The sequence below is a fragment of the Paenibacillus sp. RS8 genome (genome assembly GCF_041956825.1).
Taxonomy (GTDB): domain Bacteria; phylum Bacillota; class Bacilli; order Paenibacillales; family Paenibacillaceae; genus Paenibacillus_AQ.
In genome coordinates this window covers 5,468,481-5,699,166 of the sequence record NZ_CP168131.1, presented here as the reverse complement: position 1 = coordinate 5,699,166, position 230,686 = coordinate 5,468,481, and the positions used below count along the sequence as shown (strand labels likewise).

At 42.2% G+C, this 230,686-nt stretch carries 201 protein-coding genes, 2 pseudogenes and 1 other annotated feature (2 of these 204 only partly in view); of the genes and pseudogenes, 154 read left to right on the top strand and 49 right to left on the bottom strand.

Annotated elements, in window-relative coordinates; translation table 11 throughout:
• The 3 genes from ACDZ28_RS26860 to ACDZ28_RS26850 all read right to left on the bottom strand — a co-directional run.
• Positions 1-47, bottom strand: the 5' end (the start) of a protein-coding gene (locus ACDZ28_RS26860; protein WP_375103269.1) for a glycosyltransferase family 2 protein. Its footprint begins 670 nt before the window's first position; 47 of the gene's 717 nt are visible here — the first part of the coding sequence; it begins with the start codon at positions 45-47; its stop codon lies off the left edge, out of view.
• Entirely contained in the window at positions 44-751 is a 708-nt protein-coding gene (locus ACDZ28_RS26855; protein ID WP_042128769.1) for a glycosyltransferase family 2 protein, read from the bottom strand. The genes ACDZ28_RS26860 and ACDZ28_RS26855 overlap by 4 nt, the downstream gene beginning before the upstream one ends.
• A gap of 260 nt (positions 752-1,011) precedes the next feature.
• Positions 1,012-1,860, bottom strand: coding sequence for a helix-turn-helix transcriptional regulator (locus ACDZ28_RS26850; protein ID WP_375105422.1), 849 nt, complete (start codon positions 1,858-1,860; stop codon positions 1,012-1,014).
• 207 nt (positions 1,861-2,067) lie between these two features.
• Here ACDZ28_RS26850 and ACDZ28_RS26845 point away from each other — a divergent pair, with 207 nt between their 5' ends.
• Complete coding sequence (locus ACDZ28_RS26845; protein ID WP_375103268.1) at positions 2,068-4,143, top strand: beta-galactosidase; 2,076 nt, start codon at positions 2,068-2,070, stop codon at positions 4,141-4,143.
• 44 nt (positions 4,144-4,187) lie between these two features.
• On the opposite strand, the gene ACDZ28_RS26840 is transcribed toward ACDZ28_RS26845, so the two are convergent.
• Both ACDZ28_RS26840 and ACDZ28_RS26835 read right to left on the bottom strand, forming a co-directional pair.
• The gene (locus tag ACDZ28_RS26840) at positions 4,188-4,733 is read right to left on the bottom strand and encodes a GNAT family N-acetyltransferase (RefSeq protein WP_375103267.1); all 546 of its coding nucleotides are present in this window, start codon (positions 4,731-4,733) and stop codon (positions 4,188-4,190) included.
• A complete protein-coding gene (locus ACDZ28_RS26835; RefSeq protein ID WP_375103266.1) occupies positions 4,730-5,380 on the bottom strand; it encodes an NUDIX domain-containing protein in 651 nt (216 codons plus the stop codon). The genes ACDZ28_RS26840 and ACDZ28_RS26835 overlap by 4 nt, the downstream gene beginning before the upstream one ends.
• A gap of 142 nt (positions 5,381-5,522) precedes the next feature.
• Here ACDZ28_RS26835 and ACDZ28_RS26830 point away from each other — a divergent pair, with 142 nt between their 5' ends.
• Together ACDZ28_RS26830 and ACDZ28_RS26825 are read left to right on the top strand one after the other, a co-directional pair.
• Entirely contained in the window at positions 5,523-6,050 is a 528-nt protein-coding gene (locus ACDZ28_RS26830; RefSeq protein ID WP_076119599.1) for a hypothetical protein, read from the top strand.
• Positions 6,050-6,484 (top strand): DUF5301 domain-containing protein, encoded by a 435-nt coding sequence (locus ACDZ28_RS26825; protein ID WP_042128757.1) that lies wholly within the window; start codon positions 6,050-6,052, stop codon positions 6,482-6,484. Before ACDZ28_RS26830 ends, ACDZ28_RS26825 begins: the two co-directional genes overlap by 1 nt.
• A gap of 45 nt (positions 6,485-6,529) precedes the next feature.
• Here ACDZ28_RS26825 and kduD read toward each other — a convergent pair whose 3' ends face one another.
• The 3 genes from kduD to kduI form a co-directional block, all read right to left on the bottom strand.
• Positions 6,530-7,288, bottom strand: coding sequence for a 2-dehydro-3-deoxy-D-gluconate 5-dehydrogenase KduD (kduD, locus tag ACDZ28_RS26820; protein WP_375103265.1), 759 nt, complete (start codon positions 7,286-7,288; stop codon positions 6,530-6,532).
• Between the two features lie 41 nt (positions 7,289-7,329).
• Positions 7,330-8,085, bottom strand: a complete 756-nt coding sequence (locus ACDZ28_RS26815) for a DeoR/GlpR family DNA-binding transcription regulator (RefSeq protein ID WP_042128753.1) — start codon at positions 8,083-8,085, stop codon at positions 7,330-7,332.
• A 132-nt stretch (positions 8,086-8,217) separates the two neighbouring features.
• Positions 8,218-9,051, bottom strand: coding sequence for a 5-dehydro-4-deoxy-D-glucuronate isomerase (gene kduI / locus ACDZ28_RS26810; RefSeq protein WP_341113607.1), 834 nt, complete (start codon positions 9,049-9,051; stop codon positions 8,218-8,220).
• Between the two features lie 236 nt (positions 9,052-9,287).
• On the opposite strand from kduI, the gene ACDZ28_RS26805 reads away from it, so the two are divergent.
• Together ACDZ28_RS26805 and aspA are read left to right on the top strand one after the other, a co-directional pair.
• Positions 9,288-10,964: a hypothetical protein gene (locus ACDZ28_RS26805; protein WP_375103264.1), complete on the top strand. Its 1,677-nt coding sequence runs from the start codon at positions 9,288-9,290 to the stop codon at positions 10,962-10,964.
• Positions 10,965-11,308: 344 nt separating this feature from the next.
• A complete protein-coding gene (gene aspA / locus ACDZ28_RS26800) occupies positions 11,309-12,733 on the top strand; it encodes an aspartate ammonia-lyase (RefSeq protein WP_375103263.1) in 1,425 nt (474 codons plus the stop codon).
• A 111-nt stretch (positions 12,734-12,844) separates the two neighbouring features.
• Here aspA and ACDZ28_RS26795 read toward each other — a convergent pair whose 3' ends face one another.
• Both ACDZ28_RS26795 and ACDZ28_RS26790 read right to left on the bottom strand, forming a co-directional pair.
• Complete coding sequence (locus ACDZ28_RS26795; RefSeq protein WP_375103262.1) at positions 12,845-13,384, bottom strand: MerR family transcriptional regulator; 540 nt, start codon at positions 13,382-13,384, stop codon at positions 12,845-12,847.
• A gap of 15 nt (positions 13,385-13,399) precedes the next feature.
• Positions 13,400-13,522 carry a hypothetical protein gene (locus ACDZ28_RS26790; protein ID WP_269321958.1) on the bottom strand — a complete coding sequence of 41 codons (123 nt, stop codon included), beginning with the start codon at positions 13,520-13,522 and terminating at the stop codon, positions 13,400-13,402.
• A gap of 74 nt (positions 13,523-13,596) precedes the next feature.
• Between ACDZ28_RS26790 and ACDZ28_RS26785 the strand changes: the two genes are divergently transcribed.
• From ACDZ28_RS26785 to ybaK, 5 genes are all read left to right on the top strand, one after another.
• The gene (locus ACDZ28_RS26785) at positions 13,597-14,217 is read left to right on the top strand and encodes a bifunctional transcriptional activator/DNA repair enzyme AdaA (protein ID WP_375103261.1); all 621 of its coding nucleotides are present in this window, start codon (positions 13,597-13,599) and stop codon (positions 14,215-14,217) included.
• Entirely contained in the window at positions 14,207-14,740 is a 534-nt protein-coding gene (locus ACDZ28_RS26780; protein WP_375103260.1) for a methylated-DNA--[protein]-cysteine S-methyltransferase, read from the top strand. The genes ACDZ28_RS26785 and ACDZ28_RS26780 overlap by 11 nt, the downstream gene beginning before the upstream one ends.
• Positions 14,737-15,555, top strand: coding sequence for a radical SAM protein (locus tag ACDZ28_RS26775; RefSeq protein WP_375103259.1), 819 nt, complete (start codon positions 14,737-14,739; stop codon positions 15,553-15,555). Before ACDZ28_RS26780 ends, ACDZ28_RS26775 begins: the two co-directional genes overlap by 4 nt.
• A 185-nt stretch (positions 15,556-15,740) precedes the next feature.
• Positions 15,741-15,992, top strand: a complete 252-nt coding sequence (locus ACDZ28_RS26770; protein ID WP_042128738.1) for a YolD-like family protein — start codon at positions 15,741-15,743, stop codon at positions 15,990-15,992.
• A 96-nt stretch (positions 15,993-16,088) separates the two neighbouring features.
• Positions 16,089-16,562 carry a Cys-tRNA(Pro) deacylase gene (gene ybaK / locus ACDZ28_RS26765; protein ID WP_375103258.1) on the top strand — a complete coding sequence of 158 codons (474 nt, stop codon included), beginning with the start codon at positions 16,089-16,091 and terminating at the stop codon, positions 16,560-16,562.
• On the opposite strand, the gene ACDZ28_RS26760 is transcribed toward ybaK, so the two are convergent.
• From ACDZ28_RS26760 to ACDZ28_RS26750, 3 genes are all read right to left on the bottom strand, one after another.
• A complete protein-coding gene (locus tag ACDZ28_RS26760) occupies positions 16,551-17,303 on the bottom strand; it encodes a YdcF family protein (protein WP_375103257.1) in 753 nt (250 codons plus the stop codon). The genes ybaK and ACDZ28_RS26760 overlap by 12 nt on opposite strands.
• 618 nt (positions 17,304-17,921) lie before the next feature.
• Positions 17,922-18,935 (bottom strand): DUF262 domain-containing protein, encoded by a 1,014-nt coding sequence (locus tag ACDZ28_RS26755; protein WP_375103256.1) that lies wholly within the window; start codon positions 18,933-18,935, stop codon positions 17,922-17,924.
• A gap of 4 nt (positions 18,936-18,939) precedes the next feature.
• On the bottom strand, positions 18,940-19,557 hold the full coding sequence (locus ACDZ28_RS26750; protein WP_375103255.1) for a hypothetical protein: 618 nt from the start codon (positions 19,555-19,557) through the stop codon (positions 18,940-18,942).
• Positions 19,558-19,847: 290 nt separating this feature from the next.
• Between ACDZ28_RS26750 and ACDZ28_RS26745 the strand changes: the two genes are divergently transcribed.
• From ACDZ28_RS26745 to ACDZ28_RS26730, 4 genes are all read left to right on the top strand, one after another.
• Positions 19,848-20,735 carry a hypothetical protein gene (locus ACDZ28_RS26745; protein WP_375103254.1) on the top strand — a complete coding sequence of 296 codons (888 nt, stop codon included), beginning with the start codon at positions 19,848-19,850 and terminating at the stop codon, positions 20,733-20,735.
• Positions 20,728-21,051, top strand: coding sequence for a hypothetical protein (locus ACDZ28_RS26740; protein ID WP_375103253.1), 324 nt, complete (start codon positions 20,728-20,730; stop codon positions 21,049-21,051). The genes ACDZ28_RS26745 and ACDZ28_RS26740 overlap by 8 nt, the downstream gene beginning before the upstream one ends.
• A gap of 232 nt (positions 21,052-21,283) precedes the next feature.
• The gene (locus ACDZ28_RS26735; protein WP_375103252.1) at positions 21,284-22,297 is read left to right on the top strand and encodes a reverse transcriptase family protein; all 1,014 of its coding nucleotides are present in this window, start codon (positions 21,284-21,286) and stop codon (positions 22,295-22,297) included.
• 423 nt (positions 22,298-22,720) lie between these two features.
• Positions 22,721-24,346, top strand: a complete 1,626-nt coding sequence (locus tag ACDZ28_RS26730; RefSeq protein ID WP_375103251.1) for a DNA cytosine methyltransferase — start codon at positions 22,721-22,723, stop codon at positions 24,344-24,346.
• A gap of 197 nt (positions 24,347-24,543) precedes the next feature.
• Here ACDZ28_RS26730 and ACDZ28_RS26725 read toward each other — a convergent pair whose 3' ends face one another.
• A complete protein-coding gene (locus ACDZ28_RS26725; RefSeq protein ID WP_076119303.1) occupies positions 24,544-25,764 on the bottom strand; it encodes an IS256 family transposase in 1,221 nt (406 codons plus the stop codon).
• Between the two features lie 135 nt (positions 25,765-25,899).
• Between ACDZ28_RS26725 and ACDZ28_RS26720 the strand changes: the two are divergent.
• Together ACDZ28_RS26720 and ACDZ28_RS26715 are read left to right on the top strand one after the other, a co-directional pair.
• A pseudogene (locus tag ACDZ28_RS26720) lies at positions 25,900-26,164 on the top strand (TetR/AcrR family transcriptional regulator); the annotation flags it as partial.
• A 112-nt stretch (positions 26,165-26,276) separates the two neighbouring features.
• Positions 26,277-26,633 carry an Ig-like domain-containing protein gene (locus tag ACDZ28_RS26715; protein WP_375105421.1) on the top strand — a complete coding sequence of 119 codons (357 nt, stop codon included), beginning with the start codon at positions 26,277-26,279 and terminating at the stop codon, positions 26,631-26,633.
• Positions 26,634-26,849: 216 nt separating this feature from the next.
• Here ACDZ28_RS26715 and ACDZ28_RS26710 read toward each other — a convergent pair whose 3' ends face one another.
• Positions 26,850-27,914: a GntR family transcriptional regulator gene (locus ACDZ28_RS26710; RefSeq protein WP_076125373.1), complete on the bottom strand. Its 1,065-nt coding sequence runs from the start codon at positions 27,912-27,914 to the stop codon at positions 26,850-26,852.
• Positions 27,915-28,177: 263 nt separating this feature from the next.
• On the opposite strand from ACDZ28_RS26710, the gene ACDZ28_RS26705 reads away from it, so the two are divergent.
• The 13 genes from ACDZ28_RS26705 to ACDZ28_RS26645 all read left to right on the top strand — a co-directional run bounded on the left by ACDZ28_RS26705 (position 28,178) and on the right by ACDZ28_RS26645 (position 47,744).
• Complete coding sequence (locus tag ACDZ28_RS26705) at positions 28,178-29,515, top strand: ABC transporter substrate-binding protein (protein WP_076120577.1); 1,338 nt, start codon at positions 28,178-28,180, stop codon at positions 29,513-29,515.
• 85 nt (positions 29,516-29,600) lie between these two features.
• Positions 29,601-30,497, top strand: a complete 897-nt coding sequence (locus ACDZ28_RS26700) for a carbohydrate ABC transporter permease (RefSeq protein ID WP_375103250.1) — start codon at positions 29,601-29,603, stop codon at positions 30,495-30,497.
• Between the two features lie 16 nt (positions 30,498-30,513).
• Complete coding sequence (locus ACDZ28_RS26695; protein WP_042193441.1) at positions 30,514-31,347, top strand: carbohydrate ABC transporter permease; 834 nt, start codon at positions 30,514-30,516, stop codon at positions 31,345-31,347.
• Between the two features lie 29 nt (positions 31,348-31,376).
• Entirely contained in the window at positions 31,377-32,366 is a 990-nt protein-coding gene (locus ACDZ28_RS26690) for a family 43 glycosylhydrolase (protein ID WP_375103249.1), read from the top strand.
• A gap of 411 nt (positions 32,367-32,777) precedes the next feature.
• Positions 32,778-34,343: a histidine kinase N-terminal 7TM domain-containing protein gene (locus ACDZ28_RS26685; RefSeq protein WP_341113589.1), complete on the top strand. Its 1,566-nt coding sequence runs from the start codon at positions 32,778-32,780 to the stop codon at positions 34,341-34,343.
• 369 nt (positions 34,344-34,712) lie between these two features.
• Positions 34,713-35,585, top strand: a complete 873-nt coding sequence (locus ACDZ28_RS26680; protein ID WP_375103248.1) for a GyrI-like domain-containing protein — start codon at positions 34,713-34,715, stop codon at positions 35,583-35,585.
• A 262-nt stretch (positions 35,586-35,847) separates the two neighbouring features.
• Positions 35,848-38,922, top strand: coding sequence for a BTAD domain-containing putative transcriptional regulator (locus ACDZ28_RS26675; RefSeq protein ID WP_375103247.1), 3,075 nt, complete (start codon positions 35,848-35,850; stop codon positions 38,920-38,922).
• Between the two features lie 171 nt (positions 38,923-39,093).
• Positions 39,094-44,355 carry an InlB B-repeat-containing protein gene (locus ACDZ28_RS26670; RefSeq protein ID WP_375103246.1) on the top strand — a complete coding sequence of 1,754 codons (5,262 nt, stop codon included), beginning with the start codon at positions 39,094-39,096 and terminating at the stop codon, positions 44,353-44,355.
• A gap of 286 nt (positions 44,356-44,641) precedes the next feature.
• Positions 44,642-44,971 carry an HIT domain-containing protein gene (locus tag ACDZ28_RS26665; protein ID WP_042128707.1) on the top strand — a complete coding sequence of 110 codons (330 nt, stop codon included), beginning with the start codon at positions 44,642-44,644 and terminating at the stop codon, positions 44,969-44,971.
• A gap of 154 nt (positions 44,972-45,125) precedes the next feature.
• Complete coding sequence (locus tag ACDZ28_RS26660) at positions 45,126-45,506, top strand: NIPSNAP family protein (RefSeq protein ID WP_375103245.1); 381 nt, start codon at positions 45,126-45,128, stop codon at positions 45,504-45,506.
• Positions 45,507-45,699: 193 nt separating this feature from the next.
• Positions 45,700-46,050 carry a hypothetical protein gene (locus tag ACDZ28_RS26655; protein WP_375103244.1) on the top strand — a complete coding sequence of 117 codons (351 nt, stop codon included), beginning with the start codon at positions 45,700-45,702 and terminating at the stop codon, positions 46,048-46,050.
• Between the two features lie 252 nt (positions 46,051-46,302).
• Positions 46,303-46,773: a peptide-methionine (S)-S-oxide reductase gene (locus tag ACDZ28_RS26650; protein WP_375103243.1), complete on the top strand. Its 471-nt coding sequence runs from the start codon at positions 46,303-46,305 to the stop codon at positions 46,771-46,773.
• Positions 46,774-47,324: 551 nt separating this feature from the next.
• Entirely contained in the window at positions 47,325-47,744 is a 420-nt protein-coding gene (locus tag ACDZ28_RS26645) for a hypothetical protein (protein WP_042128700.1), read from the top strand.
• A 928-nt stretch (positions 47,745-48,672) separates the two neighbouring features.
• Here ACDZ28_RS26645 and ACDZ28_RS26640 read toward each other — a convergent pair.
• Entirely contained in the window at positions 48,673-49,308 is a 636-nt protein-coding gene (locus ACDZ28_RS26640) for a DUF3238 domain-containing protein (RefSeq protein WP_375103242.1), read from the bottom strand.
• A gap of 287 nt (positions 49,309-49,595) precedes the next feature.
• On the opposite strand from ACDZ28_RS26640, the gene ACDZ28_RS26635 reads away from it, so the two are divergent.
• The 3 genes from ACDZ28_RS26635 to ACDZ28_RS26625 all read left to right on the top strand — a co-directional run bounded on the left by ACDZ28_RS26635 (position 49,596) and on the right by ACDZ28_RS26625 (position 51,451).
• Positions 49,596-50,132 (top strand): hypothetical protein, encoded by a 537-nt coding sequence (locus tag ACDZ28_RS26635; RefSeq protein WP_375103241.1) that lies wholly within the window; start codon positions 49,596-49,598, stop codon positions 50,130-50,132.
• Between the two features lie 238 nt (positions 50,133-50,370).
• A complete protein-coding gene (locus ACDZ28_RS26630; protein ID WP_375103240.1) occupies positions 50,371-50,826 on the top strand; it encodes a GNAT family N-acetyltransferase in 456 nt (151 codons plus the stop codon).
• 175 nt (positions 50,827-51,001) lie between these two features.
• Complete coding sequence (locus tag ACDZ28_RS26625) at positions 51,002-51,451, top strand: DUF1569 domain-containing protein (protein ID WP_042128691.1); 450 nt, start codon at positions 51,002-51,004, stop codon at positions 51,449-51,451.
• A gap of 281 nt (positions 51,452-51,732) precedes the next feature.
• Here ACDZ28_RS26625 and ACDZ28_RS26620 read toward each other — a convergent pair whose 3' ends face one another.
• Positions 51,733-52,749 carry a phosphotransferase family protein gene (locus tag ACDZ28_RS26620; RefSeq protein WP_375103239.1) on the bottom strand — a complete coding sequence of 339 codons (1,017 nt, stop codon included), beginning with the start codon at positions 52,747-52,749 and terminating at the stop codon, positions 51,733-51,735.
• On the bottom strand, positions 52,746-53,819 hold the full coding sequence (gene rsgA, locus ACDZ28_RS26615; RefSeq protein ID WP_375103238.1) for a ribosome small subunit-dependent GTPase A: 1,074 nt from the start codon (positions 53,817-53,819) through the stop codon (positions 52,746-52,748). Before rsgA ends, ACDZ28_RS26620 begins: the two co-directional genes overlap by 4 nt.
• Before the next feature lie 594 nt (positions 53,820-54,413).
• Here rsgA and ACDZ28_RS26610 point away from each other — a divergent pair.
• The 12 genes from ACDZ28_RS26610 (at position 54,414) to ACDZ28_RS26555 (ending at position 63,536) form a co-directional block, all read left to right on the top strand.
• Positions 54,414-55,406 carry a phosphotransferase enzyme family protein gene (locus ACDZ28_RS26610; protein ID WP_375103237.1) on the top strand — a complete coding sequence of 331 codons (993 nt, stop codon included), beginning with the start codon at positions 54,414-54,416 and terminating at the stop codon, positions 55,404-55,406.
• 780 nt (positions 55,407-56,186) lie between these two features.
• Positions 56,187-56,528, top strand: a complete 342-nt coding sequence (locus ACDZ28_RS26605; protein WP_375103236.1) for a RidA family protein — start codon at positions 56,187-56,189, stop codon at positions 56,526-56,528.
• A 171-nt stretch (positions 56,529-56,699) separates the two neighbouring features.
• Positions 56,700-57,494, top strand: coding sequence for a hypothetical protein (locus ACDZ28_RS26600; RefSeq protein WP_375103235.1), 795 nt, complete (start codon positions 56,700-56,702; stop codon positions 57,492-57,494).
• Positions 57,495-57,578: 84 nt separating this feature from the next.
• Positions 57,579-58,013 (top strand): DUF6678 family protein, encoded by a 435-nt coding sequence (locus ACDZ28_RS26595; RefSeq protein ID WP_375103234.1) that lies wholly within the window; start codon positions 57,579-57,581, stop codon positions 58,011-58,013.
• 214 nt (positions 58,014-58,227) lie between these two features.
• Positions 58,228-58,587 (top strand): hypothetical protein, encoded by a 360-nt coding sequence (locus ACDZ28_RS26590; protein WP_375103233.1) that lies wholly within the window; start codon positions 58,228-58,230, stop codon positions 58,585-58,587.
• Positions 58,588-58,943: 356 nt separating this feature from the next.
• Entirely contained in the window at positions 58,944-59,399 is a 456-nt protein-coding gene (locus ACDZ28_RS26585) for a VOC family protein (protein WP_042128676.1), read from the top strand.
• A 135-nt stretch (positions 59,400-59,534) separates the two neighbouring features.
• Positions 59,535-59,783 (top strand): hypothetical protein, encoded by a 249-nt coding sequence (locus ACDZ28_RS26580; RefSeq protein WP_375103232.1) that lies wholly within the window; start codon positions 59,535-59,537, stop codon positions 59,781-59,783.
• A 207-nt stretch (positions 59,784-59,990) separates the two neighbouring features.
• Positions 59,991-60,218: a hypothetical protein gene (locus ACDZ28_RS26575; protein ID WP_082651286.1), complete on the top strand. Its 228-nt coding sequence runs from the start codon at positions 59,991-59,993 to the stop codon at positions 60,216-60,218.
• Positions 60,219-60,441: 223 nt separating this feature from the next.
• Positions 60,442-61,356: a phosphotransferase gene (locus ACDZ28_RS26570; protein ID WP_375103231.1), complete on the top strand. Its 915-nt coding sequence runs from the start codon at positions 60,442-60,444 to the stop codon at positions 61,354-61,356.
• Positions 61,357-61,902: 546 nt separating this feature from the next.
• The gene (locus tag ACDZ28_RS26565) at positions 61,903-62,469 is read left to right on the top strand and encodes a GNAT family N-acetyltransferase (protein WP_375103230.1); all 567 of its coding nucleotides are present in this window, start codon (positions 61,903-61,905) and stop codon (positions 62,467-62,469) included.
• Between the two features lie 396 nt (positions 62,470-62,865).
• Positions 62,866-63,114 (top strand): hypothetical protein, encoded by a 249-nt coding sequence (locus tag ACDZ28_RS26560; protein WP_375103229.1) that lies wholly within the window; start codon positions 62,866-62,868, stop codon positions 63,112-63,114.
• Between the two features lie 167 nt (positions 63,115-63,281).
• On the top strand, positions 63,282-63,536 hold the full coding sequence (locus ACDZ28_RS26555) for a cold-shock protein (RefSeq protein WP_042128665.1): 255 nt from the start codon (positions 63,282-63,284) through the stop codon (positions 63,534-63,536).
• A 155-nt stretch (positions 63,537-63,691) separates the two neighbouring features.
• On the opposite strand, the gene ACDZ28_RS26550 is transcribed toward ACDZ28_RS26555, so the two are convergent.
• The gene (locus tag ACDZ28_RS26550) at positions 63,692-64,504 is read right to left on the bottom strand and encodes a class I SAM-dependent methyltransferase (RefSeq protein WP_375103228.1); all 813 of its coding nucleotides are present in this window, start codon (positions 64,502-64,504) and stop codon (positions 63,692-63,694) included.
• A 347-nt stretch (positions 64,505-64,851) separates the two neighbouring features.
• Between ACDZ28_RS26550 and ACDZ28_RS26545 the strand changes: the two genes are divergently transcribed.
• The 3 genes from ACDZ28_RS26545 (at position 64,852) to ACDZ28_RS26535 (ending at position 66,192) form a co-directional block, all read left to right on the top strand.
• Positions 64,852-65,199 (top strand): VOC family protein, encoded by a 348-nt coding sequence (locus tag ACDZ28_RS26545; protein WP_375103227.1) that lies wholly within the window; start codon positions 64,852-64,854, stop codon positions 65,197-65,199.
• Between the two features lie 245 nt (positions 65,200-65,444).
• Complete coding sequence (locus ACDZ28_RS26540) at positions 65,445-65,873, top strand: SRPBCC domain-containing protein (protein ID WP_375103226.1); 429 nt, start codon at positions 65,445-65,447, stop codon at positions 65,871-65,873.
• A gap of 118 nt (positions 65,874-65,991) precedes the next feature.
• On the top strand, positions 65,992-66,192 hold the full coding sequence (locus ACDZ28_RS26535; RefSeq protein ID WP_375103225.1) for an integrase: 201 nt from the start codon (positions 65,992-65,994) through the stop codon (positions 66,190-66,192).
• Between the two features lie 222 nt (positions 66,193-66,414).
• Here the strand turns inward: ACDZ28_RS26535 and map are convergent, their stop codons facing one another.
• Both map and ACDZ28_RS26525 read right to left on the bottom strand, forming a co-directional pair.
• On the bottom strand, positions 66,415-67,161 hold the full coding sequence (gene map, locus ACDZ28_RS26530) for a type I methionyl aminopeptidase (protein ID WP_042128661.1): 747 nt from the start codon (positions 67,159-67,161) through the stop codon (positions 66,415-66,417).
• A gap of 7 nt (positions 67,162-67,168) precedes the next feature.
• A complete protein-coding gene (locus ACDZ28_RS26525; RefSeq protein WP_375103224.1) occupies positions 67,169-67,930 on the bottom strand; it encodes a TetR/AcrR family transcriptional regulator in 762 nt (253 codons plus the stop codon).
• Between the two features lie 364 nt (positions 67,931-68,294).
• Between ACDZ28_RS26525 and ACDZ28_RS26520 the strand changes: the two genes are divergently transcribed.
• The 4 genes from ACDZ28_RS26520 (at position 68,295) to ACDZ28_RS26505 (ending at position 70,416) form a co-directional block, all read left to right on the top strand.
• Entirely contained in the window at positions 68,295-68,870 is a 576-nt protein-coding gene (locus ACDZ28_RS26520) for a dihydrofolate reductase family protein (RefSeq protein ID WP_375103223.1), read from the top strand.
• Entirely contained in the window at positions 68,867-69,082 is a 216-nt protein-coding gene (locus ACDZ28_RS26515) for a hypothetical protein (protein WP_375103222.1), read from the top strand. Before ACDZ28_RS26520 ends, ACDZ28_RS26515 begins: the two co-directional genes overlap by 4 nt.
• 146 nt (positions 69,083-69,228) lie before the next feature.
• Positions 69,229-69,390 carry a hypothetical protein gene (locus ACDZ28_RS26510; protein WP_375103221.1) on the top strand — a complete coding sequence of 54 codons (162 nt, stop codon included), beginning with the start codon at positions 69,229-69,231 and terminating at the stop codon, positions 69,388-69,390.
• Between the two features lie 264 nt (positions 69,391-69,654).
• Positions 69,655-70,416, top strand: coding sequence for a class I SAM-dependent DNA methyltransferase (locus ACDZ28_RS26505; RefSeq protein ID WP_375103220.1), 762 nt, complete (start codon positions 69,655-69,657; stop codon positions 70,414-70,416).
• Positions 70,417-70,763: 347 nt separating this feature from the next.
• Here the strand turns inward: ACDZ28_RS26505 and ACDZ28_RS26500 are convergent, their stop codons facing one another.
• A complete protein-coding gene (locus tag ACDZ28_RS26500) occupies positions 70,764-71,033 on the bottom strand; it encodes a hypothetical protein (RefSeq protein WP_375103219.1) in 270 nt (89 codons plus the stop codon).
• 198 nt (positions 71,034-71,231) lie between these two features.
• Between ACDZ28_RS26500 and ACDZ28_RS26495 the strand changes: the two genes are divergently transcribed.
• From ACDZ28_RS26495 to ACDZ28_RS26445, 11 genes are all read left to right on the top strand, one after another.
• Positions 71,232-71,819 (top strand): chloramphenicol phosphotransferase CPT family protein, encoded by a 588-nt coding sequence (locus ACDZ28_RS26495; protein WP_375103218.1) that lies wholly within the window; start codon positions 71,232-71,234, stop codon positions 71,817-71,819.
• 134 nt (positions 71,820-71,953) lie between these two features.
• On the top strand, positions 71,954-72,460 hold the full coding sequence (locus tag ACDZ28_RS26490; protein WP_375103217.1) for a GNAT family N-acetyltransferase: 507 nt from the start codon (positions 71,954-71,956) through the stop codon (positions 72,458-72,460).
• Positions 72,461-72,730: 270 nt separating this feature from the next.
• The gene (locus ACDZ28_RS26485; protein WP_375103216.1) at positions 72,731-73,498 is read left to right on the top strand and encodes a nucleotidyltransferase domain-containing protein; all 768 of its coding nucleotides are present in this window, start codon (positions 72,731-72,733) and stop codon (positions 73,496-73,498) included.
• Positions 73,499-73,805: 307 nt separating this feature from the next.
• Positions 73,806-74,300, top strand: a complete 495-nt coding sequence (locus tag ACDZ28_RS26480) for a GNAT family N-acetyltransferase (RefSeq protein ID WP_375103215.1) — start codon at positions 73,806-73,808, stop codon at positions 74,298-74,300.
• Between the two features lie 240 nt (positions 74,301-74,540).
• A complete protein-coding gene (locus tag ACDZ28_RS26475) occupies positions 74,541-75,686 on the top strand; it encodes a hypothetical protein (protein ID WP_375103214.1) in 1,146 nt (381 codons plus the stop codon).
• 196 nt (positions 75,687-75,882) lie between these two features.
• The gene (locus ACDZ28_RS26470; protein ID WP_375103213.1) at positions 75,883-76,515 is read left to right on the top strand and encodes a DUF4515 domain-containing protein; all 633 of its coding nucleotides are present in this window, start codon (positions 75,883-75,885) and stop codon (positions 76,513-76,515) included.
• A gap of 300 nt (positions 76,516-76,815) precedes the next feature.
• Positions 76,816-78,417, top strand: coding sequence for a response regulator (locus ACDZ28_RS26465; protein ID WP_375103212.1), 1,602 nt, complete (start codon positions 76,816-76,818; stop codon positions 78,415-78,417).
• Between the two features lie 32 nt (positions 78,418-78,449).
• Complete coding sequence (locus ACDZ28_RS26460; RefSeq protein WP_375103211.1) at positions 78,450-80,204, top strand: sensor histidine kinase; 1,755 nt, start codon at positions 78,450-78,452, stop codon at positions 80,202-80,204.
• A gap of 240 nt (positions 80,205-80,444) precedes the next feature.
• Positions 80,445-81,794 carry an ABC transporter substrate-binding protein gene (locus ACDZ28_RS26455; RefSeq protein ID WP_375103210.1) on the top strand — a complete coding sequence of 450 codons (1,350 nt, stop codon included), beginning with the start codon at positions 80,445-80,447 and terminating at the stop codon, positions 81,792-81,794.
• An 81-nt stretch (positions 81,795-81,875) separates the two neighbouring features.
• On the top strand, positions 81,876-82,814 hold the full coding sequence (locus tag ACDZ28_RS26450) for a carbohydrate ABC transporter permease (RefSeq protein WP_042128635.1): 939 nt from the start codon (positions 81,876-81,878) through the stop codon (positions 82,812-82,814).
• A 7-nt stretch (positions 82,815-82,821) separates the two neighbouring features.
• A complete protein-coding gene (locus ACDZ28_RS26445; protein WP_042132262.1) occupies positions 82,822-83,652 on the top strand; it encodes a carbohydrate ABC transporter permease in 831 nt (276 codons plus the stop codon).
• Positions 83,653-83,752: 100 nt separating this feature from the next.
• Here ACDZ28_RS26445 and ACDZ28_RS26440 read toward each other — a convergent pair whose 3' ends face one another.
• A complete protein-coding gene (locus ACDZ28_RS26440; RefSeq protein WP_375103209.1) occupies positions 83,753-84,667 on the bottom strand; it encodes a helix-turn-helix transcriptional regulator in 915 nt (304 codons plus the stop codon).
• Positions 84,668-84,840: 173 nt separating this feature from the next.
• Here ACDZ28_RS26440 and ACDZ28_RS26435 point away from each other — a divergent pair, with 173 nt between their 5' ends.
• The 14 genes from ACDZ28_RS26435 (at position 84,841) to ACDZ28_RS26370 (ending at position 101,057) form a co-directional block, all read left to right on the top strand.
• Positions 84,841-86,952, top strand: coding sequence for a glycoside hydrolase family 52 protein (locus tag ACDZ28_RS26435; protein ID WP_375103208.1), 2,112 nt, complete (start codon positions 84,841-84,843; stop codon positions 86,950-86,952).
• 162 nt (positions 86,953-87,114) lie between these two features.
• Complete coding sequence (locus ACDZ28_RS26430) at positions 87,115-88,896, top strand: methyl-accepting chemotaxis protein (protein ID WP_375103207.1); 1,782 nt, start codon at positions 87,115-87,117, stop codon at positions 88,894-88,896.
• A gap of 182 nt (positions 88,897-89,078) precedes the next feature.
• Positions 89,079-89,933, top strand: a complete 855-nt coding sequence (locus tag ACDZ28_RS26425) for an AraC family transcriptional regulator (protein WP_170880279.1) — start codon at positions 89,079-89,081, stop codon at positions 89,931-89,933.
• A gap of 138 nt (positions 89,934-90,071) precedes the next feature.
• The gene (locus ACDZ28_RS26420; RefSeq protein WP_375103206.1) at positions 90,072-90,959 is read left to right on the top strand and encodes a hypothetical protein; all 888 of its coding nucleotides are present in this window, start codon (positions 90,072-90,074) and stop codon (positions 90,957-90,959) included.
• A gap of 32 nt (positions 90,960-90,991) precedes the next feature.
• Positions 90,992-92,362, top strand: a complete 1,371-nt coding sequence (locus tag ACDZ28_RS26415; RefSeq protein WP_375103205.1) for an ABC transporter substrate-binding protein — start codon at positions 90,992-90,994, stop codon at positions 92,360-92,362.
• Positions 92,363-92,447: 85 nt separating this feature from the next.
• Entirely contained in the window at positions 92,448-93,356 is a 909-nt protein-coding gene (locus tag ACDZ28_RS26410; RefSeq protein WP_375103204.1) for a carbohydrate ABC transporter permease, read from the top strand.
• A gap of 12 nt (positions 93,357-93,368) precedes the next feature.
• Positions 93,369-94,277, top strand: a complete 909-nt coding sequence (locus tag ACDZ28_RS26405; protein WP_375103203.1) for a carbohydrate ABC transporter permease — start codon at positions 93,369-93,371, stop codon at positions 94,275-94,277.
• Between the two features lie 12 nt (positions 94,278-94,289).
• Positions 94,290-95,150, top strand: a complete 861-nt coding sequence (locus ACDZ28_RS26400; protein WP_375103202.1) for a metallophosphoesterase family protein — start codon at positions 94,290-94,292, stop codon at positions 95,148-95,150.
• Positions 95,147-96,349, top strand: coding sequence for a Gfo/Idh/MocA family protein (locus ACDZ28_RS26395; protein ID WP_042128625.1), 1,203 nt, complete (start codon positions 95,147-95,149; stop codon positions 96,347-96,349). Before ACDZ28_RS26400 ends, ACDZ28_RS26395 begins: the two co-directional genes overlap by 4 nt.
• A gap of 2 nt (positions 96,350-96,351) precedes the next feature.
• Positions 96,352-96,867: a GNAT family N-acetyltransferase gene (locus tag ACDZ28_RS26390; RefSeq protein WP_375105420.1), complete on the top strand. Its 516-nt coding sequence runs from the start codon at positions 96,352-96,354 to the stop codon at positions 96,865-96,867.
• A 162-nt stretch (positions 96,868-97,029) separates the two neighbouring features.
• Positions 97,030-98,058: an ROK family protein gene (locus ACDZ28_RS26385; protein ID WP_375103201.1), complete on the top strand. Its 1,029-nt coding sequence runs from the start codon at positions 97,030-97,032 to the stop codon at positions 98,056-98,058.
• Between the two features lie 19 nt (positions 98,059-98,077).
• Complete coding sequence (locus ACDZ28_RS26380; protein ID WP_375103200.1) at positions 98,078-99,280, top strand: sugar MFS transporter; 1,203 nt, start codon at positions 98,078-98,080, stop codon at positions 99,278-99,280.
• A 65-nt stretch (positions 99,281-99,345) separates the two neighbouring features.
• A complete protein-coding gene (locus tag ACDZ28_RS26375; protein ID WP_375103199.1) occupies positions 99,346-100,437 on the top strand; it encodes a glycosyltransferase in 1,092 nt (363 codons plus the stop codon).
• Positions 100,437-101,057: a glycerol-3-phosphate acyltransferase gene (locus tag ACDZ28_RS26370; protein ID WP_375103198.1), complete on the top strand. Its 621-nt coding sequence runs from the start codon at positions 100,437-100,439 to the stop codon at positions 101,055-101,057. The genes ACDZ28_RS26375 and ACDZ28_RS26370 overlap by 1 nt, the downstream gene beginning before the upstream one ends.
• A gap of 99 nt (positions 101,058-101,156) precedes the next feature.
• Here ACDZ28_RS26370 and ACDZ28_RS26365 read toward each other — a convergent pair whose 3' ends face one another.
• Positions 101,157-102,665, bottom strand: coding sequence for an MFS transporter (locus ACDZ28_RS26365; protein ID WP_375103197.1), 1,509 nt, complete (start codon positions 102,663-102,665; stop codon positions 101,157-101,159).
• A gap of 114 nt (positions 102,666-102,779) precedes the next feature.
• On the opposite strand from ACDZ28_RS26365, the gene ACDZ28_RS26360 reads away from it, so the two are divergent.
• From ACDZ28_RS26360 to ACDZ28_RS26340, 5 genes are all read left to right on the top strand, one after another.
• Positions 102,780-103,595: a MerR family transcriptional regulator gene (locus ACDZ28_RS26360; RefSeq protein ID WP_375103196.1), complete on the top strand. Its 816-nt coding sequence runs from the start codon at positions 102,780-102,782 to the stop codon at positions 103,593-103,595.
• Between the two features lie 135 nt (positions 103,596-103,730).
• The gene (locus ACDZ28_RS26355) at positions 103,731-104,153 is read left to right on the top strand and encodes an SRPBCC domain-containing protein (RefSeq protein WP_339286949.1); all 423 of its coding nucleotides are present in this window, start codon (positions 103,731-103,733) and stop codon (positions 104,151-104,153) included.
• 1 nt (position 104,154) lies between these two features.
• Positions 104,155-104,487 (top strand): helix-turn-helix transcriptional regulator, encoded by a 333-nt coding sequence (locus ACDZ28_RS26350; RefSeq protein ID WP_076118921.1) that lies wholly within the window; start codon positions 104,155-104,157, stop codon positions 104,485-104,487.
• A gap of 161 nt (positions 104,488-104,648) precedes the next feature.
• Positions 104,649-105,680 carry an ATP-binding cassette domain-containing protein gene (locus tag ACDZ28_RS26345; RefSeq protein WP_375103195.1) on the top strand — a complete coding sequence of 344 codons (1,032 nt, stop codon included), beginning with the start codon at positions 104,649-104,651 and terminating at the stop codon, positions 105,678-105,680.
• A complete protein-coding gene (locus ACDZ28_RS26340) occupies positions 105,677-106,492 on the top strand; it encodes an ABC transporter permease (RefSeq protein ID WP_375103194.1) in 816 nt (271 codons plus the stop codon). The genes ACDZ28_RS26345 and ACDZ28_RS26340 overlap by 4 nt, the downstream gene beginning before the upstream one ends.
• Before the next feature lie 64 nt (positions 106,493-106,556).
• Here ACDZ28_RS26340 and ACDZ28_RS26335 read toward each other — a convergent pair whose 3' ends face one another.
• Positions 106,557-107,207 carry a TetR/AcrR family transcriptional regulator gene (locus ACDZ28_RS26335; RefSeq protein ID WP_375103193.1) on the bottom strand — a complete coding sequence of 217 codons (651 nt, stop codon included), beginning with the start codon at positions 107,205-107,207 and terminating at the stop codon, positions 106,557-106,559.
• A 197-nt stretch (positions 107,208-107,404) separates the two neighbouring features.
• On the opposite strand from ACDZ28_RS26335, the gene ACDZ28_RS26330 reads away from it, so the two are divergent.
• The 15 genes from ACDZ28_RS26330 (at position 107,405) to ACDZ28_RS26260 (ending at position 123,037) form a co-directional block, all read left to right on the top strand.
• A complete protein-coding gene (locus ACDZ28_RS26330) occupies positions 107,405-108,190 on the top strand; it encodes an SDR family NAD(P)-dependent oxidoreductase (RefSeq protein WP_375103192.1) in 786 nt (261 codons plus the stop codon).
• Positions 108,191-108,338: 148 nt separating this feature from the next.
• Entirely contained in the window at positions 108,339-109,058 is a 720-nt protein-coding gene (locus ACDZ28_RS26325; RefSeq protein WP_339286945.1) for an SDR family NAD(P)-dependent oxidoreductase, read from the top strand.
• 252 nt (positions 109,059-109,310) lie between these two features.
• A complete protein-coding gene (locus tag ACDZ28_RS26320) occupies positions 109,311-109,637 on the top strand; it encodes a PadR family transcriptional regulator (RefSeq protein ID WP_375103191.1) in 327 nt (108 codons plus the stop codon).
• A gap of 6 nt (positions 109,638-109,643) precedes the next feature.
• A complete protein-coding gene (locus tag ACDZ28_RS26315; protein ID WP_375103190.1) occupies positions 109,644-110,615 on the top strand; it encodes a permease prefix domain 1-containing protein in 972 nt (323 codons plus the stop codon).
• 260 nt (positions 110,616-110,875) lie between these two features.
• Positions 110,876-111,634 carry a YveK family protein gene (locus tag ACDZ28_RS26310; protein ID WP_042128589.1) on the top strand — a complete coding sequence of 253 codons (759 nt, stop codon included), beginning with the start codon at positions 110,876-110,878 and terminating at the stop codon, positions 111,632-111,634.
• Positions 111,582-112,289: a CpsD/CapB family tyrosine-protein kinase gene (locus ACDZ28_RS26305; protein WP_042128587.1), complete on the top strand. Its 708-nt coding sequence runs from the start codon at positions 111,582-111,584 to the stop codon at positions 112,287-112,289. The genes ACDZ28_RS26310 and ACDZ28_RS26305 overlap by 53 nt, the downstream gene beginning before the upstream one ends.
• On the top strand, positions 112,262-113,530 hold the full coding sequence (locus tag ACDZ28_RS26300) for an oligosaccharide flippase family protein (RefSeq protein ID WP_076118908.1): 1,269 nt from the start codon (positions 112,262-112,264) through the stop codon (positions 113,528-113,530). The genes ACDZ28_RS26305 and ACDZ28_RS26300 overlap by 28 nt, the downstream gene beginning before the upstream one ends.
• A 35-nt stretch (positions 113,531-113,565) precedes the next feature.
• A complete protein-coding gene (locus ACDZ28_RS26295) occupies positions 113,566-114,828 on the top strand; it encodes an O-antigen ligase (RefSeq protein ID WP_042128583.1) in 1,263 nt (420 codons plus the stop codon).
• Entirely contained in the window at positions 114,761-116,074 is a 1,314-nt protein-coding gene (locus ACDZ28_RS26290) for a glycosyltransferase family 4 protein (RefSeq protein WP_331281375.1), read from the top strand. The genes ACDZ28_RS26295 and ACDZ28_RS26290 overlap by 68 nt, the downstream gene beginning before the upstream one ends.
• Positions 116,075-116,136: 62 nt before the next feature.
• Positions 116,137-118,047 (top strand): nucleoside-diphosphate sugar epimerase/dehydratase, encoded by a 1,911-nt coding sequence (locus tag ACDZ28_RS26285; protein ID WP_042128579.1) that lies wholly within the window; start codon positions 116,137-116,139, stop codon positions 118,045-118,047.
• A 3-nt stretch (positions 118,048-118,050) separates the two neighbouring features.
• The gene (locus tag ACDZ28_RS26280; protein ID WP_375103189.1) at positions 118,051-119,169 is read left to right on the top strand and encodes an LCP family protein; all 1,119 of its coding nucleotides are present in this window, start codon (positions 118,051-118,053) and stop codon (positions 119,167-119,169) included.
• A gap of 24 nt (positions 119,170-119,193) precedes the next feature.
• On the top strand, positions 119,194-119,820 hold the full coding sequence (locus ACDZ28_RS26275) for a sugar transferase (protein WP_139328503.1): 627 nt from the start codon (positions 119,194-119,196) through the stop codon (positions 119,818-119,820).
• Positions 119,817-120,626, top strand: coding sequence for an N-acetyltransferase (locus ACDZ28_RS26270; RefSeq protein ID WP_042128575.1), 810 nt, complete (start codon positions 119,817-119,819; stop codon positions 120,624-120,626). Before ACDZ28_RS26275 ends, ACDZ28_RS26270 begins: the two co-directional genes overlap by 4 nt.
• A gap of 78 nt (positions 120,627-120,704) precedes the next feature.
• Positions 120,705-121,811, top strand: coding sequence for a GNAT family N-acetyltransferase (locus ACDZ28_RS26265; RefSeq protein ID WP_375103188.1), 1,107 nt, complete (start codon positions 120,705-120,707; stop codon positions 121,809-121,811).
• Between the two features lie 59 nt (positions 121,812-121,870).
• Positions 121,871-123,037, top strand: coding sequence for an aminotransferase class I/II-fold pyridoxal phosphate-dependent enzyme (locus tag ACDZ28_RS26260; RefSeq protein WP_339286930.1), 1,167 nt, complete (start codon positions 121,871-121,873; stop codon positions 123,035-123,037).
• Between the two features lie 4 nt (positions 123,038-123,041).
• On the opposite strand, the gene ACDZ28_RS26255 is transcribed toward ACDZ28_RS26260, so the two are convergent.
• On the bottom strand, positions 123,042-124,688 hold the full coding sequence (locus ACDZ28_RS26255) for a glycosyl hydrolase family 28-related protein (protein WP_076118898.1): 1,647 nt from the start codon (positions 124,686-124,688) through the stop codon (positions 123,042-123,044).
• A gap of 190 nt (positions 124,689-124,878) precedes the next feature.
• Here ACDZ28_RS26255 and ACDZ28_RS26250 point away from each other — a divergent pair, with 190 nt between their 5' ends.
• The 6 genes from ACDZ28_RS26250 (at position 124,879) to ACDZ28_RS26225 (ending at position 131,872) form a co-directional block, all read left to right on the top strand.
• Positions 124,879-125,823, top strand: a complete 945-nt coding sequence (locus ACDZ28_RS26250) for an NAD-dependent epimerase/dehydratase family protein (RefSeq protein ID WP_076118896.1) — start codon at positions 124,879-124,881, stop codon at positions 125,821-125,823.
• Positions 125,824-125,850: 27 nt separating this feature from the next.
• Positions 125,851-126,969, top strand: a complete 1,119-nt coding sequence (locus ACDZ28_RS26245) for an acyltransferase family protein (protein ID WP_375103187.1) — start codon at positions 125,851-125,853, stop codon at positions 126,967-126,969.
• Positions 126,970-127,300: 331 nt separating this feature from the next.
• Complete coding sequence (locus ACDZ28_RS26240) at positions 127,301-128,356, top strand: LLM class flavin-dependent oxidoreductase (protein ID WP_339286922.1); 1,056 nt, start codon at positions 127,301-127,303, stop codon at positions 128,354-128,356.
• A gap of 84 nt (positions 128,357-128,440) precedes the next feature.
• Positions 128,441-129,124, top strand: a complete 684-nt coding sequence (locus ACDZ28_RS26235) for a Crp/Fnr family transcriptional regulator (protein ID WP_375103186.1) — start codon at positions 128,441-128,443, stop codon at positions 129,122-129,124.
• A 109-nt stretch (positions 129,125-129,233) separates the two neighbouring features.
• Positions 129,234-130,040, top strand: a complete 807-nt coding sequence (locus tag ACDZ28_RS26230) for a DNA alkylation repair protein (protein WP_375103185.1) — start codon at positions 129,234-129,236, stop codon at positions 130,038-130,040.
• Positions 130,041-130,321: 281 nt separating this feature from the next.
• Positions 130,322-131,872, top strand: a complete 1,551-nt coding sequence (locus ACDZ28_RS26225; protein ID WP_375103184.1) for an acetamidase/formamidase family protein — start codon at positions 130,322-130,324, stop codon at positions 131,870-131,872.
• 83 nt (positions 131,873-131,955) lie between these two features.
• Here ACDZ28_RS26225 and ACDZ28_RS26220 read toward each other — a convergent pair whose 3' ends face one another.
• On the bottom strand, positions 131,956-132,402 hold the full coding sequence (locus ACDZ28_RS26220; RefSeq protein WP_042128559.1) for an Lrp/AsnC family transcriptional regulator: 447 nt from the start codon (positions 132,400-132,402) through the stop codon (positions 131,956-131,958).
• A 152-nt stretch (positions 132,403-132,554) separates the two neighbouring features.
• Positions 132,555-132,784, top strand: a binding site (T-box leader).
• A gap of 100 nt (positions 132,785-132,884) precedes the next feature.
• Here ACDZ28_RS26220 and tyrS point away from each other — a divergent pair.
• The 3 genes from tyrS to ACDZ28_RS26205 all read left to right on the top strand — a co-directional run bounded on the left by tyrS (position 132,885) and on the right by ACDZ28_RS26205 (position 136,120).
• Positions 132,885-134,144, top strand: a complete 1,260-nt coding sequence (gene tyrS / locus ACDZ28_RS26215) for a tyrosine--tRNA ligase (protein ID WP_042128557.1) — start codon at positions 132,885-132,887, stop codon at positions 134,142-134,144.
• 230 nt (positions 134,145-134,374) lie between these two features.
• Complete coding sequence (locus tag ACDZ28_RS26210) at positions 134,375-134,662, top strand: hypothetical protein (RefSeq protein ID WP_042128555.1); 288 nt, start codon at positions 134,375-134,377, stop codon at positions 134,660-134,662.
• Positions 134,663-134,875: 213 nt separating this feature from the next.
• The gene (locus ACDZ28_RS26205) at positions 134,876-136,120 is read left to right on the top strand and encodes an anaerobic sulfatase maturase (RefSeq protein ID WP_375103183.1); all 1,245 of its coding nucleotides are present in this window, start codon (positions 134,876-134,878) and stop codon (positions 136,118-136,120) included.
• A 64-nt stretch (positions 136,121-136,184) separates the two neighbouring features.
• On the opposite strand, the gene ACDZ28_RS26200 is transcribed toward ACDZ28_RS26205, so the two are convergent.
• The gene (locus ACDZ28_RS26200; protein WP_375103182.1) at positions 136,185-137,384 is read right to left on the bottom strand and encodes an ROK family protein; all 1,200 of its coding nucleotides are present in this window, start codon (positions 137,382-137,384) and stop codon (positions 136,185-136,187) included.
• A gap of 186 nt (positions 137,385-137,570) precedes the next feature.
• On the opposite strand from ACDZ28_RS26200, the gene ACDZ28_RS26195 reads away from it, so the two are divergent.
• From ACDZ28_RS26195 to ACDZ28_RS26175, 5 genes are all read left to right on the top strand, one after another.
• Complete coding sequence (locus ACDZ28_RS26195) at positions 137,571-138,233, top strand: chromate transporter (RefSeq protein ID WP_375103181.1); 663 nt, start codon at positions 137,571-137,573, stop codon at positions 138,231-138,233.
• A gap of 11 nt (positions 138,234-138,244) precedes the next feature.
• The gene (locus ACDZ28_RS26190; protein WP_375103180.1) at positions 138,245-138,778 is read left to right on the top strand and encodes a chromate transporter; all 534 of its coding nucleotides are present in this window, start codon (positions 138,245-138,247) and stop codon (positions 138,776-138,778) included.
• Between the two features lie 36 nt (positions 138,779-138,814).
• Positions 138,815-139,792 carry a formylglycine-generating enzyme family protein gene (locus ACDZ28_RS26185; protein ID WP_375103179.1) on the top strand — a complete coding sequence of 326 codons (978 nt, stop codon included), beginning with the start codon at positions 138,815-138,817 and terminating at the stop codon, positions 139,790-139,792.
• Between the two features lie 39 nt (positions 139,793-139,831).
• Positions 139,832-140,665, top strand: a complete 834-nt coding sequence (locus tag ACDZ28_RS26180) for a helix-turn-helix domain-containing protein (protein ID WP_375103178.1) — start codon at positions 139,832-139,834, stop codon at positions 140,663-140,665.
• A gap of 107 nt (positions 140,666-140,772) precedes the next feature.
• A complete protein-coding gene (locus ACDZ28_RS26175) occupies positions 140,773-142,170 on the top strand; it encodes a sulfatase (RefSeq protein WP_375103177.1) in 1,398 nt (465 codons plus the stop codon).
• 72 nt (positions 142,171-142,242) lie between these two features.
• Here the strand turns inward: ACDZ28_RS26175 and ACDZ28_RS26170 are convergent, their stop codons facing one another.
• Both ACDZ28_RS26170 and ACDZ28_RS26165 read right to left on the bottom strand, forming a co-directional pair.
• Complete coding sequence (locus ACDZ28_RS26170; protein ID WP_042128544.1) at positions 142,243-144,021, bottom strand: sensor histidine kinase; 1,779 nt, start codon at positions 144,019-144,021, stop codon at positions 142,243-142,245.
• Positions 144,008-145,447, bottom strand: a complete 1,440-nt coding sequence (locus tag ACDZ28_RS26165; protein WP_375103176.1) for a response regulator — start codon at positions 145,445-145,447, stop codon at positions 144,008-144,010. Before ACDZ28_RS26165 ends, ACDZ28_RS26170 begins: the two co-directional genes overlap by 14 nt.
• A gap of 250 nt (positions 145,448-145,697) precedes the next feature.
• Between ACDZ28_RS26165 and ACDZ28_RS26160 the strand changes: the two genes are divergently transcribed.
• The 5 genes from ACDZ28_RS26160 (at position 145,698) to ACDZ28_RS26140 (ending at position 152,811) form a co-directional block, all read left to right on the top strand.
• Positions 145,698-146,666, top strand: a complete 969-nt coding sequence (locus ACDZ28_RS26160; protein WP_042128542.1) for a sugar ABC transporter permease — start codon at positions 145,698-145,700, stop codon at positions 146,664-146,666.
• Between the two features lie 24 nt (positions 146,667-146,690).
• A complete protein-coding gene (locus ACDZ28_RS26155; RefSeq protein WP_375103175.1) occupies positions 146,691-147,590 on the top strand; it encodes a carbohydrate ABC transporter permease in 900 nt (299 codons plus the stop codon).
• Between the two features lie 57 nt (positions 147,591-147,647).
• Positions 147,648-149,279, top strand: a complete 1,632-nt coding sequence (locus ACDZ28_RS26150) for an extracellular solute-binding protein (RefSeq protein ID WP_375103174.1) — start codon at positions 147,648-147,650, stop codon at positions 149,277-149,279.
• 121 nt (positions 149,280-149,400) lie between these two features.
• The gene (locus ACDZ28_RS26145) at positions 149,401-151,296 is read left to right on the top strand and encodes a family 20 glycosylhydrolase (RefSeq protein ID WP_375103173.1); all 1,896 of its coding nucleotides are present in this window, start codon (positions 149,401-149,403) and stop codon (positions 151,294-151,296) included.
• Positions 151,297-151,311: 15 nt separating this feature from the next.
• Positions 151,312-152,811, top strand: a complete 1,500-nt coding sequence (locus tag ACDZ28_RS26140) for an arylsulfatase (protein ID WP_375103172.1) — start codon at positions 151,312-151,314, stop codon at positions 152,809-152,811.
• A gap of 81 nt (positions 152,812-152,892) precedes the next feature.
• Here ACDZ28_RS26140 and ACDZ28_RS26135 read toward each other — a convergent pair whose 3' ends face one another.
• Positions 152,893-154,347: a sulfatase gene (locus ACDZ28_RS26135; RefSeq protein ID WP_375103171.1), complete on the bottom strand. Its 1,455-nt coding sequence runs from the start codon at positions 154,345-154,347 to the stop codon at positions 152,893-152,895.
• A 155-nt stretch (positions 154,348-154,502) separates the two neighbouring features.
• Between ACDZ28_RS26135 and ACDZ28_RS26130 the strand changes: the two genes are divergently transcribed.
• Both ACDZ28_RS26130 and ACDZ28_RS26125 read left to right on the top strand, forming a co-directional pair.
• A complete protein-coding gene (locus ACDZ28_RS26130; protein ID WP_375103170.1) occupies positions 154,503-156,248 on the top strand; it encodes a beta-galactosidase family protein in 1,746 nt (581 codons plus the stop codon).
• A 154-nt stretch (positions 156,249-156,402) separates the two neighbouring features.
• Complete coding sequence (locus tag ACDZ28_RS26125) at positions 156,403-156,801, top strand: hypothetical protein (RefSeq protein WP_375103169.1); 399 nt, start codon at positions 156,403-156,405, stop codon at positions 156,799-156,801.
• Between the two features lie 66 nt (positions 156,802-156,867).
• Here ACDZ28_RS26125 and ACDZ28_RS26120 read toward each other — a convergent pair whose 3' ends face one another.
• The 8 genes and pseudogenes from ACDZ28_RS26120 to ACDZ28_RS26085 all read right to left on the bottom strand — a co-directional run bounded on the left by ACDZ28_RS26120 (position 156,868) and on the right by ACDZ28_RS26085 (position 167,897).
• Positions 156,868-157,896, bottom strand: a complete 1,029-nt coding sequence (locus tag ACDZ28_RS26120) for a serine hydrolase domain-containing protein (protein WP_375103168.1) — start codon at positions 157,894-157,896, stop codon at positions 156,868-156,870.
• 36 nt (positions 157,897-157,932) lie between these two features.
• A complete protein-coding gene (locus tag ACDZ28_RS26115; protein ID WP_375103167.1) occupies positions 157,933-158,769 on the bottom strand; it encodes a GyrI-like domain-containing protein in 837 nt (278 codons plus the stop codon).
• A 254-nt stretch (positions 158,770-159,023) separates the two neighbouring features.
• The gene (locus ACDZ28_RS26110; RefSeq protein WP_375103166.1) at positions 159,024-161,363 is read right to left on the bottom strand and encodes an S-layer homology domain-containing protein; all 2,340 of its coding nucleotides are present in this window, start codon (positions 161,361-161,363) and stop codon (positions 159,024-159,026) included.
• Positions 161,329-164,919 carry a bacterial Ig-like domain-containing protein gene (locus ACDZ28_RS26105; RefSeq protein ID WP_375103165.1) on the bottom strand — a complete coding sequence of 1,197 codons (3,591 nt, stop codon included), beginning with the start codon at positions 164,917-164,919 and terminating at the stop codon, positions 161,329-161,331. The genes ACDZ28_RS26110 and ACDZ28_RS26105 overlap by 35 nt, the downstream gene beginning before the upstream one ends.
• A 282-nt stretch (positions 164,920-165,201) precedes the next feature.
• Positions 165,202-165,384: pseudogene (locus ACDZ28_RS26100) on the bottom strand (chitobiase/beta-hexosaminidase C-terminal domain-containing protein); the annotation flags it as partial.
• A gap of 65 nt (positions 165,385-165,449) precedes the next feature.
• Positions 165,450-166,460 carry an alpha/beta hydrolase family protein gene (locus ACDZ28_RS26095; protein ID WP_375103164.1) on the bottom strand — a complete coding sequence of 337 codons (1,011 nt, stop codon included), beginning with the start codon at positions 166,458-166,460 and terminating at the stop codon, positions 165,450-165,452.
• Entirely contained in the window at positions 166,444-167,124 is a 681-nt protein-coding gene (locus ACDZ28_RS26090; RefSeq protein WP_375103163.1) for a GNAT family N-acetyltransferase, read from the bottom strand. Before ACDZ28_RS26090 ends, ACDZ28_RS26095 begins: the two co-directional genes overlap by 17 nt.
• The gene (locus tag ACDZ28_RS26085; RefSeq protein ID WP_375103162.1) at positions 167,121-167,897 is read right to left on the bottom strand and encodes a MerR family transcriptional regulator; all 777 of its coding nucleotides are present in this window, start codon (positions 167,895-167,897) and stop codon (positions 167,121-167,123) included. The genes ACDZ28_RS26090 and ACDZ28_RS26085 overlap by 4 nt, the downstream gene beginning before the upstream one ends.
• A gap of 232 nt (positions 167,898-168,129) precedes the next feature.
• Between ACDZ28_RS26085 and ACDZ28_RS26080 the strand changes: the two genes are divergently transcribed.
• The 3 genes from ACDZ28_RS26080 (at position 168,130) to ACDZ28_RS26070 (ending at position 176,589) form a co-directional block, all read left to right on the top strand.
• Positions 168,130-171,243, top strand: coding sequence for an ATP-binding protein (locus ACDZ28_RS26080; RefSeq protein ID WP_375103161.1), 3,114 nt, complete (start codon positions 168,130-168,132; stop codon positions 171,241-171,243).
• 3 nt (positions 171,244-171,246) lie between these two features.
• Positions 171,247-172,338 (top strand): response regulator, encoded by a 1,092-nt coding sequence (locus ACDZ28_RS26075; RefSeq protein ID WP_375103160.1) that lies wholly within the window; start codon positions 171,247-171,249, stop codon positions 172,336-172,338.
• A 144-nt stretch (positions 172,339-172,482) separates the two neighbouring features.
• Positions 172,483-176,589, top strand: a complete 4,107-nt coding sequence (locus ACDZ28_RS26070; RefSeq protein WP_375103159.1) for an S-layer homology domain-containing protein — start codon at positions 172,483-172,485, stop codon at positions 176,587-176,589.
• Between the two features lie 113 nt (positions 176,590-176,702).
• On the opposite strand, the gene ACDZ28_RS26065 is transcribed toward ACDZ28_RS26070, so the two are convergent.
• Entirely contained in the window at positions 176,703-177,188 is a 486-nt protein-coding gene (locus ACDZ28_RS26065) for a DUF2975 domain-containing protein (protein WP_375103158.1), read from the bottom strand.
• Positions 177,189-177,411: 223 nt separating this feature from the next.
• Here ACDZ28_RS26065 and ACDZ28_RS26060 point away from each other — a divergent pair, with 223 nt between their 5' ends.
• Genes ACDZ28_RS26060 through ACDZ28_RS26050 form a run of 3 tightly spaced genes read left to right on the top strand, consistent with a single transcriptional unit; the run spans position 177,412 to position 178,703 of the window.
• Entirely contained in the window at positions 177,412-177,930 is a 519-nt protein-coding gene (locus ACDZ28_RS26060; RefSeq protein WP_375103157.1) for an ankyrin repeat domain-containing protein, read from the top strand.
• A gap of 1 nt (position 177,931) precedes the next feature.
• A complete protein-coding gene (locus ACDZ28_RS26055; protein ID WP_042128508.1) occupies positions 177,932-178,294 on the top strand; it encodes a DUF4180 domain-containing protein in 363 nt (120 codons plus the stop codon).
• A 31-nt stretch (positions 178,295-178,325) separates the two neighbouring features.
• Positions 178,326-178,703, top strand: coding sequence for an iron chaperone (locus ACDZ28_RS26050; protein WP_042128506.1), 378 nt, complete (start codon positions 178,326-178,328; stop codon positions 178,701-178,703).
• Positions 178,704-178,790: 87 nt separating this feature from the next.
• Here ACDZ28_RS26050 and ACDZ28_RS26045 read toward each other — a convergent pair whose 3' ends face one another.
• Entirely contained in the window at positions 178,791-179,732 is a 942-nt protein-coding gene (locus tag ACDZ28_RS26045) for an ArsR/SmtB family transcription factor (RefSeq protein ID WP_375103156.1), read from the bottom strand.
• Positions 179,733-179,877: 145 nt separating this feature from the next.
• Between ACDZ28_RS26045 and ACDZ28_RS26040 the strand changes: the two genes are divergently transcribed.
• Complete coding sequence (locus ACDZ28_RS26040) at positions 179,878-182,631, top strand: glycoside hydrolase family 2 protein (protein WP_375103155.1); 2,754 nt, start codon at positions 179,878-179,880, stop codon at positions 182,629-182,631.
• A 94-nt stretch (positions 182,632-182,725) separates the two neighbouring features.
• On the opposite strand, the gene ACDZ28_RS26035 is transcribed toward ACDZ28_RS26040, so the two are convergent.
• The 3 genes from ACDZ28_RS26035 to ACDZ28_RS26025 all read right to left on the bottom strand — a co-directional run bounded on the left by ACDZ28_RS26035 (position 182,726) and on the right by ACDZ28_RS26025 (position 186,824).
• Positions 182,726-184,420: a M3 family oligoendopeptidase gene (locus tag ACDZ28_RS26035; RefSeq protein WP_042128500.1), complete on the bottom strand. Its 1,695-nt coding sequence runs from the start codon at positions 184,418-184,420 to the stop codon at positions 182,726-182,728.
• 255 nt (positions 184,421-184,675) lie between these two features.
• Complete coding sequence (locus ACDZ28_RS26030) at positions 184,676-185,536, bottom strand: GNAT family N-acetyltransferase (RefSeq protein ID WP_375103154.1); 861 nt, start codon at positions 185,534-185,536, stop codon at positions 184,676-184,678.
• 178 nt (positions 185,537-185,714) lie between these two features.
• Complete coding sequence (locus ACDZ28_RS26025) at positions 185,715-186,824, bottom strand: glycoside hydrolase family 88 protein (RefSeq protein ID WP_375103153.1); 1,110 nt, start codon at positions 186,822-186,824, stop codon at positions 185,715-185,717.
• A 245-nt stretch (positions 186,825-187,069) separates the two neighbouring features.
• Between ACDZ28_RS26025 and ACDZ28_RS26020 the strand changes: the two genes are divergently transcribed.
• Both ACDZ28_RS26020 and ACDZ28_RS26015 read left to right on the top strand, forming a co-directional pair.
• A complete protein-coding gene (locus ACDZ28_RS26020; protein ID WP_375103152.1) occupies positions 187,070-187,684 on the top strand; it encodes a hypothetical protein in 615 nt (204 codons plus the stop codon).
• A gap of 17 nt (positions 187,685-187,701) precedes the next feature.
• The gene (locus tag ACDZ28_RS26015; RefSeq protein ID WP_375103151.1) at positions 187,702-188,535 is read left to right on the top strand and encodes a glycosyl hydrolase family 28 protein; all 834 of its coding nucleotides are present in this window, start codon (positions 187,702-187,704) and stop codon (positions 188,533-188,535) included.
• Here the strand turns inward: ACDZ28_RS26015 and ACDZ28_RS26010 are convergent.
• Entirely contained in the window at positions 188,532-189,389 is an 858-nt protein-coding gene (locus ACDZ28_RS26010; protein ID WP_375103150.1) for a helix-turn-helix domain-containing protein, read from the bottom strand. The genes ACDZ28_RS26015 and ACDZ28_RS26010 overlap by 4 nt on opposite strands.
• Positions 189,390-189,509: 120 nt before the next feature.
• Here ACDZ28_RS26010 and ACDZ28_RS26005 point away from each other — a divergent pair, with 120 nt between their 5' ends.
• From ACDZ28_RS26005 to ACDZ28_RS25995, 3 genes are all read left to right on the top strand, one after another.
• Positions 189,510-191,102, top strand: coding sequence for a glycoside hydrolase family 43 protein (locus ACDZ28_RS26005; protein ID WP_375103149.1), 1,593 nt, complete (start codon positions 189,510-189,512; stop codon positions 191,100-191,102).
• A 171-nt stretch (positions 191,103-191,273) separates the two neighbouring features.
• A complete protein-coding gene (locus tag ACDZ28_RS26000) occupies positions 191,274-191,636 on the top strand; it encodes a DUF1304 domain-containing protein (RefSeq protein ID WP_042128487.1) in 363 nt (120 codons plus the stop codon).
• A gap of 167 nt (positions 191,637-191,803) precedes the next feature.
• Positions 191,804-196,459 (top strand): cadherin-like beta sandwich domain-containing protein, encoded by a 4,656-nt coding sequence (locus tag ACDZ28_RS25995; protein WP_375103148.1) that lies wholly within the window; start codon positions 191,804-191,806, stop codon positions 196,457-196,459.
• A gap of 95 nt (positions 196,460-196,554) precedes the next feature.
• Here ACDZ28_RS25995 and ACDZ28_RS25990 read toward each other — a convergent pair whose 3' ends face one another.
• On the bottom strand, positions 196,555-197,442 hold the full coding sequence (locus ACDZ28_RS25990) for a fructose bisphosphate aldolase (protein ID WP_375103147.1): 888 nt from the start codon (positions 197,440-197,442) through the stop codon (positions 196,555-196,557).
• 789 nt (positions 197,443-198,231) lie between these two features.
• Between ACDZ28_RS25990 and zwf the strand changes: the two genes are divergently transcribed.
• From zwf to ACDZ28_RS25975, 3 genes are all read left to right on the top strand, one after another.
• Positions 198,232-199,767, top strand: coding sequence for a glucose-6-phosphate dehydrogenase (zwf, locus tag ACDZ28_RS25985; RefSeq protein WP_375103146.1), 1,536 nt, complete (start codon positions 198,232-198,234; stop codon positions 199,765-199,767).
• A 72-nt stretch (positions 199,768-199,839) separates the two neighbouring features.
• Positions 199,840-200,733, top strand: coding sequence for a phosphogluconate dehydrogenase (NAD(+)-dependent, decarboxylating) (gnd, locus tag ACDZ28_RS25980; RefSeq protein ID WP_375103145.1), 894 nt, complete (start codon positions 199,840-199,842; stop codon positions 200,731-200,733).
• 169 nt (positions 200,734-200,902) lie between these two features.
• Complete coding sequence (locus ACDZ28_RS25975; RefSeq protein WP_375103144.1) at positions 200,903-201,547, top strand: class I SAM-dependent methyltransferase; 645 nt, start codon at positions 200,903-200,905, stop codon at positions 201,545-201,547.
• Positions 201,548-201,632: 85 nt separating this feature from the next.
• Here ACDZ28_RS25975 and ACDZ28_RS25970 read toward each other — a convergent pair whose 3' ends face one another.
• Positions 201,633-202,388: a DeoR/GlpR family DNA-binding transcription regulator gene (locus tag ACDZ28_RS25970; RefSeq protein ID WP_339286876.1), complete on the bottom strand. Its 756-nt coding sequence runs from the start codon at positions 202,386-202,388 to the stop codon at positions 201,633-201,635.
• 355 nt (positions 202,389-202,743) lie between these two features.
• Between ACDZ28_RS25970 and ACDZ28_RS25965 the strand changes: the two genes are divergently transcribed.
• From ACDZ28_RS25965 to ACDZ28_RS25885, 17 genes are all read left to right on the top strand, one after another.
• Complete coding sequence (locus ACDZ28_RS25965) at positions 202,744-203,895, top strand: iron-containing alcohol dehydrogenase (protein WP_375103143.1); 1,152 nt, start codon at positions 202,744-202,746, stop codon at positions 203,893-203,895.
• Between the two features lie 27 nt (positions 203,896-203,922).
• Positions 203,923-205,389 carry a rhamnulokinase gene (rhaB, locus tag ACDZ28_RS25960; RefSeq protein WP_375103142.1) on the top strand — a complete coding sequence of 489 codons (1,467 nt, stop codon included), beginning with the start codon at positions 203,923-203,925 and terminating at the stop codon, positions 205,387-205,389.
• 43 nt (positions 205,390-205,432) lie between these two features.
• The gene (gene rhaA, locus ACDZ28_RS25955) at positions 205,433-206,689 is read left to right on the top strand and encodes an L-rhamnose isomerase (protein WP_375103141.1); all 1,257 of its coding nucleotides are present in this window, start codon (positions 205,433-205,435) and stop codon (positions 206,687-206,689) included.
• Positions 206,690-206,736: 47 nt separating this feature from the next.
• Positions 206,737-207,582 (top strand): rhamnulose-1-phosphate aldolase, encoded by an 846-nt coding sequence (gene rhaD, locus ACDZ28_RS25950; protein ID WP_042128469.1) that lies wholly within the window; start codon positions 206,737-206,739, stop codon positions 207,580-207,582.
• 151 nt (positions 207,583-207,733) lie between these two features.
• Complete coding sequence (locus tag ACDZ28_RS25945; protein ID WP_375103140.1) at positions 207,734-208,213, top strand: hypothetical protein; 480 nt, start codon at positions 207,734-207,736, stop codon at positions 208,211-208,213.
• Positions 208,214-208,288: 75 nt separating this feature from the next.
• A complete protein-coding gene (locus tag ACDZ28_RS25940) occupies positions 208,289-209,383 on the top strand; it encodes an NADH:flavin oxidoreductase (RefSeq protein ID WP_375103139.1) in 1,095 nt (364 codons plus the stop codon).
• 235 nt (positions 209,384-209,618) lie between these two features.
• A complete protein-coding gene (locus ACDZ28_RS25935) occupies positions 209,619-211,058 on the top strand; it encodes an SWIM zinc finger family protein (protein WP_375103138.1) in 1,440 nt (479 codons plus the stop codon).
• A gap of 39 nt (positions 211,059-211,097) precedes the next feature.
• The gene (locus ACDZ28_RS25930) at positions 211,098-212,975 is read left to right on the top strand and encodes a HEAT repeat domain-containing protein (protein WP_375103137.1); all 1,878 of its coding nucleotides are present in this window, start codon (positions 211,098-211,100) and stop codon (positions 212,973-212,975) included.
• A gap of 6 nt (positions 212,976-212,981) precedes the next feature.
• Positions 212,982-214,076, top strand: a complete 1,095-nt coding sequence (locus ACDZ28_RS25925; protein ID WP_375103136.1) for an AAA family ATPase — start codon at positions 212,982-212,984, stop codon at positions 214,074-214,076.
• A complete protein-coding gene (locus ACDZ28_RS25920) occupies positions 214,076-216,415 on the top strand; it encodes a DUF5682 family protein (protein ID WP_375103135.1) in 2,340 nt (779 codons plus the stop codon). Before ACDZ28_RS25925 ends, ACDZ28_RS25920 begins: the two co-directional genes overlap by 1 nt.
• Before the next feature lie 2 nt (positions 216,416-216,417).
• On the top strand, positions 216,418-217,638 hold the full coding sequence (locus tag ACDZ28_RS25915; RefSeq protein ID WP_375103134.1) for a VWA domain-containing protein: 1,221 nt from the start codon (positions 216,418-216,420) through the stop codon (positions 217,636-217,638).
• Positions 217,639-218,106: 468 nt separating this feature from the next.
• Positions 218,107-219,693, top strand: a complete 1,587-nt coding sequence (gene miaB, locus ACDZ28_RS25910; RefSeq protein ID WP_375105419.1) for a tRNA (N6-isopentenyl adenosine(37)-C2)-methylthiotransferase MiaB — start codon at positions 218,107-218,109, stop codon at positions 219,691-219,693.
• A gap of 13 nt (positions 219,694-219,706) precedes the next feature.
• Positions 219,707-220,171, top strand: a complete 465-nt coding sequence (locus tag ACDZ28_RS25905) for a RicAFT regulatory complex protein RicA family protein (RefSeq protein WP_375103133.1) — start codon at positions 219,707-219,709, stop codon at positions 220,169-220,171.
• 165 nt (positions 220,172-220,336) lie between these two features.
• Positions 220,337-221,107: an NUDIX domain-containing protein gene (locus tag ACDZ28_RS25900; protein ID WP_042128449.1), complete on the top strand. Its 771-nt coding sequence runs from the start codon at positions 220,337-220,339 to the stop codon at positions 221,105-221,107.
• Between the two features lie 30 nt (positions 221,108-221,137).
• Positions 221,138-221,677, top strand: a complete 540-nt coding sequence (locus tag ACDZ28_RS25895) for a cysteine hydrolase family protein (RefSeq protein WP_375103132.1) — start codon at positions 221,138-221,140, stop codon at positions 221,675-221,677.
• A 52-nt stretch (positions 221,678-221,729) separates the two neighbouring features.
• The gene (locus tag ACDZ28_RS25890; protein ID WP_076283476.1) at positions 221,730-223,181 is read left to right on the top strand and encodes a nicotinate phosphoribosyltransferase; all 1,452 of its coding nucleotides are present in this window, start codon (positions 221,730-221,732) and stop codon (positions 223,179-223,181) included.
• Between the two features lie 95 nt (positions 223,182-223,276).
• Positions 223,277-223,963 carry a DUF6273 domain-containing protein gene (locus ACDZ28_RS25885; RefSeq protein ID WP_375103131.1) on the top strand — a complete coding sequence of 229 codons (687 nt, stop codon included), beginning with the start codon at positions 223,277-223,279 and terminating at the stop codon, positions 223,961-223,963.
• 229 nt (positions 223,964-224,192) lie between these two features.
• Here ACDZ28_RS25885 and ACDZ28_RS25880 read toward each other — a convergent pair whose 3' ends face one another.
• Entirely contained in the window at positions 224,193-224,648 is a 456-nt protein-coding gene (locus ACDZ28_RS25880; protein ID WP_375103130.1) for a hypothetical protein, read from the bottom strand.
• 356 nt (positions 224,649-225,004) lie between these two features.
• Positions 225,005-226,348 (bottom strand): amino acid permease, encoded by a 1,344-nt coding sequence (locus tag ACDZ28_RS25875; protein WP_375103129.1) that lies wholly within the window; start codon positions 226,346-226,348, stop codon positions 225,005-225,007.
• Positions 226,349-226,978: 630 nt separating this feature from the next.
• Between ACDZ28_RS25875 and ACDZ28_RS25870 the strand changes: the two genes are divergently transcribed.
• From ACDZ28_RS25870 to ACDZ28_RS25850, 5 genes are all read left to right on the top strand, one after another.
• A complete protein-coding gene (locus ACDZ28_RS25870) occupies positions 226,979-227,431 on the top strand; it encodes a hypothetical protein (protein WP_375103128.1) in 453 nt (150 codons plus the stop codon).
• Positions 227,432-227,717: 286 nt separating this feature from the next.
• On the top strand, positions 227,718-228,602 hold the full coding sequence (locus tag ACDZ28_RS25865) for a cation diffusion facilitator family transporter (RefSeq protein ID WP_042128442.1): 885 nt from the start codon (positions 227,718-227,720) through the stop codon (positions 228,600-228,602).
• Positions 228,603-228,817: 215 nt separating this feature from the next.
• The gene (locus tag ACDZ28_RS25860; RefSeq protein WP_212567867.1) at positions 228,818-228,940 is read left to right on the top strand and encodes a YjcZ family sporulation protein; all 123 of its coding nucleotides are present in this window, start codon (positions 228,818-228,820) and stop codon (positions 228,938-228,940) included.
• 336 nt (positions 228,941-229,276) lie between these two features.
• Positions 229,277-229,564 (top strand): YolD-like family protein, encoded by a 288-nt coding sequence (locus ACDZ28_RS25855; RefSeq protein WP_375103127.1) that lies wholly within the window; start codon positions 229,277-229,279, stop codon positions 229,562-229,564.
• Between the two features lie 382 nt (positions 229,565-229,946).
• A protein-coding gene (locus tag ACDZ28_RS25850) for a 2-oxoacid:acceptor oxidoreductase family protein (protein ID WP_042128438.1) crosses the window boundary here: on the top strand, positions 229,947-230,686 show its 5' portion. The gene runs 271 nt beyond the window's last position; only the first 740 of its 1,011 coding nucleotides appear in the window; its start codon is at positions 229,947-229,949; the stop codon falls past the right edge of the window.

The following is a 230,686-nucleotide window of genomic DNA, read 5'->3' as shown; positions in this document are numbered from 1 at the left end:
GTCAGGATAGATACAGCAGATCCATTAGAATCAGCAGCCCATTTCATAACTTGATCTTTGGACTGCGTCCAACAAAGGCCTTGTAGTTTTTAATATTACGGATGATCTTATGGTTTGCTATTAGAGTGCTGTCGCTGATAATCCATGTGTGCTTAGAAGAGTTTTTTCTTCGTATGGCTACGAAGTTATTCTTACTCGCAGAATACACCTTATAACCTTTCTTTCTACTTCTGCTGCAAAAAAGATCATCCTCACCCACGTTTCTATCAGGAAATTTCACATGATCGAATACTTTACGTTTGAAGACGAGTGTAGCGCCTGGTAGATGAGTAACTGTTCGATGTTCATCATGTGCGAAACGAAGGATCAAAGTCTTAGAACCACTTAAATACATGTAATGAGCTCGTTTTCCAAGAATATCAGCATTTGTTCTATTTAATGTCTGAATACTTTCTGTTAAATAATGAGGGGCATAATAATCGTCGTCGTCGAATTTGGCAATGGTATGATATTTACATTTCGTTACGGCATAGTTTAAGCATGAACCCAGAGTTTGATGTTCTGGTTTACGAAATATCTTTATGTTTTTGTGTTTTTTAGCTAATTGTTGGTAGGGGAATAGTGGAATTGCATTGTTATTGATAATAATGATGAGTTCTTTTTGGGCATATCGTTGTCTGTTGTAATTTTGAAGTAGGTTGTTTAAATAATTTGGACGATTTGTACAGGTAATAATGGAAACACCGTTCATTTAACCAACCCCTTAGATGCTTTTTATTTGGGAAAAGTCTCATAATACGATATGTCCAAGTTAGGATAGAGTAACGGCATATCAACCTCATGTATGCAAAAATGGATTTGTATGAAGAACACAAAACCCACAGTGATGACTGTGGGTTTTGTGATAAAGACAATGCATGTGGGGAGTTCTTGAATTTGCAGAGTACTACTGATGCTAAGAAAATGATGGTTTGCCAAACGAAGCAGTGAAGTCGCGTAGGGTACGTGATCTTATTTGTTCCCCTCTAAAAGTCTCTCCTTCATCACCCCAGGCGTACAGCCATAAGTATTTCGAAAAATCCGTATAAAATAATTCGTTTCCATGCCAAGCTGAAGCGCAATATCTTGAACGAGAATCTCATCATTCTCTGTCATTAACTGTACCGCACGTTCTAGTCGCAGATTCTGAAGATACTTATGCGGAGTTATGCCGTATTCATGTACGAATAGGCGCTGGAAGTGCTGGACGGAATAACCTACAGCAGCTGCTAGATTGGAGATAAGGAGCGGCTCAGTATAATGCTCGTTAATAAGTCCAACCGCTTTAGCCAACGCTCCATTACGCACAGACTCAAGTTCTAAACGACTGCCTGAGGTATGAGTGGATTCAGAACGACGCAACATCAGAAGTAATCGATATAGGGTTATAGATAGATCTTCCATCCCATGCGCGTCTTGTCGACTAGCCGTCTGATTGTTCACCGTATGCCAGATCTTTCCGATTTCCTCCCAACATTGTTCAAAACGAGCAGGGTGATAGGGTATAGAAGGGAGAAGCCCAATCCCCTCTAGTAAACCTTGCGACTGAATTCCTTCGATTCCGATGAAACCCACATGCCATGGTTCATGTGAGGTAGGATAATATTCGTGTCCTCGATCCGGTGGGAAGGCGAAAGCCACTCCAGGTTCTAGTATGATTTCAGTACCGTTCTCCAGATCACGAAACAACCCAGTTCCGGTACGAATCAGAAAAATCTGGTGCACAGGGAAGCCGGCAGGCCGCACATGATGAAATTGGATATGACGTCCGACAGAGTAAGGATATAAGGGAAGCGTCTCAGCGTCACGCGGTAACTCTATCAGAGAAAATGGAAGCAGGATGATTCACCTCATATTCATTTTGTACTATCACTTCGAGAGTATATTCCTACTATTCTAGGTAAGTTTTCTTTTATTATAAATAGTATAAATGATGATTCTTGATTTAGATAGCTTCGGCATCTAACGTCTCATCAGAGAATAGTCCCATTCCAAAAATGGGCAGAATTGAGAGGATGATCTTACACAATGAGTAAAAAACATTCCCCGATTAGTAGCAAAGCTCCAGTGATGCTGCACGGTGCTGATTATAATCCTGAACAATGGCTGAAGTATCCAGAAATTTTGCGTGAAGATATTCGTCTGATGAAGCTTGCAAACTGTAATGTGATGTCTGTCGGAATTTTTTCTTGGGTATCCCTAGAGCCTGAAGAAGGTGTATTCACTTTTGATTGGCTAGATAGTGTATTGGATTCTTTTGCTGAGAATGGGATTTACGCATTTCTGGCAACTCCTAGTGGAGCACGACCTGCTTGGATGTCTGAGAAGTACCCTGAAGTTCTAAGAGTGGAACGTAATCGTGTTCACAATTTACATGGCTTCCGTCATAATCATTGCTTCACCTCACCTGTATATCGGGAGAAAACTGCGATTTTAAATGCGAAGCTTGCGGAACGTTATAGCCAGCATCCGGCTGTTATCGGTTGGCATATCTCGAATGAGTTCGGTGGTGAATGCCACTGTGATCTTTGTCAGAATGCTTTTAGAGATTGGTTAAAGGTCAAATACAATAACAGTTTGGATGAGGTGAATCATGCTTGGTGGGCTACTTTTTGGAGTCATACCTACACTTCATGGACACAGATTGAATCCCCAGCGCCACATGGAGAAACACAAGTACACGGCTTGAACCTCGACTGGCGGCGTTTTGTCAGCGAACGGACGATTGATTTCTGTCAGCATGAGATTAATGTTGTACGCCCTTACAATCCAGCGCTACCAATTACAACGAATATGCATATGATCGATGGCATTGATTATCGCGAACTAGCCAAAATTCTGGATGTTGTCTCATGGGACGCTTATCCAGAATGGCATTATACTGAAGACGGTGACGATGCTAGACTGGCGGCATGGACGGCGATGCACTACGATTTAATGCGTTCTTTTAAAAAGAAACCATTCCTGCTCATGGAGAGCACACCATCACTTACGAACTGGCAATCGGTCAGTAAGCTGAAGCGTCCTGGCATGCACAAGCTGTCTTCACTTCAAGCGGTAGCGCATGGTTCGGATTCTGTACAATATTTCCAATGGCGTAAAAGCCGGGGCTCTAGTGAGAAGTTCCACGGTGCGGTTGTTGACCATAGCGGACATTCCGAGACTCGTGTGTTTAAAGACGTTACAGAGGTAGGAAAGACGCTGGCGGGAATGACAGAAGTAGTAGGTACATCAACTCCAGTGAGAACAGCGATTATTTTCGATTGGGACAACCGCTGGGCGATCAAAGATGCACAAGGTATTCGTAATTCAGGATTACGTTATGAGGAGACTGTACTCCAGCATTATCGTGCACTTTGGGAGCTGGGTATTCCGGTTGATATGATCGGATCGGGAGATGATCTGTCCTCCTACAGTCTGGTCATTGCACCTATGTTATATCTGATCAGCGAAGAAAATGGAAAGCGCATCGAGAAGTTTGTGGAGCAGGGCGGAAATTTCCTGGCAACCTATTGGTCTGGTGTCGTTAACGAAACGGATTTATGCCATTTGGGTGGATTCCCTGGACCACTGCGCAGAACGCTCGGTATTTGGGCGGAGGAGACAGAAGGACTGCATAGCCGTGATTTGAATGGTGTTGTCATGCAGGCGAGCAATGCACTTAATCTTAGTGGAGATTATGATGCGCATGAAATTGCTGAGCTGATACACTTGGAAGGTGCGGAAGCATTAGGCACTTATCGCAGTGATTTCTATGCTGGCCGTCCAGCACTTACGGTAAATCGTTTCGGTGAAGGAAATGCATATCACCTAGCTACTCGTGTGAAAGACGCTTCTTTCTACGTTGAATTGTATGCCGCGATCACTGCTAAAGCAGGAATTACGCGTGCACTTGATAGTGAGCTTCCAACTGGTGTGACAGCGCAGCTTCGTACCGATGGAGAAAGCGATTATATCTTTGTGCAAAACTACAGTGGCAGTCCGCAATCAGTCAAATTAGATGGTGTGGATTATACAGATTTGAGCTCAGGTACTACAGCTCCGGCTGTGTTGAATCTAGCGGTAAATGATCTCGTAATGTTGAAGCGTAAATCGCTAGTATAAAAAGAAGGCAGGACCTGGGGGATTCAGGTTCTGCCTTTTTACTATCAATTCATAAGTCGTCCCATCATAATCGTGTTATAGAATTTGCCATCCGAAAGGACCTTGTCGTTCTTTAATGTGCCTTCGATCTCAAAGCCGAGCTTTTGATAAAGTTTAATTGCTTTGTCGTTCGTTTCCAGGACATTTAAAGCGATTTTCTGGATACCGTTAGCGTCGGCCCAAGCAATAGATTCTGCTAAAAGATTCTTTCCAATTCCATAACCCCAATAATCCTGCAACACACATACTCCAAACTCTACTTTATGAGCGAATCTTTTTAAAGTAGGACCTTCACATCGGGAGAACCCAACGATTTGATCCTCAACTACCGCTACAAGAAACAAATTTCTGGGTTCCTTCGAATCAGATTGAATAAGCACCGTGAAGCCTAATTTGTCAATGAACGCTTCCCCTGGTTCTCTGTCTAAATTCTCGGTCTCACCATCAATTTGTACTCTTAATTTGGACAATGTCATAGCATCCGTAGGGATTGCAGATCGAATGATGTATTGGATTCCTCTCACACTAAATATTTGTTGATCAATAATCATTTGTCCTCCGTTACTTCTGATGATTTTAGAAATATTGCCTCGATGCCCTCAATAATACGAGAATAATAATCCGTATCGTGGGGTACAAAATGGGTCTTGTCTACATCCTGCTCAATGGCAATTCTATGTCCATGCGGATCGATTTGAAAACCGTTGACTTGTAGACTATGTATTTCTTCCTGCCAAAATCTGCAGAAATCAGAGAACTTAGCTTTGACAATGCCGGCGACCTCTTCTTGTTGTAACTGAAAATCTTCTAGTCGATAGGAATTGATATAAATAAAGACATGCGCTCGTTCATTATCGATAAAGTTTTCTTTTTTCAAACTGTAAGGAATTGTTCCTAGCGGGATCAGTTCTTCAAAAGAAATCTCCAGTCCCAGTTCTTCTTGAACCTCGCGTATTCCATCTTCTACAGTTTCATTTGCTAGCAAATGTCCGGCGGCCGTGATGTCCAGTAGTCCTGCATAATCTTGTTTCTGTTCACTCCGAAGTTGTAAATAGATATAGGGTATTTCCTGATCTTTGCTTATGAACCAGCAGTGGAAAGTCTCATGCCAATGACCTAACCGATGTACCTCTTCACGTGGAGCCGTACCTGTTCGGTTGCCTGCTTCATCAAAAATGGTAAGTATCTCTTTATGCATAGAAAAGCTCCTTTGTGATGATTTCTTCTTTCTAAAGCCTATCATAAAACCGTTCGAATTACCCTAAATGTTAGGGTGGTCCTTATTGACAACAGTTAGAATGATATGTATATTTTTGGATGTTAATCAAAGGAGGAGTTAAATGAATTTAGTAACCATGAAGCAGAAGGATTTGGACACTTTAAGTGATGAAAGACTAGGATGGGCCTGTATGGAGCCTACCTTTCAGCAGATTCGCGCAAAATCACCATCGATCAAATCCGAAGTGATCTCCAAGCTCACAGATGGACAGAAAGCTCTTTGTATGTTCAGAGTAATGCATGATCACAGCCGTAATTCCGAAGGGGAATATTATGCTTGGATTTCTTACATGCAAGACCTGCCGGGGTATTGGACAGGGGTGATGGGAGGCATACGATTTTTTGGCGATGATCCGATGATTCTTTTGCTTCAGGAAACAAAGGCATTTCTCGAAGAAAGAAACAATCGTCTTGGAATACAGTGGGTTGATGCTACCATCACGGATCTCGATCGTGACCCTGAGTTGTTGAGAGAGATGAGTGGTTTATTTGAACGATTTAAGAACATAGCCGAAGATAGCCACAGATTGATTGGCGAGTATATTCGGGCACATCCGGGAGAATTTGTGCAGATAGAAGGCTCAGATTAATGAAAAAAACTAATCCGTACATCGTGTTTCTTGTAGTATTCATTATTGGCTTTTGGAGCATTACGTTATATCACAGTTATAATTCATTTAAAAATATTATTTTAGATCGAATCGATACAGCCGAAATCACGTCCATCGAGATTCTTAAATCGTCAAATGATGAACAAGTAGAAGTTGAGGATCCGAAAGAAATTGAAAAGATAATACATGAGTTCTCTGATGTGAAACTGAGAAGAAGTAATACTGCTGATAAACCTACGGAAACCTATTGGATAAGTATACGTGTAAATAAAGCTTTGCGTTTTGGAATGACTCTCACAGACACTAATTTTCTGCATATCATTGATCTTGCTAGTAACAATAAGTATCACTCCGGGGGTTTTAAAATTACAAGTAAGTTTGATGGGGAATCTATTACAAGCTTGTTTAAGTAAAAATAACCCGCTGCCACAGGCAGCGGGTTAAATATTTCAGGTTATTTATCTAGCCATCCATCCGCCGTCAACATTAAGAATGTGGCCGTTCAAGTAGTCAGAAGCCGCGGAAGCCAAGAATACAGCAGGACCTTTAAGATCATCAGGCGTTCCCCAACGTGCAGCAGGGATACGATCTAAGATGGCATCCGAACGACTTTGGTCGGCACGGATTGGAGCTGTATTTTCAGTAGCCATGTAGCCTGGTGCAATCGCATTGATGTTCAGTCCGGAGCCTGCCCATTCGTTGGCAAAAGCTTTAGTAAGACCAGCAACCCCGTGCTTACTTGCGGTGTAACCAGGAACATTGATACCGCCTTGATAGGAGAGCATGGAGGCGATGTTAATGATTTTCCCGGATCCTCTTTCAAGGAAGTGGCGACCCGCGATCTGAGACAGAAGGAACACTGTGTTCAGGTTCAAGTTGATTACATCGAACCAGTCTTTTTCACTATGGTCTTTTGCCGGAGTACGGCGGATCATTCCTGCACAGTTCACGAGAATGTCAACATGACCGGTCAGTTCAAGGGCTTGGTCAAATGTGTTTTGCAGGTTGTTATGATCACTTAGGTCAGATTCGATGCTAACCGCTTTTACGCCAAAAGCTTTTGCAGCGTTTACGGTTTCTTCACTTGTATTAAGAGATACGGATGCGATATCTGCACCTGCTTCTGCGAAGGCAAGGGCAATCCCTTGTCCAAGACCTTGCGCTGCACCGGTTACAAGTGCTGTTTTACCTGCCAAGCTGAATAATGATGATGACATATAATTACGCCCCTTTGATTTAAATGGATATGATTCCGTTATTACTCACATTCAATGATAACGCCGGCATTGCGGAACTGTTTTGTCGTCTCGGGGGAGAGTCCATTATCTGTCAAGATAACGTCAACCTCCTGCAGAGAAGCAAATGTACGTAGCGCAGTTTGACCAAATTTATGGTGATCGACAACCGCGAACACCTTACGGGCTGTAGACACAAGGGCTTGCTTAAACTCAATTAAATCTCCTGTATATATGGAAAGTCCATGTTCAATATGAACAGCTGTAGAGGACACAAATGCTTTTTGAATATTAAGCTGTTGCACATAGGAGACGGCTTCAGGGCCGGCCAACATATTACGGACACGGTAACCCCCGGGAACGACCAGGCGAATATGATCTTTGGGAACCAGCTCGCTGATGATGTATACATCATTGGTGACTACCGTCAGAGGCATATTGTCCAGGCGTCGAGCAATTTCAAGCGTTGTGCTCCCACCGTCAAGAGCTATAATATCGTCCTGTTCAATATGAGCAAGCGCACGCAAGGCGATTTCCGTTTTCTCGTCGGAATACTTATCCAGGGGATCCTTGGAGGGTAAAATACCAAACTGGTCACTTTGTGCCAGCACAGCTCCGCCATGGACACGAACGATCAGTCCTTGTTCCTCCAGCTTGCTTAAATCCTCACGAATTGTTTTTCCGGTAACCTGCAGCTTATCGCTCAGTTCATTCACCGTTACATCTTTTTGGTTCAGCATAACTTCCATAATCATCTCGTGTCGTCGTATCGGGTTCATCCGCTTGCCTCAGCTTTCCGTAATTGATTAAAATTATAAGAAAGTTTAAGTTTCACGCTAGACTCTTCCTTATAATTCTCGCACAAACGCTTATCGTCCTTAAAAGGACGCCGAAGGCGTTTTAGCTTGTCTCTATTGTAGTTCTTTCATGGATACGGGGTCCATATCATCATATCTTTTATTATCACCAGCCATACTCCAGATAAAAGTATAGTTATGAGTGCCGACACCACTATGGATGGACCAGCTTGGAGAAATAACGGCTTGTTCGTTTTGCATTACGATATGGCGAGTTTCATTAGGCTCTCCCATCAAGTGGAACACAACGGAATCGTCTGGTAGATCGAAATAGAAATAAGCTTCCATCCGGCGTGGATGTGTATGTGCTGGCATCGTATTCCACATGCTACCTGGCTTCAGTTGAGTCATACCCATAACTAGCTGAGCACTTTGTACGCCATTTGTATGAATGAATCGGTGAATGGTACGCTCGTTGGAGTTCTCCAAACCGCCCATCGCACCGGATTCGGATTCGGCCAGTGTGGTTTTGGTAGTTGGATAGGACTGGTGAGCAGGTGCAGAATTCAAATAGAATTTGGCGGGCTTGGAAGCGTCTGCACTTTTGAAGATAACATCTTTAGAACCTTGACCGACATACAGACATTCTTTGAAATCCACTTCATATTCTGTACCATCGACAACAACCGTCCCTTTACCGCCAACGTTGATGATCCCCAGCTCACGGCGTTCGAGGAAGTAAGTAACCCCAAGCTCTTTAAGGTCTGTAGTAAGAACTACTTCTTCTTTAACAGGATTAGCACCACCAACGATCATACGATCTTCATGTGTAAGCACAAGCTTTAGCTCATCAGGTGCAAAAATGACAGGAATGTGGAATTCCTTACGGAGGCGCTCAGTGTCAAACTGCTTAACTTCATTAGGATGGGATGCGAAACGTCTTTCCATGGAATATTCAATCTCCTTAACAAGCATATTTTTCGTTCGTATAGGTACAATTTACTCCATTTAAGTTCATTTTACAAGTGTAATTTTTATTATTTATGTTCATTTTAGTTTATTATTAGGTTTTTATAATTGCAAAATGAACAAAAAGTGTGCACAATAGAGCTAAAATGCTTTGTTCTCATTCGTAGGGTTATTGTCATACTATTGAGAATTGAGATATGGGAGGTCGAACTTGAATGCTGGAGTCAAATGGTATTCAGAGTAGTTATAAGGAGCGTCAGCAAGAAATTATTTTTAAAATCGCATTGGAAGCGGAGCGGCGACCTCTCCTGGAGAGTGGACTCTGGTTCCACGATGATGTGCGAAATAACTTTTATTATGGCTCGTATCTTTTTGCAGCTGCAGTAGATGATTCTCTGGTGAGACCTTTCGATCGTGAACTAGCGAAGCAGAAGGCACAGGATGTGCTGCTGGAGACTTTATTGCTTCAGAATCGACAAGCCGGTACGGAGCTCTACGGGCACTGGCCACTTGGTTTGAATCCTATTCCACGTGAAGCATCGCCGCATGAGTTACCTGTGGAAATTATGGGGAGTCTGATGGCTTACTTTTGCAAAAAATATGGCGGATCACTAAATGCGCAACTCCGTATTGTCCTGAATACAGCATTTGGGCACATTTATCGGAGTGATTTCTTCCGTAAGCCGGTAGTAACCTTTGGACATCATGAAGCGAAATATACAGCAGCAAAGCTGATTTTTGGTACGATTTTCGCAGACGAAATATTGCTTGAAGATGGTCGGCAAAGTCTGAAGAGTACGCTAGCGTATATTCGCTCCAAAGGTATGCCTGAATACGGCAGTCTTCCGTGGTTCTGGCATTGGGTGCAAGCGTTTACCTGTGCTTTGGAGCTTATCTCAGCAGAGGATACGGATTTAATAATTACTCTTAAAGAAATGCTTGATTATCTTTGGAATGTCAGAGCAGCATTTTATTTGCGTGGAGCTTGGGTAGGGGCACATTCAAGAGGTTGGCCTCATGACATACCAGGTGACGCTAATGTGCTGCATGACTATGTTCAGTTCGGGGACTTCAAGCTTCCAGAGGCAATGCCACGCACGGAATATGCTGGACTCCTTTTCTATAAAGCACCCGAAGAGGCTTTAACAGCTGCAATGAATCACCAGACGCCAGTGGAAGCTACCAAGCTTACACGGAAAGTAGTTCCTGCAGATCCGAACGTTCAACCGCTGCTTCATTCCTACGCCTATATTACAGAGGAATTTGCCGCAGGCGGGATGTGGGAGCGAGTAGAGGAATTCGATAATGAGCAGCTCCGATGGGCGTTCTCCCTGCCTGTGAATGGAGAAGGAGGGTCCAACCAGTTATATTTCTTCCACCCAGGTCAAGGCTACAATGAGGGAGATCCTCGCCATCAGAGTCGTTATATGGAGGTCCTCTATCACAAGAATGTTGTTATTTCTTTATTCCCCATTCCTCAGGGTGATAAGAATACGATCATCGGTGTTCTTCCTCATGGGGAGTGGATGCAAGACCCGAACGCCTTGTTTGGTCAGGTTGGGGATGTCTTTTTCGCAATTTATTTATCACATTCATACCAACTGCAGGAACGGCCGGGATATATTGAGGTAACCGTTCAAGGAAAGCTGGGTGGGGTGATCGTTGAAGCGATAGGTGTTAAGGAGTCCGCGGAGCTTGGAATCATCGGACTAGATGCTTTCGTTATAGCTATGGCCCACAATGAACCGCAGTTCGAGATGGAAGACGGGTTGGCGGCTCATTATACGACCAGTAATGGCGATAGATTGCAATTGAGTATCGAGAGTGAGTTAGAGCGACCGCGAGCTGTATTGAATGATGTGAAGATTTCCTTGGAGAACTATACGGTTTAATAATAACTCAACATAGTTGTGAGTAAAGTTTGGATAGAGTCGACCTTAAGGTCGACTCTTTTTAATTTGTAAATATGTGATGAGATTTGATGGCATGAAGTGCAATAGAATTTAATTAGTGTACATACTATGCTATAGCTTCATTTGGAAAATTACTCCTAATAAAAACCACCTTTCCTTTAAGGGCAAGGCTTTCGTAAACTTATTTGAAATTAATTACATTAATCTCTAATTTTATGAGAGACATTTGTCACAATAAAGGTTAATATCTAAGTGAGACATATGAATGAATGCGCTTTCTTAAATCCGATCAAACCTAACTCAAAGAATGCGAGGGATTTACTGTGACAGGAACTGAATTTCGTGTAGAGAATGATTTTCTAGGCAGCAAACAAGTAGATAAGAACGCATACTATGGGATTCAGACATTACGCGCAGTAGAGAATTTTCCAATTACGGGTTATAGAGTGCACAATGAATTAATCAAAGCGATGGGGATCGTAAAGAAAGCCGCTGCGCTTGCAAATATGGAAATCGGCAGGCTCTATCGTGGGCTTGGAGAAGTGGTTGTGAAAGCAGCAGATGAGATCATCGAAGGTCAATGGCACGAACAATTTATTGTAGACCCTATACAGGGTGGTGCAGGTACCTCGTTAAATATGAATGCCAATGAAGTCATTGCTAACCGAGCCTTAGAGCTGCTTGGTCATGAAAAAGGAGACTATCGTCATTTAAGTCCCAACTCTCATGTGAACATGGCGCAGTCTACAAATGATGCATTCCCGACGGCTATTCATATTGCGACGCTTTCTCTTTTGGAACAACTACTTGTAACTATGCGCAGAATGCATGAGGTGTTTGCAGTTAAAGCCAAGGAATTCGATCCGGTTATAAAAATGGGACGCACGCATCTACAAGATGCAGTGCCGATTCGTCTGGGCCAAGAGTTCGAGGCTTATCGCAGAGTACTTGAGAGAGATATCAAACGTATTGAACATACACGTCATCATTTATATGAAGTGAATATGGGGGCAACGGCTGTAGGAACTGGATTAAATGCTGACCCTCGATATATCGAAGTGGTTGTAGAGCATTTGGCTGAAATAAGTGGGTTGCCGCTAGTTACTGCAGATCATCTTGTGGATGCTACGCAAAATACAGATGCATACACCGAAGTATCTGCTGCCCTAAAGGTCTGCATGATGAACATGTCCAAGATTGCTAATGATCTTCGACTCATGGCCTCTGGCCCGCGGACAGGGTTTAATGAAATTTCACTACCTGCTTGCCAGCCTGGTTCCTCCATTATGCCAGGTAAAGTCAATCCGGTTATGGCAGAGGTCATCAATCAGGTAGCTTTTCAAGTCATAGGGAATGATCATACGATCTGTCTGGCTTCCCAAGCGGGTCAACTGGAACTGAATGTTATGGAGCCAGTTCTAGTATTTAATCTCATTCAGTCCATCAGCATCATGAACAACTCCTTCCAAGTGTTCACAGACTTCTGTCTGGCTGGTATTGAAGCCAATAAAGAGAAGCTAGAGCGGGATGTGGAACGGAGTGTCGGAATCATTACTGCGGTTAACCCACATTTGGGCTACGAAGTGGTTTCTCGTATTGCTCGTGAGGCGATTTTGACAGGAGAATCTGTTCGTGAATTGTGCCTTAAGTATAATGTGTTATCCGAGGAAGAGCTAAATCTGATTCTGGACCCATACGAAATGACACATCCGGGAATCGCAGGCTCAGCTTTATTGCAGAAACAGTAGGGGATTGCCTAACCATTAGTCACTGCCTTTGTCATCCGTATTCTACGTTATTTAATAAGAACCTACTTCAACGATGGTTAGAAGTAGGTTCTTTTGCGTTGCGTTTCAGGCTTATAGGAAAAAGAATGAGCGTAATAGCCCGCGCTTTCTTGGCGGAGAGGGTAATCTTGAAGTGGTAACGGGATAGGATGCTTCATTAGGTGTGAAGGTTTTTCCTTTTGTAACTTGCATGGGTTCAAGGGATGCCGCTAATTGTTTAATCATTATACGCAGATCCTCAAGCTCTTCACGTTGCTGAAGCAGCTGTATCATGACTACTTCGTCGGCTTTTTGATCGAGTGTACGTTCGATATAATGAATCCGGGACAATATATCTTGCATAGGCTCAGCGTCAGTGGGATGAAGTGGGTCTTGCGGTGACGACGACAATTGATGCTCATTCGCGACAGTTAATTGAATACCCTCTAGTGCTTCTCCGTGATTAATGCAATCTTTAATATGATTGAGCAAGCTAATTTGCTGCTCTGAGAATGTATAGTGGCCAAATCGGTCCTTTGGAAAAAAGTCAGGGAACATAGCAGCCCAACGTTTGATCGTTGTTTGGCTAACAGACAACAGCTCTGCGGCATCCTTTGTTTTCAGAATTTCCATTTCGATTCCTCCAGTTCAGGTAGACTTGTTATGAGTAATTCGTTGTTCAATTGCTGCTCCCTGCACGGTTGACAAAGGAAGTGCGGATTCGATAAACAAAGTGTTATTACGAGCAATCTCACCACTTTTGTATTTCACTATCTTGCTTTTACATTCTAGAATGAGTACAGATAACCCTGAAGCAGGGTATACTTGGTTTAGAGGTAAAGCGTATGGATAGGAGTGGAGATGTGGAAAAGATGAACGAGGAGCAATGGCAGGCGATTTTGCAAAATGATGCAGCTTATAAAGATAAATTCTTTTATGCTGTGAAGACTACGGGAATCTTTTGCCGACCTTCCTGTAAGTCCAAAGCACCTAATCGAGAGAATACACGTATCTTTCAAAATGCAGAACAAGCGATAGAATCTGGATTTCGTCCCTGTAAAAGATGCAAACCGACGGGTGAGCGGCTGCCGGATAAGGAATGGGTGGCTGTAATGACTGAATATATCGACAAGCATTATCAGGAACCTCTTACTCTTGAAATGCTGGCAGAAGTCTGTCATGGAAGCCCTTATCATCTGCATCGAACCTTCAAGAAAGTAACGGGAATCACTCCTGTGGATTATATACAGCAAAAGAGAATCGATCAGGCATCTGAATATTTGGTTACCACGGATCGGGCTGTAGCTGATATTGGAACACATGTGGGTCTGCCAAATACGTCGTATTTTATTACCTTATTTAAGAAAAAGACGGGGCACACCCCAACGCAGTATCGACAGCTTAACAAAGTAGAATTAACGAATCATTCTGAATTAATCTTGGAGGTACAGAAAAATGGAGAGTAGACCAAATGCAATCATATACTGGACATTGCTAGCTTATAAGGAATGGAGCTTCTATATCGCAGCATCAGAGAAAGGATTAAGTTATGTGGGGTCGCAGCAGAAGCCATTCGAAGAAATGAGTGACTGGATCAGCCGAAAATTTCCTGGAAGTGAACTGGTGCAGGACGATGAGAAAATGGTTCCATTTGTACAGGAAATGATCGAATATTTGCAAGGGGAACGGCAGGCATTCAGCATTCCTTTTGACTATCGTGGGACTCCATTTCAACTTGCGGTGTGGAAAGCGTTATGTGAAATTCCATATGGACAAACGTGGTCTTATTCGGACATTGCCACATATATTCAAAAACCGGCTGCAGTACGAGCGGTAGGGACGGCGATTGGTGCGAATCCGATATTAATTACGGTGCCCTGTCACCGAGTCATTGGCAAGAATGGGACATTAACCGGATACCGCGGGGGATTAGAGATGAAGACGAGGCTGCTTCATTTGGAGAGCGGGAAGCTTGCTCAAGAACTATGAAGAATGAGATCCAGTACAAAACCCCAAAGACCTTACTTAATAAAGGGACGGGTTATCTGAATGGATACAGTCATTCTTTGAATCCATATACCGGATGTACTTATGGCTGTTCATATTGTTATGTGCGTCAAATGCCCGTTTCAATGTTCCGTAAAGAGGAATGGGGGATGTGGGTAGATGTAAAACAAGAAGCTGCAGCTATCCTACGCAAAGAACTCCAAAAAGCAAAGTCCAAAGGACCGGTCTCCATCTTTATGTCCTCTAGTACAGATCCTTACCAACCGATAGAGTACAAGGAACAAGTAACAAGAGCTTTATTGGAGGTTATGGTAGAGAATCCGCCTGATTTTTTATTCGTGCAGACGCGTAGTCCGCTCGTAAGCAGAGATATGGATTTGCTAATACCCTTAGGAGATAAGGTTCGTGTGAGTATGACTGTAGAGACGGATCGTGAAGATATTCGCAAAAAATTCACACCAAGTGCTCCGCCCATTTCTGCGAGATTAAAGACACTGAAATTACTGCGTAATGCGGGCATTCCTGTTCAAGCAACCATCGCTCCGGTATTGCCAAGCAGCACTTCTTTTCCTGAGATTCTTAGGGAACTCGTGGATAGAGTCTGTATTGACGATTATTTTATGGGAGATGGCAGTGGGGGAAAACGTACACGAAGATTAGGTATATATTCCCTTTATGAAGAGCTGCAACTGGAAGATTGGTATGATCCAGCGGCATATCGTAGGGTGTACGATGGACTCCGGAGTGTTTTTTCAGAAGATGAGCTGTTCTTGAGCCAGAAGGGGTTCGAGCCTTAAACTGAAACATGATATAATAAACGAGAGCATTCATACTTAGTATTTAAAAATATAAGAACGTATAAGATTCACGCAATACTTTATGTCTTATATTTCTCGTATATTCGCATGGTGTCCTTATAAGGACATCGAAGGCGTTTATGCTTGTATACTTAATACCCGTAATCGCTTATTGGAGGAGTAGAGTGGCAAAAGCAAAAGTGGCCAAACGGCCCACGAGAGATGAGTTTGTACTTGAGGAGCTAGGCAATCAGTTAGTTGAAGCCAAGCAAGAAGGTTCTGAGATCTTATTGACCGTATGGGGAAAAGAAGAACAGGTGCGCGGAACGATTGTAGAAATGGATTCGCGGACTGGAAAAGTACACGTCAGTAAAAACGAAGGTATCGAAAAAGTTCCGTTTATGGATATTATGCAAATTAATTATCCCAGAGATTAATGGGAACGCAGCAATAAGAGGTCCTGTGAGCCATGTTGGCTTTGGGGCCTCTTTGACCATATAGTATCGAATAGATTAAAGAGAGGTAGATCAGATATGGCAGTAACCAAAACCAACGCGATGCGAATGCTAGATGCGAAGAAAATTGGATATGAAGTGTTTGAGTATGACAATGAGGATGGACTAATCCATGGTACGGCAGTTGCGGAGAAGATTGGAAAGGCGGCAGAGACGGTTTTTAAAACTTTGGTCGCTCATAGCGGAGCCAATCTTTATGTATTTGTTATACCGGTTGCTGAGGAGCTGGATCTCAAAAAGGCGGCCAAGGCCGCCGGAGAGAAAAAGATTGAGATGCTGCCAGTCAAGGATTTGCAGAAGTGGACGGGTTATATCCGTGGTGGATGTTCACCAGTCGGTATGAAAAAGCTATATCCAACGTTCATTGATAGCAGCGCAGAAAGTCAGGAAACGATAGCCGTTAGCGCCGGAAAAATTGGTCAACAAATGGATGTATCACCGCAGCTTCTTGCAGGGGTAACCAATGCGAAATTCACAGATCTAATTAAATAGATGAGCAACAAGAAGACCTAAATACTCCTTCAAGGCTGTGCCTGTAGTGGAGATGGCTCCTGGAGAAGGAGTGAACTTTGAGGGTTGCAACGAAAATTCAGCGCTGGCGATATAATCTGTAGGAAAAGCTTGCGCTGTTAGCCCTGCGTTCTTAAAGTGCTGCATCGAGCGGGGCATATGAAACCCTGATGTGACTAGTACAGGACGCTTAAGTCCATTCTCTTGTAGGATTGCGGCGGTATTTTCAGCATTCTGCTCCGTGTTAAGAGATTGATTGTCGGTCAGGATATCCTCTTCGGGGACACCGAGTCCGAGGAGTTGTCTTTTGGCGATATCCGCTTCATTGCCGCTGTCGGAGAAGACTTGTCCACCAGAGAATAGGATGGGTAAACCACTCGCATTATGTAGTCGTACAGCTGTAATTAGCCGATTCGCTGCTGATCCATATAAGTTGCCCTCGCCATCAATATCCGGTGTCCCAGAGCTTGCACCTCCACCAAGCACAACGATGACATCTCCTTGCAATGTATCCGGTTGAGGATATTTTCGTTCTAACCCTCCGATTAACGCATCGCTGACTAAGGAAGTCATGGAGAAATACATAAGCAGTGTAACGCCAAGCAGGACAAGCGCAGGACGACGGTTCTTTTTCCATAACCAAATGACAATACCGAGCAGTAGTAAGATGAAAAGTCCTGGAGGAAGCACAAAGCTGTATACAAATTTGATGATGTAAATCAACAGTATCAACCGCCTTCGTAAAGTATGAGTTCAGGTTGTATTGTAACATGAGTTGGGGTGTTCGAAGTTGTTCAAAAGACCGAAACGGTCTTTTTTTATTTGATGAGAAGTCTAATCAACGCCTTCGAAAGAAGGCGTTTTTTGTTAGTCGATACCTTTCAATAAAATAGTTAAATATTAAAATACGCTCTTTTAGTCGGTATGGTATCTGCGGAATTAAATGATATATCAAGCGAAATTTTAAATAAACGGAGTGATTTAATGAGTTTTCATCTCTCTTACCCTATGATTTACTGAAATTATTTATTAAGTTAAAAGAGACAACTAATGAGTCTTTGAAGAAGGAACTGTTGCTTAAATTTCATAATGATATAGAGAAGGAAATCTATGCAGGACGAAAGTGTATGAGAGAACGTGCTGTATAAATGGTCTCCGCAATCTGCTTAATAACAACCATACAACTGATGAGAATTATGTTATGGTTCATTCACTGAGAGCTTGGAACAGATGTACCGCGGTGAAGATAAATCGGGGTGAACCTTATCATAAATAGGGCGAAATTTTTTTGAATTTTAGAAAGAATAAGAGCGCTACCTAAAAGGGCTAGCGCTCTTGCCATTAATCAAGGACATACTTCGAAAGAATCTCCCCTCTGACTACTCTTGCTTGTCGACTTGCGGTACCAGAATACATATAAGCATAATATTTACTGAAATCATTTTCCTCTCTACCCAAGTTGCGATTTTCCAAAACGTTGTTTTCGAATGTAACCAACTTATCATGAATTGTTTTCATATCATAACCTGTTAGATCTCGATTATATAACTCAACAAAAAGTGTGAAATAATTCGATTTGCGATACCAAATAGATTCTGACTTCAAACGTAATTTCTCGATATAAGAGAAAATCTCATTAAACCTATGTTTATAACTTTCGCTTGATTCAAACTTATCATTGTATTCTATAATATATTTCTCAATCTCTTTATCTCTGCTAAAATATCCACCGTGTATAATAGTAGCCAATAAACTCAAAATAAAGTATAAATCTTCCATTCTTGATATCATTGATTCGGTTAGGAATGGAAGATTGTCTGTGTTAACTTTATCCAAAATATCTTTTGCAGTTGTGATAAGTTTCCCATTATAAACAGCATTATGAAGCTCTATATCATTCAAGCCATATCTTGTTGAATTTATTCTTTTAAATACATCAATAATCGTCGCACTATCTATATCACCGAGGTCACGAATTACAATATTGTAATTCAAGAAATCCCTTTTATCTTGATCTTGAAGTACTTTAAACTTTGGAACGATGGTTCCAAAGACTATAGAATCATCGGGCTCATCTATGTATTGAATAATGGTACTTAGTCTCTGTTGGCCATCCACAACTACCTCTTGTGTCTCTAACTTTTCGAGGTCAATTCCTGATTGTGCTATGTACACTTCGGGTATTGGTAATCCGTTTAAAATAGTATCAATTAATCTCTCTTTGTGATCATCGCTCCAAACAAATCTCCTTTGAAAAGGTGGTTGTAAAATTAACGTAGGATTAGGTCCCGATAATCTTGTATATATATCAGAGACTTTTTTTGTGCTCGGTGTTGCTTGCATCTGTTTCGCCATACTATTATCCCCCAACTATTTCCATTTTTCTTTTATTATAGTATCCCTCAATACCATTCATATAATACTTCTCTAAATAGTAGTAACCCTTGTATAATCCCGCTTTAACTTCATAGTTGCCAACTTCGGATTTTCCATTAGAGATTGAATTGAAAAAGTTAAACCATTCTTTTTTTAGAATTTCAATTTGAAAGGAATACGGCAATAGATCTGGTCTCATCCAACCTTTGACTAAATATCTAAGGAATTTATTGTATTGTTTTTTCTCGTCCAAGGAAATTGTATGATGAAATCTATCCATCTGATATTGGTACTCTGATATTTTTTGATAAAAATGTTCAAATAGCTGTTCATTCACAAGTACTACATCAATATCTGATTCGTAACTAAATTCAGTTCCTTTAATATAACTAAATCCAAATTTCGCTGAGCCAACTATGAATACCTCTCCAAAGTTTAGATTAAATTGCCTAGCAATCTTACTTCTAAACTCAAAATATTGATCTTCCCTATCTTTAAATACAAACGGTATACCATGAAAGAAGTGCTTTCTTGCAAAGTGTATTCTTTCTTCCTGATTTGTTGTACTTAAAAGAGTCCTATTAAATAACTCATAATTCAAAAGCAAGTTCCCCCTCGCTTTAACGTCTTATCGGTAAATAGTACCAAATTATAATATAAATATCTATCAATATGTTAAATTGCTTTACTTATGAAAGGTTCACCATATCATTTACCTCGTGACTTAAGTATGTATTTAAAATTAGAACGCTCTTCTAATTTGTGGAAAATAATTATACAATATTGTTATTCGACAAAATGAGTAAGACCTTATTAGGTTGATCGGCCTATCTTACCGGTTCTGAATTAATACGTTTTATTTCAAAAAAACCTACAATTTGCAGGGGGCTTATGGATATTGAAAAGATAATCAGAGATTTTATAGAAAAATATGGTGAAGAAGAATATTTCCTAAAGGATATTGAAAATAAGTTTTATAAATGGATTGAGAATACTGATTTACCAGATGTTAAAGAAATATTAATACAGCTTTTTAGTGAATTTGAATTTTTCTCAAAGATAGAGGTCAAGGGGATACTAAAAAAGCAACTATCTGAATTATTACATAACAATAGTTTAGAAGACATTGCTATTTTTTCCCTTCCTTCTCAAAGTGGAAAAACAAATAGCTCAGATGAAATGACAATGTTAATAAGAGAAATAGTAAGAGAAGATGGAATTCAGATTTATGAAGATACTATAAAGAAAAACATTGAAGATCTGGGGTGCGATGAACATATAAAAATCGCTGTGTTTTTTGATGACATTTCTGGATCTGGAAAAACGATTACTGATTTTTTAAAAGAATATAAAGATAAGTTAATGGGAAAAAAGATTATTATTAATCTTTTAGCAGCGACAGATTCAGCATTGCAATCTATAGAACAATATCGAGCTGAAGAAGAATTAAGTGTACAGGTAAAGGTGGAAAGAATGTGTGGTAAAATATTTTCTGATCACCCAACTCTAAAAGACGATAAAAGAATTGTACTAAGTAAATTTGAAGAAACAATCTGGGGGAAAGGTCATAGAAATATTATGGGTTTTAAAGATAGCCAATTAATAATTGGATTTTACCATAATATACCGAACAATACTTTAAGCTCTTTCTGGTATCATCCTGAATTCGGGAAATTAAAACAATGGAATACTCTTTTTAAGAGGTTCACCTTACCAAAGAGAGGGAAACAAAAACAAAATTTTTCGGTTGGGAGAAGCAAGAGGGTAAATAATGAGTGATAATTATAAGGATTTAATAATGCTTGTTTATTTTAATACTGTCAAAGCAAGTTACTCATATATAGAGATAAGTCATAATTTCGGTTTTGATAAACAACAATTAGTGCATGTGATTGAAAGATTCCAAAAAGAAGGTTTACTAGTGTTAGAAAAATATTATAAACTTTCTGATAAATCCATAGAATATTTAAAAAAACATGATCTTTATGATATTGATTACTATGATAGCTTTGAGATTAAGAGTGTTATTGAAAATAAGCAGATGGATTTAAATGAAATATATATTCCGATTGGTTTTATGAAAAAAATAAAGTAAAATAATGATAGTCGGTAGTTTTCTAGATTCGGGTAGAGAGTCTCTACCCTTACTAATGTTTCTTAATTGATCTGGAGAGTTTAGAAGATCACTAAATTCTCCACTGCAAATAATTTTGCAGTATCATACAATAAATTGTCTGATAGATTGTTATAATATTGTTTATCTAATTTGTAATAATAGTTAATAAATTTATATTGGTAGAAACTACCGACTTTCTATGAGGGATACTATGGATTATATAAATAGACTTAGAGAAAAGCTAATAGAAGAAGGTTACGGAAGACGCTATCAAAAGGCATGTTTAAGTTATGCTGAAGAGTTAGTTAATAAAGATTTACCTGTAATATTTGACAAAAAACACTTATCTTTATTAATGGGTATAGATAATAAGAAGCTGAGTTATTATATAGTTAGTTCAGATGTTTTCTATACTGAGCATATAATACCTAAGTCAAATGGTAGGTATAGGGAAATCACAATGCCGAGCCTTCATTTAAAAGAAATACAACGTTGGATACTAGACAATATTTTATATAGATTTTGCATAAGCGGGGCTGCATATGGATTTGTGCGTAATAGGAGCATAAAAGATAATGCCGCTGTACATATTAATCAATCTTCTGTAATTAATTTAGATTTGAAAGACTTTTTCCCAAATATTAAATTTGAACAAGTTTTCCGTCTCTTTCACAATAGTGGATACACTAAAGAGATATCATATTCTCTAGCTAAATTATGTACCTATAATGGAGTACTTCCACAAGGAGCACCTTCAAGCCCTTATATAGCTAACATTTTGTGTAATAGTCTAGACAAAAGAATATTGAGTCTTGTGTCGGACTTCGGATATAGGTATTCGAGGTATGCTGATGACATCACTATTTCTGGAGATGAGAAAGTAAAGGGTCTCATTCCATCTATTATTAAGATAATAGAAAGTGAGAATTTCAATATAAATTTAAAAAAAATGAGAATTCAAGAGAATATTCCTTATAAAGAGATTACTGGTCTTATGGTTGGTGAGACTGTTAAAGTAAAGAGAAAATACAAAATGAAGTTAGAGCAGCATATTTATTATTGTGAAAGGTATGGAGTGTATAGTCATCTTAAAGAAATAAAAGCAGAAGAACGTTCATATTTTAAAGAGTACCTCTTTGGAATGGCTAATTTTATAAAAATGATTGAACCAAATGAAGGGCAAAATTATTTGGATAGATTGAATAAAATAAATTGGGGATATTAATTTTTATGAAACAAGAATCAACCAGCATCTTTAATGGTGTAGAAACATCAATAAATATCATACATAATTTTAAGATGATACTAGATTGTTGTTCAGATTTAGATTGAGTTATATGTAAATTATAAACGAAGGATATAGAGACACAGAAACTACTCAAGTTAAGGGTGGTTTTTTTATTACCTATAATCGACTTGGATTTTCTTTATACGTAGTCACGTTCCTGGAAAACGATTTGAATGGTAAAGTATTGAAAATATTGGTGAGAAAGATGATGATTACTATTGGTAGACTTGTTTGATTAACAAAGGGACATAAATTTGTTTGCGCCCTTAAACAAGTTTGGCATGTCTTCACAATAAGTTGATAATCATGCCAAATATCTTACTAGAAATAATATCAAATGATGTAAAGGAGTAATATATAATGTATCCTACAGTGGTCTCAATATTTTGTGGAGCTGGGGGGATGGACCTGGGCTTTATGAAAGCTGGATTTAAAATTATATGGGGAATAGATATCAACAAAGACAGTTGTATATCACATCGTGATTGGTCAAACGTAGAGATTATAAATGACGATATTCATAATATTGATAAAAATACAATTCCAAGTTCTGATGTGATTTTGGGATCGTTACTCTCGAATGGATTTTCAACAGGTATAAAATCAAATTGGTATACAGATGAGCAAAAATATATAGATATAGTTTTAGATATTATTAAATGTAAGAGGCCTAAAGTCTTTTTAGTTGATGGGCATAAAATCCATCTAAATATGAAGACTGGTATACTTAAAAATTATCTAAATAAGTTGAATGATACGGAATACGAGATATCTTATAAGGTGCTAAATACAAAAGATTATAGTATTGCACAAAATAAGGAGCGATTTGTTTTAGTTGGTCTTAGGAAAGATCTTAATTATAAATATCAATTTCCTTTAAAGCACTCTAATTTAATCTCAGTAAGAGAAGTTATAAAAGATTTAGGGGCAATTGATTATAAAGATAGAAAATGTGTAAGCCAAAAAAGTCTAGAAAGTAGTTCACCGAGATGGAATGGTATAAAATACATCAATCTAGATGGTTTATCACCTTCTATCAATACAAAGACTCAATTAATACGTGAAGATATATCCCCACAGTTTGGAAAATATTATACTATATCTTGGCAAGAGGCGGCTGCAATACAATCGTTTTCAAGAGACACTTACTTTCACGGTAGTCTCAAATCAAAATTCAATCAAATTGCGAATGCGTTTCCACCACAATTGGCATACCACTTAGCAAAAGAACTATTTTTTATTATAGAGAACATTAATTATAAAGAGGAAACAAGAGAATCAGGTGATCTTAATGAATATATCGAAAATAATGAGGAATATTATGAAATCAACACTCAATTATTAAAGAATGCAGACGAACCACTCGCAAGAAATTATGAATGTTTAGATAAAGAATCAGATTTGTTAGTCATGATAGATAAACTTGAAGTATCCAAGCAAGAGCTAACTGAAGCTGAGGAGCTTATATATCAAATTAAATCAATACCAACAGGGGGAGAATCAGCAAATGACTATCATAATTTAATTTTTTGTTGTTTACAATACATATTTGGTGATAGCCTCAAAAGGGGAAGAACGGAAGTCAAATTAAATAATAGTAGAAAGAGAATCGATATAGTATTTGATAACTATGCAGCATCAGGATTCTTTGCTCATATAAGAGATAGACACCATGTTTTTTGTCCTAGAATAATTATTGAATGCAAGAATTATACTTCTGATCCGTCGAATCCTGAAGTGGACCAATTACTCGGCAGATTAGGGGAGCATACAGGAAAGTTGGGTATTCTTATTTGCAGGGAAGTTCAGGACTATCAAAAATTATTGAATAGATGTAAAGATGTGCTTAATCAATTTGGTAGTTATATATTCTTTCTTACCGATAATGATATTAAGGAACTATTAAAACTAAAGCAAATTCCAGACGAGGAAGGAATCTTAGAATACTTATCATCGGTATGGGATCGGCTAACTATGAATAATTAGTATGAATAGTATAATATTTGTACCACTCTATTTTGATCTCACCCAACAGATGTTACGCCGAACCATGCCATAAATAATATAAATTACCACGACAGAAAACTTTGAAGAGCTTAGTAAAAAGAGATCTTCGAGGGTCTGTCAATAATTTTGTGTAAACTCTTTTAAGCACAGATTCCCCCGAGGGGGAAGTCGCGAATTTAACGCAAGTGTTGACCGACCCGATCGGGGAAAAAGACCGACAGCTGGAGCAGCATTTGCCCCCAGTTTTGGACACGTCCTGTCCATTTCCGAGTGACGTCGACGGTGGCCAGATAGAGCATTTTTAGTAGCGCCTCATCTGTGGGAAAGATGCTTTTTCCCTTCGTCACTTTACGAAGCTGACGGTGGTAACTCTCAATCATATTGGTGGTGTAAATCAGTTTGCGGATCTCAGGCGGGTACTTGAAAAAGGTAGCGAGTTCGTCCCAATTGGTCCGCCAGGAACGGATAATGAGGGGATATTTCGCTCCCCAAACTTCCTCGAAACGGTCGAGTTCAAGCAAGGCACCTTCCTCGGTAGCTGCCTTGTAAATAGGCTTTAAGTCGGCTGTTACCTTCTTAATATCCTTGTACGACACGTACCGTGTGGAGCTGCGGATTTGGTGAATAATACACTTCTGGATTTCCGTTTGAGGATAGCAGGCGGCAATCGCTTGAGAGAATCCGGACAGGTTATCCACGCAGATAATGAGAATGTCCTGAACCCCGCGATTCTTCAGTTCATTCAGCACACTCAGCCAGAACTTGGAGGACTCATTCTCACCAATCCACATCCCCAGCACGTCTTTGTTTCCGTCCAGATCAATGCCAATGACCATGTAGGCAGCCTTATTGATAATGGCCCCATCTTGCTTGACTTTGAAGTGGATCGCATCCAAATAGACGACGGCATAGACCCCTTGCAGAGGCCGGTTCTGCCATTCTTTAATGAGAGGCACAATCTTGTTCGTGACATTGGAAATGAGCGTTGGAGATACCTCAATACCATACATCTGCCCTAAATGGTCCTGAATTTCTCGGGTGCTAATCCCTTTCGCATACAGCGCAATAATTTGTTCTTCGATGCCCGTTACATTCGACTGATGCTTCTTGACGACCAAGGGCTCAAACTCGCCCAACCGATCCCGAGGAATAGCGATTTCCTGCTCACCATACTCACTGACTACGGTTTTACGGCTCTTTCCGTTACGGCTGTTTGGCGTGAGCTTCGCTTTCACCTCATGCTTTCCATAGCCCAAATGAGTATCCATTTCGGCTTCCAGCATCTCCTGAATCGTCTCCGCAAACAGCTCTTTTAGAGCATTCTGCGCATCCTGTGCGCTTACCAAATTGTTTTCCTTAATAAATTCCCGTAACTGCTGTTTTGTCCAAAGTCCCATGTGTTCTCCCCAACCTTTCTCTTACTTCCATTTTAATGGGTTTGAGAGTTTACACAATATATTTTACAGACTCATCTTCGAAGTTTTTTTCGCTATGATCTGGGACGATTGTTTTCAGAGCCTGCCCCAAGCCCTACGCTTGTGAACTACATCTACCACTTCGTTCTAGACGATTATCAGCATAAGCGTAATGTCTCCGCTATGCTTGAGGACAAAGGAGCGCCTCCGAGGGAGGAGATGACTCGCCTTCTGGACTCTATGAGCGAGAAGGATGCGGGACTGTTCGGAGGATGTTCACGAACGGGCTGTTCGAGCTGATGGGGACCGACGGAGCGTTTGAGTTCGGATTGAAGTGATTCTATTGGGGATTGAGCAGGTTATAAAGGAGCAGGAGAAGTAGAAAGTAAAACCTTTTATCCGCGCCAAAGTTCGCCCTACTTATGTTACGGTGAACCGTACCACAAGTAGAACGAAAAGACTTTTTTTCGGATTATGGAAAGACGGTCTCGTTTATAGCAGAAGTTCCCTCTGTAAGTCGTTTGTTCCTAGCGGGACTAGCGGTCTATGAGGCGTCAGATCTTACGGTTGGTAATCACACTATTACTGCAAGCTACAGTGGCGATAATCACTATAAAGATTCTACAAATAGTTGGCTACAAAACGTGAATAAAATATGGTCTCAAATCAGTATGAATATCTTACAATCTACTATGGTGGGGGCTCGGTCGATGTACAAGTCGGTACACTCGGCATGTCATCCCTACTCGATCTTACTCCATCCAGCGCCTAGAAAATTATTTGCTCATATAAACATTTTCATATTTATTTCCTCATTGAGTTCCTGGAGACATTTGAATATTCCTTCATGATCGTCATGCTCTGAGATTCCTTGACACTCACTCCCCGACCCGAAGATCGGTTTCATCCGTATGAATCAGCGGTTTTCGTAACAAAGTGGAGCGAATCTCCCGTTTTGGCCGCTAGCACCTTTATGATATATTGTTATACTCTATGCGCTGGAACGCAAAAGAAGACAACTTCTACTGAAGGTGCTCCTAGAGTGTCGATAAAGTCCAATGAAATAGTTAGGGGAAGATGAGCTGCACGGGAATGACGGCGTTCTTAGGTGAATAAATATTCTCTATCTGTTCAAGTAACAGCTTTACGGCTGTACGTGCCATTTCCTGTTCATCCTGCTGTACATAAGCTACAAATGAAAGATGTGGATTATCGAAAGATAGCAAATCGATATTTGAGTGATTGTTGAGACGGCTGATAGCGGCCGATGTAAGGCGTGCGGTTTCTTCGGTTAAGGAGAAAGCTGCCGAAATTCCACTATGCCCCTGCAAGAAGTCGCTTACATAGTCCAATGCTTGCTTACCGCGTAGAATGTCGAGAGGGATGTGACACCACAAGCTCTTGTCGATTGATATACCTCGATCTGTGTACGCCTTCTCGAAGCCGAGCGTGCGATCCTCGATGGCTGTATTGGCATTCTCAGGTGAGATGAGCGCAATCTGATGATGACCCTTGGATAGCAAATGAGAGACAGCCTTATACGCACCGCCGTAATTGTCTGATGTAATCGTGTATGTCTCAATGTTGCGCAGGTAGCGGTCGATGAACACACATGGGAATTTATCGAGCGACAGACGCAGTAGTGATTCGTTGTACTTCTCATCTTCTGTTGGAAAAACGATCAGTCCCTTCACACCGAGCCCCGTTAGTGTACGAATGGCGTTCGATTCGATAGAGGAGGACTCTCGCGTGATGCTTAGTACCATGCTGAGGCCAGCTTCAGACAGGAATTGTTCCGTGTAGTCGACGAGCTTCTGAATGACACGGGTTACCATCGTCGGAATAATGAAGCCGATGAGCGGCAAGGACGACGCGCTATGTGGAGATAATGGAGAATCAATGCTAGAAACATCAAGACTAGAAGAGACGAATGTGCCTTTGCCTTGTACGCGTATAATTAATCCTTCATCAGCTAGCTGGGTTAAGGCGTTTTTGACGGTTATTTTACTTACTTTGAATTCGTCCATTAATTCTTGTTCAGAAGGGACGCGGTCCGTTGGCCGAAGCTGCCCAGATTTAATTTTCTGTACAATATCTTCTTGAATTTGCTTGTAGAGCACCAGCTTTTTCAAATAAGTACATCTCCCTTAAAATTTAATGATTTTTATAATCAATTGGTTATATAAAATATATTACGTATATATTATAATGCAATTTATAAAGCGCTTACAATACAGAATTAGGAAATTTTTTACGAAGGGGTCTTTTCATTGAAAGGTTAGAATCATGTTAAGAAGGTTGGTAACGAGACGTATTGAAACCGCTTAAATTAACAGAAGTGACCAGTCACCCAGCATCTCAAATGAGTAACAAAAAAAGAGAGGATGACGAACAAATGAAAAAACGCATTACATTAATCTCCATCGTTACAATCCTTATGATGTCACTAGTTTTGTCGGCATGTAGTAAGTCTTCCAGTTCATCAACGGAAACACAGCAGTTAGGCGCTGATGCCGGTGAGAATGCAACAGAAATGTCATTTTGGACATTCGTAGATTTGCATGGCAAGCATTTGGATAAAATGCTGGGGTTATGGAACCAACAGAATCCAGACAAACAGATTAAGTTGAATGTAACGGTTATGCCTTACGATGATATGCACAACAAGCTCTTATTGGCAGTTACAAGCGGAAAAGGTGCTCCTGATATTGCGGATATCGAGCTTGGTCAATTCCCTAAATTCTTGGAAGGGGACAACGTTCCACTGGAATCTTTGAATGATGTATTTGCACCATACAAAGACGTTGTCGTTCCTTCACGTGTCGATATTTACACCAAAGCTGACCAGGTTTATGGCTTTGATTATCACGTAGGTGCTACGCTTGCTTTCTACAACACGGAAATTCTCGAACAAGCAGGTGTTGACTACAAGACAATCAAAACTTGGGAAGATTACAAACAAGCAGGTATCAAGGTTTATGAAAAGACTGGTAAGTACTTAGGTACTGCTGATACATCCGCTACGTGGCAAGCCTCGCTGTTACTTGCTCAGCAAAACGCTGATTTTACAGATGAAAATGGCAATCCAAAAGTTAACTCACCTGAGATGATTAAAGCGTTTGAAATGTTAGTTGACCTGCAGAAGAATAATGTTATTCATACGATCCCAGGCGGACAACCCGACACAGAAGAAGCAAAAGGCGAATACAACAAAGGCAACTACGCAAGCGCATTGATGCCTGAGTGGTACATGTCCCGCTTTGTAAACGAAATGAAGGACCTTAAAGGTAAGTATGCAATTGCTCCATTGCCTGTATTCGAAGAAGGTAATCCTCGTTCCGTTGGCTTAGGCGGTACTGGCACAGTTGTTACTAAGACTGGTAAAGACGTTCAGTTGGCAAAAGAGTTTGTAGCTTTTGCTAAGCTTTCGAAAGAAGCTACTACTGAAATCTGGAATACACTTGGATTTGACCCAATCAATATGGAAGTATGGAAAGATGAGGCTGTAACGAAAAACCCAGATAACGAATACGTCCAGTATTTTAAAACAAATGCATTTGATACTTTGAATGAAATCAAAGACGAAATTAGAGCTATCAAATCCGTAAAAGCTTCACCGACGATCGGCAATGTGCTCAATACGGTTACTCTGAATGCGATCTTTGAAGATGGCCAAGACGTGAAGGAAGCTCTCGATGAAGCACAGGCAGCAATTGAACAAGAATTGAAATAAAAATAATAAGTAAATGGTTATGATTAAGCCTGTCGGCAAGAATGGTGCTCGGCAGGTTTAGTCATAGTCAAGGGAGAGTGGGATTATGATAAAGAAATTTGTATACTCTCAAAAGGTTGCACCTTATGTATTTGTGTTGCCATTCATAATCATATTCTTGATATTCTGGTCTTATCCACTTGTAAATTCATTTGTAATGAGTTTTCAAGATAGGATGTTGGGACAGGATCCAAAATGGGTTGGTGAAGCGAATTATTCGAAGTTATTCACAGATAAAGTGTTTTTGACGGCTATTAAAAATAGCGTTATATACATGCTAGGAACCTTAGTGCTGTTAATCCCTTTCCCAATGTTATTTGCAGTTATGATAAACAGTAAGTTAATGCTGGGGAGGGAGTTTTTTAAATCTTCGTTCTTTCTTCCTGCATTGACATCTGTCGCAGTGGCGGGTACTATTTTTCGCCTAACATTCGGCGAAATGGATGGTTCATTAATGAACAGTTTTCTAGGTCTATTTGGTGTAGAGCCTACTAAATTCTTGAAAGATGCAGAATGGAGTATGGCTGCACTATTAATTCTTGCATGTTGGCGATGGACAGGTGTTAATATGCTGTACTATCTATCTGGTTTGAAAAACATTGACAATGATTATTATGAGGCTGCTTCAATTGACGGGGCATCTGCTTGGCAGAAGTTCAGATCGATTACAATGCCATTATTGAAGCCGACCACGATATATGTTACGACAATTAGTGTTTATGCAGGCTTGGCAATGTTTACCGAGAGCTTAATGATGTTTAACGGTAACAATTCACCGAAAAATATTGGCCTAACTATAGTGGGATATTTGTATAGACAAGGAATTGAGAAGAATAAGCTCGGTTACGCTGCAGCAGTTGGTATCGTTCTATTAGTCATTGCTATGATTATCAATTTAACGCAGTTGAAATTTAGTGGAATGTTCAAAAAGGAGGAGGATTAAAATGGACACTAGTCAGATGAAGAACAACTTAATTGCTAGAATAGTCATAATTAGTACCTTTATTATACTATTCGTTATAATTATGGTTCCATTCTATGCAGTGGCCCTCTCTTCCTTTAAACCAGGTGAAGCTTTAATAAGATATGGTCTTAACTTAAGTTTGAATTTTGAAATAATGAGTTTTGATAATTTTATCTATTTATTTACTGGACAACATGATTATTTTGTATGGTTTTGGAACAGTATGACGTTAACAATCATTCAGGTTGCTTTAACACTGTTTGTAAGCGCTTTTGTTGCATATGGTTTTGCAGCGTATGATTTCAAAGGTAAGAACTTCCTCTTTATATGTGTGTTGCTCATTATGATGGTGCCATTTGAAATATTGCTGGTTCCTTTGTACAGCTTAATAAATGATTTGCAAATGGTGAATAGCTATTCGGCAATCATTCTGCCGGGTATAGCTAATGCCGGGACGATATTCTTCTTTAGGCAATATCTCAGAAGCATACCCAAAGAAATTATTCAATCTGGGCGAGTTGATGGAGCAAACGAATATGCGATATATTTCAGAGTGATTATGCCGATTATGAAGCCTTCCTTTGCGGCAATGGCCATTCTGAATGGTATGAATAGCTGGAATAATCTATTGTGGCCATTCATGGTGTTGGGAGATCAAAATAAATATACACTGCCCATCGGGTTAAAAACATTGTTAACTCCTTATGGGAATAACTATGACCTTCTGATCGTGGGCTCCTTCTTCTCCATCATTCCAATCTTCATATTGTTTATCGCTTTCCAGAAATATTTCATTGATGGTATGACTGCGGGTGCTGTTAAAGGTTAGTATCTATTACTTATGAAATAGGTGATAAGATGGGAGTCCAACAAGAGGAGTTACGCGTCATTAAACCATTGATCGAGCAACGAGCTGATCCTTTTATATGCCGACATTCAGATGGTTATTATTATTTCGTGGCCTCGGTTCCAGAGTATAATCGGATTGAAATCCGTAGGGCACAGGACCTTGAAGGGCTTATTACATCAGCTCCTATAGTGATCTGGAGAAAGAGAGAGACTGGCATTCTTAGCGCCAATATTTGGGCGCCAGAGCTGCATTTTATTGATGGAAAATGGTACGTATATTTCGCTGCCGCGCATACGTCGGAAACGACAGAAGGCTTGTTCGATCATCGGATGTATGTACTGGAGAATGAAAATACAAATCCGCTCGAAGGCAGCTGGACGGAAAGAGGACAGGTTCGTACCGCGTGGGAAAGCTTCTCCCTCGATGCCACTACCTTTGAGCACAATGGTAGTCTCTATTACGTATGGGCACAAAAGGATCCGGAAATCGAAGGCAACTCTAATCTCTACATATCTAAAATGAGCAATCCGTGGACGTTGATTGGGGCGCAAACGATGATTACGATGCCCGAATATGACTGGGAGATCATCGGGTATAAAGTGAACGAAGGCGCGGCATTTGTTCGCAAAGATAATCGGGTATTCCTCACTTACTCTTCTAGCGCTACTGATTTCAATTATTGCATGGGCTTGCTTGAAGCCGATGCGGACTCGGATTTGCTCGATGCTGCCTCATGGAGCAAGTCGAAAGTACCGGTTCTCACGACTGATGAGAGCATCTCGATGTATGGTCCTGGTCATAATAGTTTCACGGTGTCAGAGACTGGCGAGAAGACGCTGTTTGTGTTCCACGCAAGAACGTATAAGCATATTGTAGGAGATCCGCTATACGATCCGAATCGCCATACATTTGTAGCGGAGCTGTTGTGGACGGATGACGGTAGACCTGATTTTCGCGGCTCTGTTGCGGCACTTGCACGTTCTGTACAATACGAATAGATCTGCAAGCGCCTTACAAAATTCTAAATGGATTTAGTTGAACTTATGTCGTACACGGGGAAGCCTTTATAATTAGAAATAAAAACAAGTACCCATCCAATCGATGGGTACTTGTTTGCAATGCAATAGAAGTGATGAATTACGTAATGTTGTACTAACTATTTGGTGATCGGTATAGACGAAATAGTAATCATAGCATTACTGATTGGATAAATGTGTTGCTACTGTCATGAGTGTCATGCTAAGTTAAAAACAATCTATTTCGTGAAGCAATAATCAATACGATGTGAGTAGTACAGACATAATAGTGATGTGGACGGAATCCTGTAATGGTTCAAGGAACAAATCAACATCTTATATTAATCGTGTTAACGTAAATATATATGTATTGTATGAAAGTGGGTATACCTATTGGATTCGAAGATAGCAGCATATATAACATTAGTTTGTACTTCGGCTGTTCTGAATTTGTCTATACTTGTCTTTACTTATTGGAGGAGACATTATTATACAAATATCGCTAATTTGTTCATGTGGAATACATTAACTTCAATGATTTATTGCTTTGGTTATGCCTTTAGCTTAACATCGACTTCGTTAGAACAGCTTAGATTTTGGAATATTGTACAGTATGCAGGGATGCCATTTTTCCCTCCGTTAGGATTAATGTTTGTCATGCAATATTTGGGTTATAAAATAACGAGAAAAAGAATAATCGCTCTACTTACAATGCCTTGTATTACTTTTCTCATCAATGTAACTAATGAATCCCATCATTTTTACTATAGAATATATGATATCCATTCGGTGCTTGGGGCTCCATATAGTGAGATTGAGTATGGGGCATGGTTTGCCGTACATAATATTTACATTTTCAGTTGTATGTTAGCTGCGCTCTTATTGCTGCTTTCACGCTGGAAGGAAACCGTTAGTGTATATCGATCTCAATTATTTGCCCTCATCTGCGGTCAATTGCTTCCAATAGTGACTGCATTTTTATTATTCATAGGAGTGACACCCGATGGTATCGATCCTGTACCCATGGTTATTTGGTTTTCTTCTGTTTTGTACCTTTGGTCTATTACCTCCTCTCGAATGTTATCAATAATGCCAATTGCGAAGGAAACGATCTTTAATAGTATGAACGATGGTGTCATTGTGCTTAATGATACCTATCAATTAATCGAATATAATCAAGCTTGTAAAAATATGTTTAGTGAATTGGATCGATCAACGTTAGGGCAGCCATTTGATCAAGTTTGGTATATGCTAACGGATCAATCATTCCCTGTTCAATTAGATACGATCTCAGATAAATTGAATGTTACGATTCATCAAGGTAATTATATATATCAGCTACGTATTTCTATGCTTCAACAATCTAATAATAACTCTGGCTTACTAATTATATTTACGGATATAACAGAGCTACATACATTACAACAAAAGTTAGAGCATCAAGCCTATTATGATGATCTTACACAAATATACAATCGTCGTGCCTTTTTCCAGAAAAGTGAGCAAAGCTTAATGAAAGCAAAGGGTGAATTATCATCCTTTGTGATTATTCTATTTGATATTGATTTTTTCAAAAAAGTGAACGACACTTATGGGCATCAAACCGGAGATCAAATACTAGTACATGTGGCTCAAATATGTAAGGCTGAGATGGGAGAACATATACTATTTGCTAGATATGGTGGTGAAGAATTTGTACTCGCTTTACCTGGTTATACACTAGCGGAAGGGGAAAACTTCGCTAATTACCTTAGATTTTGCATTGAACAGAAGCCTCTAGTTGAAAATGAAAAATTGGTAACGATTACCTCTAGTTTTGGGGTATCCGTAACGACAGGAGCTGTGGAGGAAACAATCCATCAACTTCTTCATAAAGCTGATGAAGCACTTTATGCTGCCAAAAGAGCTGGTCGAAATCAAGTGCGGGTTTTTATTGAAAAGTACGAATATGTGGAATAGTACAGCAAATTAAAATAGAGGCGTACATCGGAGCCGTGCTTAGTTTAGTAACTTGGTGGATTGAGAGCAAAATGCCTATCAATCAAGAAGAAATATACTTATGAGTGACTGTTTCAATAGGATATAACAGTCAGTTATTCTGATATTGAAGGATCATATGCTAGTGATGCTATTAGGCAATTTACAGAAAGAGGAATTGTAAACGGTATAGGGATGAGAATTACCTGTATTTCGCTCTATAGATGTTACGGTGAGCCGTATCATAAGTAACGGCAAGTTTCTTTTGGGTAACCCAACAAAACTGTGCATGAGATGTCGGATGGGTACTTCCGAATCTTGTTATTCTGTACCTGAAGGGAGGTCATTTGAATGGATTGGCTTGCAAATCTGAATAGAGCTTTACACTATATTGAAGAGAATCTTGATGAAGACATAGATCTGAAGGAAGCAGCGAGGCTGGCTTGTTGTTCGGACTATCATTTTTCAAGAATGTTCTCCTTCCTTGCAGGCATTACGCTATCGGAGTACATCCGCCGGAGACGCCTGACCCTTGCGGCATTCGAGCTTCAAGTCGGTGATTTAAGAATTGTGGACGTGGCAGTGAAATACGGTTATAGCTCGGCAGATGCCTTTTCTAGGGCCTTCCAAGTCTTGCATGGGGTTCCGCCCTCTTCGGTTAGGTCTCATGCCCCATCTTTAAAAGCCTATCCTCGAATGACCTTCCAATTAACTATTCAGGGAGGAAGCGAAATGAATTATCGTATCGTTGAGAAAGAATCGTTCCGTATTGTAGGTATTACGAAAAAGGTGCCTATCCAATTTAATGGCGTGAGTTCAGAAATTGCATCGATGTGGAAAGGCTTAACCAGCCTAGACATCGACCAATTGAAAAAGCTCTCTAATGTTGAACCACAGGGGTTGATTTCAGCATCGACAAATTTTTCTGAAGGGCGAATGGAGGAGAAGGGAGAGCTTGACCATTATATAGGTGCAGCTACATCCGAGGAGTGTCCTGAAAATTTTGCGAAATTAGAGGTTCCCGCATTGACCTGGGCCGTTTTCGAAGCTGTCGGACCGTTTCCCGATACTTTACAAAATGTCTGGGGGCGCATCTATTCGGAATGGTTCCCTTCCGCAAGTTATGAGGTAGCAAGGGGACCGGAAATATTATGGAATGAAGGCAAGGATGTATCTTCCCCCAATTTCAGGAGCGAGATTTGGATACCGGTTACGAAAAAATAGTATAGAGACTATGTTCATAAAATTAAGGACATACCGCAAAGGATGGCCTTAAAACTTGCCGTTACAGACAGAGCGGTGAACCGTATCACAAGTAGGGCGAATTATAACGGTCATTAATAACGAGTCAACCTTCTTCCCAATTGTCATCCCACGCAAATTCGGCTATGGGGCATGTGTTGTACAGCCGAAAGCACAGGAATTTACGACTTGAATGTCGAAGTTACTCCTAATTACTCATTTTTTGTCTTATGGAGGGCTTTCGATGATTACCGCAACTAAAATGCACATCCCTTATGTACGGCACACCTTGGTTGCTCGTACGGATCTGCTTCGTCTGCTTGATGAGGGTATGGACGCGAAGCTTACGCTCTTATTCGCTCCATCTGGTTATGGGAAAACGACGGCGCTAAGCGAATGGGCCAAACAAAGCGGCAAGCTTGTTGCATGGGTGTCACTGAGCAAGCAGGACGATGATTGGAGCACCTTCTGGAACATGGTCATCGTTTCGATCCAGAATCATGTCGAGGACTTTGGCCTGACCATTTTGCCTTTGCTGGTGGAGGGGTCCTCTGCATCTTCCACATCGATGGAGTCGGCGATGAACGTGCTACTAAACGAGTTGAATCAACTGCCGGGTGAGCTGGTCGTCATGGTTGACGATTATCATCTGGCGACGATGCCAGCAATCCAGAATTCGATGAGCTATTTGCTTGAACACCTTCCAAACCACATTCATTTATATATCGCAAGTCGCAACGACCTCCCATTTCCGACAGCAAGATTATTTGCAAAAGGTGAGATGCGGCGGATTACGATCGAGCAATTGAGGTTCCGACCAGAAGAAGTAAACGATTTCTTCCGAGAGACGACGGAGTTGAAGCTATCGACTGAGCAGCTCAATATGCTGTATGACCAAACCGAGGGTTGGATTTGCGGCTTGCGACTTGCGGCCATCTCACTGAAACGAAGCGGCAATGTGACTGAATCGATCCGTCAATTCAGCGGCCATCAGCAGCACATATCCGATTACTTGCTCGAGGAAGTCATTCGCGATCTGCCAGAGGCGATGCGCGATTTTTTGTTGCAAACTTCCGTGTTAAGCCAAATGAATTATGCATTGTGCGAGGCGGTGACCGGTCAAGCGAGAGGTCAGCAGCAGTTGGAACAACTGGAACAGCTTCAGCTATTCATCATTCCTATGGACGATCAACGCAACTGGTATCGCTATCACCATCTGCTGTCTGATTTCCTGCAGTCGATGCTTGCTCGAACATGGCCTGAGCTATGGATTCAGGCGAATGCGCGTGCCGCGCAATGGCACGAACATAACGGGTTTATTGTAGAAGCGGCGGAACATTATTTGGCGGGACGGCAGTATGAAGATGTAGCTCGCCTGATTGAAGCGCATCTGTACGAACTTCTTGGAGGCAAGAACACCGTCGTTGCTCGTTGGGTGATGCAAGTGCCTGAGCAATATGTAGCGAGCCGACCGCTTGTTGAACTTTTTTATTTGCTCGTGATGGTCGGCGTTCGGCAGTTTCATAACATTCCGGATCGAGCGGAACGGCTTCGTGTTCGTTACCAAGCTTTGAAGGATCATATAGATGCTGACGTATGGCGCATGACCATGGGGGACATCTATTATCTCTGCGGTACTGCTGCCTATGTGAAGAAAGACCTTTTGAGCACTGCTGACTATTTTATCCGTGGAGATACGTTTGCACTCGAACAAAGCTTATTTATTCAAGGAGGCAACAATAAGCATTATTCGGTCGAAGAGTTTGAAGACCATCTGGGCTACATTAACGATTACCATGGTGCAGCACAATTTTTCATTCGGATGATAGAGTATTGGAGAGATCGTGTTAACCATCCGTATGCGACACCGATGTATGCTTCCTATGCCAAGGTATTGTACGAGTGGAATCGGCTGGAGGAAGCGGAGGGCTGGCTAAACCGCATTATGCATGTAGACGGATTCGCGCCGGTGTCTCGCAATCGGTATCAGCTCTTTGTGGCAGCTTCTAGAATTCAGCAAGCAAAGGGGAACTCACTAGAAGCAGCGACACTGCTAGAACAACTTAAGCTGAAGATCGATTCACCCGATTATGAGATATTCATACGCAAAATCGAAGCGGAACAGGTGAGCTTAGCGGTGCGTCAAGGCGACATTGCGTCTGCTCAGCGATGGTTGGAGCACTGCGGGATGTCGCACTCGGACGAAGCAACGCTGGACCAAGTTTCCGAACAATTGGTGCTCGTTCGCGTGCTGGCCGCATGCGGACAATTCGAATCAGCGCTATCTCTCGCAGCAAGATTGTATCATCTGTTGACGAAGGAAGACCGTCTGCGGGACCGCATTCACATTCTGAATTTACAAAGCATGATGTTATATGGCGACAATCAAATGGAGCCGGCGCTTGCGAAGCTGGCTGAAGCTTTGCGTCTCGCCAAACCTCAAGGGTTTATTCGCAGTTTCGTGGACGAAGGTTCGGCGATGGCAGAGCTGTTGTCTATTTATGTGCAGTCGTATGGAGACATAGGTGCGGGATCGAAGGATGCATTAAGTTATGCGCGTCTCGTGCTGCAAGCGTTCCATGTTTATGACGCACATCCACGAGTTAATATCCGATGTTTCGGGCGGTTGCGCGTAGAGACAGAGAATGGCTCTGTGGTCAAATGGCGGACTTCCAAAACTGAGGAATTGATGGCATTCCTCATTTACCATCGCGGCGAGGCAGTAAGTAGAGATCAAATTCTCGATCGTTTGTGGGGAGAGGTGGAGGTAGACCGGGCAGGGGCCCAGTTTAATACAACGACTCACTATTTGCGAAAAGCTTTAAGTCAAATCGGAATTGACGGTATCGTCCAGCATGTGGAAGGCGGTTATCGAATCGATATAAGCCAGTTGTACTGTGATCTCGATGAGTGGGATCGTTTGCTGGCCGCACAGGCGCAAATCGACGATTTAAAGCTGCGTGACTATGCCGGTGAGCTTGTTCAATTATACGGAGAGGGCTTTATGGCTGGCACTTCGTACGAATGGGCAGAGCCGACACGAGTTCGCCTGGAAAGCGAGTACGTCGCAACGTTGCTTCGCCTTCATGAACGTGAGGAGAAGAAGGGGCAATATGATGCGGCTGCGGAACTGCTGCGGAAGGCGCTTGTACATGATCCGCTAAATGAGTCCATTCATGAACGGCTCATTCGCGTGCTAGTTATGGCGGATGACCGCATCTCGGCGATCAAGCAATACGAGGTATTAAGAATGCTGCTTCTGACGGAGTTCGGGATTAAGCCGAAGGAAACGGTCAGGAGATTGCTGGATATAAATTGACGCATATTCCTCCATAAAGGGAGTGTCCCAAGGTTATGAAAAATAACGGAGGGATGCTCCCTTTTCACTAGCATTTGTTTAGGATTTGTTTAGACTGACTGTGATATGGTGAAGCAGAAATCGACATTATTCTGCGGAAAGTTTAGACAAATTGCGGGAGGGGAAACACGCTTGTATAAACGTATTATCAATTTATCGCTTTTGATTTGTATGCTCGTATCCTTAGTATCACCAGGGTTCGCGGCCGCTGAACGGAGTACTGACGCACCTGCAGCAGTACAAGAGCAAGGATCTCTAAACTCATCGAGTGCTCCGATAAATTCATTTCAAGATGTTAAAACGACGGACTGGTTCTATAATGCTGTGACGTATGTGAAACAAAACGGAATATTCGGCGGTACGGATAATGACAGCTTCTCGCCCAAAGGCACAATGACTCGTGCCATGTATGTAACTGCACTTGGGCGAATGGCAGGAGTGGACATCAGCCAATATTCAATTTCCTCCTTCTCAGATGTACAAGCAGGCACTTGGTATGCACCTTATGTGCAATGGGCAATTGAAAAAGGCATTACAAGCGGTACAGGTGACCATAATTTTTCGCCGAACGCTGCTATATCAAGGGAACAGATGGCAACGCTGACTTTGAGGTATTTTGAAAGCTATAAAATACCTTATCAGACGAACGCCAGCCTGACCTCTAAACCTAACGACACAGCCGATATTTCGCCTTGGGCGGTGGATGCGGTCGTAAAGCTTTGGCGGGCAGGCTTGCTTCATGGAGATGCAAGCGGTAATTCCAATCCAAAGTCAAATGCATCTCGCGCGGAAGCAGCTGTTTTCTTCATGCGAAACAACGAAGTTGTGAAGACATGGACTACCCAGAATCGAGTAGTTCCAACACCAACATCAACACCAACATCAACAACATCAACATCAACAACATCAACATCAACATCAACATCAACATCAACATCAACTCCCGACTCTGGCAGCGGTAATGGCGCTAACCCAGGCGACACGAACGCAGGTCCATATATTATTACTTTTGAAACAAACGGTGGTTCGGCCATTAACAGCCTTTCTCTCAAGCAAGGAGCGACGCTGAATAATCTTCCGGATCCAATGAAGTCAGGCTCTATTTTCGTTGGCTGGTATAAAGATAGCGCTTTGTCGGAGCCAGTATATACAGATGCTATCGTCAACAGAAATATGACGTTATACGCAAGATATGAAGAACCATTCGAAACTCAAACTATTCCTAGTGTAACCATGTTGGATCAGGACAAAAGCTTTACGATTGAAGTAATCGATGGTACAGGAAGCATGACAGCAGATAGAGTTAAAGCTGAAATGACCTTTGAAGCGCTAACCCATCCAGATTTTGCAACTCATGTGGGTATTCGAGTAAAGGGCTCCAATGGCGAATTTACAGTAGGTGCAAATGGTGGTGCATTTGAAGAAGGCGGCACCTATCAGCTCAAGCTGAATAACGCCAATCTTTCTTTTACAGGCCAAGATAAATCCACTAGAACATACGTATTTACCATTGCTAAACAAGAAGTTCAGCATGTGACTCTGAATCCTGACTTGATTTATATTCCTTCTTCGGAAGTCACGAATATGACCCAGAATGGTAAGGCTGTTACCCCTGGTGCGATTCCTGTTATAGACTTGAATACCGGCGATGACGGAGCCGTTCAATCGGTGGGTAACGCTACAGAGGGTACATTCCAATATAATGGGAATCAGAATATACAAGTCGGCAATACCGTTGCTATTTATAACGGAGTTGCACCGAATCAGCGTAATCTGGCAACAAGCGTCGACGATGACGGTGAAGTGGATTATGTAACGATTCGGGCGATCGACGGCAGCACATACACATACGAAACGGCAGACGCCAAAAAAGTTCTCTTTACGCCAGACGTCTTGCCGGTCAGCGATACAGCAGATATGGATGGGGATTTAAGCAATCACTCCATCACGGTAAGCGAGAATACGATGAACTATAGCGACAGCAAATATGCACAAATGGGTCTTACTGCAAGCACCGTTGTACAAGCAGGTGACTTCATCGCCTTCTACACAGGTGTATTCGGTGATGCTTCGTCCCAGCTTGCCGGCTATGCTCAAATTACCGGAGTCAGTTCTTCGGGAACTAACGAAGTCATTACTTATACAGATGTAACGCTAGAGCAAATAACGGCTTCGATGGATTACTATACACAGCAAAATATAGAAGGAAATCAGTTGCTGCAGAACACCGATGTAGCGGCTATGGAAGCTCAAATCGAGGAGCAAGCTCTGGAAAGCGGATTTGTGAATAAAGCTACGCAGTATTTAGCAGCTTTGGCAATCGATACGGATAGCTTCAAAGAACTAGATAGCGAATTCGATATGAAAAATTACTCTATTACGTATGCCAATGGCTCATCTGTCTCCGATCACAATGTTATGCGGTTGAACGGAAATAGAGTGCAAGTAGAAAATGTGAGTGTTAAAGCCGATATAGGTACAGAACTGCAACATTTTGCTGATATGTCCGGTTTAAGCGCTTCTCTTCAAGTGAGTTGCGATATTGTAGTTGATGCAGGCGGCCAGCGCAACATTGTGATTCATTTGACCGGCACCTTCGAGCAAGAAGTACGAGTTTCGCTTTCTGCCGATGCCAATACTGATTGGGGACTATTTCTGGGGTTCATCCCTTATTTGAGAGAATACGAGGTTTCCCCAACCGTAGATGCCTATACCTATACAGCGATTAATTTCGACGCTGAAATCGGCACATTTGAGAAGGATGAAGAATGGAATTGGAATGATAAAAGCAAAGTACAGAACATCGCCAAACAAATAAAAGCTCTTATGGACGCAAAGGATGCTTTGGATGAAACTCTCAGTGGCGTAGATTCATTAGACAGCTCATTGCCGGCCCTATATCAGAATATGCTGAGTAACGAGACGGACTGGGTTGACCTCTTTGATGTAAATCTTGTTGATATCAAAATGCGTCTTTTGATGGGTGTCATTCAAGTAGAGTTTAAAGGGGATTTTGTTGTAAGCGCAAATACGAATCTCTCTATCGGTAGTACGTTCAGTTATGAGAATGGGAAGAGATATATATTTAATGTGAAACTTTTTGCTAGAGAAGCGACGAACAAGACCGTAAGTATGCTAGATGAGAAGTATCAATTTACATTCTACATCATGGGTACTTTGGGCTTACGGGCAGGTCTTCGGCTGGAGTTGGCAGTAGGTCTATTCTCTACTGAGGCGAATAGCGTAGGTGTGCAAGCGGACGTTGGCGCTTACGCGAAGTTGTGGGGCTACTTCTATTACCAGCTGACCTATCTATCTTCTCAGGGCAAGACCTCCCATTATGCCGGAGCCATAGATCTGGAATTCGGCGTGTACACGGAAGTCAAATTCAAGGCACAGCTGTTTAAGGGTACCTTCTCGTACGAGCCAACCCTGTATGAGGATGAATGGCCACTCTATACGGTAGGTTCCCGGCAGAACATTCTTGATTTTGCCTATTCACAGGGTGATGCGCCTAGAGTTAATCTGCACGGTCAGTCAACAAAATCGGCCATTTTACCGTATAGCATCTTTGATATGAGCACGATGGATCTGCAGACAGGCGAGGTTACGGAACAATCTTATGACAGATCCAAGGATTTCACGGTAAGCATATCCAACAAAAATTTCATATACGATGCTAAGACCAACCAAGTGCTCTTACAGAACTATAATTACGATCCGACTGGCATGGATGCCACCATGACGATCACTTGGAGAAGGGCACCTTTAACTTTCGGTTCTGCTCCGATTGCGCGTACGATTCCATTACACTGGGACGATCTCAAGGATAGTTATAGTCTCTACTTGTACTCGCATGAAACGAATGATGGGAAGCTGACGCTATTAAAGACAATTAGCGGGAAGTACAATGATCCGATTCCGGTAGAGCCCGTTCCTACAAGAAAAGGATATAAATTCGATAATTGGTATAAGAATGATTCCGATGCTGGGCCAACTGTCCTACCGGGTAGAATGCCGTCTTACGACAGCATGTGGGTTGCAAGATGGACTCCGAAGACGGACACCCCTTATAAGGTGGAAGTTTACTTGCAAAATGTCTCCAATGATTCCTACACGCTTAGCGGCGAATTCACCTATAAGGGCACAACAGATTGGCCTGCAACCGCGCGGCCCCCTGCCTATGCAGGTTTTGCTACACCGGCCGAACAGTTCACTGCGGTTAAAGGCGACGGGAGCACTGTCGTAAAGTATTATTACGCTCGCAATGTGTACAAACTGACCTTTGATCCAGGCCATGGCAGAACGCTAATCACATCTTCGCTTAAGTTTGGTGCCCCTATTACCGCACCTATCGTGAACATGCCGGGCTATGTGTTTACTTCTTGGCGCGACACGAATCTGAGCGAGAACGTTCCTGCGTCAGCCAATGTTGTTGCGCCTACGATGCCGGCTATCGACACGACTTATAAAGGGAAATATAGCTTAGATTCACATGTGCCTATTACAGTGGAGTATTATCTTGGCGATACCACAGGTTCTAATTTCCAGCTAATGGAGGCAAAAACCAAGTATGGAACTGCATTTTTAGGATTCGATAGTAGAGATATAGGGACAATGGATGCGAGATGGATGTCACCCTACTCGAAACTCACAACCACGGTACCTTCGCCTTTATCGATTTACGTAGACCCAACCCTGGATCTTCGTATCAAGTTGTACTTCGTTCCTTATTTGTTTAACCTGACATTCGATGCCAATGGAGGCATGGGCGGCACGGTATCACAGCTTGCATATGGGTCGCCGATAATTCCGCCTACGGTGACAAAGCCAGGCTATACGTTTGAAGGTTGGTCACAGTCCGTTCCAAGTACAATGCCCGGTAACGATCTGACCTTCACGGCCGTTTGGCAGGCCACGGGCTATCAGGTATTGTATTATCAGCAGAATCTGGACGATGACGGCTACACAGAAGTGGAAGCCGTTGCCGGCAGCGGTGGAATTGGATCAACAGCTACGGCAACTCCGAAGGATTATACCGGCTTTACCTATGACAGCAGCAATCCTAACAACGTTACCTCGGGTACGGTAACCTCTGACGGAAAGCTCACCCTTAAGCTATATTACACACGTAACAGCTACACGTTATCATTCATTGATTCAGTGACGAGTACTAACTATTCGACAGCTCAAGTCAAGTATGGGGCGACGATCGTACCGCCTGCTGATGTAACACCTTCAGACTTTTATCCCCCAGGCTTTGTACTAATAACTTGGGACCCGTTGGAAAATGATACGCCGTCGTTGGAGACGCCAGAAGGAGCAACCATGCCGGCACACGACGCGAGCTATAACGCAAGGTTTGGATTTCCGGGCGGTCAGATCGGACTATAGTTTTGGCGAGTTTCGGTCATTTGTACAAGCAGATCGAAATGAAACAGTGATAAGGATTATTGAAGGGCACCTGTTTAGGGTGCCTTTTGAATTCGCACTATAGATGTTATTGTCAAAAGAAAATAAAGTATTAGACTGAAAAATAAAGTGTTAGACTCGGAAAATAAAGTTATAGACTAAGAAAATAAAGAATTAGACTGGTAACGTCCCATTACGCTAACGGGCAGGATACTGACAAAATATACCGAATGTTAAAATAAGAAAAACAAGACGTGGAGGGATAAGTTTGACTGAGGATTTTTATTGCGATGAGGTATTAAGTGGTCGTACTTCTGTACAAAAAGTATTTGAAACTGATAACGTTCTTGCATATCATCACACTCGCCCTTTTTATCCCGTTCACATTGTTACGATTCCAAAGAAGCATATCTCATCTCTTCTGACACTGGAACAAAGCGACAATGAGCTCTTAATTGAGTTGATGGACGTTGTTAAAAAGGTTGCATCGCAAGTGCAGTCTGAGTATGGAGCTTGCAGGGTGTCGACTAATTTGGGGAAGTACCAAGACTCAAAACATCTTCATTTTCATGTAATCTTCGGCGAACCATTACGCTAATCGTATTTGTCTTGCTCGCTAAACTAACGGGACACTATAGTTCAACACTGAGAGGGGCTGTCGCTAGACAGCCTTTCGTTACGCTAACGGGCAGAATAACGGAAAAAGATGGAATTTATGGATTGCTACTATTATAATAGTAGCGTAATAATACTTGATTTTTGGAGATGATGGATGCGTGATTTATCGTAGAAAGACATACAAAATTGACCCTCAGATATTACTTGATTTTAATGAACATTTTAATCAAACACTCTTACCTGCACAGTTAAAATATGGTTCAAGATTAGTTGGCAGATGGTCAACTGAGGAAATAGACGGTGTGTTGGAGGTATTTGCTATTTGGGAATATGACAGTTACGAAGATTATGAGAAGATTGAATCGCAAGTGAAAAGTGATGAAGAACACGTAAAGCGAGTGCAGGCTTGGTTCGATAAAATCGGGCGTGAGAAGATAAAGATATTTATGAAGGACAATATAAAAGAGGAATTTATAGAAACGACAGTTCCTCGAGAAAAAACTATTCTTACATAATGAATTAATTACCAACCATCGTTCAACTAACGGGGAACGATAGCTCAATACAGGCAGAAGTAGATTGCCTTTAGGACCGGCTGCTTCTTGTTATGTTAACGGGTAGAATACTACCAATATGATCTAAAATGAGTTGGGATTATATCCCATAACATACGTTGAAGAGTTAATTAGGAAAAGGAGGAAGTGAAAGGTGCAGATCTTCGATACACGCCAAATTAACAATTTAATGACTGGGGTTGGCCTTGCTTGTGAACTTGAAGCTAACACTGAAATGAATCGAGCTTTCGTAAAAGTACAGGTTATTAATGAACAGAAATACTTAAATAAGTTAGAACCTGAATCGGCTAGGTTTTACTTAAGAAAATATGAGGTACCCACAACGTATCTAGAAAATGAATGGGATGTTACAGACGACGAACTTGTCGAATCGATTCATGAAATTAATATTATAGGAATCAAAAATCTCGAGAACTATCTGGCTAAGTATCTAGATAATTTCGGAAGACTGGTATGCGAGTGGAGTTGTGAAAATCCGTTGTAGATGGAGAAATGACGTTACGCTAACGGGAAACGTTAGTGGAATAGCGGTTGCTTCGGCAGCCGTTTTTTATTTGTTCAACTAACGGGCAGGTTAGTAAAAAGTGTTGTTTAATTTGTGTTCATCAATCGGTACTAATGTGGAATAAGAAAATTTGTCATTATTTTAATGTGTAGTAGACTTAGTAACTACAGTTTTTTCTTCCTATTTAGTTGGAATGAATTTTTTGTTTTTTAAACGAAGAGGAGAGTCAATATGGAAGTAGTATATTTTGCAGGTGGATGTTTATGGGGAGTACAAGCTTTTATAAAAACTTTACCTGGAGTTAAGTTTACAGAAGCAGGAAGAGCTAATGGAACAAGTCATACACTTGAGGGTGATTATGATGGGTACGCCGAATCTGTAAAAACAGGATTTGATCCGACAGTTGTAACGATCAGGGAATTAATGGGGTATTTATTTGAAATCATTGATCCATACAGTTTGAATAAACAAGGACAGGACGTTGGCGAGAAATACAGAACAGGAGTATATAGTGAAAAGCTTGAACACTTAAAAGAGGCGAAGGCGTTTCTTAGTGAGAGAAATGATTATGACCTTATAGTTGTTGAAGTATTACCTCTCACAAACTATGTGAGAAGTGCAGAAGAACATCAAGATAGATTAGCTCAATGTCCAAATGATTATTGTCATATTCCAGAAGAAATATTAAGTAGGTATAAGTAAGGGAGAATATTAAGCTAACGAGACACGTTAGTGGAATAGCGATTGCTTCGGCAGCGTTTTTTTATTTGTTCAACTAACGGGCAGCTTAGTTCAAAGCAGATAAGACTCGGCTAGTTCCTTGCGGTTCTGGTGCTGGGCTCTTTTGGAGTATCTACTATGATGATATTTATATTGGGGTTGGGAAAACACCACAGATGGCTATTTGTAAATATGCACTCGTTATTAATGATGTGCTACTGTGTAAAATTAATGTGGCATAAGCTGCCAAACATAGATTATTAAATACGTAATAAGACCGATCAGACTCAGTTGACCGGTCTTATTACTATCTATTTGTATAAGGCCATGTTAAATCTTATTGTTGATTTCTGACCATAAGAAAACCGCCACGGAGAGTTTGTGTCGGCTGGCTTTCTTAAACATGGCTTGAATACGCCTCAGGGTAAGACGGCTACTTCGTTCCTGAAGCAGACTAAAATTAAGAAAACAGAAACTTTTCACAAATTTTTCGTCTTATGTAATATCTATAAACTTTAATTGAGGTGAAGCACTTGATCAAAATAATAAAGTATATACTTGCAGGAATTGGCATCATTCTTGCCTATGGCGTGGGGGCTTGGCTTTATCAGAAAGGAAGTCAAGTTTTTTTCAATCAAACCATCCATGAAAGTGAATATAGAGGACTTGTTATTTCTTTTTTTAGCTTGTATTTACTCATTATGGTGCCTGCGATATTTTTAGGCGCTTATGTAATCAATGAAACATCATTAAATAATATATTTAGATGGCTTCTTACTGCCTTTATTTCCGTTATTGTAGGTCTTATATTCCCTTTACTATTCACTGCCGGACATGTATGGTCCCCTGAAGGACAGTTGTTGTTGTGCTTCTTCATGCCATCAGCGTTTATTCTAGGTTTTATTTATAATCTTCTGTTCTTCAAAAAAAAATCTGCAAACTCATTAATATAAAAATGGCCCTACAAGATGTCAATATCATTAAGATAACTCAAAGACAAGACTTAAATTAAACATGAATTCAGAACGGCACGGGGAGAAGCCCAGTGGCGTTTGCTCTTTTCGGGGAGCACATACATAAAAGAGCACAGTAAACAAGCAAATAGAATATTCGCTTAAAAAAATCTTCATGTGAACCCATGATTTTCCCTTTGAGCGTGGAACAATCAATCATCATGGACAGCGTTCTTCCCTCGTTGCATAACCGTCGTTGCTGAACAAGGGTATCTACATAGATTCTGTTGCATAAGTCATATACTGCAATCAAATGTAAAAGTTTATACTTTTTGAGTTTAGGCGACATTGAAAATAAGTGTCCGTATCCACAAAGTCGGTAGCAATATTTAGATCAGAACCCTCAATAGCGAGTAATCGATCACCTCAGTCATGCTTGATATTCGTATAAGACACTGTAAATTCGTGGAACAAGGACTCTACAGCAGACGGGAGAATTTTATTTCTCTGCTGGATAAAAGCAGAAGTCGTTGCAGTGTTTACATCGTAACCCTGTGAATCCAAGAGTTCATTATATATGCTGTTACCTCCCATGGAGATAAGAAACTGCCTAACCGTCTCAAAGAGCAACATCTTCGTTCATGTAAAATCTTTATTGTGCTTTTTGACATAGGTGCTGGTGTGGGTGACATTTCTCGCATTAGTGATATTAGAGTTTCTTTTAAAGTATTCGCATACTCATTCATTGGTGTAGCCTCCTCATTTTTTAGGGGCTTCGGAATACATTTCTACCTTCTTGTCAAGCTCTATTTATTGTTACGTGCAAAGAAAAGCGCAGGCTATCTTTTTGATAACCTACGCTTTTCTTTAGTTTTAGGGCCTGTATCTTAACTTAATGATTTTGTACAAGATGTAGGGCCTTTTTTTATTATAAGATTTGTCGAGAGTTGTATACACCAGTAACATCCATTGGCGGCAACAAGGAGAGCTGATTTTTTCCGTGATCACGGGGATCGAAAAGATAGATATTTTGGTAACCGCCTGAATTGGCCTCAGTATACACTTCGTAAGCTGGGAAACCATCGTGGCTTCCCTGAATTGAGATGATGCCATTTTTATAAACGTAGAGAGTAAATTCATAATCAATGTTACCGTTAAAGACATCTGGATTTGGAATGAAGGGATTGCCTACACTACATGAGCAAACAAACTTCATGTAATCGCTACTACTACCTCTCAAGCTTGCATCGGTTCGCGTGACAGTCAAATCTGCATCAGAAGCTTTTGCAGTGTGAGTCGTTGTGGTTAAAGTCGTATTATTAAAGTGATATGCAGTAGTTGTTCCGATATTCTTAAAGGAGGTCCAGCTTCCACCAGTATTCGTAAATTGTACATTTATCTGCTGTGAGGTACGAAAGTTTTCGGTGTTTGCAGTATTCTTGTCAAAACCTCGATTATCTCCTTTAAATGATACAACGTAGGCGGGTAAACCATACTGTACTGGAGAATCTACTTTGTCATGAGGGATAAATGTTACCAATCGAATGTTAAAGTTAACTGCCATATTAATAAACTCCTTTTCTAAAATAAATTATTAGGCAAGGGGGTAAAATGAGAAGATTTGAGTACCCCTAATCAAACCTTCTATTCATGCCTTCACTAAAATAAGAGTTTTAAAGGGTTAGAATACAACCGAGAAAATTTATTTTTTAAGCAAAGCACTCAACGCTCTTAGTCGTTTATATAGAACTAGATTGGGAACGGCATTAAGCTAAAGAGCAGGATAGTGCAACTTAGTTAGTCGGATTACGTTTATTAAAGGAAGATACTGGGGAGATAAGGAGGTGTGTAATGAAGCGGAAAATCGCTATTTTACTTATGATGATTTCAATGTTCGTAAGTATCTTTTCTATTGGGTACTTCACACCTAAGCGGTACTCAGAGACAGTAAATGGTGTTTATTATCAACTAGGGACGGAAGGCATAATCGAGCGCATAAAAGTACATCTTGATGGGAAATTGCAAAATCATATAAATGGCAAAAAAACCTTTACAGGTGTTATTAATTTTGAAGGAAGTAAGGTTCCTCAAATTCCTAAAGATAGAACAGAATTAAAATTGCATTACGATGGTCATAATTTCACAACCATTTTCTCCGGTTTTCGAATCATAGATGATAAAGGTAGAATAGAGCCTAATATTTTCACTTACGGTTGGGTATATACTGATGATAAATTTTCTGAATTTACAATTAAAGTTATGGATGATAATGACCAGTGGTCCCCATCAAACGGACATATGATTACAGCACCAGCGAATGATAGGCAAGAAGCAATGAACAGGTCTCAAGAGTTAATTAAGGAGTTTGAAGAGGAAAGTAGGAATTGATTGAACTAACGGGATACGATAGTTGAAGAAAACACAAATTATTTTAAGAAGGAATTTAATAGGGAAAATGGTATAATTAAAAAGTCTAAAATTCATTGATATAATTTTTGGAAATAGTTGTTAGAGGAGGCGTTCATTATGAAAGATAAAAGAATTTATATTATTAATGACTTCAAGGGGATAACAACTAATTAACAAAGTTGTTTAGTGTTTCCCCGAATTTTGAAAGGGGAAAATTATGATTGAAGAAAATGTGAAAATCATAGAATTAAATGCAGAAAACTGGTACGACTGTTGTAAATTAGAGGTATCAACAGAACAAAAAGAATACATGGAACCCAATGCCATATCAATAGCTCAGTCAAAGTTTGAGCCTACTTTAAAGCCATACGCTATTTATTTTAAAGAGATAGTGGTTGGTTTTTTAATGTACAATTCTGTTCAAGAAGAACTTGATGGTTATTGGGTTTATAGAATAATGGTGGATAAGAAATTCCAAGGCAAGGGTATAGGTAAAGCTGCAACTAAGTTAATGATCTCAGAGATGGTTAAATTACCGAATTCAAAAAAAATTGTTGTTGGTTATCATCCTGAAAATCTGGGAGCACATAATTTATACTCGAGTTTGGGATTTATTGATAATGGTGATAGGTTCGGTAAGGAAATGGCAGTTATTAAAAATATAACCGAGTGACAGATGGATAGTATTTCAAAAGGACCATTCTTTGGTCCTTTCTTATTGTGTATGATGGAAAATGGTAAATATTAGATTGACAGCTTGTTGTCGAGTTATGCGGATGCATTCATGAATATAATAGACAAGCTAGAAGAATCTAGATTATGAAGGATTAAATTTATGGAGCGTGCCCATGAAAAATATATATAATGAATTGCATACAGCGGAAATTCTGAATCGTATCGAGAATTTGAGTCCAAATTCAAAACCACAATGGGGAACAATGAATGTTGCTCAAATGTTGGCTCACTGCTCAGCATTTCAAGACATCGCATTAGGAAATTCCTTTCCCCCTAGATATTGGCTAGGAAGGCTAATAGGAAGGTTTGTGAATTCTATTTTTTATAACGACAAGCCGGTACCACATAATATGTCAACAATTCCGACCATACTTATTTTAGATGAAAGAGACTTTATGACAGAAAAAGAAGAACTGAAACAAAAGATTTTAACTTTCCAAAGTAACGGTCCAGAGAAATGTTCATCCCATCCTCATCCTTTTTTCGGAAAGTTTACTCCTGAGCAATGGGGTAAAGGGATTTATAAACATCTAGACCATCATTTAAGACAATTTGGTGCTTAGTATTTTTTGAAATGAATAATAATTGTTCAGTTTTCCCACCTAGACACTATTCCATCGTATTTGAAGGAAGAGTTTCTCGAAACATCTATTCATTAAACTAGAATCTTTTTAGTCCTATAAAAAAGACTGTTAATAATAACTTTTTCGCTAACAGAACACATTAGTTAAGTGAAATAGCGACAGTCTAAGACTTTCTTCTCACTGTCGATTCACCGAATGGGGGTAATGAAAGAAACTCCGAAAACCCATTATATTCAAGGGGTTTCGGAGTTTCTTTAGAGTCAACCCTGTACAGGGCTGGTCTTCAATTCATAGATTTTTTGGAGCGTATGAAGACACTTAGTTTTCTCGTCATCGACCACTGTGTGGAGAAACCACTCCACAAACCTGTACCCGAATACGAGAAGGATCAACTCATAGACGCAATGATCGGCGACAGGGCATGCATCCACATACTCCGAAAAGCCTTTGTAATAGGCAGGGACACATCGCTGGTAGTATTCGACCATGTGATCGATATCTGCTTCATCCGCAATCAGGCTTGCGAGATCCTCACCCAGGTAGCCCCAGCCGCATGTATCCCAGTCGATAAGCGCGATTTTCCCGTCGGCATAGATCAGGTTGGTCACCCAGAAGTCCCGGTGGCATAGCACTAGGGGCAATTGTTCGATGCGGGCGAGTATCTCATCTGTGTGCTCATCGATGTCGATGAGCATTTGCCGTATGTGGTGCGGGAAATCACAGTCCTCCGAGCGTATATAATCGTAGACGACTGGCCACGACCGGTAATGCAGATACGTATTTTTCATGAAATCCACATGGCTCAGGTTGGTCAGGTTCTGCAGCACAGCGGGCTTCTCCACATACAGCTTGCCTTGATAGCGTCCTAACTCTAGCGCGGCCTGTTCATACATGTCACCGGTTAAGTCTAAACCGGTTACGCCATCGATATATTCCAGCCACAGCTGGAATTCATTTTCTTCGTCATTCATCTCCGCATGGTAACATGTTGGCCAGCGGAAGGTATCAGAGAACGTCGTTCCCAAGTCAGACATATAGAGATCATATTCCCGGCGCCAGGAATCCGGATCGTTGTAACGTTCCCATTTCTTCTGGATTTTCAGCACGATACTATACGGCGTTTTTTCACCATCCGCGGTTTGGGCGATCCCATTTACCAGGTGCACATTTCCCACAGTTCCGCCCTGTAATGGCATGGATTGGCAATCAGCCGAGATTATATCCTTCTTGAACTGTCGGCTTAAGGTATAGATCAGCGTTTCAAATTTAATATTCATTTCTTCCATCCTCCATTTTTCTTCGTTTGCTTGCTTGACATAGCTATCGTTTTATTTCGAGCCCTCTTGTCGATGAGGTAGCTTGTTTTATCCTGGACATACTTTTGCTCATGCTGCTGGGCAACATAATGCTCCCACCGTTCACGCGGCAACGAACCGTCGGCAAGAGCGGCGAGAACGGCACAGCCCGGTTCGCTCTGATGGCGGCAATCTGCAAACCGGCATTGCGGGAACCAATCCTCCACATCGGTAAAGCTTGCGCGTATGCCTTCGCCGGCATCAAAAAGCCCGAGCTCACGCATTCCCGGCGTGTCGATGACCATCGTACCGGAGGGGAGCATGAACAGCTGACGGTGCGTTGTCGTATGCCGCCCCCGGCTGTCAACCTCCCGAATCGCCTGAACTTTCATTACTTCCTGTTCTATCAATGCATTGAGCAGAGACGATTTACCGACGCCGGACATGCCGAGAAAGACGACTGTTTTACCAGGCATCAAGTAGGGATCGAGCTCGTTCAGCCCCTGGCCGTTATGGCTGCAGATCGCGTGAACAGGAACATCAGAGATGCTTTGTGTGACTTCTGCGAGCGTGAGATTATAATCTTCAACGAGATCAGACTTGGTTAGAATGATGACCGGCTGACCGCCGCTCTGTCTAGCTTGTGTCAGGTACCGCATGATGCGTGTAATGTTGAAATCCCAATTCAGAGAAGTAAGGATAAATACATAGTCAAAATTAGTTGCGACTACCTGTTCCCGTATGGTTTTGGCATAGCCTACGGCATGCCCTGAGTAATCTGCACGTGAGAACTTGGAATGGCGGGGCAGTACTGTAACGATGAGAGAATCTCCGCTCTCGTTGAAGTGCAGCAAGACGAAATCACCGACGCACGGAAAATCCACGTGTGTTTCCACGCTGTGATAGAATGCTCCTTTGAGCACCGCCGTTACTTCGCCGCGCTCGGTCATGACCGTGAAGCGCTCGCGTCGAAGCTCCATCACCCTGCCGGGCAATAATCCCTCGGGGATTGCTTCTATTTCTGTGTAGCCATAGGTTTTCAAATTCATCATAGTTTTTTGTTAGCTCCTTTAATGTTGTTTTTTGGACGCAAAAATGCCACGGACAAGCAGCCTCTAAAGAAGCTGCTGTCACGCGGCATCAGGACGCAAAAAAGACACGACCTTCATCGTATCCTGCAAACAGCAATATTCACGAAAGGTTACTTTGGATGGCATACCAAATAATAGGGACGTTTCCCCGCTTTTTTCGTGTATGCCAACTATTAAGTTTTAAGACCAAACCACCATATAAGTAGTTGCCACTAAAACACATCTCCCTTCGTGTCAGGAACTTGCTTATCGCTAAGCTTTCTATAAAATAACCTATTTTGGGAAAAAAATCAATTCTTACTTTTCTCCAAATCGTAGTGGAGTACGAAAGAAAGTACCTACTGATGTTAAGTCAATAATCTATGGGAGGGTATATCAAAGATCAGCGAAATTGCAGGAATTGACAAGAAACTCATTGAATACTAGTAATTAATCATTGAACTAACGGGCAGGTTACATAGGAGTTATTTAGAAATAGAACCTATTGTGTATCTTCTAATAGAGAATTAACTAGAATGGAGATAACACTTTGAATTAAAAATAATGAGGTGTAATATGAATCCAACAATTGAAGCCTTTTTTACGGATAAGATTGTAGTTGAAGCAGCAAAAAGGTATGGGTTCATGCCTGAAGAGTTAATTTTATTGGGGAAGAATCAAAACTTTACCTATGGAAGTAAAAACAAAGCACGTAATCTCATCATTCGGATAATACATGAATCTCACAGGACGCTGGAGCTTATACATGGTGAATTAGAATGGATACAATATCTTGCGAAAAACGGTGTTCCAGTATCCACTCCAGTGAAATCAAGTAACGGCGAGTTAATTGAAAAGATAGATGGTTTTTTTGTTGTAGCATTCCAAAAAGGGCTTGGTGCCTCATGGAGTGATGAAATATCTCAAAATGAAGAGTTTAATAAATTGGGAGAAATTGCAGGGAGAATGCACGCACTAGCTAAAAAATATGTTCCTAGTACAGCCGAGATAACACGATACGACTGGCACGAAAATAGTTATCTTCAAGAATTCATAACTTATATTCCTTCTTCCCAGAGCCTTGTAATCGCTCATTTTGAATCCTTGATGCAGAGTATCCATAAATTATCACGTGATAGTGAAAATTTCGGGCTTATTCATGGTGATTTTTGTTTTGGTAACTATACAGTTCAACCAAATGGAGGCATCACTGTATTTGACTTTGATGAATGTCAATACGGATGGTTCACGCAAGATATTTCTGTTAATTTATTCTATGGTATTGCAGTGCCTAGACCTGATGAAGATGTTCCAACTTTTGTGAAAAGGTATCTAACTTCGTTCTTGGAAGGTTACGAAAAGGAAAATACGATTGATATAAGATTGTTAAGAGACTTACCACAATTTATAAATTTGAGACAAGCAATCCTTTATTCAGCTCTCTATCGAAACGGGAATATTGAAGCACTCGATGATTGGTCTAGGGAGTTCTTAAAGCGTGCCCGATATAATATGGAAAACAATATTTTACTGGTTGAACCCGATGATATTTTGAATTTTATAACTTAATAGAGCATAAACGTGAATAAACGGCAGCCGAGTTGATGGGCTGCTGTTTCTCAACTAACGGGTAGAATAGTTCAAACGCTTTGCGAATAACTACGAGCATGGAATTAATTGTGGAGTTCGCAGATTAATTGGTATACAAAATTACACAAACACTCGAAACCATTTTTAAACATAATCGTATCATATTGTAAAAAAATGCATTGAGGTGAAGTTATGAAAGCTTTTGATTACTTAAGAAGAGCCTATTATAAGCTTAGTTATTATTATCAGAAGTTTCAATTGATTGTAATGTCTTTTTTAGTTGTTGGAATAGTTGATTATTTTTTTATTTACGAGATTTTCGTCTCATTATCAGCATTAGTTCCTGTTTTTATTATAGAAATTGCTCCGATCATTATTATCATTTTATCAATAATTATTATTCGAGGAATCGTTAAATTTATAAAGAAGATGAAAGAAAACAAACACTTACTATTTTTATTCTAATAAGAAGAAGTTATCAAGAAGCTTTGCCCGTATTTCAGGGTGTGTACAACACCATATTCACGTTACTGTTCATTGGATTCTCCCATAGCATTTCGAGGATTTAAGTGAGCTTTTTATTAAGCTAACGGAGAAATAGATAGCTCAATAACGACACAAAGGCAGCCGATCAATGGATTGGCTGCCTTTGTTCAACTAATGGGTAGGATAGATTAGAAAGTGAGAAAATATATTTACATTTACGAACGTAAGTTCTAGAATATGATTGGGATTTTATTACATAGGAGGTTCGTATATATGATAAAACGAATTTCAACACCATTTAGTTATTCCTCTGCTGTTGCGGTTGGTGATTGTGTGTTTCTCGGATTACATCGGGGTTTTGGAAAGAGTTTTACAGAACAAATCCACAATACTTTCTCACACTTAAAAGAGACTCTTAATCAACTTGATGTATCACTGGATAAACTTGTTAAAGTGAATGTATACCTAAAATACATTAAGGACTTACCTGAAATGGAACAGGTATTTTACGAGTATTTTGAAAAGGATAAGTTCCCTGCTAGGATGACATCTACAACAGAGTTCATTGACTCTGATTGTCTTATGATGATTGACGGAATAGCCTACAAAGGTTGAATAAACGGACACGTTAGTCCAAATACCCTGTGAGCAGTTTGCCTATGCGGCAGCTGCTCCTTCTGTTGTTAAGCTAACGGGCAGGATAGTTTTAAGGTGAATATTTACACATAAGCAAGTAATTAGTATGATTAAAGGGTATCGAGCAAACAGCCAAAGGGGGTTTTTAAATTGGAATTTGTTCTTTCCCATAAAAAGTTTAACGCCAAAAGAGGATCCCTTGTTAGTACAATTACTGGAGTGTTAGAACATCTTTCGGCATTGTATGCGAATATTGGGGAGGCCAAGGAGAAAGACGGCACTTGGTCTTTACTAGAAAGCACTCCAACATGCCCTACATGTAATGGCATAGGCACTGTCATTGGTGATATAGATCCAAGTCGTATGGTCGCAACTGAACTCTCGCTTAAAAAAGGAGCTGTGCTTTTATGGGCGGGTACTAACTGCGGACCTGTTGTAAAGATCAGAGAATTGGCTAAAATGATCGGAATTAACTTTGAACGGCCACTTGCTGAGCAGGATAAGCGATTTACTGATATTTTACTTTATGGATATGATAAGGAACCTGTAACATACGTTCACAAGAAAAAGGAACTTAGAAACTATTATCGTGGATGCGTTTTCGATTTGAAATATATGCGTGATGCAGGAACAACTAGTAAAGGAAACCTTTGGGCGATAAAATTATTCTCCAGACATGATAAGTGCCCAAATTGTACCGAATGCTTGTTGGAGCAGGAACACTTGGTTATGGGGAATTCCCTTTCAGATGTGTTGAGAATGCCGATTTCAGAATCACTATTGTTTCTCCAGAAATTACGAAATTGTCTCGACAAGCAAGTGTTAGATAATTATTGCGAATTGATTAATGATCTAGAACTGCGTTTATCTTATCTCAATAAAATTGGTTTAAAGTCTCTTTCGGCATTCGATGTTAGAGACTTGGTGAATCCGAAAATTGGTTAAACTAACGGGATACGATAACTCAATAACGACACACGGGCAGATCAGCGTGGGATTTATGTTGTTTATTCAGGAGGGTTTTTTATTGTGGGTTATGAACTGGATTTTAAAAAAAGGGTACATGAAGTTATTACACAGAAACAATTATGTTCAGTTATGAATGACACTAAGTGGGGAAACTTACAAAGTGATGTAATAAATAAACTCCCTTTTACCCCGCCATATCAAGCTAAGTATGTACTAGATGATGTACTTTATCCAGAGAACTTTGAAACCGACGACTGGTATTTAGGGGATTGGATAGAAGGACTTTCACCTTTTTTTTCTGTAGAATGGATACGGGTTAGACCAAGGTATCAGAAGCAGAAGGGGAATCTACTTCCTCCAGAATTAATTGACATAAGTAAAGAATTTCTTTCGATTTTACATGAATTAAGAATTCCGTATAGAGAAGAGAACAATACATTTTTCATTTATGGATACATTTCAAATACTTCTCACTTTTCAAAGGTAATCATTTAAGCTAACGGGACACGTCAGTGGAATAGCGGTTGCTTCGGCAGCCGTTTTTTATTTGTTCAATTAACGGGCAGGATTGCGTGGTGGTAGACTGATGCCTCCGCATGAATATTGAGCAGTAAAGAACGGTTTAAATTAAAACCAACCTTCCATTTATGGATTCTATTGCATAATCATTAGCACAATAGAAGTTTGAACTGAAGGTAGGGGAAGACAGATGAATGCTTTTACATTAAGCGCTGCTAAAGAATATGCTCTGGCCAATGATATTGAAATGTGGGTTCATCTTTTTTTAAATGGAGAAGGCGACAACATAGTCATGTCAGAAGACTTAAAAAAGAAAAAACGAAATTGGCTAGGACCTATTGAAATTGACATAAAATATCTGGAAAGAGTAGTTGGACCAGAAGAACATTTGGAATATGTAGAGGAAATTAAATGGTGGAACTATAACATTGATCAAATTTGCAGTAGATTAGAATCTGGATGGGACATGCCTCCGTTGATTGCAGAAAATGGAATGGGAGTTTTAGATTACATGACGGTAATCATCGACTCGGTGCATTACAGAAATTAAACATGGAAAAATATTATCTTATTATTTGGGACGATCATTCATATGAAGACATAATAAATCATTTAAAAAATTGTGGTATTAATATGAAATGATAGACTTTATTTGAATGCTATTTGAAAAGTTACGAACTTCATTCACGCTTCGAAGCCTGACGACTCCCCGGTTCGCCCGAAGAGGTAGGAATTAAACTTACGAGTCACTATAGTGGAATAGCGGTTGCATCGGCAGCCGTTTTTTATTTGTTCAACTAACGGGCAGATTAACGTAATCATAATTGTTTTTACTTCTCGTGAAGGATATATCGAAATGATGCCGAATGATTTTACATAATTCTACCAAAAAAAGAAGGGATTTGTGTGAATGAAGAAGTAATTGAAAAGAAAGAAAAGTCCAGAATAATACTGGCAAAACCGATTCAGGTTCGTCTAGTTTCCGACCTGCAGAAATCGCAGTTCTATTACCGTGATTGCCTCGGATGTTCTGTGGATGATTGGGGACATGCGGAACGCGATGAAGTGTCCTTCATACTTCAGCAAGCTGTTTCAAGCGAGGATGTAAAACCAAATGTCGTCTCTGCAAAGCGCCCGAATTATCCTACAGAATGGATAGGTCCTGACTACGGCTGGGACACTTTCCTGCACATCGGTTGGGAGGAACTAGACCAATTTGTCGAAGAAGTGCGTGTGAATGGTGGCAATATCGGAATAGAACCGTTTACGGGAGCACACGGCGATTGGGAATTTAAGAATGCCCATATCCTTGATCCTGACGGATACAATATTGTTCTAGGTGCAATGCGAAAGATTAAGTAACGATAGTTTGTCAATAAGCTCACGGAGAACGATAGAGGAGCAGAATGCCGTGGCAAATGCTCCTCTTGTTGTTAGAGTATTGCGCAGGATAACGTTATGGTAAGAAGATGCCAATAGAACACATGGGGTGAAAAAATGAGAATGTATGCTCTTCTTAAAGAACCAATAGGGGACATAAATAAGGTAATGATTTATGATTCTAAGCATCGCGTTTATGTATTTCTATTTGAAACTCATGAAAATAAGGGTGCAAAGGCTGACTATTGTTATGAAACATTAGGAGAAGCAATGGAATTCTGCAATGAGGAACTAAACATAGTTGAGGAACAGTGGGTTGTTATTAACGATCCAAAAGACGGGGAACAACACGATATTATTTACTAAACCAGTATTCACAGCATTGAACTAACGAGACACGATAGTTCAATAATACAAATTGATGAGCAGGAGCTACGGTATCCTGCTTTTTTCATTGAACGGGCAGGACGGTTCCAATATATGGTATATTTAAATAAGACGAAATCCTACTTATTGGAGGCCATAAGAATTGTCCAATCCATTATTGGGGTATGGTAGAGGGAGCGTGATGTAGTGGAAAAGATAGCTGGAATTTTTTTGTTTTTTATTTTTATGATTCCTATGTATGGAGTATTAATATGGACTTATTTTTGTCCTGAGGATAGTTTATTATGGGGGAAACGATGGATGTATAAAGAAGAACCTGAAGTATCTGAGGGGGCAATTCGTTATGCAAAAGTAGCCTCATTGACAGTTATTGTGGTACTGACTATTATATTTGGAGTCCTAATATTTAGTTAGCATCAACGTCCGTTTGTACTTTTTTTGATTCTCGTGATACCTCAATCTTGTTCAAATAAAATCTAGGGTTGTTCCCAATAGTAAGCAAAAAGCGGTTAACCTAACGGGACACTATAGTTCAATAATGAGAGGTAGCCCTTTGTTCAACTAACGGGCAGTTATGCGTAACTTCCAGGGAATGTAAACATCTAAATAACGTAAGGAACGAGGAGGCAGACAATTCATGGGAGCAACGAATGTATGGGATGCGGAGTGGGAGGTTAACGAAGAGCAGGCGCGGACGCTGATCGGCAGACAATTCCCTCAGCTGTCATCGAAGCAAGTGAAGCGATTGGGCTGGGGCTGGGACAATACGGTTTTTCTCATCGGTGACGAGTACGTGTTCCGGTTTCCAAGAAGAACGATTGCAGTTGGCTCAATTCGTATGGAAGGGAAGCTGCTGCCGAAGCTGAAGGCATATATGACCATCCCCTATCCGAAACCGTTGTTTTATGGCGAAGTAAGTGACGAATACCCGGCACCATTTCTTGGCTATGCCTACGTGCCAGGAGATTTCCCAATCGGTTTGACGGAAGAACGCCGGGCTTTATCGGCAGAGACGCTGGCGAAATTTTTGCGGAGATTGCATGAGTTTCCGGTGCAGGCGGCGCTGAAGTGCGGAGTTCAGCAAGATCATCGAAACTTGACGGACATAGCATCGCGCAAAGTGAAATTGGAGGGCTTTCTATCGAAGGTGGTTGAACACTTGTCGCCGGAGGAGTCCGGTGTGATCGAAGCGTATATTAGCAGGCTGCAAAAGGACCGTGTCGAGGCGGTGAATGCACTGCTACATGGCGATCTTCATTTCAAAAATATGCTTGTGAATGAGAACGGGATCGTTTCCGGCATCATTGATTGGGGCGATCTGAGCGTAGGCCATCCGGCTTGCGATTTGAGCGTTGCTTATAGCTTTTTACCACCTTACGCTCGTGGCGTGTTTTTCGAAACGTACGGAGGAGCGGATGAGGAAACGAAGCTGCTGGCGCGGCTGATCGCGGTATACATCCCCATACTGATCTTAATGCAAGCGGTCGATGACGGGAATGAAGCCATTGCGGCAGAGGCGAAATCCAACATCATGCGGGCACTGTCGGATTAGGCTCATTATTTCGTTGCGGCTATGGGGCTATGGCTATCGGCACCATTTTGTCGTTTAAAGGCCGCGATAAGGTACGATCCACCTTCTCTGATGCCGCTTTATGTTGAGGAACACGAAATTCTACAGAGTAAGTCGTTGCGCTAACGAGACACGTTAGTAGAATAGCGGTTGCTTTGGCAACCGTTTTTTATTTGTTTAACTAACGGGCAGGATAGCTGAAGATTAATTGCAGTAAACCTTACCATAAGTGGCGGCGAAAAATTGGGTAATTCAGAGGGCATAGGTGTTTAATAAAACGCTAAATATGCATATAGTAGATAAAGAAGTTAAAAATAAAACTCAGTTATCAGGGGAATACTTTAAAGCCGTTGACCCTTCTGCTAATGAAGCAGAGGGGTCTTTTTGTGTTCTAAGAATAAAGCTGATAAAAGTGTGCAGTTTACGATAGCGATCTAGTAGTTGTATCGTTAGCATTTAGTATGATGAAATGATACATTAGGCAGATAGGCCAATAAGATAAGTTAAAATTTAAAAAGGAGAATGAGAATGAAATTTAACGATTATTTTGAAACAATCCCGCATCTTAAAACCGACAGATTAATATTACGTGCATTCTGCAGCGATGATATAGAAACTTATTTAAGAATTATCCACGATCCACAGGTACAGCAGTTCTTAGGCGGAGGAGTTAGCCTTTTCAACAAAGAACCGGATATATCAAATTGGTTGAACAATGTAAATGGTAGGCTTCTTAAAACAAAAACAGTATTTACATGGTGTGTGGAGCTTAAAAGAGAAAATAAGGTAATAGGAAGAATTGATCTAGGTGGGTTTGTAAAAAAATCAATGGCTGAGATATCCTACTATTTCTCTCCAGAATATTGGGGAATGGGATTTGCAACGGAAGCTGTGAAGGAAGTAACCCGTTTTGGATTCGACGATTTAAGATTGCATAGAATGCAGGCAATGGTTATGTCGGAAAATATACCTTCATTAAAAGTATTGAAAAAGGTGGGATTTACTGAGGAAGGAGTACTTAAAAAATATTTATTTGGTAAGGAATTTCATGACACTGTTATGCTGGCAGTGGTTCGTGAGCAAAATTTGAATTAAGAAAGGTATTAGGATACAATGATGAACCTAGTTAATCAGGCCATCTTATTAAGCATATTGCATGCATTGCATATTTATATAACATAACTGCAAGGAATGTAAGACCAAAAAATATTTAAAACCGGTGAAGCAGTTGAACATTCAAACAGAAGTTATTTTCTGAAGGTAGTGCATTGAACTAACGGAGAACGTTAGTAGAATAGCGGTTGCTTTGGCAACCGTTTTTTATTGTTCAATTAGCCGGCAGAATACTTACAATTTGTGGCGATTTTGCGTTACATCATTAGCATTAGGTTAAGTAATGATATTTTGATACCTAAAAAATTGGAACAATGTGGTAAAATAGAATGATGGGAGAAGTACTCAACAAAAAATAGAGGAGGAGACAAATCTTTCATGGGCAACGATTTTTATAGAAAACTAGGTGCAGCCTTTCTAATTTCCGCTGGAGTAATCTATGCGATCGAACGAGTGGGCTCTTTGATAGCTCGCAGCCATGAAATTGCAGCGTTGTATGAAGCAAACATGTTCAATGCCCTACCTAAAACTCATATTACAAGCTTCTTCGATAATATCTTTGTGCCAATCCTTGCGCTCCTCGGCATGATACTTTTCGTATATGGGTTTCCGAAAAATCTCAAATGAGATAACTCATTCAACACGATGTAGCACACTTTGGATTGGACCGCGAAGCACTATGCTAATGGAGAATGTTAATGAAAAAAGTGGTCACTTCAGAAGTTTTTAATGTTTTTACCGCTGGGGCCCAAAAGCTCAATCATACTTAATAAAGTTATAGAGGAGGTGCTTAGATGGCGGAAAGAAGATGTGGTATTGTCAAATGGTACAAAGAAGATGAAGGTTACGGACGGATAATGTTAGACGGGCAGGAAGGTAACCATGTTTTTGTACACTTTAGCGAAATACTACCAGATCCTATTAGGTCACCGAACGGCTTTCGGTTTCTTAAAGAAGGTCAAAAAGTTGAATTCGACCTATTCGAGTTTCCGAATATAGTTGATTCTCAGCGTAGGACAGCTAAGAATGTGCAAATAATAGAGGAATGAAGAAATAGAGCCGTACTTGATGAATGTATGGACTTTCGGAAATAATAATTAAGCTAACCGGAGAGGATAGTTCAATAAACATGATAAGGCAGCCAATCATTCAACATGATCAGCTGCTTTTGTTCAATTAACGGGCATTTATCTTCAACTACTAATTATAGTTTTCTAGCTTTGATTACAAAAGTTACAGGAAGCATCATTGCTTTTTTTGCAAAATCGTCGTTATCGTCCCGCGATTGAATGATTTCATCATCAGATTCCTCAATCATTTGCTCAATAACAAATCCCGCTTTTGAGAGAGCATTTACATAGGTTGATAGTTTACGGTCAGATAATGTTAGCGTACTTTCGTCAAGAGTTACCGAATACCATGATTCATCGAAATAACATTTTTTAAAAATAAGCATATCATTTTCTGCAACAACACATTTATGTATAGGGTGAGACCAACTGAAAATAAATACGCCATCTTTTTTTAGGTAAGAAGCAATCCTGCTAAAAGTACCCTCAAGGTCGGTTGTCCAGCCTATAGCATAAACCGAATAAACAAAGTCAAAATAATCCTCAGGTAGGCCACATTTTTCTTCCATGGGAGAACAGATTAATTTTGCTGAAAGTCCGTGATCTGATAAATATTCTCTTGTTTTTTCGATTTGGTTTTCTGAAATATCCACACCCCATAGTTCAGATGCTTTACGTTCTCCGAGATATTGCAATGATTGACCGCTTCCGCAGCCTACCTCCAACATCTTTTTTCCTGAAACATCGCCAAAAAGCTGGCATTTTTCTTCTGAGACGAATGCTCCATATAAAGGAAGTGCAGTTGCTCCTAAAACATCATTTCCTTTTGTATCCCAAAATAAGCTGTTTGTTTCATGAATAACATTCTTGTCCATGTCGACTGAGATTGCGCTACCAACCTCACCAGCGCCTATAATGTTTGGTCTATAAATAGAATTCTTGTTCATGCCGGTATCATCCCCCAATATAAAAATATGAGTCTAATCATATATCCCGACTTGCAAGTTATACCAATAACACATATCGAATACGAACACGCTGTGCTATTGATCTCAAAATAATGTACCATTTTTCTATGAATACATCCACCTAAAATCTTCCAGAAATATTCCGGTTGATCTCACAGTCTCAATGTGCCAGAGGGAACGATAGTGGAATAGCGGCTTCATCGGCAGTCGTTTTTTATTTGTTCAAATTTTGGGCAGGATAGTTGAAAAAGAACTTAAATTTAAATCTCGAATATCTAATGTAACCGGATAGTTAAATATTTGAGGATAGACAGGAGTTAGATACGATGATACAAGGTTTCGGAGGAATATTTTGGAGAACTAAGAATCTTGAGGCTGTGAAAAAATGGTATCGTGAGGCGTTAAAAATTGACATGGAAAATTGGAATGGGACTGTGATAACACCCCAACTGGGAAATGAGACTATCTTTTCTTTCTTTACAGAGGATGATAATTATTTTCCAACAGAACAACAAGTGATGTTAAATTTCCAAGTGCAGAATATAGACGAGACTATTAAGCATCTTGACCATATTGGTGTACCTCTTGCAAAGAAAAAAGAGATTAGTGAATATGGAAAGTTTATTTGGATTGAAGATCCTGAAGGTCGCCTGGTCGAGCTTTGGGAAAAATAACGAGTTGTAATTCTTTTCTATTATGCTAACGAGGATGTTAGTTCAATAGATACAACGGCCACCGGTCACATGATCGGTGGTCGTCTTTCGTTGAAGTAACGGGCAGCATAATTAAACAATCTTCCTTAATAGGTTATTTCAAAAGTGAGCAATTGAAAAGAGATCACTCCAACCGTCCATGGTATAATATTCGTATACAAATAATTACATAAATTAAATCCTTATAAAGAAGGAGAATGTGTAATATGGCAAATATCGAGCACTTACAGACCGTAAATGTTCCAGCTTCAACGGTATATGAAGCATTGACCACTGCAAAAGGACTTTCAGAAATATGGACAACTGAACTAATAGTCAATAACCAGATCGGTTGTATAAATGAGTTCCGATTCGGCGGCAAAGGCTTAACAAAGATGCGAGTTGATGAGCTTGTTACTGATAAAAAGATTTTGTGGCATTGTGTTGATTCAGATCCAGAATGGATAGGTACGACAATTTCTTTTGATATAGAGGAAAAAAACAAGAAGACTTCGATCATTTTCCGTCAAATGAATTGGGAGGAAGTGACCGCATTTTATCGCGCATGTAATTATAACTGGGCTATTTTTTTGTACAGTCTTAAACAGTATTGCGAAGAAGGCGAGGGTCTTCCGTATCATAAACGGAAGTTTTAGAACCATTAAAAACACGGACTATCATTCGTTCAACTAACGGAAACTAGTAAAATTAGATAGTTTAAAACCTTCTATAAGAAGCAAACTAGATTTAATAGCTTAAATAGGAGGGTTTGTTATGATTTTAAGTGAGTTGTGGCGACTGTATGAAACTGATAAACGGATCCAAGGATCTAGTCCGAAAACATTGAAAGCATACGCTCTCCAGCACAAAATGCTGATGAAGGAACTCGGTGACCTGTACATAACCGAGATAACTTTAACCTTGCTTAAGGAGTACTTAGCGAAGCACTCTAATCGGTTGAAGCCTAGCAACTAAAGGGCGAAATCGCTCGATTAACGACACCTGTGGCTATCGTGGAAGAGAACTGTATCGCGTCTCTGGTCCGGTTATTGTCCGAACATGCTGTCTGCGGAACTGTTTCGGCGTATAGATGGAACGTGATATCGTGTAATCGATCAGTTGTATCGAATAAAGATAGCTGGTATGCCGGATACGAAAAAAGAAGTCGACCATTTCGATGGTCGACTTCTTTTTGTTCTATTGCGCGGTCAGGATTTGTGGACCTTCAGCTGTGATGGCAATCGTATGCTCGTATTGGGCGGCGAGCTTGCGGTCCATCGTCCGTGCGGTCCAGCCGTCTGGATCGATTGTCATGTTATATGTGCCTTCGGTGATCATGGGCTCGATCGTGAACACCATGCCTTCCTTGATGCGGATCCCTTTTCCGGGCTTGCCGACATGCATATAAGTCGGCTCCTCGTGCAGGTCCCGGCCGATGCCATGGGCGAGAAGGTCGCGCACGACGCCGAAGCCATGTGCTTCCGCATGCCGCTGAATCGCGTTCGTCACATCGCCGAGCCGATTGCCGGGCTGCGCTTGCGTGATACCGAGGTCAAGGCATTCCTTCGTGACGCGTATCAGCTTCTCGGCCGTCGGCGAGATCTGCCCGACAGCATAGCTCCAGGCCGAATCGCCGAGCCAGCCGTCAAGCTCCGCGACCGTGTCGATTGTCACGATATCGCCTTCCTCAAGTGGCTTATTGCTAGGGAAGCCATGTGCAATTACGTCATTAACGGAGGCACAGGTCGCATATTGATAGCCATTGTATCCCTTAGTGTATGGTTTGGCGCCTTGCTTCAAAATAATGTCCTCGAATATGCGCTCAATCTCGTTCGTCGTGATGCCCGGTTTAATGAGCGGGGCGATTGTGCGATGGCATTCGGCCACCACTTGGCACGCCTTTCGGATAGCCTCGATTTCATGCTTGCTTTTTAAGATGATCATGTTTTTATCAGGACTCCTTCGGAATAGCTTGCATAGCGAGTTGGGCGATTCGGTCGACGTCCAGGTCGGAATTACCCGCATAGTAGTGCAGCCCACAGCAGCCGACCAGCACGGCAAGCATATGGTCGACACTGTCGTCTTCGCACTGAGCGATCGATTGTAGTGGAAGATACAATCGTTCCATGAATCGTCTCTTGGCGGAGTATCGATCCTTCTCAGGCAGGCCTGCATAATGTTCCGCCGCCATTTTGTAGACGAGATATGCGCGGGCGTCTGACAGCCACAGCCGGAGCAGCGCCTTGCAATACGTTAACAGTTGCCTCTTATCCGGGAGGCCGCCTCTGGTATTTGCCCATTCGGCCAGAACTTGCTCGCACTGCTCGAAGCCGCTGCCCAATACATCTTCTATTAATAAATGCCGGTTAGGGTAATAATGGTATACTGTGCCGTAACCAAGCTCGGCCTCGCGGGCGACATCGCGAATATCAAAGCTGCCACCTGTGCGAAAGTAGGCGCGAGCGGCGACGTCCAGGATCTGTTCTCTTCGCTGCATACGTATAAGCTCATTTTGTTCTTTAGTACGGGGGCACATCGATGCGTGAACCTCCTTGTATAGACCTGCAAATTTGTCGATATAAAGATAATAACGCTTAGGGTGTAGAAATGCAAAAGATTTGTTGGTGTTCAATGAGACAAAAGTACTGAAAAATAAAGTACCAAACCGTAATAATAAAGTTGTAGACAGGGCGCTGGCATAAAATATATTCATAATTCCAACCAGTAAGGAATTTTAAACTGGAAAAAACACAAACAGAAAATTGCAACTTTTTTATAGAAAGAGTTATATAATGAAAGATCTACATCCCTTTGTTGATTCTCTAACTTTCGAACAATGAAGTAAGGAATTTACAAGTATTTTGACTAATAATTTAAACGTTGGGCGTATAGTTGTTAGTTACGCTAACAGAGAACGTTAGTGGAATAACGGTTGTTTCGGCAGCCGTTTTTTATTTGTTCAAATAACGGGCAGGTTTTGGGATTAGCAATCCATAGGAGACAACCCAAGTTAAATTCTGTTAAAATGTAGTTAATGTAAAATTTAGATATCTCTCATGAACAAAGGAGAACTGAAAATGAGAAAACTCGTTCTTTTTCTGCACGCATCGCTTGACGGTTTTGTAGAAGGGCCGAATGGTGAAATGGACATTGGCTGGGTTTCCTACGATGCTGATTTGGAGAAACATGCAAAAGAAATTCTGAGTACTGCCGACACTGTCATTTGGGGACGAGGGACTTATCAAATGATGCACAGTTACTGGCCATCTGTACCTTCGGACCCATCAGCTTCGCAGCATGAACGGAATCATGCCGAGTGGATCGAAAAGACAGCTAAACTCGTTTTTTCCACGACGCTGGAGAATGTCGAATGGAATAATTCCAGACTCGTGAAAGAAGATGTCGAGGAAGAGATCAATAACCTCAAACAGCAGCCAGGCAAGGATATGGTCATCCTCGGCAGTCCTAGGTTCGCACACTACCTTATGCAGCTTAATTTAATTGATGAGTATAAAATTACGGTTTCTCCCGTCTTGCTCGGTAAGGGATTGCCGCTATTCCAAGGTCTTAAGGAGAAGATCAATCTTAAGCTAATCGAAAACAAGACCTTTGATTCTGGAGCCATTGGTCTCGTTTACCAGACGGTAAGATGAACTTGTCACTTAAGGTGATTGAACTAACGGGGAGCGATAGCTTAATAACGTCACAAAGGCAGCCGGTCAATGGATCGGCTGCCTTTGTTCATCTAATGGGCAGATTATCGGAATGGGACCGCAGTCGAAATAAAGGACAAAATTGTTCGATTAACGACACCCGTGGCTATCCTGGAGGAGAACTGTATTGCGTCATCTGGCCCGGTTATTGACCCAACACGCTGTCCGCGAATCAGTTTTGGCTTGAAGATGGGAACGAGATATCATTTACTCGATCACCTGTATCGAATAAAGAAAGATGCTATGCCGAATATGAAAAAAAGACGACCATTTTGTTGGTCGGCCTCTAATTAATCTATTGCACAGTCAGGATTTGTGGACTTTCAACCGTGATGGTGATCGTATGCTTGGTGTGAACACCATGCCTTCCTTGATGAGGATGCCATTTCCGGGCTGCGTCTGCGTGATAGAGAAGTCAATCAGCTTCTCGGCAGTCAGTGAGATCTTCCCGACAGTATAGCTCCAGTCCGAATCGCCGAGCCAGTCGTCGAGCTCGGCGTGGCAGGATAAAGTAGTGATTATCGACTTAAAGAGTAGTTATGTAAGGTTCGATAAAATTTGATTATAACTATGAATTACCAAACGGTTTATCGAAAAAATAGTAAAATAATACTGTTAAGTAAGAGGGTTTTCGATAGGATTTTTATTTAGATTATCCTTTCTGAGTTTATATAAGCACATGTTTTTCTTTTGAAAATTATTTTTTCTTCAATGTAACATTGAAATGAAAGAGAGGGCAATAGCGTTGATTGAACATAGCAATCTTGAAGAATATTTGGATCCTGTAAATTATGATCTTGAATTTGACGGTGAAATGGACAAATATCAGTTCTATCTTGAGCTTGCAAGATCGAGTCCTGGTGAAGTGTTAGAACTTGCTTGTGGTACAGGCTTAACAACGATACCCCTGTCGAAAGCCGGCGTAAAGATGACTGGTGTAGATATCTCTTCGGCGATGCTCGCATATGCGCGGCTGAAGGCGGAAGGGTTGACTGTTACTTTTATGGAAGGCGATGCCCGTACCTTCGAATCGGACAAGCGATTTTCGATGATCTATTTGACTGGTAATGCATTTCAGGCATTCTTAAGTGATCAAGATCAAAACGATTTGCTTAGTACCGTTCACAAACATTTACAACTCCATGGAATCTTTGCATTCGAGACCCGTAATCCAGAGGGAACGGATTTATCCGATCAAGAGGAGACAGTATGGGGCTCCTTTATTGATAAGGATGGGAAAAACGTCAAGGTATCAGGTACACAATGTTACGATGCTAGCCAGCATATCATGCATTGGGTCACGATGCGTGATTGGGGGGATAAACGAACGACTTCCCGAATTGCTTGTCGGTTTACAGATCAGGCTACACTGCAATCTTTATTAACCCGTCACGGCTTTCGCGTCGAACATCAATATGCTGACTGGGATAAAACGCCGTTCTCTCCGTCATCTTCATCTATCATTAGCGTTTGTAGGAAATGCTAGGAGAGACGTAATGCATTGCAATAAGAAATCCCCTCAGGTCGAGGGGATTTTTGGTGATCCTAAGCAGATTTCCCCATAAAGTCCGCCTTTATTCAACTAGACGGCAAGATAGCGTAATAGCCTGCCTAAAAATATGGTATAATTTGTAATACTAAAGCGGGGTAATAGAATTTGAGGAATATTGTTGAGGACTCACAGTCTACTGCCAAATAAACTTCCTTATTTTCATGTTGTTTCAAATATCCCTCCTCTCCCAACAGATAAGACGAAGTAGAAGCATGTAATGGAGGTGCGAAACAAAATATTAACAAAAAATCAGTTATTTAACCTGATTTATATAATTGAATTTATAGTTCAGATAAACAAAAAGTTGGAACCCATCCGTATTCATCATTTTCTGCTTTACAGTATGTCCAATCGTTTAAATGCTCTAAGCCTAATAGTACATTATCTTGATTAACTATTAGTTCATGAGCTGAATAATCTTTAGTAACTATTGCTATGTCATGTAGATTGGGAGCAGTTAAAATCTGCTTCGGAACCCATCCCTCTTTGCTTGTAGCAATTGATTTACAGAAAATCCAATTAGGAAATTGGGTATCTTCTTTTCCATACAAAACCTCTTGTTCTTTTCTTAAGATTATTGGGTCAGGATAACTTGATGTATGACCTTTAATTACAGTGAATCGTTGCAGCTAACGGGCAGGATAGTTCAATCGTTTCTCGAATGTTTTATAAGTTGGATAGTTTTATGAACTTTGTGAATGTAACGTTATCTGAAAGATACGCAAATTTTATAGGTGAGGGTGATTCGTTTGAAGCAAGGAATTATTGTGTTGATGAACGGAACTTCAAGTTCAGGAAAGACTAGTATTTCTACTGAACTGATGAATCAGAAAGAGATTCTTTTTCATCATTTATCAATAGATGATTTTGTTAAGGATTTTTTTAATAATAAATTCTCAGATATTGAACCTGCAAGAGAAGTAGATGAGCAAGTTATCGCACAGATAATGTTTGATCCCTTAATCTCAATGTACTTTTCGACAATTAAATTGTACTCAGAAATGGGTTTGAATGTAATAGTAGATACCGTAATCGAAAATGACAAGTGGTTTAATGAGTGTCTTGATATATTTTTCGATCAGCCTACATTATTTGTAGGTGTATTATGCTCAAAAGAAGAACTCATAAGAAGAGAGCAAACAAGAGGAGATAGAGTAATTGGACTTGCGGCTTCACAGTTCAGCAATGTATATTGCATTGATGAATATGACCTGGAAGTAAATACTGAAGAGATGAATCCAATAGAATGTGCCGAAAAGATATTAAGTTATATTAAGTCCAATAAGGAATACTCGGTATTTAAGAAATTAAGTAAAAGAACGGTTAGCGTTTCCTAGAAGACGTATTCATCAGATAACACCAGATTCCAGCATAACAGGCATTTTAACATGCGACTAAGCTTCTATTATAATTTATGATATTCTATTGAAACAGGTTGAAGCGAGAGATGCAGGAAAGGCAGGCACATGTCATGAGGCTTATGTTTTCACACGTGAATACAGCGGAAGAAGCCGCTGAAGTTGCTCGATTGGCGGCAGAAATATGGCGCGAATATTATGTTTCCATTATTACAATCGAGCAGATTGAATACATGATTGGCAAGTTCCAATCGATACCAGCGATTACGGATCAGATCCATCATCAGGGCTACGAATATTACTTGATCCATAACGATGGCTCTGCAGTCGGATATATTTCAGCTAGACAAGAAGAAGGGAAGCTCTTCTTGAGCAAGTTTTATATAAGCAAGGAGTACAGAGGCCGCAGCTACGCGAGCCAAGCGTTGGCATTCTTGGAGAAGTTGTGCAAAGACCGAAACCTAAGCCATATTTGGCTGACGGTCAATCGTCATAACGAAGCCAGTATTGCGGTATATGAGAAAAAAGGCTTCCGAACCGTGCGGGAACAAATTGCGGATATCGGGAATGGATTCGTCATGGATGATTTTATTATGGAAAAAGAAATCCCAGTTCCATAAGCGAATAGAGACGATTCTCGAATACAACAATATATTATTTGGATCCGAAACGAAATGAAAATAACTCATTAGTCAGGAACTCGTTCTACTAACGGGGAACGTTAGTTAAACACAAGATGGAGCAGTTGCTGTCGGCAGCTGCTCCATTTTTCATTATGCTAACGGGCAGGATAGTTGAATGATTTCGCGAATAACTTAACTCATGACGAATTTACGAAGTTGGGAAAAATACGTCAGCCGAAAGAAGTTCTTAGTTTAGGAGGAGTCTATATGATATTAGAAAAAGTTATAAATAGAATTGTAATACAAAGTGAATATAAGGATTTTGTTGATAAGTACATAGATAATGTACTTACCGAATTTAAAGGTAAGATTCATAGCATTTATATGTGTGGCTCGATTCCAAAAGGAACTGCTAAACCTTTTAAGTCAGATGCAGACTTTACTATTGTATGTGTAAATCCCAAAGACATTGATTACGAAAGATTGTCAAATATTAAAGACAGGCTTTTGGAAGAATATCCAGTAGTAACTAAGATTGATACGATAATTTGCTCGATTGACGATGTATTAAGTAAACCAAATGAGTGGGGTTTTTGGGTAAAGATAATTTGTGTTTGCATATATGGTCATGACGTTGGTGAAAAAGTACCACCGATAATTATTTCTCCAAAGTTCATTTTAGACTTAAATACAGAGACCAAGGAGGAAGTAGATCATATACATAGTTTACTTTCCAATGCTAGTGATAACACAATGAAAACTAGATATATTAAAGGTTACTCTAAGAGATTAATTCGTGCATTATACTCTTTGGTTTTAGAAGATACAGGTGTATGGCAAGATGACATTATTAAGATGAAGAATGCCATATTAAACTATTGTGATATTGACTCCGCTTTAGTTGATTATCTGTATGCTTGTTACTTGGATAGTAATATACTTGTTGAAGAGTTTCTGGGAATTGCAGATGAAGTATATAGTTATTTTGAGAACGCCTTAAATGCAATGGCTGCTTCCAGAACTTCCTTCGGCTAATACCATATTGACGCTCCGGGTCACTCTGAGAAGCGAGTGATCACATCCAGCCCCCCTAAGCCCGTCGGGACGTCACTGCGTTAGGTGTTCGGCAAGCCTCACAACTATAAGCAGAGACTCTAATTAAAACATAAGACTATTGAGCTAATGGGAAACGATAGTTCAATAAATACAGAGAGGCAGCCGTCCAGATCGATCGGCTGCCTTATCTTTAAGCTAACGGGCAGTTTAGCTTCAGAAGAATAGAGGTCTTGATAAATTTAATGTCGAAAAGAATGTAACCGTATAAAACTAAAGGAGAGGTACTTTGAAAAAAATTAGGGTAGCAACAAAAGAGGAAATGATAGAAATTTATAAGATGGGCTATGATGTTTGGGGAGATAATCTGCCATATGAAGATTATATAACGATGTGCCAGGCTTCCAAGAAGTATAAAGAGGGAACGTGGTACGTTCTTGAAGCAACAGATACAAATCAACTATTAAGCTCCCTCATTGTATATAAACTAAATCTTTCTGAAGACCAAATTGTAAAAGGGATTGGCTCAATCGCTACTCCTTTATATCTAAGAAAAAAAGGATATGCTTCTTTATTGGTGGAAGCAACGATAAATAAACTTGAACAGGAAGAAAAGTGTAACAACTTTTTCCTTTATAGTGATATTGGGATAGAATTTTATGAAGGACTAGGTTTTATTGCACTACCTAATGATAGTCAAAAATATAAAACCAGTGTTTGTATGTATTATTCAAAAGAAAATGATATCGACTCTATATCACTTGATATCCCCGATTACTTTTAAAGCACAACCTTATTGAAGTAACGAGAAACAATAGCTTAATCTAAAACGAAGGTAGCTGGTCTATTTGATTGGCTACCTTCGTTGCGTTAAAGAACACGTTTCCCCCTTAATTAATCTTCAACTCAACCGAGTTTATTTGTTCTATATAGAATTGAAGATGAGATAGCAGGAAATCTCGCATCACCTAGGGAATACCTAATTCTGGATTTGAAAATGATCATGAAAGGTTGATCCTTGTTTATGAAAGACCATAATCTCACTTCCTTAGCCAAAGCGAAATTGATGCTTGTATACCCTTTGCTGCTTGCCATGATCGTTGCACTTGTGACCGGCAGACTTACAGCCTGCAGCAATTCCTCAGCAGGGAAAACAGCAAGTAAGTCTGCGCAGCTGACCAAGGAAATATCTATGGTGACGCAAGTATCCGGCAGCATTTATCTGTACGGTGAAGCACATGGCCAAGCCAAAATTATTGACAAGGAATATGAATTGTGGTCTGAATACTACCATAACAAGGGCTTGAGACACTTGTTCGTCGAGCTGCCCTATTTTACCGCCGAATATTTGAACCTATGGATACAGTCGGATAATGACGATATTTTGGAGGGGATTTATGATGATTGGAAGGGAACATCTAGTCACAATCCATATACCAATGCGTTCTACAAAAAAATAAAAAAAGAGTGTCCTGAGACGATATTCCACGGCACAGACGTCGGGCATCAATATGATACAACCGGGAACCGCTACTTATCTTATCTTGCGGCAAACGATCTGACAGGATCGGAAAAGTATACTTTAACAGTAGAGGCGATCCAACAAGGCCGTTTTTTTCACAGCAAAGATGATCACGTATATCGGGAAAACAAGATGACCGAAAATTTTATCGGAGAATTTGAAAGGCTGGGCAACGAGAGTGTCATGGGCATTTACGGTTCAGCACATACCGGGCTTGATGAGATGGACTATAAAACACAATCCATCCCTTGTATGGGCAATCAATTACAGGAGTATTATGGCGATAACATTTATTCTGAGAACCTAAGCTGGATTGCTAAAGATATTGAGCCATCCAGAGTAGATTACATCTCCATTCAGGGCAAGGAGTATGCAGCATCCTATTTTGGAAAGCAGGATTTGAACGGGTTCAAGGATTACGCCTATCGAGAATTTTGGCGATTGGAGGGCGCCTATGAAGATGTCAAAGACCTTCCACTGGCGGACAATTATCTTCCTTACGATAACTACCCGATACCGATAGAAGCAGGCCAGGTTTTTGTAATCAGCTGCACCAGGACAGACGGTTCAGTGCAAAGAGATTACTATCTGTCTAGCGGCCAAGTTGTGGAGGGTGTGAACTCAACACAACAATTCACAGCAGATTGATCGATTAGTAATCTGGGGTAATGATCTCAAACGCTGCACGCGGGCTCATGCATCGGGCGTTCATGAAAGCTAATTGGTGGGATAACGGACAGTTTAGCGAGGTAGTTTCTTTCGAAAGTTCCGGCTACTTTCCGAGCTTTTGTTCAGTAATCTTTGATATAATTGATTTCAAATAATTGTAAGATCGGGGTGTTAAGTGAGCCATATAAGAGGAGTAATTCTAGAGGGTTTTTCACATGCTGGAAAAACGTCTGTTTTAAAAGCCCTAAAGCAAGTTCATGCACAAAATGAATCATCTGAGCGCAGTATCATTGTTCTAAGTGAACATTATTCTCAAGTGTTAAACAATGTTCAAGGAGATTTGCAACGTTTAAATCGTGATGAACACCTTCAGTTGCTGAAGGAACGGGTAAACATGTTACGACAATTAAACGAATGGGCAGCTTATCTGGGTCCAGATGCATCACAGGCATCAAGAGGTATTTTTTTTATATTGGAAAGATTTCATTTGAATCATAGAGTAGCATTTCCCACCGAGCTTTCACATGAAATCGAATCGCTTGAAAATGAATTGTTTAACCTCGGTGCAAAGTGTGTTTTACTAACCGTATCTTCTGGCAACGTAGAGCAAAGAATCCAAAGTCGAACACCCCACGAATGGACGAACAAAACAGTAGAAGAAATCAGAAATTCAGCTGATGAATTTATCCAAACCCAAACGGAATTACGTAAACAATCTAGTTTATCTATCCTCCCGACCATTGAAATAAATACTGATAAAAAAGAATGGATTACATATGCAAACAAAGTTTTGGATTTATTAAGCTAACGGGATACGAGAGCTCAATAAACCAGCGGCAGTCTAGGGCTTTATTTTTTAGTCCAAAACTGCCGCTGGTTTTTATATTGGGGCAGTCAAAGACTTTATTTTCTACAGATACTAAAAAGAATAACAGTTACGACCGTCACCGTATAATATTTCTTTAAATAAGATTCTTAAATAACTGTACTTTCTTCTTAAGAAAGTTCATTCCCATGGTGATGCACTAAAGATTGTTTGTCTGTTATCATTAGAATAAGTTTATTGTACTGCTGTGAGATGATTTTTCTAGGGTAGGAGGACTGCGGAATGAAGACAATTCGGGTACTGCTCGCCGATGATGAACCGGTGATATTACGCGGCTTAAAAAAACTGATTTCTTGGGAGAATCTTGGAACTACTATAGTTGGAGAAGCTAACGACGGTCTTGAACTGAAGCAACAGATCGAAGAACATAATCCTGACTTGATTATTAGTGATATAAGTATGCCTGGCTATACAGGAATCGATATTATCCGCGAGATTCATGAAGCTGGCAGGTCGGTAAAGGTTATTTTTATTAGCGCTTATCAGGAGTTTACATACGCTCAGCAGGCATTACAATATGGTGCGCTGGATTACTTGGTGAAGCCAGTGAACAAGAACCAGCTGGATCAGGTGGTAACTAAAGCTGTTTCTCTTATTCGTCAAGAGACAGAAGGTGAACGCAACAAAGAAAAGCTGAACCATTACGAACAGAGGAACCACAGATTAACCATCGAAGAATTGCTTGATAAGCTGACGGACGGGAACAAGGGAACAGCGGATACCCTGCAAGATATGGGAATTATTGCGCTCAGCCGCTACGTTAGTATTTGTATTGTAGAGACGGATGAATCCTCAGGGCAGCCATCCAGATGGGAAGAACGTGAACGTAAGCTGATTGATTTTGCACTCTCCAACATTATTAAAGAAACCGTAGAGCAAAGAGAAAACAGTTATATGTTTCGTAAAGGTGAACGTTTTTGTATTTTACTCCAGCATGAACATGCGGAGGAACCGGAAAGACTTGCTGTGGATCTGCACGGGAAGATAAATAGGTTTCTCAAATTGAAGGTCTCCATCGGCGTGGGCAACATCGTAGACGGAATGGATGAAGCTGATATTTCATATCGCAACGCTTTGAAAGCGCTACACTGTAAATATTTCGCAGGTCTAAATCGAGTCATTTCTTATAAAAAGAATGAGTGTGAAAAGGGATCGTTAATCGTAACGCCTTTGCAAGAAATACAATCTGCTCTAATCATCGCCTTGAAGTCTCAGAACAGAGAGCAAATAGCACATGAGAGCGCGCGCCTACTTCAGAAGATTCGAATCATGGCTGACGGGAATAGAAATCAAGCGGTGTCTACCGTTTATAATACGATCCTCCAACTTGAACAGGAGCTTGTGCAATTTGGTGTGGAGGCAGATCCTTTCGTACAGGATACTTGTCCTATTCTGGAACGAATGGCGAGTCATTCTACCTTCCAAGAGGTGGTGGAAGATTTCCAAATTATTCAAACCAAAATGTCTGAGCAAATCAGCAGCCGTATGGGTAACAAGGAGCTGAAGCTACTGTCTCAGGTGAAGACTTATATTGATGAGCATTATCCGGAAAATATTACGCTGGAGTCTATGGCGGGGATGATGTTTATGAACTCCTATTATTTCAGCAGCTTCTTCAAAAAGCATACCGGACAGAACTTTAAGAATTATGTAACTGAGGTCCGAATGAATCACGCCCTCCGTCTGTTGCTGCAAAGCGATATGATGGTTTATGAGATTGCTGACAGCGTAGGATATAACAATGCACGGCATTTTAGCGACATGTTTAAGAAAAAATATGGCAAACTGCCACAAGAGTATAAGCAATCCTTCAAAAGCCAATAGTCAGATGGATAGCAAAGGAGATGCCTTCATTCATGTTTATCTGGGGCCGAAGATCCAAAAGCCTATTTGTTAAGTTCTCCGCTTCATTTTTACTAGTCGGCCTGATTCCGTTATTTGCGCTTAGCTATATCTCTGTTCAGACTTTCTCTGGGTATGTCGAGCGTTATACTACAAGTAACTTGCAGCAAATGGTGTTATATATGAGTTATAACTTGAATTCGGCGTTTAATCAGTACAATGAGATATCCAAACTGATGTATACAGGGCGTTATGAAGGCTTTATCGAGAGCTATTCACAGAACCAAACCTATAACGTAAATGAGCTAGAACAAATCAATACGATCCCTATAGAATCTTTTCTAAAAACGGTTCTGTACAGCGACTCTTTCATTACTAGTGTTTATTTTCACAGGGAGTCAGACGATAAGCTTTATTATCAGGAAAAAGAGAACAAAGGGATTAACTTCGATCTGCTGCCCTATAAAGAATGGTTGACGGTAATGGCTCCGAACCCATCTCATGTGGCCATTTTTCCGACTCACTCCGAGGAATATTTCATAGGGTCAAAACGTAGCGTGTTCACGATTGGCCGTACATTGATTGATATTTCTGGGCGTGTTGCTAAGGAGCCAAAAGTCGTAGGGACCCTGTTTATGGACGTAGATGCAGCACTATTCAACCAGTTTTTTAGGGAGCTGAATCTCGGAGAACAGGATGATCTGTTTCTTCAAGATGGTGAGGGGAAAATATATTTCGCGAATGAGAGCGCAGCAGCGAACGTTGAGGGTCTACATGCTCGGAAAGAAGAGGAAATGATTGTTCTTAGCGAAGATATTCCTTTTCTTAACGGTAAGGTGACTGCAAGAATTCATCGCGCGAATTTATTCGATCAGCTTTTTTCAGCCCGTACGACCGTGTTTATTGCGATGTTTATTTGTGCGATGGTAATGATCCTTATGGGAGTCTTTTTTTCTAGACGATTGGCTGCCCCGATTCGAAACTTAATTAAGCAAATGGCTATCGTAGAATCCGGTAATCTAGATACTCAGATGGTAGTGAGCAGCAATGATGAAATGGGTAGACTTAGCCATGGCTTTAACCGAATGGTCGAGCGTTTACAGGCCTATATCGATGAAGCTTATGTGGCCCAGATCAAGCAGAAGCAAACGGAGCTGAATGCTTTGAAGAGTCAGATTCGTCCGCATTATTTATACAACACCCTGGAAGTTATTCGAATGAATGCAGTGGATAAAGATAATGACGAGGTTGCTGATATGATTCTATCGCTCTCCAACCAGTTGAAATATGTGATTGATTATGGGGAGGATAAAGTAAGCATCCGAGAGGAATTGGATCATCTGCGGGATTATTTCTATATCATTTCTGTACGGTATGAGAATAAGTTTGAGCTTGTCGTGGACGTCTCGCCGGAAGTGAATTTGAATGGGTACATTCTGAAATTGTCTCTTCAGCCGATTGTTGAAAATGCTATTCAGCATGGACTACGTAGTCAAGGAAGAGGTACAGTCGGGTTAACCATCGAGAAGCGAGAGGATAAGTTGCTAGTTACGATCTATGATGATGGAATTGGAATGAGCAAGGAAAAGGTTCAGCAGCTATCTGAAAATCTAGAAGAACCTAGTTCGCCAAGCAAAAATGTCGGCTTAAAAAATGTTCATGAGCGGATTCGTACAGTGTATGGTAAAGAGTACGGACTGTCCATCAGCAGTCGGGAGCATATTGGGACATCGATTCTGTTGTCGTTTCCAATTGTAGAGAAGTTATAGACGCAGATGGTGAAGGAATATAAAGGATAGGAGATGAGCGGAAGACTGAGGTCTTTCGTTCTTTTTTTGGAATATTACTTGAACACATCTTAAATTCACCGCATATCGCGCTTAAAAAAGTTCATTCAACCCATCAATAATGAATGCTATTCTAATACCAACGGAAACGCTTTCGAGAGATGATGCGCACATCTTGCTTCAGTTTCCACAGTGAAACACAAAAGGGGAGGCTACTAACTGATGTATACAAAAACAATGATGAAATTATCCGTATTGCTGCTTGCCACAACGACAGCTTTGACTGCTTGCGGCGGCAATAATAACAGTGCCAGCAATAATGCAGGCAATACACCGGCATCCGAAGCACCTGCAAATGCAACGCAGGAGACGAAGAAGGAGGTTGCCTTTACGATAGGCTACGCATCCGGAGATCCGGCAACCAAAAAAGCTATCGCAGATACAGTCAAAAAATTTACAGAAACAAATCCTAACGTTACCATCAAAGATTTGAGTGAAACCTCCTCAGCAGCTTATCTTGACTGGCTCAAAACCAAGGATGCAGTGGGAGAATTCCCGGATTTGGTGGAAATGCGTGATACAGAAGTCTTTGCTGATGCAGGTAAAATTGTAGAGCTGCCTTCCGATCTACTAGATTTGTTCGAAGCCCCACCTCAAGTGGATGGAAAAGTGTGGAATGCACCACTGCAGGTCAACGCACCACAAGGAATTATTTACAGCAAAAAAGCATATGCGGATGCAGGGATTACCGAGCTTCCTAAAACCTATGATGAATTCATAGCCATTCAAGAGAAGTTAAAAACTTCGGGTATTACTCCGATTGTAGTAGGCGGAAAAGATATTTTCCATATGGGCTTCTGGGTGAATAAATTCCTGATCGATGATGTCTACTCGAAAGATCCGGATTGGAACTCCAAGCGTACAGCAAAAACTGTCAGCTTCACAGATGCTAATGTTGTTCAAGGGATTACTGATTTCAAAGAGCTATTTAAGAATTATGTAGATAAAGGCTGGCTGAGCACGGGCGACAATCAAACCGCTTCGATTCTTGTTTCCGGGAAAGCAGCACAATTGTACTCCGGTACGTGGATGTTTACACAAATTGCTGAAGCAGACCCGAACTTTGAATTTGGATTCTATGGTCTTCCTGACCGTGAAGGGAAAACCAATGTGATTGGTCTTCCGTCTCCAGCAGGCTGGTCCTTATCCACTGAAGCCGTTAAAGACGCAGACAAAACAGAAGCCATCAAAGATTTTATCCGTTTCTTCTTCGCTCCAGAACAATATTCGAATTATTTAGCGACAATAAATGCAATTCCTTCTACTAAAGAAAAAGTAACTTATGATACTAGCGAACAAATGCAAGTGGCATTGGATCTTATTGCTGACACGAATGTAGTAAAGTCCTTAGCGATCAACAACTGGTGGGGTGATAACTTGATTCCTCCACAGTTCCGTAACTGGTATTACAAATTGCTGCAGGATCTTGTTGTGAAAGATGGAGACGTAACCAAATATATGCAAGATGCTGATAAAGAATATGACAACCAAGTGAAGGCTAATCAGATGTAAGAGCAGCGCCTGTTAGAGCGACCTCTGCTGCTGCAGAGGTTCTCTTTTTAACAAGCCTGTCTCAGGGGAGGGAGAGCAGCTATGGCTACATCCGCAGTTAATACTGACAAGTCATTGATAGCCACTGTGCAGCAGAAAAAGAAAAAGAAGAAATGGCAGTCTTATGCTCTGCTGTTCATACTGCCATCATTTATTCTATATACCTTATTCGTTATCGTCCCTACGGTAGGGAGTGTTTATTTAAGCTTTACCTCATGGGATGGCATCAGCGATGACGTGAGATATATCGGCTTTGCTAACTTTGTGGAAATATGGAATAGTCCTAGGGTGCATAATGCGTTGAAAAATACGATGATCCTGACCATTTCACTTGTTGTACTAGAGAATATTGCTGCTATTGCAATGGCTATGATGGTTGATAAGGTACGCTGGTTCCGGAATTTATTCAGAAGTGTGTTTTATTTCCCTACATTGCTTAGTGGGATCGTAATGGGCTTTGTGTGGGCGATGATCTTAAATTACAACTTCGGTGTATTCAATCAGATCCTAGAGTCTGTCGGACTTGGAAGCTGGATTGTGGACTGGCTGGGCAATCCTAAATATGCGATGCTGTCGATTATATTGTCTACTGTTTGGAAAGGTGCGGGCTATTATATGATCATTTATCTCGCTGGATTGCAGGGGATTCCGCAGGAATTGAATGAAGCAGCCAGCATTGATGGAGCAGGGGGGTGGCAGCAGTTCCGGCATATCACCTTCCCGCTGCTTGCAGGGTCGATGACAGTGTGTATGGTGCTTTCTATGATCAGCGCTCTGAAGATTTTTGATCAAATTGCAGTTATGACCGATGGTGGCCCGGGCTTTGAGACGGAGACTTTAACGTATATCATTTATAAAGTTGGGTTTGGTGAATTAAGACAAGGCTTTGGTACTGCGCTGGCGATGGTTCTGTTCTTAATTATACTGATCATTACAGTCTTCCAAGTGAAGGTGCTCCAGAAGCGGGAGGTGCAGCTCTAAAATGACGATGCAGACACGCAGAAGAGTTGGGCAAATCGCACTTTTTATAGTTACATTATTAGTGGCTATTCTATTTTTCTTTCCTATTTTCTTTAATTTGATGTCAGCCTTCAAGAGCAATGCAGAGATCATGAAGGATGCCATTGCTTTTCCGAAAACCCTTTATTTGGAGAGTTTTAAGTACCTGTTAACTGAAACTGAGTTTCCAAGGGCTATTCTGAACAGTCTGATTCTAACAGCAGTATCCATCGCTGCGCAGGTCTTGATTATTCCGATGGCAGGGTATGCGATTGAGCGTAGAAATGTTAGATGGACCCGCTTCATGTTCGTATACTTTTTGGCCGGAATGATGATTCCTTTTCAAGCGTACATGATTCCTTTGTTCAAGGAGCTTAGAATGCTAGGGTTGTACGGTAGCCTTGCGGGACCTATTCTTATTTATGTAGCCGGTGCGGTAGGTTTCGGATGTCTGCTGTATACCAGTTTTGTCAAAGGAATCCCTAGAGAAATTGAAGAGGCGGCAGAGATTGATGGCTGCTCGCGTTACGGGATATTCTGGCGAATAGTTTTTCCTTTATTAGGGCCTGTTACGGCAAGTATGGTTGTTCTAAATGGGCTTGGAATCTGGAATGATTTCTTGATGCCGATGCTGGTATTACCTTCAGGACAGGCTAAGACGATGGTTGTGGAAATTTACCGTTACATCGGAGAATTCTCTTCACGTTGGGATATGATTTTTGCGGGAACAGCGATGTCGGTGGTGCCTGTGTTGATTGTGTTTATCGCTTTGCAGAAGTATTTTGTGAAGGGGATTGCGTCGGGAGCGACGAAAGGTTAAGGGCGTATGGAGGTAGAAATGAAATTCGTTTAAAAAGGATATATCCTGTAACCACTTGGTGGGCTGCGGGATACATCCTTTTTTTGTTTCTGTAAAGATCTTAATGCGCGCTCGGATTTGCTGTTAACCGGCGGTATCCCATGGGTGGAAGACCTGTCCAACGTTTGAATTGCTTGCTGAAATGGGAAACATCCCGGTACCCCAATCGTTGGGCGATAGATTCGACAGATAGACTATTATCCATCAGCAGCAGTTTGGCGTGTCGAATGATTAAGCGGGATAAATATTGCCTTGGTGACATCCCATAGATTTGGTGAAAAGCACGATTGCAATGCGTTGTACTGTATCCAAGCTTTGCTGCAATATTCTCAATACCGCCACCTCTTTCGCCTGTACTGTCAGCTGTGGAGACGGATTCCTGTAATAGTCCTTCAATAGCGTTAGCTAGGGCAACTGTATTTTCTGTAGCTTCTGTATCTGCAGGGAGAGGCATTTCCGAAAGCACCCAACCGCTGAGCGCAGTCAGAAGCTGCAGTGAAGCATGGAGTGTGATCAAGCGATTTCTATGTGTGTCTTTAGACTCTGACAAGATGGAAGAGTTAATAATTACATCTAGAGCGGAACGGATGGCCAGCAGTTCGGGGGTGTTCCCGCTGAGACTAACAGCATCTGCTGTTAGTAAGGCACGCCGCAAAATCAGATCATCGATATCAAAATGCAGGCAGTAATAAGTCATGTCACAGTCAGCATTTGAGCCCATACTACTATGCTCAACACCGGGACGAATGAATAAAATATCGCCGCTTTGTTGGACAAAACACTTATTGCCGACCGTCATCTGCTGCTCACCTTGAAGGACAATATTAATCTCAAACATCGGATGAGTGTGTACAGGATATTGCCAATCCGAATTTACTTTTCTCCAATGCGCGGCAAAGATATGGAAGGCTGCTTGAATGTCTGGTGACATCTGTCCGTCAATTGAATTATGGAAGGCGGGATCATTTGAAATCATTTCAATCCTCTTTTACAATATAATTTGGCTTAATTATATCATAGGTTGTTAGCGATGTTTGATTTGCCCAAATAATAGAAGGCTTTAACCCTGTTGCACTTCTAGAAATATCGATAACATGGAAATATAGCCCGGAGGTATCCGGGATCATGTTGGAGGGAGTGCATTTATTTATGTCACATAATAAATTTTTTAATGCTCATCATTCACCGGTCGGTGCATTTGCGAGTTTTACTTTAGGATTTAAAGGAGCTAGTGGTGGTTTCGATTTGGAGATGGCCAAACCTCCTAGACAGAATATATTCATAGGATTAGAACGCACGGATGGGAAAGGGTATGACACACTACCATTTCATGAGATTGGCGGAGATGACGAGAGCAAACGGTATGACATCGAGAATCCAGACCCTAATCCAGATAAGGAGAATATTCTGTTCCCTTTTCAAGAGAATGAGATTTCTCGAGATTTCCGAGTAGCCACTGACAGCTGGAGTGCGGGGGATCTGACCTTCCGAATTCTCTCGCCAGTTCGATCAGTACCGGATCCTGAAACTGCTTCTGTGGAAGAAATGAAGGAAGTGTTGCTGCCGGCAGTACTGGTTGAGCTCGAAGTGGATAACACCTCATCTGCTACCTCACGTCGCGCGTTCTTTGGTTTTCAGGGAACAGATGTTTATAGCGGAATGAGAAGACTGGATGATGTGTCATCTGAAATTACAGGCGTTGGACAAGGAAGATTTATTGCGATTGCTGCCGAGAAAGGAACTACAAAGTCCGCACTTCATTTCACGATGGAGGATATTCTAAGTGAGGAGCTACAGGAGAATTGGACCTTTGGTCTGGGGCGCGTGGGTGCTTTGATCATGGATGTTCCAGCCGGAGTAAAAGAAACGTACCGCTTTGCAATTTGTTTTCACCGTTCGGGTTATGTTACCTCTGGTATGGATGCTACCTATTACTATAATCGCTATTTCAACAATGTTGAGGCAGTGGCCGAATATGCACTAGCTAAATTCGATGTTCTTAAACAAGAAGCGGAGAAAGCTAACGAGATGTTTAATCATGCAAATCTATCCGAAGATCAAACCTTTATGCTAGCGCATGCAATTCGTAGTTATTATGGTTCCACGCAACTGCTGGATTATAAGAATAAGCCATTTTGGATCGTCAACGAAGGCGAATACCGGATGATGAATACCTTTGATCTTACCGTCGATCAGTTATTCTACGAGCTGCGTCTGAATCCTTGGACTGTACGTAATGAGCTGGATATGTTCGTGGAAAGATTCAGCTATGAAGATACGGTGCGTTTCCCTGGGGATGATACAGTGTATCCGGGCGGAATCAGCTTCACGCATGATATGGGTGTGGCCAACGTAGTTTCACGTCCGGGCTATTCTGCTTATGAGTTATATGGCATTGATGGTTGCTTCTCACATATGACACATGAACAATTGGTAAACTGGGTGCTGAGTGCGGCAACTTATCTGGAGTATACTGGCGACCGGAGCTGGATGGAACGCAATCTGACTATCCTGGAGAAGTGTCTGGATAGTATGTTAAATCGGGATCATCCAGATCCTGAACAAAGAAATGGCGTTATGGGGCTTGATAGTTCTCGTACGATGGGTGGCGCAGAGATTACTACGTATGACAGTCTGGATGTCTCCTTAGGTCAGGCTCGCAATAATATTTATTTAGCAGGAAAATGCTGGGCTTCTTACTTGGCCATGGAGAAAATATTTGCAGCGTATGGGCGTGCGGAGTTGTCCACAACAGCAGGGATTCAAGCAGAGAAATGCGCTGCAACGATGGTGGAAAGTGTTACAGCAGACGGATATATTCCGGCTGTCATAGGAGAGGGGAATGACTCCAAAATCATTCCGGCTATAGAAGGCCTTGTATTCCCTTACTATACGGGTTGTAAGGAAGCGCTTGATCGCAATGGACGGTTCGCCGCATATATCGGTGCGCTTGATAAGCACTTACAGGCGGTGTTGCAGCCGGGCGTTTGCTTATTTGAGGATGGTGGTTGGAAAATCTCCTCCACTAGCAACAACAGCTGGCTTAGCAAAATCTATCTCTCGCAGTTCATCGCCCGCAACATTTTGGGGCTGAAATGGGATGAACGCGGAGCGGCAGCAGATCGCGCTCATGTGGCTTGGCTTACCCATCCAGAGTTATCGATCTTCAGCTGGAGTGATCAGATTATTTCCGGTGAAATTACGGGCAGTAAATATTATCCACGTGGAGTAACGGCGATTTTGTGGCTGGATGAGAAATAAGGAAGACAGTTTTATATAGAAATAAAAAGCAAACGGACCTTCGATGCAGGTGCCGTTTGCTTTTTTATGTAAAAACACGAATATCTTTTTTTGATTTATATTCCCAAAACTAGTACTATAGTATTAATTTGTAATTTATATTATTGGGATATGGAGGAACAGATGCTAAAATCTGCAGAAAAAGGGTTGCGACTGACGATTCGGAAGAAACTGCTGTTGATGTCACTGACCTTACTAATTCTTCCTATCGGAATATTAGGAGTGGTTGCCTATCAGATCTCTATGAAAGAAACGAATCAGCTTATTGAGAGTAAACTGAGTTCCAGTGTAAATCTAGCAGTTGCTATGATTGAGAATTTGGAAAGCTCGGTTCAAGCAGGGATGTTGTCAGAACTGGAAGCACAGGAGCAGGTAAGAACTTTACTACTTGGATCCAAAAATGAAGATGGGACACGCCCAATTAATCCAGCCATCGATTTGGGGCCTAATGGTTACTTTTTCATCTTAGATCAGAAAGGAGAATTACTTGCTCATCCCAGACTAGAGGGAGATAATATTTGGGACAAACAAACCTCTAACGGCTTCTTTTACATACAAGATTTGATTAAAGCCGCACAGAACGGCGGCGGGGCTACATACTACAAATGGCCCTTACCTAAGCCGGACGATTCGTCCAAGCATGAGGTTGGCGAAGCGCTGAAAATATCATATGCCAAGCTCTCACCCTCTTGGGGTTGGGTGGTTGCGGCAGGTTCTTATATGCAAGACTATAACACCGGACAACAGAACATACTCAAGGGAATTATCATCACATTAATCCTATGCCTAGTTCTTGGGATAGCGGTCATTCTTATCTTTGCGCAACATATTTCTAAGCCAATTGTCCGCATAGCCCGTGAAGCTGAACGAATCGCTCAAGGGGATCTAAGTGGTAAAGCATTGTCTGTGCGCAATCGGGATGAGATCGGACAACTGGGAACCAGCTTCAATCAGTTATCAGGAAATATTCGGCAATTAGTCGGGAATCTAACCGTAAGTTCGGAGTTATTAGCTTCTTCCTCCAAACAGTTGTCTTTGACGTTAGGTGAAACCCATGCAGCACTTGTTCAGACTTCATCCTCAATGACTGAAGTGGCGAATAATAGTGAGAAACAAGCTAATTCAACACAAGAGACTTCTCAGTCGATGGAGGAGATGGTAAAAGAGATTCATCGAGTAGCTGAAGCTTCTACCCATGCCTATCAGCTGTCCATGCAAACACTGGAAGAGGCGGATAGAGGAAACAACCTAATCATTAACTCTTCCGCACAAATGAACGCTGTAAGTAACACTGTTGATGATTTAGGGATCACTGTTACTAGTCTAAATGAGCAGTCTCAACAAATCGGTACTATCGTTAGCACCATTAAAGGAATATCTGAGCAAACGAACTTATTAGCGCTTAATGCGGCAATTGAAGCTGCCCGATCAGGGGAACAAGGCAGAGGATTTGCAGTGGTAGCTAGCGAAGTCCGTAAGCTGGCAGGACAAACAAGTGAAGCAGCCGAACGGGTTTCAGTTATGGTAGAAGAAATTATTGCGAGTATTGGCCATGCCCATCATTCGATGAGTAAGGGGCAAAATGAAGTCGCAGCAGGGGTTCAAGCGATTGATGATACGGGTAAAGCATTTGAACGCATTTTGCAGGCCACCCGGACCATCGTTGATCAGGTGGAACAATCCTCAACCGCTGCACAACTGATGTACACTGGTTCTGAACAAATATCTGCTTCGGTGATGGAGGTCGAACAGGTTTCATTGCACTCAGCTTCCGCTGCACAGACTGTATCTGCTGCCGTCGAAGAGCAGCTTGCTTCTATGGAGGAAATTGCCGCATCTGCTCGCAAGCTGCAAGAGGGTTCGAATGAGATGCGTGTTTTAGTAAATCAGTTTAAATTGGAATAGATATTCATACATAAAGTTGCAGTAACAGAATATGCAAATTACTAAAGAGGGGACTCCCCCTCTTTTTTTGCTGTTTTGACGTACACCTTCTGATTCTATTTGGAAGTTAATATAGCTTTTACAGTTCATTGACGCGGAGCGTATACAGGCTTGCTATATTGAAGGGAAAAGGGGGGATGAATATGAAAGAAATGGAAGAATCGTCCTTTACAGCTTCCCAGCCTGTTCTTGCAAGCGATGCTTTTGGTTGGGATAAGCTTCAAGTTTCGCAATGGTATAGCCCGCAGCAAGCCTTCACCCCATCCTCGGAGTCTAAATATTTAATAGGAATTCACTGCACAGCCTACTACGAAAATTATTACACCATTCATATTACCCCTTGTAATGAGAGCCTTCTGTGCCCATGGGGCAGAACCTCGCTCTATTTTTTGAAAATTGAAATTACGCCGTCAGTCCTCGAAGAGATTGCCCGTGAATCTGGTTATCTGAAGGAGGGCCATATTCAGTTGGACCGCAAATTTCATGTCAAGGATTCTAAGCTATTGCAATTAGGGCTTTGGATGCTGGAGGAATTACAGAATGGCGGTGCCAAAGGGAAAATATATAGCGACTCTTTATCCAATATGTTGATTATTCATTTATTACAACACTATTCTTCTGTGATCCCCCAACATTCAAACAGTAAAACGCCAGCCAATCAAGAGATATTTCAGGTCATTCAATTTATGCGTGAGCGCTTGGAAGATGAAATTCAACTGACTGATCTCGCAGCCATGGCTAATATGAGCCAATCACATTTTATTCGGATTTTTAAACAACAAACAGGGTATACACCCCATAATTATTTAATTCGGCTGAGAGTCGAACGCTCTAAATTCCTTATTCGTTCCGGAAAAATTGGTTTGAAGGAAATTGCATCTCAGGTTGGTTTTGCCGATCAAGGTCATTTTACTAGATTATTCAAACGAGAAACCGGCCTAACCCCAAAACTGTATGCTAATCAAAGCTCCTCCAAACCTAATCATATGATTTATTGAATTTATTGATGCAAATGAGAGTTTTATTCAAGGAAAGAAGTATTTTGTTCAATTAGAAGGCTGATACCAGCTCCTATAATAAGGTTGAAGTAAGGCGTACAAATGCCAAACTACAACCTTATTAGGAGGAGAGAAAACATGAAATTAAAGAGATTATTCAGTCTGATTTGCGCGGGGGCACTTACGACCAGTTCTTTATCTTTAGTAGCATCTGCCACACCTGTCGGACCGGATAACCTAGTAAGCACCGAGGTAGAATTCAGTGCAGAGTCCAACTCAGCTTCAGCGATCACTGCTGGATGGCATGAGGTATCCAAGCAATCCTTCTGGTTACTTGATGCCCTGGAACGGGGACAAGGGGTGGCTACAGACGGGAACTCATGGATCTTTAGTTCATCGTACGGACTCTTACGGACTGGACTCGATGGAAAATCCGTAAAAGCGCGGAATGAATTGGCTATTCCACAGGAGATTTCCTTCCAAGGTGGAGACCATATCGGTGATATTTCCTACTATAACGGTAAAATATACGCTCCTATTGAAGACGGCAAAAACTATCAGCATCCTTACATCGCCCTCTATGATGTGAACACTTTGAAATATACGGGTACATCCTATGCTTTGCCGCTAAATCTGCATATTGGCGGTGTGCCTTGGGTAGCGGTTGATGCCGCTCGCGGTCAGGTCTACACAGCTCAGTGGAGTAATGCTAGCGTCTTGAATGTACTTAGTCTCGACGATATGCATGTGATCACAACTGTTCAGCTTTCCCAAAGCATAGATCGAATCCAAGGTGCCGAAGTGTACAACGGTGTTCTGTATGCTTCTACGGATAACTCAACCCAAACGGTTTATCAGATTGATCCAGAGACCGGAAATGTATCTGTAGCCTTTGATCGCAATCTGCCTAGCGGTACCGAAGCTCAAGGCATTGCTGTATTGCCCACCGCTGATGGAGCTGAGCTCCATATTCTTGATGTCGGCTCGAATCGTATTAGTGTGAACTTTCGCCATTATGCATTCTAATTCAAATCCAAGCGAAAAAGGGGCTAACAGTAATGCAAAAGCAAACTAAAACCATTCTAACACTACTATCTGTTTCTATGCTGGCAGTAGCGGGCTGCGGTCAATCTAATAACAGTACGGCTGAAGCCAAAGAAAATACCGCTCAACCCACAGCAATCGCTGCAACTCCGGAATCCACAGAGACTCCAGCCGCTAAGCCGGTGGAGATTACATTTTATTATCCGGTTAATGTTGGTGGTCCTCTTACAAAAGTAATCGATGGGATGGCTAGTGCATTCATGGAGCAGCACCCGGAAATTAAGGTTAATCCCGTGTACACAGGAAATTACGGTGACAATACCGTAAAAATTCAAGCGGGTGTGCAAGCCAAACAGCCACCCTTTGTTGCGGTCATGATGTCAACGGAGCTGTACAGTATGCTCGATATGAATGCAATCATTCCGCTGGATGATTTTATTGCGAAGGACACGGATATTCAGATGGCAGATTTTTATCCTGCCTTTGTGGAGGACACACAGTCTGAAGGGAAGACGTACAGCCTGCCTTTTCAGCGGAGCACGATTGTTATGTATTACAACAAGGAAATGTTCAAAGCCGCAGGACTTGATCCAGAGAAACCACCCACTACATGGGATGAGCTTGTAACTTATGCTAAGAAGCTGAACAAAGACGGTCATGTAGGACTGGAAATTCCGGGAAATGATGATTCGTATTGGATGTTCCAAATGCTTGCTCGGCAAAATGCTTCAGATCCGAAGCAAAACATAATGTCCTCCGATGGCAAAAAAGCGATGTTCGATACGCCGGAGAATGTGGAGGCATTGCAATTCTGGTTAGATTTGTCCCATAAATATAAGGCGATGCCGGAAGGTGTTATTGATTGGGCTACGGTTCCGACAGATTTCATTCAAGGCAAAACAGCCATGATGATGCATACAAGCGGCAACTTAACCAACGTAAAAAATAACGCGAAGTTCGAATTCGGGGTAGCGTTCCCACCCGCACAAAAGCAATTTGGATCACCTACAGGCGGTGGTAACTTGTATATTTTCAAGGGAACATCTCCAGAGAAACAAGCCGCAGCTTGGGAATTCGCCAAATACATGACGGCTTCAGAACAGGCTGCCCTCTTTAGCAGCTCATCCGGTTATGTTGGTGTAAGAAAATCCGCATACGATACAGACGCAATGAAGAAATATACGGCGGATTTCCCGCAAGCTTTGGTGGCAAGAGATCAATTGGAATACGCGTTCCGAGAATTGTCCACTCATAATCATGGTAAAGTATCGACGGCAATTACGAATCAGATTCAAGCGGCATTGGCAGAAGAGATTGATGCAGCAGGTGCGCTCAAAAAAGCGCAAGCAGAAGCAGAACAGGCACTTGCTCCCTTCAATAAGTAGTCTTTGAGGTATGGGATACGCCAGGACAGCTTGGTAGCTTGTTCTGGCGTCCTTCCTTTATTCAATAATCGTAGAAACCTTAAACATGGAAGGATTGAATGGTATGAATGCCGGATGGAGTGAGAGGCTTAGACGAAACGGATTCGGCTGGGGACTTGTGTTGCCTTCGCTGCTCTTTCTTTGCTTGTTTACTTATTACCCTATGTTTAAATCGTTTTGGCTTAGCTTTTATGAGAAAAATTTAGCGACTCCTGAGCCTTTGTTCGTCGGTTTTGACAACTACATTAATCTATTGCATGACAATGTATTTATGAAGGTGTTCAGCAACAATATATGGTTCGCCATTGGCACAGTACCCACTTCATTGGCTTTGGCTTTCTTGATGGCACTGTTTGCCGATAAGGCGATAAAAGGGCGGGGACTGGCACGTCTTTCCTTTTTCTATCCGAATATGATCCCGATGATCGCTGTGGCGAACATCTGGTTGTTTCTGTATACTCCTCATTTTGGGCTCTTTGCCAGACTTGCTTCCTGGATCACAGATCAGCCTGTGAATTTGCTCGGAACGCCTGATACGGTGATGGGCGCATTAGTCATCATGATGATCTGGAAAGAAGCCGGATATTTTATGATTTTCTACTTAGCAGGAATGCAGCAAATTCCCAAGGATTTATATGAAGCCGCTGCAGTAAGCGGAGTCGGTACGTTCACTGCCATTCGTAGAATCACAATTCCGCTCACGATGCCGACTACCCTGTTCGTGGCCGTTGTAGCGATAACGAATTCCTTTAAGTTGGTAGACCATCTATGGATTATGACAAAGGGCGGTCCGAATAATGCGAGTAACCTGCTGCTTTATTATATCTATGAGTCGACCTTTAATTTCTACGATCAAGGGATGGCCGCATCAATGACGGTGATCATGATCGTATTGCTGCTCCTTATTTCCTCCCTGCAGTTTTTTGGTTGGGATCGGAAAATCCATTATGAATAGGAGGTGGAATCCATGGAGGATAATCCACTAAAGATGCCCTTAGTATTAAGGCAGAATTGCAGTAAAGCTTTAGAAGAGGAGCGCATTCTAAACTCCGGAAGAACGAAGCGCCGAATCCAGCAGATCCTGTGGCATGCGGTTGGATTTGCTTTTGCCGCGGTCTGGATCATTCCTTTCCTATGGGTGGTAAGAACGGCTTTTCTACCCAAAGATATCGCTATTGATTCGGGATGGTCTTGGAGCTTCACGTTTGAGAATCTGATTCATGTCTGGAATGGAGCACCTTTTGGACGGTTTTTAATGAATACATTGCTGGTGTGCGGTGTTGTTCTTGCTGTGCAGCTGGTTACGATGACGATGGCTGCTTATGCGTTCGCGCGGGTGCGTTTCTTCGGAAAAGATCTGCTATTCATGTTATTTTTAGTGCAAATTATGGTGCCACCGGATGTTCTTATCTTTTCCAACTATCAGGTGTTGAACGAAATGGGCTTGCTGGATACTAAGCTGGGGATTATTCTGCCTTACTTTGCCTCCTCCTTTGGAGTGTTTCTGTTAAGGCAGTCCTTCAAGCAGTTACCCTATGAGCTCGATGAAGCCGCCCGGGTGGAAGGCGCTTCACGCCTGCATATTCTTTCAAGAATCTATGTCCCGCTGTCACGCCCCATTTATGTGTCTTTTGCTATCGTGTCGGTCAGCTTTCATTGGAATGATTTCTTGTGGCCCCTTATTGTAACCAATTCGGAGGAGAATCGCTTATTAACCGTAGGTTTGGCGATGTTCGCAAAAGCCACGGAATCTGGTGCACAGTGGTCGGATGTCTGCGCGGCTACGCTAATTGTTTCGGCACCCTTAATGATTGGATTCTTATTGTTCCAGCGGCAAGTGATAGGAAGTTTTATGAGCTCTGGCATTAAAGGTTAGGAGGAGGCATTTATGAGGCTGGCGATTATCGGGGACTTACACTATCCGGACGAATTGTTAAACAACAAGGTTTTGATTAAAGAGGCACGAGATGCTTTTTACGAGCAATTTATGAATCTATTCTTGTCCATTCCAGCTGATTATCATATTTCTGTGGGGGATATGGTTCATGCGGGAGAATTCAGCGAATTTAATTATATCCTGAGTAAGATTAAAGACAGCAAACATCCTAGACGTTTTCTGCATGTTCTTGGCAATCATGATACGTACACTTATCCTAAGCAAGAAATCCTCTCGGTCACTCGGCAGCAGCGGTACAGTGTTATCGAAGAAACAACTGCGATCATTATATTGCTGGATACCGCACGGGAAAATCGAGACGATTGGAGCGGAACCCTTGATGATGAACAATTAGCCTGGCTCGAAGCACAAATGAAGCGGAAATCGGAAAAGCCTTTATTCGTTTTCGGCCACCATCCTCTGTATAATACGACGGCTAGATCCACCGAGCCAATGATGTCACTGGATCCCAGCTTGGATATTTGGCCGATATTGAAGCAGTGGCAAGGTGTGGGCTTCTATTTCAATGGCCACAATCATGTACATTCCATCGTAAGTAAAGAAAACTGGCATTTCATTCAAACGGCCTCTATTCTGGATATTCCTGCTGCTCGAATCCTTACTGTGCTTGAAGATGAAATCAGGTTAGAGATGGTTAATCTGGCCAGTGAGCAATTGAGTAAGTGGTCTTCATTATTTACCTTCAGCATTTTTGATTATGAAAAATATCCGCAGGCTGAAGGAGAGACGAGAGATCAGGAACTAATCATCAATCGGGTTCAAATGGACAGAAAGCAGGTGGATCAGCAATGAATCGACAGCCAGTAAGATTAGCGATCGTAGGTGGGAATCGCGGGGCCAGTTTTATGAATGCACTGTACTCTCTATCGGATCGGATACATCTGACCGCCACTTGTGACTTAAATGAGTGGGTGCTTAACCAATGGAAAGAGAAATTTCCGGAAATCCGAACGTATCGGGATTATCATGAAATGCTAAAAGATTCAGCGATTGATGCGGTATTTATCTTAAGCCCCATGCATTTGCATGCCAGACAATCTATTGATGCTTTAAAAGCAGGAAAACATGTCCTAAGCGAAGTGATTTCGATCCAATCCTTAGAGGAAGCTTGGGAGCTTATAGAAACTGTTGAGCAAACCGGACTTAAATATATGATGTCTGAAAATTACTGCTTCTCGCGCTCTAATCTAACGATTAAACATATGGCGGATCAAGGCATGTTCGGTGAAATTACTTATCTGGAAGGCGGCTATATCCATGATTTACGTCATTTGACTCATCATCCGGATGGTTCTCTGACTTGGCGGGGGCAATTACATCAGCAGTATAACGGGATCAATTATCCGACGCATTCTATAGGACCGGTTGCCCAATGGATTAACCTCAACAAGCCTGAGGGTGATCGATTAAAAAGCGTTTCGACTTTTGTTTCCAAATCTAGATCCTTACAATATTATTTCGGAGAGCATTATGGAAAAGATCACCCGGCAGCACGGGAAGGATTCTGGCGGCAAGGAGATAGTGCGGTTGCGGTCATTGAAACGGAAAAGGGCGTGCTAATTGAACTGCGCGTAGACTGGTCCTCCGTTAGACCACATAATAAAACACATTATTTGCTGCAAGGAACTGAGGGAGCGTATATTACGGGCCGTCATCAGTACGAAGAGGATTTGATCTGGTTCAAGAATCTCTCGCCCAAAAATATAGCGGATGGAGAGGAAATGTGGGAGCCGTTAAGCAGCTATCAGCCACTCTATGATCATCCAACATGGAAAAAATGGGGCGAATACGCTGCTGGGACAAAACATGGCGGAGGTGATTTTATGGTGCTTGAGGAATTCATTTCTGCTATTCAGGAGGATCGGACGCCTTCAGTGGACGTATATGATGCCGTTACTTGGAGCTCTGTGTTTACATTGTCTATGGAATCAGTAGAGAATGACGGGAAAGCAATAGCCTTTCCTGATTTTAAATCGAAGGTGAGGATTTGACGGTGGATCAGGCCCTCTCCAAGCTTGTAATGAAAAAAGAAATGCTGTCCGACTTACCTGTCTTTCACTGTCCTAACGGGTATCTAATTCGTCATTTCGAGCCGGATGATGAACGGAACTGGGAGGAGCTTATCCGCCATTCTTTTACGAGGGAAGTTAAATTTGCACATAAAATCAGTGATCATGTACCGCTTTATTCTGAGCGCTTGCTGTTCATTTGCCGTGGGAATCAGCCTGTTGCGACAGCTACAGCCTGGGAGTCGGGTAGTGAGGACCATAAGAACTGGTACTTGCATATGGTTGGGGTGCTTCCAGAATATTCTGGTAAAGGTCTCGGTTATGCTGTGAGTCTAGCTGTCTTACACAAAATAAGAGATTCAGGGGGAAAGGTAGCATGTTTAGAAACCGATGATTTCAGACTGCCCGCCATCCGCATTTATTTGAAATTAGGATTTCAGCCTGTGTACTTGGATGAAAGCCATCCTGGAAGATGGGAACGAATCCTGAAAAGGCTTTAAATTTGTTGATAATTAGGGGGGCTTCATGCCCCCTTATTCATGTTGGAGCTTCAGAGGGGCCGCATCCAAAAATTATGTTGTCGTTAAGATGTATTCCTGCTATAGTCATACTGACTTATTAAATGCATTTAATAAGTCAGTATGACTATAGGTGGGTGAGCCATGGCAAGTGATAAACGACTTCCTTCACAGCAATTGAAATCTGAGATTATTCGAGATATTCGAACTGCACTATTAGAACTTGGAAGAGCAACGAAAGCAGAGCTAAACCAAAAATTACAATACAGTTTCCCAACGATTAGTAAATTTCTAATGCAGATGGAAGAGGCAGGGGAAGTAACGATCATTGGCCTTGATGAATCTAGTGGCGGAAGAAGGGCAATAAGATACGCCTATAATCCGAATTATCGATTAGGAATGGCTATTTTTTTGGAAAAACATGAAACGAACTATACCATCTATAATTGCATTGGTGAGGTAATCAAAGAAGGGAATTTACCTAGTATTCTTGAGGAAGACGTTAGTACACTCGTCTCGCTTATTGAAGGTGAAAAAAAGGCCAATCCTAAGATTCATTCCGTAGCGATTGGTGTTCCAGGTGCAGTGAATCATGGGAAGATTTTTCTGATCCCAGGTTATGCGAAATATCAGAATCTAGATTTGAAAAGATGTATAGAAGATCAGCTCTCTATCCCGACAATCGTGGAAAATGATATGAATGCCGCTGTAATCGGTTATATGGCGCAAAGAAATTTGAAGGAGAATATTTCTTTGATGTATCTGTATTTAGGGAAAAACGGACCGGGAGCTGGGATAGCCGTTAATGGTGAAATTGTTCGGGGAAAGACGTTTTTTTCAGGGGAAGTTCAATATATGCCCCAGTATGATAATAGAAATTTCATAGAAGCATTAACTGGAGATCAGGGTGGATCAAGCCTGCAGCCGGATCATAAAGTAGATGCGATTAGTCGGTTAGTGGCTACTATGACCTCTATTTTGAATCCGCATTATATTATTTTTTGTGAGGATGAATTAGCTCCAGCTATGCTTAATCAAATCGCTGAGCGAACTGCTACATACGTTCCTAAGGAACATCTTCCGGAATTAGCGGTAAGTGACTTGAAGCGTGATTATCTGAATGGATTACAAAGTCTTGGATTAGGTTTATTAGTTTCACAACAAATAGATTAGAACCATTAAGGAGATAACGATGGCAACTTTTTTTCTAATTATTATTTATTTAGCATTTATTAGTTTAGGACTGCCAGATTCATTGCTTGGATCCGCATGGCCGGTGATGAGAATGGATTTAAATGCTTCATTAGGTACTGCTGGAATCCTCTCGATGGTTATTGCAGTAGGCACAATTGTATCGAGTTTGATGAGCGGTGTAATTCTTAAACGTTTTGGTACGGGGAAAGTGACCCTTGTAAGCTGTATCATGACTGCTGTAGCGTTGCTTGGTTTTGCATGGTCACCTTCATTAGTCTGGTTAATTGTTGCTGCGATTCCACTCGGTTTAGGTGCGGGATCTGTAGATGCCGGATTAAACAGTTATGTTGCTACGCACTATAAAGCGCATCATATGAGTTGGTTACATTGTTTCTGGGGAGTGGGCGCGACGCTGGGTCCTATTATTATGGGATCTTTTATCTCTGGAGAAGGTCTATGGCGACAAGGTTATCTTACGGTTGCTTATATTCAATTGAGTTTAGTGGTTATTCTATTCGTCACGCTGCCTTTATGGAAAAAAGTGGCTGTAAACAATAGCAACTCAAATGTTGAAAGTGATCATGACTTCAATCAGTCTGAGCTAGAACATGCAGCTGAGAACACAAAGCCTTGGAAACTAAGAGGGGTAAAACTAGCGATGTTAACCTTCTTATTTTATTCTGCCATTGAAACGAGTATGGGGTTATGGGGGAGTAGTTTTCTTGTGAATATCAAAGATGTCCCTGCATCGACTGCTGCTACATGGGTGTCGTTTTTTTACCTAGGGATTACTTTTGGTAGAATGGTGACGGGCTTCATTACTTTTAGAATGAGTAATAAACAGCTAATTCGATATGGTCAACTTATTGCTTTAATCGGTACAATATTGTTAGTCCTACCGCTTCCAACGATAGTTTCACTAGTAGGATTTATGATCATAGGTTTGGGGTTAGCTCCTATTTTTCCATGTATGCTACATGAAACCCCTGTACGATTCGGGAAGAAGCATGCTCAGTCAATTATGGGCTTTCAGATGGCAACAGCTTATACTGGTACCACGCTGGTACCGCCATTTATCGGTTTACTGGCCTCGAATTTTACGTTGGGTATTTTTCCTGCGATGATCGTTTTTTTCGCTATCGTCATGCTTTTATGTACAGAAAAGCTTAATAAATACTCAGCTAAAGTAAATGTAGGTTAAATTTGAAATGAATATATTACGGACTAACCCCTCATATATATAGATGTAGAAGGGGGGGAACCGTAATGTGGTTGTTAATGGTTATAGGCGTTGGATGTCTCTCCGGTTTTATTTTGTTCAGAAGAAATACCTTGAGCACTTATCACGAGCCTAATCAAGGACCGGAGAAATTGTCCATTATCATTCCTGCAAGGAATGAAGAATATAATTTGCGTTATCTGCTCGATTCACTTCAGTCTCAGACCCTTACACCCTATGAAATTATTGTGGTGGATGACTTCTCAGAGGATCGGACCAAAGAAATTGCCGAAAGCTATGGGGTTAAGGTTATTGTGAACAGCAGTCTCCCTGAGGGGTGGACGGGTAAGAGCTGGGCAGTATGGAATGGATATTTACAGGCCTCGGGCGATATTTTTGCTTTTTTGGATGCGGATATCCGATTAAAGCCTAACGCCTTGGCTTCATTATTAAAAGCAAGGGAGCTATCGAAAGGCGTCATTTCGGTAGTTCCTTTTCATCATACAGAAAAGCTGTTTGAGAGGCTCGCCCTAATCATGAATATGCTGGGGATCTTCACGTTCACCTCAGTTTTTGAAAGGAATAACGCCAAAAAAGGGCTGTACGGCTCGTGTATTCTAGCATTAAGGCAGGATTATGAAAAAGTTAATGGCCATCAAAGCATTAGATCTGAAGTGCTGGATGATTTGTCTTTAGGAGAAAAATTTATTGCGGCAGGTGTTCCGATCACCAATTATATCGGGTATGGCTTAGTATCGTTTCGCATGTATCCGAAGGGAATCAAAAGTGAAATTGAAGGCTTCAGTAAAGGGGCTGTCTTAAGCACCTCAACGTTAAGTCCACTGACGATTGTTCCAATTGCACTTTGGGTGGTTGGACTTATTGTTTCAGAAACCGTATTTGTCTTTGCGAATACTTCATGGTTTATGCCTTTATTGATAGGTTATCTTCTTTATATGTTTCAACTCTTTTATTTTATTAAATATGTAGGGGTATTCGGCATCGTTATCCCTGTATTTCACGTGGTGGCTACTCTTTTCTTTATCTTGATCATGCTTTATTCGATTTATCAGGTCGTTTTTCTAAGGCATGTAAGCTGGAAAGGAAGGCATATCCAGGTGGGAGGCCATAGGGACTAATGATCATATTGTGGATCGCGGGTTTATTTTTGTCGGGATCTCTTATGTTTTCCTACTGGCTTGGGCTGGCGCGTAAAAAGAATCTAAAATTCATAGGCGACGGTAATCCGGGGGCTTTGAATCTATGGAAGTCGTCCGGTTATAAATTCGGCATTTTAGGTATTATTTTGGATTTTCTAAAAGGATATTTGCCTCTTTTATGGGTAATGGAAAGTCATTATAGTGAAAGTTATCTCATTGTTCCGTTAGCTTTAGCTCCCATTGCAGGTCATGCCTTTTCTCCCTTTCTTAAAGGAAAAGGTGGGAAGGCGATCGCCGTGACCTTTGGGGTATGGAGTGCGTTGACAGGATTCAAAGCTTCTTTAGCGCTAGCTGTTATTTTAGCAGTGCTGAAAGTGATCGGTAGTTGGTTCAATCGCAGAGTCAAAACTCCTGTAACGGATGGTTTACAAGTGGTAAGCGGAATGCTGCTGCTTTCCGTATATCTGTATATCAGTAAGTGTTCTGCTCCTATTTTGTGGGTGTGGCTTGGGAGCTTTGTGATCCTTGTCTATACGCACAGATTTGAATGGAGTACGTGGCTACGGAAATATTCAACAAGGGAACGAAAAAGAACATAATATGATTTATTGAAAATAAACAAGGGTGTCCCAACAGCCATTTTTATGGCTATTGAGACACCCTCTTTCGGTGAAGCAAGTAGCTTCGTCTTACTAACATTATTGTTCTAGGATTGAGGATTTGCGTTTTGACACCGCACGGATGATAAACGCAGAAGCTAAAAGAAGGATTGTGGCAGTGGCAAGGACAACAATAAACGACTGATCAAAAGCTGATTGTGCGGTTTCAACGAGCGCGGATCCAGCATCAGTAGGCATATTTTTTGCAGCTAGAAGAGCCTCGTCAAGGCTGTCGCGAACGATCGGCGGGACTGTTAATCCATCTGGGACAACTAATGATGCTGTATAGATGAATGATGAAAGACTGCCTAGAAGCGTAATACTTAGGGCGCTGCCGAGTTCGAACGATACTTCCTCTATAGATGCGGCCATGCCGGCTTGTTCAACAGGAACATTTAGCATGATTGAATTTGAGGCTGCAGTCATCGCTCCCCCAAGACCTGCGCCCAGAATCATTAAAGCTGCGAACTGTAAGAAGATATTCCCGTCATGGAAGAGTAGAAGGGTGCCCATTCCTATACCTGACACTAACAGACAGACCCACTGTACTTTTACTTTATCCACACGATGCAACACTAGTCCGATGAGTATCCCTGAGATGAAGGACGCTATCGAAGTGAATACAACGTACAAGCCCGCTTCCAACGGTGTATATCCAAGAACAAGCTGGAGCCGTTGAGTCACGATCAATTCCATTCCAATAAGTGCAAAACAAGACAATAGCGCTGTAGCCACTCCTGTAGAAAAGTGGGAGTCTCTGAATAGTGCAAAATCTATTAATGGATTCTGGCTCTTACGTTGATGGCGCATAAATATGATCATAGCTACGACACCAATCACGGCAGATAACACAGCGACTGCAATTGAACCTTCACGTCTGCTGATCTCCTTAACTGCATAAACAAGGGCAACCAGACCAATCATAATTTGAACAGAACCAATGAAATCCCATTTCTTATTCTTATTCCCTTTAAGATTTGGGATTAGTAAGATGGCCAAGAACAGTGCAAGAATAACTATAGGAATATTGATAAGGAACACCGATCCCCACCAGAAATGTTCCAGTAAAAAACCACCAACGAGTGGACCCATTCCTGCTCCTACAGAGGAGACAGATGCCCAAATTCCTACGGCTAGTGAACGCTCACGCTCATCCGAAAAAGTAGTTCGAATAATGGAGAGTGTTGCGGGCATCATCATGGCTGCACCAATAGCTAGTAGGGTACGCGCAGCAATAAGCACGAGAGGTGTCGGTGCGTAGGCAGCGATTAATGAAGCCAACCCAAAGATAGTAAGTCCCATAACGAAGAGTTTTTTATGCCCAAGACGATCGCCTAGTGTGCCAAGACCGAGTAATAATCCTGCCATTACGAGTGGATAAATATTTACGATCCATAGTTTTTCCGATGCCGAAGCAGCAAGATCATGCGTAAGTCGGGGTAGAACCGAATAAAGTACGGTCATGTCGATAACGATCATAAAGAGTGCGCTGGACACAATCGCCAGCACGATCCAGCGTTGAATTTTAGATAGATTTGATGAAAACATGGGTAATCCTCCTAAGATGATAGTAGCTAATAACGTTACCTTGACAAGGTAATGGTGTTCCGTTATTGTACTTTGAGGTATAGGGTAACCCGATAGTCAAGAGGAGTGATTTGAATGTCTATTGATTATGATCAATACTTTACGACGAGCGAGTTCGCAAAGGTATGTGGGGTAACGAAGCATACGTTATTCCATTATGATGACATTGGTATATTAAAACCGGAGATCGTGAAGGAAAACGGATATCGTTATTATTCCTATAAGCAGTTTTATACCTTTGATATTATTGCCGTATTGAAAGGGACAGGAACGCCGTTGAATGAGATCAAAGAATATATACAAGATCAAAACACAGTGCATTTTTTATCCATGCTTAAGCAAAAACAGCTGCAGTTGGTTGAAGAACAAAAAAAGTTAGAGCGCATGCAAAGGCTTTTACAAGGAGCTATAGATAATACGAATCGTGCGCTCTACGTTAATTGTGGAGAACCCTGGGTCGAGGAATGTGATGAAGAGTATTTTATTGCGGTTAGACTCTCGAAGGAGAAGGGTGAGAAGGATCATGTACGAAAAGTATATCGAATCTTCGATTATTGCGATGAACATCATCTTGAATATGACTTTCCGATAGGTTCGATTATTTGTAAAAGCAGTTTGGAAGAAGGCGACTATGACCCGGATTATTATTGTAATAAAATCAATGAAAAGCATAACGGTGAATTACTTTATATCAAGCCAAAGGGTAAATATTTGATCATGAATCACAAGGGATCTTATGAAAGCTTACCTGCGTCATATGAGAAGCTAATGTCATATATTGCTGAAAATGATTTACACATAACCGGAAATGCTTATGAGTATGAATTGCTTAGTTATTTAGCTGTAGGGGATCCAGATAAGTATGTTATTCAAATTGCGATCCAAATATAAAAGAACCATACAATGGAAGCTGTATTGTACTACCAACCATCTAACAAAATCTGTAAATTGACATAACACCAAATGGTGTTATAATAAAAATGAAACCGAAAGGTGTTACATTAAAATGAATTTTGGAGGCCATTTATGCACACTCAAGGACCACTACAAGACATTCGCCAAACAATTACACTCAATGCGCCCATTGAAAAAGTATGGAAAGCCATTTCCACTGCTGAAGGAATAGCTGCCTGGTGGATGCCAAGTACATTCGAGCCAGTGGTAGGCCATGAGTTCATTCTACATGCTGGACAATTCGGGGATTCCCCTTGTAAAGTTACAGAGATTGATGAGCCGAACCGTGTCGGTTTCAATTGGGGGAAGGATTGGCATCTTGCCTTTGAATTGAAAGAAATGGATGGGAAAACGGAGTTCACCGTGATCCACTCTGGATGGGACCCTGAAAAGGTAACTGAATTTGGTCAACCTCATCCTATCGTTCGTGGCTTTATGAACGGCGGCTGGGAGAAAATCGTCCAAGAAAAACTTCCTGCTTATATCGAGGCTTAAGATGCCAGTCGCTGAATCTGGACATGATGTCTTTCAAGCGATAGCAGATCCTACCCGTCGCAGTCTGCTAAAGCTGCTTGCTAATAAGGAAATGTCCATAGCATCTATCTCGGACTGCTACCCGATCAGCCGAACCGCAGTTAACAAGCATTTACAAGTATTGTCCGATGCGCAGCTTGTTAGCAGTCAGAAAGTCGGCCGGGAGACTCGCTACAAGCTTCAGCCAGAGCCTCTACTGGAGCTTCAAGATTGGCTTACCTTTTTTGAACAATACTGGGCTAATAAATTGATTGCGCTTAAAGAATATGTTGAAGCAGACTCAGACGAAAAGTGATAAAGCCGGGAAGCGTGGATCGCGCTGCCCGGCTTTTTTTGTTTGTTCTTCTAGAAACTAAATAAATGGATAAGTTTAACTCCGTTTAAAGCATCGTTTAAATTCAGTTTATAAATGGGGTTTACTATCACCATATAATCTGAAACGTTGGGGGAATTACTATGGTGCAAGTACAGAACAAGATTCTAACACCAGACCATAACGAGTGGGCCGTCGAGGCGCGGGGACTGGTCAAAACATTTGGAGACAATCGCGCGGTGGATGGCGTGAATTTGAACGTGAAAGCTGGTACGATCTATGGCGTACTCGGTCCGAATGGGGCAGGAAAGACTACCGTCATTCGGATGCTGGCAACCTTACTTCGTCCCGATGCAGGTACTGGGCGAATCTTCGGGCATGATGTGGTGAAGGAGTCGCAGATTGTTAGGCAATTAATTGGTGTGACAGGACAATATGCCTCCGTCGATGAGTCATTAAGTGCTACAGAGAATCTTATTATCTTCTCTCGGCTATTAGGGTTTGGACGCGTAGAGTCGCGGAAAAAAGCAACAGAATTACTGGAAGAGTTTGGTCTGACTGAGGCGGCTAAACGGCCTCTTCGAAATTTCTCTGGCGGTATGCGTCGCCGTCTGGATTTGGCAGCTAGCCTTATTGCACAACCACCTTTAATTTTCCTAGATGAACCAACTACAGGGCTTGATCCTCGCACTCGTTCACAGATGTGGGATACTATTCGTCGATTGGTGAATACGGGATCAACGGTTCTTCTGACTACACAGTACCTTGAAGAAGCAGATCAACTGGCTGATCGGATCGCAGTTATCGATCGTGGGCAAGTCGTTGCAGAGGGGACAGCGGATGATTTGAAAGCGTCTGTGGGTACCACATCACTTCACCTGAAGGTTCAACATCTAAAAGATATTGAACTAGCCCGTCAGCGTGTGGAACATGTGCTTAAAATTCAGTCCGTGGTATCGTACGAAACTGGGAAAATAACGGCACCGATGGCGGACGCTGATTTAGTTACAGACCTACTTATTGCACTTCGTGAGGAAGGTATTCACTTGGCTGAGATGAGTGTGCAGAAACCGACGCTTGATGAAGTATTCCTAACGATTACAGGTCATGGTGCTACGGATGAAGCGCCAACAGCGTCCCAAGAGTCAAATGTTAAGGAGGCAGCAAGAGTATGAGAACCACTACAATAAATTCGGGTGTTAACCGCCCATTGAAAAACCATACGAGCTTTCGGCAATCTGTACGCAACTCGTTAACGATGGCTTATCGTGGGATACTGAAAATTCGACGTACTCCTGAGCAATTGTTCGACGTTACACTTCAGCCAATTATTTTCACGCTGATGTTTACCTATATCTTTGGAGGGGCTATATCTGGTGACGTGGTAAGTTATTTGCCTGTTATTATCCCCGGTATACTTGTGCAGACTGTAATCACTACCTCCATCGTTACTGGCGTCCAATTACGTGAGGACATGGATAAAGGCGTGTTCGACCGATTCAAATCACTGCCAATAGCTCGAATAGCCCCGTTAGCGGGAGCTTTGTTGGCGGACACGATTAGATACACGATTGCTACTGTGCTTACATTTACCATGGGCTACATTATGGGTTACCGTCCTGATGGCGGTCTGGAACATGTCGCATTCGCTGCGCTTCTTGTTATTGTTTGTGCTTGGTCGATTAGCTGGATTTTTGCTTTCTTCGGTGTGATTGCACGGACTGCTTCTAGTGTGCAGGGGATATCAATGATTGTGTTGTTCCCACTTACGTTTCTATCTAATGCCTTCGTGCCTGTCGATACGCTGCCTAACTGGTTACAATGGTTTGTTAAAGTCAATCCAATCTCACATCTCGTTTCTGCCGTACGACAACTTACTAACTTTGGAACCGTAGGTTGGGATTTCAGTATCTCTTTGATTGGAGCAGCTGTCATCGTCGCAATATTTGCACCTATTACGGTACGTGCTTATATGCGTCGGACATAATTTGAAACGAAAAAAAACGGCAGAAATGCCGTTTTTTTGTATTCTCCGCAAAAATCCTCTTTTATTAATTATCGCTTCTAAAGAACGTATGAATTAAATTGGATACTGATCTATCATACAATGTTTTAGCAGTTTCTTCATTTTGAATATGTCCCCCAAAATGCAGATGAATGACGCCATGCAATGACGCCCACACCAGGTTCACAACAAGGAGGGGGTCTTTCTCGTTAATAAACCCTTGTTCGATGGCTTCTGTAATAAGGGCTATCACTTGTTGTAGTGCCGTAAAGATAGCATGTAAACTATCCTCCTCCGGTTTGAATTCGCTAAAGGCCCCTCCGAACATAACCATATAATAGCTGGTATGATTCCGTGAGAAATCCCAATAAGCTTGTCCAAGATCGCGAAGATATAAATTTAGATTGTCTTGTTTTGGGACCGCTTGAAAGGCAGCAGCCAACAATTTACAGCCTTGCAGAAAAAGCTCCTTCGCTAAACCTTCCTTGTTTCCAAATAAGTTATAAATGATTTTTGTGGGACATTCCATTTTTTCAGCAACCTTGCGGATGGTTACACCTTCAGGTCCGGATTCATGCATAATGGCCGCAGCGGCTTCGATAATATTCAGTCTTAATATTTCTGCATGCTGTAGTTTTGCTTTTGGGTAGGTTGTAACGGATTGAGTATCTATAGAAGATATTTTGGATTTTTGCATGTAGTTTCACTTCCTTAGAACTTTACTTTAGCTTTTTTCAAATAGCCGTTAATTCTAAACCTTATTTTACTGATGTAGAAGAGAAATAGCCAATAATTAAATGTAGAACTTTATTTGACAACGCAACCTCACATGGATACAATGATTCATATTGAAACACTGTTTCTAAGTGGTCATTAAAGGGGGAGATGATAGCCATGATACTTATTCAAAATAAATGGACATTAATTACAGGTGCTTCTTCAGGAATAGGTGAAGCGTTTGCTCGAGAACTTGCAGCCAAAGGAAGTCATTTGATATTAGTCGCCCGTTCCGAAGATAAATTGATCGCTTTAGCGGAAAAATTACGAAGAGAATTTCATATTCAAGCGGAGGTTTTAGTTGCTGATTTATCGCTAGAAGGTTCTCCTAGCAGGCTCTATCAACAATGTATGGAACGTGGTCTGAACGTTGATATTCTTATTAATAATGCAGGTTTTGCTACGTATGGGCTTTTTGAACAACTGTCTGGGCCAAGACAACATGAAGAAGTGATGCTAAATATTTTGGCGGTAGTAGATCTGACCCATTTATTTTTGCCAGAGATGTTAAGAAGAAAAAGCGGAGTGATTATAAACGTTGCATCAACAGCAGCATTTCAACCTCTCCCTAATATGGCTGTATATGGAGCGACAAAAGCTTTTGTATTATCATTTACACAAGCACTATGGGAGGAAAATCGGAAACGGGGAGTACAATTTCTTGCGTTATGTCCAGGGTCTACGGAAACAGAATTTTTTAATGTTGTGGGAGCCGATGAAGCTTCAGTAGGGAAACGAGATACTCCAGAAAATGTGGTTCAAGTCGCTCTTCGGTCGCTTCAAGCTAGAAAAATATTTGCTGTTCCAGGATTTACAAACTATATTTCAGCTCAAATGTCACGGCTTTTCACACGTAAACAAATGCTTTATTTTGTAGGACGTATGCTCCGTACGCGACATTAATAGCTCAGCATTTTGCTTCGATGAAGTAAACGCAGGTTTTGTCGCTTAACCCAAATGAGACAGCTTCACATAAAACCCTACATCTTCATGTTCATCGATGGTAATATGATATGAAAATAAAATGATAAACATGGGAAAGGGAGACAGTATGAGAAACTATCTGATTTTGGGGGCAAGTAAAGGTTTGGGAGATGCATTTGTGAAAGGGTTACCTGAGTCTGGCGATCAAGTTTGGATCGTTTCCAGAAGCAGGCCAGGCAGTCTCGATCTTAATGATGGCATAAAACGAATCTGGATTGCAGTAGATTTATCACAGCCAGATGCCGCACAAGTCTTATCAAAGGGCATTCAAACGGAGAAACTGGATGTTCTAGTTTATAACGTAGGCATTTGGGAAAAAGAAGGGTTTGAGTCTCACTATACGTTTGACAAAGATGAGGCAAGTGACATTGCCAACATTATAAATGTGAATATAACCTCAACAATTACCTGCATACAGGCTGTACTGCCTAATCTTCGCCAATCGGAGGCAGGGAAAATTATTCTAATTGGCTCCACAGCAGGTCTGGATCATACCAATAACGCCCAGGTATCCTTTGTAGCTTCCAAGTTCGGTCTGCGTGGCATTACTCATGCATTACGAGAGCATGTTCGCAAGGATGGCATTGCTGTTACTTGTGTGAATCCGGGTGAGTTGGCAGCAGAAATTCCTTATGAAGATGGCGTGGAAAAAGCAATTGCAGAATATAGCGGCACAAGAATTCCTGTTCAGGACATTGTCTCCATTGTGAAATGTGTCGTTAACCTCTCTAGCGCTTCCTGTGTCAAAGAAATTCAAATTCCTGCAATGTCTGATTTGAATGCATAATAAATCTTAGTTGCCCTGTTCATAATTTTACAAAAGCCGCTATCTATGGATTACTCTATGATAGCGGCTTTTTGCTGTGGTATAAGGCTGTATAGGATTTCTATTAGGGTCATAAAAAGCATGCTCATTTATAGCATAGAACCAGTTAGGTTTTTTTTGCCTATTTTTCCCTAAACTACTTCATCTGTCGTAGTAATTATGTTATACTGCAACTACTACGACAGATGAAGTAATCGAGGAGGTCTACCATTATTGATCAGTAGTGATGTTATACGCGGTTACAATGATACGCTGATCCTCTTCATGCTGCTGGATGGAGAATCCTATGGGTATGAAATTTCTAAAAACATCAGGCAGTTGACGCAGGAGAAGTACATTATGAAGGAGACAACCTTGTATTCCGCTTTTACCAGGTTAGAGAAGAACGGTTACATTGAATCCTTTTTCCAGGATGAGAGTCTCGGTAAGCGGCGTACGTATTATCGGATTACTTCGCTAGGTCTCGCCTATTATAAGGAGAAATGTGAGGAGTGGAAGATTACTCAGGAAGTTGTTAACCAATTTATCAGAGAGTGGTGATAGAGCATGGAGACGATTGTAGTATATCTGGATAATATGTTCGCTAACCTTCCAAAAACTCCGGAACTGGAGCGTTTGAAGCGAGAACTGCTGTATGGTATGGAGGAGAAGTATCAGGAGTTGAAACATGATGGCAAGTCGGAAAATGAAGCGATCGGTGTCGTTATTTCGGAATTCGGTAATATTGAAGAGTTGACCGCTGAGCTCGGTATCCAGCCTGTCGAATCGGAGCAGGTTGTGAATGTTCCTGTGCTAACAGAAGGAGAGGCTTACGCTTATGTGGCTGCCAGACGTAGTGCAGGGATGTGGACTGGTATCGGCGTTTTTCTATGTGCATGTGGAGTGGCGTTTTTGATTGGTCTTGATACACTGTTTGAACATAAAAATGCTATTGTGGCTGATAAAGGCTCGATGTTAGGGCTTGTAGGAATGTTCATGCTGGTTGCTGTTGCGGTGGGAATGTTCATCTATAGCGGAATGAAGCTTGAGCGATTCAAACGTCTGGAGCAGGGCTTCCAATTACCTTATGCGCTCAAAGCGGCACTTCAGCGCAGCCAAGCCCTTTATGCTCCGACCTATCGCCTTTCACTGATTACAGGCGTTTGCCTGTGCGTGTTATCACCGGCTTTTATCTTCGCAACTTCATTTGTTAACGATGACTATACTCCATATGGAGTTGTTGCCTTTTTACCGATCGCGGCAGTGGCGGTGTTTCTGTTCATCTATTACGGTAATATCCAAGGTGCATATACGAAGCTGCTGGAGGAGCCGATAATTACTGTACAAAAGAAGGAAGAGGACCGATTTATAGGAGCTGTGGGGGCGATATTGTGGCCTTTGGCGACAGTGATCTTCTTGTTCACAGGATTTGTCTATCAGCGCTGGGATGTCAACTGGGCCGTATTCCCGATTGCCGGTATTCTCTCTGGCATGTTCAGCAATATCTATCATATTACGAAACGTAAAAATGTCTCCTAAGAGGTTCTCAACAATCATAATTTAAATAAATAGGAGAGTAACGCAAGGAATAAAATAGGCAGTTTACCAGTATGAACTAACTGGTAGGCTGCCTATTTGTGTTGAAGTTTAATAGAGCGCTTTCGTGGATCTATTAAAACAGTAGACTAATAAATTTTCAGCTTATATTGGACATATATTGGGCGGACGAGAATATGAATATACAACAATACTCTTGTTGAAGAAGACGAAAATACATTAACGGTTAGGAGAAATGAGCGATGGAATTTGAACTGGGCAGCATTTTGAAGCTAGTAAAACGTAAGCTGCTGTTCATCATTGTGTTATGTATTGTTGCGGTCGGTCTCGCTAGCTTCGTTAGCTACTATGTTTTGAAGCCGAAATATGAGGCGACAGCTTCTATTCTTATTCAAGGGGACAGGCAGCAGAAGGCAATCAATGACATTATGGCTGGGCAAAAACTAGTAACCACTTACGGGGAAATTATCCGAAGCAGCAGAATTGCTGAAGAGGTCGTTAGAAAGCTGCAATTAAATATGACCCCTGAAAAACTATTAGAAAAAGTTAAGACAAGAACTAGTAGTGAGTCATTAGTGACGACGGTAATTGTTACGGATTCTAATGCTCAGCAGGCTACGGATATCGCAAACGGTTTTGGGGAGGCTTTCAACGAGAACATTCAAGCCATTATGGGGGTAGAAAATGTAGTGTTTCTCGACCGAGCCAAAGTTCCTTTTGAGGCGATCTCACCCAAGCCTGTCTTTAATATGGTCGTTGCTTTCGGACTTGCATTGATTGCTGGGGTCGCGTTTTCCATTCTACGGGAATTGGCAGAAAAACCTGTGAGGAGCGCCAAAAACATTCAGTTGGATTTGCAGCTTCCTCTGCTAGGAACGGTGGGGAAATTGAAACCACGGAAACGGCGGGCGAAGTCGAAATCCAATTCAGTAGAAGGAGCGACAAGACATGAAGAAGAAAACGCCAAAATTGTATTGCCTGGAACAACCGAAATCATCTAATGGAGATCAATTCCGAACGATTCGCTCCAATATTCGCTATACCCGAGTAGGTGGAGAAATCCGATCTTTATTAGTCACAAGCTCTCTTCCAAATGAAGGGAAGTCGACAGTAGCGATGAACTTGGCCATAGCTATGGCGGAAACGGGCAGAACCGTGCTGCTGATCGATGGAGACCTGCGCACGCCAACTGTGCATAAGGCATTCGATTTACCCAATTGGGTCGGGTTAAGTAGCATCCTAGTGGATCAAACCCGATTGGAGGATTGTATTTTTTCTATTGAGGATTCAGAGGGGCTTTCAGTACTGACCTCTGGTCCAATCTCACCGAATCCGGCGGACTTACTAGGATCAACAGGAATGAAGAGGTTATTTGCAGAGCTTAGTGAGCGATTTGATACGATTGTTATCGATTCTTCTTCGGTGTTAATGCCCTTCTCGGATGCGCTTATCTTGGCAAAGATGACTGAGGGTGTACTGTTAGTAGTTAAATCTGGGAAAGTGCTCTTGAAGCATACGAACTCTGCCAAACAGATGCTTGAGCAGCAAGGTGCACATGTATTGGGAGCAGTTCTGAATTATCGAAAAAGTAGCAAGCGTTACAAGATTCGCGGTGAAGATTTTGCCGATTGGGCTTCATCTTCTGGAATGGTCTAACGGATATGACCTTTGCTTCTCTTCGATATTTATTCGGGAATATCACTTATGCAGGTGCTCAGTTTGTGATTGTAATTCTGCTTAATAAGTTTGGATCATCCGAAATTGTTGGGCAATATTCGTTAGGTCTTGCTGTGACGGCTCCCATCTTCATGTTGTCGCATCTGCACCTGCGCTCGGTCTTGATAGTTGATGCCTCTGGGAAATATATTTTCGGAGATTTTTTTGGCCTTCGACTCGTGACAACCGCTGTTGCATTCACGATTACAGCGGGTTGTTGCATCGTCGGTGGTTTTGATTGGAATACAGCTATAGTCATATTTTTCATCGGATTGTATAGAATTGTTGAGTCGGTCAGCGATATTTTGTTGGGCATCGTTCAGAAGCAAGAGAAGTTAGATCAAATATCTTTCTCGAGAACCGCTAAAGGATTATTCTCCATACTTGCCTTCGCCCTCGTATTTATCCCTACTCAGAGTCTCATTCTAGCGTTGTTAGTCATGATCATCGGATGGTTAGCAATAACGATTGCATACGATGCTCGTAAAGCGAGAGTCTACACATCGCTCAGGCCACTTTTTAACAAAAGACAATTGTGGGGCTTGCTGATCATCAGTTCACCCCTAGGCATTGTGCTCGCGTTAATGTCGCTAAATACCAATATTCCATTATACGCAATCTCTTACTTTAAAGGGGAACATGATTTAGGTATATACGCTACGCTCTCATACATGATTGTTGCCTGCAACGTTATTGTTACTGCGCTCGGTGAAGCGATAACGCCACGTCTTGCCCGTTGGCATGCTGCTGGGCGTCATAAGGAGTTTGTTACTTTGCTCAGTCGAATGATTGCAATGGGGGTTGGAATTAGTGCGGTTGCTTGTTTGATCGGGTGGATATTTGGGTCTCAGGTGCTAACCCTTTTATTCAGTCCAGATGTGGCTGCAGAGATAGGTTTATTTCATTGGTTGCTCGTTTCTACCTTGTTGGTGTTTGTATCGTCTTACCTGTGGTATGCCATAACGGCTACGGGCAAGTACAAAGCGCAGATTCCGTTGTTTCTTTGTTCAGTAATCACTAATGGGCTTACTTGTCTGATCTTCGTACCCATTTTCGGGGTGATAGGTGCTGCAATGGGGGCTAGTTTGGCCTTATTCGTTCAGATGATTGGCAGTGTGATCGTGCTTTACTTGGTAATTCGTCAGGCAAGGAAACAGGTACAACGGGAATTGGCCGCATAAGTGAGGCAATTTCTCATACGAAAGTAGGGGCTTGTATGACATCTGTATCCGTTGTAGGGAAACCCTACACCATGCGTAATTTATTTCTGTTTGCGGTTATGGGTTACATCATCTGCCTTCCGGCCCAAATTGACTTCGGTGGCGCCTTTCGAATCGCACCCTCTGATCTATTCTTGATGCTTGGTTTGTTTACGGCAGGTATACACCTCAAATTGGACCGAAGGCAGTTTAGTTCATGGCATTGGGGAATGTTGTTTATTTTCGTCCTTGCTTCATTTGTATCCATTTGGCGCAATGGATTCATTACGCAATACGCTCTATTGCAAAAAGATTTTGGGTTTATACTCCTGCTGCTGACGTATATCATGCTTGTTCAAGCTGTAGATAGCTGGGATCGGTTATATAAAATGCTACGTGCTTTTCTGATCAGCGTGCTGATCTTCAATAGTCTGGCTTTGTTCGACTTCTTTAGTGGAGTTAAGGTTCCGTATATGGTGCAAGATGGTCGTCTCTCTGGGATGTTAATTGATCCGAATGCATATGGCGGGTTACTAGTAACGGCTTTTGCCATTCATATCATGACGAGTGGGAACGGAGTGAAGCTACTTAGGGGATGGGTGAGCACGCTAGCGACGATTACCTTAGCCGGGGGAATCATGATGACCTTTTCGCGATCGTCATGGATTGGTCTGTTCCTTGTTCTACTTACGCTTCTCCTGACGAATCCTTCTCGACTTCTAAAGATCGGCATGGGGTTTAGTGTCGCGTTTGCAGCACTGCTGTTGTATAAAGGTACTGCTTATCTGGATGTACTTGGGAATATGGCTAGTAGACCCTCGCAGATTCAATCACGGCTTGACATCATTGGGAAGGCAGTAGATTGGATCGCCCAAAGTCCATTATTAGGGATTGGACTTGGTAGCTATAACTATGAATTGCGGATTATTATCCATAATACTCCGATTTGGTTTATGACGGAATTTGGCTTACTAGGCTTGATCGTGTATGGCGGCTTCATGATCTGGTTCTTCATCGTCGGGCTCCGTTCTTATCGCGCGGCAGATAAGGTGAACAGACCGATCATTATGGCATTACTGCTATCTCACGCAGCGATGATTGGACTTTCGATGGGCATTGAAGCCTTATTCCAGCGGTACTGGTGGTTCATGATGGCTATGAACGCGGCTTGCATCCGATTAACGAATACGGGGTGGAAAGGAGTGATGCGGTATCGAACCAAAGGCATCGAAAAGTCAACCGGCCGAAAGCTACGACAACAAGCAGAACAAGCGCAATAACAAGAGGTTCGGGAGCATACCTGCTGAAGACTGTGGGCCGGTAAGAGTCGCTTTTGTAGCCTCCATTTTTGGGCATTTTGAGAGTTTCCATCTACCTTATATGGAGTTATTGCAGCAAAAGGGATGTGAAGTGCATGCTTACGCACAACCTGGTGAAGCGAGATTACGGTTAGAAGAGAAGGGAATCGTCTGCCATGATGTGCCCATCCAGCGCAGTCCTTTGCAGATGCAGAACTGGGCGGCTCTAAGGATGTTAACGGAAAGCTTCAAGAAGGAGGGATTTCAGTTCGTCCATGTACATACGCCAGTTGCTTCGATTCTCGGACGGATTGCAGCCTATAGAGCAGGTATACCTTGCACATTGTATACAGCTCACGGCTTTCATTTTTTCAAGGGAGCCCCTTTAGTGAATTGGATGCTTTATTATCCGCTGGAGCGGTTAATGGCGCGCTGGACAGATGTGCTGATCACCATAAATAGTGAAGATTATACACGTGCCCAGAGATTTTCTGTACGGAAAAAAGTGATCTATGTGAGTGGTGTAGGACTCGATCTCCAGGTTTACAGCAGCGTACGTAATCATCCTGAAGTTGAGGCAGAGAAGGCAGATAGGCGGCGCCAACTATTTGATCTTCCAAAAATCGAGCATGATGAACCGCCCTTTGTCATCCTATGCGTTGCTGAGCTAAACGCCAACAAGAATCAGAAGCAGTTGATTGAAGCGCTGGGTCAGTTAGGGGCTCGAGCTGCTAATATTCATCTGGCTTTTGCGGGTACGGGGCCGCTTGAGCAGACACTATTGGAACTTGCTAATCGGCTAGGTGTCAGCGATCGCGTGCATATGCTTGGATATCGCAGAGATATTCCCGATCTGCTTAGAGCTTGTGATGTTGCTGCACTTGTGTCCTATCGGGAGGGATTACCTCGGGCGATTATGGAGGCGATGGCAGTAGGAAAACCTGTTATCGGTACACATATTCGGGGGATTCGTGATTTGATCGAACATGAGTCAACAGGCATGTTAGTTCCCGTTGATGATATTGTCGCTACCGCTAAGGCATTTATTCAACTACGAGATGATTCAGCATTAACCACAGCGATGGGAGAAACAAACAAGGAGAGTATCATTCGCTACGGATTGCCTGCAGTGCTCCGTGAAATGGACTCGATCTATATAGAAGCATTGAATAAGGAGGAAAGAAAGAGAGTTCCGTCTGATATGCAACCTAGCCTGTCGGGAGATTGATCATTCACTCACACATAAAAGTCGAGTAAATGAACTTTTAGTTAATTAGGGAGAAAGAAGTGATGAGAATGCGGATCGTCCGTTTGGTCATGTTGGATGCGGGGATTATTGCGGCTTCAGTGTGGCTTGTGTTTTTACTTCGGTTTGATTTTCAAATCCCTGAGATGTACGTGTGGATGCTTCCGTGGGCTATATTGATTCACATTGCGGTGTATGCGGCCTTCTCATTTGGATTCAAAGTGTATAACAATATTTGGCGATACACGGGAATGAGAGAGTTATTGCAGCTGCTGAAAGTGAGTGTATTAACACTTGTTGGCGTGATTGTTGTCAACGTATCCGCACACGCAGTAGTTCCTTCCTATCGACTACCGATTTCTATTTATTTTGCAGCGGGTTATGTGTTCCTCGGCATTGTTGGGTTACGAATGGTTAAACGTCTTCTTAATGATGGGTTTGAGACAACGGGTACGAAGGAGGCCTTCGAAGGTAATCTTCTAATCGTAGGGGCTGGTAAGGCAGGAATCCTCGTTACGAAAGATATCAAGCATTCAAGGTTCAAATTTATGAATCCGGTCGCCTTCATTGATGATGATATATCCAAACAAAAGCTGGAAGTAATGGGGCTCCCGATTGTGGGTAACCGAAATTTCATTCCAGAAGCCGTGGATCAGCTGGATATTGCATTCATTATTATTGCCCTTCCGACAGCACCACAAAACGACTTAATGGAGATTATCGAAATCTGCAAGTCAACCAAAGCACAGGTTAAGCTAATGCCTAGTATGACAGAAATTTTGGACGGGAAAATGGCAGTTAATCGAATCCGTGAAGTGTCCGTAAATGATTTGCTGGGAAGAACTCCTGTTGAGATTAACACTGAGGAGATTCGCGAGAATTTAGGGAGTGAGTGTATCCTCATCACGGGTGCTGGAGGCTCCATCGGTTCGGAACTGTGCCGGCAGCTAGCTGCATATCGTCCGAAGGAAATGCTGCTTCTTGGGCATGGTGAGAACAGCATTTACCTGATTGAACAAGAGCTGCGTCAGCTATATCCCGATCAGAAGATTCAACCCATCATAGCGGATATTCAAGATGTGTCGCGGATCGATAGTGTATTTCAAAATTTCCGACCTACGATCGTGTATCACGCCGCAGCGCATAAACATGTTCCACTTATGGAGATGAACCCGGTCGAGGCGGTTAAGAACAACGTTATCGGAACAAGGAATGTTGCGGAGGCGAGCGCCAAATATGGTGCAAAGCGGTTCATTCTCATCTCTTCAGACAAAGCGGTTAATCCAACCAGTGTCATGGGAGCTACGAAGCGGGCTGCAGAAATGATTATTAATGATCAGAATTCATCCAGCAAGACGGTTTTTGCCGCTGTCCGTTTCGGAAATGTACTCGGTAGCCGGGGAAGTGTTATTCCGTTATTCAAAAGACAGATTGAGAGTGGTGGCCCGGTTACAGTCACCCACATGGATATGGTGCGGTATTTCATGACGATTCCTGAAGCGGTGCAATTGGTTATTCAAGCGAGTGTACTGGCACAAGGCGGCGAGGTGTTCGTGCTTGATATGGGTAAGCCAGTTCGGATATACGATCTAGCAAGAGATTTAATACGTCTGTCCGGCTTAGAACCCGATAAAGATATCCCCATTGTGATCACAGGTATTCGTCCTGGAGAGAAATTATATGAGGAACTCCTGACGGAAGAGGAAGGATTGATGGTTACCAATAACTATCGCATCATGATCAGTCGTCCTCAAAGTGTATCCAGATCTGAATTGAATTTGGTTCTTGGAGTTCTGGAGAATTTGTGCAAACGGTACGAATTTGTGCCGAGCAGTTATCAAATTAAGAAATTATTAAAGCAGCTTATTCCGAGCTATTCGGGCTTTCAAGAAGAACCACAGGTTGTTACTCATGAGCTTGAACGGATCAAATCCGAAGTTCATGCGGGGATCTAAGTGATGAAGTCGTTTATGAGCAGTTGGAAAAAGAGATTGCATTTGCGTGGCAAGAGCGACAGGAATTTCACAAGAAAGCAAATAGTCATGAGGCGAATTGGAAGATTCGCCCTGATTGGTTTTCTAATTGTGATTGTCGTTGGTGGGATTTGGATTAGAGGGGTGTTAAATCCTGAACAGCGTTTTCAAAAGGCGGTCCTTAATCCATTGACGATACCTAGCTCTAAAATTTCTGTGGTTCCTGTGGGGAAAACGCAGTCGGAAGAGACTTCGAAAAGCCCAGTAAATACGGAGATTACGGTACCTCCATCATCTGAACCAACAGCGACAACATCTGCATCCGATAAAAAAACTTCATCCTTCAATGTTGTACTCATTGGAACTGATACGTGGGGCGGGGAGATTTCGCGTGCAGATACCATCATGGTTGTACATGTGATGCCGGAACAGCGGAAGGTGAACATCGTCTCTGTGCCGCGTGATACAAGGGTTTATGTACAAAATGTCGGATATACCAAAATTAACCACGCTCATATTGTTGGGGAATCCAAAGGTGGGAATGAGCAAGGAACACTGACGCTTATTCAAGCGGTGAGCGACTTTATGAATATCCCCATTCATCATTACATCAAGACGAACTTCTCAGGTGTTCGTGATTTCATCGATTCGATCGGTGGGATTGATATGGTGATCGATCAGGACGTGACCATAACGCCAGAGATTACAATCAAAAAAGGTGAACAGCATCTAGATGGCGTTCATGCACTCTATCTTGCAAGGGAGCGGTATTCTACTCCGAACGGTGACTTTAGTCGTCAAGAAGAGCAATTCAATATCGTTAGAGCTGTGGCCAATAAGCTACTCAGTCCTGAGCATCTTCCGGATCTGGCGGGATTACTACTCCATGAAAAGAAAGACATTATCGATACAAGCTTTAGCGACAGTGATTTGCTCAGCTTAGCTTGGTTATTCAAGGGGATAACTTCCGATGACTTTCAATACGAGCAGATACCAGGTAACAACAGTTTTGGTCCTGATCCGCTAGTTGGAACCAAGGTGTACTACTGGAGTGCTGATTTAAAACAGGTGAATTCACTTAAGGAACGTCTTTTTACGGATTAAGAGAAAGGCGGGAGGAGTACTAACATGTATCGCCATATGAAACGAGGCTTCGATCTTGTGGGAGCGATCGTTATGTTATGTATATTTAGTCCAGTCATGGCTGTGGTGGCGGTGTTGATTCGAATAAAGCTTGGAAGCCCAATCTTATTCAAGCAGCAGCGACCTGGACTGGGAGAGAAACCCTTCTTCATCTACAAATTCCGGACCATGGCTGAACTATATGACACGCAGGGTCAACCGTTACCTGATGACCGACGATACATCAAGTTTGGCGGAATCATCCGGAAGCTAAGTCTGGATGAATTACCGCAATTGGTGAATGTTGTTAAGGGAGAAATGAGCCTGATTGGTCCAAGACCTTTGCTCATGCGGTACAGCCCTTACTACTCCGAACAGGAGAGGCTGCGTTTCTCAGTAAGACCGGGAATTACGGGATTAGCACAGGTGTCAGGACGCAATACTTCGTCATGGAAAGATCGACTTTCGTATGATGTCACTTATGTCGAGAATTTAAGCTTCAGACTGGATGCGCTGATATTATGTAAGACCGTCTTGAAGGTGATTCGCCAAGATGATGTTGTAGCCAATCCAGGTCGGCATAGCCTTCCTCTGGATGAGTATAGGCTGAATAAAAAGGAGGGCCAGGCATGAATGTGCAGTTTAGACCGCTGCATGAAGACGATATACATCATGCATGCCGGCTCTTAAAGAGCAACTTACCGGAGCATGTTTACAATCAAACGATATTTGCTTGTGCTGGTTATCCGGCATATCTACAAGCAGCTTGTAAGTGTGGAGGACATTCAGCCACATTATTGATTGGAGCTTATATTGGAGAAGCGCTCATTGGATTCGCTGAATGGCGAAGAATGGAACAAATGTTGGTTCTGAATAATTTAAATGTGGATGCGCCTTATCGTAAGGATGGTATTGGCGGCATGCTCATGGCATACGGAGAGAAATTAGCAAAAAGGGATGACATTAAGAAGTTGGTGCTGGATGTGTTCTCATGGAATGAACAGGCTCATGCTTGGTATCTTCGTCTGGGTTTTGTTGAAGAAGGACGTACTTATTGGTATGTGAGGGATTTGGATCGTTCATTCGTGGGTAGTGCAGATTTTATTGCTGCTGGATCACATATAGATGATGAGGAAGTGGCGTACATCATTGATGATTACCCGATGGCAGAGGCGCATCATCTAAAATACGGATTCTCTTCTTTTAGGATTAGAACGAAACAGAAGACTTCAGTTGTGGGGCGGCTCGGCGAGCGGTATTTTCGCATCCAACTGCAAAGTGGAGAGTGGGACGGCGGGGAATCACTAACCGATGTGTTACTCGACCTAGATCGTGAGAGAAAGTTGTTATTGCTCTCATCCGATGCATTCCTACGTGAGAGAGATCCTGCGCTAAGCTTAAGCACTGAAAGCATACGTATGATCAAAATATTGGATTAGCAGCGAACGCTTCCGAAGTAAGTTTTTTCGAAGTACCTCAAGGAAGGATACGCTAACTTAACTTTTAGGAGGTGACGTATGAGTAATTTCATTATACTTAACAGCTCGCTTTCTGAAGAATGGGATGCTTATTTGATTCAGATGGATAAGAAGGATATCTATTTCTCAGCAGAGTTTTTTCGAATGTTCGAGGATGATTTTCAACAGGCAGAGTTGTTTGTTTTTAAGCAGGGTGAGAAGCTCATCATTTATCCTTATTTACTACGTTCCATTAGTCATCTTCCAGCACTCATCCAACTGGGACTTGAAGGGGAATGGTACGACATCAGCACACCTTATGGATACGGGGGACCGATATCGAATGTGCCTATAGGAGCGGAACGATCAGATCTCTATCGACAATTCAGTGAAACGTTCACAGATTATTGCAGAGAGAAAAGAATTATGACCGAGTTCGTAAGATTTCATCCTTTCATAGGCAATGCTACCGAAGCCCAAAACGGGCTTATTGCGGAGTTGAATCGGAATACAGCATATATAGATTTGACCGTTGGCTCAGAGTCAGCACTAATTCAGAACTATGGCGGCAATCATAAAAGAAATATTCGTAAACTAAAGTCAGCGCCATTTACCATTCGAAAGTCGGAGCTTAAGGATCGGATTGAGCCTTTCACCGAATTATATTACGGCACGTTAGATGATTTACAAGCGGATCCCTTTTATTATTTTCCTCAAAAATTTATAGAAGATACAAGCCTTTTGCCAGAGGGACGGGTAGCGCTGTTCGAGGCGATGGATGGGGACAAGGCGGTAGCCGCAAGTATTGTGCTCCTTGATCGGCCCTGGATGCATTATCACTTATGTGGTTGGGATCGAGCTTATCTGCAGTGGTCACCCACCAAACTTCTCATCCACTCAGCAGCGGTGTGGGGGATGGAGAATGGATACGAAAAATTCCATCTCGGTGGAGGATATACAGGTAACGACGAACTATTTCAGTTCAAACAAAAATTTGCGACTCAACTAGAACCACTGGACTATTACCTAGGTAAGCGAATATTTTTCCCCGAGGTGTATGAACGAATAATGTCGCTCTATGACACCGGGGGGGCGGGGAATTACTTTCCACTCTACCGGCATCCCTCTTTTTTGAATCAAAATATCATGGACCATGCTCTGAAGTAAGTCAATAAGATATGTAATCCATTTGGATTAAAGCATCCAAATGGAGAAAGGAGCAAGGCATGAGTATTCGTCAACCAAGCATTCTACCACGAATCTTGTTATCTCCACCCCATGTGAGTGGACGTGAACAGGCTTATTTGGAGGATGCCATTCACTCTGGCTGGATCGCTCCCATAGGACCACAAGTCGATGCTTTCGAACGGGAGATGGCCGACTATACAGGTTCAAAGGGTGCACTTGCATTAAGCTCTGGAACAGCGGCAATTCATCTTGCACTGCGTCTTGCCGGCGTTTCTCAAGGAGATTACGTGATTTGTTCGACGCTCACGTTCGTAGCTAGTGCCAATCCTATTCTATATTTGGGGGCTACACCTGTATTCGTAGACTCAGAGCCGGAGACATGGAATATGTGTCCACTAGCCTTTCAACGGGCCTGCCAGGATTTGAATGACAGAGGGCTACTGCCGAAAGCAGCCGTTGTTGTCAATTTGTACGGGCAGAGCGCAGACATGGAGCCGATTGTAGAAATCGCGAATCGTTATGGTATTACATTGATAGAAGATGCGGCTGAATCTCTAGGTGCCTTTTATCATGGAAAGGCTAGCGGTACTTGGGGCCGCTTCGGAATTTATTCTTTTAACGGTAATAAAATCATTACAACCTCAGGTGGAGGTATGCTTGTATCGGATGATACCGAAGCGTTGGAACAGGCTCGTTTCTGGTCTACGCAAGCGCGTGACACTGCACCACATTATCAGCATTCCGAAATGGGTTACAACTACCGTCTCAGCAATCTGTTGGCAGCAATAGGCCGCGGTCAGTTGGAGCTACTAGAGGAAAGAGTTGAGCGGCGTAGACATATTTCTCGAGTGTATTCAGAACGATTGGGATCCGTTCCAGGTCTTCATTTTATGCCGGAAGCGCCTAATTGTCGCAGTACACGCTGGTTAAGTGCGCTAACGATTGATGAAGAGATCGCGGGCTTCTCCTCTAATCAACTCTTAAAGTGCCTGGAATTTAACAATATAGAAGCTAGACCGGTATGGAAACCACTGCATTTGCAGCCGCTGTTCGAGAATGCCTTCTATTATCCATACATGGAGGGACATAGTGTATCTGATCAATTGTTCACAAAAGGTGTATGTCTACCCTCTGGAAGCTCCTTATCGGATGATGATCTGGTTCGTATAATGGATGCAATAGAGTCATGCATTCAGAACCGCTGAATATTTACTTGGCAACCCAACCGTTAGCACCGGTTCCGCTTTCCTTCACATAAAAAGCAGCTTTAGCTACACCATCTGTTCGCATAGCCAGACTGCCAATCGGAGCGGTTATCGTTCCCTCTGGCGAACCTTCCACGATAAATACTGCTGGAAGCAGTGTTCCACCAACGAGTCGGACTGCCCGTTTGAAGTTGCCATAGGTAGAGAACCATTCAGTAATGGCATACGGATTATACACGGTGCCAAGGGAAGTGCCTTGCATGGCAACCAATGTTTCAAATTCTAGAATGCGTTTTACCTTCACAGAACGGGTATCAAATACCGCTACATTGTTCAAACGCAAGAAAGGCTTAGCCGAACCATAAGAAGAGACTAGTACTACCTGATTGGTCCCGCTGTTACGAACGATCATATTGTCAACAGTAACCATGGTGTCTGATTGTGTAGCGAACAAGTATAAAGAACTTCCTACTAGATCCTGTGCATCCATAGTCCCCACATAAAGATCTCCTCCGTCGATTCGGACTCCGCTAGCTAAGCTGGAGCCTGAGCCGTACACTCCTAACGATCCGATATGCAATCTTGGTTTACCTCCAGCAGCATTAAACGCAGCAAAGATCGCAGGACCACCGATGCCATCGAAGCTTGCACTAGCGATATCAATAAATTGTGAATAGATCGTCTGTAGACCGTAACTAGCTTTATGATCGGTAGAACGAATAAATAAGTTACTGATTTTTAACGTCAGTCCATAAGAGAGTATAGCAGGACTCGCTGATCCACTAACACGCATATCAAGTGAACCGATGTCGAGGGTCCAGAGTCTAGCGATTTCATCTGTAAGTCCTGCTGACAGATCATTACCGAAACCAGTGGTAGTCAAGGAATCGAAGCGTTGATAAAAGCTGCGAGTACCTTTGAACTCATCGGGCTCCAAGTCTAGTGAGTTGGCTCCAGTGAAGCTAGGAGCTCCGCCGCGACTGTTGTTCAGGACAGCACTGTTGACATGAAGTTGGTCTACAAAATGGATGACGAAGTTCTTGCGTCCAGCCGTTTCACAGCGCGCATACCCGATCTGCACGTTAACGGATGGAATCGCTTCTGTACCTCCAATGAAAATATTGTCACCGTAGCAATCATGGGAGTATACCGATTCGATGGATATATTTTGCGAAGAAGAAATGAACAAGCCGTGAAGCTGATCGTTGACGTTTGTTTTCACAGTCGAAGCACTTCCATCAATTTCGAGATCGCCTGTTATCGTGATATCAGAGGCGTTTAGGATGACAAGTACTCTAGTATCTGAAGGAGGGTTCGAAGCCAGTGACAGCTTAGATCCTGGTTCAAAGCTTAGGTTAGTTCCGGTTGGTATACGAAGACACCACCATTCAAGGCTGGAAGGATTACGCATGCGGCCTGAAGATACTTTATATACACCAGGCGGGAAAATAACAACCTTGCGTTTGGCATTTCCGGCATTGATTGCATTTTGAATCGCGATGGTGTCATCTTTAGTACCATTCCCTGTAGCGCCATAGGATCGAACATTCACATAACCGTTAGTTTCAGGGTCTAATTTAATAGAAGTGACCGCGCCGTCCGCAATCACGGACGTTGTTACAGAATTGTCTGGAATAGGTGCAGTTGCCATATACTTCACTCCTTTATTTTTTGATTTGAAATATAAGAAAGTCCTCGTTATATACATCCTTATATTTCTACGAGTAACGGTTGTCGTCCATATTGGATGACAACATCGTTTCTTCTTAAGTATTTTATGTGAACTTTTCTACTGATGCACGGTACAAAGAGCACCTTACAGGGCGAAAGGAGTTTTTTATTTGAAGGTTTTAGTAACCGGGGGGCTTGGTTTTATTGGGTCACATGTTGTTGATCGGCTCATAAGTGAGGGTGTTGAAACTGTAATAGTGGATAATTTATCGGGTGCGTCCGGCTCGTTCTATAGAAACCCTTCTGCACTTCTGTATCCGTACGATATTCGAGATGAGACATTGGGTGAAGTTTTTAGCCGAGAGAAACCGGATGCGGTCATTCATCTGGCTGCACAGATCGACGTAAGAGAATCACAGCGCAATCCTTTGTTTGATGCGAATGTGAATATTGTTGGCACACTAAATGTACTGCGGATGTGTGAGGCCCATCAGGTTGAAAAGATCGTGTACGCCTCGTCGGCTGCTGTATATGGTAACCCTGAATATTTGAGCATTGATGAAAGCCATCCCTTAAATCCTGAGTCCTGCTATGGCGTATCCAAAAGTGTCCCTGAGTCTTACATTCGAATGTTTGCCAGCATGCATGGGCTGAAGTATACCATTCTCCGTCTTGCGAATGTTTATGGTCCCCGGCAAAGCTCACATGGGGAAGCGGGCGTCGTTTCGATTTTTCTGGATCGCATGAAGCAAGGCAGGGAGCTTGTGATCTATGGGGATGGGGAACAAACCAGAGATTTTGTCTTTGTTGAGGATGTGGCACAGGCGTTTGTAGATGCGGCTCGTTCAAATGACAGAGTGGATAATCAAATCATAAATATTAGCTGTGGAGTGGCTACCTCTATTAATACGATTGTGGAGATGATAGGCGGCATTACAGCTCGCGAATCCCAACCGATTTATGAACAGGCACGGCCGGGAGATATTCTTCATAGCTACTTGAACAATAGGAAAGCAAATGAGTTGATGTCCTGGTCTCCTAACCATGACCTTCACCAGGGACTCAAAAAGACGATTGCAGCCCGATTGACTGTAGGCAGTGCTGTCGACCATTAAAAGCAAATATTGAAAGGGGTCATCCCCATGGAACGAAAATTGAATTCTGAAATGTTTGTTCTGCGTAGTATAGCCTGCTTGAGTATTGCGCTGCTACATGCTTTATATCGTGTCTATGATGATGGAAATACACCATGGGTGGAGTCGGTGGGTCTGTTGCTTACGTTTGGCACACCGGTATTCGTATTTATCTCTCAATTCGTATTGTCTTTTGCTTACCCTGAGGGAATACCCGCGAGATTTTGGGAGAAACGAATCAAGTATATATTACTTCCATACTTTTTTTTCGGGGCTTTGTACGCCGGGTTAAAAGGAGTGGATATGGCAAGCAGTGAGGGGATTCCGCTTCTTCAAGCTTTTTGGTATTTCCTTTGGCGTCATTTGTTGCTTGGTGATTTTCATGGCTACTTTATCCTCATTATTTTTCAGTTTTACGCCTTGTTCCTCTTATTTCAAAAGCATGCCAAAAAGTTTACTCCACGCTCCATACTGATTGCCTCATTCGTTATAAACGTAGTGTACTTAGGATTCTTCAATTTTACCAAACCCGCAGATACGGTAGCTGCTCAATATATTTGGGATAAATTGTATTGGATTTTCTCTCCGGGGTGGATATTCTACTTTACTGTGGCTTATTACTTGGGGCGAAATGAGAGTTGGTTCCGGGAAAAATTAAAACAGTTTCGAGTAGCTGTCTTCATGCTTCCGGTTATAACTGGGGCACTTGTGCTGTTTGTGAACGGACAAGGCTGGATTACGGCGCATAGCTCCAAGAGAATTGATATGTTACTTTTCGCTATGAGTATGATTCTACTACTCTTTACAGTAGCTTCTTCATTGAAAAAAGTGCCGCGCGTGCTAGAGTGGAGCAGTAGATACTCCTTTGGTATATATTTGCTTCACCCGTTGCTGTTGGCTTTGTTTGTTAAGCTTCCTTCTTTATTCGGGTTGCAAAATCTTGGTCTATTCAGTGTTCTGTTACAATTTATCGGGTGCGTGGTTGGCTCAGCGATCATCATGAACCTAGCAAATCGCATTCCTGGCGGAGCCTTTGTATTCGGTCGAATCGGGATTGGAATCAATCAAAGAAAACCTCCGAAACCGCTGGATAAGCCCATAAGCTCGAGTATTGGAAACATAAACTAGCTTAAAAATTGACCACTACTTGCCGTTTTCAGGTGATTAGTGGTCTTTTATTTTTTCTTGGTAAATCGCCGATGCATCAAATTAGTAGCTTAGTCCCAGTTTAATTATGTGCTGCATCCAGCTCGAGTATTGCCTTGCCACTTCGGATGATGGACAAAATCATTAAAATAACGGCTCCACTGTCCGATCTATAATCGAGGGGATCTAAAATAGTTGGAATTATTGGGGAATCCTATTATAATGGGTTTCTTGATTCACAGAAATCATGAATATTTAACCAATTACATCCAGAGAAAAATGCGGGCGCGCAGACATTAGGAGGAAATGAAAAGTGGAACTTGGAGTTAGCACATTTGTTGAGACAACCCCGGATGCCCATACGGGTGAGACAATAAGTCATGCAGAGCGACTACGTGAAGTAGTGGAGGAAATTGTACTTGCCGAAGAGGTGGGACTAGATGTATATGGGGTGGGAGAGCATCATCGTTCTGATTATGCGGCTTCATCACCTGCAGTTGTGTTAGCTGCGGCTGCATCGATGACTTCGAAAATTCGATTGACCAGTGCGGTAATGATATTGTCTTCAGCAGATCCTGTTCGTGTATTTCAAGACTTTGCAACGCTGGACGGGATATCAAACGGACGTGCGGAAATTATGATCGGCCGTGGTTCGTTTACAGAGTCCTTTCCTTTATTCGGTTACGATCTGAAGGATTATGAAGAGCTGTTCAATGAGAAGCTGGAATTGCTACTAGCTATTCAAAAGTCAGAAAAAGTAACCTGGAGCGGCAAACATCGCGCAGCCATAAACAATCTGGGAATTTACCCGCGACCGGTTCAAGATCCGTTGCCGATTTGGATTGGGAGTGCCGGAAGTCCAGAGTCTGCAATCCGCACAGGAGCCTTAGGATTACCTTTTGTTTTAGCGATTATTGGGAATGTTAAACCGCTTGATTACGCGTCACATGTGCGGCTTTACAAGACAGCAGCGGCTGAAGCCGGGTACGATATCTCAAGCTTGCCTATTGCCTCACACTCTCACGGGTTTATTGCAGAGACTAATGAATTAGCGTTGGAGAAGTTTTTCCCTTCAACGCATGCTCGGACCAATGTGCGGGCGAAGGAAAAAGGGACACCTCCATACCATCGTTCCGATTATGATGCAGCTTGCAGCTTTGACGGTGCTCTGTACGTAGGTGATCCAGAAACTGTTGCTAACAAAATCATTCATCTTCGCAAGGAGGTGGGGATTACGCGATTCTTTTTACATGTGCCCCACGGTACGATGCCTCATGAGGATGTTATGCAAGCCATTAGACTGTTGGGAACGGAAGTAGCCCCTCGTGTTCGTGAAGAAATCGCGCGCTGGGAAGCAAGTAATCGTTAATGAGTAAGCTGCGTCCTTAGGACGCGGCTTTTTTTGTAAGGTATACTAAAGAAATGAATAACGTTTTAAGACACAGGAGGGGCAATGGAGACTATTCATTATTTATCTCAATTTAATTTGCTTCAATCGTTAGCGCTCGAAGATTTAATAGAAATGGAAGAGTTAACTCGCATAACAGTAGTCCCGAAAAATACATATATCCAAACACCGACAACCTTCTCTGAAGGATTATTTTTTGTGAAAAAAGGAAAGGTTCGCTTATACCGATTGAATTCAGATGGGAAGCAGTTTACGTCGGATATTCTGAGTGAGGGTAATGTTTTTGGTGAAATGAATGTGATTTCGTTTGGAACCAGAGATCATTACATTGAAGCAATGGAAGAGTGTCATATCTGTACAATTGATCCTGTAAGATTTGAAGAATTCGTAGCTACTCGACCTAGATTCTTGATGTCGTTAATGCAAGTGTTGAGTGATCGAATAAAAAGTATGAGTCAGTTATCGCAAAATCTAGCCATCGGAAATCTCCATGATAAAATATTGTGCGTTCTCTTAAAGCTTTCTGATCAGTTAGGGGTTAAGAATAAGGATAATTTATACAGAATCGATGTTCCGCTGTCACATCAAGAAATCGCTAATTTGATTGGTGCGAGCAGAGAAGCAGTTACGGTAGCGCTGCAAGAATTGGTGAAAGCTGAGGTGATTCAGACAGGGTTCAGAACTATCTATGTTCATCGAGACAAGATTTTGGAAAGAAATATAACATAGCAATCGAGATGTAAACGAGATTACAGCTTTATTTTTAGAAATAACGGTATCCTAAATATGACATGAAGGTGATTTAAGCTTTCAAATCATAGATGAAGGGACGATTTCTATGGAGCATAGGAAGGGAGCTCGAAAAGTTAGCGATATTCCGACTGAGGTTGTTGAACTGTTACATAAAGGACAATTACAGACTGTAAATTTAACGGAATGGCTTGCTGTGGATCATCTTGTGCTGCTGGAAAAAGTGATGGACGAGCTAGGTTTTGGACAGGAATCCAACCCTATTTTGCAAAGGCTGAGCGATTTATCCGAAAAGAGAATCATGAAGCTGATACCAGCCATTGCGCGTGAGTTACAACAGGTATTAGAGAGTAAATCTGAGCGGGAACAATCCCGTTTATTCACAGCTTTAGCGCAGCATCTTTCCGATAGTGTCCGCTGTTGGGCTGCCTATATGATCGGTCTAAATCAATCTTTAAGTTTATCGCAAAAGCTAACGGCTATCCGTCCTTTTGCAGCGGATGATCATTTTGGGGTACGCGAGATTTCATGGATGGCTTTAAGAGAATCAGTAATTACAGAGTTGCACGAATCTATTAAATTATTAGAGCGCTGGGTTCATGATCAAGATCCGAATATAAGGAGATATGCGATCGAATTGACGCGGCCGCATGGTGTGTGGGCGAAGCATATTACTGCGCTTAAAGAAAACCCGGTAATTGCACTTCCGCTATTAGAACCACTGAAGTCAGATTCAGTGAAATACGTTCAGGATTCTGTAAGTAATTGGTTGAACGATGCGAGTAAAAGCAATCCGGATTGGGTGCTGCAGCTTAGTGAGAATTGGTTGATAACCTCAGATACAAAGGCAACGAAACGGATCGTAACCCGGGCTACAAGAAGTATTACTAATTAATAATGGAAAAAAGGTCCACTTTCAATTGAGATAAAACGCCGACACTTTGTTCATAAGTGAAGGCGTTTTTTATTGCTAAAAATGGGAACGGCAAGAATATCAAACGAGCAGTCTCAAAGATGTTGGCTTGGATTATTAAAGTCACATAATCATTGTGATTTATTATTTAAAGTAAAAATAAAGAAAATATTTATATTGTTAATCCTTAATTCATCTGTTATACTCAAAAACACAAAATGTTATATAAACTAACATTAAAATAAGCTGAGGAGGATGAAATTATGAAAAAACAAACTTTTCGCAAAACAAGTGTTATTTTATCAGCGGTTTTACTAGCGGGAACATCATTTAATGTTATGTATGCTGACACAAATAAAGGTCAGAATACACCGAAAACGCATGTGCTGAAGGCAAATTCTGAGACTGTTCGGTGGGGGAATATCGGTAAGGGTGATCCAGCTTTAACGGTACAATCTGGTGATATTGTATCGGTTGAAGCCATTACCCATCATTCCGGTGATGATTACGATCGAATGATTAAGGGGGATGCGGGAGTCGAAGATATTTTTCACTGGATAAAGGGGGAGAAGAACGAAGCGCTTCGCGGGCCAGGCGTACATATTATGACGGGACCTATTGCTGTAGAAGGTGCTGAACCAGGGGATGTTCTGGAAGTGAAAATTCTGGACATGAAGCTAAGACCTAATGGCAATGACAAATACGCTGGCAAAACCTATGGCGTGAATGCCGCGGCGAACTGGGGTTATCTGTACGGAGATATGGTGGAGGAGCCGAAAAAACGTGAAGTGGTCACCATCTATGAGATGGATACAGAGGGTGGAACAGATTATGCAACAGCTGTTTATAATTATAAATGGACTGTTCAGACTGATCCGGATGGTCAAGTGCACCCGACAATCGACTACCCAGGCGTAATTGTAGACCATAATACGATTGATAAGAACTTTGATGTATTGAAAGGTGTGAAAATTCCGGTACGTCTACACTTCGGTACAATGGGTGTTGCACCTAAAGAAGCGGACATCGTAGATTCAGTACCCCCTTCTTACAATGGTGGCAACGTAGATGATTGGCGTATTACTGAAGGTGCAACGATGTATTATCCTGTATCTGTACCAGGGGCGCTACTGTCGATTGGTGATCCGCATGCGGGGCAAGGGGATGCCGAAATTAACGGAACTGCTATCGAGACATCCGTGACGGGTGATATTCAAGTCGTTCTTCATAAAAAAGCGACGCTTAACAAAAAACTGAATGGATTAAGTTTCCCATTACTAGAGAACGAGAATGAATGGGTCGTACATGGGTTCAGTTACGCGAATTATTTGGAGGCACTTGGAGCTAGTGCACAAAAAGATATCTTTAAAAACTCATCCATCGACAAAGCGATGAAAGATGCTGCTCATAAAACAAAAGATTTTTTAATGGACGGAATGAATTTGAGCGAGGATGAAGCGTACTCCCTGATGTCTGTGTCAACGGATTTCGGAATCACACAAGTAGTGGATGGAAACTGGGGAGTGCATGCTTTGATCGATAAAGGTCAATTCGGTGATTCGGAGCGTAAGGCTGTGGGATTACGTAGCAGCTTTGAAGGTTTTGGTGCGAAGGTGAGTTGGAAACCGACTACTCAGACAGTTACTATAAGCTACAATAACAATGTGCTTGAGATGAAAGTCGGGGCGACGACAGGAGTGTACAATGGTGAAATCGTTAAGCTCGTTGCTCCAATAGAAGTTGTAAAAGAGAAGATTGAGGTCAGCGAATATTTTGCGAATTTTTATAAAGCTAAGCTATCTAAAACAGAGTAGAGTGAATTAATTAGCAATTATTCGATTATATCCTTCAGTATCCATTTAAGAAAAAGAACCGTCTTATTTAGCCGGTTCTTTTTTTATATATTTAGACCATCCTGATTTTTGTGGCGCTTTAATAAAATTTGGTTTTCTACACGTACTAGACCATCCAGACAGTAGATTGATTCATGCATAAACCGTTCCATCTCTTCAAGATTCTCAACCAGAATATGGATGTGAAGAATGCAAGGACCAGTCATTTCATAAAGTACTGCAACGCGTTCGTTTTCTTTCAGGACTTCGACAATATGATTTAAATGAGCAGGCTCTACTTCAAGTTCCAGATAAGCGGAAATTTTCTTGCCAAGCTTCTCCGCGCTAATGACAATAGAAAATTGCTCAATGATTCCTTGGTTGACGAGCCGATCAATACGGTCTTTTACCGCTACACTGGATAAATTAACTTCTTTAGCCAGATCAGTATAGGATATTCTGCTGTTTTGGGCCAGCCGCTGCAAAATATGATTATCGATAGGATCAAGCATGCGGATTCGTTCACCTCTTTTTCCGTAATTGTAACAGAAAAAAGATGGAAATGCCTAGTAGTGCATCACAGCAGGAGTGTGTCTTAGGATTCTCAGCTTAAGATAGTTGACATTGAAGAATTATTTCTCTATACTGGCTGTAATCTTATAAACGATATACGTTGAAGAAGCCCAGTAGTAGCTTAGTCCCTGTTCCAGAAAGCCGGGGGTCGATGAAACCCGGTACACACTAAGAGTACGAATTACACTTTGGAGTATCTCGGCTAACCCCGAGCGGAATGGCGAACGATATCTCGTCACGAGTGGCATCAATGCTGTGCTTTAGCTTAATGTTTCATTGATGCAATCTGGGTGGTAACACGGTTATTCAATCGTCCCTATGTCTACAATAGACAAGGGGCGATTTTTTGTTTTTTAAATATAAGGGTTTATATGTTTCACTTCATCAATAGGTTATCTACTAATTTAAGGGGTGTTAGGCAATGAATATTATCGACGAACTAGAATGGCGCGATGCCATCAATCAACAAACCGATGCCGAAGGGCTTAAAGAATTGACCAACCAGAAATCCGTTTCAGTGTACTGCGGTGTAGATCCAACGGGTGACAGTATGCATATTGGCCACTTGATTCCGTTCATGGTACTCAAGAGATTCCAACTTGCGGGACACCGCCCAGTAATTCTAATTGGTGGTGCTACTGGTACGATCGGTGATCCAAGTGGACGCCAGTCCGAGCGCTCTTTGCAAACATTGGAGCAAGTGCAAGCGAATGTTGATGCACTTACTGCTCAGATGAAAAAACTGTTCGTGACCGATGGCGATAATCAAATCCGCATGGTCAACAACTACGATTGGACGCATAAAATCAATGTTATCGAATTTTTGCGTGACTACGGGAAGAACTTCAGCATCAATTCGATGCTTGCCAAGGATGTTGTAGCGAGCAGATTGGACAGCGGAATTTCATTTACAGAATTCTCCTACCAAATCCTGCAATCTCTAGATTACCTGCATCTATACAAACATGAAGATGTGCAGCTGCAAATTGGTGGCTCGGATCAGTGGGGGAACATTACAAGCGGTCTGGATTTAATCCGTAGAAAAGAAGGCTCTGAGGCTGTAGCATTTGGACTTACTATCCCGCTGATGTTGAAAGCCGATGGTACGAAATTCGGTAAATCAGCTGGGGGAGCCATTTGGCTGGATCCGAACAAAACGACGGCATTTGAGTTCTACCAGTTCTGGGCGAACACTGATGACCGTGATGTTGTGAAATACTTGAAGTACTTTACATTCCTGTCTAAAGAGCAAATTGATGCGCTTGCTGAAAAAGTACAGACCGAACCGCATAAACGTGAAGCGCAAAAAACACTTGCCGAAGAAATGACAAGATTCGTGCATGGTGAAGAATTACTAGAGCAAGCTAAACGCATTACTGCTGCTTTGTTCAGTGGAGATATCAAGTCCCTAACTGCTGATGAGATCGAGCAAGGCTTCAAGGAAATGCCGACTTACGAAACGACTTTGGAATCCAAGAATATCGTGGAATGGCTAGTTGATCTCGGTATTGAGCCATCCAAGCGTCAAGCGCGTGAGGATATCACCAAAGGAGCAATCTCCATGAATGGTGAGAAAGTTAGCGATGTTGGACTTGAAGTTACAGCTAGCGAAGCTATCGGTGGCCGGTTTATCATTATCCGTAAAGGGAAGAAAAACTACAGCTTGGTGAAATTGTCCTAGAGGAAATAGTGCGAAAAAGCCTTCCTTATATGTATAAGGGAGGCTTTTTGTTAGGATTGATATTCTCATTCTGTGATTAGGGACTTTTTTTCGACGTATTAAATTGAAAATCGAAAGGTAAAATAGTGAAAATTATGTTAAGCTTAGGATTCGTGTGATTTATGGATTAACATGATAGTCTGAAACCATATTGGAAAATTAGGAGTGGTAATTTGAGAAGACAAAAACCAATGACCATGGAAGAATTGATGAATGAGCTACAAGGTCAGAAAATGAATCAAGAAGATCCCAATCACATCTCTTTTGAGAAGTTGTTTAATGAAGCGTTTATGAGTAAGTATTCCAATTGCAAGAGCTTCGATGAGTTTCTAATCAAAGGGAACTTTCAAGTAAAGTCAGAAGAAGATGTTGATGACATACCTGATGAACTTTTTGATCGTCATGTGGTGAGGGAGACGAAGTTTGCGGATTGGAAATCAATGTTGGAAACAGCAAATAAAGAATACGTTCGTAATTAATAAGACGTAGTGTCTAACTACCGTTAGACTCATCCTCAAAGAAACTGCACCTCCATTACTTTGTCTCAACAGACAATAGGGAGTGCAGTTTTTTTATCTCCGGATATTCGACAAACTATGATGTTTTGCTCATCGTTGACATACGTACCTATGATTTAATTGAAGCAATAAGTAAGCGCTTTAACAAATAATACATAGGAGTGGCAAAATCGTATGACAACATACATACAGACCTCGAAGCCTGAGACGCTTCATGTCATGTGGAAAACCGTCTCAGAGGATTGTAATTTAGCCTGTGATTATTGCTATTACAGCACAGCAGGGGGACATCCTCATCAACCGATCCGAGTGATGGATACGAATCTTTTAGAGCGGTTTATCGCTCAGTACATGAGTAGATCTTCAGGGATAGCGACTTTCTCTTGGCAGGGTGGGGAGCCGCTATTAGCCGGACTTCCGTATTTTGAACAAGTGATTTCACTGCAGGCGAAGTACGCTCCACCTCATACGATGATAAGTAATGCGCTGCAGACCAACGGAACGCTTATTAATGAGAAATGGGCGAAATTTTTTAAACGGTATAACTTTTTGGTCGGGATAAGTCTGGACGGTCCTGAGCCTATTCATGATTCTCATCGTATAACGGGATCGGGAAAAGGCAGTTATGATTTAGTTATGCGTGGAATTCGTCATTTACAGAATGAGGGTGTGGAGTATAGCATTTTGACGGTGATTCATGAGGATAACGTGACGAGTCCAGATGAGTTGATGTCATTTTACCAAGAACATAAATTTCCTTATATTCAGTTTATCCCTTGCATGGATTTTGTTTCACAAAATAGTGATATGCATGGACGCTTCCGAATTACACCTGAACAATACGGAGTGTTTTTATGCCGTACATTTGACTTGTGGTACAACGAGGGGTATCCAGAGCTTCCCATTCGCATTTTCGAGAATATGCTTCTTGTACTCATGAATCGTGAACCGGAGTTATGCGTTCACAACTCATGCTGTCCGAAGATGATGGTACTTGAAACGAACGGGGATGCCTACCCTTGCGATTTCTTTATCGATGAAGAGCACAGGTTAGGAAATATCAGCCAAACCGATCTAGAAGTGCTGCTTGCCAGCCCAGTATATGATGACTTTTTGTTAATGAAGCCCGATATGAAAGAATCATGTCATAAGTGTGAGTACCTTAGCTTTTGCAATGGGGGATGCCCGCGCAACCGAAATTGGCTTGATGTTAAGGATCGTAATGAGGTTGATTATTTTTGCCACAGCTACAAAATGTTCTATTCACATACTTATGAACGCATGATGATGCTTGCGAACCGACTTAGATCGGAGCAGGTGATGGAGTTCAGGAAAAGTGCAAAATCACTTCCGGGTCGAAATGAACCATGTCTCTGCGGAAGCGGGAAAAAATTCAAAAATTGCTGTCAGCCATTATAGGTCAGATTCAAAAAGGCCATCCCAACAATCATGCAAATGGTTGTGGGACGGCCTTTTTATGTTGCTAGAGAACCATGTGATTTCTCACCATTATAGCCGCACCGGTCACCACAGCTTCTTCTTTTAATGTACCTAGAGAAAATTGAGGTTGGTATTCAGGATAACGATAAGTGTTTCTCTGGGCTACCTCCACTGCCGTTTGGAAGAACAAATCGTGAGAGTGGATGAGCGCACCACCTAGAATGATGGTCTCAGGATGAAATAAATTGATGACATTAGCGAGGCCAATACCGAAGTGAATGGCGGCTTGCGTAAATAATTCGCGTGCGTGTGGATTACCGTCTCTAAAGGCTTGTACAAGAACATCATAAGTCAGCTTCTCTGGCGAAACTTTATATCTTTGGAGGATCAGGTCATTGTCCATGTTCGCCTCCGAGCGTGCACTTTGTTCCAGTGCCTGGACGGATACAAATGCTTCCAGAGCTCCGTAGTTCCCATCATTATTTAATCGGGGGCCGTCAGTCTGAATGATCATTTGACCAATTGCATCTTCCATATCCATCGTGCCATGAACAATACTTCCATGCGACATCATCGCATAGCGGAGTCCTGCTCCAGCATGTACATAAAGCATATGTTGAATATTAGTATGACGAATTGACCATCGTTCCCCAAGCAGTGCGGAATTGGCACCGTTGTCCAAGAAAGCTTTGAAGCCTGTCCGTTCCTTTACCAGCTTGCAAATCGGAAGATTGTTCCAGCCTGGAGAAGGGAAGTGTAGCGGTTTTAGGATCAAGCCATTTTCGCGGTCAAGTGGCCCCACAGCCCCTACTCCTATCCCTATGATTTGACTGTCCACTAACTGATGATCCCTGAGGAAAGCGCGTATTTGATTACTTACATGATCCAAAAATCTTTCAGGTGTGAATGCCTGATCCATTCTCCAATGAACAATTGATTTTGGGTTCATTTGCATATCAAATAAACCAAGGGAAGAATACAATCTGGAAATCTCTAAACCGATGATGTAACCGTAGGAAGGATTGATCTGGTATAAAATAGGTCTTCTTCCTCCGCTAGATTCCCCAAATCCGCATTCTATCAGCAAGCCTTCCTCCGTCATTTCATCCAATATTCGAGTCATTGTGCTTTTGGTCAGTGAAAATGTTTGTAGAAGGTCCAACTTGGAAACAGTACCTTGTTCGGCGATTTGGTCATATAGGAGTTTCTTTGGGGATGGAATGTGTGTCGAGCGCTTTTCCACGATATACCTCCAAACTATATATAGGATGAACTAGTAAGATCGTTTTTAATAAAGTTTGTATTTATTAACATTAATATAGTATAACTCATAAACCATAGATTGTATTTTACCGTTCAAAAAACTTAATTCCATTTTGGGAAAAAGTGTTATAATGAAATTACTACAGAATATATAAGGGTGGAGTTCATGAGAACAACTATGAAAACAAATGTGATGACGAATACAGACCTCAGGGTAAGTTTACTGTTCCAGTTGTTTTGGGTATTTGTTCGAATCGGTCCCGTAACTTTTGGGGGCGGTTATGCAATGATCCCCATGATCGAACGGGAAATTTCCGCTAAACGGAAATGGTTGGGTGAAGAGGAGATGGATGAAATTCTATCTCTAGCTGGCGCTGCGCCAGGTGGTGTAGGTGTAAATGCAGCGGCATTCATTGGTTATCGTCTTGCTGGTGTGAAAGGAGCAATTGCTGCAATCGCAGGGATTACGATTCCAACCTTTATCATTGTTTGTTTGCTTAGTGCTGTATACTCACAACTGGCCGATCAACCAAAAGTTATTGCCGCTATGAAGGGGATTCATGGTGCTGTTATTGCCTTGATCCTAGTAGCTGCATATCGAATGGCCAAGAACGCTATATTTGACAAGACTACAGCTGTTACAGCGATAGTTATACCGGTCGTTTTATTAGTTTTCGGAATCAATCCCATTTACGTGATCGCAATTGGATTAATTATCGGGTTTGTCTACTTACCAATCAAACAGCTCTTAGGGCTGCAGGTTCGGATGGAGAAGGAGTCCTTGAATGATTCTGATGAAGAGTCGAATTATCCGGAGTATTACATCTAGGGGGATGCGATGTGATTTGGAATTTATTTTTTATTTTTATTAAAATTGGACTGCTCTCCTTTGGTGGAGGGTACGCCATCATTCCGATGATTCAGCATGAAGCTATGGCTGGCGGCTGGTTATCCGAAAGGGAATTTCAAGAGGTAGTTTCCATCGCAGGGATGTCACCAGGCCCTGTTGCAACTAACAGTGCCACCTTGATTGGATATCGTGTAGCTGGAATTGAAGGAGCGATTGTATCCACATTAGGCATGGTTCTACCTTCATTAATCATCATCATTGTTATTTCCATCTTCTTTTATCGGGTGAGAGACAGTCATTGGATTAAAACGTTATTCTATGGTTTACGTCCAGTGATTACAGGCTTGATTGCTTATGCTGCGATTCGGTTTGGCTTAAATAGCGTGGAACATGCTTTTATTAGTTGGCAGACCATTGGTACGTTGATCATTGTATTCGCTGGACTTTATGGTTTAATGAAATATAAGCTGCATCCGCTCACCATTATTGTTGCCTCTGGTATTGTTGGTGTAGCCTTTTTTTAGATAGAGCCGCGACAATCCCAGATTGGAGGTAAGTACATGTCAGAGAATATACGGGCTTGCTGTTCAGCTAGTAGAAATCAAATTGAGAAACAAGGGTCCGTCGATATTTGTAAGGAGTACACAACGGTCCAAGGACTAGAAGAGGATAAAGATTTATCGGACATGATCCTTATTCCGGGAGGTACTTTTCTTATGGGGACGGATGACAAAGAAGGTTTTCCGGCAGATGGAGAAGGGCCAGCAAGGAATGTTACCTTATCTACCTTTTTGATCGATGCAACTGCAGTTACGAATAAACAGTTTGCTTTATTTATCAAGGAAACAAACTACGTTACAGATGCGGAACGTTTTGGATGGTCTTACGTGTTTCATTCTTTTGTTTCCAAAGAGACAGGGGAAAAGGTAACCCAAGTGGCGACTCAAACCCCCTGGTGGTGGGTGGTAGACGGAGCGGATTGGAGCCATCCGGAAGGCCCGGATTCGCATGTAGACGAACGCCTTGATCATCCTGCAATTCATATATCATGGAATGATGCGGATGCGTATTGTCGCTGGGCCGGCAAACGTCTTCCTACGGAAGCGGAGTGGGAGTATGCCGCAAGAGGAACTCTGGTTCAGAAACGTTATCCTTGGGGTGACGAATTAAAACCGGGTGGAGAGCATCGCTGCAATATTTGGCAAGGAAAGTTCCCCGATAAAAATCATGCCAGCGACGGTTATGCAGGTACGGCACCGGTGAAGTCCTATCAACCTAACGGATATGGTCTTTATAATATGTCAGGAAATGCGTGGGAATGGTGCGAGGATTGGTTTACGCCGGACTATCATTTGTCTTCCGGTTCTTTGAATCCGAGAGGCCCGGTAAGCGGTGTAGCAAGGTCGATGCGAGGAGGATCGTATTTGTGCCATAAATCTTATTGTAACCGTTATCGGGTGGCAGCCAGAAGCAAAAATACACCAGACAGCTCAGCAGGGAATATTGGCTTTCGATGTGCGGCTGATTTTACAGGTTGAGAATACATAAAGACTACTACATTAGAAGGAGGAACTTCTTTGTCCTCTATCATTCATAGTCAGTTTGAGATCACCGTGCTGGATGTCATAAAAATTCAATATCAGAAGCGGGCCTTATTCGATTACGTCCAGTCTTGTTATACCGTCTCTTATATCCAAAAAGGTGAGGTATTGACGACATCCTCCGAGGGTGATTATGTTGCTTCTGCCGGAGACGTGATGATCCACCGTCCTAATGAACCTTTTAATGTGATCTCCAAAACGGATGGTGTACATTATCTGTTTAATATTAACGCTAAAGTTAAAGACGGAGATGATTTCTTTAAGTTATTCCCTCTAGGCAAGGTGATTCGGGTCCGGGATCGAAGCGAATATGAGCGAAGGTTTGACGAGCTGCGAAGCCTGTGGCTGCAGGAGGAAGATGATTTCAGAAATGTTCAGGTCGGTTCATTGGCATTTTTTCTCCTTTATGAAGTTATGGAGAGCACCAAGCTTGGCGGGCGCCGCTCATCTCGAGACCCCTATGTCACGGACCGCTTTAACGAGGCGTTGCAATATATGGAGGAGAGACTTGATCAGGAGATTAGTAGAGAGGAGCTTTCCAAGCTCTATCATATGAATCCGGTTTATTTTAGCCGGGCATTTCAGAAAATATATAAACTGACACCTATGCAAATGCTTCGAAAATTGCGGCTGCAGCAAGCTAAACAAATGTTGGAATATACAGATTATACCATCGAGCATATCTCCCAAAGATGTGGTTATTATGATGCCTCGCACTTCAGCAAGGTATTTCGTGGCGAATACGGCAAGGGTCCGGCTGAGCACCGAAAAAGTATCGAATTTACAAAAACAAACATCGCCACTCCATAGCGGAGTGTTCCATATTCATTTACTCTTATAAGCATGAGCAGATCATTCTAAGCTGCCCGAATCGAACGTAATCATTCGAGCAACAGGAAAGGTAGGGAAAATACCTCATGAGAATCTTATATTTGGATTTGGATTCGCTTCGCCCGGACCATCTGGGATGTTATGGCTATCCTCGGAATACCTCCCCGAATATCGATTTAATCGCTAAAGAAGGGGTTACCTTTACCAACTATTATTGTTCAGATGCTCCGTGTCTGCCGTCTCGTTCCGCTTTAATGTCAGGGAGATTTGGCATTCATAATGGAATTGTAGGACATGGGGGAACCGCTGCTGATATGCGTAGAGAAGGGCCCAAACGTGAATTCAATGATCGACTAGGAATGGAGAGTATTCCCGCTATATTAAGGCAAGCGGCCATGAAAACCACATCGATCAGCACCTTCGCCGAACGACACTCGGCCTGGACCTTTAATGCCGGATTTCAAGAAGTGTTCAATGTTGGTGGAAGGGGGCATGAGACGGCAGAGCAGGTGCTTCCAGTGGCACTTAAATGGCTTGAGGATAACGGGGAGTCCGAAAATTGGTTTCTGCACCTGAATTTCTGGGATCCTCATACGCCTTATCGTACACCTGAGAGCTACGGTAATCCGTTTGAGAAGGAGCCCTTACCCGATTGGATCACTGAAGATGTGTTTGAGCTTCACCGAAATAAGAAAGGGCAGCACAGTATAGAAGATATGAATGCGCTCGCTAAATCGCATTATTATCAGCATTTCAGGCATAATCAGGAAATAGTGAATCATGAGGACCTCCGTGTTATCTTCGACAACTATGATGCTGGAGTCAAGTATCTGGATGAGCATCTCGGAAAAGTCTTCTCCAAGCTGAGCGCACTTGGCGTGATGGAAGATACGGCTATCATAATCTCTGCGGATCACGGTGAGAGCCTGGGTGAGTTAGGGATTTACTCTGAGCACGGCACGGCAGATCAGGCGACTTGCCGCATTCCGATGATAGTTCGCTGGCCAGGGGGCAAGAAGGGAATCGTGGAGGATGGGCTACATTATCACCTTGATCTTGGACCCACATTAGCAAGCCTTTTGAATTTGAAAAAGGCTCCTTCATGGGATGGAGAAAGTTATGCAGGCGCCATTCTGGAGGGACATTTGGGAGGGCGTGACTATCTCGTAATCTCACAATGTGCACATGTGTGTCAACGCAGCGTCCGATTTGCCGATTGGTTATATATACGAACCTATCATGACGGACACCATGGATTCCCGAAAGAAATGTTGTTTGATTTGAAGGACGATCCTTACGAACAACATAATCTTGCTGAAGTGCGTAAAGACATCTGTATGAATGCCGTCTATCTATTGAATGAATGGCATGACAACATGATGGGTTCCATGGATTGTGATATAGATCCATTATGGACGGTACTTAAGGAAGGCGGACCCTATCATGCGAAAGAGTATGTGAACTTATCTTCACAGGATGCTTAGAGATGACCTAGTGAAAGCAGAGAACTAAAGACATAAAAATGGAGGTCGCCCATCAAGGGGCAACCTCCATTTTTATGTTCTGGCTTCTTGTTGATCTATCAAAGATCCGGGAAGCCTCAAAACGGTCTTCGTCCCACTGCCTGCCTTACTGAACAGCAGAACTCCACAAGGATCACCGTACTTTAGATTTAGACGGTTGTTGACGTTTAGGAGCCCGATATGATCACCGGATTCTATGTTCTTACCAGCCAGCAACTCGGTTAGTTGTTCCAATCTTGCAGGGTCGATGCCTACACCATTATCTTCTACAGCGATTTCAAGCAGTCCCGCTGCACTTTTCTCTACTGTGATCAGCAAGATGCCCTGACCTTGAGCCTCAAGCCCATGACCAAGTGCATTTTCGACAATGGGTTGAAGGATCATTTTTGGTACGGGAATATGTAACCATTCCTGTGGACAGAACAGCTTGTATGTGAATTTGTCCGGGAAACGGCCTTGATATATCCTTACACAAGATTCTGCGATCTTCAGTTCCTCTCCAAGAGTTACCTCCGCTTTACCTTTGATACTGTACTTGAGCATTGTGCTTAGGGCGGTAGTCATCTCGAAGATATCCCGATTTCCTTTTACGATTGCAACGCCTTTGATTGTATCTAAAGTATTGCTTAAGAAATGGGGATTAATTTGACTTTGCAAATACGAGTATTCGGCTCGTTGCTTTTCCAGATCAGTCTGGTAAAGCTGAGTGGACGCATCGATTAATTGGTCCGTCAAATCATGAATCCGTGTTGTCATATCGTTGAACTGTCTAGAGATGATTTCAATCTCAGCGTAGCCCTTTAAATCCACCTTATTGTTTAATATTCCCAGACTTCCGCCCTTTAATTGATTCATATAACGCATAAGCCTAGATAATGGTCTTAAGAGATTCATCATGAGCACAGAGTAGGGAATAGAAACGACCAACAAGATTAATGCCAGAAAAGCGTAGCTGACCTTCTTTAATTTCTCCAGTTCCTTCATTAAATTATGGACAGGAACGGCGGTAATGATTTTTCCAGAGATCTCAGGCAGGCGAAAGGATTGAATAGCATATTTTTTTCCGTTGACTGTTTCTACGATGGACTCTCCGTCACTTCCCGTTGCCCGATTTTGAAACTGCTGGAGCATATCTTCCGGCTCATCACTATTAGAGTAGATCATCCCTTTATCATCCATCATAAAAAAACTGGTTCCAACCAAACGAGGGTACTCTGAAATTTCTGTTTGAATGGCTTTCATATCTACAATAACTGCGATATAGCCGATTTTTTCTCCATATAAAGACGTGTCACCTGAAGCGAAGATGTTCATCCCGAATAGTAACTTTCTCTTGTCGATAACCTTGTCAGGAGGACTGTATCCGCGATAATGTACGATTCCATCCTCCCCGGCAGTCTTCATAAGATCAACAGCATATTTCGTTCTTCCCGCTAATGAAATACGAGTGTTTGAGGGTCCGATAACAATAATATCCAGGATATCCGTATTCATATTTCGGGCGATACTCAATAGTCCCTCTACCTTTTGTGAGAGGTCGTACTCCCGGAGCTTATCATTCTCAACGAGAAACTTTTGGACGGTGGAGTCGTACCCTACATTCATCATCATAGATGAAACGTTGGCATAGTTGGCAGAAATCCGTTGCTTAAGGAGGGAAACTAGTTCTGTATTATATTGCGTATTCTGATTGATGATAGTCTCGCTTGATAATTGATAAACCTTTGAGACGATGATTGGGATAATGGCAACGATAAACAGCCCGAATAACAGAACCTGAGTACGGATGGAGAGTCGCTTAAATGTCTTCATTGTTTTCTTCCCTATATTGCGTTGGTGTCATTTTGATATGCCGCTTAAAAATCCGTGTGAAGTAGAAATAATCCTGGAAACCGCATTTCTCACCGATTTGGTATATGGAAAGATCGGTTTCAACCAGCATTTTACAAGCGTATTCAATCCGTAAACGACTAATATGTTCGATGATGGTCTCCCCGACCTCTTTTTTGAATAATTGGCATAAGTAATTTGGACTTAAAAAAAACTGATTGGCTAAATGCTGGATGGAAATTTCTTGATTAAAATGGTTGCGGATATATAACATAATTTCTTTGACTTTGCTATTGGAAATTCGTGAAATATCAGTTTCGTTTCTGTTCATAAAAATATCAAGCGTCATAAGAATCAGATCATCGATCATGGCTTCAGCCGTGCCGTAGCGATAATAGAGCTGTTCATACCCCTCAAAAAAACGACCGTTAACCCGAGTCCCTTCCCGAGGAAATAAGTACAGGATCGAGGTGTAGAGCAAATAGGCTTCTTTAATGGTGAACGTTCCCTCTTTGAATAACTTCTTTATCGATTCCATGGCTGCTATAAATCCGAGCCGGTCTTTACTATGAATAATCCGGGAAATCTCTTTAAGCTTCTCGTCGATCAGCCATTCTTGTTGCTGATTCACATGATAACATCCAGGCATTCCCGTCGCGAACATACTGAATGCAGCGTGAGAAGCGGATTCTAAAGCCGCATCCAATTGGTGTATATCCGAAATAGGAGGACCGATCCCGACTCCGCACTCTTGTACAACCTCAGTTTGTTCAAGACCCCGGAGGAAAACTTCGTATTGGCCCTCTTCTAACAAATAGCCATACCGACGGCGGCTCATCGGGAAGACCAGGGAAGAGAACTGCCCGACTTCTACTGGTGAACTTAATCCTTGGATAACAATAGGGATATGAGGCGTATCGATTGACAAAGGTATTCTCTTCTCATCCAACCATAAGCTAATCCGTTCAAGATCTCCGGAACAAACCGCTTCATACAGTTCGAAGTCGTGGACAGGATTTTCTTTAACTGCCTTCGATTCGTGTTGCTGGGCTATTCGGTTAAGCATGCCTTCAATTTCTTCGATTTCAAAGGGTTTCAGGCAGTATCCGAAAGTACCATAATTCATCGCCTTCTGAGCATAAGCGAACTCTGCATGTCCGCTTAGTACGATGAAAATGGTATCAGGCGCGATTGCCTTGCCACGTTGTATGAGCTCTAATCCATTCATTACAGGCATCTTAATATCTGTTAGAACAAGGGTGGGGCGAAGCGATTGAATTAATTGAAGGGCTTCTTGCCCGTTTTCGGCATCGTCGATCACTTCAAAGCCGTATTTCTTCCAATTCACTCCTGCTTTAATTCCTTCTACAATCCACTTCTCATCATCTGCAATAATCACTGAACGCATAAGTGAATCCCCCTTTCTCTATGGTGCTCCTAAATTCATCCTAGCGATTGTGGACCAAGGGGGGTATGGATTATCTTACGCTCACTATGTCGGATATTAAGCGTCACCGGAAGGCCACTCGCTAAAGTGTGAAAAATCCACATGTTCGGAGTTGTATTCTCTATACAAGAGAATTTACACTCCCGATATAATTTACCATATAAATCGCTTACACGCATAAACAATCTCATACAGAAAGGTGGGGAGAAGATTGGCTGATTCTGTAACCGCTCGTACGCCTAAGCGAAGCTTAAAAACTCGTACGCCTAAGCAGAGCTTAGGAAAAACGATTTTACAGTACAAGTATTTTTACCTCATGGTTCTACCGGTGTTAATCTGGTACGCCCTCTTCAGCTATGCTCCCATGTACGGTGTAACGTTAGCATTCAAGTCATTTAATTACAGTAAGGGGATTCTGGGAAGTCCCTGGATCGGCTTGGAGAATTTTCAAACGTTGTTGACCGACCCCGATTTCCGCAGGGCATTTTGGAATACGGTCATTATCAGCTTGATGAAGTTGATCATTCATTTTCCAATGCCCATTATCCTGGCGATTGTTTTATATGAGTTTTCCAGGACCAAAATGAAGCGATTTTTTCAGACGATCCTAACGTTCCCGCATTTTATTTCGTGGGTTGTGTTGTCGGGGATTATCATCAATATTTTAAGCAAAGACGGGATTTATAACCAGATCATCATGTTGTTTGGCGGGGATCCGAATTCTCCGCTTGTGGATGAAAGTGCATTCAGGCCAGTTCTGTATCTCACACATGTATGGCGAGAGATCGGTTGGGATTCAATCATTTACCTGGCGGCGCTTGCTGGGATCAATCCAGAGTTGTTTGAAGCGGCAGAAGTGGACGGAGCGAACCGGTTTCGCCGTTTGCTTAACATCGCATGGCCGGGCTTGAAGAGTACAGTCGCAGTCCTGCTAATCCTTCAAGTTGGACAACTACTAACCCAAGGTTCGAGCTTCGAGCAAATTTTTAACCTGTATAGTTCACCGGTATATTCGGTTGCCGACACGATCGATACATACATTTATCGGACTTCTTTCACGATAGGAAGCGACTTTGGCTATATGACCGCTGTGGGTGTCGTCAAGTCCATTATCAGTCTGATTCTCTTATGGGCGGCCAACACGTTTGCTAAGAAGATGGGCGAGGAAGGACTGTATTAATTTGCATGAAAAGGGGAGAAGCAAGTGACCGACACAACGGTTAAAAAGAGAAAAAAGTGGAGTGTCTTCGATATCGTCGCATTCGTGGTTCTGGCGCTTCTAGCACTAGTAACATTTTTTCCCTTCTATAATGTTCTTATTATCTCTGTTGCAAGGTTCGAAGCGATTAGTAAAAGCGACTTTTATATTTTTCCACTTTCGTTTGACTTGTCGGCCTACAAGCTGTTGCTTCAGGATATGAAGTTTTGGTCTTCAATTCTAAATTCTGTCATCGTAACGGTGGTTGGCGTGTTGTTCAGCATGACGATCTCTGTTGCAGGAGCATACGCATTATCCAAGCGGGGAATGCCCGGAAGAAACATAATGCTTAGCTTGATCTTGTTCACTATGTTTTTCAATGGCGGTTTAATTCCCTTTTACCTAGTCGTAAAGGATTTAGGATTCGTAAACAATATACTCGTCATGATCATACCCGCCGGTCTCAATACGTTTTATCTAATCATTATGAAAAACTATTTCAACACGATTCCTGAAAGTCTGGAAGAATCAGCTAAGCTGGATGGGGCAAATGATCTGTACATTCTTTACAAAATCATTATTCCAATCTCTGCTCCATTCATGGCGACCTTTGCTTTGTTCTATGCCGTGGAAAGATGGAATGAATGGTGGTACGCGTTGATCTTTATCAGTGACGCCTCAAAAGCTCCTCTCCAGATTTATTTACGAGAGACACTTATCACTTCGAATTCCCTGCTAAGTCAAATGGCACAGACGATGGCCGAGCAAGAGCAGACCGGGAAGGTCTACACCCCTGCACTTCAGATGGCAGCTATTGTGGTTTCGAGTATTCCGATTATTGTTGTTTATCCGTTCCTTCAGAAGCATTTTAATAAAGGCATTATGGTTGGATCAATAAAAGGATAAGAAAGATTTTAAATAGATTGATTCTATCCTAAAATAGTATAAAGGGAGGTTTATAGCATGTTTAGAAAGAAAATGATGACACTGGCATTATGTATAACTTTATTAGCTTCGGTGCTCACGGCTTGCGGTGGAGGCAATAACGACAAGGGGCAGGCGGGATCAAACGGTGAAGCGACTACGGATTCTTCTAATTCCACTGACAATCCTTACAAGGATCCGATGACGATTACGCTTGGTTTTTGGGATGCAGATGCTGAAATTGCTAACATTGAAAAAGATCCGATCGCCAAACAAGTATTGGAAAAATTCAATATTACATTAAAACCTGTCAATATGACTTGGGATGACTATACCCAGAAGATTCAAATGTGGGCTGCTTCCGGCCAATTGCCTGATATCTTCGCAATCGACGCCGTCGGCACGCAATATCAACGTAAATGGGTAGAACAAGGTGTTGTCAAAGCGCTTCCGGACCTTTCTAAGTATCCTAACCTTGCAAAATACTTCGAATCGCCGGATATTAAAGGCTTGGGTGTAGACGGAAAGTATTATACGGTTCCTCGCCGGATGTTCCCAAGTGTCGATTGGAGCGCACTGGATCGTATGGTGTTCTATCGATGGGATCTTGCTCAAAAAGCTGGTATTACAAAAGAACCAGAGACATGGGAAGAGTTTGAAGCCATGCTTGAGGCAATCGTGAAGTCGGATCCGGAAGGGAAACATATTACGGGTCTTACGACGACAACTACCAAGATGCTGGGCGGATTTTTCTGGTTGTACGGTAACCCGGTCGCCACGAGTGATGGAAGCGGCAGCGATTTTAAATGGATCAAAGAGGACGGTAAGTTTATCCCGGCTGTATTTTCGAAAAATGCGCTGCCAGCGCTTCAAAACATGAAGAATATGTACGAAAAAGGATTGATCGATCCAGATATCGCGCTTGTCAAGCCTGCAGAGTCTTATGACAATTTCGTAGCAGGCAAAGCAGCGGCTCTCCTGAGCGGTGGCGGTTTTATAAATTTAAATAGCGATATGTATGAAAAACGCTGGAAAACAGCTTATCCGAATAAGGATATCATGGAGAGCGTGAAGGCACTCAAGCCGCTTATTGGCCCAGATGGTGAACGCTCACATGCCATTTTTAAAACATATTGGTCGGAAAGTTATTTCAGCAATACGGTTGACGATAAAAAGATGGATCGCATCATGGCACTCTATGATTATGTGTTGTCACCGGAAGGCAAGGACTTATTGACTTATGGTATCGAGGGCGTGGATTACAAGATTGAAAATGGGAAGAAAGTTGTCATTGAAAAGGGTTCTTTAAATGAGAAGTATCCGGCTAGCAGATTTCTAAAGAATTTGGTGGCATATGAAACTTCGGACAGCTACACCATGGATAACCCGACAATTTCTAACGAAGGAATCCGCAAAGAAGCTGTCGATTATATTGATTGGATTCAGAAGAATACGAAGGTTCCGGATTACGACATTCGGTTAACTTATATGTCCACACCGACGAAGGATAAGTTCACTGTGCTTGACCATGATGATCTGCTCAAGATCATGCTTTCCAAAGAACCGGTGGAGAGTTACTGGAATAGTATCGTGAACGATTATAAGGCTAAAGGTCTTGATAAAATGATAGAGGAAGTAAATGCGAAGGCTAAGGAACAAGGTATTGAATAATTAGTTAATAGAGAAGATCCGGGCTGAAGTAGCTCGGATCTTCCGTTTAATGACTTAGTATAGAACCAAGAATGTGCGGCGCTACTGATCGCATACTTATAAGATTGGGAGGGGATAGTCTATGAACCTTAGCGTTCACTTGACAGGGTTAAATGAGAAACAGCTTTCATCCGTTTCAGAAGTAGCTGGAATATTGGGAATCCGAATGGAACCGTCAGGGATTCCGGTGAATTGTAGGCACCAAGGTAAGGGGATTCGAATATCTTTCGATGAGGTTCAGGTTATCATTGAATATGAAAAGGAGCATCAATTGATCCGGGCGCTCAGCCGATTCCTCGAGAACATACGTAGAGGAGAAAGAGTTGAAATTAATGAATCGCCGGTTTATGAACAGCTAGGCTTCATGGTAGACTGTTCGCGAAATGCTGTTCTTAATAATGAAGGATATAAGGAATTAATCCGGCGTTTAGCACTTATGGGATATTCAACGGTTCAATTGTATACGGAAGACACGTACGAACTAGAGGGACACCCTTATTTCGGTTATTTGAGAGGCCGATATACAGGGGATCAGATTCGGGAGATGGACCAGTATGCCGCGTTATTTGGTATAGAGCTGGTTCCCTGTATTCAGACGCTGGCCCATCTCGGCCAAGCTTTGAAATGGCAGGCGCATGCACCGCTTGTGGATTTCCAGGATATTCTCCTTATTGATGATCCCGGAACTTACGAGTTAATTGATCGAATGTTCGCTTTTATGTCTGCTCATGTAAGCAGTCGCCGCATAAATATTGGGATGGATGAAGCTCATATGATGGGACTTGGTAAATACCTTGATAAGCATGGGTACCAGGATCGATCCTCCCTTATGTTAAAACACTTTAACACTGTTATGGAAATCGCCAGAAAATATGGTTTCCGTACGATGATGTGGAGTGACATGTTTTTCCGTCTGGCCAGTGCCGGGGAATATTACGATGCTGAAAGTCCAATCAGCCCCGATATTGTTAAGCTGATCCCCGAAGATGCTACCTTGATCTATTGGGATTACTATTCGGAGACGCAGGAGAAATACGACGGAATGTTACGCAAACATAAGCAGCTGAATGATCATATCGGATTTGCAGGTGGAGCGTGGAAATGGATGGGGTTCGCTCCGAACAATGAATTCAGTCGCCAAGTCAGTCTGTTGGCACATGACAGCTGTGTTAAGCATGGAATTCAAGAAGTGCTGATAACTGCATGGGGAGATAACGGCGCTGAGGCTTCGGTTTTCTCGGTTCTTCCTACCCTTCAACTTTGGGCCGAGCTGTGTTATACAGGACATTTCGTGGAGAACCATGTCAAAGAAAGATTCAGTAGCTGCGTGCAAGGCAATTATGATGACTTTATGGCGCTTGATGCGGGCAATTTGGTTCCAGGAAATTCGGCACCGGGGGGATGCTCCATTAATCCCGCTAAATACTTGCTTTATCAAGATGTGCTGTGTGGCTTGTTTGATCGACATGTTGTTCCTAACGTGTATTCGAAGCATTATCAGCAAAGTGCGGAAATGCTCGAACAGGCGATCACGCGTAATTCGCCTTGGCAATCCTTATTCTCTGTACAAGCCAGTTTGTGTCGCTTGCTAGAAATAAAGAGTGAAATCGGGATTTCTATACGCGATGCTTATCATCGGGGAAATTTACAGGAATTAGCTCACTTTGCCAATGTAATTTTGCCAGAGCTATCAGATTTGACCGGGCGATTTATGGATGACTATCGGGTACAATGGGAGCTGGAAAATAAGGTGTTTGGTTTTGATGTTTTTGATCTTCGTATGGGAGGAATGCTTCAGAGGATTAGGACGGCTATTCATCGAATTAATAGTTATGTTGAAGGGAAAGTGGAACAGATAGCTGAATTAGAAGAGGAGCTGCTGACGTTCGACGGTCTCGTTGACGATGACGGTCCAAGAGCGATAAGTGCGAATTTGTGGCATACGATCGCAACACCTTCCGTCATCGCAGGAGTATAAGAAAGGAGTGAGGTTATGATTGACACTAATCTGGACCATCATAATGGCACAAAGCGGCCTAACCTTTTGCTTATCACAGTGGATCAAATGCGTTTTGATTGCCTGAGCATCATGGGACATCCCGTCATTGAGACACCCAACCTGGATTCTCTTGCATCAAGAGGGATATTATTTGAACACGCTTACTCAGCTACCCCGAGTTGTATTCCCGCGAGGGCTGCTATCATGACAGGAATGGGCCAAAGATCACATGGGCGGGTGGGGTATCAGGATAAGGTTGAATGGAATTACGCCCATACGATTGCCGGAGAGCTTGCTCAAGCGGGTTATCATACGCAGTGTGTTGGCAAGATGCATGTATATCCTGCACGTAATCTATGTGGATTCCATAATGTAGTGCTTCATGATGGATATCTTCACTACAATCGGGACAAGAGCCAAGCCATATATGATGAACACTATGATCAAGTGGATGATTATTTACAATGGCTGCGAAGACAAACCAATGCCAATTCGGATATCACGGACTTAGGACTTGATTGCAATGCCTCAACAGTTGCTCGCCCCTGGCACTTGCCGGAAGCGATGCATCCAACGAATTGGTGCGTAACCGAGTCGCTAGACTTCTTACGAAGAAGAGACCCAGGAAAACCATTTTTCCTATGGTCCTCCTTCGTTCGTCCACATTCCCCCTTGGATCCGCCGCAATCTTATCTAGATATGTACAAGGACTTGGAATTTCCTGATCCTCCAGTTGGAGATTGGGTGGACGAGAATGCAGCTTTAAACAGAGCTAAGGATCCAACATCTTCGTTCACTCATTTGCCAAAGCGCAGATTGGATCGTGCCCGTGCCGCCTATTATGCGCTTATTACGCATCTTGACGACCAGATTGGGAGGTTGATCAATGGGCTGCAGGAATATGGAGTATTAAATGAAACTTTGATTTTATTCACTTCTGATCATGGTGAGATGATGGGGGATCACCATTACTTCCGTAAGTCTCTTCCATATGAAGGGAGTGCTAAGATTCCTTTCTTATTGTATGACCCGGGAGAAACGCTGGGACTTCTTGCAGGTTCCCGGCTCGATTCCGTTGTAGAGCTTCGCGATATTATGCCAACATTTCTTGAGGTTGCTGGCATCCAAATCCCAGTTACAGTTGAAGGGCAAAGTGTGATGCCACTGTGTAGGGGAGATCAGACAGTGTGGCGGTCTTATATTCATGGGGAGCATGCCTATGGCGAAAAGTCCCACCACTTCTTAACAGACGGAAGAGAGAAATACATTTGGTATTCTCAGACAGGGGAAGAGCAGTTCTTCAATCTAGTGACCGACCCCTCAGAGAAGGTTAATGCAATCGGATACACCGATAATTTCGAGCGTATACGTGAATGGAGAGAGCGGCTTATTCACGAGCTGGAGGGACGAGAGGAAGGGTTTGTAAACAACGGTGAATTGATTGCCGGACGTCCGATTTCTCATATTCTAAAGGCTTGCGAAATAGGGAAATGATCTAAACGAAGGGCAACCTGAACATTCAGGTTGCCCTTCGCCTGTTACGGAAATATTAAGGGTGTTAGCATGTGTTTTGATTTACCAGCTACTCCGGCGTTCTGGCAAAGGGTCCTGATCCTGAATCATCCGATGAACAAGCAATTCTACCATCCAAAGGCGAATTTCACTATAATCGGGATCTTCATAACGATTGAAGTTCTCTTGAGGATCCTCTTTCAAATCATATAACTCACCGTAAGTCTCTCCTGCAAAGATAACCAGCTTATAACGTGTTGTACGCAAACACTTAGCGTTAATGCCTCGATCATGAGCAATATAAGCGGTTAGTGCAGAATTACGGACATGAGGCTTCCTTCCAGCCAGCACCTCCATCTGTGACAAGCCTTGAACTCCGTAGGGACAGTTGAGACCTGCGGCTTCAAGCAGTGTGGGTACAATATCCACATGCTCCATCAAAGCAGAAACCCGTTGCCCGGAAACAATTCCAGGACCGCGTACGATCATCGGGATCCGCGTTAGACCTTCATAAAACCAAGGTCCCTTGTAAATTAGTCCGTGGTCGCCGAGTAGCTCTCCATGGTCGCTGGTGAATAGGACGACTACATCATCGTACATTTCTTTTTGACGCCAAGCCTTTATAATTCGTCCAATCTGTTCATCAATGAAGGTAATCATCGCATAATAATTTCGAGTGAGCCGTTTTATAAGCGCTTCATCAAGAGAATGCTCCTCACCGCCGCCAGGCCAATAGCCATCCTGACCCTGACGCAGTAGATGTTGAGGACGAAGATGCACATTATCAGCTTCTCTGGTTCGTATTGAGATGTCTGTGTCCGCGTACATATCTGCGTATGCCTTTGGAGGATCAAAGGGATGATGTGGATCGACGAAACTGGACCATAAGAATAGCGGTTGCTCGGTTTTGTGAGAGAGGATAGCTTCGATGCTCCGTTCAGCAATCCAGTATGTCTGATGCAGCTCTGGAGGAATTTCACTCTCCCACACGTCGTTTTGAGCATCAGAGGCTTTATAACGGTCCTTGCTGAAACGCTCAGCTACTTCAGGATTGCGCGCCTTAAGCCACTCTATGTATTCACCGATGCAATTGTCTTCAGTAATATGATGCTCATCAAAACCATAGTAAGTTCCATCGGAGGCTCTTCCGCGATCACGATAAGCAGGCTCTTCATACTCCTGAGAAAAGTCCCCCTTCATTTGTGGACGGAAATGCATCTTTCCTACACCGATGGTTTTATAATTCGCTTGCTTGAGATGATCGCATAAAGTAAGTTCATCTTCTTTTAGTGCGGTACCGATGTTCCAAGCACCGTGAACATGAGGGTACCTTCCTGTAAAAATGGAGGATCGTGAGGGTGTGCAAACAGGACTAGCACAGTAAGCTCCAGTGAAGAGCGTGCCTTCCGAAGCAAGCTTATCAAGCTCAGGTGTTAATACGGAAGCATTTTCGATTCCAAGCGCATCCGCACGCATTTGATCTGTGGTAATTAACCAAATATGAGTTCTCTTTGACATCCGTAAAAACCTCCTATGAATATAGTGTATAGCATCACAAAAGCCTCTAGCAACCAATGAATTCTCCATAATAATTCATTAGAATCGTCCATATGGAGTGATGTTTTTATTACCTATAATTGAATAGTCTATCTCAATGTTGGAGGAGAAATTTTATGCGAAAGTTATCCATATCAGGGGATCATTTTATATTAGACGAACAACCCGTCCGGCTGCTTTCTGGTGCGCTTCATTATTTCCGGATCATTCCGGAATATTGGCAGGATCGTTTGCTGAAGCTGAAAGCTTGCGGATTGAATACTGTTGAAACTTATATTCCTTGGAATTTACATGAACCAGAGGAGGGGAGCTTCAATTTCGTAGGCTTTGCTGACATCGAAGCTTTCGTTAAGTTAGCCGGAGAGCTCGGTTTGCACGTCATTTTGCGGCCAAGTCCTTATATTTGTGCGGAATGGGAATTCGGTGGATTGCCAGCTTGGTTACTTGCGGACGATAACATACAACTGCGTTGTAATGAGAAGGTCTATTTAGCTAAGGTGGATGCCTACTTCGATGAGTTGCTTCCACGTCTGCGACCTTTGTTAAGCACTAATGGTGGACCTGTGCTCGCCCTTCAGGTAGAAAACGAATATGGAAGCTTTGGAAGTGACAAGACTTACCTGAACTATCTAAAAGAAGGCATGATTGCCCGCGGTATGGATGTTCTGCTGTTCACATCGGATGGAGCTGAAGACCATATGCTTCAAGGCGGTATGATCGACGGAGTGTTCGCCACCGTAAATTTCGGTTCACGGGCTAAGGAAGCCTTTGCTAAACTACGTGAATATCAGCCTACGGGGCCATTGATGTGTATGGAATTCTGGAATGGATGGTTTGACCACTGGATGAAACCGCATAATACACGCCCCGAGTCTGAAGTAGCGGAGGCTTTAGACGAGATGCTTTCTTTAAGTGCCTCTGTAAACTTTTATATGTTCCATGGGGGGACTAATTTTGGATTTATGAACGGGGCAAATCTTTTTGAAAAATATGAACCACTCGTAACCAGCTACGATTATGATACGTTACTGGACGAATCAGGTAAGCCAACTGCAAAATTCTACGCAGCTCGAAAAATAATTGAGAAATACGTAGCGTTGCCCCCACTGGAATTACCGCCCGTAATTCAATCACGAGCATACGGTAAAGTGCTGATGACAGAATCTGTACCTTTGTTCACTCAGTTAGACATATTGTCTCACCCTGAACGTAGAGCATGTCCTGAGCCAATGGAGAAATTCGGTCAGGATTATGGATTTATCTTATATTCTACGAAGATCAGTGGGCCGCGCAGTGGAATGGAGCTCGTTCTGCAAGAAGTACGCGATCGTGCGCTTGTATTTGCGAACGGTGCTTTTGTAGTTACAGTTGAACGCTGGGATCCGAGAGGCATTCCATTAGAGGTTCCAACGGAGGGACTGCAAATCGACATCCTTGTGGAGAATATGGGGCGCGTAAATTATGGCCCGCTGCTTCGTGATCCGAAAGGTATCACATGCGGCGTTAGACTCGGCTATCAATTCCTGCATGATTGGACTATTCGTTCATTACCGTTAAACGACCTTAAAGGATTATCATTCACTCCGATAGATTGCGAACAACGTCAGCAGCCCACTTTCTACCGGGGGAACTTTCAAGTCAATAAGCCAGAGGATACTTTTTTGCGACTGGACGGATGGACCAAAGGCCAAGCTTTTATAAATGGCTTTAATTTAGGTCGTTACTGGGAGAAAGGTCCGACAAAAACGATGTATTTACCAGCTCCACTCCTGCGCCAAGGTGAAAACGAACTAATCTTGTTTGAACTACATGGCGTATTGGAGTCCGTGGTTACTTTTGTAGATACACCGGAGCTCACGTGATATTTAAAGGGTGGGTAGGGACCATCATTCTGTAGTATTGATCTGATGATTTTTAATATATAATCAAGACAATAGTCATTTCATAAAATTACCACTTGAAGTGAAATCGAGAATTTGGTTGGTTTGTAGGAAGTGGTTAGAAGGAGGATTGCTAATGAGTTATGATTTGATGGCGTTTGAGACGTCTAAGGCACCGCAAGAAAGAGCGGGGTTTATGGATTGGTACGAGCAGCAAGTGAAATGGTCAGAAGACCATGCCTATAATGATCCTTCAGTTTTATCGGACGCGCTGCAACGCTTTTATGGTGAGTTGTCCGAGCAATTTCCTAATATGAATGTTGAGGATGAGATTTTTGAGGCGATGGAGGAAGCCGGAACGGATAACCGGCTAACTGATTACTCGCTTGGTTCCTCTGTTATCTATGCAGCCTTCGCTTATTCCGTTGCTGAGGAAGCTTATACGGCGATGCGGGAGTTGACTATAAAACACAAAGTAGGATTTTTTGATGTAAGCAGCAACGAAGGCGAGATTATTTTCCTTGAAGCAAAATAACTTAGAGTGTCAGCTGGTTGCTCTTCTAGATGTTAACGTAGTGGCAACCAGCATGTTTCTGCTTTTTTACACTAATACGGACGGAATAATATAATCCTTAATCAGAGGCCACCGGTCACGAGGTTGAAGTGTGAACTCTGAGGCGATGGCTACGACAAGTTTTTTTTCTAGAATGCAGCAAATGACATTACCACCATCACCTAAAGCTGAGTAGGAGTAAACCCCGTCATCTTCGCGGAGCCACCACAAATAACCGTAATGATTAGCGTTCATCGCTATAGATTCCTCAATCCATGTCTCCGAAATAATCTGATTATTCGCCCATTTTCCACGGTTCAAAAATAATAAACCAAAACGCGCCATATCGCGTGGAGATAACGTAAGTCCCCATCCACCAGTTGTGATACGATGTGGGTCTTCCACCCAGCCCTTCACATTTACCCCAAACAAATCGTCGAACCCAAATGATTTCATCTCATAATCCGGAATTTCTTTCATTCCGATACGACTGAATAATTGCTCGTTAGCGAACTCACGGGCACTTTTTCCTGTGCAACGAGTGATGATAGCTGACAGTAAGTGAGCTCCTGCGGTGGAATATTTAAAATCACCAACATTCCCTTGGCGGCCAAGGATATCCAGCGTATATTTGACCCAGTCGGACGATTTACACATTTGTTCCAGTGGTTCATGCCAGTCCTCGAAAGCATAGGGAGCTGTCATGGTGAGCAAATGACGTATGGTGATCTCTTGTTTTTGCAGCTGTGCAGTAGCATCGCCAGGATCATATTCGGGGAAAAAATCCAGCACTTTCTGTTCAACATGCTTGATATATCCTGCATCAATGGCAATACCAATGAGGGCGGATATGATACTTTTCGTTACAGAAGCCACATGATGCAGATCTTCTGGACCATAACCATTATAGTATTGTTCATAGGCAATATATCCATTTCTCGCCACTACGATTCCGTTTATATTACTATAGTCGGATTTAATCTTAGCTTCTATTTCTAAAAGTTGTTCTGTATCCATCCCTAAGGCAGCCGAATCTGAAGTGTGCCAGTCTTTCGTAGGCCAGTAGTTTCTGTGCATTTAGGTAACTCCTTATATTCAAATTTTTTATGAATATCAGTGTGACTGCGATCTTTTCTTAACAGGAAAATACACCTCAGTAACAAGATTCTCAGGATCAGCAGTTTGTGTGGGGTCCGTAAGGTATATTTCATAGGGAGAGCTAATCAATTCGTAACCTTCGTTTTCAATCCATTCTGTAAGCTTCGCATAAACGGATGTCAATTCTGAATAGGGGCCTCTATAAACCGACTTCGCACACAGCCCATCAGGTAATTCTCTTGTTTCCTTTACGATCTCCTCAATAGGTAGGGCAAACTCTGTATCATTCCCGGCAGGATTATATTCCTCACTGTGATAAATTGTTATTGGCGTACCAAGCAAGGTCAGCTTTTCTGTGGCAATGATTTCATACAGTTTGCTAAAATACTTTCCATATCCAAGCGCGTAATCATCACTGCTCAATATCTGACGTAAATAAAGGATATTCATAGGCTTAGTTTCAACAAGCTGTACTTCTATCTTGTTTAGGTAGGACATCAGAGATATCCCTTTCTCTAAATTTAAAACATCACTGTTCATTTGCTTTAAGGTGTATTCGTAAACTCGTAATTTCTCTTGTACTTCTCTTTTTTTGAGATTTAGGGCTGCACATAGCTTTTCTTCAAATTGATCCTGCTCCCATTCCAGAATGTCTTTGATCTCTTCCAAAGAGAACTGATAAGATTTCAAACGGTTAATAAAGAGCATTTTTGTTAGTTGTTTGATGGAGTAATACCTATAACCGTTCTCAGGGTTAATCTCATCAGGATGAATTAGCCCAATTTCATCATAATACCGTAGTGTTTTAGTTGACACTTCGCATATCTTCGAGAATTCACCTATGGACAGCAACTATCTCATCTCCCTTTCTTCGATATTAAATGATATATAAGCTTTGATTTCGTTGGTTTGTTCATTTCCACTATGCACCTTCCCCTAAGGGTAAAGTCAATAGACAATCTAGTGTATCTAAACCAAGATGGCTAGAATAAAGTGAAGTGTCATTCGAAAAGACGTTGTGTGTTCTACAACGAGCAGAGTATACAACTGAAGAAGAACCCCGAAACCACATACAGTATGGTTTTGGGGTTCTGTTTTTTTGTTTATTATTTTTGCATAAGAATTCTGTAAATCAGCATAGCTGCTTCGGCACGTGAAGATGGAGCGGTTGGTGTAAGTTGCTGTTGACCATTTCCTTTAATGAAACCAGCTGCTACCAGTTCCGCTATATCCTCTGCCGCATATTCAGCAATTTGGTTATGGTCAGTAAAGACAACTAGTGGTGATGAAGAAGCGGGAACAGGACTCAACTTTCCTGCAGCCTTAAGCGCTCTAACCACCATAACAAACATCTCTTGTCTGGATATCGATTCATGAGGATGATAACGTCCATCGGTTTGACCATTAACGATGCCTAGTTTCTGAGCAGTCATAAGTCCCTCATAAAAATAATCACTTGGAGACACATCTGAAAAGACGATCCCGTCTACCGCGGTTAGTTCCAAAGTTCTAACTAATAAAAGTACGAAATCTGCGCGTGTAATTGCCTGATCAGGTTTAAATTCTTGTTCAGATACTCCGGTAATGACGCCTTTAGATGTTAGTACTTCTACTACGAACTTCGCCCAATGTGAATCAGACAAATCACTGAATGTCTTGTGATTGTAGACCGCCGCAAACTGGCCGGAAGAATTCGTGGTCGAGAACATAGCTTGTTTCTTGACTGCATCATAATACTCACCTATTACAGGTAGAATAAATCCGTTCGTATCAACGTTCCACACGACAATAAAAGCATTGTTCGATGCTGGGACAACTGCTGGATGAGGAAGCCCAATCTGTATAGCTGTCTGTAAATTGTTCATCTGAGCTTTTGTTCCATCCAAGCGAAGCTCATACTCGATAAGTGAGCGATTTCCTAACTTCCCTTTTAATTGCCCTGCAGCATCGACGGTTCTCAGTAACAGGGTAACCGTCTTCACGTTATCCAGCATATTCTCTGGAAATATACGATTCGGTAACATAATGGTAGCTAACGATGAAGTGAGCTCAAGCTGCAAGGTGGAAGTTCCTGCACGAAAAGCGGAAGCAGGGAGGATTACTTGATATTCCTTAACGTCAGATGCTGGATCACTTAGAAGCTGTATTCGAATTGTTTTATGACCGGATGAATTAGGTTTAGCTAATTCAATCATTTTTTGTAATGTGGATTCATTTAATATAGTACTAGCTTTCCCTGCATCAATAGTAGGAGACAGGTCAAGCCTTACACTTCCGTCCAACAGAAGTACACTTGTGGCTGAATCCTGAGTAGATAATCCAGAACTGCCTGAGCTCGGTGAAGATGTCGGACTTGGTGAAGATGTCGGACTTGGTGAAGATGTCGGACTTGGTGAAGATGTCGGACTTGGTGAAGATGTCGGACTTGGTGAAGATGTCGGACTTAGTGAAGATGTCGGACTTGGTGAAGATGTCGGACTTGGTGAAGATGTCGGACTTGGTGAAGATGTCGGACTTGGTGAAGTAGTCGGACTTGGTGAAGTAGTTGGGCTCGATGTAGGAGTCGGACTTGGCTCCTGCTCGCCAAAAGGAATGAACTTCAAGAAGTCACCCCATATAACATTGCCCTCTGAATCCCTCATATAGGATGTTGCCGGAATTAAGCTTACGAAATTTGCATCCGTTAGCTGTTGACCAGACTTATTGGCTGAGGTTGCGCCATCATACATGAAATTGTTGTCAGCCGCCAATGAGGAAGGATATTGGTCTTTCGCAATGTTATTCGTCCGGTAGGATAAGAAGCCATCAATCTTAAAGTCTGCGGTAATATGGTCATAAGTCGTAAAGCTCATATTTCCACGTACATTATTGAATCCGATGTTGTTTATGGCAATAACACCTGGATTACTATTGCTTGTAAAACCATATGCTCCATTGCCAAAGGCGATAGAATCACGGATGGTATGTGTGACGTGAATGCCCTCACCACCCAGCTTAAATCCATTCTTGTCACCGGCACCTATCGTTCCATCTGTTAAGAATCCGTTATTGAATGCAGCACTATTCTCAATCGATACAGCACCGATTGCACCGGAGCCTGCCTTAGTGTACAAATCCCATCCATCGTCGATGTTGTTATGTGCCAGACAGCCTCTAAAAATATTTCCGACGCCAGCAGTCAATTTCGCAGCGAAGCCATCAGCATTATTGTCAGATGGATCGCGGTTATCAAAGGAAGTACTGTTCAGAATTAAGTTGTAAGATGGCCATTCAGCTATTTCTTGAGCCGTTCCATCTGTACGGCTGATTTGTAGACCGGTGTCTCCATTAGCATAAAAGCGGCTATTTTCAACGATGTTATAATTTCCTCCAACTGTAAAGCCCTTAGTATTACCGGCCGAGCGGGTGAAATCAAGTCCCTTCACATGCCAATAGTTCCCGCTCAAGAGAACACCTTCTGTTTTTTTTATCAAAATCGATAATGGGTCTTGCTCCAGGTGCAGCTTCCAAGTACTTCTTCGCATTCTCGTCTCCATCATTGTACTTCTTAATATGGAGTGATGAATTCCGCACATAACGACCATCAAGTAGGATAATGTGTTGACCTGGCTTGACGAAATCAATAGCGGTATCGATATCAAGCGGGAGATCAATCGATCCATCACCAGCACTTGTACCGGTTGGGGATACATAAATATCTTCACCCATGGGATCATAGCTTTTCATTATGACTGTAAAGTTACGAATTATCTTGTTATAAGAGGTCAAATACTGCGTGTCATCTGGTAAAAAAGTAATGCTGAAGTTCGTATCTCCTTGATTCACTAGTGTAGCTGGAATAGAAAGACGCTTGCCTGCTACGGCTTTATTGTCTTGCGCGATTACCGTAGAACCTTGCTTCAGTGTCACAGATCCGTTGGCGTTTGAACGTACAATCATTTGGTAATTCGGATCTGAAGTCTTGCTCAGCGAAAGGATATCTATGTTAGGTGTGACCGGAGGTGTAGGAGGTTCAACTTTAGGTGAATCCGTTGCTGCTGAAGTTACTGTTAATTGGATATTACTGATATGGATTGTAGCTAGACGAGCCACATAAAACCCTACATACATCTTTGAATCTTGTATGTTAAGAATATCAGGCGTAAAGTGTATAGCTTCCTGATCGTTATTAAGTTGTCCAGTAAAGCCGCTATTCGTTTTAGCAAGTGTTAGACGATATGGAGCTGCAGGGGCTGTGTTGTTAGGTGCAGGGCGTTCTTTTTTGAGCATGATCGTTTGAATGCCTTTACTTCCAGTTCCGTCTGGCTTTTCCACACCGGTTCGAACAAACAGCTGAGTTCCATTATCATTTCTTGTACCACCGCTGTAACCACCTATAGCAGCAATGTTAGAGGCAAATACACTAGAATTTCCTGATGTGCCGATGGCGTCTCGTGCCATTATCCCGAACGATTCTTGACCGTCATATGGATTTTTCGCATAAGCCAACACTTGAATATCCGCTGACAGAACGAAATTATCTTCTGACGCATCTAGTTCGGTGTAATAGAAGGTAATACCGTCATGGTCTTCGGTGACCTTTCCGCCGCCTTCCAGTGCGATAATCTCTACCGATCCATCATCTTTTAGAATCGTCTGGTTATTAGTGGTCGATGTAGATTGACCGAATTGAATGCTACGCCATACAGGTTCCGTCTTTTCCTTAACAGTAACAGAATACGTAATCGGCTTAATGGACGCATCTGTGGGGATGATACCAATTTCATAAACGCCGGGCTTTTGATTATCGAATTGAGAGGTGTCGAGAGTGAAGGTACTTAGAACTTCTCTATCCGAATTGTCATACACTTTAGACACGATCAAACCCTTGCTATCAAAAGTATCGTTTAAGTAATAGGTCGTTTTTGGATAACTAGATACTTCGATTCTTGCTAGCTTCTTCATTTTGACCTTCACTTGGAAAGAGGCTGTTAATCCCTTATGGGTGACTGTGATTTTTTTATCTCCAGGAGTCAAGGTGTTCAGAGGAGAGACGGTGTATTCATTGTTCATTAGCCGAAGCTCAGTTCCATCAGAATAATGAGCATAAAGGATAATCCCTTCTAATTTGATGGAATCACCGATGTAATAGACCGTTTGCTTTGGCTCATTTCTGATTTCCAACGTAGATAGAGTTGCATCAATGACTTCAATGTTAAAGGCAGTTGTTATTAATGGAGTCTCCGTAGATCTAATCGTAACCTTATATGAGCCTGACTGTGACAACAGATACGGCAACAGATCCGATACGGGTTGCTCATTAATAGAGAGCGTATAGAGTTCACTAGTCAGTTCTTTCGTTAAGAATCCATCATTATAATTAGCAACAACAACAAGACCTTCCGGATCGAACGCATCCCCTGGATAGTAGACCGTTTTCGCTGGATCATACTTAACCATTAATGAGGTCATGGATAATGGAACGATTTGAAGCGTGATTGTTACTGAAGCGCCGTTATAGTTAATCGTTACTGTATTCTCCCCAACCTTACTGCTATCAAATCCGGAAACAATATAATCAGTGGGAGACAAAACGGCTTCACTGTTATCAGAAAAGATGGCCTTAACGACCAGTCCAGATAAATCCAGTGATTCGCCAACCAGATAGGAGGTTTTGGACATCGCACTTGTATCAGCCATTAAGTTCGTTACGATTTTGGACTCGACCTTAATGTCGATTTCGCTAAAGGTTACGGTTGCGTCCCTAGCTACATAAAGCCCTGCGAAGATCGTATCATTGAACGTATCGTCCAATGTCACTATTTCGGTTTGGTCACCGATGCTTAGCAGATAGGTAGTGCCCGATTTTTTAATGCTGAGATCATAGGCTTCACCTGCAGTGGGGGGATTGCTGCCGCTAAATGGGGTGAGCTTTACTTGTGTTGTTTTTTTATAAAAACCTTTCATCACCTGATCCAAAGCACCCACAGCAGTATAGTTAGAAGTTGTCGTGTTAGAATCACCATTTATTCCTACCGAATCTCTCAACATAAGTCCGAAGGATTTCTGGTTAGGTGTACTGACGCTGCTATTGCTATTAAATGAAGTAACATTAGCTTTGGCTTTCAATTCAAAGTTAGCATCATTAGGAATCTCTTTGTAGTAAAAAGATAGTCCTTCATCACTGCTTGAGATTTTGCCTCCGTAGGTGGTCATTGTAACTGTAGAGTGGTCTTCTATCACTGGTTCAGGATTCTTAGTGGGATTTGTATTTCCCCCGAAGGCGCTAAACTCCCAAGGCCCAAGCTCAACTTGACCTTCTTGACTTAAGTGTACGTTACGGAACGTCACCGTCGTATTTCTAGCAGTATAAAGACCGGCATATTGAATAGAGCCTTCAAAGCTTTCAATCATTTTGGTTTCATTCCCGATCTTTACTACATACAAATTCCCTGTCTTTTTGATGCTTAGTTCATATTCTTCACCCTGGGTAGGCCGATTAACGTTATCGAATTCGTACCCAAGCTTCTGTAAGCTGGCATTTTGTAATTTGTGAAACGCTTTCATTTCTTGGTCCAATGAACCCACTGCTACGTAATCTCCGGAGTACGCTCCGAATTGGTTATTCCACACATTGCTGCGGAGCATGATGCCGAAGGATACCTGGTTATTCGCTGTCCAACTATCCACATGAGCGGTTGCTGTTAATTCAAAATTAACGCCCGGATCAATCTCTTGAAAATAATAAGCGATACCTTCCGTGCTGCCCGATACTTTGCCTCTGTCGTTAGAGCTTCTAAGCGTAACTGATCCGCCTGCGTTCTCTTTGATTCCAAAGTTTGCCGACGTAATTTTGTCCTGACCTCCAACGTCACCAAATACGCTTCCATTCCATTTACTTTGAATGTTAATCATCCCATCGTCAGGATCAGTGACCTCCTCTGCAAACATGGATGGTGGAAAAGATGAAACCAAGAGTAGGAAGGTTACTAGCATGGCTAACAAACGTTGATGTGTTCTCAATGATTAAAACCTCTCCTTATAGACCGATTTTTGACCAAAGCTTAATGTTTGATCATCCGAGATTATACTTTATCGTTGAAAAGTACAGCTATAATCAATACTCCATATACCACTGTATATAAGGGATGTAAGGGAGGATGTGAGTTAATGACACTCGGTTTACGGATACTTGAATTCGGTGTTGAGCAATAAAAAAGGAGAACGGCTAATGGGCTTTAACCCAAAAGTTGTTCTCCATTTTAAATTATCTGAAGTTCATGTAGTTGAAATTCCATCCATTCGTTAAAGCATACACTCGAAGAGTATTATAACAGGTTGGGCGACTTGTGTTACCACATTAATTACGTAAGTGGCGCTTGTAGTTGCAGAATCCGTCATTAACTCCTTGAATGCTTTGGCCTTGAGTGTCATATTCTGTGTCACAGAAATAGAAGCAATATATTTTAACGATGATGCACTAGGTTCACTGCCGTCCGTGCCCTATAATAACGGCAACATTTGCGGCTCAGAACGCGAGGGATGTTAAAGTGTTACTGAGAGTGAGTCTTAATAAATCGGCTAAGATCATTTAAATATTGATCATCCACCAATTGTCGTGGAAAGAAGACAGCTGTTAAATAAGTCCTTAAGGGGGATGCGGCATTCTTTTTTGACAGCATAGAGTGGTCAGCGTTGGGAAAATAAGAGACAGAGAGCAAGCTAACAGGTATTTTTTCACGGTAAATACGTTCGGTTTCCTCAATATCTACATTGATATCTTGACCGCCGAGTACTAGATGGACAGGAGCATTGAAGTAACTAAGTTCTTTGGTGGCATCAGACTGATAGTTTTTGGCGATAAATCCCCAGCGTTCCTTAGAAATCAAGTTCTCGGATTTTGCAATTCGCAAGTAATCTTCATAAGAGGCACGTTCGTTAAGTAGTTGTAAGACTTGAGCGTTATAGTGTTCTTTCGCTTGGATCTCATATTCCGAGAATCCTTCGTTTTTCATTTCTAATCTTGTATTGTATTTACCTTGAGAAATCCAGTTCACGGCAGGCGATACAAGAATACTGAACGCGAGATCAGGTACTTCTCTTACGATCTTAGGAATTACCCATCCGGCTTGACTTGCCCCCCACAAACCAATAGATTGCGTATCAATCATCGGCAAGGCTTTCGCCCAGTTAATTGCTGCGATTGTTTCCTGAGCGCGATCTTCCATACTTTGCTCCAACCAGTTGCCGGAGGAACCACCAATACCAGGCTTGTTAAGAGACAACGAAGCATATCCTACAGATGCGAATTTCTCCCACAAGGGTTTATACCCATCATCGTATGAGTCATTTATGGGACCATCACCATGTACAAAAACTACCAGCCCTACGTTTCCAGAATAGTTCTGGGGCAGAATTAAAGTTCCTGTTAGTTTACCCTGAGGGGTTTCGATTTCTATCTTTTTCTCAATTATTTCATATGAATGCTGTTTTAACACGAATAAGCCTAAAGCTAACAATAAACCAGTAATTATCCATGCGGTTAATTTAATATTTAATCTCATTTACTGCACTCCTAGGGTGTAGTGGTGAACTCCTTGTCATGTAAAGCCAATTTGCCTCTTTAAAAAGTAGGTGTTTAATCCCGCTATAGTTAGCTTGAACGATACCAAAGTTCATCTGTTGGTACATTTGAATAGCTTGTTTATTATTTTCAGCAACATGTAGCGTTAATTTGTCCATGTCTGAATGACTGTTTACAAATTCTATAGCCCAACTAAGCAGCTGCTTGCCGATTCCTTTATTGCGGTGACTAGATCGAACGGCCAAATGCTCGATGTAACATTCTTTTGCCCGAGGCTGATAATTCAAAAAACGTAATCCGACCATTAACTTACATACATTTATATATCCAAACTGCTTGAATACTTGTGAATGGGAATTACGTTGTGGCGTTTTAAGGTTACTTCTCTTTGGGGCCCGGCAGTCCTTCCACTTTATGCTGAGCGTACCGACAACTTCTCCATTTTCTTGGGCGACGATTTGTTGTGATGATGTGGATTGTTGCTCAAGCGCCCAGAGTCCGAAGAGTAGGTCAGTAATATCATCGTCGTCCAGTGGGATGAGGGAGTGGAACTTCCCATGGAACGCGTCCACTAAAAGACTGCACACTGCTCTACGATCTTGTTCTTGATATTCAGCTATTACAATCTTGTTCAGATTTATCATGCTACACCGTCAGAATCATATTTGATTTTTATTTGAATTTCAAAATGAAGCTTGTCATTGTTGAACATGGATAAATAGGATTTTTCCAAAATGATCAGTTGTCCCTGAATTGTATAATGATGCTGTGTTAAATAGTGTTCCAGTTGCGCAATCTCACGTTCAATATCTTGATCATCCGTCACGAAAAAAGCTTTATAGAGGTAGCTACCTTTTTCTAGAATGATGTCCGGTGATTGATTGCTTTCATAACATAAGGTTACTTGTTCATTTTCGTATAAATAATGCAGATCTGTTTCGAATAAATGTGATAGGTGCGGCTTTTTTTCATACAAACTTCGAGCGGTGAGTGACTTATCTTGGTCAAGTTCTATCCATTTTTTTAAATGACGAGTATCCAATTGCTTAATACTATATTTGTCTTCTAGAATGTCGGATTGCTCGTATTCGTTAAGTATCTTTTGTAAAAACTGCTGCAACAACATTAGCTGGTTTATTTCAGAGTTTATTTTACTTTGAGATTGCTTCAAAAGCTGATGGTAGTCAGTTGTGGAGAAGTTATTCATACTTTTGTTAATTGTGCTGACTGGTATGTCTAATTTGCGAAGCAATAAGATCTGGGCCAACTGATAAATCTCATTAATCCCATACATCCGGTATTGATTGCTATCGGTATAGGCTGGAAATAAAATCTCTTTTTCTTCAAAATATCGGATTTGGTGCACAGATACATTCATAAGTTTTGAAAGTTCACCAATCGTTATGTGTTGATTCAAGGGTGTCGCTCCTATCTGTTGGGTATTTGTTGAATGCAATAACTATAAACCTTAGGTCTGACCTAAGGTCAAGCTTGGATTAAGCTGTCGTTTTATTAATTTGTCGAATCATGAAGGAAAACGGAAAATTTTATAGAATTATCTATCGTCATCTATCTCATGTATTTCAAGTGTTGCACAATACCCCAAGCGTATGCTGCAGCTTTACTACTCCATAGAAAAGGGGCCTACGATGCTCAAAAGGACATTATTTATCTATTTAATAGCTTTCCTTTCGTTAGCTACAATTCCACTATCCATTGTTATAAATAACGATCAGCATGAGAATCATCCGCAAGTTCAGAAGGGTAGCATGGATCTTTCGACATGGAATTATAAGCAACAAAAGATCATCAAGCTAGACGGGGAGTGGGAATTTTATTGGAACCAGCTACTCACACCTGAGCATTTTATAGATCCAAGCATTGACAAATCAGCCCCTACAGCATGGATGGAGGTCCCCTCACGATGGAACGGTAAAGTGATTGATGGTCAGCCATTACCTGCATTTGGTTCTGCTACCTATCGCATGGTGCTGAAAAACTTACCTGTAGACGGTGTATTTGCATTGAAAAAGACGAATATACGCTTTTCAAGTGCGATATATGTGAATGGACATCTACTCATTGAAGACGGTAAGCCTTCTATCAGTACAGCCGATTACCAGTCGGGGAATATTCCGCAAATCGGGCTTTTTTCAGCTGAAAAAGGTGACGTAGAGATCATTATTCAAGTTTCTAACTATGAATATGTAAATGCAGGCATTCCGGTATCTCTGACCTTTGGCGAGGAAGCCGCGATGATGGAGACCCAGCAGAAGAGTATGGCTCGTGAATTTAGTACCGTTGCAATTTTGGGAACATTATCGCTTATTTTTGTCATCTGCTTTGTGGCGGCTGCATTATACCGTAAGAAGGATTACTCCCTGCTTGTGTTTGCAATTATTTGTTTACTGCTCGCGATCTATCATGGCTTGATTGGAGAACGTTCGCTGTTACTGTTTTTTCCGAGCCTCTCGTTCAATGTGTTATACAAAGTGAAGGACATTAGCTCCATCTCGTGTTTTATTGTTCTGGCTATATTTTTCTACCAAATGCACAAAAGCATTATCTCTTTAAAGCTTACGCAAGTCGTAACGATCATACTAGGCAGCTTTATATTTCTGGTAGCGATTCTGCCTATTCGTACTTACACGGTCTTCTCACCGTACGTGATCATTGTATATGAATTGATGTTAATTTGGATGCTGTGTAGAGTGGCTATCCTGTATATTAGAAGCGCAGAAGTAAATCGGATCAAATCATTGCTCCTGTTCTTAGCGATTCTTGCAATCAATCTGTACTCCATAGACGTAATCCTGTTTGCACTTTCGATGAAAGAAAATCTATGGCTCGGACAGTTTTACATCGTAGCCTTTAATATCATTATGATTGTTCTGATTGTTCTTCGTTTTTTCGAGGCATATCATACGATAGACGAAATGAAAAACCAGCTGATTGGGCTGGACAAGATTAAAGATGAGTTTCTTTCCAATACCTCTCATGAGCTGAAAACTCCGCTAAATGCCATAGTGAACATTACCGCTACACTTCTTAATGGGGTTGAGGGTCCAGTTACCGAAAGGCAAGCGCAGAACCTAGCAATCGTATTGGGCAGTGGAAGAAGACTAACTTATATGGTGAACGAACTGCTCGATTATTCCAAAATGAAGCATGGGGATATCACGTTATACAAAAGCACCCTAGATCTGAAAGCTGTTATTGATTCTGTCATCGGTATTCATTCGTTCCTGCTCGGAGAAAAGTCGATTTTTCTCATAAATAATGTCGCTTCAGATTTCCCTCCTGTACATGCAGATGGCAATCGTCTGATTCAAATTTTGCACAACTTGGTAGATAATGCGATTAAATTTACGGAGCAAGGTGAAATACATATTAGTGCTAAAACTATCCTTCATGAATGGGTTGAAGTTCGTGTAGCAGACACGGGAATCGGAATTGCACCGGATATGCAGAAACGTATTTTTATGGCTTATGAGCAGGTGGATGAAGCTGAAATTCATAGTCACGGTGGAACAGGTCTCGGTCTAAGCATTACGAAGAAGTTAGTGGAGCTGCATGGCGGGAACATTAGAGTGGAATCTGTTACGGGCAAAGGTTCGGTTTTTATTTTCACCCTTCCACGGTGGGATCGAATATCTAATCAAATCACGGGTCCAATTGTGGAAAAGACACTTCCGTTTAAAGAGGTTCTCTTCCCGCGCCAGGAGTATCCTGTTTATATCAAAGGTAAAATCAATGAGCCAATTTTGGTCGTGGACGATGATTATGCCAATCTTCAATCCATGATCAACCTGTTCAAGCTGGAGGGGTATTCCATTGTTGTTGTGAACCGAGGGCAACTGGCACTCGATGAGTTATCGAAGAATTCAGACTTCTTCCTCGTTGTGCTGGACATTACAATGCCGGACATTTCTGGTTATGAGGTTCTGCAAAAGATCAGAGAAAGATTTACCCCCTTTGAGCTCCCGGTGTTAATGCTGACGGCGAAGAATAGAGTTACTGATATGAAAATGTCTATGGATAATGGGGCAAATGATTATGTGGGGAAGCCGTTCGAAGCGGAGGAGCTAATGGCGAGAGTGAAAAGTCTGACCCGATTAAGAGCTTCCGTGAAGCAGGCTAAAGATGCTGAGATAGCCTTTTTACGTTCTCAGATTAAACCTCATTTCTTGTACAATGCCCTGAATTCAATTGCTGCATTATGTGTGGAAGAGCCTGAGCAAGCAGAGGAATTAACACTGGAGCTGTCGCAGTATTTGAGAAGCAGCTTTGATTTCAAACAGTTGGATTCATTAACGTCCCTGGAGAGTGAGCTGGAGCTGGTCAATGCTTATATTAATATTGAAAAAGTACGCTTTGGTGCTAGATTGCAAGTCCAGTATGATATAACCGCAAATACCGATAGCCGGATTCCTCCGCTTATTCTTCAACCTCTGGTGGAAAATGCCATAAGACATGGCCTGATGTCCAATTTACGGGGAGGAAAGGTAACTATATCTGTCAAAGAGTCAGACCCTTCTATGGTCAGCTTTGTTGTAGAAGATGATGGATGCGGAATGAGCGAACGCAAGCTGGAGGAGATTATGAAATCAGATGTAGATAAAAGAGGTGTGGGGCTGTGGAATATTAGTCAGCGCATCAAACTTCTTTACGGAAAGAGCATTCGTATTCAAAGTGATGAAGGAAAAGGTACAAGGGTTTCTTTTGACATCCCCAAACAGCAATTGAACCGGCTAGGAGGTTGAAGCATGCTGCGAGCCATTATCGTAGATGATGAAGAATTATCACTAAAGCGTTTAAAAAGGATATTGTCTCAGAGTGGAGAGATTGAAGTATACGATACTTTTCTGGATCCGACGGAAGCTTATGAATTTGTGAAGGGGAATTCGATAGATGTAGCATTTTTGGACATTTCTATGCCTGACACGAATGGGATGAAGCTCTCCGCCCTTTTGCATGCACTAGATGAATCGATAGATGTAGTTTTTGTTACAGGGTATGACGAATACGCACTGCAAGCCTTTGAACTGAGCGCTGTAGATTATCTGCTGAAGCCTGTTACTGCACAGCGTTTATCAAAAACTCTGGATAAGATCAAAAAAATGAATAAAGGTGTGACGGTTCAACCTGTCATAGAAGTTCTTTTATTTAATGGACTTAAGATATACCGCCGTACACAAGACAGAGTGCCTATCAAGCTAAGAAGCCCAAAAACGGAGGAATTGTTTGCCTTTTTGATTAGTAAAGGAACGGTTAGTCGAGAAGAAATTATCGACACCTTATGGAGTGGGTTAGAGCCTGAAAAAGCACTTAAGAATCTGAACTCTACCCTGTATTATATTCGAAAAGCAATCGGTACCAGCTTTATTAAGACCAGTAGAAACGAAATTAGTATAGAGGAACGAAGCATTTATTGTGATTTATATGAGTTTGAGCGTTTACTTAAGCAAATTAGACAAGGCTCGAAAAAACATTCAGAATGGTTCAATCAAGTAGAAACACTGTATTCGGGGGCCTTTCTTAAAGGAAAAGCATACGATTGGGCTAGTGGGAAGACAGGCCGACTTGAACAAGATTTTATTGGACTGCTGGAACTAGCGGCTAGATTGCACATGGATCAGAACGAGCGTCAACAATCGCTGCATTACTTTGAGCGAATATTGAAATTGGATCCCTTGAGAGAAGATATCCATCAGGAAATCATCCATTTGTATATTGAACTAGGGCGAATGAATGAAGCTTATCGGCGATTTGGGCAATTGGAAGAGACCCTTCAACAGGAGCTTGGAACTTCACCTGATCCTAAGCTCAAAGCGTTGATTATGAAGATGATGAACTAGTATAAAGAAAAAGAGAACCGGCGAATCGATTAGATTTCGTAGGTTCTCTTTTTTTGTTTATTTTTCGTTTATCATAATTTTGTATAATACTCTCGATTATTGTCGAAATGATGACATGATTTATGCTAGAGGGGGAAAAAGAGTTTGAAGCCATCATTTATGAAAATAGGCATTAGTATTTCGTTAGCCACTGGACTTGTGGTGCAAGGTGTAGGTCCAATCCAGACTCAAATCGTTAGTGCGAAATCGAGCTTCGATTGGTTAGAGAATAGCCCAGCTGTGATACCGTCTATCAATGAAGATGATTATTCTAACGCAGGTGTTGTTGTCTCTAATCTATTGTCAGGAAAGGTTACTGAACCGGCAACAACGGGGATTGCTGTGGTAGCGTTAGATAATACCAACGGCGCCTGGCAATATTACAATACACAAGGAAACATCTGGTACAACATCGAGCCGGTGTCGAACACTAATGCTTTCCTGTTGCTGAAATCGGAGAAAATTCGTTTTGTACCCGCTAAAGACTGGAACGGAACAGCTTCAATTGAATATAAGCTATGGGATACGACAGCAGTTGGTTATCAAAACTATCAAAAAAATGCGAATACCACAGCATCGGGCGCGTTCACCACAGTTTCGGGCAAAGCTACTGTGACTGTAAACCCAGTGAACGATGCTCCGTATCTAACGGAATTGAATGGTGGGGATTATCTTAGCTTTGACGGGAATGGGGATTATGTGACGTTCCCAGATCAACTGTTATACAAGAATTCTTTTACAATTGAAGGGAATTTAAAAGTCAATGGTTTTAATACCTGGATGAGATTCTTCGAATCTTCGATCGCAGAGCAGAACCATAATATTTTTGTGGGCTTTAACGGCAAAAAAATGCATTTCATCGCTTACACCAATAAAGGAGATATTAATGTCACAGACGATTTCCCGATCTCCAAGTGGGTACATGTCTCGATTGTTTACGATCACAGTCAGAAGAAGGGACGTATTTATTGGGATGGTGTTCTTAAGGCAGAAGGAGCTATGGATTTAAGTACAGTTGGAAATGTGGGACGTCCGAACAACTGGCTTGGTAAAAGCACCTGGAGACAGGACGGAGATTACAGCGGTGGGATGAGAGACGTTAGGTTTTGGAGTATAGCTAAAACTCAGAGCGAAATTGTTCGCGAAATGAACGTCGATTTGAATGGATCTGAGCCTAATCTGGCTTTGAACTATAAATTTTCGAATAGCAATGATGGTAATATTGCTGTCAATACACCGGCTGGTTCAGGTAAGAACGGTAGCATTACGGGAGCAAGCTGGAAGCAGGACACAGGCTTTATGGGAAGTACTACAACGGAAAAAAATAAATCTGTATCACGCTCTTTTAAGGTCATTGATGTGGATGGGGATGACCTAAATGTATCAGCTACTTCTTCTAATACTTCCCTAATTCCGAATAATGGACTGAAAGTAAGTGGAAGTGGAGAAGTGCGGACGATAGAAATAACACCAGCGAAGAATGCCTTCGGAAACAGTGTGATTACTGTTACTGTAAATGATGGCACTATAAGTAGTATATACACCTTCAATGTGCAGGTAAACGATGTGGGAGATATCCTAGTAACTGGAGTGACTTTGAATAAAACATCACTTAGTTTAACTGAGGGAGAAGCTGGAGATACACTAAATGCTGTAATAGAACCTGCCAATGCCACGAACAAAACAGTAACTTGGAGCTCCAGTGATGTAACTGTCGCGACAGTTGTTAATGGAGTGGTAACACCAGTTGGCGTTGGAACGGCAACGATCACAGCAACAACAACGGATGGAAGTTATACGGCGTCATTAACCGTTACAGTTAGTGCACCAGTTGTGAAAGTAACCGGAGTTAAGCTTGATCAGGAGACCCTCGATTTAACCGCTGGTGAAGCGGACGCCTTACTAAAGGCAATAATAGAACCTGCAAATGCAACGGACACAGACGTGATTTGGAGCTCCAGCGATGAAACTATCGCAACAGTCGTGAATGGAGTTGTGACTCCAGTTGGTGAGGGTACAGCAATTATTACTGTAACGACTAAGGATGGAAGCTTTACGGCTTCAACGACTGTAAATGTGGCAGCACCTAAGCCACCAATTGTTCTCGTAACGGGAGTAACGTTAGACCAGACCACGCTTAATTTAACAGTGGGCGAAGGTGACGAAACGCTACAAGCGACAGTGGCACCTGCCGATGCAACGAATAAGGGTGTCATTTGGAGCTCTAACGATGAGACTGTAGCCAAGGTTGTTTATGGAGTAGTAACCCCGGTTGGTGTTGGAACAGCCACCATTACGGTTACGACCAAAGATGGAAGTTATACCGCTTCAACGACAGTACATGTAAGTGAACCAATTCCACCAGTTGTGAATGTAACTGGGGTGAGACTAGATCAGGAGACGCTCGATTTAACAGCTGGTGAAACTGAGGTAAAACTAAAAGCGACAATAGAGCCTGCAAATGCAACGGATCCAGGCCTGATCTGGAGCTCCAGCGATGAGACTGTAGCCAAGGTTGTGAATGGAGAAGTAACTCCAGTCGGTGAGGGAACAGCCATCATTACGGTTACTACGAAAGATGGAAGTTATAAGGCTTCAACAACCGTTACTGTGAAGGCTCATGTTAAGCCGATTACAGCACCGGGTATTCCAACAGCCGTAACTGCAACTGCAGAGAATGGTCAAGCGACCATCACCTTTACAGCGCCAGAGTCTGATGGGGGAAGCGAAATTACAGGTTATCTTGTAACGGCTACTCCGGGCGGGTTGACAGTTACAGGTAATGGAAGTCCGCTTACAATCAGTGGTCTGACGAATGGAACAAGCTACACCTTCACGGTACAGGCCATCAATAAGGTTGGTATTAGCGAATTATCTGCTGAATCCAATACAGTCATCCCGAGCGCTCCATCCAGTCTTCCTTCCCAACCGACTCCATCAGCTACACCGACACCTGTAGCAAATGATGCTTCCATTCTAATCAATGGTAAAGCGGAATCCGTGGGAACCGCGACGAATGGTAAACGGAATGATCAAACGCAAACCACTATTACTTTAGACCAGAAGAAGCTGGAAGATAAGCTCGCCGCGGAAGGTAAAGGTGCGGTGGTTTCTATCTCTGACACTAGCAAATCAGATGTTCTGGTTGGTGAACTAAACGGACAAATGGTTAAAAATATGCAGGGTAATCAAGCCGTACTTGAAATCAAAACTGGCAATGCGACTATTACCTTGCCTGCAGGGCAGATTAACTTGGACGCCCTATCCAAGCAGGTGGGACAGTCTGTGGCTTTACAGGATATTAAGATACAGATTGAAGTTAGTAAACCAACAGCCGATGCTGTAAGTGCTTTAGAGGCTGCTGCACAAAAAGGATCATTTTCATTAATCTCTGCGCCAGTAACTTTTACGGTTAGAGGGATTTACGGAGATAAGAGCATTGAACTTTCACAATTCAATACGTATGTGAAGCGTACCATTGCTATTCCTGAGGGGATGGACCCGAACAAGATTACAACTGGAGTATATGTTGATGCTGATGGAACAGTTCATCATGTACCCACTAAAGTAGTTGTAATTGGCGGCGAGTATTTTGCTACCATCAACAGTCTTAGTGGCGGTACTTACTCTGTAATCTGGCATCCGCTTGAATTTAGCGATGTTGCTAACCACTGGGCAAAAGACGCAGTGAATGATATGGGCTCCCGTTTAGTCGTCGAAGGAACAGGTAATAGTCAATTTTCTCCTGATCAAGCCATTACCCGTGCAGAGTTTGCAGCGATTGTCGTTCGCGGTCTTGGACTTGAATTGGATCAAGCGGCAACACCATTTTCGGATGTTAAAACTACGGATTGGTATAACAGTGCGATTAATACTGCATATGCTTATCAATTAATCAATGGTTTTGAAGACGGCATGTTCCGCCCTGATGACCAAATTACCCGTGAACAAGCAATGCAAATTATCGCCAAAGCGATGAAAATCACAGCTCTAAAGGCTAAACTTCCAAATCAATCCGCTGAAGGATTCTTGAACCCATATACCGATGCCGGTAAAGCATCTGACTGGGCGATTAGTGCAATTACTGACTGCTTACAGGCAGGTGTAATCATGGGACGAAGCAGCAATGTGCTTGCTCCCAAAAATGATATGACCAGAGCTGAGGTTGCGGCGATCGTTAAGCGGCTACTTCAAAAGTCAGATTTAATTTAAAGCCTTGACTCATATGATACGTTGAAAAGAAAGAGTATTCATTCGATAACCTTCGAATGAATACTCTTTTCTTTTGGTTATATTAAATTCTAATGTTGATATTTGACTGTTAATCATACATTTTTTGGATTTATATCTGGTGCATTTTCTAATGGCTTTTGAAGTGCGTCCACAATGGCTGCGATGATACTTGTTGCTAAAAGACCCATTAGACATAATGATGTAGGACCCGCTGCATCATCACTAGCTGTAACTTTAGCAAGCACCCTTAAGCTTACTATTCCTAACAAAATGAGGAACATAATTGTGAAAGCACATTTCTTTATGATCTTCAAAGATTTAAGGGATAATTCTGAGAAAGCATTGTTCTTTTCGATGTTGTTTAATAGTTTATATGCTTGATATAGCGCAACCGAAAACGCAATACAGAATCCGTAAGCACATACTAAAAAGGGAATCAGGAAGTAAGCCGTATCTGGATGTACTCTTGCATCTCTTACCGCTATCTCAGGCAACCAGATACACAAAGCAAGCACTGCAACTCCAACCAAAAAAATAATTACTTTTAAGAAAGTTGTTGAACCTCGTTTAACATTCATTTAAAACACCTCACTTATTTAATGACTTCATGATTTTAGCATTTAGTTTATTGTTTTACAATAAATTTGTATTGTTTTTAGTGTTTTTTATTTTACGAGAAATGGTTATCGTCTTTGAAAGACGACAACGTCGCTTCTTCTTGTTAGCAGGAGAATAGTTTAACTATCCAGAAAAGGTAAAGTAGATCGTTTATAAGATCAATCGAAAAGAGGCGATATCTAAATGGAATTACGGCAAAGCATTAATGAAGTCTTTCAGTCGGCACAACAAGGTAATGCTGCACGGCTAAAAGAAATTCTAGAATTCCATCCGGCTTTAGCAAATACGGAAAATAACGAGGGTCTTACACCTTTGGGATATGCAGCACATTTCGGTAAAGAAGCAGCGGTGCAGGTATTGATAGACTATGGTGCTGAAGTTGATGCAGTATCCCATTCTAAGATTAGTTTCATTCCTTCTAATACTGCACTTCATGCTGCCATTGCTGGGGAGCGGGATATGGGTGTTATCCGACTGCTATTGAACAAAGGTGCTCAGACACATATTTTAGATAGCGACGGGCATACTGCCTTGCATTCTGCAGCTTTTCATTCGGATAATGTGGAGCTGATACGCTTGTTAATCGAACACGGAGCTGACATCCATGCTAAAATTGAAGGTGGTGAATCAGTATTAGCTATGGCCATCCAACAAGGAAACCACAACGTAAAAGAATTTCTTATTGAAAAAGGAGTAAATTAGAATGCAAATCACATTAAACCGTAAAGACAATTCAACAGTAGCTTTGATTTCCAGCGAGGGTATTGTAATTAATAATGTAAATGATGCTTTGGATCTAATGGCAAACGTTAGATATCAAGAATGCGATAAAATGATTCTAAGAAAAGAGCAAATCACGGATGATTTTTTTGAGTTAAAGACGGGGCTTGCCGGAGAGATTCTTCAAAAGTATACAAACTATCAGATGCGGGTTGCGATTGTAGGAGAATTTACTGGCTATAATAGTAAAAGTCTGAATGATTTTATTTATGAGTGCAATCAGGGGAATAAAATATTGTTCAAGAGTACAGAAGACGAGGCATTGGCAGCACTTCATCATAGTTAAATGTGAAATTGAAACAGAGAGGGGACTTAACATGGAAGGTAAAATCACGTATGAATCGATCGATGACTATATTTCAAAGTTTCCATCTGAGATTCAAGAAATCCTTAGTACAATAAGAAAAGTGATAAAAGAAGCGGCACCTGATGCAAAAGAAAAGATTAGTTATCAGATGCCTACTTTTGAACTGCACGGAAATCTCGTCCATTTTGCAGCTTTCAAAAACCATATTGGATTTTATCCAACCCCTAATGGGATTGATGCTTTTAAAGAAGAATTATCTGTCTATAAAGGAGCAAAAGGATCCATTCAATTCCCTCTTAATCAGCCGATGCCCTATGAATTAATTAGTAAGATCGTGAAATATAGAGTGGCTGAGAATATTCAAAAAGCACAAGATAAGCGTAAATAGTATGTGAAGAAAACAATGTCTTCCCAGTACTCTTGCACACCTGAAGCTTTCTATCCTCTCTGGATTCAGGTGTGCAATTCTTACAAGTTATCGTGTACCCGATACTGAACGACGTACAAACGACAGGATAATATCCTGTGAGTAGTCTCCGAAAGCACTTCCGAATAGATTAAGTCCTCGTCTATTGAGGGCATCCTCGCGAATCTCAAAGCGTACTCGAATTGGCTCATTAAATGCCAGCTTCAGTGAGCTAATTGTAGTAGGGGAAGAAGCAGCTCCATTTATTTTGCTACCCTGTTCTGAGATACTCCACTCTGTCAGCATTCCATATTCTGTACCACTCTTCCAACGTTCGGGTGTTAACTTTCCTTTCCGGTTACCGAAATCTGATGGACAAGTCCAAGTACCGACATGTAGGTCGTTTATAGTTAATGTGATGTCACTTGCCCAATCTTCACGGAATGCAGGTGCTTCAGAACAAACCTCAGCCGAAATCCTAATCTCATCTAGCTCGACACCAGGTGGTAGTGGATTGGCAAAATAGTATTCGACATAGCCAGAATCAGCGAACCATAAGAGAGCTGCTTCAACTCGTTCAGGCATGTAGAATACCCGCGGATCATCCTGAGAACCGATGACTCCGCCGTCTTTTCCAGCCATACCACAGGATGGTTGTACAGAACAGTGGGAGAACATTCCGATGGGCATATGTATTTCTTCCGTTTGATGCAGACCATCGCCTAGCTTCGAAGGAAGATCGAGATGGATGGATCGGCAGGTCACCGCGCATATTTTCTCGCGATTTGCTCCCTGTGTAGATGAAATTAAGTTAACTTGCTCAAGGGTCTGCACATTGATTGAAATTGTAGGTTGAGCTACGCCAAGTGTCTCGGCCAATTGACTGACACTCATGGGCTTGTCACCAAGGGCTTCAAGAATGCGGACTCTGACATCTCCAGAAAGTGCTTTAGCAACATCTAAGATACGTGATGCAGGGTACCGGATCGTTTCTTGCGAAATATCATTCATTGATTGTATTCCTTTTCGTTAAGATAGTTTGAGGATATTGTACACCGAAGATTATATATTGTAAAATTATAATACACATTGCGAAATTTATATACTGGTGCTAAAATGAGCTCAACTTCTTATTTTGAAAGGCTGTGCTCATATCATGACAACTTCCGTACTGAATGTTGAGAGTCTTCCGATTCCTCGTCCCGAACATCCGCATCCACATTGGCAGCGCAAGGAATGGATGAATTTGAATGGGGAATGGTCATTTAGCTTTGATCCGAGCAATGAAGGAATAAGTAATCAATGGTTTTCGAATTCCGAAATCGCTTACAGTTCGAAGATTACCGTCCCTTTTTCTTGGGTAAGTCCATTATCCGGTATTGGCAGCGATCGTAAAGGGATAGGTTGGTATCGGCGGATTTTGAAATGGCAGCCTATCGACTTACAGACACGACTATTTTTGCGATTCGGGGCAGTGGATTATTCATGTGACGTTTGGATAAACGGAGTACATGTTGGTTCACACCAAGGTGGATATGGTTCATTTGAGTTTGAAGTTACTCCGTACTGGGTTGAAGATTTGGACAATATAATTGTCGTAAGAGTAGAGGACTTCGATCATGATTACCAAGCACGTGGCAAACAAGGTTATGGAGAAATTCGCGGAATTTGGCAGCCAGTATGGCTAGAATCTCGGCCCCAGACTTATATGGGTGATACTAAGTTTGTGACCACTATGGATGGGCAAGTGAACGTGACTACAAGAATCATTGCACAAGAATCTGGTTCAGCAGATTTCACGCTGCAATTCGCAGAGGATTCCATACTGCATACTGAGAAATTAGATCTTATCGCAGGGGAGAATGAATTTAAGCTCTCTATTCAAATATCAGATCCGAAATTATGGAGTCCAGAATCACCTTATTTGTACGAAGGCGAACTACAGCTTAGCGGATCTTTTGGCACAGACATTGTCAGCACTTATTTCGGAATTCGAGAAATTCAAACTGTTCGCTTCGATGAGCGTGGTTATCGATGGATTACTCTTAATGGCAAGCCAATTTATTTAAACGGTACCCTTGACCAGTCTTATCACAAAACGGGCTATTTCACTTATCCGTCTGATGAAGACATGCGGGATGAAATCTATCTAATGAAACGTTTGGGACTGAACTTTGTACGTATTCATATCAAACCAGAGGAACCCCGCAAACTATATTGGGCGGATAAACTGGGTATTCTGGTGATGGAAGACATGCCTTGCTTTTGGGGGAATCCGGATGAAAAAGCCCGTGCTGCGTATGAACTTGAAGCCCTAGAGGTTATCGAAAGAGACTATAATCATCCATCTATTTTCTCATGGGTGATGTTTAACGAGACGTGGGGGTTGAAGACGAACGCTCAGGACACTAGTCTAACGAGTGATGTAGGGCAACAGTCTAGTTATCTTAAGGAGACACAGGAATGGGTTCGGGAAAAATATCGCTGGGCTAAACGACTTGACCCAACTAGAATCATTGAAGACAACTCACCTTGTAACTATGATCATGTGGAATCTGATATTAATACGTGGCATTTCTACATTAATGGTTATGATCAGCTTAGAGCTCATTTGAATGAGGTTGTAGACAAAACTTTCCCAGGTTCAGACTTTAACTGTATCGGAGGTAATGTACAATCTGATGCTCCCCTGATGAACAGTGAATGTGGAAACGTATGGGGTATCGAAGGCGGGGCAGGGGATAGTGATTTAGCATGGCATTATCGCTATATGATGAATGAATTCCGGCGGCATGATAAGTTATGTGGTTTCGTATTTACCGAATTTCGCGATGTTACGAATGAGTTCAATGGTTATTATCGGTTAGACGGCAGCGATAAAGATTTTGGTTATGATGCCTTTGTTCCAGGGATGACGATTTCTGATCTGCATTCTCCGGACTTCATCGTGATCGATGCACCGCCATGCCAGACAGTAAACGCAAAGGATGAAGTTAAAGTTCCGCTTCTTCGTTCCAGTTTCTCAGATAAATATCATGGACAGCATTTACAGGTGAAGTGGGAACTTTGGTACGACGATTTGGGAACACGAGTTGTTGCACAAAGTGATCATATGTCAGTGAATTGGGATGGATATGGAGTAGCAGCTCTACCCGCTCTGCATGTTACTATGCCTGATCAGGACGCAGTTGCAGTGCTGGCGCTTTCCTTGATAACTAATAAGGGAGAGACGCCCACTCGCAACTTCATTACGTTTGATGTAAGAAGCGGTGATCAGGAAGTAAGGTGTGAGGGGGAAGCAGATTGTATTAGTATCCCTGTGGATGCTTTTAAAGAACACAGCTTTGAACTACAATGGGAAGCTATTCAATGCGCAAAAATCAATGGGGCCGGTCAAGGCCAATATGAATTTGATGTAGCTCTTCCAGATGCTTTGGAGAAAAAAATGATTGGCGAGATCGAAATTATGTTTGAAGCTAGCGCAAAGCGAGTGCTGGCCCGGAATCTTGAAGGGGCAAAGCAAAATGAAATGGGACTTGATCTCATGCATGGTGCAGACGCTAGGGTGGAGTATAATCCGAATACGTACTATATGACCGACGAAGAACGTCATCCTTCACGTGTGAATGTTCTGGTAGAAGGTCAACGGATTGGCTCCTTCTATTTGCCGGATGATCCGGCCGACAGCCGAGGTGTATTGTCCTGGCATTATCAGCCATTAGCGAATAAGTTGGATGAGGCTGGCTCTTACGGCTATCTATGTAAGGTAAGTGTACCGGGGCAGTTAGCAGCTAAACTAGATCGCAATCGTACGTTCCGGTTGGAACTTCAAGCAGAGGGTGGAGGCTTAGCCTTGTATGGCCGCAATGCGGGTCGTTATCCAATAGATTTGTTGATTCGCTATCGGTAAACTGGGTGAAGTTAGATCATTCAATTCTAAAAAGCAATCCAAGCCATAAGGCATGGATTGCTTTTTATGTGAAGAGAGCTATTCAGAGAATGGATTAAAGCTCTTTATCATTAATGCTGTTCAGCCAACCTTCAATATCTCCAATAACGGAGCTAATGCAGCCATCTTCAAACGGTGAAGTTAGACCGGCAAGCTCAACCAGTTTGATAAAAGATTTGCTTCCTCCAGCCTGGCATAGTTCCAAATAATCGCTCCAAGCAGATTTGAAATCTTCGTTCGAACGTTTCCAGAACTGGAAGGCACAAAGCTGTGCTAGTGTGTAGTCAATGTAGTAGAAAGGCGAGGCGAAGATATGCCCTTGTTTATGCCAAAAACCGCCTTGTTCCAGATATGTGTTACCTTCATAATTACGATGCGGTAAGTATTTCTTCTCGATTTCTCTCCAAGCCTGCTTGCGTTCAGCAGGGGTGGCTTCAGGGTTGCTATAAACAAAATGTTGGAATTCATCGACAGACACACCGTAAGGAATAAACTGAAGGCTATCAGATAAATGGTTGAAGCGGTATTTATCCGCATCTTCCTCAAAGAACAAATTCATCCAAGGCCAAGCGAAAAATTCCATACTCATGGAATGAATCTCACATGCTTCATAGGTTGGAAAAGCATATTCTGGCACATCAATATTGCGGCTTTCATATACTTGGAAGGCATGCCCTACTTCATGGGTTAAGACATCAATGTCCCCTGAGGTGCCGTTGAAATTAGAGAAAATAAAAGGGGCCTTGTATTGGCTGAAGTAAGTACAATAACCGCCGCCTTGCTTTCCTTTTTTACTTACTAAATCAACCAGATTATTGTCCAACATAAAGGTGAAGAATTCATCCGTTTCAGGAGATAGCTCTTTATACATCTTCTTCCCGTTAGCTACAATCCAGTCTGGGTCTCCTTTAGGGGTAGCGTTCCCAGTCTTAAAGCTAAAGTTCTCGTCGTAGTATTTCAATTCATCGAGACCTAGGCGTTCAGTCTGGCGTTTCTTTAACTGTTGGGAGACAGGTACGATATATTCCAGAACTTGTTTGCGGAAATTGGCAACCATTTCAGCATTATAGTCGGTACGCATCATACGGTCATAACCTAGCTGAACAAAGTTGCTGTATCCAAGCTTTTTAGCTATGCGGTCACGGACCTTGACGAGCTCGTCATAGATGCGGTCAAATTCAGCCTCATGTTCGGACATAAAACCAAACCGTGCTTCAGAAGCGCTTTTACGCATATCACGGTCTGTAGACAATTCGAAAGGTGCGAGTTGAGGCAGTGTGCGCTCTTCACCTTCAAATAGAATCTTGGCGGATGCGATAAGCTGGGAGTATTCCGTGGAAAGCTTGTTCTCCAATTGTAAATCTTCGATGATTTCCGGACTAAATGTCCGCAGCGAAACTTCTGCAAGCTGGAGTAACTGCGCACCCCATTCCTGTTCAAATTCGGCTCTATATTTCGAATGTACGAGTGCTTTGTAATAATCGGTTATGTATTCCTGAACGACAGGTCCAACTTCGTCCATGAATTCTTGTTCGGCTTTGTAAAATTCATCCGTCGTATTGATAGAATGGCGAACGCTAACCAATGTCTGCATAGTATCAAACGTATTGCGAAGCTTGTTAATGGCAGTGATGGAAGCCTTTTGTACCTCTAAAGGTGATGTGTCATTGAGATCTTTCAGCAGGGCGTTAAAGTCTTGCTTGAATTGCTTAACATCCGGCCGCTCATAGCGGTAATCATCAAATTTCATAAAAAAATCAACTTCCTTTCTATACCAGATAGTTTCTATTATATAATCTGAACAGCCATTTACGATAGACCTGTGTAAGCTTTTTATAGTCGAAAAAAGAACAATTGAACAAAAGTGTAAAAACTTGTTAAGTAAAATAGGGTTTGATATCTTGAAAAAACAATCAATCAGCCCGACCTATTATGCAGTTTATTTCTAAAATAATCTAATCATGAAAAAGGGGGTCCTTTAATAGGACTCCCTTTTTTTCATGAATCAAACTCCGCCAACGTAATAATGAAATTCTGCTGTGATCTCAAAGCCAGCGCTGAGGTAAAGATTTAAAGCATGCTCATTATCGGTGACAACGCCTAAGCGGAGGTGTGTGAATGGAATCGAAAGCAGAAGATCTACTACATGTATTAGAATTTCTCGTCCAAAGCCTTGTCCCTGAAAGACAGGGAGTACACAAAAATCATGGATGACAGTCGTACCATTCCCTAAATTATTCGTTCTAATCAGGCCGACAGGCGTGTTTTCTCTCAGGGCGACATAGGTAACACGGCTTGGCTCGCGAGTATGAGTGAGATATTCATGCGTCCATTCCATCGTTTCGTTAAACGCCGCCGAGAAGCAGGTTGTCACAAAATCAAAGTCCTTGTCTTCTTCTGGGCGTAGAATTATACTGTCTAATCGCTCATTCTTATTGGTTAAATTCAAGTACGACATAGAGTACTCTGAACTGTCATGGGATGCTCCCATGTGTAAGACAAAACCCTCACCGGAGCTTGATCCTGAAACGACCCGATATCGTAGCGAGTGGATACCTTGTAAGGACATATCTTGTTTTGCTCGTCCAAGTAAGCTGCGGAATACGCCTTGGCGACGATAGTCTGGATGCACCATTCCGTTAATATTCGCTTCGGTTCCGTCAGAAGTATACCAACTGAGAAAACCAATTAACCGTTCATTATGGTGACAAAGGTAGGCGTGATCACCGTGATCTTTTACAAGATGTTCTATGCCAACTCTTAAGTTAATCTTCTCAAATTGTTTGCAAATCTCTTCTAATGATTCTATTGTTGCTATTTGTTCTCTCGAATAATCCATCATTGCGTTTAAAGTATAATTTGGCATTACATTCGTAACCTCGCTTATGAAAGAAACACGCGGTTTATGGACGATTAGGCGCTATCCTTCAAAAATAGTCCAATATTATTAGTGATTAATCTCATCATTATCGCCTCCAAACAATCTAGTGAAGATTATAACATATTCCTTTTCAAGAACACTGAACTGAATAAATATCTCTTTATTAAAAAATCCGGTGTTTCCAGCCATTCAATTTAGCGATTGCCTCTATATAATAGTAATCCCCATAGATTAGCGATACATCAATAAAGGATGTGCCGCTGCCAGTTCCATGCAGCAAAATCGCCTCGTGCTCTGGCTGATCCCAAGTCGCATAGCTTTCGGTCAGAGAGCGCAGAATCCGCTCTGCTGCTGTTGAATAAAGACTTTTTTCACCCAATGGTACGATATCTGCTAGTTCGAGCAAGCCTGAAGCGGCGATGGAGGCCGCAGAGCTATCTCTGAACATCCGTTCGTCATCCTCAAGACGGAAATCCCAGTACGGTACCTGATCCTCTGGCAAAGCGGAAATGAAGTAATGTGCGATTCGTTTGGCGGTGTTCAGGAAACGCTCATCACTTGTATGGCGGTAAGTGTTGATGAAGCCGTACAAGCCCCAAGCTGTACCACGGCTCCAAGAGGATTCAGGAGAGTAGCCCTGACCTCCAAAATTCTCAATATAAGCACCGGATTCTGCATCAAAAGAGAGAATATGCTTGGTTGATCCGTCTTCGCGGATACCATATTGCATAGTCGTCTCCGCGTGGTTAATCGCGATATGTTTATAACGAGGATCACCTGTAACTTTGCTGGCCCAAAAGAGCAGGGAGATATTCAGCATACAGTCGATGATCACCCAACCATATTTATCTTCATTCCAGGCGCGAATAAATTTGCCTACCGGATTATAACGGGCAGCAAGGAAGTTTGCGGCTTCAATCCCTCTGCGGAGTGCATCCTCATTACCAGTGATTGTATGTTTGATTACAGCTGTCGGAAGAAATTGAAAACCAACATCATGATGCAGCTCTACCGTAGGTTTGACAAACCATTCCTCCAACGTACCATCCCAGTGCCATGCGGCATCTTTGTAAAGGTCTTTTCCGGTGATGTCATGCATAATCCAGAGGATGCCAGGCCAAAAGCCCGTGGTCCACCAGTCTGAGCCGATATCGTCAAACTTGCCATCTTTTCCGGCAAAATGTGGACACTTGTCACCAATCTGTTCAACCATACGCTCTACTTTTGTATCCAGTCTACTCATGATCTCCTGCCAATAAGGTAAAGTCATCATTGTTGCCTCCAGTGTGGTTAGGATGTTATGAGTATAGCTTTCTATGGTTGCGAAAAGTTTTGTTTTGATATAAGAAAATGTTTGATTATTGTCATGCTGAAGTCTAGTAATCATCCCTTATAAGACAAAATATAAACATTTATGAATAACGCATGAAAACTTTGTCGAGATAGATGCAGATACAATATAGGCATATAGAAATAAATTCGTAATCCTAATCGATTCAACAGCGGGAGGACTATTATTTGAACTACTTACAAGTGTATGAAGCGCCCAAAGGTATACCGGGACGTGAGGATTATAAGATTAGAGTCAGGCAACCTGAAGGTGAATGGCATAATGTATTTATCTACGAGGTTAAGGTAGATATGCATCACGTTCGACCAGCATCTATGGCTTTCTTTGATCTAGAAGGTGCAGCAGAGGTGGAAGTTACTTGTCTTTACACCGAAATTGAGTGTGTGAACGTCGCTCCGGCTTCACGTAATATCGCTTACGAAATTCAAGAGAGAACGATCAAATTCAGCCTTTTCGGCCCGCAGAAGCTTTCGATCGAAATCAATGATGATATTTTCCGGAATCTGCATCTATTTGCTAACCCTAAAGAAGAGGATGCACCACTTATAGAGGATCCTAATGTAGCGGTAGTACAACCAGGTATTCATCGGAAAACAGATCTTTTGCGATTACTGGAAATACCAGTGGCATACTCTAGTGAGAAACCGAACGTGCTCTTTTTTTCGCCAGGAACGCACTATATTGAAGAAACGGTCCTTCCAATTCCTTCGGGCACAACAATATATCTAGCTGGAGGATCTGCGCTTGTAGGGTCATTGGTGGCGAGTCGGTCCATAATATAACTATCCGTGGTCGTGGAATGATTTATCTTGCAGATTTTCATCGATACTCAGCTTTTCGTGGGGTAAGAATCGTTTTCTCACAATCCATTAAAGTGGAAGGCATCACTGTTATCGACCCACCACATTATAGTATTTTCATAGGGGAGTCTAGCGGGATTGAAATTGATAATATTAAAGCTTTTAGTACTCGCGGATGGTCTGATGGCATAGATATCATGTCTAGTTCTGATGTTGCCATTCGGGATGCTTTTATGCGGAATTCCGATGATTGTATTGCAATCTATGGATCGAGATGGGATTTTTATGGAGATACACGCAATATCAGCGTTCGTGATTCTATTTTATGGGCAGATGTTGCGCATCCACTGATGATCGGGACTCATGGTGACCATGGGCAGAACGGTGACGTGATTGAAAATATTATTTTTACAAACATAGATATTCTGAATCATCATGAGCCACAAGAAAATTATTGGGGGGCACTAGCCATTAATGCCGGGGATCGAAATACGGTATGTAACGTAATTTACGATAACATACGCGTTGAACGGATTGAGCAGGGGCAGTTGTTCGATGTGCGTGTAGTTTACAACAAGGATTATAATCCAGAGCCTGGCACAAGTATTCGGAATATTACATTTCGCAATATCAGCTACAGCGGGAAGGCCAATCCTTCAAGAATTTATGGCTTTGATGAAAAAAGAGCTGTTGAAGGTGTGACCTTCATCAATTTAAGAGTTAACGATGAACTGTTGAATGCCCCCCGCCCAGAGCTGATCGAGATCAATCATTTTGCAAAAAACATTGTATTTGTTATCGAAGAGACTGCTGGTGAACAATCGAGTCTCTAATTATTTTTTCTGTATTTTAATGGAGTTGTACCGAGTACTTTTTTGAATAATTGATTAAAATAAGAGGCATTAGGGAAACCAACAGCGATCCCTATTTGCTCTACTGGCAGGTCTGTTGTTCCTAATAAGCGGCAGGCCTGTTTAATTCGACGGGCAGTAAGATAATCAACGAGCTTTCCTCCTGTTTCTTGATGAAAGATTCTAGAGACATAGGATTTTGATAAATGAATCTCCTCAGCCAATTGATCCAGGTTAACCTCCTCATGATAGTGTTCCTCGATAAAGCTCATGATTTTCTCGGAATAGTGAAGTGTTCTCCGTTCTCTAGGTTGAAACACATGATAATCTTCGATCTCGATACAACTTAGCAGCTGAAGAAATAGAACAGAAGTATCTTCGGAATCCTCTGAAAGGGAGGCTTTTTTGTTGTGATCATAATGCTTTAGAATCCACTCCACAGTCTCTGCACGTTCATTAAGTTCAAAGGTACAGCGTGAATTCCCCCCTTTCCATAGCGCTGTAAATAGAGCCTTTCTTTTTGAAAAGTTCTGCAGCAGATTCTCTGCAACATGGGGGTCAACATAGAAAATGGTTCGTTCAAAAGGGCACTCGGTAGAGACCTCGGAATAGATTCGGTGCAGTTGATACGGTTGGAAAAAGAATAGCATTCCCCGGCGGATATCGTACATTTGTTGATTTACGACAACGTTTCCCTGGCCGCGATGAACGAACATGATTTCACAGCATTGATGCCAATGGTAGTAACCTTTGTAATAGTCGTCGGTATATATTTTGTAATCCCAAACCAAGGTCTTATGTTCTTCAAAAATAACAGGTTCGAACAGCTGCTTCATATTCCCTCCGAGATGACAAAATACAAACATTTCTTTATATCACATTATAACTTTAATCGAAATGAAAGCGATACAATAAACTCGTTAAACTACGAAAATTTGCTTGTGGAGGTCTGTCTTATGAATCAAATGATTGTAAATCCGGTGTTGACGGGATTCCATCCTGATCCGTCTTTTATAAGAGTAGGGGATGATTATTATATTGCTACATCTACCTTTGAGTGGTTTCCTGGTGTGGTAATCCATCATTCCAAAGACCTCATACATTGGCATTCTATTTCACGAGTACTGACAGAAGCCTCTCAAGTCGATCTTCGCGGAAATGTGAGCTCAGGCTCTATTTGGGCACCGGCACTTTCTTATGATCAAGGCGTATTCTATTTACTCTATACAGATGTGAAATCTCGTAAAAGTGTATATAAGGATTTACACAACTATTTGATTATGGCAACAGATATTAGAGGACCGTGGAGCCAACCCGTTAGATTAAACGGGAGCGGGTTTGATCCATTTTTATTCCATGATAAGAACGGCACGAAATGGCTGCTAAACATGCGCTGGGATTTCCGAAAGAATCACAGTAATTTCTCAGGCATCATTATGCAGGAATATGATCAAGAATCCGGTAAGTTGACTGGATCTATTCACGAAATTTATAAAGGTACCCCTATCGGAGTCACAGAAGGTCCGCAGCTGTACCAAAAGGATGGATATTATTATCTGCTGACAGCAGAAGGCGGCACTGGTATCAATCATATGGTTACAATGGCGAGAAGCCATAGTATAACAGGACCTTATGAGACCGATCCTGATTACCCGATAATGACGACTGCACATGATTTGAACTATCCGTTCCAGCAGGCGGGACATGGATCGCTTGTGGAGACACAGAGTGGCGAATGGTATATGGCGCATTTATGCACACGTCCCATCCCCGGGACGGCAACAATGAATCCGCTCGGGCGGGAAACAGCGATCCAGCGCTGTGAATGGACGGAGAACGGCTGGCTGCGTTTGGCCCATGACGGGAAGCTGCCTGCATTGGAAACGGAGGCTCCGGAATTACCTATATGTATTTTTGAAGAACTGCCGGAAAAGGATGATTTTGATGGAGAGATGCTAGGGTTCCCGTATCAAAGTTTGCGTGTCCCTTTTGATGAATCTTGGGTTAGCTTGAAGGAACGTCCGGGTTTTCTTTGCTTGCGCGGTAGAGAATCCTTAGCTTCACTACATGATCAGAGTTTAATTGCCCGGCCGATTCAGCATTTTGAATGCACGGCGACAACCTGTCTAGAATTCAAACCCGATAGCTTCATGCAAATGGCTGGATTGGTCCTCTATTACGATGACAGTGACTACTATTATTTGCGTGTGACGGCTGATGAGATTCGCGGAACTAGCTTGGGTGTTGTACTGTGTAAAGGTGGTAATTATGATGAGATTTCTTCGATGCAGCTTTCTGTGGAGAATTGGGAGAGATATTATTTGAAGGTTGAAATTCATGAACGTGAGTTTATATTTTACGCTTCACCAGATGGAGTAGGTTGGACGGCGGTCTGTACTCCTTTAGATTTCGGGACACTTTCTGATGAGTACGGTGGCAAACTCGGATTTACAGGTTCCTTTGTTGGATTGTGCGCGCAAGATCTGGATCAGCAAGCGAAGCGGGCTTATTTTGACTTTTTCGAATATAAAGCTCTAGTAAAACCATAACATTCGAGGGGGAAAGGCGTATACTTCCCGGACGAACGGCAACTATAAGTGACAATAAACATCGAATTGCACTTATTACTTATTTTAGGACTATTGCTATTCTTTTTTGCACCTACCAATATAAAAGTGGTACAATTAAATTGTACACAAACAAAAAAGGTGGTTAACTTCATGGAATGGATAGCTAATATCATGGTAGGTGTTGTTGCGTTAATACATATCTACATTGTATATCTGGAAATGTTCGCTTGGTCAAAGCCCAAAGGGCTTCGAGTCTTTGGAATGACGCAAGAAGTTGCAGATGCTTCTAAAACTCTAGCAGCGAATCAAGGGTTGTATAATGGATTTTTAGCTGCTGGCTTAATTTGGGGACTGGTTCATCCGAATGTGAATTTCGGCTACCAAATTGATATCTTCTTCCTGTGCACTGTGATAGTGGCAGCGATTTATGGTGCCCTGACGGTAAAAAAATCTATTTTATTCATGCAAGGACTCCCAGCTTTCATCGCTTTAATCCTAGTAGTTTCGATTTAAGATAACCAAAAAGCTAGTGAATTTAGGGCTTTTACCTCGCGTGTTTGCGTGGTGAAGCCCTTTTTGTGTGAGATAAAATGACCTAATCATGCAGTTCAATTTACTTTCCTATGACATTCAGTTGATATAATTATCTGAATTTTGAAATGGGAGAGGGGTCAATCAATTTGAAAAAAATAGTTCAGCGCTGGATCTCAGTCGCCCTTGTGTCAGCAATGTTTGTGCAATCCTTGTGGGTTTTAGCGGGGACAGGCTATGCAGCGGCAGATTCGACGAATACCGATAATCTGGCGGAGAACATAGTAATTAGCCATTTTTATGGAGGGAAAAAAGACGATGTTCTCGACGTGTACTCTAGCGATTTTGTTGAATTATTTAATCCTACGTCGAAGCCTATTTCATTAAACGGCTGGTCTTTACAATTCGCTGATAACCAAAAAAACAACTGGAAGATAGCAAATTTAGGTGCACCGACAGCACAGATTCCTGCTTACGGTTATTATTTGGTCGCGCTGGGCAGCAACGGAAATGTCGGAGCACAATTGCCACAAGCAGATGCCGTTGAGGGATCTTTTAAACTAGGGAATAACAGCGGTAAACTGGCTCTACTGAATACGAACCAAAAATTGACCGACAACGACCCGATGAAAGATTCGCTAAAGGATAATGTAGTGGATTTTGTTGGGTACGATGCGGTGGATGCTTTTTGGGGAAGTCCAGCACCGCAGGCTGGCAAGCAAAATACGATGCAGCGCTTGGTGTTCGATCCATTGGAGCCTACGTCCAACCTGACCTCGGCGTCCTTCCCGAATAGCGGGAATAACTGGGATACAAAGAATAACGGAAAGGATTTTGAAAAAGTCAAAGGTGCAAAGGCTCGTAATTCCAGCAGCCCAGCGGCGTATGCCTTTTTAGAAAATAATCAGACGGTACAGATGAAGTCCAGCTCTGCCGTGGATTCAGATCATAATACTATTATTCTGAAAGCCTTCAACGCTGTTCTAAAACAAGGAGCATGGGCTTCAGCGGATTTCAACGTAATCGGTCTTCCAGCAGGCTTTTCTGCCTCGGCAGCCGCTAGTGGTGAACAAATCACAATTACGATATCTGGAGATGGCTCTGGCAATGTAGAGTCTGATGCCAATCTAACGTTTAATATTCTTCCTGGAGCCTGGAATCAGGGCAACAAGCCAACTGAACCTGTGACCGTTTATCAAAAGACAAATACAGTGACATTGGCTAAGTTTACACCTTCCAATAAAATCGTAGCTGCTCCAGATTCCTCCACGATCCCTATGAGCAGTGCAAAGGATATGAACGCACTTCTACGGTTGAAACTTAACGCCGGGACTGCGGTTGATGGCACCCTAAGTGCAAATGCTTATAGCGTGGTTGGCCTTCCTGCTGGAGATTGGAAGATTACGGCTGAAGGACAAAGCAGTAGTAATACGATCACTATTTCCATTTCCGGTACAGCAGCATCAGCTGTTATGGATACAGTGCCGCTTAATGTGACTTTGAAGCCGCAAGCTGTGCAGGATAGCGGTTGGGTAGAATCTGACGCTATAGGAATTTCTATACTGCGCTATAGTCAGCCTGTTCTTTCTGACGAAGCTCGGAAGCAAGTGGTTGAGCAAAGAATAATAGCGGACAATACCGGGTTTAATGATCCTGTCACCAAGGAATATAAATACGGAAGCAATGCAATGGGAGCTAATGCGTACACCTTTTTACGTGGTACGAATTCATTGTTCAAGTCCGATCAGGCGAATCATCTCATTCCCTCTCCAGACTCGATTATCGCGGGGTGGAAAGATAAGGATATTCTAACCTACACGCAAGGTGATGCCCATATTCAGAATGTGGGAACCTTCAATGACAGCACGGAAACGATGGTATTTAGTCTGAATGATGTGGACTCTGCGGGAATTGGCAGTTTTTATGATGATCTGATTCGTTTTGTAACGAGCATTTATGTCGTGAAGTATGATAAAGACAGTTCAGGCATTGCTAATCTACAGGACGCCGATTTTCGAGAGGTATCTGCAAAATTCCTGGAGACATACAAAGACACGTTAACAGAAATTAATAATGACAACAGTAAGAAAATTACCAAGCTAACCAAAAGTAACGTTACAGCCTATACTAAAACAGTTATGGACAGTGCTTCAAAGGTATCTTACGCTGAGGCTTTGCAAAAATTGCTCAGTAAACGTGCATTGAATGGAAAACTCAACATAGCCGGAAATTCGGATAAGTTTGAACTCGCGACTGAAGCAGAAACAACATCCTTGCACACAGATTGGGAAAATTACAAGGCTCAAGTCAGAGGGGATTTCCCGAACTTAACCGACGAGCAATTTGATGCTTATTTTACCATCAAGGATATCGTGCGCCGCATCCATCAGGGGATTGGCAGCATCGGAGTCGAGCGCTATAACGTGCTGATTGAAGGTGGGAGCGGGGCGAACACGGACGATATTTTGCTTGATGTGAAAGAGCAGACACGTGATGCCTACCTCTCCAAAGATGCGTATATTAAAACTGCGGTAGATCCTGATGTTTATCTGGGTGTACTGGAAGCTTCCAGCCGTTCTTATCTGATCCGGGAGGTATCGCCATTTAAGGGAGATTACACGGATAAACCATTCAAGAACAAAGATGAACTGGAACAATATTTGATTGATGCGGCAAAAGCTTATGCTTATACGGATTCTCGTTTGGACAAGGTATCCGACGAGTTGAACTACAAATTTGAAGAGCGTTTTGTGACGAATGTACTTCCAGTATGGAGCGATCTTAAGAACTTTATTCTGAATGCTGCCGAGGATTATTCACATCAGGTGGTAGCAGACTTTGCACTAGTCCAAAGTGATATGCTAGCAGGCAAGCTGATTGATGTTTCGACGCTGGATGACTTGACTGTTCAGACAGGTACTTTATCACCGTCATTCGCTGCTGGAATCACCGAATATACTGTTACGGTAGATCACTCCGTCGAGTCTATTGAGCTTACGGCGAAGGCTACCGATGCTAAAGCGGAGTTAACTGCTCAAGGACAATCCTATGCCAACGGAACCGGAATATCCTTTGAGCTGTCAGTTGGAGCAAATGAAATACCGTTTGCGGTGACGGCACGAGACGGCTCTACCAAGACCTATACCGTGATCGTGACAAGATCTGCCGCAGAAGAAGCGAGCGGCAGTACAGATTTGAGTGCATTGACATTGTCTAGCGGCACGCTGAGCCCTGCCTTTGGGTCGGAAATCACCGAGTATTCTACGCATGTGGACAATGAAATAGCAAGCATTACAGTAACAGCAAGTGTATATGACAGCTCGGCCACACTTACGGTGAAGGGTAATCAGTCCATCAGCAGCCAACCAAGCGACATGATCAATCTGAAGGTTGGTAGTAACAAAATTCCAGTTGTGGTAACTGCGGTCGATGGTACCAGTAAAACTTATACAGTTGACGTTATCAGAGGTGCTGAGGAAGCAGCTAATCATGACCAGGATTTAAGCGCGCTGACATTGTCTAACGGCACACTGAACCCGGCTTTTAACCCTGAGGTAACCGACTATACTTCTAAAGTGGATAATGAAGTGTCAAGCATTACAGTATCAGCAAGTGTATATGACAGCTCTGCTTCCTTCACTGTAAACGGTACTCCGGCAGTCAATGGGCAAACAAGCGGGACGATTAGTTTGAATGTTGGCAGCAATGTCATTCCGATTGTAGTGACCTCATCAGACGGTATCAGCAATACGTACACTGTGATTGTGACCAGAGCTGAAGCTGCTACAACGCAACCAACGGAGCCCTCTAATCCATCGACTTCCACAGGAGGGTCGAATCAGGTTAATCCTTCGGTCAATAGCGGAACAGTTCCGGCAAACGGTGGTGTACTAACTTTGAACGGAGTCAAAATTAATGTTCCCGCTGGAGCTATGGATAACGGGATTACGATAACTGTAACTAAACTAGAAGACACCGCTAACCTATTCTCCGGATCTGACTTGAAATTGCTGGGTGATATTTATGAGATCATCAAGAACAAGGAAGGGGATTTTGCTAAAGCGATTACGATCACACTGCCTTTTGACAAGACAAAAGTGGACTTTAACAAATCCATTGTAGGTTTGTACTGGTTGAACGAGCAAACGAAAAAATGGGTTCAGCTGGACAATCTGCAAGTGGATCAAGAAAGTGGAACGGTATCGGGAACAGTAACTCATTTCACGAAATTTGCCGTTCTGGTCTCTGAAAAAACAGTGGCTCCGACCCCTTCACCGGATGTGAATTTCGTAGATATCAAAGGACATTGGGCTGAAATAAGCATCAGAGACCTGGTTAAACTAGGGTCGATCAATGGCTACCCGGACAATACATTTAAACCGGATAGCAAGATTACAAGAGCCGAATTCGTATCGATAATTGTCAAAGCCTTCGGGCTTCAGGCCGATGTTGGTAAAGTGTTTGGCGACACGAAGACGCATTGGGCTAATGAAGCCATTGCAATAGCGGCAGCACTGGGCGTTATTAATGGCTACAACAATGGCAACTTCGAACCAGATGAGATCGTAACTCGTGAACAGGTTGCGACAATAGTCGTTCGCTCAGCGCAGCTCGTAGAAACAGATATGAGTATGAACTTCTCAGATAGTGCAAAGGTCTCCACCTGGGCTCGACCTGCGCTAGGTGCAGCTATTGCCGAGGGACTTCTCGAGGGTTATACAGATGGTACATTGAAACCGCAAGGCAGTACTACTCGTGCTGAAGCCGCAACCATCATTCTGAGAGCACTAGCTTTAAAAAAGTGAATTCAGATTAGAAAAAGGCTGTTTCCCTGCAGGTATTCACCTGTAAGGAAACAGCCTTTATTTATGTCTTGAGTCTTCACGAAGAGAAGAGCAGCTTATTGAATAGAGGCTGCATAAATTGCTTCTACAGATTTAGATAGGAGCGCGTTAAACTCATCGTTTGACTGCCCGGCACTTAGTCCTTGTGATAAAGCACGCGAGAAGCTGGCGATTAATCCTTGATTGTGGGCGAGCTTATCGTTGGCCTCAGCCTGTGTGTATCCGCCGGACAATGCGACAATTCTCAGAACGTGAGGGTCCTCCATTAATTCGCGGTAGAAGTTATTTTCTGTGGGTATGGAGAGCTTCAACATGACCTTCACATCTTTGCCCAGCTTAGACAATTGAGCTGAAAGTTCTGCTTTTAACAGCTTTTCCGAAGCTGTTTTATCAGCGGTGTGGATATCGACCTCCGGTTCGATAATCGGAACCAGCCCCGCTTCTAAAATTTGCTTACCGACTTCAAACTGTTGCTCAACCACTTTTTTGATGCCGGAAGGATTCGCCTCTTTGATCACCGAGCGCATTTTCGTCCCGAAAATATTACGTTCGTTGGCCCGCTGTAAAAGGTCACTTAAGCCAGGAATTGGCTTCATGAGCTGTACCCCGTCTTCTGGATCGGCGAGTCCTTTATCGATTTTTAGAAAGGGTACAATGCCTTTTTCCTCCCAGAGATAATCAGCAGTATATTTCCCGTCAATGAGACGATCCATAGTGTTCTCAAATAAGATGGCACCCAGTATATACTTTGAATCAAATGCAGGGCTCTTGATAATGCGCGTTCTCATCTCGTGAACCAATTCGTACATTTGATCTTCATTGGAGTAACTGTCTTCTGTAACACCGTATTGCAGCAGCGCTTTTGGTGTGCTACCACCACTTTGGTCCAAGGCCGCTATAAAACCCTGTCCCGTCCGAATCCGATCCCATTGCTTCATATTCATGAAAAAATCTCCTTCCTTTCGTGAACTGAATGGATATTCATATGCTCTTTAATTATAACACCTAATATACTGGCCCTAAACAAGAGGCGAGTGAACCAGTGTGGTTACCTTCTAACATGAGCTGGACTCAATCATTGAAATTAGGTCATCTGAGTCCGATCCAATCTCGGCTTGGCTATGCGGGAATATAATGTTACGCCAAGATCATTCAAAGTGCTTACAAAGTGGCAGATACTCGAAATTGTGATGACGCCAACGTGGTAAACTTCGATCTGCATTAATCCACTAGTCTCTTCGAAGCATTCTCTGATAATGTTCCTCGAAACGTTCTCTTTTTATGCTCATTTCCCAAAATCGAGAACAAATAGCAATTCCCTTTCACGATGTCATTCATCCCAAAATGATTAAATACTTTAAGTTAGTTTGGAAATACGAGGGAGATTGAGTAAATGTAGCGACTGGAAATTTTATTCTTGTTACAAAGCGGCTGTGGTGATGGTTTTTGAAATTGTAAAGCGTGAGTTCAGATTCGCTAAAGCCGCGTTGGGCTTAAGATTTTCCTTTAATGAATGAGAATACCCGAGTAATTTAATACGAATAATCCAATAAGATTTTCTTTGTGACATAAATCATAATTACCATTTCTTAGCTTTGTGAAAATAATAACTTTTCGTAAATGTCAAAATGAGGTTGACGTATGAAAATATCAGTCGTATGATTGATTCTACTGAGTATGTTAGTAATTAAAAGTAAGTATATAAATAATATATAACAACAGGAGGAATGAAAGTGGAATCATCAACATTTGTGCTATTCGGCGCTACAGGAGATTTGGCAAAACGTAAAATCTATCCTGCACTATATAACCTCTTTTTAGATGGTCAAATTTCAGGTCCTCTTTACGTGATTGGATTAGGAAGAAGAGAAGTTTCAAACGAAGCCTTCCGTAAGCAAGTACTGCAATCCTTACAGACGTTTTCTAGACAACCAGCGGTTGATTCACCGCAATTGCAGGTGTTCTTGGAGGCTTTTGAATATAGCGTTCTAGATGTAGGGAATACAGAAGATTACTTGAAGCTGCTGGAGCATGTACAACGTCGTGAGCAGCTGTTCAATATTCCGGAGAACCGAATGTTCTATTTGTCAGTGGGTCCTGAGTTTTTCAAGGAAATCGCAGCTAATATTCACTCAAGTGGTCTGGGTTCTACGAAAGGCTGGAAACGTCTGATCATTGAGAAGCCTTTTGGTACAGATTTGAAATCAGCTAGAGAGCTGAATGATAGCTTGAATGCTGTATTTACTGAAGAAGAAATCTTCCGGATTGACCACTTCCTGGGTAAACCGATGGTTCAGAACTTGGAAGTCCTGAAGTATTCTAATCCAGTGCTAAGAGCGCTGTGGAAAAATAGATATATTGCGAATGTTCAAATTACGGCGAGTGAGACTGTCGGTGTTGAAGAACGGGCAGGCTATTATGATAAAGCTGGCGCACTTCGTGATATGTTCCAGAATCATATGCTGCAGTTGATGATGATGATGGCGATGCAGCTTCCTAAGGGCAGTACACCTGAAGAAATCCGCGGGAAGAAAATTTACGTCATGGAGCATCTCATTCCAATTAGCAAAGATGAGGTTAATAAACATGTTGTCCGTGGACAATATACAGAGGGTGAAATTAAAGGGAATGCTGTGGCAGGTTATTTGAATGAGCCGGGAATTAATCAATCCTCGCAAAATGAAACGTTTATCGCAGCGCGTCTATTTATAGATGATCCGCTCTGGAATGATGTACCCTTCTACGTTCGTACTGGGAAGAGAATGAAGGAGAAATCCACACGAATTGTTATTGAGTTTAAAGAACCGTTTAATGATAGTAATAACTTGAATAAAGGAAATGACGTACCGAATTTGCTGATTATCGAGATTGGACCGAATGAAGCCATTACGCTACAACTTAACACCAAAGATCAGCTGCAAAAAGGAAAGCTTGAGCCTGTCCGCGCTACTTATGAAGCGGGTACCTCTGATGTTCCGGAAGCCTACGAGAATCTAATCTTCGATGCGCTTCGTGGAGATGCTACCTTCTTTGCGCACTGGAGAGAAGTTGAACTGTCTTGGCAATGGGTTACACCTATCCAAGAGGCAATGGAAGAGGGGCTTATGCCACTTCACACATATGCTTCAGGTTCTTATGGTCCAGATGCGGCTATGGAACTATTAGGTGAAGATCGCTGGTGGTTCGATGAGGCAGCTGAGGAGTCAGAAGTACTCACAGCTCAGGCTGAAGTTGCAGCAACGCAGGAATCTATACGGCCAGGGGCGTAAGCCCCTGCCTGTTTTTTTTGAGAAAAATAGCTAATTTACATCACAAGAATCTATATATCGGAGGGGAATTATATGAAAGTAGGATTAGTTGGATTAGGAAAAATGGGCTTCAATTTGGGCCAGAATTTGCTGGATCATGGACATGAGGTTGTCGCATTTGATTTGAATGCACCTGCTGTGGAGGAAATGAAAGCTAAAGGTGCTAAAGGGGCAGTAACGCTTCCTGAGTTAGTACAACAATTGGAAACACCTAGGATTATTTGGATCATGGTTCCACATCAGGTTGTGGATTCAGTCATTGCTGAGATTACACCTTTGTTATCTAAAGGGGATATTGTCATTGAAGCGGGGAATTCGCATTATAAAGAGTCTATTCGCCGATATGAGCAATTGAAGGAATACGGAATCAGCTTTATGGATGCAGGTACATCCGGAGGGATGGAAGGAGCGCGTAACGGCGCTTGTTACATGGTTGGCGGAGATCCAGAAGCTTGGGAGGTTGTGGAGCCCATTTTCCGTGATACGGCTGTGGAAAGCGGCTTTTTATATGCCGGCAAGGCTGGTAGCGGCCATTTCCTAAAAATGGTGCATAACGGTATCGAATACGGCATGATGGCTGCCATCGGTGAAGGCTTTGAGGTGCTGGAGAAGAGTGAGTTTGATTACAACTTTGAGGAAGTTGCTCGGGTATGGAATCATGGCTCCGTCATCCGGTCTTGGCTGATGGAACTGGTTGAACGTGCGTTCTCGAAAGATGCTAAATTGGATGAAATCAAAGGGATTATGCACTCCTCCGGTGAAGGCAGATGGACGCTCGAAACTGCATTTGATCTGCAAGCAGCAACACCGGTCATCGCGATGGCGTTATTAATGCGCTACCGTTCGCTTGAGACCGATACCTTCACTGGTAAAGTAGTGGCTGCTCTTCGGAATGAATTTGGCGGACATGCCGTTGAAACGAAGTAACTAATGTTAATCATTAGCCCGAATTTTCTCGCAATTGATTTTGCGGTGAGATTTGGGCTTTTGTTTTGCGAAAATTAATAAATGGAGAGAATAGATCGAGTACGACTTTAATGTTAATAACATATTTTAGAATTAGATGGGGAATTTAATGATACAAGGGGGAATGAACATGCGAAGCGGAATTCATGAGAGACTTCATTTTCTGTATAAATTTCTGCATGCGCCCCGACAATTAGGAAGCGTTACTCCCAGTTCGCGCTGGCTGGCAAAAACGATGCTCAACGCCATTCCATGGCAACAGATGCGTAATATAGCTGAGCTGGGTGCGGGTACTGGAGCGATCACTAGGTTTATTCCAATCGGGGAAAAGATCGAGATGAACGTGCTTTTGTTTGAAAAGGATACGGATTTTCGTCAACAACTACGACTTGATTACCCTGACCGAATTTTCCATAATGATTGTTTGCGATTAAGGCTTGCGCTTCATAATAGCAGGTTGGAAAAGTTAGACTGCATTGTAAGCAGTTTGTCCTTTCGAAATTTCTCAGCCTCAGATCGGACGCTTTACATTGAACAAATTACATCCTCTTTAAAAGAGGACGGGTGGTTTATCACGTTTGAATATTTCCCTCAAATGAAGAAGGAATTAATGCAGCATTTTGAAATTGTGAGTGCTAAATGGGTGATGCTGAATTTCCCGCCGGCTCTTGTATATATTTGTAGAAAGAAGGCTTCTACACAAGTAAAACAGGTTGATCATACTAATTCTTCAAGAGATGTGATTTCAGTTTCCCAGGTTTATACAGAAAGATAAGGATGAGAATACGACAAATGCCGTTACCTATAGATAGCTAGGGAACGGCATTTTTAAATTAGGCTAAGTATGTTCTTACCCTCAGTTAATAGAGAACCTCAATATTTTCCTCGTTCAGACGTTTCAGCCAAGCTTCAGAAGGCTTACGATCCGTGATCAAAAAATCAATATGGCCAAGCTCAACCAGCTTTGTAAAAGCCGTCTTATCGAATTTGGTGTGATCCGCGAGGAGAACGACCTTATTGGCTTGCCGTAGCATGTACTTCTTGAGCTCGCACTCAGGTTCGTTGGAATCTGTGATCCCTCGCTCCATATCTATTCCTTTGCAACTGATCACCGCAGTATCCACATTGTATCTTTGAATGGTGTCATGGGCTACCGGTCCTACCAGTGATAACGAACGGTAACGAAGTGAACCGCCAGTAGAGATAATATCCATCCCTGAATTCGAGAACTCATGCAAAATATTAATGGAGTTTGTGATGATGGTTAGATTATTTTTGTTGCCGAGTAATTTTAGAAATTCAAAAGCTGTTGAGCTTGGATCTACCATAAGTGTATCTCCATCATTGATTAAGTCGAGCGCTTTCAGGGCAATCCCACGTTTAATATCTGTATTCAGCGCATTACGTGTCACAAAAGGTAAGTCCTCATTCGTATGACGATTCAGCATGGCACCGCCATAGGTACGACTAAGAATGCCATCCTTTTCAAGCTTCTCTAAATCTCTGCGAATCGTCTCTTCTGTGACCTCAAACATTTTGCTTAGATCGGAGACTAGTACTCGTTTATCCTGATGGACAAGATCGATTATTTTTTTACGTCTTTCGGCTGCAAGCATAGGAATCACCTTTCCAAAGCTATATTTAACAATCATAACGTTAAATATCTGTGTTTTGCAATAAAAACAACGTATATATATCTGTATTTGCCAAAAATATTCACAAAACAGATATAAAACAAACAAAAACAACATAAATAATATTTAATTTGTTGACAACAAAGATTTCTGAGCATACGATGAAAGAGGAAAAGAAATCCTTTAAGAGTAGTCGAGTTAGGGAGATTCCAGAGCCGGCCGGGTTACGATTCAGGGGCCAGCCAGAGGCGCTAAAGACGAAAAAATATACTCTAGCTTGCAGAGCAAGTGAATCACTTGGGTGTTGATGAATTCACATTAGGAGGCTGGTCATGAAATGAGCACACATGTGTTTTACGTTCCATCGATCAATATTATGGGCAAGGGATGCTTGCAGGAAATTAGTCCTTACATTCAAGAACTGAATTTGAAGAAGGCACTTGTAGTCACAGACAAATTCCTAATGAAGAGCGGCATTGCCGGTAAGTTGCTGGCAGTATTGGATGAAGCGGGGATTGAATATGCCATCTATGATGAAGTGAAACCAAATCCGACCTGTAATAATGTTCATAACGGGGTGGATTATCTCCAAGCACAGAATTGTGACTATCTGATCTCCATCGGCGGTGGTTCGCCACAGGATACGGCCAAGGCGATTGGGATTATTGCCACGAATGGCGGTCACATCAAAGAATATGAGGGCGTACACAAGTCGAAGCATAAGTCGTTGCCGATCGTTGCAGTTAATACTACCGCTGGCACTTCAGCAGAAGTAACGATTAACTATGTAATTACAGACGAAGAACGTAAAGTGAAGATGGTAATGGTAGATAAGAACAGCATTGCTACCATCTCAGTTAATGATCCTGAGCTTATGGTTGATAAACCCGCTGCGCTTACGGCAGCGACAGGAATGGACGCTCTGACTCATGCGATCGAAGCACTGGTAACACCGGGCGCTTATCCGGTAACGGATGCTACCGCACTTGCAGCTGTAGAGATTATTTTCGCTAACTTGGCCCGTACCGTGAAGAATGGCCATGATATTGAGGCTCGTGAGCAAATGGTGTATGCGATTTTCTTAGGCGGTCTTGCTTTCAATAATGCAGGTCTTGGATATGTACATGCGATGGCGCATCAGCTTGGCGGTGTATATGATCTGCCACATGGCGTATGTAACGCAATGTTGCTTCCTTATGTGGAAGAAGAGAATGCCAAATACGTACCCGAGAAATTCAGAGCTATTGCAAAAGCGATTGGATTAAACGTTGAGGATCAAACCGATAAGCAGTGCGCTGACTTTGTCATCGAGTCGATCAAAGCGTTGTCTACAGAAGTTGGAATTCCATCTAAACTATCCGAGCTTGGAGTGGAAGAGGTCGATCTTGATCTTTTAGCAGAGAACTCCATGAAGGATGCTTGTGCACCAGGTAATCCTTTTATTCCTACGAAAGAAGAAGTCATTGCACTTTTCAAAAAAATACTATAAATCATCCCTTACTATAGGAGATTCTTTATGAATAATCATATCGCCGTCGATATTGGTGCCTCTAGTGGGCGGCTAGTACGCGGAATACTTCAAGAGGGTGTTCTCACCTTAGTGGAAATTCATCGGTTTAGCAATCGTTTTACAGAACAGGAGGATTCCTGTTTCTGGGACATCGATTATTTATTCGAGCAGATCATTATAGGGCTTCAGAAAGCCAAGGCTCAAGGCATCACAGCGTGTACACTGGGTATAGATACTTGGGCTGTAGATTATGTACTTGTGGATGCAGAGGGAAACCGTGTTCAGGAAGTTTTCGCTTATCGTGATCGTAGAACCGATCTGGCTATGGATGAGGTGGAAAAGTATATTTCAGCACAAGCCATATATGAAAAGACTGGAATCCAGAAATTATCTATCAATACGTTGTACCAGCTTTATGTTCATAGTAAAGAAGAATTAGCTGAGGCAGATCAAATTCTACTCGTGCCTGATTATCTGTATTACAGACTCACCGGTCGCAAAATCAATGAGGTTACTAACGCATCTACAACACAGCTGTTGAATCTGGACAGTCGAGATTTCGACGACGATCTGTTGAAATTTCTAAATATTAAGAGAGAACAGTTTGCTACATTGACTGAACCGGGAGCGGTTCTTGGTCCTCTCGACGAAGCTCTAGTACAGACTTATGATCTTCCGGATTGCCAACTGATCTGTGTAGCCACACATGATACAGCATCTGCAGTGCTGGGTGCGCCTCTCCAAAAGGACTTCGCGTATATTAGCAGCGGTACATGGTCTTTACTGGGAGTAGAACGAACTCTGCCTCTTAATTCTATGAAGGCCATGGAGGCTAACTACACCAATGAATGGGGCGCCTACGGCTCTTACCGTTTCCTCAAAAATATTATGGGCCTTTGGCTCATCCAAGAGGTTCGCAGGCTGATGGACGGACGTTACAGCTTTGCGGAGCTAGCAGAACTTGCACAAGGAGAGGAAGGCTTCCAAAGCCTGATCTCTTGTAATGATCCAAGATTTCTCAATCCGGTAAATATGATAGATGAAATCCGTAGTGCTTGCTCAGAGAGTGGGCAGCGAGTTCCAGAAACACCGGGCCAGTTGGCCCGCTGCATTTTTGATAGCTTAGCATTATCGTACTTTACTTCCTTGGAAGGATTAGAAGAGCTGATAGAAAGCCGTATCGAGGTTCTGCAGATTGTTGGGGGAGGTGCTAACAACAGTCTGTTATGCCAACTGACTGCTGATGTTATAGGCAGAGAAGTGAAGGCTGGCCCAACGGAATCCACAGCGCTTGGAAATATAGTGGTGCAGATGATTAGCACGGGAAGCATTTCGGATATTCATGAAGCAAGAGAAATTATCGGTCAATCCTTTGAGATAAAGTCGTATACACCGCGCCCGACCGCTCATCTTGAAGACATTCTAAGTCGGTGGAAAGAGCTTCAGTTGTCCACAATACAATATCAAATCTAATTAAATTAAACATACGTTATATGATTTTAGGAGGAACTACAGCATGGACCAGAGTATTATCACTAGTTATAACGAAGCCAAAAAACTATACGCAGCCCACGGTATTGATGTGGAGAAAGTGCTGGAGCAGCTCGCGCAAATTAAGATTTCCATACATTGCTGGCAGGGCGATGATGTACAAGGGTTTCTTTTTAAAGATAAAGAACTAGGCGGGGGAATAGCGGTAACGGGTAGTTATCCCGGCCGTGCTGGCACGCCAGATCAACTTCGTCAAGATTTAGAGAAGGCATTAACTCTTATTCCTGGCAAGCACAAAGTGAATTTACACGCTATCTATGCGGATACAGATGAAGAAGTGGACCTGGACGAATTAGAACCACGCCACTTTCAATCTTGGGTAGACTGGGCGAAGGAGCAGGGGCTGGGTCTTGATTTTAATCCTACTTGTTTCTCGCATCCGAAAGCAGCAGATGGTTTTACGCTTAGTCATTGGGATGAGGAGATTCGTAACTTCTGGATTAAGCATTGTAAGGCTTCTCGCACGATTGCTGAGCATTTTGGTAAGGAACTGGGTCAACCTTGCGTGACTAACTTTTGGGTACCAGACGGATATAAAGATACACCAGTCGATCGTTTAGCTCCGAGAGTGCGTTTAAAGGAATCGCTGGATGAGATTTTTAGTGAGGAAATAGATCCTCTTTATAATATCGATGCTTTAGAAAGTAAATTGTTCGGAATTGGATCTGAGAGTTATGTAGTTGGATCACATGAGTTCTATATGGGCTATGGATTAACTCGCGGCAAAACCATTTGTCTGGATGCCGGGCATTTCCATCCTACAGAGATGATCTCGAATAAGCTATCGTCGATTCTTATGTTTAGTGAGCAGTTGCTGCTACATGTTAGTAGACCTGTTCGTTGGGATAGTGACCACGTTGTAACGATGGATGACGAGTTGATGGAGATCGCCCGTGAGTTGGTACGAGGAGATTTACTCTCCCGAACGAATATAGGATTGGATTTCTTTGATGGGAGCATTAATCATATCGCTGCTTGGGTGATTGGAACACGCAATACTATTAAGGCATTACTTCGCGCTATGCTCGAACCTGTGGAAGAACTGAAGCGAATCGAGTTGTCTGGTGATTACACTTCACGACTAGCTTTGGTGGAAGAATTCAAATCGTATCCGTTTGGAGCCGTGTGGGATTACTATTGTGCTTCCCAAGATACACCCGTTCGGGAGCAATGGCTGGCTGAAGTGAAAAGTTATGAACAGGAAGTTCTGTTAACAAGATAGAGCGTTAGAGTGGATATGAGAGCAACATATACAAAGGAGAGATTGACATGAGTACATCCGTATTAGAATCCAAAGGATATATCGCAAGCAGTGAGGCTCCGTTTATTCAGGAGATGTCAGAGATTACTCGTCATATGTGGGAGCTAGGCTGGGATGAGCTAAATGGTGGTAATGTCAGCTATCTGCTAGATGAGAATGAGGTTGCAAAATATATTAACGTGCTGGAGCCGCTTCGCACCATTAAGCTTACTTTTCCTGTAAAGGAATTAGCGGGCAAATACTTCATCGTGACGGGGTCAGGCAAATATTTCAGAAATGTGATCAAAGACCCGGAAGCGAATCTTGGTGTGCTTCGTGTTAGCGCTAATGGGGAAAGCGTAGAAGTGTTATGGGGATTACGGAACGGAGCTGTACCTACTAGTGAATTGGCATCTCATTTCATGAGTCATATTGAACGACTAAAGGTGGACCCTACACATCGCATCGTATTGCACACACATGCTACGAATGTTATCGCAATGACTTTCACCCATGATCTGGACGAATTAAAGTTTACAAAGACGCTGTGGGAAATGTGTACAGAGTGCCTTGTTGTTTTCCCTGATGGCGTCAGTGTTATTCCGTGGATCGTTCCTGGAAGCAGTGAAATCGGCCGCGAAACCGCTAAGAAAATGAAGGATCACCGCTTAGTGATCTGGCCGCAGCACGGGATTTTCGGCACTGGCTCCACTATGGATGCTACCTTCGGGCTTGTGGAGACTGTTGAAAAGGCCGCAACGATCTACAACCTGATTGGCGGCAGAGAAATTAAACAAAAGATCACGGATCAACAGCTGTGGGATTTAGCTAAGGCGTTCGGAGTAACACCTAAAGCTGGTATTCTTGAGGTTTAAGTATTTCATAGATATAAGAACCGGGCATTCGCAGATTTTGCGAGGTCCGGTTTTTTTTATGATTCTTTCTTTAAATTACGCATTGAATTTATGAACAGAATTTAGTAGCGTTAATCGTACAAATTGTCACAGGGTTTTATAAGGAGATCATATGAACAAAGTTCTTATCATTGGTATTGTAGCTAGTGGTAAAACCACATTGGCAAAGCGATTATCTAACCAAATAAATATTCCTTGGTATGAATTGGATGCCATTGTTCATCATCAGACATCGGAAGGAAGGAGAAAACGCTCACCAGAAGAACAGGTTGCGGTGATTATGGAGATTGATCAGGATGGAGCTTGGATTTTTGAAGGCACGGATCGGGAATCCTATCAATGTCTATATGAAATGGCAGATACAATAATTTTTCTTGATACACCGTTGTGGAAGCGTAAAATTAGAATTTTCGTTCGGTTTCTTAAGCAGAAAATGGGCATTGAGAAGTGTCATTATAAATCGGATATTAGGATGTTAAAAAAGATGTATCAATGGACACAGGATTTTGAAAATAATCGATATGAGTTTGAAGCGAAGTTGCTGTTACATCAGAACAAAGTTATCAGATTATACGAAAATAAGGAACTTTAAAATTTGTGTTTTCCATCTTTTGGGTACATAATTAAACTTACTTTAAGTAATCAATTTATCAAATGGAGGTAATTTATGAATACTGAACTTTTATTCACATCTTTGCAAGTGGGGAATCTTTCATTAGCGAACCGAATCGTCATGGCACCAATGACACGCGTGTACTCACCGGATGGTGTACCGGGAAGTAATATTGCGGCATATTACCGCAGACGGGCAGAGGGTGGAGTAGGATTGATCGTTACCGAGGGTACAGCCATTAATCATCCTTCGGCAGTCAGCCACGCCAATATTCCCAATCTATATGAAGAAGCGGCGTTAGAGGGCTGGAAGCAGGTTGTAGAAGAGGTTCATGCAGCTGGAGGTAAGATCATTCCCCAATTATGGCATGTGGGAATGACACGTACGAAAGGGGAAGGACCAAATGTTGAAGCCCTTCCTGTAGGTCCTTCAGGTCTGGATTTAGCAGGAGAACCTGTAACAGAGCCACTGACTACTGCTGAAGTAGAAAGCTTAGTCTCAGCATTCGCACAAGCGGCTACGAACGCCAAAAAAGTGGGTTTTGACGGGATCGAGATTCACGGCGCCCATGGTTATCTGATTGACCAGTTCTTCTGGGAAAGAACTAACAAACGGACGGATCGTTACGGTGGCGATTTGGTAGGCAGAACTACATTTGCTGTAGAGATTATTGAAGCGTGCCGTAAAGCGGTTGGACCAGATTTTCCGATCGTGCTACGCTTCTCTCAATGGAAATTGGGCGCATATGATGAGAAGCTGGCAAAGAATGCAGATGAGCTTGAAAGCTTCTTAACACCGCTAAGTAACGCAGGTGTAGATATCTTTCATTGCTCCACTCGACGCTTCAGCCAACCTGAATTTGAAGGATCTGAGCTTAATCTTGCTGGCTGGACTAAGAAGATCACAGGAAAACCGTGTATTACGGTGGGTTCTATCGGTCTTCATAGTGATTTTTTCGCAGAAGACAAAGCTCAGCAGTCTGAAGATAATATAGAAGAACTGCTGGAAAGAATGGAACGTGAGGAGTTTGATTTGGTTGCTGTTGGTAGGGCGCTGATAAGCGATCCAGCTTGGCCTGCCAAAGTTCAAAGCGGTGCTATAGATGAGATCATACCATTTACGGCGGAATCGACAAAAACTTTATTATAAAGTTAGAAATTTAACATTGGTTTCCTTGTATGGTTAGTGGAGAAAGGCCGCCCTTTTGATAAAATCACTAGAGTCACACAAACATTGCAAAAGAGGCGGCCTAATAATAAAATATAATCGTTTTAAAGGTTCGGAATAATGCTTGTTATGTACAGCCCTTTTTATAGAATAATTTTCATTAAGGCTTAATATGATCATAGATATTAAAAAGCATTATAGGTTAGGAGGATATAGGTTGATAGATATCACAGAAGTCTTCATTGATACTCTAGCACCTAACAGTGCTGCGATTAAGAACGGGCAAGGGCTAGTTAAGAAGAAACGATTCGTCCAATTGAATCAGTCGGAAGACGGAGTGGTTCTGTTTGGAGAATGTGGAGGCAGCGGTAGCAGCAACTATTTTCCATCTGCTGATTTTGTTGTTTCTGACAAACCGGTAATGCGCTGTACTTGTCCAAGTAGGCAGATCCCATGTAAGCATGTTCTCGGATTGCTGTATGCCTATGTAGGCAAGGAGATCTTCGTATCTGCAATGATTCCTGAGGAGCTTGCCGCTAAACGGGAGAAGATGAGTAAGCGTGAGGAACGTAAGTCTGAACTTGTTGCAGAAGGAGCTACTCCTAAGCCTAAGAAAGTGAATAAGTCCGCACTCAAGAAGAAGATTGGAGCTCAACTGGAGGGCTTAGCTGTACTTGAGAAACTGACTCTATCGCTTATACGCGCAGGTCTCGGAACTCTAGACACTAAACGTGTTAAAGAAATTCAGGAGCATGTGAAGATGATGGGCAACTTTTACTTAACCGGAGCACAGATTGAGTTAAGACGATTAGCCTTATTACTATCCTCTCCTGACAACCGTGAGAAGACCTATACATTAGCTATTGAGCAACTAACAAGAATTCATGCGTTTATCAAGAAAGGTCGCGCACATCTAACGATGAAGCTTGAGGACACGGATATGGCTTTGAATTATGACTCTACGATAGAAGAATGGCTTGGACATGCTTGGCAGTTAACGGAGCTTAAGGAATTCGGTCTAATGAGTCAGGATGCGGAGTTGATCCAGCTTTCATTTGTCAGCTATGATGATGCAGCCAGACAGGAATATGTTGACTTAGGCTTTTGGATAGAAAAGTCAACGGGTGATATACATCGTACCCTCCAATATCGTCCTTATAAAGCAGCTAAGTATATTCATGAAGAGGATAGTTTTACCGAAGTTGCAGTCATTCCTTTCTTATATTATTACCCTGGTGACCGTAATCGACGGGTCCGATTTGAGAATATGTCAACGCGCCCGTTAAGCAATCAGGATTTGGAATGGATTGCCGCTACCGCATCTCGTTCTTATTCTGAAAGCTTCAAACAAATTAAGAATCAGTTAAAGAATCCGCTAGCAGACAAGAACCCAGTGTTGTTGCTACATGTGAATAAAATAAGTAAGTCTCAGCAAGATCAGTTCGTTATTACGGACGTAGCGGGTCAGCATCTAGTGTTAGATCAAGTAGCAGCACTCGATCAGGACACACTGCCGCTGCTTCAATACTTTGGATCTGATCAATTATCGGACACGACGATGTTACTTATGTTTGAACACCAACTGGATACAGGACGATTGAAAGCGCAGCCTTTAACACTTATCAAAGGGAAGGAAATGATTCGACTCTTATATTAAAAAATAGGGTTAGCGCTATACATAATGGGGGGAATGTCCATGAGTACAGCATTACTACAAGAGCTTCATCAAGAAGTAAAGCGGCTTTATATCGCTGGAAGTGAGCTCGCTGCTGAGGATTTCCGCTTAAAGCGGCTATTGCCACAGTTTCAACAGTTAGGCGAACGTGCTCCCATATTCAAAAGATTAGGTGAGGGAATCGCTTTGGTCATTGCATCGCAACCTTCCGAAGGATCTTCATCGGCTCAGCAGCTGCAAGACCTAAGTGTGCTACTCAGCTCGGTGCTGCATACTCAGGGAGTAACTTCTCCTGACGGCGAATTGTTGGAAGTACAAGTTCATCCATTAAGATTACCTACCCAGTTCTCATATCGCAAGTTGTCAGCCGTACAGTTGGCACTAAGTACTCGTGGCGGAGGACGATATGAGATTATAAAGGAAGCTTATGAGGCTGGACTATTTCAAGATCTCCGCATGATTCATCCCGCGATAGCAGCTCTCCAAGATCCATATGTTGAGATTGCAGAGCTTGTGATGAAGCAGATACTGCCAGCCTATGGACCTCGGATTATTCCCATCCTCAGGGATCAATTTGATCTAACAGGAGGAATAGTAGAGACGAGAAAGCTGTACGTAATTGCTACATTAGGTGGTGATAGCGTTCAGGATCTGGTCTATCAAGCTGCAGATTCAGGATCAGAGGATGTTCGAGCCATGGCTATTTCTCTGCTTGCGGGCAAGGAACGATATGAAGAAGATTTGCTAGCTTGGAGTAAAGATAAGAAGAAAAAGATTCGTGAAGCTGCCTTTAATGCGCTGGCTAAGAGTGACTCGGCGAGTGTGCTGAATCGGCTATATGAGGCATTTACCGGAAAAGATAGTGAACTGGTCGTCCCTGCACTGAGGCAGTGTCAAGCCCAAGAGCTCACGAACCGACTTGTTGAAGAGGTCTCAGATATGCTTCAAACTGTCCCGGAAATGAAGGACGATAAGAAAAAAATAGATGGATTATGGAACAGAGTAGTCCATTATATTAGGGTACTATCTTATAAACATAGTCCTGAACTAGAAAAATTATATTTAAATATACTTGAGCAGTATCCATTATATATGAACCAGTTGAGCTGGAATGCATTGATCGAAGAGGCGACCTCCTATTTAAGACAGATTGACTCTGAGGAAGCTAAAGGTGCATTACAACGAACACTTGAGCGGAATCTTATCTACTTTAAAAACAACAGACGATACGTAAATGATGTTTTCAAAGACGCTTATCTCTTGTTTCCGCCGGAACGAGTGTATGAACAATACGTTGATGTTTTAAGGCATTATGCGCCATCTTCAACTAACCATGCTTCTTCTATGGCGCAGCAATTGCTGCGCACAATATCTGAAATTGCAGTTCAGCGATATCATGGAACCTATGATGCAGTTTGGAATTCACCCGCAGACCAGATTCAATATATGTATAAAATCGAAATGCAGTCGTCTGAGGTACTAGCTATTCAATGGGATTCACGCTGGCTTGATGTTTTTATAGAGCTGGATCAATACGAGCTGGTAAGTGCCTTTGCACGGCCGGGACATCCTAAAGCAATGCAGTATTTGCTTCGTAAATTGACTGATAATCCTGAATTTCGCCATCGGTTTGCCAATATTCTCTTGATGGGTTTAGAGCGTTCGGGGATAAGTAAACAACGCCTGCAAGAGGCTCTCCTAGTAGCTTTGGAAGATGACAGAAATACAGAATGTCGATTAATTGAACCGTATACGTTTGAGCAGCTATGTCAGCTTCCAGTAAGTTTTGCGAGTCGAATAATAACTGTTCTACCTCGATTCAGTGAGGCTGCAGAAGACCAACTTGAGTATGTCATTCGCCTCATGCAAGGACCATCAAACCCAATAGAAGAGGTGTAGCTGACGATGAGTCAAGAACTATTACAAGATATTATGAGGCTTCCAGCAGAAAGATTGTATGCACAGGAGTTGGAAGCGCTTCGTAAAGCGGACACTGGTAAGATACCGGCAGGATGGCAGATGTCGCCTCGATCTGTCCTGAAGTTTATAGTTGGCGGTAAAGCAGGGAGTACCGAGATTACACCTAAGTACATTGGTAACAAGCGATTAATAGAGATGGCGATAGCAACACTGGTAACCGATCGTGCATTGTTATTAATTGGTGAGCCGGGTACAGCCAAGTCATGGTTATCTGAGAATTTATCAGCAGCTATCTATGGACAATCAGGACTGGTCGTGCAAGGTACTGCGGGTACGAGTGAAGAGCAGGTCCGTTATTCTTGGAACTACGCGATGCTGCTTGCACAAGGCCCAACTCCGGAAGCGTTAGTAAAAAGTCCCATTATGCGAGCAATGGAGGATGGGGGCATCGCACGTTTCGAGGAAATTTCTCGGTGTGCATCGGAGGTACAAGATGCGTTGATCTCTATCTTATCAGAGAAGACAATTTCAGTGCCTGAGCTAGGCAAGGAGATGAGCGCTCGTAAAGGCTTCTCGATTATTGCAACAGCTAACACAAGAGACCGTGGTGTCAATGATATGTCAACTGCCTTGAAGCGGCGGTTTAATATTATTGTCCTTCCAGCGCCTGCGGATTTGTATACTGAAGTAGAGATTGTGAAGAAACGGGTCCGTGAAATTGCTTCCTCCTACGATTTACAAGCTGCACTTCCTGCAGATGAGGCTTTACATAAGGTCGTGACGATCTTCCGTGAGCTGCGCAGCGGGATGACCTTGGATAAGAAGGAGAAGGTGAAGTCTCCTGCAGGGGTAATTTCCACAGCTGAAGCGATCTCACTCTTAACGAATAGTATGGCGCTGGCCGCAAGCTTCGGTAATGGAGAACTGACAGACGAGGATCTGGCCGCCGGACTGCAAGGTGCCATTGTGAAGGATGATGATAAGGATCAGCTTGTCTGGAGAGAGTATCTCGACAATATAATGAAGAAACGCGGCGCAGATTGGCGGGGGTTATATACGGCTTGTAAGGAGATGAACTAGTGGAGAGCGAAACTACTGGAGCTGGCGTACATTTTTTTGGGGTGCGGCATTTGTCTCCTGGTGGTGCGCAGCATCTATTAAGCTACCTTGATGAGATAGAGCCCACAGCTGTTTTAATTGAAGGGCCAGCAGATGCTACTACTGAGATTCGCCATATCCTCAACACGACAACCAAACCTCCGATAGCTATTTTAGCGTTTACGGAAGAAGTTCCTGTTCGTACAGCCTTATGGCCGCTTGCGGTATATTCCCCCGAATATCAAGCGATGAAATGGGCGGAGCAGCAGGGAGCTCATACAGCTTTTATAGATTTACCCTCTTCAGTAGTTATCGCGTTGCAGGATATACGAACCCGTAACAGAGATTCTGCTAAACAGAGCGAGGGATCCGAAGTTAACGATTCAGACGAGAAGGCTCCGAAGGAGGTTTCTCTCTATGAAAGAATAGCAGAGCTGGCTGGCGAGCTAGATTATGATATGTATTGGGAGCGCAATTTCGAACACAACACTAACAAGGGTGCATATCAGGAAGCGATCATTTCTTTCTCATCCCAAATGCGCCAGATGTCGGAAGAGAATGAAAGACATAACAACGTAATAGAATATGCACACAACACGATTCGTGAAGCTTATATGCGTCGTCAGATTCAGGATACAATCACCGCTGGTCATCAACCACATAAGATCGTTGTTGTATGTGGAGCTTACCATACAGCGGCACTTTCTGATCTGGCCACCGGTATGACCGATGAGGAGATAGACGATCTTCCTTCACTAAATACCAAGCTAACTCTTATGCCCTATACGTATTATAAACTATCTTCCTTGTCAGGCTATGGAGCAGGGAACCTGGCACCTCATTATTATCAAATGATGTGGGAACGTATGATGAACGGTTCACTTGATGACTTACCGCATCACTATCTGTCTACTGTAGCTAGATATTTGCGCAATAGCGGGACACATCGCTCTACAGCAGAAATTATTGAAGCTGTGCGCTTAGCAGAATCATTAGCTGCCCTTCACGGTGGAAGTGCGCCGACGTTAAGAGATTTGCGAGATGCGGCACTGACCTTGCTGGGGCGTGGAGAGCTTAGCGTAATCGCTGAAGCACTTGCTCGTACAGATATCGGTACTGCTATTGGTGAGCTGGCAGAGGGGATTAGTCAGACGCCAATTCAGGATGATCTGAATCGGCAATTAAAACGCTTGAAGCTTGAGAAGTATAAGACCCCTGTAGCAAATGATCTTGAATTAGATCTCCGGGAGAATCGAAGAGTGTCTTCTGAGGAAGCGGCTTATCTGGATTTAAACCGTTCTTTTCTTTTTCATAGGCTCAGAACACTTGGAATCGATCTAGTGAACATAAGAGCAAGTGGTCAGACTGGCGCAACTTGGGCAGAGCATTGGGTCATGAGGTGGTCTCCTGAAGTCGAGATTCAAGTCGTTGAATCTACGCTGCTTGGAGAAACGATTGAGATTGCTTCAGCCTATGTATTGCAGCAAAAATTAGATCACAGCAGTACAATTGCGGAAGCGTCGGCACTTATTCGAACGGCTTATGAGTGCGGGATGCTGAACCAGATGGAAGCAGGACGGCAAACACTTCAGCGCTTAGCTGTTGATACTAGAGATGTAGTGCAAATCGCTGCATCCATTCATGAGTTATCCCTTCTGATTCAGTATGGCGACGTTCGCCGGATAGATACCAAGCCGCTTATTCCGCTGCTAGAACAATTGTACAGACGAGCGTGTCTGTTCTTGCTGGATGCGAGTCAATGTAATGATGAAGCATCGGGTGAGATGCTAAAAGCTATGAACATACTGAATCAGACAGCTATGGAGCATAGTGAGGAAGTTGATGAGCTGTTGTGGATACAAGAGCTGAAGCATTTATCGGAAAGAGATGACTGCAGTCCGCGCTTGTCTGGAGTAGCATGTTCCATACTGTTAGAACGTAATGCGATAACTGCACAGCAATGTTCAGAAGAAGTATCGAGACGACTGTCACCGGGTATTCCTGCAGATCTTGGAGCAGGCTGGTTCGAAGGGATGTCTATGCGTAATCGATATGTACTTTTATCCCGATTAAGTCTGTGGGAACAATTGAACGAGTATATTAATTCTTTGGATGATGATGAATTTGTGCGTGCTTTAGTGTTTTTGCGGCGAGCCTTCAGTACCTTTGAGCCAAGAGAAAAGACTATGATTGCTGAGTTGCTAGGTGAATTGTGGGGCGTGAACACTGAGCAAGTTGCTGAGATTCTGACGGGCGAGCTGAAGGAGGCCGAAGCAAAAATGATTGAGGATTTGAATGATTTTGACTTTGGAGATATATGACGATGAGTACTTCAGTAGATTCAAGTGTTGTAGCTCGCTGGCGGCTTATTCTTGGCCAATTCGCAGAAGAACAGTTGACCGTTTCTAGCGGAAACACAAGTATTCACCTGTCCGAAGATGAACTCATAATGGATCAGGCGCTGGCCGCTATATATGATGAGACGAGTGAGATTGGAAATAGTGGCACTGTTAACACTGCTGCCTCCGGACAAAGAGGAGCAGGATCAGGTAAATCTGCACCTCGGTTGGCGAAATGGTTAGGAGATGTTCGCAATTTTTTCCCTGAGGATATCGTCTCGGTTATTCAACATGATGCAATGGAACGGAAGGGCTGGAAGCAGCTATTATTTGAACCGGAAGTTCTTGCAACAGTGAAACCGGATATACAGTTAGTAGGTACACTCCTTTCCCTTAAAGGAAAGATTCCTGAGAAGACAAAAGACACTGCTCGCCTGTTAGTGAAGGCAGTTGTAGATGATCTTGTTAAGCGTATGGAGGAGGATCTTCGTCGGGCGGTGACGGGTGCACTGAATCGCAGACAGCATTCTCCATTGCCTTCACTTAGTGGCATAGATTGGACACGGACGATAAAACGCAATCTGAAGCATTATGATGCAAAACGGCGGCAGATTATCCCTGAGAGATTCTACTATTATGATCGGGCTAGACGCAGCAAGGAATGGACAGTCATTGTGGATATCGATCAGAGTGGTTCTATGGCAGAATCTATTATTTGGGCCTCAGTTGTGGGCTCGATCTTTGCAAGTATCCCTTCATTAAGTACTCGAGTAGTTGTATTTGATACAGAGGTCGTTGATCTGACTGAGCAATGTGCGAATGATCCTGTTGACATGTTGTTTGGGATTCAGCTAGGCGGTGGTACAGATATACAAAAATCTGTTGCTTATTGTGAACAATTTATTGAGCAGCCGAAGAAGACCTTATTTATTATCATCTCGGATCTGTACGAAGGTGGGAACCAAGCGGGTTTAATCCGTCGTATGCGTCATCTGAAGGAATCAGGTGTCAGAACGATGTGTTTACTCGCTTTATCTGATGAAGGCAAGCCTTTCTACGATGAGCATGTGGCTAGATCCTTGACTCGCGATGGAACGCCTTGTTTTGCGTGTACACCTGCACTGCTGCCTCAGTTAGTAGAAGGTGCGCTAAAAGGACAAGATCTTTCTGAATTAGCCAAGAAACTTGGAACGAAAGGAATTTAACTGGAGATATCATTTTACAATTTCATAAAAAGTGTTCTTCAGACAAGAACTGTGTTTCATTACAGCTTTTGTGGCGTATATAGATATCATACCCCCCTTTATACAATAGAATTTGGCCCTGTCGCTCGCCGGCAGGGTATTTTTTTATGGGAGTCATAGGATAGCTGTTACTTGACCTATTTGAAATTTTCTTTTAGAGTATGCTCTGCACTCTCCCTGTGGTAAAATAGACCTGATTTTTCAAAAATATAGGAAAGTTAAGCTTCACGCTTACATTATCCTTATATTTCTTGCATAAACGGTACCGTCTCTTTTGGGAGGCCAAAGGCGTTTTTGCTTGATAAACCTAGATCAGTGCATATAGGGATTGACATCTAAGATGGAAGTAATGTTACAGGATGTGCTATAATTTTATATTGGGTTAAAACATCAATGAGCTACATTTTAAATAGAGGACGTGAAAACAGCATGACTAAGGGGAACCACAACTCACCGGACTTAAAATCCGGCAAGGGTTCGAAGGATTATTCGAAATATTTTGATTTTAGTGACGCGAAGGTAATTAGTGAAGAAGAAGGTAAGATTACTTACCGGATTAAAGGAAGAAATGTACAAATTAATAGTCAGCCTGATTACAAAGAAGGAAAACGGCGCGGCAAGGAAGAAATAGAAGTGCATTATGATTTCGAGATTCCAGAAGAAATGCACAATTTCGGAGTAGACAAATATTATCATATAACGACTTACGGCTGCCAAATGAATGAGCATGACACGGAAACGATGAAGGGCCTTTTGGAACAGATGGGCTACAAAAGCGTCGATGACCGGAATGATGCGGATATCATTCTCTTAAATACTTGTGCGATTCGCGAGAACGCCGAGGATAAGGTATTTGGAGAGCTTGGTCATCTTAAGAACTTGAAGATTGAGAAGCCAGGTCTTTTGCTGGGCGTGTGTGGCTGCATGTCGCAGGAGGAAGGCGTAGTCAATCGAATTATGTCTAAGCATGGATTCGTGGATATGATCTTCGGTACGCATAATATTCACCGACTGCCACACCTCATTAAAGAAGCTGTATTCAGCAAAGAGCTTGTGGTGGAGGTATGGTCTAAGGAAGGCGATATTATTGAGAATTTACCGAAGAAACGCGAGGGTATGCGGGCTTGGGTAAATATTATGTATGGCTGTGATAAGTTCTGTACGTACTGTATCGTACCCTTTACACGGGGAAAAGAACGCAGTCGCCGTCCGGAAGACGTCATTGCTGAAGTAAGAGAGCTTGCGCGTCAAGGCTTTAAGGAAGTCACTTTACTGGGGCAGAACGTAAACGCATACGGTAAGGATTTTACAGACATTGATTACACCTTCGGTGATCTGATGGATGACATGCGTTTGATTGATATTCCGCGCATTCGCTTTATGACATCGCATCCGCGTGATTTTGACGATAAATTAATTGAAGTACTAGGCAAAGGCGGCAATCTGGTGGAACATATCCATCTACCGGTTCAATCGGGAAGCACTGCTGTACTTAAGAAAATGAGTCGCAAATATACTCGTGAAGCTTATCTGGAGTTAGTTCGCAAGATCAAGATAAGTGTGCCTAATGCAGTGTTGAGTACCGATATTATCGTTGGTTTCCCTGGAGAGACGGACGAGCAATTTGAAGATACTCTTTCGCTAGTGCGCGAGGTTGGGTATGATATGGCATATACGTTCATTTATTCACCTCGTGAGGGTACTCCTGCAGCTGCTATGGAGGATAATGTACCTATGTCGGTGAAGAGCGAACGTCTACAAAGACTCAATGATCTCATTAAAGAGAACAGCCGGATTATTAATGACCGTATGTTAGGTGAAGTCGTTGAGGTGCTGGTTGAAGGGGAGAGTAAGAATAACTCTGAAGTCCTTTCCGGCCGTTCCCGTGCGAACAAGCTGGTCCATTTTGAAGGTCCGAAGGAGCTTGTTGGCACATTTGTAAAAGTGAGAATTACAGATACCAAAACATGGTACATTAAAGGGGATATTGTGGCAGAAGCTGCAGCTGTTCATTAATCATCACATACGAATGGGGAGATGGCTTGTGAGTACAGAGGAACAACGTTTGAATAAATATGGAATGAAGACTTATAATACCCGTGACTTAATTGTACGCGAGGATATTATGGGCAAAGCTAAAGAACTTGCAACATTAATTTCAACTAGTGAAGAGGTAAAGCATTTTCAACAGGCAGAACAAAAAATCTTGAACCACGAGCGGGTACAAAGCCTGATCGCCACGATTAAGAAAAAGCAGAAGGAGATTGTTGCCTTCGAAAGCTTTAATAATAAAGATATGGTAGCTAAGATCGAGCGTGAAATTGAAGTGTTGCAGGATGAAATTGACGGCATTCCAGTCGTGAACGAATTTCAGCAGAGCCAGAGTGACATCAATTATCTACTCCAGCTTGTAATTTCCGTGATTAGAGATACTGTTTCGGAAAAAATTAATGTGGAAGCCGGCACCGAAGCGCCTCCGACCACATGCGGATAACCCACACTCAGTTTAGGGGGCGGATGCAGATCCGCCCCCTTAAGTTTCACACTATACATAATCCTTATCTTTCTATGTCCAGCTGTTGATTTTAGAAGTTAAGGTTTGGTACATTTAAAGATACGAATCAGTAAAATTATAGCTTCGGAAAAGGATGGGGCAAATATGAGCGAAAATGGGGAACAAACCTATAACGCCAAAAAATATCGTACACCGGACGGAGTTCCGGCTGACATCGTAATGTTTACACTGACCAAACGCGAACGTAAGACGGTCACAAAGACACTTCCCTTACGTGAGCTTAAAGTCATGTTAATTCGACGGAAGAAATGGCCATGTGCTGGAATGTGGGCTCTCCCTGGCGGTTTCTGTCAGGAGGATGAGTCCATTTATGCTGCCGCTACCCGTGAACTCAAAGAAGAGACTGGTGTAGATGGCGGTCATTTGGAATATTTGGGCGTTTACAGTACACCAGGTCGCGACCCTCGCGGTTGGATTATCAGTCATGCCTTTTTCGCCCTGGTAGAGGAATGGATGCTTGAGCAAAGACAAGCTTCAGATGATGCTGGCGAGGTAGGATTATTTACGTTGCAGGAAGCGCTTGAAGAGCTGGAGCTCGCTTTTGACCACCACGATATCATCAAGGATGCATACTTACGTATTCAACAACAAATGCTGCAAACTACGATTGCAAGACAGTTTTTGCCTAGGCATTTTACCCTTAGTGAGCTCTATCAGGTGATACAAACGGTAGTGCCGGAATTTAAGGAACCGAATTTTATCCGTAAAATCACTTCAACACGTAGTCGTCAGGGTATATTAAAAGAAGTAAGAGACGAAGAGGGAAATGCGCTTAGTTCAAATCAATACTCCCAGCGTCCAGCTCAGCTCTATATGTTCACAGATCATGAGCCTTTGTTATCCATTTATACGTAGTGGCTTAAATCAGGAGAGGGGATTAATCTCATGAGAGCACTAATAGTGATCGACTTTACTAATGATTTTGTTAATGGAAATCTACCTGTTGGTCAGCCAGCCGTAGATATCGAGCCTAGGATCAGCCAGTTAACTTCAGCGTTTGTACACAGTGGCGATTATGTTGTTATGGCCGTGGATTTGCATGAAGAGAATGACACTTACCATCCGGAGAGCAAGCTATTCCCTCCTCATAATGTACGCGGGAGTGACGGACGAGAGTTGTTCGGAAGCTTGAAGTCTGTATATGAGCAGAATCGAGAATCCATCTATTGGATGGACAAAACGCGTTATAGCGCCTTTAGTGGAACAGATCTGGAGATCAAGCTGCGGGAACGAGGCATTACTGAACTTCATTTAATTGGGGTCTGCACAGATATTTGTGTACTGCACACAGCAGTGGATGCCTATAACAAAGGGTTTGCTATTACAGTGCACGAGGATGCGGTAGCCAGCTTTAATCCCGGTGGACATACTTGGGCATTAGAACATTTCCGGGGAAGTTTAGGAGCAGCCTTTGTTAAGGCATAATACTAGAACAGAACATACACATATAGCAGCGTAGATATTAGGAGATGAGGACTTGAGAAGAGAACTTGCGCTACATACGGATAAATATCAGATCAATATGATGTACGCTCACTGGGTGAATGGAACTCATAAACGGAAGGCTGTATTTGAGGCTTATTTCCGTAAGCTACCTTTCGGTAACGGCTATGCTGTATTCGCAGGGTTAGAGCGTATTGTTGGTTATATCGGCGGTTTGCGGTTCACCGAAGATGATATCCGTTATTTGTCGGAGCAAGAAGAGAACTATGCTCCCGCATTTTTGGAGGAACTGTTACAGTTTCATTTTCAGGGAACCGTTCATTCGATGAAAGAAGGCGCTTTGATTTTTCCGGATGAGCCATTAATCCGTGTGGAAGGGACAATTATGGAGGCTCAGCTGGTGGAGACAGCCATTCTGAACTTCATGAACTACCAGACGTTGATCGCTACTAAGGCTTCACGAATTAAGCAGGTGGCTCCGAATGACATCTTGCTGGAGTTTGGTACCCGGCGTGCGCAAGAAGCTGATGCAGCAGTGTGGGGGGCTAGAGCAGCCTATATTGGCGGCTTTGATGCTACTTCTAACATGCTGGCGGGTAAAATGTTTAGTATTCCGACCAAGGGAACACATGCACATTCCTGGGTTCAGAGCTTTGGCAGCGAACAGGAGGCTTTTGATGCCTATGCTAAGGTGATGCCGGACGAAGTGACACTGTTGGTAGACACCTTTGATACACTCCGTAGTGGGGTGCCTAATGCAATCAATACAGCTAAGAAGCTTGAGGCACAAGGTAAGAAAATGGTCGGTATCCGTTTGGATAGCGGTGACTTGGCTTACTTATCCCGTCAAGCGCGGAAGATGCTGGATGATGCTGGCCTGGATTATGTGAAGATTGTGGCTTCCAATGATTTGGATGAGAACACGATCATGGATCTGAAGCTGCAAGGCGCAGCTATTGATACTTGGGGAGTGGGTACACAATTGATCACAGCCTCGGACCAACCCTCTTTGGGTGGGGTCTATAAGCTGGTGGAAATTGAGTCCGCAACTGGAGAAATGATCCCGACGATCAAGATTTCCTCTAACCCTGAGAAAGTATCCACACCTGGAAAGAAGGACGTATTTCGGATTATCGGTAAAAATGGCAAAGCGCTTGCGGATTATATCTGCTTTCCAGAAGAGGAAGCTCCACGTAACGGTGCGCGGTTGAAGCTGTTTAATCCGCTGCATCCATATATGCATAAGTATGTCGAGCGTTACGAGGCATTGCCTATGCTAGAACCGATATACGTTAACGGATTTCAAGTGTATACTTTACCGGATTTGAATGAGGTTCGCCGTTATCATCGGGAGCAAAAGGACCTATTCTGGCCGGAGTATCAACGTAAGCTGAATCCTGAAGTATATCGGGTGAATTTGAGTGAAAAGGTCTGGACTAGCAAACAGCAGTTAATCGCTGAGCATATACGCCCGGATATTGAATAGATTTTGCAGGATTAATTCTGTCAACAGTGTTAACGCGGGAGAGTGATGTACCCGCGTTTTTTTGTTTTTTCGGAGCAAATAAGGAGGAGAACTTAATGGAAAAGGGGAAGCTTGCTTTAGCGCTGAACAGAAACGTTAAACTAGGCCAAATCATTACTTTCGGCACGTATTCACAATCAAAGGATGGTAAAGCACTGCCGATTGAATGGCGTGTTCTCCATAACTCTGGTAGTGAACTGATTGTTTTGAGTGAATATATTTTGGACTGCAAGAGATATCAAGGCAAGAGCGCAGATGTAAAATGGCGTGATAGCGTGGATATTACGTGGCACGACTGTGATTTACGAGAGTGGTTGAATGATGAATTCTATCACACAGCATTCAATGCAACTGAGAAGGAATTAATAAAGACGACCCGTTGTAATGACAATGGAGAGGGTACCCCAGATACAGAGGATAATGTTTTTTTGCTTAGTGTGGATGAGATAAAGGCATACTCTGAGATACACGGCAAAGAGCTGCGCCGTGCCGTTGGAACGGACTTTGCCAAAATGAAAAAATCTGATGGATGCAGCTTATACGTATATGATAAAACGGATAAAGAGAACTATATAATCAAAGACGGCGAGGAGTTTGGCTGCTCTTGGTGGTGGCTGCGTACACAAGGAAACAAACCTTCACGTGCGTTTTTTATCGGACCGGGCTGCAGTATTCGCAGCTATGCGAATGTAAGTGTAGCCCGTGACGGTGTGCGCCCAGCAATAGTAATTAATCTTCCATGATAAAGACAATCGGTTTAGAGTGGCAATAATTAAAAAAGAGGCGTGTCCCTCTCTTCGCTAATGTGAAGAACAAGGGATACACCTCTTTTTATTAAGTATTATTATTACACTGGTAGATCTTGTATCTCGATTATTTAAACATCTAAAGCTTGCGATTTAAAAAAAGATTCTCGATAACCAAGGATCGACTTCTTGGTGCCTGCAAAAATTACACATCTCATTCTTATAACTACAGTCCGATAAACATATTTCTACTAAACGGCCCCCAGTTTGCCCCTGTGTACCCTGATCTCTCCTCTAAATTAACAAAACAAGGGAGCAAGATATACAGAACGCCCATAGTAGCATTCGTATTGAAGGACATAACAAATCTCATTTTTGAATTATCAATTGCAGCTATCATTCCCTTATCAGCACGAATCGTATTCTCTCTAGTAAGGGCCTCTCCCATTCCTACACTAGCTATGTCATTTGGATTTGGCATATTACTTCTTATCCAATAATTCGAAATATTTGTTGCAGATGCTAAATCCGCAGGTTGATCATAAGTAACTAAAATTTGATTCAAAGCAATTTGTCTTGCCTCCACTACGACAGGATGAGGCATCACCATTTCTCTTTCGTCAACAGTTGTATTCCTCATCCCATTGGGATAAATCATAGTAGAATTATTATAGATAGACATTCTGTTCCCTCCATTATTAATTACAATAGTCATTTGTCACGAGACATTGTATGTAAAGGAGTCATGATTAGTGTTAGATAAACAGATATACAAAAAAAGAAAGGGAGAGTGATGTTCCTGCGTTTTTTTTGTTTTTTTCCAAAACGAAAAAATCCGATGGCTTCAGCTTATTTGTATATGAAAAACGGTTGAAGATAACTATATAACCAAAGAAGGCGAAGAAGTTGGCCGCTCATGGTGGTGACTGCGAACATGTTTTGAATGGCAATAATTAAAAAGAGGCGTGTCCCTCTCTTCGCTAATGTGAAGAACAAGGGATACACCTCTTTTTGATAAATTGGTCCGAGCTAGAACCCTTAATTCTTTTTCTTGAATTTTACGAACGACCAAATCGTAAGCATCAACACGACAGCCAGACACGTACCTATACTGATACGGTTCTGAGCATCGAAGAGGAAGGAAACCGCGATAACCGCTAAACAAGCAAGTGTTAGAACGGTTATATAAGGGAATCCCCATACCTTAAAGGTGGGTTCTTTCGGATAAGACTTTCTCAGTTTAAGTTGTGACATACAAATACTGATCCATACGAGAATAACCACAAAGCCTGGAACAGCCATTAGTAAACGGAACAGGCCATCTTGCGCGAAGTACGCTAGCATGGATCCAATAACAAGAACAACAGCACAGAGCTTCAGACTGTTGATCGGTACACCTTTTGCAGAGGTTTTTGCTAAGCTGCGTGGTGCTTCGCCCTGTGAAGCCATAGAGTGTAGCATCCGGGTGGCGCCATAGATACCAGAATTGGCAGCAGAGAGCACTGCTGTAATCAGAATGAAGTTCATGACGTGATCGGCACCCTTAAGTCCTGTAGCGGCTAACACTTGAACAAACGGGCTTGTATGCTCATTCAGTTGATTCCAGGGTATTAAGCCACAGATGACTAAAATCGGTAATGTATAGAACAGAATCACGCGTAGAATGAAGCTTTTAACAACCTTAGGTAAGACCTTTTCTGCATCCTGTGTCTCCGTCAGGGTAAGTCCGATTAACTCAGACCCGCCGTATGAGAACATAACGACAAGAAGGGCAGAGAAGATGGGGGCCCAGCCTCTCGGGAGAAATCCACCATAATCCGTAAAGTTGTGTAAGTAAGGAGTAGCCTCAGACATTGGTAACAGTCCGAAAATTAATGAGCTTCCTAAGATAATGAAGATGATGATCATAGCGATTTTGATTCCGGCTAACCAAAACTCCGTCTCTCCATAACCACCTACACTCATCATGTTGATGCCGATAATCAAAGCTCCACTTGCAAGACTAAGCAGCCATAATGGAACATCCGGTAACCAGTATTGCAAGAAGCTGCCTGCTGCCAGCACTTCAATCACACAGACGGTCAACCACATGAAGCAATACAACCAGCCCACGATAAAGGAGAGCCGTTCCCCAAAAGCCTCACGAATGAAGTCCTTCATGTTCCTATTCGGGTAAACCGTAGCCATTTCCGCTATGGCCCCCATGACCACTAAGAGTAGCAAGCCTGCTAAAACATAAGTAAGAATAACCGCAGGTCCAGCAATACTAATGGTCTCAGAACTTCCTTTAAAAATCCCCGTACCGATTACTCCGCCCATCGCCATAAAGCTGATATGCCGAGGAAGCAATTTTTTCTGTAATGATGCTTCGTTTGACTTCACAATTAATGCCTCCTAAGCTGTCTTCGAAAAATTACACCAAGCATCAGTTTATCCTGAAACGGACTAGTTGAAAAGTAAAAATAACACATATTTTTTTGCATAAGGGTGACTTTTCACTCGAGTGTGATATTTAACATGTAGAATATGATAAATATTCGTTATAAAATAAGAAGATATTTTAAGTTTTACCCACATTCTCCCCACAATTATTATCCATTCATGAATAAATCGAATTTTTCTGAAGCTTCTTTTCTTCTTTTCATGGTCACGTGTAAATAAGCCTTGTTACTAATGCATTGCTATGTCCTAAATGTTTTTGAATCGTTTCAATCGTAACTCCGATTTCTGCTATTAGAGAAACGTGTGTAGAATACATATACATAATGTTCCAAATGAATTAATCTATTCATATGAATAATGAAAACTATCAGTATAGAAATACATACTTTTCTGTGGGAAATCCAGCAATTCTATGGATCACAATACTTGGCTTGTTGCTACTAGGATTTGTTTTGCTTTATTTGATTCAGAAATATCGAAAGAAGAGAAAATGAGAAACCAGACTAGTGTCGGAGGTGTGCTTTTTCACCTTGAAATATACTTAACCAATTAATAATTTGGGAGGGTATTATGATGAATTATGGATTTCAATTTTCGTTGAAAGGCCTTTTATTGTACGCATTACAGCTGCTTCCTAATATAATCTGGATGTTCATGCCTCCAGCAAATAATGTGCTTACTGAAAACAGTTCCGTCTATAAAATATTGAATATTATAGAAGGAATGTTTGGAGTGTTGACGGTTATTCTTATGATTGTTCTGATAAACAAAGGCGAAGGAAGTAACAGCAACCTTTACATCGGACTGGCAATAATGTTTTTGGCAGCTTATTATATTTCTTGGGTTTTCTATTATAATGGGGTGGTTGCTCCATGGTTACTGATATTAGGAATTGCATGCATGCCGCCTTTGTATTTCTTTTTCGTCGGACTTTGGATGAAAAACTATATTCTCCTCGTTCCATGTGCTATTTTTGGAATCACCCATATTTTGATTACTGCCATGAATTATTTGAGACCGTAAATTATACTATATGAAAACTGTGACCATACCTGATTCGTCAGGAATTAGTTTGAAATAAAGCATACATAAAATAACCCGCTGGGCTTTTGCCTGACGGGTTTCTTCTTGTTTATACATTGAACTCCGTAATTTAGATTTCGTAGATGGTAGTGTTTTTTTCTTGCACTATGGAAAGACTTTAAAGCAGGATATACTATCTTGTAGATTTGCAATAAGGTTGCTGTAGACCCACACGATATCCGTCTGCTAAGTTATTATTTATATCAGAAAAAAGGTTGTGAAGCTCTTGAATGGTTCGAAAGTTGCTTTCCTATCTGTACTTAGCAACACATTTGTCGTTCTTCTAAAACTCATTGTAGGCATTGTTACAGGTTCTGTGGCAGTTATTTCGGAAGCGATCCATTCTACCTTAGATTTAGTAGCCTCGTTAATAGCATTCTTTTCGGTCCGAATATCGAGCCGTTCTGCGGATAAAACACACCCTTATGGGCACGGCAAGGTGGAGAATATTTCAGGGACGATTGAAACCTTACTTATTTTTGTAGCAGGAATATGGATTATTTATGAGTGCATCCATAAAATATTGAATCCAACCGACATCGAGCTTCCCTATTTGGGAATCATTGTGATGGTGGTCGGGGCAGGACTCAATTATGTCGTTTCCCGAAAGGTTAAGAAGAAGGCAGATGAACTCCATTCTGTTGCAATGAAATCTAATGCCCTGCATCTTCTGACTGATGTTTTCACATCTTTGGGCGTAGCGGCTAGTTTATTATTGGTCACCATTACTGGATGGACAATACTGGACCCAATTATCGGAATTATTTTAGCTTGTTATATTATGAGTGAAGCCTACAAGCTCCTCAAGGAATCCTTTCCGCCTTTGCTGGACGCACGACTAACTGATGAAGAGGAAATCGAGATCTTACGTATCATTGAAGTATTTAAAGAAAGATTTATCGAAATTCATGATTTTCGTACCCGTCGATCTGGTCCGGAAGAATATGTGGATTTCCACCTTGTCATCCCTTCCTCGATGGATATCAGTACGGCTCATAAAATATGCGATGAAATTGAACATGCCATTAAAATAGCTTTCAAACATGCTCAGGTGTTGATACATGTTGAACCAGAGGAAGAGCTGTTAAAAAATCAACCGCAGACTCATTAAGAAGGTGATGAAAATCTTGTGAGCATTAAGAGAGCTAGTCCAGGATCGTCCGAGTTGACTGAGATAGAAGCGTCCTGTCAACCTTAGAAGGAGGAGGTGCATGAAAGGGCTGTTTAGATCCTCTGGTGGATAGACATCTTGTTACCCATTTACCCAAGCGCTATAAGGGGGATTGCATATCCTAAGATGTACTCAAATGCAGAGGAGGAATTATAATGAGCGAAAATGTTGCTGGTGTTGGATATGGAGGCGGTATCGGGGGTGCCTTTACATCTACTGGTGCAATCTTAGTATTGTTTATCCTCCTTGTAATTATTTCTAAGACAATCCTGCTATAAGATGTTAGCGGAAGTCTGAGGTGTTTAATCCGTCAGCCCAAACTGCTGACGGATTTTTTTTACATTGATTTAAGAACGTATGTTTGGTTATAATGAAAACGGATGTTCTTATTCTGGAGGCTGAATATGCTCAGTAACACGGCACGGAAGACTCCTGAGACAGCGATTATAGTTGAAGGAAGGGAAAGGCTGGCCCTGTGATTCAAAAGGGTTCAGACAGTGACATAGGAGATACAGTGAGGCATGGACGGCAGTAGCACTGATTACTGGACGATGAAATAGGGGAGTTTCATGGCTGGATAACTCGAAGATAATGGACTAAGGGAGGGGAGCCGAATGATTATACCAGAGCATAAACAGTGTATTCTTTCTGATTCGCGGAATGAGATTCATAGCGAACTTAATCTAGATCCTCAAGCGTTAGCTGAGATATCTCAGGTACTAGCTCAATCAATGGAGGATCATAGTCCGATAACACTCACACTATTTGACCAAGTTAAAGATAAGGAAATACGTGGTATTGTAATGCGAGTAGATCAAAAATTACAGCAGATTAAATTGAGAACAAGTGATGATGGTTGGGAATGGGTCGAAATGGTTGATGTTATAGGAGCTTTTACATAGTAAAGCCTCAGGGTAATCCTGAGGCTTTTTCTTATTTAATAATGTACTTACCTTAACCCGGAAACTATATCCCATCCACCGTTTTAAGGGAGAGAATCTTTTCATTAGAATATTTCCTGTAATTCTGAAAGGCTCTTTTGATACTCAGGAAAACTTTCTTTACCACAAACGGGAAGAGGTTATTGATAGTTTCAAATGTGGAATGTGATGAATTTAACATCTTAATTTTTAATTTTATTGCTAAATATAAGTAGCTAAATATGCTTAGGTAACACATGGAAAATGCAAGATTTGTCACTTCGCAACTTGCAAAATCAAGATACAATCGTTGAAAAAGTCAAAAGGATATTATACTGATGACATTCTGAAAGGGGCTATGTCGGTGGTACAGTTACCAAAAGTGAACGAACTCGGTTTTTTTGAGATTCGTCTGGAATCAATTGGAGGGCTAGGCGCGAACTTAGCTGGTAAAATGCTTGCAGAAGCAGGCGTTGTCGGTGCTGGAATGAATGGAGTGAGCTTTTCATCCTATGGTTCTGAGAAAAAGGGATCAGCGGTAAAAGCGCATATCCGTTTTTGTGATTTGAACACGCATATTCGTGACACTTCACCGGTAGAACGACCTCATGTTGTAGGTATATTCCACGAAGCGTTGGCAAAGACCGTCAACGTAACTAGCGGAATTTATGATCATAGCACGGTGCTAGTGAACTCAGCCAAGTCACCGGAGGATTTGAAGGCTTCTTTAAATATGATGGCAGGAACCATAGCTGTTGTTGATGCCACAACGATCGCATTAGATGAGAAGAACCGTGTAAACATGGCAATGTTAGGCGCATTGTTCCGGATGTGTGATTTTTTGGATCCTGAAATTATGAAGGGTGTTATCGAGAAATCTCTTGGCAAAAAATATCCGCAGGCTGTTCAATCTGCACTAACTACTTTCGAACGTGGATTTAATGAAGTTACTTTCATGCATTTCCCTTTGCCTGAAGGTGCGGTTATGCCTGAGTTCGTCCGATCCGATATTTCGGCCTTAGGTTATGAGACACAGCCTATTGGCGGTACCATTACGAATCCTGGCAGCAGCTTTTTAAAGAATCTCAGCATTTCAAGATCCGG

What these genes read in the sequence shown, in the direction of transcription:
- ACDZ28_RS26855 (WP_042128769.1), bottom strand. Translation starts at nt 751, where the DNA reads ATGAACGGTGTTTCCATTATTACCTGTACAAATCGTCCAAATTATTTA.
- ACDZ28_RS26845 (WP_375103268.1), top strand. Translation starts at nt 2,068, where the DNA reads ATGAGTAAAAAACATTCCCCGATTAGTAGCAAAGCTCCAGTGATGCTG.
- ACDZ28_RS26840 (WP_375103267.1), bottom strand. Translation starts at nt 4,733, where the DNA reads ATGATTATTGATCAACAAATATTTAGTGTGAGAGGAATCCAATACATC.
- ACDZ28_RS26835 (WP_375103266.1), bottom strand. Translation starts at nt 5,380, where the DNA reads ATGCATAAAGAGATACTTACCATTTTTGATGAAGCAGGCAACCGAACA.
- ACDZ28_RS26830 (WP_076119599.1), top strand. Translation starts at nt 5,523, where the DNA reads ATGAATTTAGTAACCATGAAGCAGAAGGATTTGGACACTTTAAGTGAT.
- ACDZ28_RS26825 (WP_042128757.1), top strand. Translation starts at nt 6,050, where the DNA reads ATGAAAAAAACTAATCCGTACATCGTGTTTCTTGTAGTATTCATTATT.
- kduD (WP_375103265.1), bottom strand. Translation starts at nt 7,288, where the DNA reads ATGTCATCATCATTATTCAGCTTGGCAGGTAAAACAGCACTTGTAACC.
- ACDZ28_RS26815 (WP_042128753.1), bottom strand. Translation starts at nt 8,085, where the DNA reads ATGAACCCGATACGACGACACGAGATGATTATGGAAGTTATGCTGAAC.
- kduI (WP_341113607.1), bottom strand. Translation starts at nt 9,051, where the DNA reads ATGGAAAGACGTTTCGCATCCCATCCTAATGAAGTTAAGCAGTTTGAC.
- ACDZ28_RS26805 (WP_375103264.1), top strand. Translation starts at nt 9,288, where the DNA reads ATGCTGGAGTCAAATGGTATTCAGAGTAGTTATAAGGAGCGTCAGCAA.
- ACDZ28_RS26795 (WP_375103262.1), bottom strand. Translation starts at nt 13,384, where the DNA reads ATGGAAATTCTGAAAACAAAGGATGCCGCAGAGCTGTTGTCTGTTAGC.
- ACDZ28_RS26785 (WP_375103261.1), top strand. Translation starts at nt 13,597, where the DNA reads ATGGATAGGAGTGGAGATGTGGAAAAGATGAACGAGGAGCAATGGCAG.
- ACDZ28_RS26780 (WP_375103260.1), top strand. Translation starts at nt 14,207, where the DNA reads ATGGAGAGTAGACCAAATGCAATCATATACTGGACATTGCTAGCTTAT.
- ACDZ28_RS26775 (WP_375103259.1), top strand. Translation starts at nt 14,737, where the DNA reads ATGAAGAATGAGATCCAGTACAAAACCCCAAAGACCTTACTTAATAAA.
- ybaK (WP_375103258.1), top strand. Translation starts at nt 16,089, where the DNA reads ATGGCAGTAACCAAAACCAACGCGATGCGAATGCTAGATGCGAAGAAA.
- ACDZ28_RS26755 (WP_375103256.1), bottom strand. Translation starts at nt 18,935, where the DNA reads ATGGCGAAACAGATGCAAGCAACACCGAGCACAAAAAAAGTCTCTGAT.
- ACDZ28_RS26745 (WP_375103254.1), top strand. Translation starts at nt 19,848, where the DNA reads ATGGATATTGAAAAGATAATCAGAGATTTTATAGAAAAATATGGTGAA.
- ACDZ28_RS26740 (WP_375103253.1), top strand. Translation starts at nt 20,728, where the DNA reads ATGAGTGATAATTATAAGGATTTAATAATGCTTGTTTATTTTAATACT.
- ACDZ28_RS26735 (WP_375103252.1), top strand. Translation starts at nt 21,284, where the DNA reads ATGGATTATATAAATAGACTTAGAGAAAAGCTAATAGAAGAAGGTTAC.
- ACDZ28_RS26730 (WP_375103251.1), top strand. Translation starts at nt 22,721, where the DNA reads ATGTATCCTACAGTGGTCTCAATATTTTGTGGAGCTGGGGGGATGGAC.
- ACDZ28_RS26725 (WP_076119303.1), bottom strand. Translation starts at nt 25,764, where the DNA reads ATGGGACTTTGGACAAAACAGCAGTTACGGGAATTTATTAAGGAAAAC.
- ACDZ28_RS26705 (WP_076120577.1), top strand. Translation starts at nt 28,178, where the DNA reads ATGAAAAAACGCATTACATTAATCTCCATCGTTACAATCCTTATGATG.
- ACDZ28_RS26700 (WP_375103250.1), top strand. Translation starts at nt 29,601, where the DNA reads ATGATAAAGAAATTTGTATACTCTCAAAAGGTTGCACCTTATGTATTT.
- ACDZ28_RS26695 (WP_042193441.1), top strand. Translation starts at nt 30,514, where the DNA reads ATGAAGAACAACTTAATTGCTAGAATAGTCATAATTAGTACCTTTATT.
- ACDZ28_RS26690 (WP_375103249.1), top strand. Translation starts at nt 31,377, where the DNA reads ATGGGAGTCCAACAAGAGGAGTTACGCGTCATTAAACCATTGATCGAG.
- ACDZ28_RS26680 (WP_375103248.1), top strand. Translation starts at nt 34,713, where the DNA reads ATGGATTGGCTTGCAAATCTGAATAGAGCTTTACACTATATTGAAGAG.
- ACDZ28_RS26675 (WP_375103247.1), top strand. Translation starts at nt 35,848, where the DNA reads ATGATTACCGCAACTAAAATGCACATCCCTTATGTACGGCACACCTTG.
- ACDZ28_RS26650 (WP_375103243.1), top strand. Translation starts at nt 46,303, where the DNA reads ATGGAAGTAGTATATTTTGCAGGTGGATGTTTATGGGGAGTACAAGCT.
- ACDZ28_RS26640 (WP_375103242.1), bottom strand. Translation starts at nt 49,308, where the DNA reads ATGGCAGTTAACTTTAACATTCGATTGGTAACATTTATCCCTCATGAC.
- ACDZ28_RS26635 (WP_375103241.1), top strand. Translation starts at nt 49,596, where the DNA reads ATGAAGCGGAAAATCGCTATTTTACTTATGATGATTTCAATGTTCGTA.
- ACDZ28_RS26630 (WP_375103240.1), top strand. Translation starts at nt 50,371, where the DNA reads ATGATTGAAGAAAATGTGAAAATCATAGAATTAAATGCAGAAAACTGG.
- ACDZ28_RS26625 (WP_042128691.1), top strand. Translation starts at nt 51,002, where the DNA reads ATGAAAAATATATATAATGAATTGCATACAGCGGAAATTCTGAATCGT.
- ACDZ28_RS26620 (WP_375103239.1), bottom strand. Translation starts at nt 52,749, where the DNA reads ATGAATATTAAATTTGAAACGCTGATCTATACCTTAAGCCGACAGTTC.
- rsgA (WP_375103238.1), bottom strand. Translation starts at nt 53,819, where the DNA reads ATGATGAATTTGAAAACCTATGGCTACACAGAAATAGAAGCAATCCCC.
- ACDZ28_RS26610 (WP_375103237.1), top strand. Translation starts at nt 54,414, where the DNA reads ATGAATCCAACAATTGAAGCCTTTTTTACGGATAAGATTGTAGTTGAA.
- ACDZ28_RS26605 (WP_375103236.1), top strand. Translation starts at nt 56,187, where the DNA reads ATGATAAAACGAATTTCAACACCATTTAGTTATTCCTCTGCTGTTGCG.
- ACDZ28_RS26590 (WP_375103233.1), top strand. Translation starts at nt 58,228, where the DNA reads ATGAATGCTTTTACATTAAGCGCTGCTAAAGAATATGCTCTGGCCAAT.
- ACDZ28_RS26580 (WP_375103232.1), top strand. Translation starts at nt 59,535, where the DNA reads ATGAGAATGTATGCTCTTCTTAAAGAACCAATAGGGGACATAAATAAG.
- ACDZ28_RS26570 (WP_375103231.1), top strand. Translation starts at nt 60,442, where the DNA reads ATGGGAGCAACGAATGTATGGGATGCGGAGTGGGAGGTTAACGAAGAG.
- ACDZ28_RS26565 (WP_375103230.1), top strand. Translation starts at nt 61,903, where the DNA reads ATGAAATTTAACGATTATTTTGAAACAATCCCGCATCTTAAAACCGAC.
- ACDZ28_RS26560 (WP_375103229.1), top strand. Translation starts at nt 62,866, where the DNA reads ATGGGCAACGATTTTTATAGAAAACTAGGTGCAGCCTTTCTAATTTCC.
- ACDZ28_RS26555 (WP_042128665.1), top strand. Translation starts at nt 63,282, where the DNA reads ATGGCGGAAAGAAGATGTGGTATTGTCAAATGGTACAAAGAAGATGAA.
- ACDZ28_RS26550 (WP_375103228.1), bottom strand. Translation starts at nt 64,504, where the DNA reads ATGAACAAGAATTCTATTTATAGACCAAACATTATAGGCGCTGGTGAG.
- ACDZ28_RS26545 (WP_375103227.1), top strand. Translation starts at nt 64,852, where the DNA reads ATGATACAAGGTTTCGGAGGAATATTTTGGAGAACTAAGAATCTTGAG.
- ACDZ28_RS26540 (WP_375103226.1), top strand. Translation starts at nt 65,445, where the DNA reads ATGGCAAATATCGAGCACTTACAGACCGTAAATGTTCCAGCTTCAACG.
- ACDZ28_RS26535 (WP_375103225.1), top strand. Translation starts at nt 65,992, where the DNA reads ATGATTTTAAGTGAGTTGTGGCGACTGTATGAAACTGATAAACGGATC.
- map (WP_042128661.1), bottom strand. Translation starts at nt 67,161, where the DNA reads ATGATCATCTTAAAAAGCAAGCATGAAATCGAGGCTATCCGAAAGGCG.
- ACDZ28_RS26525 (WP_375103224.1), bottom strand. Translation starts at nt 67,930, where the DNA reads ATGAATATATTTTATGCCAGCGCCCTGTCTACAACTTTATTATTACGG.
- ACDZ28_RS26520 (WP_375103223.1), top strand. Translation starts at nt 68,295, where the DNA reads ATGAGAAAACTCGTTCTTTTTCTGCACGCATCGCTTGACGGTTTTGTA.
- ACDZ28_RS26515 (WP_375103222.1), top strand. Translation starts at nt 68,867, where the DNA reads ATGAACTTGTCACTTAAGGTGATTGAACTAACGGGGAGCGATAGCTTA.
- ACDZ28_RS26505 (WP_375103220.1), top strand. Translation starts at nt 69,655, where the DNA reads ATGAAAGAGAGGGCAATAGCGTTGATTGAACATAGCAATCTTGAAGAA.
- ACDZ28_RS26490 (WP_375103217.1), top strand. Translation starts at nt 71,954, where the DNA reads ATGAGGCTTATGTTTTCACACGTGAATACAGCGGAAGAAGCCGCTGAA.
- ACDZ28_RS26485 (WP_375103216.1), top strand. Translation starts at nt 72,731, where the DNA reads ATGATATTAGAAAAAGTTATAAATAGAATTGTAATACAAAGTGAATAT.
- ACDZ28_RS26475 (WP_375103214.1), top strand. Translation starts at nt 74,541, where the DNA reads ATGAAAGACCATAATCTCACTTCCTTAGCCAAAGCGAAATTGATGCTT.
- ACDZ28_RS26465 (WP_375103212.1), top strand. Translation starts at nt 76,816, where the DNA reads ATGAAGACAATTCGGGTACTGCTCGCCGATGATGAACCGGTGATATTA.
- ACDZ28_RS26460 (WP_375103211.1), top strand. Translation starts at nt 78,450, where the DNA reads ATGTTTATCTGGGGCCGAAGATCCAAAAGCCTATTTGTTAAGTTCTCC.
- ACDZ28_RS26455 (WP_375103210.1), top strand. Translation starts at nt 80,445, where the DNA reads ATGTATACAAAAACAATGATGAAATTATCCGTATTGCTGCTTGCCACA.
- ACDZ28_RS26450 (WP_042128635.1), top strand. Translation starts at nt 81,876, where the DNA reads ATGGCTACATCCGCAGTTAATACTGACAAGTCATTGATAGCCACTGTG.
- ACDZ28_RS26445 (WP_042132262.1), top strand. Translation starts at nt 82,822, where the DNA reads ATGCAGACACGCAGAAGAGTTGGGCAAATCGCACTTTTTATAGTTACA.
- ACDZ28_RS26440 (WP_375103209.1), bottom strand. Translation starts at nt 84,667, where the DNA reads ATGATTTCAAATGATCCCGCCTTCCATAATTCAATTGACGGACAGATG.
- ACDZ28_RS26435 (WP_375103208.1), top strand. Translation starts at nt 84,841, where the DNA reads ATGTCACATAATAAATTTTTTAATGCTCATCATTCACCGGTCGGTGCA.
- ACDZ28_RS26430 (WP_375103207.1), top strand. Translation starts at nt 87,115, where the DNA reads ATGCTAAAATCTGCAGAAAAAGGGTTGCGACTGACGATTCGGAAGAAA.
- ACDZ28_RS26425 (WP_170880279.1), top strand. Translation starts at nt 89,079, where the DNA reads ATGAAAGAAATGGAAGAATCGTCCTTTACAGCTTCCCAGCCTGTTCTT.
- ACDZ28_RS26420 (WP_375103206.1), top strand. Translation starts at nt 90,072, where the DNA reads ATGAAATTAAAGAGATTATTCAGTCTGATTTGCGCGGGGGCACTTACG.
- ACDZ28_RS26415 (WP_375103205.1), top strand. Translation starts at nt 90,992, where the DNA reads ATGCAAAAGCAAACTAAAACCATTCTAACACTACTATCTGTTTCTATG.
- ACDZ28_RS26410 (WP_375103204.1), top strand. Translation starts at nt 92,448, where the DNA reads ATGGAAGGATTGAATGGTATGAATGCCGGATGGAGTGAGAGGCTTAGA.
- ACDZ28_RS26405 (WP_375103203.1), top strand. Translation starts at nt 93,369, where the DNA reads ATGGAGGATAATCCACTAAAGATGCCCTTAGTATTAAGGCAGAATTGC.
- ACDZ28_RS26400 (WP_375103202.1), top strand. Translation starts at nt 94,290, where the DNA reads ATGAGGCTGGCGATTATCGGGGACTTACACTATCCGGACGAATTGTTA.
- ACDZ28_RS26395 (WP_042128625.1), top strand. Translation starts at nt 95,147, where the DNA reads ATGAATCGACAGCCAGTAAGATTAGCGATCGTAGGTGGGAATCGCGGG.
- ACDZ28_RS26385 (WP_375103201.1), top strand. Translation starts at nt 97,030, where the DNA reads ATGGCAAGTGATAAACGACTTCCTTCACAGCAATTGAAATCTGAGATT.
- ACDZ28_RS26380 (WP_375103200.1), top strand. Translation starts at nt 98,078, where the DNA reads ATGGCAACTTTTTTTCTAATTATTATTTATTTAGCATTTATTAGTTTA.
- ACDZ28_RS26375 (WP_375103199.1), top strand. Translation starts at nt 99,346, where the DNA reads ATGTGGTTGTTAATGGTTATAGGCGTTGGATGTCTCTCCGGTTTTATT.
- ACDZ28_RS26370 (WP_375103198.1), top strand. Translation starts at nt 100,437, where the DNA reads ATGATCATATTGTGGATCGCGGGTTTATTTTTGTCGGGATCTCTTATG.
- ACDZ28_RS26365 (WP_375103197.1), bottom strand. Translation starts at nt 102,665, where the DNA reads ATGTTTTCATCAAATCTATCTAAAATTCAACGCTGGATCGTGCTGGCG.
- ACDZ28_RS26360 (WP_375103196.1), top strand. Translation starts at nt 102,780, where the DNA reads ATGTCTATTGATTATGATCAATACTTTACGACGAGCGAGTTCGCAAAG.
- ACDZ28_RS26355 (WP_339286949.1), top strand. Translation starts at nt 103,731, where the DNA reads ATGCACACTCAAGGACCACTACAAGACATTCGCCAAACAATTACACTC.
- ACDZ28_RS26350 (WP_076118921.1), top strand. Translation starts at nt 104,155, where the DNA reads ATGCCAGTCGCTGAATCTGGACATGATGTCTTTCAAGCGATAGCAGAT.
- ACDZ28_RS26345 (WP_375103195.1), top strand. Translation starts at nt 104,649, where the DNA reads ATGGTGCAAGTACAGAACAAGATTCTAACACCAGACCATAACGAGTGG.
- ACDZ28_RS26340 (WP_375103194.1), top strand. Translation starts at nt 105,677, where the DNA reads ATGAGAACCACTACAATAAATTCGGGTGTTAACCGCCCATTGAAAAAC.
- ACDZ28_RS26335 (WP_375103193.1), bottom strand. Translation starts at nt 107,207, where the DNA reads ATGCAAAAATCCAAAATATCTTCTATAGATACTCAATCCGTTACAACC.
- ACDZ28_RS26330 (WP_375103192.1), top strand. Translation starts at nt 107,405, where the DNA reads ATGATACTTATTCAAAATAAATGGACATTAATTACAGGTGCTTCTTCA.
- ACDZ28_RS26325 (WP_339286945.1), top strand. Translation starts at nt 108,339, where the DNA reads ATGAGAAACTATCTGATTTTGGGGGCAAGTAAAGGTTTGGGAGATGCA.
- ACDZ28_RS26315 (WP_375103190.1), top strand. Translation starts at nt 109,644, where the DNA reads ATGGAGACGATTGTAGTATATCTGGATAATATGTTCGCTAACCTTCCA.
- ACDZ28_RS26310 (WP_042128589.1), top strand. Translation starts at nt 110,876, where the DNA reads ATGGAATTTGAACTGGGCAGCATTTTGAAGCTAGTAAAACGTAAGCTG.
- ACDZ28_RS26305 (WP_042128587.1), top strand. Translation starts at nt 111,582, where the DNA reads ATGAAGAAGAAAACGCCAAAATTGTATTGCCTGGAACAACCGAAATCA.
- ACDZ28_RS26295 (WP_042128583.1), top strand. Translation starts at nt 113,566, where the DNA reads ATGACATCTGTATCCGTTGTAGGGAAACCCTACACCATGCGTAATTTA.
- ACDZ28_RS26285 (WP_042128579.1), top strand. Translation starts at nt 116,137, where the DNA reads ATGAGAATGCGGATCGTCCGTTTGGTCATGTTGGATGCGGGGATTATT.
- ACDZ28_RS26280 (WP_375103189.1), top strand. Translation starts at nt 118,051, where the DNA reads ATGAAGTCGTTTATGAGCAGTTGGAAAAAGAGATTGCATTTGCGTGGC.
- ACDZ28_RS26275 (WP_139328503.1), top strand. Translation starts at nt 119,194, where the DNA reads ATGTATCGCCATATGAAACGAGGCTTCGATCTTGTGGGAGCGATCGTT.
- ACDZ28_RS26270 (WP_042128575.1), top strand. Translation starts at nt 119,817, where the DNA reads ATGAATGTGCAGTTTAGACCGCTGCATGAAGACGATATACATCATGCA.
- ACDZ28_RS26265 (WP_375103188.1), top strand. Translation starts at nt 120,705, where the DNA reads ATGAGTAATTTCATTATACTTAACAGCTCGCTTTCTGAAGAATGGGAT.
- ACDZ28_RS26260 (WP_339286930.1), top strand. Translation starts at nt 121,871, where the DNA reads ATGAGTATTCGTCAACCAAGCATTCTACCACGAATCTTGTTATCTCCA.
- ACDZ28_RS26255 (WP_076118898.1), bottom strand. Translation starts at nt 124,688, where the DNA reads ATGGCAACTGCACCTATTCCAGACAATTCTGTAACAACGTCCGTGATT.
- ACDZ28_RS26245 (WP_375103187.1), top strand. Translation starts at nt 125,851, where the DNA reads ATGGAACGAAAATTGAATTCTGAAATGTTTGTTCTGCGTAGTATAGCC.
- ACDZ28_RS26235 (WP_375103186.1), top strand. Translation starts at nt 128,441, where the DNA reads ATGGAGACTATTCATTATTTATCTCAATTTAATTTGCTTCAATCGTTA.
- ACDZ28_RS26230 (WP_375103185.1), top strand. Translation starts at nt 129,234, where the DNA reads ATGGAGCATAGGAAGGGAGCTCGAAAAGTTAGCGATATTCCGACTGAG.
- ACDZ28_RS26225 (WP_375103184.1), top strand. Translation starts at nt 130,322, where the DNA reads ATGAAAAAACAAACTTTTCGCAAAACAAGTGTTATTTTATCAGCGGTT.
- ACDZ28_RS26220 (WP_042128559.1), bottom strand. Translation starts at nt 132,402, where the DNA reads ATGCTTGATCCTATCGATAATCATATTTTGCAGCGGCTGGCCCAAAAC.
- tyrS (WP_042128557.1), top strand. Translation starts at nt 132,885, where the DNA reads ATGAATATTATCGACGAACTAGAATGGCGCGATGCCATCAATCAACAA.
- ACDZ28_RS26210 (WP_042128555.1), top strand. Translation starts at nt 134,375, where the DNA reads ATGACCATGGAAGAATTGATGAATGAGCTACAAGGTCAGAAAATGAAT.
- ACDZ28_RS26205 (WP_375103183.1), top strand. Translation starts at nt 134,876, where the DNA reads ATGACAACATACATACAGACCTCGAAGCCTGAGACGCTTCATGTCATG.
- ACDZ28_RS26195 (WP_375103181.1), top strand. Translation starts at nt 137,571, where the DNA reads ATGAGAACAACTATGAAAACAAATGTGATGACGAATACAGACCTCAGG.
- ACDZ28_RS26185 (WP_375103179.1), top strand. Translation starts at nt 138,815, where the DNA reads ATGTCAGAGAATATACGGGCTTGCTGTTCAGCTAGTAGAAATCAAATT.
- ACDZ28_RS26175 (WP_375103177.1), top strand. Translation starts at nt 140,773, where the DNA reads ATGAGAATCTTATATTTGGATTTGGATTCGCTTCGCCCGGACCATCTG.
- ACDZ28_RS26170 (WP_042128544.1), bottom strand. Translation starts at nt 144,021, where the DNA reads ATGAAGACATTTAAGCGACTCTCCATCCGTACTCAGGTTCTGTTATTC.
- ACDZ28_RS26165 (WP_375103176.1), bottom strand. Translation starts at nt 145,447, where the DNA reads ATGCGTTCAGTGATTATTGCAGATGATGAGAAGTGGATTGTAGAAGGA.
- ACDZ28_RS26150 (WP_375103174.1), top strand. Translation starts at nt 147,648, where the DNA reads ATGTTTAGAAAGAAAATGATGACACTGGCATTATGTATAACTTTATTA.
- ACDZ28_RS26145 (WP_375103173.1), top strand. Translation starts at nt 149,401, where the DNA reads ATGAACCTTAGCGTTCACTTGACAGGGTTAAATGAGAAACAGCTTTCA.
- ACDZ28_RS26140 (WP_375103172.1), top strand. Translation starts at nt 151,312, where the DNA reads ATGATTGACACTAATCTGGACCATCATAATGGCACAAAGCGGCCTAAC.
- ACDZ28_RS26135 (WP_375103171.1), bottom strand. Translation starts at nt 154,347, where the DNA reads ATGTCAAAGAGAACTCATATTTGGTTAATTACCACAGATCAAATGCGT.
- ACDZ28_RS26130 (WP_375103170.1), top strand. Translation starts at nt 154,503, where the DNA reads ATGCGAAAGTTATCCATATCAGGGGATCATTTTATATTAGACGAACAA.
- ACDZ28_RS26125 (WP_375103169.1), top strand. Translation starts at nt 156,403, where the DNA reads ATGAGTTATGATTTGATGGCGTTTGAGACGTCTAAGGCACCGCAAGAA.
- ACDZ28_RS26120 (WP_375103168.1), bottom strand. Translation starts at nt 157,896, where the DNA reads ATGCACAGAAACTACTGGCCTACGAAAGACTGGCACACTTCAGATTCG.
- ACDZ28_RS26095 (WP_375103164.1), bottom strand. Translation starts at nt 166,460, where the DNA reads ATGAGATTAAATATTAAATTAACCGCATGGATAATTACTGGTTTATTG.
- ACDZ28_RS26090 (WP_375103163.1), bottom strand. Translation starts at nt 167,124, where the DNA reads ATGATAAATCTGAACAAGATTGTAATAGCTGAATATCAAGAACAAGAT.
- ACDZ28_RS26080 (WP_375103161.1), top strand. Translation starts at nt 168,130, where the DNA reads ATGCTCAAAAGGACATTATTTATCTATTTAATAGCTTTCCTTTCGTTA.
- ACDZ28_RS26075 (WP_375103160.1), top strand. Translation starts at nt 171,247, where the DNA reads ATGCTGCGAGCCATTATCGTAGATGATGAAGAATTATCACTAAAGCGT.
- ACDZ28_RS26065 (WP_375103158.1), bottom strand. Translation starts at nt 177,188, where the DNA reads ATGAATGTTAAACGAGGTTCAACAACTTTCTTAAAAGTAATTATTTTT.
- ACDZ28_RS26060 (WP_375103157.1), top strand. Translation starts at nt 177,412, where the DNA reads ATGGAATTACGGCAAAGCATTAATGAAGTCTTTCAGTCGGCACAACAA.
- ACDZ28_RS26055 (WP_042128508.1), top strand. Translation starts at nt 177,932, where the DNA reads ATGCAAATCACATTAAACCGTAAAGACAATTCAACAGTAGCTTTGATT.
- ACDZ28_RS26050 (WP_042128506.1), top strand. Translation starts at nt 178,326, where the DNA reads ATGGAAGGTAAAATCACGTATGAATCGATCGATGACTATATTTCAAAG.
- ACDZ28_RS26045 (WP_375103156.1), bottom strand. Translation starts at nt 179,732, where the DNA reads ATGAATGATATTTCGCAAGAAACGATCCGGTACCCTGCATCACGTATC.
- ACDZ28_RS26040 (WP_375103155.1), top strand. Translation starts at nt 179,878, where the DNA reads ATGACAACTTCCGTACTGAATGTTGAGAGTCTTCCGATTCCTCGTCCC.
- ACDZ28_RS26035 (WP_042128500.1), bottom strand. Translation starts at nt 184,420, where the DNA reads ATGAAATTTGATGATTACCGCTATGAGCGGCCGGATGTTAAGCAATTC.
- ACDZ28_RS26030 (WP_375103154.1), bottom strand. Translation starts at nt 185,536, where the DNA reads ATGCCAAATTATACTTTAAACGCAATGATGGATTATTCGAGAGAACAA.
- ACDZ28_RS26025 (WP_375103153.1), bottom strand. Translation starts at nt 186,824, where the DNA reads ATGATGACTTTACCTTATTGGCAGGAGATCATGAGTAGACTGGATACA.
- ACDZ28_RS26015 (WP_375103151.1), top strand. Translation starts at nt 187,702, where the DNA reads ATGATTTATCTTGCAGATTTTCATCGATACTCAGCTTTTCGTGGGGTA.
- ACDZ28_RS26010 (WP_375103150.1), bottom strand. Translation starts at nt 189,389, where the DNA reads ATGAAGCAGCTGTTCGAACCTGTTATTTTTGAAGAACATAAGACCTTG.
- ACDZ28_RS26005 (WP_375103149.1), top strand. Translation starts at nt 189,510, where the DNA reads ATGAATCAAATGATTGTAAATCCGGTGTTGACGGGATTCCATCCTGAT.
- ACDZ28_RS26000 (WP_042128487.1), top strand. Translation starts at nt 191,274, where the DNA reads ATGGAATGGATAGCTAATATCATGGTAGGTGTTGTTGCGTTAATACAT.
- ACDZ28_RS25990 (WP_375103147.1), bottom strand. Translation starts at nt 197,442, where the DNA reads ATGAATATGAAGCAATGGGATCGGATTCGGACGGGACAGGGTTTTATA.
- gnd (WP_375103145.1), top strand. Translation starts at nt 199,840, where the DNA reads ATGAAAGTAGGATTAGTTGGATTAGGAAAAATGGGCTTCAATTTGGGC.
- ACDZ28_RS25975 (WP_375103144.1), top strand. Translation starts at nt 200,903, where the DNA reads ATGCGAAGCGGAATTCATGAGAGACTTCATTTTCTGTATAAATTTCTG.
- ACDZ28_RS25970 (WP_339286876.1), bottom strand. Translation starts at nt 202,388, where the DNA reads ATGCTTGCAGCCGAAAGACGTAAAAAAATAATCGATCTTGTCCATCAG.
- ACDZ28_RS25965 (WP_375103143.1), top strand. Translation starts at nt 202,744, where the DNA reads ATGAGCACACATGTGTTTTACGTTCCATCGATCAATATTATGGGCAAG.
- rhaB (WP_375103142.1), top strand. Translation starts at nt 203,923, where the DNA reads ATGAATAATCATATCGCCGTCGATATTGGTGCCTCTAGTGGGCGGCTA.
- rhaA (WP_375103141.1), top strand. Translation starts at nt 205,433, where the DNA reads ATGGACCAGAGTATTATCACTAGTTATAACGAAGCCAAAAAACTATAC.
- rhaD (WP_042128469.1), top strand. Translation starts at nt 206,737, where the DNA reads ATGAGTACATCCGTATTAGAATCCAAAGGATATATCGCAAGCAGTGAG.
- ACDZ28_RS25945 (WP_375103140.1), top strand. Translation starts at nt 207,734, where the DNA reads ATGAACAAAGTTCTTATCATTGGTATTGTAGCTAGTGGTAAAACCACA.
- ACDZ28_RS25940 (WP_375103139.1), top strand. Translation starts at nt 208,289, where the DNA reads ATGAATACTGAACTTTTATTCACATCTTTGCAAGTGGGGAATCTTTCA.
- ACDZ28_RS25930 (WP_375103137.1), top strand. Translation starts at nt 211,098, where the DNA reads ATGAGTACAGCATTACTACAAGAGCTTCATCAAGAAGTAAAGCGGCTT.
- ACDZ28_RS25925 (WP_375103136.1), top strand. Translation starts at nt 212,982, where the DNA reads ATGAGTCAAGAACTATTACAAGATATTATGAGGCTTCCAGCAGAAAGA.
- ACDZ28_RS25915 (WP_375103134.1), top strand. Translation starts at nt 216,418, where the DNA reads ATGAGTACTTCAGTAGATTCAAGTGTTGTAGCTCGCTGGCGGCTTATT.
- miaB (WP_375105419.1), top strand. Translation starts at nt 218,107, where the DNA reads ATGACTAAGGGGAACCACAACTCACCGGACTTAAAATCCGGCAAGGGT.
- ACDZ28_RS25905 (WP_375103133.1), top strand. Translation starts at nt 219,707, where the DNA reads ATGGGGAGATGGCTTGTGAGTACAGAGGAACAACGTTTGAATAAATAT.
- ACDZ28_RS25900 (WP_042128449.1), top strand. Translation starts at nt 220,337, where the DNA reads ATGAGCGAAAATGGGGAACAAACCTATAACGCCAAAAAATATCGTACA.
- ACDZ28_RS25895 (WP_375103132.1), top strand. Translation starts at nt 221,138, where the DNA reads ATGAGAGCACTAATAGTGATCGACTTTACTAATGATTTTGTTAATGGA.
- ACDZ28_RS25885 (WP_375103131.1), top strand. Translation starts at nt 223,277, where the DNA reads ATGGAAAAGGGGAAGCTTGCTTTAGCGCTGAACAGAAACGTTAAACTA.
- ACDZ28_RS25880 (WP_375103130.1), bottom strand. Translation starts at nt 224,648, where the DNA reads ATGTCTATCTATAATAATTCTACTATGATTTATCCCAATGGGATGAGG.
- ACDZ28_RS25870 (WP_375103128.1), top strand. Translation starts at nt 226,979, where the DNA reads ATGATGAATTATGGATTTCAATTTTCGTTGAAAGGCCTTTTATTGTAC.
- ACDZ28_RS25860 (WP_212567867.1), top strand. Translation starts at nt 228,818, where the DNA reads ATGAGCGAAAATGTTGCTGGTGTTGGATATGGAGGCGGTATCGGGGGT.
- ACDZ28_RS25855 (WP_375103127.1), top strand. Translation starts at nt 229,277, where the DNA reads ATGATTATACCAGAGCATAAACAGTGTATTCTTTCTGATTCGCGGAAT.